The following is a 199,569-nucleotide window of genomic DNA, read 5'->3' as shown; positions in this document are numbered from 1 at the left end:
ATGACGCGGCGCCCCAGGCGCCCCAAATCCATCGTCCCATCGGTACACTTTGGCATCGGCAGTCCTCGGTTGAAATTGGCGTCAGATACCAATGTCAACGCGCTCCGGCACGAGGCTGCCGACCCTCTACTGGTGAAATTTCCGGGCTAAGCTGACTCGGGCGCCTGCTTCGACAGCGTCCGCAGGGCGCGGCGCACGATGTAGTGCGTCTCCGGAACATCGCTTTCCGCACGCCAGCGCGCGCAAGTCTCCTCGGCCCAAGCGGGCTGCGTCCGGCTTGCATCATTGAGCCAGTTTGCGACCGAGTTCTGGACGTACCGACTGGGATCTGATCGCAGCGGCTCCAACAAGGCGATGCATCAGGGCGATGCGAAAGGCGCCTTTGCGCTGCCTGAGATGATCGACGCTGGCCACGGCGCCGAACTCAGGACTTGAGCAGTGCCTTGATGTCAGACACCATCGCTGGAACTCCCGCGCCATAGCGCGCATAAAGCCTCAGGCGACCTTGCGGGTCGTAGACGAAGCTGGCAGCCGAATGGTCCATTGAATAGCTGGTAGGCGTCTTGCCTTCGACCTTCTTGTAGTAGACCTTGTAGTCCTTTGCGAGGGGCGGGAGTTGCTCGGGCGTCGGAATCAGCGCAACGAACGAGGGATCGAATGCCCCCATGTAGGCCTTCATGACGTCCGGCGTGTCACGCTCCGGGTCCACCGTGACGAACAGCACCTGCAGCTTGTCGCCGTCGCTGCCCAGTTGCTGTTTGACCTGCGCCATTTCCGTCATGGTCGTCGGGCAGACATCCGGGCACTGCGCATAGCCGAAGAAGAGCACGACCACCTTGCCCTTGAAATCCGCCATCGTTCGCACGCGTCCATTGGCGTCGGTCAGCGAGAAGTCCTTGGCGAAGTCCGCGCCGGTGATATCGACCGCATTGAAGGTCGGCTTCGCTTCGGTGCAGGCCGTGAGGTTGATGCCCGCGATGGCGGCAACGCCAAAGGTGGCCGCCACCATGGCGATTCTGCCGAGAGCCTGACGCTTGCTGATGGATTGGGTCATCGGAGATAGTGGTCGACGAGCAGCGCAGCGAACAGCACGCTCAGGTGAATCAACGAAAAGCGAAAGGTCTTGCGCGCGAGCGCATCGGAGTAGTTTCGCCACAGTGCGAAGGCGTGCCCGGTGAAGCCGATGCTGACGCCGAAGGCAACCACCAGATAGAGCCAGCCGCTCATGCCATAGATGAAGGGCATCAAGCAGGCCGCAAAAAGAATAAAGGTGTAGAGCAAGACCTGCAGCCGCGTGAATTCGTTCCCGTGCGTCACCGGCAACATCGGCAGGCCCGCCTTGCGATAGTCCTCGACCCGATAGAGCGCCAGGGCCCAGAAGTGCGGCGGCGTCCACAGGAAGATGATGAGGAAGAGGATCAGCGCCTCCGGGCTCACTTCGCCGGTCATCGCGGCCCATCCCAGCACGGGCGGCATCGCGCCTGAAGCGCCGCCGATCACGATATTCTGGGGCGTCAGGGGCTTGAGGATCACGGTGTAGACCACCGCATAGCCGACAAAGGTCGCAAAGGTAAGCCACATCGTCAACGGATTGACGGCAAACCATAGAAGCGCCGAGCCAGCGGCGCACAGTGCGGCCGAAAAGAGCAACGCCTGCCGGTCGCTCAGTTCGCCTCGCGCCGTCGGGCGCCACGCGGTTCGCTTCATCTTTGCGTCGATACCCTTTTCGACCAGGCAGTTGAATGCCGCCGCAGCGCCCGCGACCAGCCAGATGCCAATGCACGCCAGCGCACCCTGCTGCAATTCAGCAAGGCCCGGGACGCCCGGCACCGCGAGCACCATGCCGATCAGCGCACAGAAGACGATCAGCTGGACGACGCGGGGCTTGGTCAGCGCGTAGAACTGGCGCAGCACACTGACGGTCGTCGGACCGTGCAAGGAAGCCGGTGCGCTCATCGAGTAACCTCCGTGCTCCGCACTGCGGTGCGAGCTTGCTTGGGGCGGCCCGGCGCGTCGCTCATGCGACCTCCATTCGTTCGCCGCGCGCACCGGCGCCGGCGGGCGCCAGCACGCGTTCGCGCCGGCTTTCACACAAGGTCCAGGTCAGAACAACAGCAAGTGCCGCGGCGCCGCCCGTGTGCAGGACGGCCGCGACGAGCGGCCACCCGAGAAGCACGTTGCCCAAGCCAGTCGCAAGCTGGAGCAGCGCGAGCCCCGCCAACCAGCGGCCCTGCGGCCGCAGGGCCCTCACGCGATGCAGAGACCAGGCAAGCCCGGCAATGGCGATGAAGACGACGTAGGCCATCAAGCGGTGCGCATAGTGGATCGCTGTCAGCGCCGCAAAGTCGATCGGAACGCCATCAGCGGTTTCGCCCAGATGGCGCCATAGCTGGAAGCCCTGCGCAAAATTCATGGGTGGCCACCAGCTGTTCTGGCATGTCGGGAACTGAGTACACGCCAGCACTGCATAGTTGGTGCTGACCCAACCGCCGAGCGCAATCTGCAGGACCAGCAGTGCGGTCGTCGCGATCAGCAGGTTACGCAAGGACGAGGGCACCGGTGTGGGCAAGCGCTCCATTGCATCTTGCTGATAGCGCACGGCCTGGATGCAAAGCAACGCCAACAGGACGACCGCACCCAACAGATGAAGCGTGACGATCGCGGGAAAGAGCTTCCACGTGACGGTCATGGCACCGAACGCGCCTTGCAGGCAAACCCACACCAGCGTGGCCGCGGGCCACCACGGGCTCAAAGGCCGAGCGCCGGCATGACCGGACAGGCGCTGGCGCCGCCGCGCGACCCAGGTCGCAATGGCCAGCGCAAGGATGAGGACTCCGACGCCAGTGGCGAGATACCGATGGACCATCTCGACCCATGCCTTGCTGTGCGTGACCGGCCCCGTCGGTTGCGCTGCCTGTGCCATCGCGATGTCGTGACGAGCACCGACGGGGCTGGCGTTTCCGTAGCAGCCCGGCCAGTCGGGACAGCCGAGGCCGGAATCGGTGAGACGCGTGAAGGCACCAAACAGGGTGAGGTCGAATGTCAGGAACAGCGTGAGCACGGTCAGCGCGTGCAGTCGCCGTGCCGGGCCCGCACCGGCGTTGCGCCGCCAAACCCAGATCAGCGGCCCGAGAGCGAGCAGCACACCGAACGCCATGAGCCAGGCGATGGGAGTGAGGTCGTAGAGCGAGGTCGTATCCATGGTTGACTCAGCGCCCCGGCTCGTCCCAGGAGGCGGAGGCGCGCAATAACCTGTCGAGATCGCGCTTGGCGCGGCCGGCACCGGCGGTATCCATGCGCGCGGGGAAACGCATCATCCAGTTGCCCATTGGGTCGACGACGTAGAGATGATCCGCCAGCGCGTGGCCAGCGCTGGGCGCGAGCCACTGCGCGAGCTGGTCTGGCGGCACGCGGACAACCGTCGCCCCACGCAAGGCCGCCTCGAGGCGCGCCGGGATCGGCGCCGCATCGCTGACGAACCAAACGCGGTCCACGCGTTCCTTTTCGCGGCCGAGACTTTCGCGAAGCTGGCGTTGCAGATAGAGCTGCTGCTCGCAGAGCGAGTCGCATGCCGCATCGGCAACAGCGACCAGCAGCCACTGGCCCTTGAGTGCCGGGAGCATGACCTTCGCACCATCGGGCGACGTGCCCGCGATGTTCGGTACCGGACGCTGCGGCTCCGCCAACTCGCCATAGACGCTCCGGCCTTCCGGCCGAATGACGTAATAGGTGAAGTAAGAGGCAATCACCGGCGCCGCGCAGCACAGCAGGACGATGATCATCTTCCAGCGGCCGAGCGCCGTCCGGCGCCCTTCGGCTCCTGCAAGCGCCTGCCGCGGCGACGGCATGGAATGGACCGTCAGGCCGAGCGGCTCGTCAGCGGCGGCTTGCAAGACGTGCGCGGCGGTAGGGGGCGATGAGTTGGAACCAGACATAGAGAAATACGACGAGGGCCGACAACCCGAACCACTGGAACGCATAGCCGTAGTGTTTTTCAACACCGAGTGCGGGAGCCGGCCAGTCGCGCTGCAGACCCTCGGAAGTCTCACCGGTCTGCTGCAGCGAGACATCGGTCCGCAGAGGTAGACCGGTCTCGGCCCGATACGCTTCAAGGTCGAGATTCTGCCGGATGGGCGAAGACCCCGCGGCACCAGGCGTTGACGTCCCTTGTTCGGCCTTGCCCAAGTCCAGCAAACGCGACGGCGGTGGGGCAATTCTTCCCGTCACTTCGACCAGCCCGGGGGGCGTCTCGACCGGCTCCAAGTGGGTCCTGTCGGTGAAATTGCGCTGGATCCAGCCACGTTGGATCATGACCGTCTGATTGGTGCCCTCGATCGCAAACGGCGTCAGCACGTAAAAGCCGGGCACACCATGCATCTGCCGATTGTCGAGATAGACGGTGTGCGGTGTCAGCCAGAGCCCCCGCAAGCGGACTGGGCGATGGAGCGTGGACGAAGCGCTTTCCAGTGCAAGAAAGGCTTGTTGATCAAGCGGCGGAAGGCCCTTTTGCGTATCGATTTCCGCCTGGATGGCCTCTTTTTGCGCAGCGCGCGAGAGCTGCCAACGGCCCAGCGAAACGGTGCCGGCAATGGTGATCACGGCGATGGCGGTGATCAGCCAGAAGCGGCCGCCACGCGTGCGACGTCCGACGGCCAAGATATCTGTGTTCAAACCATGAGGCGGCCTCTGCGGCCGATAATGTGGGTCATGAAATACTTTGTCGCCCTCGCCTTTGCGGGCATCTTGGCGAGCCTCGGATTCGCGCTGTTCTTCATGCTGAGGGACGGGCGCAATGGCCGCGCCAAAAGTGGTGGCATGGCGCGCGCGCTGACCGTTCGGATTGCGCTGTCGGTTGTTTTGTTCCTTTGCATCCTGGTGGCCTGGAAACTGGGCTACATCCAGCCAGGGGGCCTTCCGGTCGGCAAGTAGCTGCTGCTCGTTTTCGTAGAACCATGAAAAAAGCGCCTTGCGGCGCTTTTTTCTTGTGCCGTCGTTCGTATTCAAAGCCAGTAGACCGTGATGTACAGGCCGAGCCACACAACGTCGACGAAGTGCCAGTACCAGGCTGCGCCCTCGAAACCGAAGTGGCGCTCAGGTGTGAAGTGCCCCGCACGAATGCGCAGCGTGATGAACAGCAGCATCAGCATGCCGATGAACACGTGCAGCCCGTGGAAGCCGGTCAGCATGAAGAAGGTCGAGCCGTACGTGCCAGAGCTGAGCTTGAGGTTCAGCTCGGTGTACAGATGATGATACTCGTAGCCCTGAACGCACAGGAAGGTCAGTCCGAGCAACACGGTCAGCCACATGAACCGGACGGTTTGCGCGCGATGACCGGCACGCAGGGCGTGGTGGGCAATCGTGAGCGTTACGCCGGAACTCAGCAGCAATGCCGTATTGATGGTCGGCAGCCAGAACGGCCCGACCGTCTGGAACGGTTCGACAATGTCGGCCGGCGATCCGGTCACACCGGCGGCCACGGTCGGCCATACCGCCTTGAAGTCCGGCCACAGGATGGCGTTGTCGAGGCTGCCAAGCGCAGGCAGCGCATGGGTGCGCGCCCACCATAGCGCGGTGAAGAAGGCGCCGAAGAACATCACCTCCGAGAAGATGAACCAGCTCATGCTCCAGCGGAAGGAGAGGTCGACCTTGTAGCCATACTTGCCGCTCTCGCTCTCGCCAATCGCCGTCCGGAACCACACGAACAGCGTGCCGAGCCATGTGATCATGCCCAACAAGAGCGACCACGCGCCCCATTGATGACCGTTGATCCACTGGGCTGCTCCCAGAATGACGAAGAGCAGGCCCGTCGCGGCCATGACCGGGTAGGCAGAGGGCCCGGGCACGAAGTAGTAGGGCGTGGTGCCTTGCGTGGTTGAACTCATATCAGGTCCTGGCTTTCTTCTCTCGGTTCAGATTCTGTGGGTGTTTTCTTCAGGATGCGGCGACCCAGCGCACGAACAGGATCAGGGCGCAGACAAAAAGGGCCACGGCAACGAGCGCAACCACAATGATGTGCAATGGGTTGAGCTTCGTGACGTCATCCTGAAACCCGCTGTTCTTGCGCACGCCGAAAAACGACCAGCCAACAGCCCTGATCGTTCGCCACAGCGATCCCTTGCGCGGTGCAGCGGGTGCGGTCATGAGCGTGGCTCCGTCGTCGGTCCGGCGGCGGCGTTGGCAGCGACAGGCGCTGCCGGCGTCTTGCCGCCGACCTCGAAGAAGGTGTACGACAGCGTGATCGTCTTGACGTCCTTGGAGATCTTGGGGTCGATCACAAACGCGACAGGCCACTCCTTCTTCTCGCCCGGATCCAGCGTGTACTGGTTGAAGCAGAAGCATTGCAGCTTGTTGAAGTACGGTGCCGCCTGCTGGGGCGCGTAGCTCGGGATGGCCTGCGCGGACATCCGGCGATTCTGTACGTTCTGGAACTCGTACATCACGGTGTGGAGCTCGCCGGGATGCACTTGCATCGAGTTCTGCGCGGGCTTGAAGTCCCACAGACCGCGAACGTTCGCATCGAACTCCACGGTGATCGTGCGACTCATGTCCACCTGCGTGTTGTCAGGCACACGGACGCTCTTGCCGCCCGACGCCCCGCCGGGGACTTCGAGCTCCGAGAGCGCCAGGATATTGATGCCGGTCATCTCGCAGATGGCCCGATAGACCGGTACCAGCGCATAGCCGAAGCCGAACATGCCGGCCGCCACGACGGCCAGCTTGCCGACCATTCGGACGTTTTCGCGACGGATGCGTTGACCGATGGCCATCGTCCCGCCTAGTGGCCGATCCAGGCCATGCGGATGATGAAACCGATGAAGAACAGCAGCGCGATGGAGGCCAGCGTGAGCCCCATGCGGCGGTTGCTCCTCTTTTGTTCAGGTGTCATGACGCGCGGCATTTCAGCCGATCACCTTGGTGGCAGTCGCGTCCAGCTTGGGCGGGTTTTCGAAGGTGTGGAACGGTGCGGGCGAAGGCACTTCCCATTCCAGTCCTTCGGCAGCTTCCCATGGCTTCTGCGGCGCCTTCTCACCCTTGCCGAGCATGGTGGGCAGCACGATGAAGACGAAGAAATAGACCTGCGCGAATCCGAAGGCGAATGCGCCGACGCTGGCCACGGCGTTGAAGTCGGCGAACTGCATCGGATAGTCGGCGTAGCGACGCGGCATGCCGGCCAAACCCAGGAAGTGCATTGGGAAGAAGGCGACGTTGAAAGAGATCAGCGACCACCAGAAGTGAACCTTGCCGCGCGTTTCGTTGTACATCACGCCTGTCCATTTCGGCGACCAGTAGTAGTAGCCGGCGAACATCGCGTACAGCGAACCAGCCACCAGCACATAGTGGAAGTGGGCCACCACGTAATAGGTGTCCTGCAACTGCGTATCGATCGGCGCAACCGCGAGGATCAGGCCGGTGAAGCCGCCCATCGTGAACACGAAGATAAAGCCCACGGCGAACAACATCGGCGTCTCGAAGGTCATCGAGCCCTGCCACATCGTTGCGATCCAGTTGAAGATCTTCACGGCCGTCGGCACGGCGATCAGCATGGTCGCGTACATGAAGAACAGCTGGCCGGTGAGCGGCATGCCGGTCGTGAACATGTGGTGTGCCCACACGATGAACGACAGGATGGCGATCGACGACGTGGCATACACCATGGAGGCATAGCCGAAGAGCTTCTTGCGCGAGAAGGTCGGAACGATCTGGCTGACGATGCCGAAGGCCGGCAAGATCATGATGTAGACCTCGGGGTGGCCGAAGAACCAGAAGATGTGCTGGTACATCACCGGGTCGCCGCCACCGGCGGGGTTGAAAAAGCTGGTGCCGAAATGGCGGTCGGTCAGCGTCATGGTGATGGCGCCGGCGAGCACGGGCATCACGGCGATCAGCAGGTAGGCGGTAATGAGCCAGGTCCAGCAGAACATCGGCATCTTCATCAGCGTCATGCCGGGGGCACGCATGTTGAGGATGGTCACGATGATGTTGATCGAGCCCATGATCGACGAAGCGCCCATGATGTGCATCGCGAAGATGCCGGCGTCCATCGAAGGACCCATCTGCAGAGTGAGCGGCGCATAGAGCGTCCAGCCCGCTGCGGGTGCGCCGCCGGGCATGAAGAATGAGCCCACCAGCATCAGCGCCGCCGGGATCAGCAACCAGAAGCTGAAGTTGTTCATGCGCGCGAACGCCATGTCGGATGCGCCGATCTGCAGCGGGATCATCCAGTTCGCGAAGCCCACGAAAGCCGGCATGATCGCGCCGAACACCATGATCAGGCCGTGCATGGTCGTGAACTGATTGAACAGCTCGGGGTTGACCAGTTGCAGGCCAGGCTTGAACAGCTCGGCGCGAATCATCAGGGCCAGCACGCCGCCGACCATCAGCATCGTGAAGGAGAACAACAGGTACAGCGTGCCGATGTCCTTGTGGTTGGTCGCAAACACCCAGCGGCGCCAACCGCTCGGCGCGTGGTTGTGATCGTCGTGGGCATGGTCGCCGTGGCCGTGGGCGTGGGGGTCGAGGACTGCGCTCATCTTGGTATTCCTTGCTAACTCTTCGTCGTGGAGCCTGCGGCTTACTTGCCGCGCTCGGCCAGCACTTCAGCCGGCTGCACCAGTTGGCCCGTCTTGTTCGACCAGCTGTTCTTCGTGAAGGTCACCACGGCAGCGATGTCAGTGTCGCTGAGTTGTTTCCATGAGGGCATCGCGCCATTGTTCTGGCCGTTGAGCACCACGTGGAGTTGCAGCTTGTGGTCCGCATTGAGCACGGTTGCCGAGCCGTCGAGCGGCTTGACCGGCCCCGCACCCTTGCCATTGGCCTGGTGACAGGCCGCGCAGTTGGCCGCGTAGACCTTTTCGCCACGCGCCAGGATTTCAGGCAGCGTCCAGACCTTGCCCGGGTCGTCCTGCTTGGCGGCGGCTTCCTTGCGCTTGCCGTCCACCCAGGCGGTGTAGTCGGCAGCCGCCATCACCTTGACGTGGATGGGCATGAAAGCGTGTTCCTTGCCGCAGAGCTCCTGGCATTGGCCGTAATAGTCACCCACCTTTTCGGCGCGGAACCAGGTGTCGCGGACGAAGCCCGGGATTGCATCCTGCTTGACGCCGAACTGCGGCACCGCAAAGGCGTGGATCACGTCATTCGCGGTGGTGATGATGCGGATTTTGGTGTCGACCGGGACGACGAGGGGGTTGTCGACCTTGAGAAGGTAGTTGTCGGGGATGTCGCCGTGGGCGCCTGCATCGGACATGGCGCGGTGCGAGGCGTCGAGGGTGGAAATGAACGACAGGCCCTCGCCTTCGCCCTTGAGGTAGTCGTAACCCCACTTCCACTGGTAGCCGGTGACCTTGATGGTGAGGTCGGAGTTGGTGGTGTCCTTCTGGGCGACGAGCACGCGGGTCGCCGGCAGTGCCATCAGGATGACGATGACGAAGGGAACGATGGTCCAGATGACTTCGACCACCACGGACTCATGGAAGTTGGCCGCCTTGTGGCCGACCGACTTGCGGTGCTTCCAGATGGAATAGAACATGACAGCGAACACCGCCACGAAGATCACGGTGCACAAGATCATCATCACCGTGTGCAGGAAATGCTGTTCTTGCGAAATCTTGGTGACACCCACCGGGAGATTCAGCTGACGCACGGACGGTCCGCCGGGCAGGTCATTGACTGCATGCGCCGCGCCGCTGAAAGCCGCGCCGGCCGCCAGCAGCAAATTCGCCGGCCAGATCTTGTTGCGCCAAATGCTCTTCATCGTGTTCACTTTTTCATTTTCCAGTTAACCCCACCGGTCCCCACGGTGAAACACTGCACATGCCTTCCTCAGGCACTGCGCAATGCCATGCGAATTTCGCGCGCCAACGCCGCGCGCAACTCCGGGCGCACATACCGCCCCACCCTGACCGAACGACCCTGACCCGAGACCTCGATCAGCGACCGGTCGCTGTCCTGTGGCTCGACCCGCACCTGGTGCGGCAAGAATTCCGTACGCTCGTAGTGCCCACCGTTTTCGAGCTCGACCACCAACCGGCCGCCCTGCAGGGCGATCTTTTCGCCGTCGGTCGCATGCCGCGCATAGAGGACGAACGCGAAACCCACCGCGGCAAGTTCGAGCCAGGCAAACGGCAACACGAGCCGTGCGCCGTTCAGCCAGAAAACGGTTCCGATGCCAAGTGATACCACGCAGAGCGACGCGTAGAGCCAGCCAAGCTGGCTCGGCGTGACCGAGCAATTGCGCTTCAGGAACCAATGGATGCTTTGGCCTGAAACAGTGGCAAAACGAAACACGGAATTCGACACGGGCGAGTTCAGCAAATCGGTGCGTCGATCGCTGTCAAACCCATGTTCGACAGGCCTCGATCACGGGACAATACCCGGGAGTTCACGCAGCGCCGGATTGTAGCGGGTGAACCAGCGCGCTCTCATGCGCCTGGGCGACCGCGCTGAAGCATCGAGCGCATCTCGCGGAGGGAAACGGCGCTTTCCGCCGACAAGGCGACCCGCGGCGCCGGTTTGAACGCATGGCCGTAGATGATTTCGAAGGTCAGTGCGATGCGCCCTCCCCCATCTGCCGACGGCGCCAACTCCGGTAGTGCGCGGCCGAATGCCTGGCGCCAGGCTTTGCCTCGTAACGCCGCAAATCGCCCTGGATGGAGGTTTCGGCCGAGAGTGCGGAGTTCGGTGAGGGCCGCGTCGGCATTGGGCCAGGTCAGGACGATTCGCTCCATGTCCATCACAGGCTCGGCAAAACCGGCGCCGACGAGCATGTCGCCCCAATCGTGCATGTCGGCGAACTCGTGGCTCGCGGGCGGCCACCCCAGGCGCTGGTGAAGTGCACGCAGTTCGAACAACGTGTCGGGGCCAAAGCACGAGAACATCAGGAAGCCGTCGGTCGCGACCAGTCGATGCCACTGATTGATCAATGCGCCCGGATCGGCGGCCATGTGCAGGGCCATGTTGGCCCATAACAAGTCCACGCCGTCTTCGGGAGGCGCGTCGAAGGTCGGCTGCGCTACCTGCCAGCGACGTGCGGTCCACCAGGGCGCGGCGAGCGCCTTGCCGGTCGGTCCGACGAGCGATGGCTCGGTTTCGATGACATAAGGCACGGCGTCCCGATAGCGGCGGGCGACCAACGCGTGAGCCTCCAGCCCTCCCCGAAGTGGCGACCAGTCGGCCCATCGGCGCGGAGTTGCCTTGATCCACTGGAGCCGATCTTCCATCCGTCGACCGATTTCCTCATGCAGCCAAGGAGAACCGGCTGGCTCCGCGAGGCGGCTCCAGCGGGCGGCCGCCGTGGCATCGATGGTCGGCGGTCGCTGGGGAGAGTCGGGAAGCATGGGCCACTCAGTATATTGAGGGATGTTCAAAAGCTGGACCGAAAGGGCTTTCTCATCGATCGCGGCGCGCCTGCCGAGCCAGTGCTTCGTGTGTCGCACATGGCCCGCCCGCCCCGTGTGCGACGCGTGCGTGGCTCGCTTCGCTCCGCCCACGCAGCGCTGCGCAACTTGCGCCTTGTCGGTACCGCCAGGCGTCGACCGGTGTGGCGACTGCCTGCGCAATCCGCCTTCGCTCGATGCCTGCCTTGTGGCCTGTGCCTATGCGTGGCCCTGGCCGGCGTGCATTGCAGAATTCAAGTTTCGCGGCGAGGCCGGGTTGGCAGAACCGCTGGCAACATTGCTGCGAAGCGCGCCCTGGGTCGAGCCGGCGCTCGAAGGTGCCGATCTCGTACTGCCGATGCCCTTGGCGCCCGCCCGTCTGCGCGAGAGGGGCTTCAATCAGGCCCATGAACTCGCACGGCGATTGGCACCGCAGACCACCGACCCCAACCTTCTCCTTCGAACGCGCGAAACACCTGCCCAAAGCGGCCTGACCCGCGCGGAGCGACTGATCAACTTGCGCGGCGCATTCGCCCTGGAGCCGCTCAGACCGACGGCCGTTCGCAACCGGCGCGTCGTGCTGGTCGACGACGTGATGACCACCGGTGCCTCCCTCTTCGCCGCAGCCCAGGTCCTGCGCTCGGGCGGGGCATCCCACATCACCGCGGTCGTGTTCGCGCGCACGGAGGTGCCGGCCTGAAACGCCGCGGACAATCCCACCATGTTTCACATCGTCCTCGTCGAGCCCGAAATTCCGCCAAATACCGGCAACGTGATCCGGCTGGCGGCCAACACGGGCTGCACCCTGCATCTCGTCGAACCGCTCGGCTTCTCGATGGACGACAAGTTGCTGCGCCGCGCCGGCCTGGACTATCACGAATATGCCGAGGTCCGGAGACACCCGGGTTGGGAGGCACTGCTCGACGTCGAACGCCCCCCGTCAGACCGGATATTCGCTCTCACGACGCGCGGAACGCGGCAAGTTCACGACGTCGCCTTCCGCCCCGGTGACTGGCTCGTCTTCGGCTCGGAAACGCGCGGCCTGGCGCCAGCGCTACGCGAGCAGTTCCCCGAACTGCAACGCTTGCGACTCCCAATGCGCGAAGGCCAACGCAGCCTCAACCTCTCAAACGCAGTCGCAGTCACCGTCTTCGAGGCCTGGCGCCAAAACAACTTCAAATAGAGAGAGAGGAGCGGCGCAGCCCGCTCCCCTTCGGCAACCACCGCGGAACCGGCTTTGCCGGGCCGCCGGTGGTGCCCCCGGTAGGGGGTGGGCGGCTACACGAAGTGAGCCAACCTGGGGGCGAGCTACTTATACCTGCGGACGACCGACTCAGCCACGCAGGCCGGCTTTGGAGAGCCTTCGAGTTCGATGGTGGTTTCCCACGTCATCTGCAAACCATCGTTGGCAATCGGCTCCGACGTCAGGAGCTTCATGCGACCACGTACGCGGCCGCCCACGGGCACTGGCGACATGAATCGAACCCGGTTTAGCCCGTAGTTGACCCCCATGCGCGACTCGATCACGCTGAAGGCGGTCTCGTAGATGCGCGGCAGCAGCGACAGGGTCAGGAAGCCGTGGGCGATGGGGCCGCCGAATGGTCCGGCCTTGGCCCGCTCGACATCCACGTGAATCCACTGGTGGTCCCCCGTGGCCTCGGCGAACAGGTTGACCTGCTCCTGGGTGATGGTGATCCAGTCGCTCACGGCGACTTCCTGGCCGACGCATGCGGCGAGATCTTCGAGGGTCTGGAAGGTCTTTTTCATGCGGTTCACTTTAGCGGTCCGATCCGGCTGTACCTGTCCACGCTGCGACATGCGCATTCAGGGAAAACCACGAGCGAGGGCTCAGGCGTCCAGCCAGCGGCAGATCGGCACCCATTGCTCCAGATCGCGCTGCACGCGACCCGGTGCGATGTCGAACAGCGTCAGCCCGCGGGCCGCGAGTTGCACGTAGTTCTGGGTATCCCGAAGCTCGCCGAGCACGGTCACATCGAGTCCGGCGACGAATTCGCGCAGCCGATCGGCCGCCAGCGTGCGCGCGTCCACTCGCATACCGACCAGCGCCACATGCGTTTTTTCGACGCGGCGGTGCGACAGCAGACGGTCCAGGAAATCGCGGGTCGCGTAGATGTCGAAGATGCTGGGCTGCAGCGGCACCAGCACCTTGTCGGCCAGCGCCACGACGTCCTTGAAGCGCGAACCGTGCAGGCCGGCCGGCGTGTCGATGACGGCGTGCGTGGTGCCGCGCGGCGGGCGAACGACCTCGCCGTCCTCGGTCGCCTCCCAGGTCCTGATCTCGCGCGCCTGCGGCGGGCGCAGGCCGAGCCAGAGTTTCGAGGACTGCTGGCGATCGGTATCACCCAGCATCACCGGATGGCCAGCGCTGGCGAAATAGCCCGCAATGTTCGTTGCGAGCGTGGATTTACCCACCCCGCCCTTGGGATTGGCGACCAGGACCACCGGCATCTGAGGCTCCTCGAGGCTGAAGACAGGCGCCATGGTAGCCGCCCACGGAGTGCGATATGTTCGCGGCATGCCGACAACAACAAGCACGGAAAGCGCCCCCCGCATCTACCTGATTGCCGCGCACCCGCGCTGGCGCGATTCCCGCATCAACCTCCAGTTGCTGAAGGCGGCACGAGAGGTACCCGGCGTCGAGGTCAACGACCTCTACAACAGCTACCCCGACTATGCGATCGACGTGAAGACCGAGCAGGCTCGGCTGGCGCGCGCCGATGTGCTGGTATTGCTGCACCCCATCCAGTGGTATTCGATGCCGGCGCTGCAGAAGCTCTGGATTGATGACGTGTTCAGCTACGGCTGGGCCTACGGCAAGGGCGGCAGCAAGCTGGAAGGCAAGGACTTATGGTTGGTCGCGACCACCGGCGGCCCTGAAAAGAGCTATCACCCGCAAAGCTACAACCGCTATTTCTTCGACGCCTTCCTGCCGCCGTACGAGCAGACCGCAGCGCTATGCGGCATGCGCTTCCTGCCGCCGCTGCTGTTTCACGGCGCCCGCAGCGCCCATTCGTCCGAGGTGGCTGCGCACGTGGACGTCTTCAAGGATCGACTCCGCACCTATCCGAACTGGCCGGAGATGGACGACCTCGCCTCTTGCGAGAGTTGCGCGGTGCCCGAAATCGACAGGCCGGTCGGCCACGAAGAGGCCTGACGATGGAACACATGCCGGCCTGGCTCGTCAACTCCCTGATCTATCTCAGTGCCGCGGTGCTGGTGGTGCCGCTGTCGAAGGCCCTCGGACTGGGTTCGATCATTGGTTACCTTGCCGCAGGCATCGCCATTGGCCCGTGGGGGCTGGGGCTGGTGACCAACGTCGAGGACATCCTGCACTTCGCGGAATTCGGCGTGGTGCTGATGCTGTTCCTGGTCGGCCTCGAACTGGAGCCCAAGCGCCTGTGGAGCCTGCGCGGGCCGATCTTCGGCTGGGGCTCGGCACAGGTACTGGCCTGCGCGGCCGTGCTGTTCGTGGTCGGCGCCCTGGCCGGCGCCAACTGGCGCATTGCGCTGGTGGCAGCGCTCGGCCTCGCGCTTTCGTCGACGGCGATCGCGCTGCAGGTGCTCGGCGAGCGCAACCTGATGCTGACGCCGAGCGGGCAGGCCGGCTTCTCGATCCTGCTGTTCCAGGATGTGGCGGCCATCCCGATCCTGGCGCTGTTGCCGCTGCTGGCGGTCAGCCCTGACGCCGGATCCGGGGCCACCGGCTTCGACCGGGCGCTGGAGGGGCTGAAGATCATCGGCGTCATCGGCGGCATCGTGGTGGGTGGCCGCCTCGCCCTTCGGCCTGTGCTGCGGTGGATCGCGCGCAGCAAGACGCCCGAAATCTTCACCGCGGCCTCGCTGTTGCTGGTGGTCGCGATCGCGGCGCTGATGCAGTTCATCGGCCTGTCGATGGCGCTCGGTGCCTTCCTTGCGGGCGTGCTGCTCGCGGAAAGCGAATACCGGCGCGAACTCGAAACCGACATCGAACCCTTCAAGGGCCTCCTGCTCGGCCTCTTCTTCATCGCGGTCGGGATGAGCATCGACTTCGGCGTCTTGCTCACCCACCCCCTGTTGATGGCGGTGGTGGTGAGCGGCTTCATGCTGCTGAAGTTCGGCGTGATCTACGGGCTGGCGAAGCTGATGCACGTCCCCTATCAGCAACGGCCTGTGTTCTCGCTGCTGCTTGCGCAGGGCGGCGAGTTCGCCTTCGTGGTGTTTCAGGCGGCTGGCCCGGACGTGCTGCCGCGCGGCGTGGCGTCTTTCCTGATCGGCGCGGTGGCACTTTCGATGCTGATTTCACCCTTGTTGCTGGTGGCGATCGACAAATGGGTGATGGCACGCTATAGCGGCCATGCGCCAACCACGCTGGAGGAAATCTCCGAGCAGCAGGACGCCAAGGTGGTCATCTGCGGCTTCGGCCGCTACGGGCAGATCATCGGGCGCTTGCTGAGTGCGCAGGGCATGAAGATCACCGTGCTCGACCACGACCCCGACACCATCGAGAGCCTGCGCGAATTCGGCTTCCGCGTCTTCTACGGCGATGCGACGCGACTCGATTTGCTGCGCACTGCTGGCGCGGGCACGGCCAAGGTGGTGGTGGTCGCGGTCGACGACATGGAGCAGTCCCTGAAGATCGCCGACCTCGTCCGGGAGAATTTCCCGAACGCGAAAATCGTCGCACGGGCGCGGAATGTGGCGCATGTGTACCAGTTGCTCGACCGGAAGGTCGAGCACATCGAACGGGAAGTCTTCGAGTCGTCGCTGCGCAGCGCCCGTTCGGTGCTCGAAGGCCTGGGCTGGCCCGCGCACGAGGCACGCGAAACCGCGATGCGCTTCAGGCTTCGCAACATCCAGCTCATGCACGAGGTCTACCCCCACTACAAGGACCGCGCCAAACTGATCGCGGCCCAGAAGGAAGGGCGCCAGCAGTTCCAGGAGCAAATCGCGCGCGAGCGCGAGGAGCGCCGCCAGCGCACCCATGTTGATTGGGATCAGGCCGAGCAGGAGCAGGAGCGGACTCCCTAGGCCGGCCTTACTTGGCCAGCTTCAGCAGGCGGACGGCGTTGTCCTTGAGGATGCCGGGCACCACCTCGGGCTTGAAGCCTGCATCCTCGAAATCCTTCAGCCAGCGATCCGGCGTGATCAGCGGATAGTCGCTCGCAAACAGCACGCGGTCCTTGAGCAGTGTGTTGGCGTATTGCACGAGCTGCTTCGGAAAGTACTTCGGGCTCCAACCCGACAGGTCGATCCAGACGTTGGGCTTGTGCGTCGCGACACTCAGCGCCTCGTCCTGCCACGGGAAGCTCGGGTGCGCCATCACGATCTGCATGTCGGGGAAGTCGATGGCGACGTCGTCCAGGTGCATCGGATTGCTGTATTCGAGCCTGAGGCCGCCGCCACACCGCATGCCGGACCCGATGCCGCTGTGACCAGTGTGGAAGACCGCCGGCAGCGCGTATTCGTTGATCACCTCGTAGATGGGCCAAGCCATCTTGTCGTAGGGGTGGAAACCCTGCACCGTCGGATGGAACTTGAAGCCCTTGACGCCGTGCTCCTCGATCAGCCGTCGCGCCTCGCGTGCGCCCATCTTGCCTTTGTGGGGGTCGATGCTGGCAAAGGCGATCATGATGTCGGAATTCTTCTGGGCCGCCTCTGCGATTTCCTCGTTCGGGATGCGGCGCCGGCCCATGTTCGACTCGGCATCCACCATGAACATCACGAGGCCGATCTTGCGCTCGCGGTAGTAATCGATGCTTTCCTGGATGGTCGGCCGGCGGCTCGACCTGAAATATTTGTCGGCGGCGCGATCGTATTCTTCGCCGTAGTTGTCGAAGGGATTCCAGCAACTCACTTCGGCATGCGTATGCGTGTCGATCGCGATCAGGTTCTGATAGTCCATGGCAGTGTCTCCAGGCGGTTTGCGGCTTAGGGTAAATCCTCATGCCGCACGGCATCATGCGGCTTGAATTGATTATTTTTCATAACCATAATCGATCGCACTCCGGAATGCAATCATGACCCACACCGACATACAGCTCGAACTCCAGGACAACATTGCCATCGTGCGTCTCACCCGCGGCAGCAAGCGCAACGCGCTGTCCGACGCATTGATCCTCGCCCTGCGCAACACCTTCGAAAACCTGCCGGCCACCGTGCGCGCGGCCGTGATCGACGGCGAAGGGCCGCACTTCTGCGCCGGCCTCGACCTGTCGGAACTCCAGGAGCGCGATGCCGGCCAGGGGCTGCTCCACTCGCGCACCTGGCATGCGGCGCTCGATCTGGTGCAGTACGGCCCGGTCCCCGTGATCGCCGCACTCCACGGCGCGGTGGTCGGCGGCGGGCTGGAACTCGCCAGTGCCTGCCACATCCGGGTGGCCGATACGACGACCTTCTACGCGCTGCCCGAAGGCTCCCGCGGCATCTTCGTCGGCGGCGGCGGCTCGGTGCGCATTCCCAAGCTGATCGGCACTGCCCGCATGACCGACATGATGATGACCGGCCGCGTCTACAACGCCGAAGAAGGCGAGCGCGCCGGTTTCGCGCAGTACCTCGTTCCGGAAGGCACTGCCCTCGACAAGGCCGTCGAGTTGGCCAAGCGCGTGGCTTCGAATGCGCCGCTGACCAACTACGCGCTCATGCACGCCCTGCCGCGCATCGCGGAGCAACCGGCAGACCATGGCTTCTTCACCGAAGCGCTGATGGCAGGCATCGCGCAGAGCGCGCCCGAGGCCAAGGAGCGGGTACGCGCCTTCCTCGAAGGCAAAGCCGGCAAGGTGCAGAAGAACTGAGACAACTCAAGGACACCATGCAAGCCCCTCGCTCAGCGGCGATCACGCCGCGCTACCGTCCCGTGACCTTCGGCGTGCGTCGTGTCAGCGTGCGCGAAGGCGCAGCGGGTGTGCGCTACCTCGAAGCGACCGAGCCGCTCAAGGAGTACGCAGAGCGCATCACCGACCGCCTGATGCACTGGGCGCACGTGGCGCCCGACCGCAGCTTCATGGCGAGGCGCAAGCAATTGCCCGACGGCAGCACCGGCGAGTGGCAGCACCTCAGCTACGCGCAGGCGCTGCAGGACGCGAGGCGCATCGGGCAGGCCCTGCTGAACCGCGGCCTCAACGCCGAGCGGCCCGTCATGATCCTGAGCGAGAACAGCCTGGAGCACGCCCTGTTGTCGCTCGGATGCATCTACGCCGGCATCCCCTACTGCCCGGTGTCGCCCGCCTACTCCATCGTCAGCCAGGACTACGACAAGCTGCGCCACATCTTCGACACACTCACGCCAGGTCTCGTGTTCGCAAGCGATGCCGCGCGCTTCGGCCGCGCGATCGCGGCAGTCGCCCCTGCCGATGTCGAAATCGTGCTGCAGCACGGCCACGGCGGGGCGGACGACGCGGGAGCGCTGTCGCCCGAACTCGCCGGTCGCGCGATCACCACCTTCGACAGCCTCCTCGCCACACCCTCCACCCATGCGGTCGATGCGGCCATGGAAGCCACGGGACCCGACACGATCACGAAGTTCCTGTTCACCTCGGGCTCGACCAAGATGCCCAAGGCGGTCATCAACACGCAGCGCATGTGGTGCGCCAACCAGGTCCAGATTGCGCAATCGATGCCCTCGCTGGCCGAAGAGCCGCCGGTGCTGATCGACTGGCTGCCGTGGAACCACACCTTCGGCAGCAACCACAACGTCGGCATCACGATCTACCACGGCGGCACGCTCTACATTGACGACGGCAAGCCCACGCCCGCGCTGATGGGCGAAACGCTGCGCAACCTGCGCGAGATCGCGCCCACCGTCTATTTCAACGTTCCGACCGGCTTCGAGGCCATCGCGCACGCAATGAAGACCGATGCGCAGCTTCGCAAGACGCTGCTGTCGCGCGTGCGCATGTTCTTCTACTCGGGCGCGGCGCTCGCGCAACCCATCTGGGATTTGCTGCACGAGATCCAGGAAGCCGAGATCGGCGAACGCATCGTCATGGCGACAGGCCTCGGCATGACCGAATCGGGCCCGTCCGCGATGTTCATCAACAGCCCCGATGTGCGCGCAGGCGATGTCGGCGTGCCGACGCCGGGCATGACGCTCAAGCTGGTCGACGTGGACGGCAAGGTGGAAGTGCGCTATCGCGGCCCCAACGTCACACCAGGCTACTGGCGTGCACCCGAAGCCACGCGCGAAGCCTTCGACGAAGAGGGCTTCCTCTGCACGGGCGATGCCGTCCGGTGGATCGACGAAGCCAATGTCCACCGCGGCCTGCGCTTCGACGGCCGCATTGCCGAAGACTTCAAGCTCGCCACCGGCACTTTCGTGAGCGTCGGACCGCTGCGGGCCAGGATCAGCACGGCCGGCGCCCCCTACGTGCAGGACGTCGTGCTGACCGGCATCAACCTCAAGGAAGTCGGCGCGCTGATCTTCGCGACCCAGGCGGTGCGCCAACTCGCCGGCCTCGCTGCCGATGCTTCCATGAAGGACGTGGTCGAGAGCGCGGCCGTGCAAGCGCAGTTCCAGCAATTGCTCGATACGCTCGCGGCGTCCAGCACCGGCAGTGCCAGCCGCGTCGCGCGCGCGCACATCGTCTCCGAGCCGCCATCGATCGACAAGGGCGAAGTGACCGACAAAGGCTCCATCAACCAGCGCGCCGTGCTGAAGCACCGCGCCGAGTTGGTGGAAGCCCTGCATGCCGACACCTTGCCCTTCACGCTGAAACCCCGCTAAATCGCACCCAAGGAGACAACCTTCATGAACATCCAAGGACAAGCAGCACTCGTCACTGGTGGCGCTTCCGGCCTCGGTGAGGCAACCGCGCGCGAGCTCGCGCGGCTGGGCGCCAAGGTGGCCGTGCTCGACGTCAATGCCGCACTGGCCGAAAAGGTGGCGGCCGAGATCGGCGGCATCGTCTGCGTCTGCGACATCACGCAGGCCGACAGCGTCACCGCCGCCCTCGACAAGGCCGAGGCTGCGCACGGCCCCGCCCGCATCCTCATGAACGTCGCCGGCATCGGCAGCGCCAAGCGCATCGTCGGCAAGGACGGCAACCCCGCCCCGCTTGAAGACTTCGTGCGCGTGGTCAATGTCAACCTGGTCGGCGCCTACAACATCAGCCGACTCTATGCGGCGCGCTGCGCGAAGCTCGATCCGCTCGAAGGCGGCGAGCGCGGCGTGATGATGTTCACCGCGTCGGTCGCGGCTTTCGACGGCCAGGTGGGGCAGCAAGCCTACAGCGCCTCGAAAGGGGGCCTCGTCGGCATGACGCTGCCGATGGCGCGCGATCTCGCGCAGCACGGCATCCGTGTCTGCACGATCGCTCCGGGCCTGTTCGCCACGCCGCTGCTCAAGGAACTGCCGGAGCCGATCCAGCAATCGCTGGCGGCGTCGATCCCGTTCCCGCCGCGCCTGGGCAAGCCTTCGGAATTCGCCGAACTGGCCTGTCATATCGTGACCAACGGCCACCTCAACGGTGAAGTGATCCGTCTCGACGGCGCACTGCGCATGGCGCCGAGATGAAGCTCGCCCCCAGGCTTGCCCACTTCGTGTGGCCGCCACCCCCCTGCCCGGGGGCAACACCAGCAGCCCGGCGAAGTCGGTTCCGCGGTGTTTCCCGAATCGCGTTGATCACCTTACCTGGAGACAAATCATCATGAATTTCAAGAAAGCAACCCTCGCCGCCGCACTGGTACTCGGCCTCTTCGGAGTCGCGCACGCTGACCTCACCGTCGGCGTCGTGCTGCCGCTCACCGGACCGGCTTCCGGCCTTGGCATCCCGATGAAGAACCAGATCGCGCTGTGGCCGAAGACCATCGCGGGCGAAAACCTCAAGATCGTCATGCTCGACGATGCAACCGATCCGACCACCGGCGTCAAGGACACCCAGCGCCTGGTGACCGAAGACAAGGTCGACGTCATCCTCGGCTCGGCCGCCACGCCGGTGGCGATCCCGATGGCCGACGTGGCCGCGGAGTCGGGCACCGTCCAGCTCGCCGCATCGCCCGCAGGGCTGCCGCCCGGCAAGGACAAGTGGACCTTCCGTCTGCCCCAGTCGAACGACGTCATGGCCTATGCCGTCGTGCAGCACATGAAGGCACAGAAGATCAAGACGATCGGCTTCCTGGGCTATACCGACGCCTATGGCGAACTCTGGCTCAAGGCGCTCACGGCCGAGGCCGAGAAGAACGGCATGAAGATCGTCGCCGCCGAGCGCTTCGGCCGCGCAGACACCAGCGTCACCGCCCAGGTGCTCAAGCTCACGTCGGCCAACCCCGACGCCATCCTGATCGTCGCCTCAGGCAGCGGCGCGGGCATGCCTCAGAAGGCGGTGATGGAGCGCGGCTACAAGGGCAAGGTCTACCAGACGCACGCCGCCGCCACGCAGGATCTGATGCGCACTGCAGGCAAGGATGCTGAAGGCACCTACGTCGTCTCCGGCCCCGCCACCGTCGCCGAGCAGTTGCCTGACAACCATCCGTCGAAGAAGGCCGCGGTCGCGTTCGTCGACCAGTACGAGAAGGCCTACGGCCCCGGCTCGCGCAACCAGTTCGCCGGCCACGGCGCCGACGCGCTCACGGTGCTCGAGAAGGCCGTGCCGATCGCGCTCAAGAAGGGCAAGCCCGGCACGCCCGAATTCCGCGCAGCGCTGCGCGATGCCATGGAGACCATGGGCCGTACCACGCTCGCGCACGGCGTGCTCAACTGGACGCCGGACAACCACTGGGGTTACACCAACGAAACCGGCGTGATGCTCAAGGTCGTGAACGGCCAGTTCAAGGTCGACGCACAGCCCTGAGCACGGACGAACACGAGCGCAAAGCCCCCCATGGATTTCTCAATCGCCAGCATCCTGACGCTGGACGGACTCACGAACGGGGCGGTCTATGCGCTTCTTGGCATGGGCATCGTGCTCGTGTTCACCGTGACGCGCGTCATCTTCATCCCCCAGGGCGAGTTCGTCGCGTACGGCGCCCTCACCCTGGCCATCTTCCAGACAGGCAAGGTGCCCGGCACCGTGTGGCTGCTGTTGATCCTTGCCGGCGTCGCCGCGCTCATGGAGTTGGCGAGCACCTGGCGCCACCGCGGACGGCTCGCGCCGGCGCTGATTGCAGCTGCGCGCACGTTCGCGGTACCTGCCATCATCTGCGCCATTTCGGCTTGGGCCGCACCTCGCCAGCTTCCGCTGGCACTACAGGCGCTGCTGACGATCTGCATCGTCACGGCGTACGGTCCGCTGGTCTATCGCGTGGCTTACCAGTCACTTGCGGGCGCGAGCTCGCTGGTGCTGCTCATCGTCTCGGTCGGCGTGCATTTCGCGATGACCGGCCTGGGACTCCTCTTCTTCGGCGCCGAAGGCTTTCGCAACCCACCGTTCTGGGACGAGCGCTTCGCCATCGGGCCGCTCAACGTCAATGGCCAGGCCGTGATCATCTTCATTGCCTCGGCTGCGCTGATCGTGATGCTGTGGCTGTACTTCGAGCGCACGCTGTACGGCAAGGCGCTGCGGGCCACCGCTGTGAACCGGCTTGGCGCGCGGCTGATGGGCATCTCGACGCAAACAGCGGGACAGCTCACTTTCGCCATGGCCGCATTGATCGGCGCGCTGTCCGGATTGCTGATCGGGCCGACGACGACGATCTTCTACGACTCCGGCTTCCTGATCGGGCTCAAGGGCTTCGTGGCCGGCGTGATCGGCGGGCTCGCGAGCTATCCGGGCGCGCTGATCGGAGCGCTGGGCGTGGGTGTCATCGAATCCTTCGGCTCCTTCTGGGCCAGCTCGTTCAAGGAAGTGATCGTGTTCACCATCATCCTGCCGGTGTTGCTCTGGCGTTCGCTGCGCAGCGGCCACTCGGATGAGGACCACTGACATGCAAGCCACGCTCAATCCACTGGCGACCGAAGCACCTCGCAAGAGCGGCCTGCGCACTTGGGGCCCGCTCGCACTCGTCGTGATCCTTGCGGCGCTTCCGCTGCTGCCGCTGCCGAATTTCTGGATCATCCAGCTCAACTACATCGGCATCTACACGCTGCCTGTGCTCGGCCTGGTGCTGCTCACCGGCGTCGGTGGCCTCACCTCTTTCGGGCAAGCCGCCTTCGTCGGCATCGGCGCCTACACCACGGCCTATCTGAGCGTGAACTACGGCCTCTCGCCGTGGCTCACGCTGTTCATCGGGCTCGCGCTGACGGGAGTGAGCGCCGCGATCATCGGCGGCATCACGCTGCGGATGTCGGGCCACTACCTCCCGCTGGCGACGATCGCGTGGGCGCTGTCGCTCTATTACCTGATGGGCAACCTCGATGCGCTCGGCAAGTACGACGGCATCCTGGGCGTCAAGGGCCTGAACCTGTTCGGCATCGAGGTCGGCCAGCAGCGTGTGTTCTATGCGGTGACCTGGACCTTCGCGCTGCTCGCCACGTTCGCGGTGATCCGGCTGCTCGATTCGCGCAGCGGTCGCGCCATTCGCGCCCTGGCGGGCGGCTCGCAAATGGCGGAAGCGATGGGCGTGAACACCCTGCGACACAAGGTCGGCATCTTCGTGCTGGCCGCCATGCTCGCGTCGATTTCCGGCTGGCTCTTCGCGCACTTCCAGCGCACGGTCAACCCGTCGCCCTTCGGCATCAAGATGGGCATCGAATACCTGTTCATGGTGGTGCTCGGCGGCGCGGCGCACGTCTGGGGCGCCATGACCGGCGCGGGCGTCGTCAAGCTGCTCGAAGACCAGTTGCAGGTGCTGCTGCCCAAGCTCATCGGCACCAGCGGCAGCTACGAGCTGATCGTGTTCGGCATCATGATCGTGCTGGTGCTCAAGTACCTGCCCAATGGGCTCTGGGACTTTGTCGACCGGCGCCTGCCGCGTCCACAGCGCGCAGTCGACTGGGGTGGTGCCGCGGATCTGCCGGCACGCGCAAAGCCCGCCGCCGGCGAAGTGGTGCTCGACGTTCAATCGATCCGCAAGACCTTCGGCGGCCTGGTGGCGGTGAACGACATCAGCTTCCAGACCCGCGCGGGCCAGATCGTCGGACTGATCGGGCCCAACGGCGCCGGCAAGTCAACCACCTTCAATCTGGTGACGGGTGTGTTGAGCCTGACGAGCGGCGCGGTGAAATTTCGCGGCGAGGCCATCGGCGGACTCCCCTCGCGCGCGATCGCCGAGCGCGGTGTCTCGCGCACCTTCCAGCACGTGAAGATGGTGCCCGACATGACCGTGCTCGAGAACGTCGCGCTCGGCGGGCATCTGCGCGGCCACAAGGGCGCGATCGCGGCGATGCTGCACACGGACCGTGGCGAAGAACGCCAGCTGTTCCGCGAAGCCGAACGGCAACTGCAGCGCGTCGGCATGGGCGAATACCTGCAGGAGCTCGCCGGCAACCTCGCGATGGGGCAGCAGCGTCTGCTTGAAATCGCGCGCGCTCTCTGTGCCGATCCTGCACTCCTGTTGCTCGACGAACCCGCCGCCGGCTTGCGCCACAAGGAGAAGCAGGCGCTGGCCGATGTGCTGCGCACCTTGCGTAGCGAAGGCATGAGCATCCTCTTGGTCGAGCACGACATGGACCTCGTGATGGACATCTGCGACCACATCGTCGTGATGGAGTTCGGCACCCACCTGATGGAAGGCACGCCAGCCGAAGTGCAGCAGAGCCCGAAAGTGCGCGCCGCCTATCTGGGAACCGAGCACTGACATGACGACACCTCTTTTGAGTATCAGGAACCTGCGCGCCGGCTATGGCCGCGCCGAGGTGCTGCACGGCATCGATCTCCAGGCGGGCCAAGGCAGTGTGGTGACCGTGATCGGCCCGAACGGCGCCGGCAAATCCACCTTGCTCAATGCGCTCATGGGCGTGCTGCCCTCCAAAGGAACGATCGAATTCCGAGGACAGGCCATCGATGGCCTGTCGCTCGAAGAACGCGTGATGCTCGGCGTCGCACTGGTGCCGGAGAAGCGCGAGCTCTTCGGCACGATGCCCGTGGAAGACAACCTCGTGCTCGGCGGCTTTCGTCAGGTGCGTCTGGGCAACCGTCAGTGGCGTGATCGCATCGACGAGGTCTACACCATCTTCCCGCGCCTCAAGGAGCGCCGCGCGCAACTCGCAGGCACGCTTTCGGGCGGCGAACGGCAGATGCTCGCCGTGGGCCGGGCGCTGATGTCGCGGCCTTCGCTGTTGATGCTCGACGAACCCAGCCTGGGGTTGGCGCCGCTCGTGGTGCAGGAGATCTTCCGCACCGTGACCGCGCTGCGCCAGACCGGCGTGACGATCCTGCTGGTCGAGCAGAACGCGCGCGCGGCGCTCGAAGTGGCGGATCACGGCTACGTGCTCGAGATGGGCAGCGTGAGTGTCGAGGGCGAGGCGCGCCAGCTCGCGGGCGATTCGCGGGTGATCGACACCTATCTTGGCGCCAAGCGCGCCTGACGAAAGCGGCGGATTGCCATGAACTATCAGCCACGCCCCGACGACGTGAGCTTCGTGTTGAACGCGGTGCTCGGCGCCGCCTCCCGGCTGCGCGCGCTGCCACCTTTCGCTGAAGTGGACGACGCGCTATACACGCAGGTGCTCGAAGAAGCCGGCAAGTTCGTCGCCGAAGTCATCGCGCCGCTCAACCGCGACGGCGACGAAATCGGCTGCAGGATGGTCGACGGCCAGGTCGTCACGCCGCCTGGGTTCCGCGAAGCCTACCAAGCCTTCGTCGACGGCGGATGGCCGGCACTCTCGGCCGCCACGGAAGATGGCGGCCAAGGCTTGCCCGCCGTGCTCGAAGCCGTGCTCTTCGAGTGGCTGAGCGCGGCGAACCATGGCCTGACGATGGCCCCTGGACTGTTGCACGGCGCCTACGAATGCCTCAAGCACCACGGCAGCGACGAGTTGAAGCAACGCTATCTCTCGAAGATCGCGACGGGCGAGTGGCTGGCCACGATGTGCCTGACCGAGGCCCACGCAGGCAGCGATCTGGGGCAGGTGCGCACGCGCGCAATCGCGGCGCCCGACGGCAGCTTCCATGTCTCGGGCGGCAAGATCTTCATTTCCGGTGGCGAGCACGATCTCACCGAGAACATCATTCACCTGGTGCTGTGCCGTCTGCCCGACGCGCCGGCCGGGCCCAAGGGCCTGTCGCTGGTGCTCGCGCCCAAGGTGCTGCCTAACGGATCGCGCAACGCCGTGCACTGCGAGCGCATCGAGGAAAAGATGGGCCTGCACGGCAGCTCGACCTGCGTCATGCGCTTCGATGGTGCAACCGGCTGGCTCATTGGAGAACCGAACCGCGGCCTCGCCGCGATATTCGTGATGATGAACGCGGCGCGCCTGCACGTCGCGCTGCAAGGCATCGGGCTGCTCGACGCGGCCTGGCAGAAGGCGGACGCCTATGCGCACGAGCGTCGGCAGATGCGCGCCCCCGGCCCCGCGCCTGAAAGCCGCGGCAGCGAGTCGGCCGACCTCGTGGCGGAGCATCCGGCCATTCACCGCATCCTCGACACCCAGCGCGCCTGGATCGACGGCGCCCGCGCGATCGCCTATCGCACCGCCGTGCTGCTCGATGTCGCGCGCCACGACGAAGACCCCAAGGCGCGCGAACGCGCACAGCGCTGGTGTGCGCTCATCACGCCCGTCCTGAAGGCCGCCTGCACGCAGCAGGCCTTCCAGGGTGCCAGCGAATGCCTGCAGGTGTTCGGCGGCCACGGATACGTGCGCGAATGGGGTATCGAGCAAATCGTGCGCGATTCGCGCGTGACCATGATCTACGAAGGCACCAACGAGATCCAGGCCATCGACCTGCTCGTGCGCAAGGTACTCGCCGATGGCGGCGCCGGGATGTCCGGCCTGCTGGTCGAATTGCGTGACGAACTGGAAGCCTCCCGCGAGATCGATGCCGATGTGCAGCGACGACTGGCGCAACTGCGCTACCTCACCACCACCATCGCCATGGCGTCACAGGTCGATGCGACCTTGCCTTACGAGGTGGCCGATGACTATCTGCGCGTTGTGATGCTTGCGCTTCTTGCATGGGCATGGGCTCGCATCGAACGTGCCTCGCCGGACGACGCCCGCTGGTCCAACCCGAGCGCCGCCTTCCGCCGCTGGGTGTTGCCGGAATTCGAGATGCGCCTGGGCATCGTCAAGCGCGCCTGCGAAGCGGTCACCACGCGGGTTGTCGCCTGAGAAACGCCCTTCGAAGCCAGAAGACAGTTACGCTTGCGCCATGGCAGTTTCCCGAAAGAAATCCACCTCCGACACCCATGTCCACGCTCAGCGGTCCGATCGACTGGATACCCGCATGCTAGAGACCCTCGTCGGCTATAACGCGCGCCGTGCGTGGCACGTCGTGAGCCAGGTATTTGCGGAGCGCATGGCAGCGTATGGACTGAAGCAGGTCGACTTCTCCGTCCTGTCACTCATCGCGCACAACCCCGGCGCCACCTCGCGCCAGCTTTGCTCCACGCTCGACATCCTGCCGCCCAATCTGGTGAGCTTGATCGCGACGATGGACAGCCGCGGCCTGATCGAGCGCCGGCCGCATCCGCATGATGGCCGAGCCATTGGCCTCTATCTCACGCCGGCCGGCGAGGAATTGATCCGCGAGGCAGAGCAGACCGTGATGCAACTCGAAGCGGATGCCAGCGCGCGCCTGACGTCTCGCGAGCGCGAAACGCTGATCCGGCTGCTCCAGAAGATGTACCACTAGGCTCCGGCCCCGCGTGGGACTAGAAGCGTTCCGTCAGCCGCAGCAGGTCGTAGGCGGCATCGGCGATCAATGAAGGATTCGGATAGTAGAGTTCGCCGTTGAACTCATGGTGGGAAAACGCAGAGCGCGCCTCGACGTAGCGCGTGCGAGCAGTATGGAAAGTCTGCCGCCGCCAGTCGGGTTGCAGCGATTCGAGACGCGCCCAATGCGCGGGCGTCAGCGTGGGGCTTTGCGGAACAGGCGCCGTGCGCTCCACTAACAGAAGCTCGCGCGCCTCACGCGTGAGCGGATCGAGTTCTTGAACCTTGTCGCGCCTGCGGGCGAGGACGTTGGACAGAAACGTCGCGCCAAAGAGGCTGAGCAGCGCGAGACCGATACCGAAATCGATGGTGATCATTCTTCAGCGTGAAATCCGTTCCGGAAGTTTTTCACCAGAATTTCCACCAAGGCGTCGAGCTACGCCGCGAAGCCGCGGGCGGCAGGGTCTGCAGGCCGGTGTCGCGAATACGGCGACGCTGCTCCGCCTCGAGCGCCTGGGCCATGCGATGGGCGAGTTGGTCGCCTTGCATTGCGCGAAGACGCCACTCCGACGCGAGGTTTTGAAGCTCTGCGTCCTGGAGGGCTGCGGGCGATGTCGACGGTACGGACATTCCGAAATTCTGCACACGCCCGAGCCAGGCGGCAATCGTAGAGGTTTGCCTTACATCAACCAGGGCGCCCGGCCACAGCGGAGCGGCGGCAGGCCGCACCGGTCCGCGTGCTTACTCCACGGAGGCCCCGGAAACCTTGACGATCTCGGCCCACTGGGCGCTTTCCTTGCGGATCAGCGCCGCGTACTCGGCGCTCCCGCCCAGGAGAGGCACCGCGCCTTCGACGCCGAGCCTCGACTGGAACTCTTCCGTCGCCGCGACCTTGAGCATCTGGCCCGATAGCTCCTTGACGAACGCTTCGGGCGTACCGCGCGGCGCGAGGATGCCGTAGGTCAAGGTGCTCTCGAACTTCGCGAGGCCCGGCACGCCGGATTCGGCCACAGTCGGCACATCCGGCAACGACGGCAGCCGCTTGCTTCCAGTGACAGCCACAGCCCGCAGGCGCCCGCTCTTGACCAGCGCCAATGCAGGCGGGATGACGCTGAACATCATCTGTACCTGCCCGCCCACCAGATCGGTCAACGCAGGCGCCGTGCCCTTGTAGGGGATGTGGTTGATCTTCACGCCACTCTTCTGCCCGAGCATCTCACCGGTGAGATGACCGCCGGTGCCGCTCCCGCTGGACGCGTAGTTGATCGATCCGGGCCCCGCCTTCGCGGCGGCCACGAGATCAGCCACCGTCTTCACCGGCGAGCTTGCCGGGACGACCAGCAGCAAGGCCGAAGACGCGAACATTGCCACCGGCGCGAGGTCCTTCTGAGTGTCGAACTTGAGATGGCTGTAGAGCGCGGGGTTGATAGACACCGTGCCCGAATGCCCCAGCAGCAAGGTCGTGCCGTCCGGCGCGCTTCTCACCACGTATTCGGTGCCGAGATTGCCGCCCGCACCGGGCTTGTTCTCGACCACGACGCCCTGATTGCGAAGCTCGCCGAGGCTCTTGGCCATCTGGCGCGCGAACACGTCATTGCCGCCACCGGGGGTGAACGGCACGACGATGCGGATCGGCTTGGTCCGGGATTGCTGTGCGCCGGCCGGGACCGGCAGCAAGGCATTGGCCGCCAGCGCGAAGGTGGCTAGACCGAATTGACGACGCGACGATAGCAATCTGAAAGTCATGAATTTTCCTTGGGCAAGGGGCCCGATGATGAACGAGTGGTGAAGAAGGAAGTGGCTCGCGCGGCCGGCATGCAGGCACAGCGAAGCCCGGGCACCCGCAATGCGGTCGGCCCAGGCCAACGGATGGGCTCAGATGATCAAACCCGCTCGAGGATGACCGCGATGCCCTGCCCCACGCCGATGCACATCGTGCACAGCGCATAGCGGCCGCCGCCCTTGTGCAGCTGGTTGATGGCGGTGGTGGCGAGCCGCGCACCACTCGCACCCAGCGGGTGGCCCAACGCGATCGCGCCGCCATTGATGTTCACGCGCGCGTCGTCGTCCTTCAGGCCCAGGAGACGCAGCACCGCGAGGCCCTGTGCGGCAAAGGCTTCATTGAGTTCGATCACGTCGATCTGGTCGAGCTTCAGGCCGGTCAGCTTGAGCACCTTCTCGGTCGCGGGCGCCGGACCGATGCCCATGATGCGAGGCGGCACACCGGCGGTTGCCATGCCCACCACGCGGGCGCGCGGCGTGAGGCCGTACTTGGCAGCGCTCGCCTCGTCGGCGAGCAACAGCGCGGCGGCGCCGTCGTTCACGCCGCTGGCATTGCCGGCGGTCACGGTGCCGTCAGGACGCACCACGCCCTTGAGCTTGGCCAGCGCCTCCAGGCTGGTGTCGCGCGGATGCTCATCCTTCGCGACGATGATCGGATCCCCCTTCTTCTGCGCGACCGTGACGGGCACGATCTCGGCATCGAAGAAGCCCGACTTCTGCGCCGCAACGGCGCGCTGCTGCGAAGCGAGCGCCATGCGGTCCTGCGCCTCGCGCTCGATCTTGTAGTCGGTTGCGACGTTCTCGGCCGTCTCGGGCATCGAATCCACGCCGTATTGCGCCTTCATGAGCTTGTTGACGAAACGCCAGCCGATGGTGGTGTCATAGACCGCGTTCGCGCGGCTGAAGGCGCTCTCGGCCTTGGGCATCACGAAGGGCGCGCGGCTCATGCTTTCGACGCCGCCGGCGATCATCAGGCCGGCCTCGCCGGCCTTGATGGCACGCGCTGCGCTGCCGAGCGCATCCAGGCCCGAACCGCACAGGCGGTTGATCGTGCCGCCGCCGACTTCGAGCGGCAGGCCCGCGAGCAGCGCCGACATGCGCGCGACGTTGCGGTTGTCCTCGCCGGCCTGGTTGGCGCAGCCGTAGAGCACGTCGGCGACGGCCTGCCAGTCGACGTTCTTGTTGCGCTCCATGAGCGCCCTGAGCGGCACCGCGCCGAGGTCATCGGCGCGCACGCTGGAGAGCGAACCGCCGTAGCGGCCGAAGGGGGTACGGACAGCGTCGCAGATGAAGGCTTCGTTGGTCATGGTGTGTGTCTCTTCGTCGATTTCAGTTGATCAGATGGCGATCGGCAGGCCGACCAATTTTTCGAGTTCGGCATGTTCGAGGCCGTCGACCTTGTCGATCAGCTTCAGCCCCGAAGGCGTGCATTCGAGGGTGGCGAGGTCGGAATACACCCGCTTCACGCAACCGATGCCGGTCAGCGGATAGGTGCACTTGTCGACGATCTTGCTCTCGCCCTTCTTGGTGAGCAAATCCATCATCACCCAAGTCTGCTTTGCACCGATGGCAAGGTCCATCGCGCCGCCGACAGCGGGAATCGCGCCTTGCTCGCCGGTGCTCCAGTTTGCGAGATCGCCGGTGGCGGAGACCTGGAACGCGCCCAGCACGCAGATGTCGAGATGGCCGCCGCGCATCATCGCGAAGCTGTCGGCATGGTGGAAGTACGCGCCACCCGCCAGCAGGGTGACCGGCTGCTTGCCGGCATTGATGAGGTCATAGTCTTCCTGGCCTTCGGCGGGCGCGGGGCCCATGCCGAGGATGCCGTTCTCGCTGTGCAGGATGACTTCGCGGCCGGCGGGCAGGTGATTGGCGACGAGCGTGGGCTGGCCGATGCCGAGATTGACGACGGCGCCGTCGAAGATGTCCTGCGCGACGCGCGCTGCGAGCTGGTCCTTGGTGCGGCGTTGGTAGTTGCTGCTCATGGTCATGCCTCCCGCCGAGCCGCCTCAAGGGAGGCATGCGCCCCCTCGGGGGGCAACGAATACACGAAGTGATGAGTGTGGGGGTACATGTTCATGCTGCCTTCTTGAAGCCGCCGGCCTGCGTGGCGACGCGGTCGATCTTGACGATCCTGTTGACGAAGATGCCGGGCGTGACGATGGTCTCGGGGTCCATCTCGCCGAGTTCGGCGATCTCGTGCACGGTGGCGATGGTGCGGTCCGCCGCCATGGCCATCACCGGGCCGAAGTTGCGCGCGGCCTTGCGGTACACGAGGTTGCCCCAACGGTCGCCCTTTTCGGCCTTGATCAGTGCGACGTCGCCGCGGATCGGGTATTCGAGCACGTACTGCTTGCCGTCGATTTCGCGCGTCTCGCGATCACCCGCCAATTCCGTACCGAAGCCGGTCGGGCAGAAGAACGCGCCGACACCGGCGCCTGCGGCGCGGATGCGCTCGGCCAGGTTGCCTTGGGGCACGAGTTCCAGTTCGAGCTTGCCCGAACGATAGAGCTCGTCGAACACGTAGCTGTCGGCCTGACGCGGAAAGCTGCAGATGATCTTGCGCACGCGACCCGCCTTGAGCAGCGCCGCGAGGCCCGCCTCGGCATTGCCAGCGTTGTTGTTGACGACTGTGAGGTCCTTGGCGCCCTGTTCGATCAGGCCGTCGATGAGTTCGTTGGGAATGCCGGCGGTGCCGAAGCCGCCGATCAGCACCGTGGCGCCGTCCTGGATGCCTGCCATGGCATCAGCGATCGAACGCGCGATCTTGTTGATCATGAATTCTGTCTCCGGGAAGGGAAGAAACCGAGTGGAAGGTCGAACGCGGTGGCTGCAATATATTCGCCAATTTGTTCGATACGCGAACAGTTGTTCGTATAATGAATTCTAAAGAACATCGCACCCCATGGCAACCCACCGGAAACACCCCGTTGCACCCGCGCCCGGCGACAGCTACGTGCAGTCCTTCGCACGCGGGCTCCAGGTGATTCGCTCGTTCAGCGCCACCGCGGCGCGACAGACGCTCAGCGAGGTCGCGGCCTCGAGCGGCCTCACCCGAGCGGGTGCGCGCCGCATCCTGCTCACATTGCAGACGCTTGGCTATGTCCACAGCGACGGCAAGCTCTTCAGCCTCACGCCGCGCATCCTCGACCTGGGATTCGCCTACCTCTCGTCGATGCCGATCTGGAACCGCGCCGAGCCGGTGATGGAAGCATTGGTGCAGCAGGTGCAGGAATCATGTTCGGCGGCTGTGCTCGACGCCACCGATATCGTCTATGTGCTGCGCGTCCCCACGCACAAGATCATGCGCATCAGCCTCGGCGTGGGCTCGCGCCTCCCGGCCTACTGCACCTCGATGGGCCGACTGTTGCTCGCCGATCTCGATGACGAGGACATCCGCGACCGGCTCGCCGCGTCGACGCGCGAAGCCTTCACCAAACATACGCTGACCGACATCGACGCCCTCTTCGCCAAGGTGGTGCAGGCGCGGCGGCAGAGATGGTGCCTGGTCAATCAGGAACTGGAGGAAGGATTGATCTCGATCGCCGCGCCGATCGTCGATCGTGCGGGCCGCGCCGTCGCAGCGCTCAACATCAGCGGCCAGGCCAACCGCACGAGTGCCAAGGTGATGCAGGAAACCATGCTGCCCGCGCTGCTGGCCTCGGCGGCGGAGATTTCCCGCCTTCTCTGAAGCCCCGGTCAGGCGTCTGACCGAATGCCCCGCATCAGAATGACGCCGCCGAGCTGCGAGGTGTCATTGCGCATGCGGTAGCCCAGCGCTTGCGGCGTACCTGCCTGCGCCTGCCATCCCGCAGCGAGCAGGCGCGCCTGCACCTCTGCTGACCGAACGACTTCTCCCAGCGCAGCGTTGAGCTTGGCCACTGCGCTCTGCGGCAGGCTCGCCGGTGCGGCGAGCGCGGTCCAGATCTCCAGATCGGCGCCCCTGACATTGGCTTCACGCAAGGTGGGCAATTCGGCGAACAACGGGCTCCGATCGGGCGAAGTTACTCCCACAGCTTTCAGCTTGCCCGACATCACGTGCGGCTTGGCCAAGCCTGGCGGCAGCAGCGCGAGTTGGATCTGCCCGGCGAGCATGGCGTTGATGACCTGCGGATTGCCGGTGAAAGGTACGTGCTGTGCGGTGATGCTGGTGCGGCTCTTCAACAACTCCATCCCCAGATGCCCGACGGTCCCGACGCCCGGCGTCCCGTATTTGCCCGCGCTGCTCAGATTGCGCGCCCAAAGGAGCAACTCCTCCGCATGGGTGCCCGTGGCGCTGCCCGACACGGCGAGCACCAATGGCGCAGTGCCGATCAAGCTCACGGGCGCGAAGTCCTTCTCTGGATCGAAAGGCGTTTTGGGATTGAGGAGCTTTGCAATCGTGAGGTTGCCATTGATCAACGCACCGATGGTGTGGTCGTCCCGCGCCTTCGCGACCTGGTCGGCCGCGAGATTGCCGCTTGAGCCTGGCCGGTTCTCCACAAGGACGGGCTGGCCCAGCAGCCTGGAAAGCGGCTCCGCCACGGCACGCGCTGCAAGATCCGGCGATGCACCTGCGGGGAATCCGACCAGGATGCGGATGGGCTTGGAGGGCCAGACCGACGATCCCGTTGAAACAGGCGCGATCCGCGTACGCGATGCCTCCTGGGCCCACGCGCCGGACGCGCAGAACGTGGCGGCGATGGATTGCAGGAGGCGGCGTTTGGTAATCATGGAAGCGATGGATTGAAGCGGTCGAGTTACACAACGTTACGCGACACCCAATCACCGTGCAAGTCAGCCCAAAGGCTTCGTTCCGATCGACGTCGCCCGGAGAGCCTGGAGAATCAGGGCTTTTCATCTTTCATCGAAGCAAGGCGCATCCATGCCCGACATTGCGGTCTTCGGCAGCCTCAACATGGACCTGGTCGTTCGCGTGCCGCGCGTACCGGACGCGGGCGAGACCCTGCACGCACACTCGTTCATGACCAATCCCGGCGGCAAGGGCGCCAACCAGGCCGTGGCCTGTGCGCGCCAAGGTGCCCAGGTCGCGATGATCGGCCGAGTGGGCGACGATGACTTCGGCACGGCATTGAAGGCCTCGCTATCTGGCGATGGCGTCGACGTCGCGCACGTCGCGACCGCCGCGACGTCGACCGGCGTGGCGCTCATCATGGTCGACGACGGCGCGCAGAACCGCATCGCGCTGATCGCCGGTGCCAACGCTTTCGTAGGCGCCGAAGACACGCAGCGCCTGGGGCTGGACTTCGCGACGGCGAAGCTGCTGTTGCTTCAACTCGAAGTGCCACTGGAGGCAGTGTCCGATGCCGCAGCCCTTGCGCATGCGGCCGGCATCACCGTGGTGCTGAATCCTGCGCCCGCTCGGCAACTTCCCGATTCGCTGCTCCGACAGGTGAGCATGCTCGTGCTGAACGAGACCGAGGCGGGCATGTTGAGTGGCATGGCTGTGAACGATCCCGGAAGCGCCTCGCGGGCAGCCGAAGCGCTGCGACAGCGAGGTCCGGCACATGTGATTCTCACGATGGGCGCCGATGGCGTCGTTGTCTGCGACGCTGCGGGCTGCCGCCACTTCGAGGCGCTCAAGGTGAACGCCGTCGACACCACTGCGGCTGGTGACACGTTCATTGGTGCGCTTTGCGCGACACTCGCAAGAGGCGAATCCATCGACACCGGCATCGCCTTGGGCATTCGGGCTGCAGCCGTGTGCGTGACGCGGCCAGGCGCACAGGCATCCATTCCGCATCGGCACGAACTCTCTTCGCTGCCGCCGGTGGCCCGCCCCAAGGATGTGACGCCCTCCTGATTCGCGCACGTCAACCTCAAGATTGGGCAGAAGGAATCTGGCGCACGCGGAATCGCAGGACTAGACTCCTCGACCGGCCCTGCCGTCCAGGCTGCTGGCTCTGGCGCGGCACGGCTCGGACTCGAACCGAGGAGGCGCCATGAACATGTCTCGGAAATTGACGCACACCGCGTGTGGTAATCGGCGCAAGCATGGGCGGATTGACGACTTCCCGCGCAGCGATCTGCGCAATCCCGCGCTCGTGGCGCGCGTGATGGCTGCCGCAGCAACCAGCTAGCTCCACATTTCCTGCGGGGGACCGCGGCGAGCAGTCGTCCCCTCCATCGGCTTGTGTCGCGGCCGCGGCGACCACGCCTCCACCACAACGAGGACGTCACCATGGCCACTTTCATTTCGCTCGTCAACTTCACCGACCAGGGCATCCGCAACGTGAAAGAGTCGCCGGCCCGCGCCGAGGCTTTCAAGGGACTGGCCTCCAAGGTCGGCCTGAGCGTCAAGAGCATGTACTGGACCTCAGGCACCTTCGACCTGGTGATCGTGACCGAAGGCAGCGACGAAGCGGCAATGGCCGCGCTGCTCAGCGTCGGTACGCTCGGCAATGTGCGGTCGCAAACACTGCATGCCTATTCCGCGGACGAGTTCAAGAAATTCCTCGCCTTGATGCCCTGATATTCAGGCCGGCTTCACCGCCGTGTACTCGGAGAAGATGCCGAGTTCGGCGTGGCGCTTCACATCCTCGAATCCGGCGGCGCGCAGTGCAGCCAGCACGGATTCCGGCACGATGCAGGCTTCGATCGTGTCCCAGTAGTAGCGCCAGAGTTCCGCCGTGTCGTGTTTGTGCGCCACGACCTTGGCGATCACCGGCACGACGCTGCGCATGTAGGCCTTGAGAACGGCAGTCCCGACTCGTCCGGCGGGCTTGGTGATTTCGAGCACCACCAGCCGGCCGCCCGGCCGCAGTACGCGAAAGAACTCCGAGAACGCCGCGTTCACGTCGGCGATGTGGCGCAGCGCGTAACCCATGCTGATGAAGTCGCTGCTCGCATCGGAGCGCGGCAACGCTTCGGCCCGTCCGCGCACAAGCTCGACGCCAGGCAACTTCACTTCGCCCATCATCCCGGGGCTCGGGTCCACGCCTACCAACCGGCCTTGCGGGCCGATCAGCGCGAGTGCCTCGCGGGCGACCAGCCCCGTGCCGATGCCGACATCGAGCACCTCCGCACCCGTCGAAAGACCGGCCCGCTGGAGCGCCGAGCGCCGATACCAAGGCCCCGAGCCGAGCGCCAGCACGCGCTCGATCCGGTCGTAGTCGGGCGCCGTGTCGTCGAAGATCCGGCGAAGGAACTGCTGATGCTCGACCTCGTCACCGTAGTACTCGGGCAAGGGCACGTGCGGTGCGAGGACCTCGCCTGGCAAGCCGGCCGCCCTCTCTTGTCCGTCATGAAGAGTCTGGTGCTGAGCGGGTTGCACGTTCGCAGTTTCCATGGCTTCGGGTCCTCCTTTGAATCCCTGGCGCCATTGTGAGGCAGGTGAGGCAGGACCCGGAATGACCACCGTCACGACTTGCCCGTCACCGGCCCCATCACCAGATCCGGCAGTGCGGTCGCGATGCCGGGAACGATGCAGATCAGCACGACCGCCACGAACATCAGCAGCACGAAGGGCAGCACGCCCCAGATGATCTCCGAGAGCGCAATGTCCGGCGCGATGTTCTTGATCACGAAGATGTTGAGCCCCACCGGGGGATGAATCAGCCCCGCCTCCATCACGATGGTCATCAGGATGCCGAACCAGATGAGGTCGAAGCCGGCCGCCTTCAAAGGCGGCAGGAAGATCGGCGCCGTCATCAGGATGATGCTCACGGGCGGCAGGAAGAAGCCCAGCACGATCACCAACACCAGGATGGCGGCCAGCAACAACCACTTCGACAACTGCAGTTCGACGATCCAGCTCGCCATCGACTGGCTGATGTGCAGGTAGCTCATCACGTAGGAGAAGAGCAGCGACATGCCGATGATGAACATCAGCATGGTCGACTCCTTGATGGTCGCCGCGAGGATCGGCGCGAGATCCCGGATGCGCCACACGCCGTAGATCACCGCAATGAGCACCAGCGCCAGCATGCCCCCCAGCCCGGCAGTCTCCGAAGGCGTGGCGAAGCCGCCGTAGAGGGCCACCATCACGCCGATGAGCAGCACCACGAAAGGCACGACCCGCGGCAGCATCTCGAACTTCTGGCGCAGGCTGAAGTGCTCGTCGTCGAGCAGTGCCGACGCACTGCCGTCGCGCTCGAATGCGCGCTTCGCGCGGCGGAATTCCTTGCGGTAGTTCAGCATCGCGTAGCCGGCGAAGAGAACCACCAGCAGCACGCCCGGCCCGATGCCCGCCAGGAACAGGCGTCCCAGCGACTGCTCGGCCGCAACCGCGTAGAGGATCATCGTGATCGACGGCGGCAGCAGGATCCCCAGCGTGCCGCCGGCCGCGATGATGCCCGCCGCAAAGCCCGGCGAGTAGCCGCGCTTGCGCATCTCGGGAATCCCGGCACTGCCGATCGCCGAACAGGTCGCCGGACTCGACCCGGCCATGGCGGCGAACAGCGCGCAGGCGAACACGTTGGCAATGCCCAGGCCGCCCGGCACCTTGTGCATCCAGACGTGCATGGCCGCGTAGAGATCCTGCCCGGCCCGTGATCGTCCGATGGCCGCCCCCTTGAGAATGAAGAGCGGGATGGACAGCAGCGTGATGCTCGACATTTCCTCGTAGACGTTCTGCGTCACCGTGTCGAGCGACGAACCGGGCATGAAGAAGGCCATGAACAGCACGGCAACCGCGCCCAATGCGAACGCGATCGGCGTGCCCGAGAACATCAGCAACAGCGTCGCCACGCCGAACAGAAGCCCCAGTGCCAGCATCGACATCAGTGCGGCTCCGCCCGATTCGCCAGCCGATTGATGCTCGCGCACACCTGCACCAGCAGTTGCAGCGTGAGCAGGCTCATGCCGAGCGACATCAGTCCGTAGGGAATCCACAGCGGCGGCGCCCACGACGACGACGACGTCATGCCGTCGACCCAGGCCTCATGCAGCAATGTCCACGATTTCCAGGCGAAGAAGCCGCAAAAGGCAAAGCTGACCAGATCGATCACCACCATGCGCACGCGGTTCGCGGCGGCCGACAACTGCGAACCAATGGCTTCGATGCCGATGTGCCCGCGAATCGATTGCACGAACGCGCCGCAAGTGAAGGTCATTCCGACCAGGCAGAACACTGCCGCTTCGTCCTGCCAGTCGGTCGACGCCTTCATGAAGTAGCGCGACACCACGCTGTAGGTCAGCACCACCGATGCGGTCAGCAGCGCGACCATGCCGATGGCCATCGCAACGCGATTGACCGCCTGCAACGCGCGCGCCAGCGGCAGCAGCACGCGCGGCGTCGCCGGATCGAGAGGAATGCCAAGCCCGGGCGACGCGGGCTGGAGCGCGCCGCTCACAGAAGCTTCTGCGCGGCCGTCAGCAACGCCTTGCAAGACTCGTTGCGTTCGCCGAAGTCCTTCCATGCGGTGTCGCGTGCGATGACCTGCCACTTCTTCATCGTGGCATCGTCGATGTCGAAGACCTTGGCGCCGGCCTTGGCATAGACCTCGGCAGCGATCTTGTCGTCGGCGCGCGCGGATTCGGTGGCGAACTTCTCCTGTTCGGCGCCCGCGGCCATGATCATGTCCTGCTGCGCCTTCGGCAGTTTGGCGAACACTTCCTTGGACATCATGAGCGGCTCGAACATGAACCAGTACGCCCGGTTGCGCCCGCTCGTCATGTTCTTGGCGATCTCCTCGAGCTTGAAAGAGATGAAGCTGGTCGACGAGGTCATGGCCGCGTCCATGGCGCCTGTCTGCATGGCGGCGTAGATCTCGTTGGATGGCAGCGTGATGACCGAGGCGCCCGCCGCCTTGAGCATCATGTCCATCTCGCGGCTGCCGCCACGCACCTTCTGGCCCTTGGCATCCTCGGGTGCGACCAGCGGGCGGGCGCGGCTCACGACGCCGCCGGCTTGCCAGATCCAGCTCAGCACGATGACGCCCTTGTCGTCGAGCATCTTCGACAGCAGCTTTCCGACTTCGCCGGTCTTCCAGGCAGCGCCGACTTCGTAGCTCGGCACCAGCGCCGGCATCAGGCCGATGTTGGTCTCGGGAACCTCACCGCCGGCATACGACAACGGAACCAGGGAGATGTCCAGCGCCCCCTTGCGCAGCGCCGAGAACTGCGAATTGGTCTTCATCAGCGAAGAGCCTGGATAGACCTCCGCCTTGAGCGCGCCGTTGCTGCGCTTCTCGATGTCGGCAGCGAACCTGCGGCACAGCCGATCGCGAAAGTCACCTTCGGTCAGCGTGCCGCCGGGGAACTGGTGCGAGATCTTGAGGGCGCCCGACTGTGCACCAGCACGGCCCGAAATCGCCAGTAGGGACGCCGCTGCCGCAGTGGACAGGACGTCGCGTCGATTGAAATTCATAAGGGTGTCTCCAGGCTGCCTTCCTTGTGCGGCGCCAGACACACACCTTATTGGCGATGCCGCAGCGACGCCCTTGGTGTTATCCATGACACCGCCGCGTGGGCGACAGCCGGGAGCCCCTCAATGCCCCGACGTCGGCTCCAGCACGAAGTCGAAATTCAGCGTATGGAAGGGTGTTTCCTGCGCGCTGCCGTCCGGCGCGGTGCCGGCGGGATGCGACACGAAATCGCCGATGAGCGAATTGCGCACGCCGAAGACCGCGTCACTGTCGAGGTAGGTGTCGCCATCCCTGAACACGTGCGTGATGAGCGTTTCGTAGCCCGGCGCCTTGATCATGAAGTGGACATGGGCGGGGCGCCACGGATGCCGCTTGGTGGCACGCAGCATGTCGCCCACCGGACCGTCGGTCGGGATCGGGTACGCCACGGGCATCACCCCGCGGAACCACAGCCGGCCCTTGTCGTCGGTCCGGAACACGGCCCGGCCCTGCGGGCGGTCCAGGCCGGCTCGCTGCACGTCGTAGAAGCCTTCGGCATCGGCCTCCCACACGTCCACCTCGGCATGGGGGACGGGCTCGCCGTCGCGCCCGCGCACCGTGGCGTTCACGAACAACGGCTCGCCCTTGGCGCCGCCGGAGATATCGCCACCCAATTCGAGACGCGGGGCGCCCTGCACGTGGAACGGGCCGAACACCGTCGCCTCGGTGGCCTGCGCACTCTTCGCGTGGTTGAGCGCCACCGTGAGCATCGAAAGCCCGAGCGTGTCCGACAGCAGGATGAATTCCTGCCGCTTGTCGCTGCACTTCTGTCCCGTCGCGGTCAGGAACTCGATACCGGCCGCCCACTCGGCCTCGGTCAGCCGCACCTCGCGCGCGAAGTCGTGCATGTGTCGCACCAGCGCCGACATGATCTCCTTCAGCCGCGGGTCCGGGGTGTCCTCGATGCGCGCGAGCACCGCGGCGGTGATGGTGTTTTCATTGATGTTTCGCATGGGGATGGAACTCCAGGTCAGAGGGACGGGCCGGGGAAGCGACGCGCTTCGGCGCCGCGGCATCGCGCGTCACGAGACGCCGCTGCGTCGGGAACAGCGACCAGCCCCAGCGCTGCTGCGCGAAGCCCCACAGCCCCTGCTTGAAGAAGATGGTGACCACGATCGCCAGAAGGCCGAGGCCGAGCAGGTACCACGTCCCATAGTCGCTCAGGAACTTGTTGAGCGCCCAGAAGATGACGGCACCCACCAGCGGCCCTTCGATGCGGCCGATGCCGCCGATCACGACCATGAAAATCGCGAACGCGGTCCAGTTCACGCTGAATGCGGCGTCCGGGCTGATCCGCAGGTTGCCGACGAAATAGAGCGCACCCGCCAGCCCGGCGCCGAAGGCCGCGACCACATACACCGCGAGCTTCATGCGCGCGACCGGAATGCCCTGCGATTCCGCCGCGACTTCGTTGTCGCGGATCGCCAGCAACGCCAGGCCGCGCTTGCTGCGCAGGAACAGGTAGACCAGTGCGATCGCCGCGACCACGCAGGCCAGCGCCATCCAGTACGTCACACTCTCGCGCGTCGCCTTCTCGATGCCGCGCAAGGCTGTCAACGTGGTGCCCGACCCGCCGCCCACCGCCGACACATTCGCGAAGCTGAGCCGGAAGACTTCGGCAATGACCCAGGTGCCGATGGCGAAGTAGCCGCCCGACAGCCGGAACGCGACGAAGGACACCGGCACCGCGATCAACCCTGCTGCGATCGCACCCAGCGGGATCGCGATGAAGGGATTGAGCCCCACGAAATTGCCGAGCATCAGCATCACGTAGCCGCCGAAGCCGAAGAAGGCCTGCTGCCCGATGCTCACCATGCCGCCGTAGCCTGCGAGCAGGTTCCACATCATTGCGAAGATGAAGTAGCAGGCGATCTCGACGAACTCGCGCATCCAGCTCGACTCGCCCCACAGCGGCAGGCTCGCCGCCAGCACCACCAGCGCGACCGCTATCCACAGCGCAGAGCGACTCGCCGCCGTACTGCGCACCACATCGAAATTCATGTTGGTCATGACCGGTTCCATGGTGTCCGGCCTCAGCCGCGGGTTTTCGGAAAGAGCCCTTGGGGCCGCAGCACCAGCACCAGCAGGAATACCAGGTGACCGATCCAAATGCCCCAGCCCGGATCGAGCCTGAAGCCGATCTGCTGCGTGATGCCGAGAATCATCGCGCCCGCGAGCGTGCCCCAGAAGGAACCCATGCCGCCGATGATCACGGCCTCGAAGGCGAAGAGCAGCAGCAGCGGTCCGTCGGATGGCGACACCGTCGTGCGCATGCCCTGCAGCGCACCCGCAACGGCGATCAGCACGAAGGCGATGGCAGTGGCCAACGCGTAGACCTTCTTCGCGTTCAACCCCATCAACTCGGCGATCTCGCGGTCATCCGACACAGCTCGGAAAGAACGACCCAGCGACGTGTTCGCGAAGACCCACTGCAGCGATGCCGTGGCAGCCAGCGCCACTGCGAGCACGATCAGCGGAAGCACCCCGATCGACAGGGATTCCCCCAGCCGCAATCCCTGGGTGTTGAGCCCACCGGTTTCGATCGAGCGTGGATCGGCCGAGAACAGCTCCAGCAGCAGGTTCTGGATCACGATCGACAATCCGAAGGTCACGACCAGCGAGGGCAACGGGTCCTTGCCCAGCGTGCCGTTGAGCACGTAGCGCTGCAGCGCGTAGCCGAAACCGAAGGCAATCGGCAGCACGGCGAGCGAAATCAGCAACGGCGCATCGCCGAACAGCGAGGTGCCTGCGATCACGGCAAACGCGCCGAGGATGATGAAGTCCCCTTGCGCGGTGTTTGTGAGCCGCATGACGCCGAACATCAGCGACTGCCCGAGCGCGAACAAGGTATAGAGGCCGCCGAGCAGCACGCCTTGGACGATGGTTTCAAGCACGGAATGTCTCCTCGCTCACATGCCGAAGTAGGCTTGCGAAATCTGCTCGCGCGTGAGCGCATCCGAGCGCCCCTGGAGCGACACGCGACCCTCCTGCAGGCAATAGATGCGCTGCGATACGCGCTGCGCCATCGTCACGTCCTGCTCGACGATGACCACCGTCATGCCCTCGCGGGTGATGGTCGGCATCGCGGCGTAGATCTCGCGGATCACGATCGGCGCGAGGCCGAGCGAGAGTTCGTCGCACAAGAGCACTTCCGGATTGCTCATCAGCGCGCGGCCCAGCGCCACCATCTGCTGCTGGCCGCCCGACAGCGCCGTGCCCGGGTTGTGCCGCTTCTCAGCCAGGATCGGAAACAGCGCGTAGAGACGTTGCAGGTTCCAAGGCCCCTTGCGGCCGGTGAGACCGCCGATCTGCAGGTTCTCCTCGACACTCAGGCTGGGAAAGAGGCGCCTGCCTTCCGGCACCATCGCCAGCCCGCGCTTCACAATCTCGCCTGGCGGCAAGCCACCGATCGCCTCGCCCTTGAAGTGCACCGCATCCCGCGGCGCGCGCACCAGACCCGTCAGGCACTTGAGCAACGTCGACTTGCCCGCCCCGTTCGACCCGATGATCGCGACCAGTTCGCCCTGCGAGAGGGTGAAGTCGACGCCGAAGAGCGCCTGGGCATCGCCGTAGAAGGCCTTGAGCCCGTGGGCTGCAAGCAGTGCGGTCATACCTTCATGCCTCCATCCCCATGTACACGCGCCGGACTTCCGGATCGTTCATCACCGCGCGCGGCTCGCCCTCCGCCAGCTTCTGTCCGAAGTTGATGACGAAGAGCCGATCGGCCAGCGACAGCAGCGCATGCACCACGTGCTCGATCCAGATCATGGTGACGCCGCGGGCCTTGATCTCCTGGAGTTCCTCGACCAATTGCTTTGCCTCCGGCTCGGTCAGGCCGCCCGCGATCTCGTCGAGCAACAGCAGCTTGGGTCGCGTCGCCAACGCGCGCGCGAGTTCGAGGCGCTTACGATCGAGCAGCGTGAGCCCACCGGCGGGCTTGTTCGCGTGCGGCATGAGACCGGTCTGCGCCAGCACCTCGTGCGCCGTCTGCCAGGCCTCCTGCTCGCGCTCCTGCGCGCCGAAGCACGCGGCCGTCACCAGGTTCTCGAAGACGCTCATGTTGCCGAAGGGCTGCGGCACCTGGTAGCTGCGGCCGATGCCCGCGTGGCAACGCTGGTGCGGCTTGAGCGTGGTCACGTCCTGGCCTTCGTACTCGACACGCCCCGCGTCCACGCGAACGTCACCCGAGATCAGGTTGAACAGCGTCGTCTTGCCGGCGCCGTTCGGCCCGAGGATGCCCAGCGTCTCGCCCTCGGTCACGGCGAGCGTGATGTCGTCCGTGACCTTGAGCGCGCCGTAGGACTTGCTGACGGCATGGAGCGCGAGAAGACTCATGACACACCCCCAGGCTTCGCGCACTCCGTGTCGCTTCGCCAACCCCCTTGCGGGGGGCAACACCAGCGGCCCGGCAAAGCCAGTTCCGCGGTGTTTCCAACATGATGAGCAAGATGCACCGACATCTCAGTGCTCACGTCGGCATTGGCCTGAGCTTGCCGCCGACGGGGATGTTCGGGGCGGCTTCGTTGCTCACGATGGTGAGTTCGTACTTGTACTTTGTGCCCTTACCCCATTGGCCGAGCACCAGCGGCGTCTTGCTGACATTCTTGAATGGCCCCTGCCCGCCCCACTTCACCGGGCCGACCACAGTCGCGAGCGAGGTCGCGGCGACGGCATCGCGCACGTCCGATGCCTTCTCCGACTTGGCGCGCGACAAGGCGTCGGCGGCAACCTCGAACAGGGCATGCGCAAAGCCGATCGGCTGCGTCCACTGCTTCTTCGTACCGGCCTCATACGCCTCGGCCAGCGCCTTGGCGCTCTGCTTGGTCAGGCTCGACGTGAAGGGATGAGAAGGGCTCCACCACACCTCGGTAGAGAGCCCATCGCCCAGATCCCCCAGCGCGTCGATCGCCCCCGGGAAAAGCAAGGCCTTGCCCAAGGTGATGATCTTCGGGCGGAACCCCTGTTGCCTCGCCTGCGTGAGGAAAGTCTTCGCATCGGGCGGAATCACCACGCCGGTGACGATCTCGACGCCGCCGCTCTTGAATGCCGCGATCTGCGCGCTGAAATCCTGCGTTCCGTTCTGGAAGCGGCCCGGATCGATGAGCGTGAAGCCCATCTGCGACAGCGGCTTCGGAAAGCCGAGTTCCTTGTCGCCCCATGCATTGCCGTCGCCGTCGTTCGGGAACAGGCCACCCACCTTCTTGTTGGTCTGCAGCGACTTCCAGCCGTTGGTGAAATTGGCGATGACGTCTTCCAGGCCCCAGAAGAGGTGATAGGTCCAGTTGAAGCCCTTGGCCGGATCACCCTTGCGGCCGAAGAACCACGGCTGCCACGGCACGACGCTCGAGATGCAAGGCAGTTCGTTGAGCTCGCAGGCATCGCTCACAGGGTTCGCGGTCTCCGGCGTGCCTGCGGTGAGCACCAGCGCAACCTTGTCCTTGAGGATCAGGTCATTGGCGACCTCGCCCGCGCGATTCGGGTTGGACTGGCTGTCCTTCAGCACGATCTGCACCCCGTACTTCTTGCCGCCGATGCTGATGCCGTCCTTGAAGGCCGTCTTCATCTGGTCGATGACCCACTTGTCCGCTTCGCCGAACGGCGCGAGCGGTCCCGTCTGCGGCGACACGTAGCCGATCTTGATCGTGTCGGCCGCGAAGACCAGTGGTGTGGCGCCACTCGCCGCCAAAGCGGCTGCAGCCTGGGTGAACTGTCTGCGATTCAATGTCATGGTTGTCTCCTTCTTTGGTTCTCGTTCTCTTCCTGCACAAATCGCTTGGATCGTCAGCGCGGCGGGTCGCCGTCAAAGGCGCGCTGAAGCAGCGCGCGAATCTCGTCGCGCTGCGCCGGGCCGAAGGGCCTCGGGTTCCAGTAGGGGTTGCTCACCGCAAGATCGGCGGCGCGGTCCAGGTCCTCGGCACGCATGCCGATGTCCTTGAGCGCAATCGGCGCGCCGTTGTCGCGAGCGAGCGATTGCAGGCCCAGTGGTGCGGACGTTGAACCAAGCGCCTGCGCGATGCGTTCCATCGCGCGAGGCGCGGCCTCGGCGTTGAACGCGATCGCATGCGGCAGCACCACGGTGTGCACTTCGGCATGCGGCAGGTTGAAGCTCCCGCCCAGCGTGTGGCAAAGCTTGTGATGCAGTGCCATGCCCACGTTGCCCAGCACGGTGCCACAGAGCCATGCACCGTAGAGCGCATCAGCGCGTGCTTCGATGTCGTCGGCCGCTTGGCGGATCGCGGGCAGGGCACGCGCGATCGCGGCGATGCCTTCCTGCGCCATCAGATCCATCACCGGGTTGCTGTCCTGCGCATAGAGACCCTCGGCCGCATGCGCGATGGCGTTGATGCCGCTGGTCACGCTCAGACCCACGGGCAGGGTTCGCGAGAGTTCCGGGTCGTAGATCACCGTGCGCGGGAGCACGCGCGGATCCTTGCCGGTCTTCTTGAGCCCGGCCTCGGTCAGGCCGTAGATCGGCGTCATCTCGCTGCCGGCATAGGTGGTCGGAATCGCGAGGATCGGCAAGCCCGAATCGAGCGCGATGGCCTTTCCGAGTCCGGTGGTCGAGCCGCCGCCAATGGCCACGGCGCAATCGGCATCGAGCTTGCGCGCGACTTCGCGTGCCTCGCGTGCGGTCTCGATCGGAACGTGCATCACCGCACGGTCGAAGATGCCGGCGGCGTGCGAGCCAAGCATCTCGGCCACGCGCTCCGCCTGCCCGCGCTGCTCGGGCGTCGACAACACGAGCGCGCGGCGCGCGCCCAGCGCGTCGATCTCGCGCGCGAGATGCTGCAGTGAGCCCGCGCCGAACACGACGCGCTGCGGATGGCTGGTGTAGATGAAGTCGCGCATGATGGTCAACGTGCGAAGTGAGGAGGTATCTGGGCGTCGATATTGACCCAAACGCTCTTCACCTGCGTGTATTCGCGCATCGCGTCGAAGCCCATCTCGCGGCCGTAGCCGCTCTGGCCGACACCGCCGAAGGGCGAGCCAGGGTTCACGCGCTTGTAGCTGTTGATCCAGACCATCCCCGCGTGCAGGTCGCGCGCGACGCGATGGGCGCGCTGCAGATTGCTGGTCCACAAGCCGCTGCCGAGGCCGTAGTCGGTGCCGTTCGCAATCTCCATCGCCTCCTCGTCGGACTTGAAGGTGAGCACGGTGACGAAAGGACCGAAGACCTCTTCCTGTGCAACGCGATCGCGGTAGGACTTCGCGCGCACCACCGTCGGCTCGACGAAGCAACCGCGCGCCAGGTCGCCGCCCGGCGACTTGCCGCCGGTGAGCACTTCACCGCCCTCGCCTTTCGCGACCTCGACGTAGCTCAACACGCGTTCCTTGTGCTGCGCACTCGTGAGCGGCCCCATCTCGGTCTCTTCGTCCAGCGGGTTGCCGAGGCGGATCGACTGCGCGAGCGGGATGAACTTGTCGAGGAAGGCGTCGGCGATCTTCTCGTGCAGCATCAGCCGCGAACCGGCGATGCAGGCCTGCCCCTGGTTGTGGAAGATGGCCCATGCACTGCCGTTGACCGCAGCGGGCAGGAAGGCGTCCTCGAACACGATGTTCGGCCCCTTGCCGCCCAGTTCGAGCTGGACCTTCTTCAGATTGCCGGCACTTGCCGCCACGACACGCCGGCCCGTCGCAGTGCTTCCGGTGAAGGCGATCTTCGCGATCTCCGGGTGTTCGGCGATGTACTGGCCGACCAGGTGGCCCAGTCCGGGCACCATGTTGACCACGCCATCGGGCATGCCCGCTTCGGCCATCAGTTCGACGATCTTGAGCGAACTGAGCGGCGTGATCTCCGCCGGCTTCATCACGATGCAGTTGCCGGCCGCGAGCGCGGGCGCCATCTTCCAGCTCGTGAACATCAGCGGGAAGTTCCACGGCACGACCTGGCCGACGATGCCAACCGGCTCGCGCAACGTGTAGTTGAGAAAGCCCGCCTCCACCGGAATGGTCTCGCCCTGGAACTTGTCGGCCATGCCGCCGAAGTAGCGGAAGCACGCTGCCGTGCGCGGCACGTCGAGGCTGCGCGAGTCACGCACCGGGTGGCCGGTGTCCAGCGATTCGAGGCGCGCCAGTTCCTCGGTGTTGGCCTCGATCAGATCGGCGAGCTTGAGCAGGATGCGGCCACGGTCCGCCGCCGCCATGCGGCTCCATGCCGGAAAGGCCCGCTTCGCTGCGGCCACGGCCTTGTCGACGTCGGCCTTGCCGGCCAGCGCCACGTCGGCGATGGTCGAGTTGTCGTAGGGGTTCAGCGTGGCCAGCGTCTCGCCCGATTCGGCGTCGACGAATCGCCCGTCGATAAAGAGCTGGCGCCGGATGGGTGTCTTCAGGCCGGCGGCCCGTTGGATGTCTGCGAGGGTCATATAAGGATCTCTAGGCTGTCACTGCAAATTTCCGGGAACACCGCGGAACCGGCTTTGCCGGGCCGCTGGTGTTGCCCCCTGCAAGGGGGTGGGCGGCTACACGAAGTGAGCCAACCTGGGGGTGTGTCATTTCAACCAGGGGTAGCGGGCGGTGTCCTTGCCGGCGTAGTCGGGGTCGAGATAGATGAAGCAGCGCTGGATCAGCCAGTCCCGGACCTCGAAGACATCGCACCAGCGACCCGCGCCCCATTCGGGCACGCCGGCCCGCCAGGGCCCGTCCGCATGCTCGCCGAAGCTGGTGCCTTCGCAGGCGAACAGGTCGGTACCCGTAAAGATCCAGTTGAATCCCGCGTAGTCGTGGCGGATGGACTTGCCGCGGCTGCCGACCTCGCCGAACAGTTGGCCGATCTGCGCCTTGCCGTTGGCCAGGCCCCATTTCGGGAAGTAGACCTGCGCGTCCTCCGCGAACAGGTCGAGGATCGAGCCCCCGGTGGACGTGACGCCACCGTTGTCATAGGCCTTGAGGTACTCGAGGGCCACCGACTTGCGTTGCTCGTCGGTCATGGATTGACGTGTGAGTGCCATGGTGAGTCTCCTTCTTCGCTGTCCAAGCGGATGATTGATCGGCGCGACCCCGCACCGGCAAGGCGCCGGTCGCGAGCCGCTTTCAGGTCTCCTCGCACGCATGACACCGCCACGTCCCAAGACCAGGAATACCGCGGAACCGGCTCCGCCGGGCCGCCGGTATTGCCCCCGGCAGGGGGTGGGCGGCTACACGCAGTGAGCCAACCTGGGGGCGAGTGTCAGAACTCCACCGGGATCTCCGGGCTCTCGCCCTTCTGGATCTCGTAGACGAGGCTGGGCGAACCGTTCTCCCAGACCAGCAGCATCGAGCGCTTGGGACTGAAGCCCTGGTGGCGGCAATAGGCGGGCATGGCGGCCATGTCGCCGGCCTTCATGATCACGCGCGCCATCGGCTTGCCGGTGTTCTTGTCGCCGCAGTCCCAGTGGATCTCGTCGGTCATCTGGAAGAACCACTCGACGCGGTCGTTGCCGTGGATGATCGGCAGGATGTGCTCCTCCGTGGTCGGGCACATGTAGCTGTGCTTGACGACCGAGGTGAAGCTCGGGTTCCACGTGACCTGCGAGCGGCTCAGGAAGCCGAACAGGTTGAAGGCATGCACGTCGTTCTCGAAGCCCGGCTCGGGATGCAGTTCGGGCTGGCCCTGCGGAACATCCGCGAAGGCACGGTTGACCGGCGTGCCGCGCTCGTCGCTGCGCAGATCGAGGTCGCCCTTGAGGCCGACGCAGCGCTTGGCCAGCTCGCGCGCCCGGGTGATCTTGGCGGTGTTGTTGCCATTCTTGCGGCCGTAGGGTGAGCCGGTTTCCTGCGGCGCCGAGAACGGATCGAAGCTCTCGTTGGTCCAGTCGTCGAGCATGGCTTCGAAGGTGGCGCGAATCTGCGCGGTCGGAAAGTTCTCCAGTAGGTCGATGCCGGCTTCCTTCATCGTGCCGTTGAAGCTGCCTGCGTAGAGGTCGACGGACTGGTAATGATTGACCGTGCCCACCACGTCGTCGAAGTTGACCCATCCGTAGAAGAAGCCCCAGGCCACGTCGCGCATCAGCGCGCGCAGGTAGTTGCCGATGTCCATCGTGTGGCTCATCGGCCGACCGTCACGGGTCTTCCAGGTGATGTGGGCGAAATACTCGTCACGGCGGAAGCCGAAGCTGCCGAGCGAGAAGTCCTTGTAGCCGAGCGTGGCGTCGGGTTGCGACGCGATGACTTTGGCGAGTTCAGCGGGTGCGTTCATGGCTTGGTTCCTCGATGTGTCTGTGGGACTCAGTGGGTCTGGCAGATGTCGGCCCACTTTTCGACGGAAAGCTCGCCCTTGCAGGTCTGAAGGACGATCACGCCGGGGTCGCCGGCGGCGCGGAACTGGTAGGCGGTGTTCTTCGGCAGCAGCCCTTGATGGCCGCGCGAGAGCTTCATCCAGCCCATCTTCTGGCCCTTGGGCTCGCCCTTGACGAGCACAGCGCCGTCCTTGTTCTCGTCCGCAACCGTCTGGCTTGCATCGAGCTTGACCAGGTGCACCTCGACATCACCGTCCATCACCAGCGCGAACTCGTCGTGCGCGCTGGTGTACCAGGGCGAGGTGCCTTCGGCGCGCAGCGTCTCCAGCACGTAGATCTGGTTCTGGCCGAACACGACCTTCTCGTACGGCTTGCTCTTGCTCGCGATGTCGAAGCAGTTCGACATCGCGTAGTGGCGGACGTCATCGGCGATCGGCTCGACGTGGCCCTTCTCGAAATGCTTCAGCGACCCGAAGCGGGTCTGGTAGGCAGCGGTCATAGGTTTGTCTCCTCGGGTGGCAACAGTGCAGCGTTTCGGCTGCGGTGAATGCACTGTAGGAAACAGGGACCGCCTGCGGTAGGCATCAAAACCGGGCCGCATTGTTCGCGGAATCCGGTCAATCGGCAGGGTTTACCCGTGCCGCCCGAGCCGCGCCGCGCACGCCCCGGTCACGCGTCGGCGATCAAGGTCTCCGGCAGAAGCCCCCGATCGATCAGGGCCGCGTCCCACGGCGGCACGCGCGTGAATGCCGCGGTGATGTGCTCGATGAACAACCTGAGCTTGAACGCATTGCGCGAAGTCCCGGCGTAGACCGCGCTCAGCGAGAACGACGACAACTGGTGCTCCGCCAGCACGACCTGCAAGTCGCCGCGCAGGATCTCATCGCCCGCGACCAGCGTCGGCAGGCAGACGATGCCGGCGTGCTCCATGGCGTATTCGCGCAGCAGGTGCACGCTGTTCGTGAGCAATGCGGCGCTCATGTAGAGCGTGATCTGTTCGCCCTGGTGGTGGAACGTCCAGCGGTCGCGCGTCGGGTAGCCTGAATACAGCCCCAGCGTGTGCTTGTGCAAGTCGCGCGGACTCTCCGGCGTACCGTGCGCGCGGAGGTATTCGGGCGTGGCGCAGAAAACGCGCCGTACCGGGAAGAGCGGCCGCGACACCAATTCGGTCGATGCCGCCGGAAAGATCTGCAGTGCGCAATCGACGCCGGCCTTGACCGGATCGACGACCGCGTCGCTCACGATCAGTTCGAGATGGATGTCCGGAAAGCTCACCTGGAACGCACGCAGCAAGGTCGCGAAATGGCCCAGCACGAAGCCGGTCAGCGCATGAATGCGCAGCGTTCCCGTGGGGCCGGCCCGCGCGTCGCGCATCTGGTCCATGATGTCGTTGGCCCGCCCCACGAGCTCGGTGCAGTCGCGCAGGAAGGCCTGTCCCACATCACTGAGCCGAACCACGCGCGTGCTGCGATGAAAGAGCGGCGCGCCGACGTGGTCCTCCAGCTGCTTGACGCGGCTGGTGACCACCGACTTGGCCACGCGCATCTGCCGCGCAGCCTCAGCGAAGCTTTGGGTCTGCGCGACGCGAACGAATGTCTCGATGTTTTCCAGACGGTCCATGGCTTGGCAATGTAGCGGTGACTGGGCCCGATGCGCTGAGATATTGCCCCCACGCTCCGTCACTTCGTGTACTCGCTGCCCCCAAGGGGGCCGCAGGCCGCCTTGGGGCGGCCCGGCGCCGGCCTGATTTGCCCCCACGCTCCGTCACTACGTGTACTCGCTGCCCCCCAAGGGGGCCGCAGGCCGCCTTGGGGCGGCCCGGCGCCGGCCTGAGGGTCGGTGCTAATCTCTGCGCATGTTCAATCCCTCCCAAGAGGAAGTGCGTCGTTTCTTCTGCGACGTCTTCGCCAAGAGCCGCCGCGGCGAGCCGATGGAAGCGCTCGAAATCATCGCCAGCCGCTGGATCGACGAACATCCCGAATACCACGCGGACCTCGCCGATGCCGACGCCGCCGTGGCGCGCGTGTACGACGGCAAGGACGGGCGCGAAAATCCCTTCCTGCACCTCTCCATGCATCTGTCGATCAGCGAGCAGTGCTCGATCGATCAGCCGCGCGGCATACGGCAGGCCGTCGAACTGCTGGCCGTGCGCCGCGATTCGTTGCTCGATGCGCACCATGAGGCCATGGAGTGCCTCGGCCAGATGATGTGGGAAAGCCAGCGCGCCGGTCGGCCGCCCGACGGCGACGCCTACGTGGCCTGCGTTCAGCGGCGCGCCACGCGCGACTGAGTCGCGCCCGCCTCCCGCAGCAAGGCGATCAGCGCCTGTCTCGCAGGCGAGGGTTCGGCATCGCTTCGCAACAGGAGGCCCACCGGCTCTTCGGTGCCGACGGTGTCGATCGCCAGCCGTGTCAGTTGTCCCGACGCAAGATCGTCGGAAGCCGCGCCGATGGGCGTGAACCACACGGCATCCGACCGGACCAGCAACGCCCGCGCCACCGAAAGGTCCAGCGTCTGCGTCACATGCGACGGCAGGCGCAGCCCGAGCCCCGAGAGGAAACTTTCCGTGTGATGACGCGGAATCGTGCCTTCGCCGTAGACGACCAGCGGATAGGCCAGCACATCCTGTACGGATGGGGCCCCGCCGGCCAGCGGATGGCCGGACCGCGCCACGACGGCCAGTGGCTCGGTGTAGAGCAACTCGAAGGTCAGGCCTGTCATCAACTGAGGATCGCTCATGCGCCCCGCGACAAGGTCCAGGTCGCCTGCGCGCAGGGCATCGAGCAACGACGCGTTGGCGCCGGTCTGCACTTGCACTTGCAGCGTGGGCAACCGCTCGCGCAAGGCAGCCAGCGCAGGAGGCAGCAGGAAAGGGCCGACACTGGGCAGCGCACCGATGCGAAGCCGCTGTGGACGCTCCCCCGATGCCGGCATCACGGCCTGGGCGCTCGCATCGAGCGCCTCCAGCACCCGCAGCGCATGTGCCAGCAGGCGCTCGCCGGCGGCGGTGAGTCCCTGGATACCCCGCCGGCCCGCGGTGCCGCGTTCAACCAGGCGGGCACCGGCCAGTTCCTCGAGTTCGGCCAAGGTCTTCGAAACCGCGGGCTGGCTCAGCGCCAGGCGTTCCGCAGCGCGCGCAAGATGGCGCTCCTGGGCAACGGCCACCAGGCAACGGAGATGCCGCAACTGCACCCCACGGACGAAGTCTTCGGAAGAACTCGGCATTGAATAACTGTTGGTTATGAAAAATCGCCAATCCGTCAATTTACATCAGCATTTCGCATGAATAGAGTTCGGGCATCCCCACGAACCTGGAGACAAATCGAATGTCCTCTTCCAAATCCGCCGGCGCCGGCTTGCCGCACCTCGCACCACGCGACTGGCCCAGCCAACCCTCCTACGTCTATCCCGGCTACAAGTCGACGGTGAAGCGCGGCCCCACCCAGCCGCTGATTCCGCTCAAGGCATCGCTGGGTGAACTGCGCCAGCCGGTGTATGGCCACAGCAGCATCGGCGAACTCGACCACGACCTGACGCGCAATGCGCGCAAGAACGGTGAGCCGCTCGGCGAACGGATGATCCTCACCGGCCAGGTGCTCGACGACCGCCGCCGCCCCGTGCGCAACACGCTGGTCGAAATCTGGCAGGCCAACGCCTCCGGCCGCTACGTGCACAAGGTCGACCAGCACGACGCACCGCTCGACCCGAACTTCCTTGGCGCCGGCCGCTGCCTCACCGACAACGAAGGCCGCTACCGCTTCCTGACCATCAAGCCCGGCGCCTACCCGTGGGGCAATCACCCCAACGCATGGCGTCCGCAGCACATCCATGTGTCGCTGTTCGGCGAGCACTTCGGCAGCCGCCTGGTGACGCAGATGTATTTCCCGGGCGATCCCCTCCTGCAATACGACCCGATGATCACCGGCACGCCCGAGAAGGTTCGCAACCGGCTGATCTCGGATTTCAGCCTCGACGTCACGGAAGACGGCTATGCGCTCGGCTACGTGTTCGACATCGTGCTGCGCGGCGCCGACGAGACGCCTTTCGAAACCCGCTGAGGAGACCCGAACCATGATGAGCGCACTCGAAACCAACTTCGGCCAGACCCCTTCGCAGACGGTCGGCCCCTACTTCGCCTACGGGCTGGCTGCCACCCAGTACGGCTATGACTTCGACCAACCCTTCGACGCGGTCGTCGCACTTGACGGCGCGCGCGGCGAGCGCATCCGCCTCGAAGGCCAGGTGATCGACGGCGATGGCAAGCCGATCAACGACGCGCTGGTCGAGATCAGCCAGCCCGACGGCACCGGCGAATACCCGCAGTCGGTCGACCACGCGAGCGAGATCGGCTTCCGCGCCTTTGGCCGCGCCGGCACGGGCACCGACGCGCAGAACCGGTACGTGTTCCACACCGTCAAGCCCGGTCCTGAGACCTCCGGCGAAGCCCCGCACATCAACGTGATCGTGATGATGCGCGGCATGCTGCTGCACGCCTTCACGCGCGTCTACTTCAGCGACGAGTCCGCCGCCAACGCGAAGGACGCGGTGCTCAACAACGTGCCGGCCGAGCGCCGCAACACGCTGATCGCCAAGCGCAGCGAATCGGGCGGCGCGGTGACCTACCGTTTCGACATCCACATGCAAGGTCCCGCGGAAACGGTCTTCTTCGACGTCTGATCGAGCGAAGCAACGCCAGAAACGACAAAGCCCGCTCGAGAGCGGGCTTTGTCGTTGATGAGGCTCTGACTACTCTTCGTGGTGGAAGCGCGACTCAGGCACTGTCTTCAGATCGCCGGGCAGCGAACTGATGTAGGTGGCGAGTTCCTTGAGCTCTTCGTTGGTGTACTTCTTGGCCTGGCCACCCATCACGGCGTGCGAGCGGCCGACGTTCGGGCGGTTCTGCACCTTGTACGACTTGAGCGCTACGTAGAGGTAGTCGGCATGCTGGCCGGCGAGCTTGGCGACCGTGCCGTCGTTGGGGGTGTTGAAGTTGGCGCCGTGGCACTTGGTGCAAGCGTTGTCCTTGTCGCGCGCGATGAGGGCCTGTACGTGCTCGCTGGGTGCCTTGGCGGTGGCGGGCGGGGGTGCGTCGCCTTCCTTGAGGCCGAGTTGGCTGTAGTAGGCAGCGAGATCTGCCATGTCCTGCTCGTTCAGGGTGTCGGCGATGGCACGCATGGTCGGGTGCTTGCGCTCGCCGCCCTTGTATTGCGTGAGCGCAGAGACGATGTAGGTGGCGCTCTGTCCCGCGATCATCGGGACCTTGTGAATCTCGGGAAAGCTCGCCTGGTACCCGATGATGCCGTGGCAGCCCATGCACATCGCGGTCTTCTTGGCGCCGTTTTCGGCATTGCCCGTGATCTTCTGGGCTTGAGCCGAGACCGTCACGCAAGCGACAGCGAAGGCAAACATCGTGGTCAACAACTTGTTCATTTTGCGCGCACAATCTCGTGGAGATACAAGGTTCTAATCAACATTTGATTATATGGGGGCTCTTTGCGAGGCCCCATGAGCGAGGCAGTCGGAATGCGCCGCAGCACAGATCAATGTTGTGTTCTTTCAACCACCCTGCCCAATGCCTTCCATGAAATTCAAGGGTTCAGACAACTACGTCGCCACACAAGATCTGATGCTCGCGGTCAATGCCGCCGTCACGCTCAAACGACCACTGCTCGTCAAGGGCGAGCCGGGCACCGGCAAGACAATGCTCGCGGAAGAAGTGGCGCAGGCACTCAACCTGCCGCTGCTCCAGTGGCACATCAAGTCGACCACCAAGGCCCAGCAGGGCCTGTACGAATACGACGCGGTGAGCCGGCTGCGCGACTCGCAATTGGCGGACGTCGACGGTGGCGAGCGCGTCAAGGACATCCACAACTACATCGTCAAGGGCGTGCTGTGGCAGGCCTTCACGGCCGATGAGCCGGTCGCCTTGCTCATCGACGAAATCGACAAGGCCGACATCGAATTCCCGAACGATCTGCTGCGCGAACTCGATCGCATGGAGTTCTATTGCTACGAAACGCGCGAGCTCGTCCGCGCGAAGCACCGGCCGGTGGTGTTCATCACCTCCAACAATGAAAAGGAATTGCCCGACGCGTTCCTGCGCCGCTGTTTCTTCCACTACATCAAGTTCCCCGATTCCGAAACGATGAAGAGCATCATCGCGGTGCACTTCCCCGGCCTCAAGCAGGAATTGCTCACCGCCGCGATGAAGACCTTCTACGACGTGCGCAACCTGCCCGGCCTGAAGAAGAAGCCCTCGACCTCCGAGCTGCTCGACTGGTTGAAGCTGCTGGTTGCCGAGGACATTCCGCTCGAAGCGCTCCAGAGCAAGGACGACAAGGTCGCGGTACCGCCGCTGGTCGGCGCGCTACTCAAGAATGAACAGGACGTGACCTTGTTCGAAAAGCTCGTCTTCATGCAACGAAACAACCGCTGAGTCGCCCCGAAGGACCTGACGATGGCTTTCGTTGAACCTGTCACGCTCAAGGCGCGCGGCATCGCCTTGGTGCCTTTGTCGCTCGACCACGAAGAAGGCCTGCGCGCCGCGGCCGCCGACGGCGAGTTGTGGAACATCCGCGTGACTTCGGTACCCGAGCCGAAGGACACGCGCGCCTACATCGAGAGTGCGCTGCAGATGCGCGAGGCCGGCAACCGTTTCGCTTTCGCCGTGACTGACGAAGCCAGCGGCACGGTGCTCGGCAGCACGAGCTTCCACGACGTCCTGCCGCCGGTGAAGCGCGTCGAGATCGGCTACACGTGGTATGCCAAGCGCTGCCAGCGCACGCACGTCAACACCACCTGCAAGCTGCTGATGCTCACGCACGCGTTCGACGCGCTGGGTTGCCACGTGGTGGGCTGGCGCACCGACAATTTCAACCACGCGTCACAGCGTGCCATCGAGCGCCTTGGCGCAAAGAAGGACGGCGTGATTCGCGGTCATGCGCTGCGCCGCGACGGCACGATCCGCGACACCGTCATGTACAGCCTTCGCTCGGGAGAATGGCCCGAAGTGCGCGCTCAATTGCTCTACCTGTTGGACAAGCCCCGCTCAGGCCAGCCGGCCCAGGAGTGATTCGCCATGCTGATCGACTTCTTCTACACCCTGCGTTCGGCGAAGCTGCCGGTATCGGTCAAGGAATACCTGACCCTGCTTGAAGCGCTGCAGGCCGATGTCGTTGGCCCCAATTCCGACGGCGCTTTCAGCCTCGACGATTTCTATTACCTCTCGCGCACTTCGCTCGTGAAGGATGAGAAGCACTACGACAAGTTCGACCGTGCCTTCGCCGCCTACTTCAAGGGCGTGGAGATGCTCGCCGACTTCACCAAGGAAGTGCCGCTCGACTGGCTGCGCAAGACGCTGGAGCGCGAGTTCACCGCCGAAGAAAAGGCCAAGATCGAGAAGATGGGCTGGGACGAGCTCATGGAAACGCTCAAGAAGCGCTTCGAGGAGCAGAAGGAGCGCCACGAAGGCGGCAACAAGTGGATCGGCACCGGCGGCACCTCGCCTTTCGGCCATGGCGGCTACAACCCGCAGGGCGTGCGCATCGGCGGCGCCGGCAAGAACAAGAGCGCGGTCAAGGTCTGGGACCAGCGCGCCTACAAGGACTACGACGACAGCCAGGAGCTCGGCACGCGCAACATCAAGGTCGCCTTGCGCCGGCTGCGCAAGTTCGCGCGCGAAGGCCACGAGGACGAACTGGATCTCGACGAGACCATCAGCAAGACCGCCGCCAATGCGGGCTACCTCGACATCAAGATGCGGCCCGAGCGCCACAACAACGTGAAGGTGCTCCTGCTCATGGACGTGGGCGGCACCATGGACGAGCACATCCAGCGCGTCGAGGAGCTGTTCTCGGCCGTCAAGACGGAGTTCAAGCACCTAGAGTTCTATTACTTCCACAACTGCGTCTACGACTTCATGTGGAAGAACAACCGCCGTCGCTACTCCGAGAAGTTCGCGACCTGGGACATCATTCGCAAGTACAACAAGGACTACAAGCTCATCTTCGTGGGCGACGCGACGATGAGCCCTTACGAAATCCTCCAGCCGGGCGGCAGCGTCGAATACAACAACGAAGAGGCGGGCGCGGAGTGGATCCAGCGCCTGACCCACGCATTTCCGAAATTCGCCTGGATCAATCCCGAGCCCCAGGGCGTCTGGCAATACCGGCAGAGCATCGCGGTGATGCAGCAACTGGTGTCCCACCGTATGTATCCGCTCACGCTGCGGGGCCTCGAGGATGCGATGCGCCTGCTCTCCAAGTAACAACCCTGTGACAGGCAAGGGGCCGGCGCCTCCTTCTTATTGGGGTTGCGCGCTTACATTTCGATAAATTGGTAAAAAATCTGTCACGCAATGCCCTCCTTGCACTAAAGTGACGACTCAAGGATTCAATAGCCATAAGTCCCAGAATCCGAGGAGGTGCTGCCATGTCTGCCCTGCCATCGTTCAAGATCGATGCCCCGCTCCATGAGCAGCCGTGGTCATCGGGGTCCCTCGATGCCCTGTTCCAACCCTCGGCGGACTATGTCTGCATCAGGGGCGTGCAACTGCCGCTTGCCAAATTGGTCGACCGGTCGTTCTTCGCGCCCGAGCGATGCGCGCAACTCCGAGAGCAACTGGCAAACGCCAAACCCTTCCCGTACCTCGTCCTTGAAGGCCTCTTTCATCCGGCGCTGCTGGAACTCGTGGCAGCGGAGTTCGACGAGCTTCCCAAGTCCGGCTGGACGGACGTCAAGACCAAGTACGAATCCACGCGGCGTTCGATCCCGGGTGTCTCGCTGCAGGCGGCATCGCAACTCTACTTCGACATCGTCAGCTCAGGCTGGTTTACGGAGTGGCTGACGTCGATCACCGGGGTTCCGTATCTCCTCACGGATCCGAAGCTGCTCGGCGGCGGCCTTCACGAAAGCAGGAATGGCGCGACCTTCGCCGTGCATCGCGATTTCAATCGTCATCGCGAAATCGGCCTGCGTAACGCAATGGTCTTCATCACCTATCTCAACAAGGGATGGGATCCCGAATGGGGCTCGGCGCTGGAGCTCTGGGACAAGAAGGCCGATCGTTGCGTGACTTCGATCCAGCCCGAGTTCGGACGGACGATCCTGTTGCCGCACGGTCCCGTGAGCTACCACGGTCACACCAAGCCGCTTCAGACACCCGACGGACGCCCCCGGCGTTCGGTCGCCGCGTACTTCTATACAAGTCCCGTGGCGGGCAAGCGTCTCGGCGACGAATCCGCATCGAGATTCATGCGTACGGAGCGCATCGACCAAGCCAAGGCCATCGCGCGGATGATCGTCCCGCCGTTTGTCTGGATGCTGGGACGGAAGCTCATCGGCCGCTGACGGGGGGCATGGCCGCCCGGCGGCCGAAGTCCATGCTGTCAGAATGGCCGCATGCGTTGGGCGGTTCCATCTCTCACGCCGGCTTGGATGCCGGCGTTGTTGTTTGCAAGCATCCTTCTTCTCCAGGGATGCAGCCTGCTGCCACAAAAGCAGGACGAAGAGACGGATACATCGGCAACGCCCGTCGCGGGAGCCTCGAGCGAGTCGGGCAGCGGGTCGTTCTCGGTCGATGTGCAGGCGCCGGATTCGGTCCGCGACTTCCTCGTGCGCAATCTGGAGATCCAGCGCTACAAGAAACTCGATGACCTCGGCGCTGTCGAGCTCTCGCGGCTGATGGTGGCCGCAGAGGGCAACGCCCGCGAGCTGCTCAATACGCTCGGCTACTTCACGCCCACCCTCACGCTCGAAATGCGGGAAACGCCCGGCGCCAAGACACCGCGCGAAGTCAAGATCACCGTCGAGCCGGGCGAACTCACCCGGGTGCGCGAAGTCCAGATCGATTTCAGTGGCCCGATTGCCGAAGACCCACAGTCCGACGCGCGCCGCAACGCGATCCGCTCCGGCTGGGCGCTGGTTGAAGGCCAGACCTTCAACCAGCAAGCCTGGGACAACGCCAAGGCCGCCGCGCTTCGCAGCCTGACGGCACGACGCTACCCCACAGGCAGTATCGTTTCGAGCCGCGCCGAAATCGACGCCGATCACGGCGAGGCCAAACTCAGCGCGACCTACGAATCCGGTCCGGCATATCGCTTCGGCCCACTGGTGGTGCAGGGCAATCAGCGCTATGACGCCGAGAGCATCCGCAGGATCGCACGCGTTCCCTTTGGGTCGGACTACGACCAACAGCAATTGCTCGATGCGCAGCAGCGTCTGGCGAGCAGCGGATTTTTCGAATCCGTCTTCCTCACGCTCGATACGCGGGACACCGACCCGTTGCTCGCGCCCGTCATCGCCCAACTGCGCGAGGCGCCGTTCCAGAGGGTGGTGGTCGGCATCGGCTTCACAACCGACAGCGGCCCGCGTCTTTCGCTCGACCACATCCACAACAGCATGCCGCTGCTCGGCTGGCGTGCGGTTTCCAAGCTCTCGCTCGACAAGGACAAGCAGGCGCTCAGCACCGAATGGAGCGCGATCCCGGGCGACAACGGGTGGCGCTCGTTCACTTCGGCCGAGCTGAAAAGCGAAGTCTCGGGCAGCTACACGGTCGACAGCGGCCGGCTGCGCGGCGGGAAAAACCAGAACAGCGACCACATCGACCGCAGCTACTTCCTGCAATACGACTACGCGGTGAACCACGGCTTCCTCCCGCCGCCCGCAGCCTCGGCACTGAGCTTGAACTGGGGTTGGACCGGTCGTTACTTCGACAACGCAGCCGCGCCGACCCGTGGCTACGGGATTTCGCTGGAGCTCGGCGCGGGGTACACGCTGAGCGGGGAACGCGATCCTTTCACGCGCACCTACGCGCGCTGGACCGGCTTCGTGCCCGCCGGCAGCGTGCACAACGGCGACCGCACGCAGACGCGGGAGGCCCGCATCCAGTTGCGCGCTGAAGCCGGGGCCGTGGTCGCAAAGGACAGTGCGCAGATCCCGTCGACGCTCGGATTCCTGACGGGGGGCGACACCACGGTGCGCGGCTACGGATTCCGGTCCATCGGCGCGGTCAAGCCCGACGGCCAGGTCATCGCCGGACGTTATCTGGGTGTCGGCAGCATCGAGTACCTGCGTCCTTTCGTCTACGACGGGAAATTCACGGATTGGGAAAGCGCGGCCTTCGTCGACGTCGGCGCAGTGGCGGACAAGCCCGACCAGATGGAGGCCAAGGTGGGTGTCGGCGTCGGCGCACGATGGCGAAGCCCCATCGGACCGGTTCAGATCGATGTGGCCTACGGCGTGCAAGTGAAGGAGTTCAGGCTCCATCTGCGCCTGGGCTTCACCTTTTGAGATGCTCGAGGCCATGTCGACCGAAACGCCCGAATCGTCCCAAACGCCGGAGTTGCCGCCGGGACCGCCGCCTCGCTCACGCGGCGGGCGCGTGCTGCGTTTCATCGGCTGGTCGGTGACGGTCCTGGTCACGCTGGTGCTGGCGCTGGCGGCCGGCGCATGGTGGTGGCTCGGCTCGGACGAATCGCTGGCATTCGCGCTGGCACGAACCGCCCGCTACCTGCCCGCCGGCCAGACGCTCGAGAGCCGCGACGTGTCGGGCTCGCTGCGCGCCGGCGGGCGCATCGGATGGCTGCGCTGGCAGAGCGAGACCCTTGCGGTGGAAGTGAACGACGCGCGTATCTCGTGGCGACTCGCTCCGCTGCTGAGGCGCAGGGTTCAACTCGGCGAAGTGCATGCCGGCCAGGTGCTGATCGAAAAACGCGGCCCGCCCCAGGATCAGTCCGTCGAGCCGCTCCAGCAGATCGTGCTGCCGGTGGAGATCGAGCTGCCGTTCTCCATCGACGACCTGCGCTGGGCCGGCCCGCCGGCGCTCCAGGCCACGAAGCTCGAGGGCAGCTATCGCTACAGCAACGAGCATCACGTGCTTGAAATCAACGGCGTGGATGTGGCGGACGGTCATTACGGCGCGCACGTCGACCTCCAAGGCCCGGCGCCCATGGCCATCGACGCCAAGGTGAACGGCCGGGTGCGTGCGCTGCTGGGCGAGGATCGCGCCATCAACATCCTCGCTGAAGCGTCCGCCAACGGAACGCTGTCCGGATCGGACGCCCGTCTCGCCGTGAATGCGCAGCTCCAGCCCGTCGAGGAAAACGCGGAGGCGCCGATGCGCGCTCAGTTGCAGGCAAACATCGCGCCGTGGCAGCCGCAACCCGTCATCGACGCCCATGCAGAGTTTCAGAACCTCGACGTCGCCAGTCTCTGGCCCCAAGCGCCTGCGACGCTTCTGACCGGCGAGATCGAGGCGGGCCCCGACGCCATCGCCGGCGACAAGAACTGGAAGGCCAAGGCCAATATCCGCAATGCGATCGCCGGGCCTTGGGACACGGGCAAGTTGCCGATCGAGCAGGCAGAGGCGCAAGTCGAATTCGATGGCAAGACCTGGACACTGCCCGAGGCCACGGTGCACTTGGGCAGCGGACGCATTCAGGTCGAAGGCAACTGGAGCCCGGCACCGGACCCTTGGCAGGCACAAGCCACCGTGAGCGGTGTCCAGCTCGGCGAATTGCACACCGAGCTTGCCGGCGCGCCGCTGAGCGGCACCGCCAAGGCCGATCAGCAAGGCGATGCGATCCGGTTCGACGTTGCGCTTCGCGCCACAGGCGGCGCGGGCCTGCACGGCTTGCGCCTCGAGCGCGCGAACGCGCAAGGCCAGTGGCAGCACAAGGTGCTCGACCTCAAGTCCCTGCGCATCGAAGCCCAGCACGCCAGCATCGATGGTCGCCTGCAACTGCAGGTAGAGCAGCAGGCCGGCAGTGGCAACCTGAATCTCGTTGTTCCCGGTGGTACTGCGCGGCTTCAAGGGCGCATCGCCCCCACGACCGGCGATGGCCAGGTCCGCGCGCAGATCGATGACGCCGTCGCACTGCAGCGTTGGATCGAAGGCCTACCCGAATTGGAAGAGGTGTTTGCCGGCGCGGCCGTCCAAGGCAACGCACGCCTCGACGCCACCTGGAAAGGCGGATGGCAGGCGGTGCAGCGCCGCCTGCAGAACGCGAACGCGCCGGCACCGCCGGGCAGCGTGGAGCCTACGCTCCAGGCCACACTGACCGTTCCCAAACTCGACCTTCGACTTCCGCCACCCGAGACTGGGGAAGCGACTTCGGTCGCGCTCAGCGGCGTACGCGCCGAGCTGTCCGGCAGCCTCGCGCAGGCCACGCTCACCCTCAGCGGCGAGGCGACGACCGGTACCCAGAAGTTCACCCTCGACACGCGCGCCAGCGGCGGCATCGAACGCGCCAACCAGTGGCACGCCGCCATTGCCACTCTGCGCGCGCAGTTCAAGGACAGCACGCGCCCCGGCCCCTGGACACTGGAATTGCGCCGACCCATCAGCGCGACCGTGCGCACCGTCAACGGCGATTCGTCGCGCCTGGACATCGAGGGCACGGGCGCCGGTGCGGAACTGCACGGCCCCCTCCCCGGCACGGTGACGATCGACTGGCAGCCGACCCGCTTCAGCAGCAGCGGGTCGGGTGAGGCCCGCGCCATCCGTCTTCAATCCAAGGGCCAACTGAAAGGCCTGCCCATGGCATGGCTGGAGGCGGCCGGTGAAACGGGTGCGCTCGCCCGAATCGGCTTCAGCGGCGACCTGCTCTTCAATGGCGAATGGGACATCGATGCCGGAGACGCACTGCGCGCACATGTCCGCGTCGCGCGTGAGAGCGGCGACATTCGCGTGCAGGCGGGCGAAGCCGCACTGGTCACCCGCATCACCAGCCACGGCACCGGCACGGCCAGCGAAACCACCATGGACGCAGCCGGCCCCGGCGTCAGCACGCCAGCGGGTCTGAGTCAAGCCGAACTCAAGCTCGATGCGGAAGGCGACACGGTGCGCGGCAGCCTGGCGTGGGAAAGCCAGCGGGCGGGCGAGATCCACGTCGAGGCCAGCACACGGCTTCAGAAGCGCCAAGCCGGCTGGCAGTGGGCGCCGGACGCGCCACTGGCGGGTCGCGTCACGGCGCGAATGCCCAACCTTGGCGTCTGGTCGATGCTGGCGCCACCGGGATGGCGAATCGCCGGCACGCTGCAAGCCGACGCAACCCTCTCCGGCAATCGAGCCGAACCTCTATGGAACGGCACGCTCGGCGCCGACGAGCTTGCCTTGCGCGCGTTGGTCGACGGGCTCGATTTGCGCGAGGGACGCCTGCGGGCCACGCTCGCCGGCAACCACGTCGACATCACGGAGTTCACCCTCAAGGGCGGCCTCGGCAGCCAGACGCGCATTCCCGGCCAGGGCGGCAACATCAGCACCGCGGCGAGTGAAGCATCGAGGGACGGGGGCACGCTGTCGGCGAAGGGCGAACTGGCGTGGGGCGCTGCGCCCGCCGCCGGATCGGGTTCTGGAATCCGCATGGCCGTGCAGGCCCAATTGCGCTCGCTGCGCATGCTGGTGCGGTCCGATAGGCAGATAACCCTCTCTGGCGATCTGCAGGCCAAGCTCGACGGCGGGCAGTTCATCGTGCGCGGCGACCTCAAGACAGACCGCGCCGTCATCATCCTGCCTGACCAGACCGCGCCCAGCCTCGGCGGCGACGTGGTGATCCGGTCGGCAGCCCGGGACCGCGAAGCGCAGGAAGAAGCGAAAAGATTGGCCGAGTCCAACGAAGGACAGGGCGCCACGCCACGGACGGCCAAGCCGCCGGACATCACGGTGAGCTTCGACCTCGGCAATGATTTCGCGGTGCAGGGACACGGCATCACGACGCGGCTTGCGGGCAAGCTCGACATTCACAGTACTGCCTTGGGCGCCCTGCCGCGCGTCATGGGCGAGGTCAGGACCGTCAGCGGCCAATACCGCGCCTACGGACAGCAGCTCACCATCGAAACCGGGATCGCGCGCTTCAACGGGCCGGTCGACAATCCGCAACTCGACATCCTGGCGATCCGGCCCAACATTCAGCAGCGCGCCGGCGTTGCCATCACCGGTACCGCGCAATCACCGCGTGTGCGGCTGTATTCGGATCCGCAGTTGTCGGACCAGGAGACGCTTTCGTGGCTCATGCTGGGGCGCGCGTCGGCCACCAGCGGCGGCGAATCCGTCATCCTGCAGCAGGCTGCACTGGCGATCCTCGGAGGTCTCGGCAGTGGCGGGACCGGCGGCGGGCTCGCCAGCCGCTTCGGCCTCGATGAAATCGGCTTCAAGGGCCCGGGCAGCGGTGGCGACGTGCGCGATTCGGCCGTCACCGTCGGCAAGCGCTTCGCGCGGGATTTCTACATTACCTACGAACGCAGCCTGGCCGGCACCCTGGGCACACTCTTCATCTTCTATGACCTCACCGAGCGCCTCACGCTTCGCGGACAAGCGGGACAACCCAGCGGCCTTGACCTCATCTACACGGTGCGGTTCGACTGAACTGGTAAAGTTGCGGCCGCTCTCGTCCTCGTAGTTCAATGGATAGAACGGGGTCCTCCTAAGACTCAGATACAGGTTCGATTCCTGTCGAGGGCACCAAAAGCGCTCAAAAGCTGGGGTGCTTGTTTTTTAGGCACCGCAGCCTGAGGCCCATCAGGAGCGGTTCGCCGACGTTTCACACGTCGTTGTCCACAGCCCTGTCCACGGGGCCAGTGGAGAACAGCAACTTACCAGGCTGCGAGTACGCGGAGCACCACCGCAGCGATCACGCTCGCAACGGCGACCAGCGCAATGCGTCCCCACGGTACGCCATGCTCTTGGGGTTTTCGGGGCTCGTGCGTCAGATCTGCGCGATTCAGGCCCGCGAAGCCGCTGAAATTCTGGATGTCGGTTGATCGTTTCGCCATGAAGGCATTGTGTTTGGCGGTCTCACCGCGCCCCAAGGAACAATCACACACTTTAGTTTTCAGTTTAAGCGCGACCGATGCCAGCCAGACCGACCCCCAGAAGTCTCCCACTTTGGCAGCGATGCTCGCCTTGCCTGCTCGAGAGCAGGCCCACTCCCTCCGGCCCCCGGGCCATTGAGCCCGCCGCGTGCGGGCTCTTTTTTGGGCCGCCATACCCATTTCTGCGACAGGCAGACTAACGCAGGCGCCATACTGGGTCGTCCCAAGATCGGAGGTCACCGATGGCCCAGCACGCAATATCCGCTGTCCACTACAAAGATGGGACGATCGATCTTGTCGCCATCCACCCGGTCGTGGAAAAAGAGTTTGGCTCGACTGAATTGACCCTCGGCGCCGTGCAGCGCACTAGCGTCGAAGATTGCATCAAGCTCATTGCTGCCGGCGAGGAGGTTTGCCTCGTGCGGCGCACCGAAGACCACAAGTGGGAAATCACTTGCAATGTCGAACTGGGGCCGAGCGGAAAAGAAATTACCGGCGTCGACCTTGTCGACCGACCCAACGATGCGCTGCAGGACCTTCCAAGATGGGAATAGCCAGGAGGCCGATCAGTCCCGTTCGCGCCAACCGTGCCGCTCCTCGCGGCGCTCATGCCTCCACTCGTGACGCTCCCTGTCGCGGTGATCCCAATCGCGCCGATCCCAGCGGCGACCACCATCCCAGTCGGTGCGATAGACCGGTCGCCCTCCTCCGTAGTAAACCGGAGCCGGGCCATAGGCGACCGGCGGCGCAGGCCGGTAGTACACGGGGGCCGGCTCGCCAGCCCCAATGACCACCCCAGGCGCAGAAATACCAACTGACCAGCTTGTGCCCGCACTTGCCGACTCAGCGCCGGCAAGTGCCGCCACGGCGACGGTTGCGACAGCTGCCAGCTTGACGAACGTTGAGCGACTTGCGTTCATTTGAGATCTCCTGTGCGAGGCAACAGCGCCCCGTTGCCATCCAACGCCATTGCAGTGAGCAACGTGCACCAAGTGAAAGCAAAGATGGCGTAAACACGAGCAACCTCAAGTTGCGACAGGAATCCCAAGCCGGCGAGTTCGTCCTCGCCGCGACGCACCACTCAATTCGTCTTCGCAGGCGCCGGCGCAGGCATCTCGTTGCGGCGAAGCTTGCCGCCCCCCTGGACGCTGCCGGTGACCGTCGTATTACCCGTGCCCCGCACGCGCTTCTCGCAGGCCGCACGCGCTTCGACGGGTTGGCGCTGGCAGCGCGCGAGCGCGTTCTGCTCATAGCCGCCAGGGCTGTTCAATCGGCCTTGTCTCATGGCTTCCTGTGCCGCGGCCGCCTCTCGATAGCACGCGGTGCGGTCCACGCGCGGATCTTCACAAGTCACGGTCGCAGGCGCAGTTGCTGCGCTCGCCGCGCCCATCAGCGCACCGCTGGCGAGCAGTACACCCATCGTTGAACGAAGAACACTCTTCATACGACTCTCCTTGCTTCACGGTTTGAGAAAACTCCACTGTGCCGCCCCCGGCTCGGACTGCAAGTCGATCAATGAAGTGGCGCGCATTCAATCGCCGGGTTAAAACCCGAGCTTTTCGGGTCCGCCACCTGGACCCGGTCGAAAGCATGCCGCGAGCGCAGGTCCGGCGTCGCCGTCGAAGAATGATCGCAACGCGGGTTGAAAGACCGTGATCCGGCGCAAAGTTAAAATCTACCGCCCATGCCACGCTGGCTCATTGCCTCTTTTTTTGCGTTTCTGCTTTCTTGCTACGGCTTCGCGACCTTCGCGCGAGTCGCAGCGAGCGAGCCGCATGACGGCATCAGCAAGCTCACGACATCGGCGCAAGACGCATCCTCCCCTGCCGATCCGCTGACCCCTGACGCGGATGACGAAGCGGCAGGCCTTGACGAAGCAAACCTCGACTTCACCGAATGCCTGACCGGCAGGCACCCGCTCCTGGTTGCGGCAGTCACCTCTGCATGGCCGCCACGATCGGCCTCGACCAGCTCGCCTTCTCCCTGGCTCGAGCGGCCCAAGCGGCCGCCTCGCGGCATCGCCCTCCCCGTCTAAGCCTCGCCGCCTCGAGAGGCTTCCCGCTCCCGCCCTCTCTCGATGCGAGCGCCTGCATCGCGACGCTGCGCGCGATGCGCTGATCCGGCGGCGCCAGCCGCCCCCATACAGGAAGAATCAACCATGCGTCTCACCACCAAGGGCCGATTTGCAGTCACCGCCATGATCGACGTGGCATTGCAAGGCACCGCGGGTCCGGTCAACCTGGGCTCCATCAGTCGCCGCCAGCGGATTTCGCTGTCGCACCTCGAACAACTCTTTGCCAAGTTGCGTCGCCACCAACTGGTCGAATCGACCCGCGGCCCGGGCGGAGGATATTCACTCTGCAGAAAGCCGGCGGACATCACCGTTGCGAACATCATCATGGCCATCGACGGCATTGCGGACGACAAGGCGCGGCCCCTGGCCGCCGACGCGCCTGGCGCGGTGGATCGCCACGCGACGGACGAACTCTGGGCCTCCGTGCGACATCGCGCCGTGGAGTTTCTCGACTCGGTCTCGCTTCAGAGCCTGGTCGATGAACAGATCGCGCGAGGTGTGGAAGTCGAGCGACCCGGCCGACGCGCGACCGTGCCGACCGCGCGCGTGAAACCCGCGCCGATCAATGCACCGAATTCGGTGTTCGCGCTGGGAAGCATGCTGGCGAAGCGCTCCTGACAAGTTGCCGGGAAGTTGTCGGCAGACTGGACTTGAGCGCGTCTCAGGATTCCAATTGCTCGAGCAAGGTGTTCGCGAAACCGAACACCCTATGCTCTCGCATTCAGCATGACTGCCTCACATCCTTCCAGACGCGACCTCGCCGTTCTCATCGGCCGTTTCCAGCCGTTTCATGACGGCCATCTTTCCCTGCTGAAGCAGGCGCTCGACGTTGCGACCCGAGTGGTCGTGGTGATCGGCTCGGCCTTCCAGGCCCGCTCGCCCAAACACCCGTTCGACTGGGAGGAGCGCGCGGAAATGGTGCGCCGGGCCCTGCCCGCATCGGAACGCAAGCGCGTCATGTTCGTGCCAGTCCGGGACTATTTCAACGAGACGCGGTGGTTGGCGGCGGTCCGGCATGGCGTTGCGCACGCGTTGACCGAGCACGGCTTGGACAAACCGTCTTCAACCGTGCTGGTTGGGCAGTTGAGGGACGCAACGCGCGAATACCTCCGCGAATTCCCTGAATGGTCCCTGAAGCTCGGGGAAAGCATCCCCGTTCGCCGCGCGAGCGCCATGCGCGATGCGCTGTTCGCTGCGCCCTCGAGGGCCGTGCTCGAACTTGCGGGAGAAATTCCTGCAGGTACCGTGGATTTCCTGCGGGAGTGGAGCGCACAAGGCCCCTTCGAGGCGCTGCGGCAGGAAGCGGCATTGCTCCGCGAGTACGAGGCGGCGTGGGCAAAGGCGCCCTACCCGCCGGTGTTGGTGACGGTCGATTGCGTCGTGAAGTGCCAAGACAAGGTCTTGCTCATCCAACGCGGACAGGCCCCCGGCAAGGGTTTGCTCGCGGTGCCCGGTGGCTTTCTGGAACAACGCGAAACCACGCTGCAGGCTGCCCTGCGCGAGCTGGAAGAGGAAACGCACCTCGCGCTGCCGCCAGCAACGTTGCGCGCCTGCCTGAGAGCCAACGACGTATTCGACCAGCCTGATCGGAGCCAGCGCGGCCGCACCATCACGCACGGCCATTTCTTTGACTTGGGGGAGCGCGATCTTCCTGCCTTGCAGGCGGATGACGATGCAGCGGCCGCCGAATGGACACCGATTGCGCAGTTGCGCGAACGAGAAGATCGATTCCTGGACGACCATTTCCAGATGCTCGATCACTACCTGGGTCTGTTGCCGCGCTGAGACTCGTTGTAGGCAGTGGACGACGTTGTCCCATTGCCTTCTCCGGCATCGAGATCCGCAATGACCGCCTAATGTGAGTACATTGGAATTATCGGGAGACCCTTCATGAAGAGCATCATCCTTTGGCTTTGCGGTGTGCCGCTCGTGGTCATCATCGGGCTGAAGGTGTTCGGACTGCTCTAGCTTCCGGCGACGATTTCCTCCTCCCGGCGCTCATGGCGCCGTTGCACAGCGCCCTCCAGGGCGCTGTTTTTTACTTCAACTCGCGGCGCAGCGTCTGGACATCGCCATGCAGGCTCTTCGCCCACTCGCGCCTTTCACGCCCCTGCGAGGACTGGGATTCTCCGAAACGCACGATCGCGAGCAACGGCGGTGCCTTCAAGGTGTTCCAGACGGAAGTGAGCAGGTTGTCGTCGTCGATATACCGGGGCGCATAGCTCGTCTCCCCCGACGCCGCATCGGCAAAACGCAGGGCTGCCGGCTGCACGGGCGCCCCGGCCGAGATGGCCGCCTGCAGAAGATTCGCGTGAAAAGGCAGCAACCCATGGCCGTCGCTGGTCGTTCCTTCGGGAAAAACCGCGATCACGTCGCCATTGCGCAAGGCCTCCGACATGTGATGTACCACGCGCATGGCGTCGCGCCTTCGCTCGCGCTCGATATAGAGCGATCCTGCGCCGGTCGACAGCGTGCCGATGACGGGCCAGTGGCGCACGACCGACTTGGAAACGAAGCGCACGTGCCGCGCCGCGTGGATCGTGAGGATGTCGAGCCATGAGAGGTGATTGCAGACCAGCAACACCGGCCCGTGCGCGGGCGGCGTGCCCTGCACCGTCAGGCTGATGCCCATCAGGTTCAGCATGCGCTCCGCCCATTGCTGAACGCACACTTCGCGCTCAGCGACCGAGAGGTGCGGAAATTTGGTGCGGATGGTCCACCAGCCCCCGAACACATGCGCGATCGCGCGCAGCAGCCTGAAGCTTGCGGACAAAGCCTGCATCGTGCGCTGCGCTTGCTCAGCCGTTCACGACGCGGCCGCCCACCAGCGTGTAGCGGGCACGTCCATGCATCGCGTAGCCGCCGAAGGGCGTGTGCTTGCCCTGGCTCCTGAGTGCGTCGGGGGTGACTTGCCATTCGTGCGCGGGGTCGACCACGCAGACATCCGCGGCACCGCCCTGGACCAGTCGACCCACGCCTTCGGCGCCAATCAGGCGTGCCGGCGCAGCGCTGACGACCTCGATGGCACGCGCCAAGCCGGCGCCGCTTTGCTCGCCCCATTGCAGCGCGAGCGGCAGCAGCAATTCCAGACCGGTTGCGCCGGGCTCGCTTTCGGCAAAGGGAAGCGTCTTGGCGTCGGCTTCCACCGGCGTGTGGTCGGAGACCAGCGCATCGATGGTTCCGTCGGCCAGCCCGGCCGACAGCGCGTCGCGGTCGCGCTGCTGACGCAACGGCGGATTGAGGCGTGCGCGGCTGTCAAAGTAGCCGATGTCGGTATCGACGAGATGCAGCGAATTGATGCTCACATCGCAGGTCAACGGCAAGCCTTCCGCCTTGGCCGCGCGCACTTGCTCCACACCGCCCGCGCTCGACAGACGACAGAGATGCACGCGCGCCCCAGTGTTGCGCATGAGTTCGACGATGGTGAAGATGGCGATCGTCTCGGCAGCCGCCGGCACGCCCGCCAATCCGAGACGTGTGGCCAGCGGCCCGCTGGCAGCGACACCCTTGCCCAGGTCGCGCTCCTGCGGGCGCAGCCAGACCGTGTAACCGAAGGTGCTGGCGTACTGGAGCGCGCGCTGCAACACCTGCGTGTTACTGAACGGAACTTCGGCCTGACCGAAGCCGATGCAACCGGCCTCGGTCAGTTCGGCCATTTCGGTGAGCACCTCGCCTGCCAGCCCGCGCGTGAGAGCGCCCTGCGGAAACAGGCGAGCGCGCTGGAGCTTCTCGGCGCGGAACTTGAGCATCTCGACCAGGCCTGGCTCGTCGAGCACCGGATCGGTGTCGGGCGGACAGACCAGGCTCGTGACGCCGCCGGCCACGGCCGCACCCATTTCGCTTTCGAGCATGCCCTCGTGCTCGTAGCCGGGCTCCCGCAATCGCGCCGCGAGGTCGACCAACCCGGGTACGACGAGGCACCCTTGGGCATCAAGCGTGCGGTTCGCGCGGAACTCGCTGGAGACATTGCCGATGGCGAGGATCTTTCCATCGGCGACCGCGACATCGGCGGTGCGATCGAATTTCGAGGCAGGATCGACGACGCGACCGTTGGTGATCAGAAGGTTGCTCATGCTTCGTTCCCTGCGACGATGCTCATCACGGCCATCCGGACCGCGATGCCGAAAGTGACCTGCGGCAGGATCACGCTCTGCCGGCCGTCGACCACCGCCGAGTCGATTTCAACGCCACGGTTGATCGGCCCCGGATGCATCACGATCGCATCGGGCTTGGCCAGTTGCAGTTTCTCGGGCGTGAGGCCGTAGGTCTTGAAGAACTCTTGCGACGAGGGCAGCAGCGCACCGCTCATCCGCTCGTTCTGCAGCCGCAGCATGATGACGACGTCGCAGTCCTTGATGCCTTCTTCCAGCGTGTGGCACACGCGCACGCCCATCTGGGCGAGGTCGCCGGGCACCAGCGTCTTGGGGCCGACCACACGCACTTCGGCGCAGCCCAGCGTGGTGAGCGCATGGATATCGGAGCGCGCCACGCGCGAATGCAGCACGTCGCCGACGATCGCGACGGTGAGGTTCGCGAAGTCCTTCTTGTAGTGACGGATCGTGTACATGTCGAGCAGACCCTGCGTCGGGTGCGCATGGCGCCCGTCGCCGGCATTCACCACGTGCACGTGCGGTGCGACGTGCTGCGCGATCAGGTAGGGCGCACCCGACTCGCTGTGGCGCACGACGAACAGGTCGGCCGCCATCGCGCTCAGGTTGGCGATGGTGTCGAGCAGCGATTCGCCCTTGGTCGCCGATGAGCGCGCGATGTCCAGGTTGATGACGTCGGCCGAGAGGCGCTTGGCCGCGATCTCGAAGGTGGTTCGGGTGCGCGTCGAGTTCTCGAAGAACAGGTTGAACACGCTCTTGCCGCGCAACAGCGGCACCTTCTTGACCTCGCGGTCGCTCACGCTGGTGAAGTTCGCGGCGGTGTCGAGGATGTGGGTGACGATGTCCTTCGGCAAGCCCTCGATCGAGAGCAGATGGATCAGTTCGCCGTTCTTGTTGAGTTGGGGATTTCGTTTGTAAAGCATCAAGCGTTTTCCTCCACCTTGAAACTGAATGCGCCGGCCTCGCCACGGGCCAACGCGAGCAACTGGGTCGCCGGCAGTTGGAGGTGTTGGGCGGCGAAATCGGCTGCCACCGGCAACTCCCGGCCGCCGCGATCGATCAGCACCGCCAGCCGCACGCGCGCCGGCCGACCGAAGTCGAACAGTTCGTTGAGCACGGCCCGGATCGTCCGCCCCGTGTAGAGCACGTCGTCGAGCAGCAGGACATCGGCGCCGTTGACGTCGAAAGGCAGCGAAGTCTGCGCGCTCGCCGACAACCCGCGGCGAGCGAAATCGTCGCGGTGCATGGCCGAGGAAATCACGCCCGGCGCGCCGGACAGGCCCAGGTCTTTCTGCAAGCGCTCGACCAGCCACGCGCCGCCCGAGGTGATGCCGACCAGGCGCGTGTCTTCGCGCATCAGGGATTTCACGCCACGCAGCAACTCGACGTAGAGCGCCTCGGCGTCAGGAATGGAGTTCACGGAAGGCTCCTCAGGAACTGTTCAAGAATGATGCAGGCCGACGCGGCGTCGGCATCGCGCGCGCCCGAGGCGAGCGCCTCGGTCGTGCTGTAGCGTTCGTCGACCTCGTACACCGGCAGCTTGAAGCGGCCATGCAGCTGACGGGCGAAGCGCTGCGCCGCCCGGGTGTTTTCGTGCGGCGCGCCATCGGGATGGTACGGAACGCCGACCACCAATGCGTCGGGTTGCCATTCGCCAATGCGTGCCTGCACCTGCGCGAAGCGTGCGTCGCCTTCGGCCCTGATGGTCGGCTGCGGCGTCGCCGTCTTCAGCAAACGATTGCCGCTGGCAACGCCAGTGCGCTTCTGGCCGTAGTCGAAAGCCAGGAAGATTTGGAAATGGGAAGGGACCGGAGGCGCAGCGTCAGGCATCGCCGAAACGCTCATGCATGCCCCGCGTCAGGCGACAGGGTCCACGCCTGTAGGCCCAGCAGCGACAGGGCCTTGTCGTAGCGCTGCTCGACCGGCGTGTCGAAGATCACAGCCGGGTCGGCCCCGACCGTCAGCCAGCTGTTCTCGGCCAGTTCCGATTCGAGCTGGCCCTCGCCCCAGGCGGCGTAACCCAGCGAAACCAGCACCTTGCGCGGGCCGGCACCGGTGGCAAGCGCCTCCAGGACGTCCTTGGATGTCGTCATCTCCAGGCCGCCGGGAATGGTCATGGTCGACGCGTAGACGGATTCGTTCGGCTTGTCCGCATCGGCAAAAACGGGTTCGTGGAGAACGAAGCCGCGCTCGGTCTGCACCGGGCCGCCCTGGAAGACCGGCGCATTGCCGAGTTCAGGGCTGGAGAGATGCAATTCGATCTTTTCGAACAGCACGCCGAGATTGATGTCGCTGGGCTTGTTGATCACCAGACCGAGCGCGCCGCGCTCGCTGTGCTCGCAGAGATAGACCACGCTGCGGCTGAAGGCCTTGTCTTCCAGACCCGGCATCGCAATCAGGAAATGATGCGTAAGGTTCATCGGGGCAGAATCGGAGGCCATGCCGCCGATTTTACTGGCCGTCGACAAGATCTATCCGAAGGGGTTGATGTGGTTTCGCCGCGACCTGCGCGTGGATGACAACGCCGCGCTCTATCAGGCGCTGCGGGCCTGCCGGCAGGTCATTTGCGTGTTCGTCTTCGACCGCGCCATCCTCGACCCGCTGCCGCGCGTTGACCGGCGCGTCGAATTCATTCGCGAATCCCTGGTCGAGCTCGACGCCGAACTTCACTCCCTCGGCGGATCGCTGATCGTTCGCCATGCGACAGCCGAGGACGAGATCGCGAATCTGGCGCGCGCGCTCGAAGTGCAGGCCGTGTTTGCGAACCGCGACGACGAGCCCGGCGCGTTGGCACGCGACGCCAAGGTGCTCGGCTCGCTGGCAAACGCGGGAATCGCCTTCCACGCCTACAAGGACCACGCCGTCTTCGAGCGCGACGAGGTGTTGACGCAGGCCGGACGGCCATTCACGGTCTTCACGCCCTACAAGCGCGCATGGCTTGGCAAGCTCGACGCTTTCTACCTGAAACCCTACCCTGTTCGCAGCCATGCGGAATCACTGGCCCCAGCGCCCGAGAGGTTTCGCGCGCCCGTGCCGACGCTCGCGGATCTTGGCTTCGAGAAAAGCAACCTCGGCGACCTCGACATTCCGACCGGCAGCCAAGGCGGCGCCGCATTGCTCGACGATTTCTTCCAGCGCATCGATCGCTATCACACGGCGCGCGACTTCCCTGCCGTGCGCGGACCGAGTTACCTCGGCGTGCACTTGCGCTTCGGCACGGTGTCGATCCGCCAGCTTGCCGGCGTGGCGCACCAGCTTTCGCTACAGGGCGACGAAGGTGCCGCGACCTGGCTCAGTGAGCTGATCTGGCGCGATTTCTATTTCCAGATCCTGGTGCATTACCCGCATGTGACGAACGGCGACGAATCACGCAGCTTCAGGGCCGAATACGACAAGATCCAGTGGCACCACGGCAAAAACGCCGATGCGCTCTTCGACGCCTGGTGCAAGGGGCAAACCGGCTACCCGCTGATCGACGCCGCAATGGCGCAGATCAACCAGACCGGCTACATGCACAACCGACTGCGCATGGTCGTCGCGAGCTTTTTGTGCAAGGACCTGGGGATCGACTGGCGACGCGGCGAGCGCTACTTCGCGCTGCATCTCAACGACTTCGAACTCTCGTCGAACAACGGCGGCTGGCAATGGGCGAGTTCGAGCGGCTGCGATGCGCAACCCTATTTCAGGATCTTCAACCCTGTCACGCAGAGCGAGCGCTTCGATCCCGAGGGAAGGTTCATCCGCCGATACCTGCCGCAGCTCGCGAAGCTTCCCAATGCCGCGATCCACGCGCCCTGGGCGGCAAAGCCGTTGGAGCTGGAGGCGGCGGGGGTCAAGCTCGGCGTCAACTACCCGAAACCGATCGTCGATCACGCCGAGGCACGCGAGCGGACGCTGCAGCGTTACGCGATCGTTCAGGCCGCCAGCGCGACGGGCAAATCAACGCCTGTGTAGCTGCGCACCAGGCGCAACAGCTCTTCTTCCGAATACGGCTTGCCGAGGTAGTGGTTGACGCCCAGCGCGCGTGCGTGCTCGTGGTGCTTTTCGGCGATGCGCGAGGTGATCATGATGATCGGCAGATCGGCCAGCGACTCATCCGCGCGGATGTTGCGCGCCAGGTCGAAGCCGTCCATGCGCGGCATCTCGATATCCGACAACACGACGGCCGGCCGTTCCTGTTGCAGCCGCTCGAGCGCCTGCAGGCCATCGGCCGCGAGCGCCACGCGATAGCCTTCGCGCTGCAGCAGACGCTGCGTGACGCGCCGCACGGTGATCGAGTCGTCCACCACCAGCACCAAGGGGACCTGCGACGCGGCCTTCGGTGCGGTCGTGGTGGGTCCAGCGCCGTGTGCATCCTTCGACGCCGTGTGACGGCCGGCGCTCGCTTGCAACGCGCGCGCTCTTTCGCCATGCACCGCGGCCAGCGCAACCGGGTTGTAGATCAACGCAACGGCGCCGGAAGCCAGCACCGAAATGGCAGCCATACCCGGCAGCCGGGAGAGTTGAGGCCCGAGATTCTTGACGACGACTTCCTGGTTGCCCAGCACTTCGTCCACGTGGAGCGCAACACGCTGCGCCGCGCTTCGCGCGATGACCATGGTGTTGGCCTTGGCCGGCGCGCGTTCACTGCCGGCCGAAGACTGCAACAACGCCCCGGCCCAATAGAAGGGCACCTGCTCGCCACCGAAGGCGTAGCGCTGGTCCAGGTACGCCTTTTCGAGATCGGAAGCGGTCGCACGCAATACCAGTTCGACCAAGTTGGAAGGCACGCCGATCGTGACGGACCCCGCGCGCATCATGACCACGTGCGTCACCGCGGTCGTCAGCGGCAGCACCAGCTTGAACGTGGTGCCCTCGCCAGCCTTGCTATGGGTTTCGATCCGGCCGCCGAGTGCCGCGACCTGCGCACGCACGACGTCCATGCCGATACCGCGTCCCGCCAGCTCCGACACCTGCGCCGCCGTGGAGAAGCCAGGCTGGAAGATCAACTCGGCAGCCTCGTCCGGGCTGAGCTGCTGGCCCTCGGCGACGAGACCCAACGCGCGGGCCCGGGCTGCGATGCCCTCGTAGTTGAGTCCGGCGCCGTCGTCCTGGAAGCTCACCGAGACGTCGTTGCCTTCATGGTGCAGTTCGATGTTGATCAGGCCGCTCGCATCCTTGCCAGCCTTTTCGCGAACCGCTGCATCCTCGATGCCATGCGCCACGCAATTGCGCAGGAGGTGCTCGAACGCGGGCGTCATGCGGTCGAGAACGCCGCGATCCATTTCGATCGAGCCGCCGGTGATGTCCAGGCGCACCTGCTTGCCGGTGTCCTTCGAGGCCTGGCGCACCACGCGGTACAGGCGCTCCGAAATGCCCTCGAACTCCACCATGCGCGTGCGCAGCAGGCCGCGCTGGAGTTCACGCGTCTGGCGCGCCTGTGCGCTCAGGTCATCCTCGGTCGCTTGCACCGTCTTCTGGAGCGTGCGCTGCACCGTCGCCACGTCGTTGACCGACTCGGCCATCATGCGGGTCAGTTCCTGCACGCGCGTGAATCGGTCGAACTCGAGCGGATCGAAGCCCTGCTGGGAGTCCTTGGCTTGGGCCAGGCGCGACTGCATCTGGCTTTCCGCCTGAACCTCGATGTCGCGCAACTGCTGGCGCAGGCGGTCGAGGTTGCCGGTCAGGTCGCTCAGCGAACTGCGCAATTGACCCAGTTCGGCTTCGAGCCGCGATCGCGTGATGATGACTTCGCCGGCCTGGGCAACCAGGCGGTCAAGCAGATGGGTGCGGATGCGCACCGCCTGGCTCGACACCGCGCGCGATGGCACAAGGGCGGACGGGGCGGGTATTGCAACAGCAGGGCGCTCCGCCGGCACGGCCACCGCAGGAACGTCCGCCGCCGTCTCGGTGACATTCGGCTCGGCTTCGGCGGCCGGCTCGACGACCTTCTCTTCTGGCGTCGCTACAACGGCACGCTTGATCAGTTCCGCCTGGATCGCGTCGTCCGCCTCGCGCAAGGCATCGAAAGTTGCCTGCAAGGCGTCGAAGCGGGTCAACAGTTCTTCGATCGCCCGGTGGTCGGCTCCCTCCGAGCCGATCACCTCGATGTCGGACTCCATCCGGTGAGCACGCTCACCCAGTCGCATTGCACCGGCCAGACGCGCGCTCCCCTTGAGCGTATGCAGCGTGCGCAGCGCCGAGGACCGCGATGCGGTGTCGTCCGGATGCTGAGACCATTCGCGCAGCGCGCCGCCCAGTTGAGGCAGCAATTCGGCGGCCTCCTCCTCGAAGATCGGGAACAGGTCCACGTCAACCGCGTCAGCGACATCGAGTCCATCGTCGGATTCATCGAGCGCCACGTCTGCTGCCGCCTCGCGCACGATATGCAGCGGCACAACCTTGGCTTCGACCGGCTCGGCGGCCAACTGCGAGGCGGCGACATCGCGCAACGCCTGCAGCGTCTCTTCGGCCGGGTCCTTGAGGAAGCCTGCCGCGAACTGATGAAGCAAGCGCCGAAGTTCCTCGGCAGCAGCCACCAGGGTCGTACCCTGCGCCGGCGTTCCCCGGCCTTGCATCTGCAGATGCTGCAGTGCCGCCTCGAACGAGCGCGCCATGCCCGACAAGCTGTGGAATCCGACCGTGGCAGAACTTCCCGCCAGCGAATGCGCAAGGCCGATCGTCGAGTCGGAGACACGTTGATGGGATTCAAGCGCCCATTCGCCGACTTCGGTTGCCAGTTGGCGCGACCACTCGTCGGCTTCGTTCAGATAGACGTTGTAGAGCTGGATGCCGATACGCAACGGCCCGATCACCTTCACCTGCTCCTCGGCGCTCGGTGCGGCGGGGGCCTCGGGGACGACTTCGGCCGGTGCCGCAGCAACCACGGGGGTATCTTCGACATCCTCGACGGCGGCCGTCGGGGCTTCGGCGAGCGATTCCGTATCCAAGTCCGCCATTTCGACGATCGCAGGCGCGGATTCGACGGTCGGCTCTGCCACCGGTTCAGGCTCGGCCTTGGCCTCCGGCTCCAGCGTCAGTTCGAAAGCGAGTTCAGGTGCTGATTCGGGAACGGGGGTTTCCACCTCGGGTTCAAACGCCGGCTCTTGCACCGCCGCTGGCTCACGCAACCATTCCGGTTCAAATTCGGGCTCCGGTTGGGGCTCTGGAATCGGCCCTTGCACCACCGCAGGACGCGAAGGCTCCAGCGAGGTGTGCACGGTCTCAAGGAAATCGGCGTCTTCGGTATCTCCCAGAGACGCCACTTCTTCCGGTGGCGGCTCGGGCTTCGCGTCGAAGTCGAGAAAGTCGGTGGAAGCGAAGCCGTTGTCGGATTGCGGCTCTTCAACCGGCAGGTCGAATTCATGACGACGCGACGGTTCAGTGATCTCGGCACGCGGCTCGACGGACAACGGTTCGCCAATTTCCTCGGGGGCAAGGGCTTCGGGTGTGCCGAAATCCAGGCTGAGGTCCGGGAGATCCGGCATCTCGGGCAGCGGCAGCAGTTCGGCAGGCGCCGCTGGAGCGACCAGAGATTCCGCGGCGATGTGACGCGCGGCTGCGACCAGCGCGTCAGCGTCAGCGACACGAGCCGGCGGGGCGATCGGCTCGCCGGTACGCAGTGATTCCGCCACGGCGATGAAGGGCGCCGAGCGCCAGTCGTGAGCTTCGCCCGCGGCGATGGCCTCGACCCATTTCGCGAAATCGCGCAGCGACGTGCGAGTGCCTTCAAGCAATTCAGGCGTTGCGGGACGCTCGTCGGCCAGCCAGGTATTCAGCACCTGCTCCAGCGACCACGCGGCTTCGCCGAAGTCCATGAGCCCGACCATGCGCGAGCTGCCCTTGAGGGTATGGAACGCGCGTCGCAGGACGGTCAGTTCGCCTTCGTCGTCGGGACGAGCACCGAGCGCTGACACCGCAGCCAGGCCGTTGTGCAGCACCTCGCGGGCTTCGTCAAGGAAGATGTTCTGGAGGTCGTCTTCCTCGAGCTCCGTCACCTCGGTATCGGGCAGGCCTTCGAGCGGCGCAGGGCCGGTGATCTTCGCGGTCCAGCTGGTGGTCGCCTGGCTGAACTCCTCGATTGGCGACGGCGGCGGCTTGCGCGTACCCGGTGAAGCGAGCGCGGCCAGCTTGGCTGCGATCTGCGCATCGACTTCTTCGACACTCAGAACCGGCTCGGTCGGAGCAACAGTGCCGGATGCCGACGCGAACGACACCGGTGCCGCTGCCGCGGGCGATGCCTCGCTGCCCTGCCGCCCCATGAGCGGCTTGAGTTCGCCGATTTCCGTGTCGAACACGAACAGCCGCTTGGCCAGCGCGGGCTGGTAGCTGAGCATGTCGATCAGGAAGCCCAGCGCGCCCAGGTTGTTGCCGAGCGAATCGAAGGCACGGATCTCGTCGACCGGCGACTCTTCGATCAGGAGCTGGTCGACGTTCTCACGCATGCGCTGCACCGTCTGGGCAGCTTGGTCGAGGCCGAGAACGGAGAACACACCGCGCATCTGCAGGAGTTGCGTCGGAACGGTGCGAAGCAGGCCCTTTTCGGTGGGCCGGCGGAAAAACTGGTCGAGCGATTTTTCGAGTTCGCTCAGGTGGCTGCGCAATTCGCTGACGACCGTGCCCATGGTCTGGCGGTCGCTCACGCGGCGGTACAGCTCCTCCATCCATGGCTCGAGCGGCTCCGAACGGCCGCCATCACGCGCGCGTTCGATCCGGCCGGCGAGCTGCACGGTACGGGCCGTCAACTGCCGATCCTGCGGGTCGAGATCCTCGAACGCCGCCTCAAGGTACAGGACAGACGTCGCGACTTCCATCGCCAGTTCGGTCCCAGGTGCCTGGCTGCTGCGCAACGATGCCTCGACGGCGTTGTTCAACGCCTGCACCATCGGCATGCTTGGCGGATGCAGCTTCTGCAGCGATTCGCCGAGCTGCGCGAAGGTATCGGCCACCTGTCGTGTGCGAGTCACGTCGCCGCCCGACAACGCCGACCACATTTCCTTTGCGGCTTCGATGCGCTTGCGTGCCTGCGCGAGCATCAGTGGGTCGAAGCGGCCGAATTGCTCGATCGTGTAGTCGACCGTCTGTTCGTTGGTGACACCCCAGGCAGCGCGAACGGCACGCAGCGTCGCGGCTTCATCCTTCGGCCCGGGGACGGCCTGCGCGCAGAAGAACAACAGGTCCTGGCCCAGGCGGTCCGACACGGTGTTGTCACCGCGGGCCAGCGTGGCGTATTGCAGCAGCACGCGCGACGCTGCGCGCTTCACGTGGCTGTCGGCCGGAACGAGCGCCAGTGCCAGCGCCTCGAAGAAGCCGGCCGCAAGCGTCCAGAAGCTGGCGACCCTCGGCACCGAAGCGCCTCGCCCGAGTCCCAGGCACAGCGCCTGGAGACGGCGTGCCGCGTGATCGTCACCGCTCTTGACCACCTGCAACACTTCGCGGTCGAGTTTCGACCGCACAGCGGGGTCATACACCAGCGCGGTCTGGGTCGGCGCCGGCTTGATCTCGACCCAGCGCCAGGTCATGCTCCAGAGGTCGGCCGGATGGACGCGCTCGTTGCCAACCAGTTCAAGAACCTCGCGGTACTGCGGGAAAAGCGCGACCGACGAGACAACCTTGCCCGCGATCACAGCGTTCAGGAAGTCCGCGACGGCAAAGCCTGCCCGATCAATCTTGACCACGGCTGCATCGTTGCAGCGCAGCGGCTCGGTCACGAAGCTCTGGACTGCGAACTCCATCGCTCCCAGCACGAGCGCAGGCGCGGTGTGACCCACCATCTGCAACGCACCGACGGCCTGATGCAACTGCTGTCGTGCCAGCCGCACCGGCATCGTGTCGATTTCGCTTCCAGGCGCAGCGGCCGCGGCGTCTCGGGCGAAACGCCGCAGGGACTTGCCCACACCATCGAGCGATTTCTGGATTTCTCCGAGAACCCAGGCCAACGGCCCAAGATCTTCCGTCGCCGGTGCGTTACCGGCGGTATGGGCGGTTGCAGGGCTTTGAATCGACACGTTGGGGGCTCGGCGTTCAGGAAATCTTGAAACGAGACACGGACTGACGCAATTCCTCAGCCATGTGCGAAAGCTCGCGGACCTGCTGCGCAGTGGTGCGGGTGCCCTCGCCGGTCTGTTCGGTCACGGCAAAGATGTGCTGGATGTTGGCCGCGACGACGTTGGCGGAATCCGCTTCGCGCGAGGCGGATTGCGAAATCTGCTCGATCAGCTCAGCGAGGCGCCGCGACACGCGGTCGATCTCGGACAGCGCAGTACCCGCGTTGTCGGACAGCTTGGCCCCCTCGACCACACCCTGCGTTGAGCGCTCCATGGCGCCGACGGCATCCTGCGTGTCCGTCTGAATTGCCTTCACCAGCGCCGAGATCTGGCGTGTGGCGTCCGCGGAGCGTTCAGCCAGTCGCTGCACTTCTTCGGCAACCACCGAGAAGCCGCGGCCGGCCTCGCCGGCGGATGCGGCCTGGATGGCTGCGTTGAGCGCCAGCACGTTCGTCTGCTCGGTAATGTCCGAGATCAGCTCGGTGATTTCGCCGATCTCCTGCGACGATTCGCCGAGGCGCTTGATCCGCTTCGAGGTTTCCTGGATCTGGTCGCGGATCGAGTTCATGCCGCCGATTGCGTTCTGCACGGCCTGCAGACCCGACGAAGCGGCTTGCAGCGATTGGCGTGCCACCGTGGCGGATTCCTGTGCTTGCGAAGACACCCCGTTGATTCGCTCGGCCATGGTGAGCACCGATTGGCCGGTTTCGCGAATCTCGCGCAGCTGTTCGGTCGAGGCGGCAAGCAGTTCAGTCGAAGTGCTTTCAACCTGGGAGGTCGTCTGCGCCACGCGCGTCGCCGTGTTCTGCACGTTGCCCACAAGCAAGCGAAGCTCTTCCACCGTGTAGTTCACCGAGTCGGCGATGGCGCCGGTGATGTCCTCGGTCACCGTGGCTTCCTGCGTCAGATCGCCCTCGGCGACGGTCTGCAGTTCGTTCATCAGGCGCAAGATGGCCGCCTGGTTGGCTGCATTGACACGGGTAGCGTCTTCGCTGGCACGCTCGGCTTCAAGACGGTCGCGCTCGGCGGCAGCGGCACGCTCGCGGCCTTCACGAACCTGCACGAAACCGATCGCGCCGGCGAGTGCCAGAGCAGCCAGCGACAGCACGAACAGCATGACGACGGTGCCCGCGCCCAGGCCGGTGCGCGCAGAGAGCTTGTCCTGCAGATCGCCGAGCGAGGTACGCAGGGGTTCGCTGTCGGCCAGGATGGCGGCCTGCGCTTCGCGAGCGGCAACCAGGCCTTGCAGGTTGCCCAGAATGGCGCTGGCTTGCGTGCGCGTCTGTTCGTAGGTCTTCAGGATGCCTTCGAGTTGCTGGCGTGTCTGCTGGTCGCGCGTACCGGGCAGTCGTTGCTGCGAGCTTCCGTCGAGCAAGCCGCGGGTGATTTCCTGGAAGGAGTTCAGGTCCTTGCCGAGCAGGAACACAGCGTCGGGACTCACGCCTTCGACCGTCAGGAACTCGTTGGCCGACTTGCCGATACGCTGCGTCAGCATCACGAGTTGGCCCGCGGCGGAAATTTCCGGCAAGGTCGCGTTCTGCTGCATCTTGAGCGATGCCACGGTCTCGGCCATTTCGAGCAGGTCCGAAGACTGGCGATTGATGTCGCGCAACGCATTTCCGACCTGCGTCAGGATCTGCTGCTGTGCCAGCACGGCCTTGGCGCTTTTGTCGGCGCGTTCGACCAGCGGGGTGATCTTGCCGAGTTCGACGTCGTACTGAGATCCCGCGCGCTCGAGCTTGAGCGAGTCGTCGCCGTTCGCAAGGCCCTGCACACGGCGTGTCAGGTCATCCGAGCTGTCCTTCACTTCCGCGAACGCAGCCACGTTGCCGACCAGCGCCTGGGAGACCGACTTGGCCAGTCGCTGCGACTGCATGAGCGATTGACCCGTGGCAGCCACTTGTTGCGCGAGTCGCTCGGCCCGAAGGATGGCGGAGCCGGCGACAAGCAGAAGCAACAACACCACGCCGGCCAACGCCAGCGCGAGAATCCGCTGCTGCCGCGCGGGATTCGAGCGCTGGGAACGCTTGGAGCGCACTGTTCGCGTGGTGCTTCCTGCGGCGGCCTCCGGCGGCGTTTCGACCGGAGGCGCTTGCTCCTCTGCGGGTGTCGCAGCGGTGTCGACATCGGTCGAGAGCGCCGGTGATTCAGGCACCGCATCTCTGTGTATCAGCATCGTTTTCTCGTCCGGCGTTTGCACGGTTTCGATGCTATCAAGCGCCAAAGTGGCGCCGCTGTCAGCGCTCACGCGGACACTGCCGCCGGTCACGGGCAGGAATTTCTTGAACTTGTCGGCGATCGAGCTCACGGTCGTTCCTTCAGGTTGTGTTCGGTACAGGGCGCAGCGCTCAGGCGCCGATGCTCAAAAATTGGGGTTGCTGGGAAAGCGCTTGCAGGTTGATTTCCTGCCAGCGCGCTCCAGCCGCGTCGGTATAAGAATGACCCAGCCAGGCCGGCGCATCCGCCTGCGGCACTTGCGATGCGACAAAGGCATCGACACCGCGCAAGCCGACGAGCCGATCGATCAGCAATGCACAGTTGACTTCAAGCAGTTCGTTGAGCGCGACGAGCCGGGATTGGGCGCGTGCGCCTTCATTCGTCGCCGGCGCAGCCATTGCGCCGGACACGAAGGCAGACAGCTGGACGACCCCGAACAAGCCGCCGCGAAGGTTGGCCACGCCGAGGAACCAGGGCTCGGTATAGGGCACAGGTTCGGGAGAGGTCCACGGAAAAATCTCGCCCGCATGCCCAAGCGGGAACAGGTAATTTGCATCGCCCGCTTCCACCGCGAGCCACGATGCGGAAACACCCGACGTGCGCGCCGCCTGGAGGCGGCTGGCGAGCCGGGACTGAAATGCGCGAAGAGCGTCGCGGTTGGCCATGGATGGTCGGAGAGGCTTGCGAAATTCAGGCCAGGGCGCTGATCTTTGCCATCAACTCGGCCACATTCACCGGTTTGACGATGTAGTCGCGGGCGCCTTGGCGCATGCCCCAGAGGCGATCGGTTTCCTGGTTCTTGCTGGTGCACATGATGATCGGTACCGATGCGTACTGCGGATGGCGAGCAATCGCGCGCGTGAGCTGGAAGCCGTTCTGGCCCGGCATCACGACGTCCATCAGAATGAGATCGGGCTGCTCCTCCTCGAGGCGACGCATGGCATCGTCCGCATTTTCGGCCGTCTTCACCGAGAAGCCATTTTTCTGAAGAAGGTCCGAAAGAAATACCAACTCGGTCTTCGAATCATCGACGACGAGCACTTTGCGAATGGCCATTTACTGCGCTTCCTGAACGATGCCGAACTGCTGCACGGCGTGGAGCAGCTGGTCTTTGGTGAAGGGTTTGGTGAGGTAGTCCTGCGAGCCGACCATGCGACCGCGCGCCTTGTCGAACACGCCGTCCTTCGACGACAGCATGACAACAGGGACATTGGAAAAGTGCGAGTTGCGCTTGATGATGGCGCAAGTCTGATACCCGTCGAGGCGGGGCATCAGGATGTCGCAAAAGATCAGGTGGGGCTTGTGGTCATTGACCTTGGAAAGGGCATCGAAGCCATCCTCCGCGAGGAGGACTTCATGGCCGCCCTGTTTGAGGAAGATTTCGGCGCTTCGCCGAATGGTGTTGCTGTCGTCAATGACAAGCACCTTGTAACCAGATCCATTCGCGCTCATTTCGCCGCTCCTCTGTGACACCTTGAAGACCGCTGCGCTCCCTCAGGAACACAGGAAGCGCGGCCCTATGCCATGCTTCTAGATCTCAACCATTTCGAAGTCTTCCTTGCGGGCCCCACATTCGGGGCAGGTCCAGTTCATCGGAACATCTGCCCACGCCGTACCGGGCGCAATACCATCTTCTGGTACTCCAACCGATTCGTCGTAGATCCACCCACAAATCAGGCACATCCAGGTTTTCGTATTCATCGCAGCTTAAAGTCCCTGTTCGTCAAATGCAACGATCGTATCCAAACGTATCGAGAAACTCGTGACAAGCGTCTCAGATATGCCACCATCTGGTGAGCCCTGATTGGGTATGAAAACTTCCCTATTACCAACAGAGCACGATCACAAAGTGAGCGATCTTACCGACCCCTCGAACGACGAAGACGCGGAAGAGAGCGATTTGAATCCGCCTTGCGTGCTGGTTTTCAACGCCAGCGATCCCAGCGGCGCCGGTGGCCTCGGTGCGGACGCGGTTGCGATGGCCTCGGTCGGCGCTCACATGCTGCCGGTGGTGACCGGAGCCTACGCGCGCGATACGGCCGAAATTTTCGATCACTTCGCCTTCGACGAAGAAGCCGTCGCCGAACAGGCGCGATCGATTCTGGAAGACGTGGAAGTGCAGTTGATCAAGGTCGGCTTCGTCGGCTCTCCCGAGAACCTGAGCACTGTGGCCGAGACCGCGACCGACTATCCCGAGGTTCCCGTCGTCGCCTACATGCCCAACCTGTCGTGGTGGGAAGACAACCAGATCGAGGCCTATCTCGATGCATTCCGCGAGCTCGTCTTGCCGCAGACCACGGTGCTTGTCGGCAACCACAGTACGCTCTGGCGCTGGCTGCTGCCCGACTGGAGCGGCGAGCGGCCGCCGACGGCGCGCGATGTTGCGAAGGCGGCAGGTGAATTCGGCGTTCCATATACCCTGGTCACGGGGCTGGTCCTGCCGGATCAGTTCATCGACAACGTGCTGGCATCGCCGCAATCGATACTCGCGAGCGAGAAATACGAGCGACTCGATGCCGTGTTCGCCGGGGCGGGCGATACGCTTTCGGCCGCGCTGGCGGCGCTCCTCGCCAGCGGCACGGATCTCGTCGCGGCTGCGAGCGAGGCACTGAGCTACATGGACCGCTGTCTGGATGCGGGCTTCCGTCCCGGCATGGGTCATGTTCTCCCCGACCGCCTCTTCTGGGCCCAACCCGAAGACGAAGACGACAACGGCGAAGCCGCCTCCCCCTCCGACTTCGCCTTGCCGCCGCACGACACGAGGCATTAGCTTTTGCTCGCCCCCAGGCTGCGCGCACTGCGTGTCGCTTCGCCAACCCCCTGCCGGGGGCGGGCCGGCCGCTACGGGCGGCCGGGCGCGGCGGCCCTCTGGAAAAGATCCGCATGGAAGATACTTGGGTGATGCCAAACATTGACCAGAACGAAATTCTTTTCGAGCGCGCTCGCGCTGTCATTCCCGGGGGCGTCAATTCGCCCGTACGCGCGTTCAGGGCCGTCGGCGGCACGCCGCGTTTCGTGAAGCGCGCGCAAGGCGCTTATTTCTGGGATGCGGCCGACAAGCGCTACATCGACTACATCGGCTCGTGGGGACCGATGATTCTGGGTCACGGGCATCCCGCAGTGGTCGAAGCGGTACAGCGGGCTGTCACGGAAGGCTTCTCGTTCGGCGCGCCGACCGAGCGCGAGATCGAACTCGCCGAAGCCATCCTCGCGCTGGTGCCGTCCATGGAAATGGTGCGGCTTGTCAGTTCGGGCACCGAAGCGGCCATGAGCGCCCTGCGTCTCGCGCGCGGCGCCACCGGCCGCAAATTCATCATCAAGTTCGAGGGCTGCTACCACGGCCATGCGGACGCGCTGTTGGTCAAGGCGGGCTCGGGCCTCGCAACCTTCGGCAATCCGACTTCGGCTGGCGTGCCACCCGAAGTCGTGCAGCACACGCTGGTCCTCGAATACAACAATGTCGCGCAGCTCGAGGAGGCCTTCGCGCTGCATGGCAAAGAGATCGCCTGCCTGATGATCGAAGCCATCGCCGGCAACATGAACTTCGTTCGCGCGAGCGCCGCTTTCGCCCGACGGTGCCGCGAGCTTTGCACACAACATGGCGCGCTGCTGGTCTTCGACGAGGTCATGACCGGCTTCCGCGTCGGCCCTCGTGGCGCGCAAGGCGTGCTGGGCATCACGCCAGACCTCACGGTGCTCGGCAAGGTGATCGGTGGCGGCATGCCGCTCGCTGCCTTCGGAGGACCGCGCGCAATCATGGAACAGCTCGCGCCGCTCGGACCGGTCTACCAGGCCGGCACGCTGTCGGGCAACCCCGTGGCGACCGCCTGCGGCCTGGCTACCTTGAAAGAAGTGGCCAAGCCCGGTTTCTTCAACGCGCTGTCGCAAAAGACACACGCGCTGGTTGGAGGTCTGAAGGCCGCGGCAGCCGCCGAAGGTGTGCCGTTCAGCGCCGACAGCGAAGGCGGGATGTTCGGCTTCTTCCTGCTCGATGCGCTGCCGCAGAACTACACGGCCGTCATGAAGAGCGATGGCGCCAGGTTCAACAGCCTGTTCCATGGACTGCTCGATCGCGGCGTGTACATCGCACCGGCGCTGTACGAGGCAGGTTTCGTGAGCGCCGCGCACAGCGACGACGACATCGCGGCGACGATCGAGTCCGCACGTCAGATCTTCGCGACGCTCTAGGCCGTCGTGAAGTACCTTTCGCTGATTGCGGGCGCGAGCCTGCTCATGCCCGGGCTGGCCCGCGCCGAACTCGACCTCGGCCAAGTCTGGATCAATCCCGGCTTCTATACGCTGCACTTCGATCGCAACAAGGGGCTCGAGGACGCCAACCCGGGCATCGGGATCGAGTGGCCGATCAATGAAACGTATTCATTGACCGCGGGGCTCTTCCGCAACAGCGACCGCGAGCGTTCGCACTACGCGGGGCTGTATGTGATGCCCTTCGAATTCCACGGCGTGAAGTTCGGCGCCGTGGTGGGCGGCTTCGACGGCTATCCCAACACCAACAACGGCGGCTGGTTCGCAGCAGTGATTCCCACCGCCGCGCTCGAAGGGCGAAACTGGGGGCTGAACGTGGCGATCATCCCCAGCCTCAAGGACCGGCTCTACGGCGGTATCAGCTTTCAGCTCAAGTACCGCTTTGGTGCGAACTAGGCTAGTGCCTGAAGTGACGCACGCCTGAGAGCACCATCACGACGCCGCGCTCGTCCGCAGCGTCGATCACTTCCTGGTCGCGCATCGAGCCGCCGGGCTGAATCACCGACGTGGCACCTGCATCCACGACCACGTCGAGTCCGTCGCGGAACGGGAAGAACGCATCGCTGGCGACTGCCGTGCCGGACAGCGAGAGACCGGCATGCTGCGCCTTGATGCTCGCGATGCGCGCCGAATCGAGCCGGCTCATCTGCCCCGCCCCGACGCCCATCGTCATGCCTTCGGCACAGAACACGATCGCATTGCTCTTGACGAACTTTGCGACCTTCCATGCGAACAGGAGGTCCTGCATCTGCTGCGGCGTGGGCTGCTTCTTGCTCACGATCTTGAGTTCGTCGATCGACAGTTCGCGGTTGTCGGCCGTCTGCATCAAGAGGCCAGAACCGATGCGTTTGACGTCGACAGCGTTGTGGCCGTTGTCCCAGTCGGTCTTGCCACCGGGCGGCAACGCGATCTGCAGGATGCGCACATTGACTTTGCTCTTGAAGACTTCCAGCGCTTCGGGCGCATAGCCGGGCGCCATGAGCACTTCAACGAACTGCTTGCTGACAGCCTCCGCTGCGGCGCGATCCAGGGGGCGATTGAAGGCGATGATTCCGCCGAAAGCCGAGGTCGGATCGGTCTTGAAGGCCTTGCTGTAAGCCTCCAGCGCATCCTTGCCCGTCGCGACACCGCAAGGATTGGCATGCTTGACGATCACGCACGCAGGGGTGTCGAAGCTCTTCACGCACTCCCAGGCAGCATCGGCATCGGCGATGTTGTTGTAGCTGAGTTCCTTGCCTTGCAACTGCGTGGCCGTGACCAGCGAGCCGGGTGCCGGATACAGGTCGCGGTAGAACGCAGCCTGCTGGTGAGGATTCTCGCCATAGCGCAGGTCCTGCAGCTTGACGAAGCGGCCGTTGCTTTGGGCCGGAAACAAGGCGTGCGTGCCGTCTTCCTGGATCCGCGAGAGGTAGTCGCTGATGGCGCCGTCGTACTGGCTGATGCGATTGAAGGCCGCGACGGAAAACGCGAACTTGGTCTTGTCACTGAGCTTGCCGTCGGCCTTGAGCTCAGCCAGCGCCTGCGGATACTGCGCCGCATCAGTCAGGACGCCCACGTCTTTCCAGTTCTTGGCGGCGCTGCGCACCATCGCCGGGCCACCGATGTCGATGTTCTCGATCGCATCTTCCAGCGTGCAGCCGGGCTTCGCCACCGTGGCTTCGAACGGATAGAGATTGACCACCAGCAGGTCGATGGTGTCGATCCCGTGCTCCTTCAACGCCGCCATGTGCGCCGGCACGTCGCGGCGCGCCAGGAGGCCTCCGTGCACCTTGGGGTGCAGGGTCTTGACGCGTCCGTCGAGCATCTCGGGGAAGCCGGTCAGCTCGGCGACCTCGGTCACCGGAAGACCGGCGTCGGCCAGCAGCTTGGCGGTGCCGCCGGTCGACAGCAGCTTGATGCCGAGCGCATGCAGCGCCTGGGCGAATTCGAGGATGCCAGTCTTGTCGGAAACGGAAATCAGTGCATTCATCAGGAGTTACTTCAGCAGTTTGTGTTCGACCAGCTTCTTGCGCAGCGTGTTGCGGTTCAGGCCGAGCCACTGCGCGGCCTTGGATTGGTTGCCCTCGGCGCGTGTCATCACGACATCGAGCAATGGCTTTTCGACGACGCGAACCAGCATGTCGTACATGCCATCGGGTTCGGTCCCTCTCAGATCGCGGAAATAGCTGTCCAGACTGCTTCTTACGCAGTCTTCAATATGTTTCTTGCTCATGGCCTTCTCTTCTTCTCCTCTTGTTCTATCTTTGCTTCACGCCAGCGCGTCGGCCGCCTGCTCGTCCGATGGTTCGAGCGCGTCACGCGCGGCAGCCGGGATGCGGTCCATCCGGGTCGCCAGCGTGTCGAAGAATCCGGCCACCGCGCGCAGCTGCGCGTCGCAATCTTCGATGGCGTTCATCTCTCCGCGGAATTCCTCGCCGCCCGGAAGTGCGCGCACATACCAGCCGATGTGCTTGCGCGCCGTGCGAACGCCGCTGTAGTCGCCGTATAAGGCGTAGTGCTGTTGAAGATGGTCGAGCATCAGACGCCTGACTTCCGCCACCAGCGGCGGCGCCAGGTGCGTGCCTGTTTCCAGGAAGTGCGCGATCTCGCGAAAGATCCACGGCCGGCCTTGTGCGGCACGGCCGACCATCACCGCATCGGCGCCGGTGGCTGCAAGCACGTCGCGCGCCTTCTCGGGCGACGTGATGTCGCCATTGGCAACGACCGGAATACGCACAGTGGCCTTGACCGCCGCGATCGTGTCGTACTCCGCATATCCCTTGTAGCCCTGCTCGCGCGTGCGCCCGTGCACGGTGAGCATCTGCACACCGGCCTGCTCGAATCGCCGCGCCAACGCCACCGCGTTGCGATGGTCTTCGCTCCAACCCGTGCGCATCTTGAGCGTGACGGGAACATTGTGCGGCGCGGAAGCCTTCACGACCGCTTCGGCGATTTCGAGTGCCAACGGCTCGTCACGCATCAATGCCGATCCGGCCCACTTGTTGCAGACCTTCTTGGCGGGACAACCCATGTTGATGTCGATGATCTGTGCGCCGCGGTCGATGTTGTATTGCGCGGCCTCGAACATCATGTCGGCGTCGGTGCCGGCGATCTGCACCGAGATGGGGCCGGGCTCGCCGTCGTGATTGGCGCGGCGCGATGTCTTGAGGGTGCCCCAGAGTTCCTTGCGCGAGGTGACCATCTCGCTCACCGCATAGCCAGCGCCGAGTTCGCGGCACAGCATGCGAAACGGCCGGTCCGTGACACCCGCCATGGGCGCGACGAACAGGCGGTTTTCCAGCGCGATGTTGCCGATGTGCAAGGTCATTGGGAGAAAGGTGGCGCGCGCCGGGCTGCTGAAAAATGAGGCACGATTGTAGCGGCGCGGCCGTGTGTCGGCTGAAACGATTTGCACTCGGACTGCATGCAGATGGCATGTCTGCAACACCTGGCATCCATACTTGCACCTACACGCCCAAGTGCCTGCAGCTTTCTATACTGCGGCCCACATGCAAGCCTGGCTCGACTCGCTCCTGGCGCTCCTGGCGCTTCCTCACTATGGGCTGAGCACGCTATTCATTGCCGCTTTCGTATCAGCGACGCTGCTGCCCATCGGCTCGGAGCCAGTGCTGTTCGGGCTGCTCAAACTCAATCCGGAGCTGTTCTGGTCAGCCATCTTCGTCGCGACAATCGGCAACACCTTGGGTGGCGCCGTCGACTGGTGGATGGGCTACGGCGCGCACAAGGTCGCCGACAAGTATTCACATTCGAAGCACCATGTCCGCGTGCTCGGCTGGCTGGAGCGCCTCGGGCCCAAGGCGTGCCTGCTGGCCTGGCTCCCGATCGTCGGCGATCCGCTTTGCGCGGTTGCAGGCTGGCTGCAGCTTCCGTTCTGGCCATGCCTGGCCTACATGGCGATCGGCAAGTTCGCGCGCTACATCACGATGACCGTGGCGCTGCTCTACATCTGGCCGAGCTGACAGGCGCGATCCGGACCGCAATCAGCTCGACCGCAATCAGCTCAACAGGCCGTACGGACCGCCGCGCTCCAGCGCGCGCTGATAGGCCGGCCGCGCATGGATGCGCGCGAGATACGACATCAGCTTCGGCCGCGAGGCATCGAGTCCGCCGCGCGCAACAGCGGCCTCCACCGGAAAGCTCATTTGAATATCGGCACCGGTGAACGCATTGCCCGCAAACCATTCGCTCTTGCCGAGCTCGCCTTCCATGAAGTCCAGATGGCTCTTGATGTTCGGCATGATGAAGCCGGCCTTGGCCTTCTGTGCGATGGCCTTCGCGATCGGCTTCGCGAAAAAGGGCATTCTGGATCTCTCGATCGTGTCGAACATCAGCTTGAGCAGAAGCGGCGGCATGGCCGAGCCTTCTGCATAGTGAAGCCAATAGCGATAGCGCAAAGCTTCAGGCGTACCGGCCGCCGGAGCGAGATTGCCGTTGCCATAGCGCTCGATCAAGGTCTCAACGATCGCGCCCGATTCGGCGAGCGTCAATCCGTCATCCGTGGTCACCACCGGCGACTTCCCCAAAGGGTGCACCGCACGCAGCGAAGGCGGTGCGAGCATCGTGTTCGGATCGCGCTGGTAATGCACGATCTCGTAAGGAAGCGCCAGCTCTTCGAGCAACCAGAGTACGCGCTGCGAACGAGAGTTGTTGAGGTGGTGGACGGTGATCATGAAAGGCTTGATGCTGCCCCGAGGCCTAGGAACTGAACAGGAAGTTCATCACGTCGCCATCCTTGACGACGTATTCCTTGCCTTCTGCCCGCATCTTGCCGGCATCCTTCGCGCCCTGCTCGCCCTTGTAGGCGATGAAGTCGTTGAACGAGATCGTCTGCGCGCGGATGTAGCCTTTTTCGAAATCCGTATGGATCACGCCGGCCGCCTGCGGGCCGGTGTCGCCGATGTGGATGGTCCAGGCACGCACTTCCTTCACGCCGGCGGTGAAGTAGGTCTGCAACCCCAGCAAGGTGTAGGCGGCGCGGATGAGACGGTTCAGGCCCGGCTCGTCCTGGCCGATCTCGGCGAGGAACATCTTGCGATCTTCGTCGTCCATGTCCGCCAGTTCGGCTTCGATCTTGGCGCAGATGGCGACGACGGGCGCGTTCTGCGCTGCGGCATATTCGCGCAGGCGATCGAGGAACGGATTATTCTCGAATCCATCTTCGGCGACGTTGCCGACAAACATCGCGGGCTTGGCGGTGATCAGCGAGAACTGCTTGATCAGCGGCTTGTCTTCCTTGCTGAAGTCGACGGCACGAACCGGCTTGTTCTCGTTCAATGCGGCCTGGCATTTCTCGAGCAGCGCAACGAGCTTGATCGCTTCCTTGTCGCCCGAGCGCGCCGTCTTGGTATGGCGCTGCAAGGCCTTCTCGACCGTCGAGAGATCAGCAAGGCACAGTTCGGTCTGGATGACCTCGATGTCGGAGATCGGATCGACTTTGCCGGCCACATGAATCACGTTGTCGTCTTCGAAGCAGCGCACCACGTTCACGATCGCGTCAGTTTCGCGGATGTGGGCGAGGAACTGGTTGCCGAGGCCTTCGCCCTGGCTTGCGCCGGCCACGAGGCCTGCAATGTCGACGAACTCGACGATGGCCGGCACGATGCGCTCGGGCTTCACGATCTCGGCCAGCTGACCAAGCCGCGTGTCCGGGACCTCGACCACGCCGACGTTCGGCTCTATCGTGCAGAAGGGATAGTTTTCAGCCGCGATGCCTGCCTTGGTCAACGCGTTGAAGAGGGTGGACTTGCCGACGTTGGGCAGGCCGACGATGCCGCACTGGAGACTCATGGCGGGGGCTTTCAGAAATCTTGGGGGAATCGGGCATTTTAGGCGCCCGGCCTTTTGGGGCGACCGAAGCCGCGCCCTTACTCGAAACGCAGGTTGGCGCCAACCGGCTGCCCGACCCGCAATGCATGCTCGACGCCCCGCAGCACGATCGCGTTCATGCCAAAGGTGATCGCGCCGTCGACGCGCGGGTCGGCACGGTAGGTGCGCAACGTGTCGCCGACTTCAGGGCTGCGCAGGCCGGTCGCCGGGTCGATATCGGGAATCGGGCAGCGCGCACAAGGCTTGACGGGCCGCAGGTTGACTTCGCCTTCGGCCGTAGCGATATGAATCGCGTCGACGCGGTCTTCGTCATGCGCCTCGATGCCGGCGAGCACCACGTTGGGTCGGAAGCGTTCGATGCCAACCGGAGCGTGACCGGCGGCCGCCAGCCTTGCGTTGAGCTCGGCGAGCGATCCTTCGCTGGTCACGAGCAGCGGAAACCCATCGGCGAACTGGTTGAGGGCCTCGATGCCGTCCGTCCACTTCAAGCTCGACAGACGCCGTTGCTCCGGATCGAAACGCGCCATGCGCAGCTTTCGCGGCTTGCCCGGCTCCGAGAGAAAGTCGCTGAACCATTGCGCCGCCAGATCGCCCATGTCGTAGGCCGCGACCTCGTCTTTCCACACGCGCACGCGGGTCGGCGCTTCGACCCGGTCGAACGCGATGTGCAAGGCCAGCATGCCCGGCGCCCGCAGCACCATTTCGGAATGCCTGAGTTGCGGCCTGATCAGCGCCATGCGTGGCAGCTCGCGCTGTGTCACGAATTCACCCGCCTCGTCGACCACCATCCAGGCACGGTCGAATTCAAGCCCGGTCTCGATCACGAGCGTTTCCGTCAGTTCGACGCCTGCGCAGGATTTGACCGGATAGACGAACAGGCGCGCGATTCTGGCCTGGAGATCGAAGTCGGAGATATTCACGGGGGGTTCCTTGTTCTGGAGCCGCGATTCTCCCGCACGCCAACCCCGGCAAAGGCTCCTCCTACAATGCCGCGATGGCTCTCCCCCCCGAAGTTTGCATTCGCGGCGCCGGCATCGTCGGACGCACACTGGCGCTGCTGCTGGCCCGCGAACGCGTGCGCGTGGCGCTGGTCGCGCCCGGTGCGGCGCCTGCCACGGAGGATGTCCGCGCCTATGCGCTCAACGCCGCTTCGAAGACTCTCCTCGAATCGCTGCGCGCTTGGCCCGACGCGGCGCATTCCATGCCCGTGCGCGAGATGCTCGTCTACGGCGACGAAGGCGGCCGGGTTCAATTCAGCGCTGCCCGCCAGAAGGTCGAGGCGCTGGCATGGATCGTCGACGTTCCAGCGCTCGAGCAACAGTTGAGCGACGCCGTACGCTTTCAGCCCCGTATCGAAGTTGTGACAGCACCCGTGTCCGCCGCTCTCACCGTCGTCTGCGAAGGCCGCCAGAGCGCCACCCGGGAAGCGCTCGGCGTGAGCTACGAGGTCACACGCTATCCCCAACATGCGATCGCGGCCCGGCTCGAAGCCGAAAGGCCGCATGACGGCACTGCTCGCCAGTGGTTCAACGACAAGGGCGAGGTCCTGGCGCTGCTGCCGCTCGCCGACGTGAACCGACCCGCAGACGCACACGCCCTCGACCGCTCGCTTGCCCTGGTGTGGTCTGTCGACCAACTGCGGGCACCCGGTCTTCTCGCACAGGGCTTGGAGGAATTCAGCGCAGCCCTGCGCGAAGCCACCCACGATTCGCTCGGCGCCCTGACCCTCACGAGTGAGCGCGCCGCCTGGCCCTTGCAACGCGCCATTGCCGACCGCTGGACCGGGCGCCTCGGCGACGGTTCAGCCTGGGCCCTCGCCGGCGATGCCGCGCACACGGTGCATCCGCTCGCCGGCCAGGGCCTGAATCTCGGCCTCGCCGATGTCGCCGCGCTCGCGGAAGTGATCAAGACACGCGACTATTGGCGCAGCGTCGGCGACGCACGGCTGCTGCGTCGCTACGAACGCGCCCGCCGCACCGATGTGCTGTCGATGAGCCTTGCCACCGACGGCCTGCAGCAACTCTTCGCCCACAGCGCCGATCCTTTGCCGGCGCTGCGTAACTGGGGCATGCGTGGTTTCGACCGCACACGGCTCGTCAAGAACTGGATCGCACGACAGGCCATGGGCCTGCAATGAAAGACGGGAACACCCTCATGAAAAAACTTGCCCGCCCCCTCCTCCACCCCCTTTTTGCCGCATTGGCCGTCCTCGCATTCGGTCAAGCCTTGACGGCCTCCGCCGGCGAAGCCGAAATCCGCAAGAACCTCGCTGAGCGCATTCCGCAGTTCGCCAAGATCGACGAGATCACCAAGGCGCCAGTGCCCGGCTTGTATGAGGTGCGTATCAACGGCTTCGAGATCTTCTACACCGACGAACAGGGCAACTACCTGCTGCAGGGCAACCTGATCGACGTGAAGCAGCGCAGAAACCTCACCGAAGAGCGGATCGAGAAGCTCAGCGAGGTCGCTTTCGACAAGCTGCCCATGAAGGACGCCATCAAGATCGTGCGCGGCAACGGCAAGCGCAGGCTGGCCATTTTTGCGGACCCGAATTGCGGCTATTGCAAGCAGTTCGAGCGCGACATGACGAAGGTCGACAACGTCACCATCCAGCTCTTCCTCTACCCAGTGCTGGGTCCCGACTCGGTCGTCAAGGCGCGCAACATCTGGTGTTCCAAGGACAAGGCCAAGACCTGGAACGACTGGATGCAGCGCGGCGTCGTGCCTGACACCGGCGAATGCGATACCGCCGCGCTCACGCGCAATCGTGAATTCGGCCAGAAATACAACATCACCGGCACGCCCACGCTGATCTTCAGTGACGGCACGCGTGCACCGGGCGCCATTCCGGCGGCGCAGGTCGAAAAGCAACTCGCCGCCCTCAATTGATGGCGGCGCCGGCCATCCAGTACCGCGTCGAGTGCGCGGACCGCAATGCGCACCTGTTCAGCGTCACGTTGACCATCCACAACCCCGTCGCGCTGCAGCGCGTGGAGTTGCCGGTCTGGATTCCGGGCAGCTATCTGGTGCGCGAGTTTTCCAAGAACCTCCAGAACCTGCGCGCAACGCAGGGGCGGCGCAAGCTGAGCACGCACCAGATCGACAAGTGCAGCTGGCAGATCGAATGCGTCCCGGAAAAGCCGCTGGAACTGCGCTACGAAGTCTGCGCCTACGACAACTCCGTGCGCACGGCGTGGCTCGATGCCGATCGCGGTTTCTTCAATGGCACCAGCCTCTGCCTGAGGGTCGAAGGCCAGACCGACGTGCCGCACGCGATCGAAGTGGTCGCGCCATCGACGCCGAAGGATGGCGCTCGCTGGTCATGCGCCACGGCGCTGAAGCCTCAGCAGATCGATCGCCACGGCTTCGGCAGATACATTGCCTCCGGCTACGACGAACTGGCCGACAGCCCGGTCGAAATGGGCGCGTTCTGGAGTGCGGATTTCGAGGCCTGCGGCGTGCCGCACCGGTTCGTGCTCGCGGGCGCGCCCGCTTCCTTCGACGGCGAACGACTGCTGGCCGACACCCGCGCGATCTGCGAAACGCAGATGCGCTTCTGGCATGGCGACAAAGTCGGCAAGCGAAACGGACCGAAGCCGCCGCATGACCGCTATGTGTTCATGCTCAACGCGGTGGACGACGGCTACGGCGGCCTGGAACACCGTCACTCGACGGCACTCATCTGCACACGCCGCGACCTGCCGCAGATTGACGCCCGCAAGCAACCCGAGGGCTACACCACGCTTCTCGGCCTGATCAGCCATGAGTACTTCCACACCTGGAACGTGAAACGCATGCGGCCGGCCGAGTTCTCGCGCTACGAGTACGCGCGCGAGAACTACACCCGTCTGCTGTGGCTGTTCGAAGGTTTCACCAGCTACTACGACGACCTCCTGCTGCGTCACGCCGACCGCATCGACGACGCCGCTTACCTCAAGCTGCTCAACAAGACGATCAACCAGGTTCTGCAGACGCCCGGCCGCCACGTGCAATCGGTGGCGGACGCGAGCTTCGACGCCTGGGTCAAGTACTACCGTCAGGACGAGCAGACGCCCAACACCACGGTGAGCTACTACACCAAGGGTGCGCTGGTGGCGCTGTGCTTCGACCTCACACTGCGCGCCGAAGGCAACGGCACGCTCGACCAGGCCATGCGCTTGCTGTGGAAGAACAGCGAGGGCGGCCCCATCGACGAAGCGGACTTCGCCGCCGCGCTCGAAGCGGTCGGCGGGCGTTCGTTTTCGAAGGAAATCGCGAGCTGGGTTCATTCGACGGACGAACTGCCCTTGTCCGATCTTCTGCGCGCCCACGGCGTTGCCACACTGGACGATCCGGCGCAGCGCGCACAGGAGCTCGGCATGAGGGTCGCCGAGTCGAACGCCAGTGTGCAAGTCAAGGCCGTGCTGCGCGGCGGCGCTGCCGAGCAGGCAGGCTTCTCGGCCAACGACGAGTGGATCGGGATCGAACTTCCTGCTGCCAAGGGCCGGCCGGTCCAGGGATGGCGGCTCACGCGGCTCGATGACCTTGCGCTCTACCTGGGTCCGACCAAGAAGCTCACGGCGCTCGTCGCACGTGATCGCCGCTTGCTGCGCCTGCCGCTCACGCTGCCAACCGGCGTGACGACCTGGCGCCTTTTCGCGCAGGATTCCGTCAAGCTTTCCCATTGGCTGAGCCGGGCGTAGCCTGTCCCGCCGGCCCGTCGACAGACAGTCATCCAAGGAGATACACATGAGCTACGAGAACATCGAAGTGCGCGTCGAAGCCGGCAAGGTCGGCATCATCACGCTCAATCGCCCGAAGGCACTGAACGCACTCAACGATGCGCTGATGACCGACCTGGGCCAGGCGCTCCTGGCCTTCGACGCCGATGCCGCTATCGGCTGCATCATCGTCACCGGCAGCGAGCGCGCTTTCGCAGCCGGTGCCGATATCTCGGCGATGGCCAAGTACACCTTCCTCGACGCCTACAAGGGCGACTTCATCACGCGCAATTGGGAAACCATTCGCCAAGTCCGCAAGCCGGTGATCGCCGCGGTCGCAGGCTTTGCACTCGGCGGTGGTTGCGAGCTCGCGATGATGTGCGACTTCATCATCGCGGCCGACAACGCAAAGTTCGGCCAACCCGAAATCAAGATCGGCGTGATCCCCGGCGCCGGCGGAACGCAGCGCCTGCCGCGCGCCGTAGGCAAGTCCAAGGCGATGGACATGGCCCTCACGGCTCGCATGATGGACGCGGAGGAAGCGGAGCGCGCCGGGCTGGTCAGCCGCGTGGTTCCCGTCGACAAGCTCGCCGAAGAAGCCCTGGGCGCGGCCCTGGTGATCGCTGGCTACTCGCAGATCGCCGTGATGGCAGCCAAGGAGTCGGTCAATCGCGCTTTCGAGAGCGGCCTGTCGGATGGCGTGATGTTCGAACGGCGGCTGTTCCACTCGCTCTTCGCGACGGCCGACCAGAAGGAAGGCATGGACGCCTTCCTGAACAAACGCGCTCCTGACTTCAAGAATCAGTAATGCACGGCTAGGGTGCCCTTGGCGACTCGGGTTGCGTAGCCGCCTCGGGTTGCGTAGCCGCCTCGGGTTGCTGCACGGCATTGCTCAGCGCTTCGCGCAACGCGGAGAGCGCCGGGGCTGAAGGCACGCCCGTCGCCGACGGCGTCTTTCCCTCGCGCCAGCGCACCTGCGATGCCGCGACTTCGAAGACTGCGAGAACTTCGCCATTGCGCTCCAAGGTCACGCGCCACTCGGGCGCTGCCTTCAGCACCTGAGGTTCGACGGCCGACAAGGCGGCCGATCCGAGCAGCGCATTCAGATCGCGCGCCTCGTCGCGCGGAAAGCTCCGGGATTCTCCGCCGCGGCGGCTGATCGTGATCCGGCTCCACTGGGACAGCGCGGCAAAGGTTGGGGGGTCGGTCGCTTCGGTGCGTACCGACGGCGATGGAGGGGCCGCCTTCACCGGAGTGGGCGGCTTGGCCTCGTTGGCCGATGGTGACGTTGACGTCGCAGAAGGACCCTCTTCCTTTCCGGATCGCGCCGATGGCGAATCCGGCACCACGAGCCGCGCCACGGCGTTGCTCTGGGTCGGGGTCGGGGCCGGTGCAGGTGGCGGGAGCGCATCCCCGGCGCGCGCGGCTTCGGGCTTCGGCGGCGCTTGCGGCGCGGCAGCCTCCTGCACCTTCGGCGTCTTCACTGTCGGGGGGGGTGGGGCCTCCGGCGGAGGTGCCGGTTCAACGGCGGGTTCTGCCAAGGACTCGGGCATTTCAGCAACGGCCGGGGGCGCCGAAGATGCCACCGAATCAACCGATCGGTCTGCGCTCGTTCCTTCGGAGGGCGACGGCGCGACGATTTCCTTGGCCCGCGGTGCTGGCGCGGTCATCCGTGCTTCGCTGTCAGAACGCGGAACCGGCGCAGGTTCGTGCCGCCAAAACACGGCGACCACGACCGCCACCAGCACGGCCAGGAACATCGTCTTCCAGGGCATGCGTGAACGACCGCCCCTGCGCGCGAAGAGGCCCTGCCACCCCGAGTGCGCCGCAAGCTCCAGTTCCGCTTCGGCCTCATCCGGATCCAGGGCGCCGATTGCGTCATGGGCGCGCTTCAGGATGGCCTTGCGCAAGCGCCAGTCGGGCGCGGCGTTATGGTCCGGCGCGTGCTCCAGCGCTCGCCATAAGTGGGCGTCGGACAAATCGACCTGTTCGGCGTTGGACGCTTTCATGCGGCGCGCTCCAGGACCGAGAGATAACGTTCCATGCAACCGCGAAGCTTCTTCAGGCCAAAGCGCAGCCGGTTGCGGACAGTCTCCGGCCCGACGTCGAGCGTGGTCTCCAGCACTTCCAACGTGAAGCCTTCCTCGTGGTGCAGCAGGAAGGCCGCGCGTTGGTCGTCCGGCAGTTCATTCAGGCAAGCCAGCAGCCGGCGACCCGCCGCGCGCCAGAAAGCAAGTTCTTCCGCCGAAGGGTGCGGGGCGTCGTCCGCCGCGCTGCTGCCCTGAAGCAGCCCGCGGCTGAAAAGCCGTGCGGCGTCGAGCCCGTCGCCGTCTTCGTCGTGCGCATAGAACGCGACCTCGTGGCCGCTCATGCGGAGCCGGTCTGTCGCGAGGTTGTGCGCCACCGTGAAAGCCCAGGTGCGCCAGGCCACGCCTTCCGGCGAAAAGTCCTCGCGTTCCGAGATGATGCGAGTCCAGGTCTCCTGGAACACTTCGTCGGCTTCCGCCGCGAGACGGATCCCCAGCAGACGTCGAATGAAGCGGAACAACGCGCTTTCGTGGCGTGTGTAGAGCATGTCGAAGGCTGACGTGTCGCCGCCAACGTAGGCGAGCATGAGCTGATCGTCCGGCAGGTCTTCAAGGGGAAGGGAAATCGTGTCGGGCGCAAGCATCCGCAGATTTTTACCTCGTTGTGCGGACGAGGCGACACTCGCGGCACGGAAACTTTTGACGGCTGGCTAAAGTGCGCCCGCAAACAGCTATAATTTTTGGCTCGGCTCTTTAGCTCAGTCGGTTAGAGCGATGGAATCATAATCCACAGGTCCGCGGTTCGAGTCCGTGAAGAGCCACCAGTCAATCCGAGATCAAGCCGGTAAGCGTCTACTCACAGCGCTTACCGGCTTTTTTCATGCCTCGCCCCGCGGCGATTCGTCAGCTTCCACTCAGGCAGGCGCCGCACTTGATGTAACAATAACGTGTTACAGATTGGAGCGCCGGGGGACGCATGCCGAAACTAATTTTGATGAAGGGTTCAGCCGCGACCAAGCAGGTCTCGCTGTGTCCCAGCGAAACCACCATTGGCCGAGGGTCGACCAATGATGTGGTGCTCGATTCGATGCAGGTCAGCCGGCGACATGCCGTCGTGACGATCGATGGCCCGTTCGTCACGATCAGCGATCTGGGCAGCCGCAATGGCTTGTTCGTCAACGGGGCCCGCGTGAGCTCACAGGTTCTGGTCGGAGGCGATGAGATCTCGATAGGTAGCTTCAGGCTGCGATTCCTGGCCAGCGAGCACCATTTCTCGACGGACGCCTTGCGCCTCATGACGACGCCGGAACTGCTGGCGGAATTCGAACGGGCGCGCGAGACGTCTCCCGCACGCGTTTGATTCAACCCTTCCAAGCACCGAAATACATCCTCCAACAAGTCGGGGGGAACCGTCAGGCCGCCGCCTACACAAAAAAAGTCGGCAGGCTCTCGATGGAGGCCAAGTCGATCCCCGAGTCTTTCACTTGAAAAAACTCAACCGTCAAAGGCCAAAGATGCGACTTGATACGGACCTCCCGCTCGGCAAGGTTGCCGAGGTGACTTTCTGGTTCTGGGTTGTGAAGATCGCAGCCACGACGCTCGGCGAAACCGCCGGCGACGCGGTGACGATGTCCATGAACCTGGGCTACCTCGTGGGAACAGTCATCTTCGCCACGATCTTCGTCGGCGCGGTGTGGGCTCAGATCGCCGCAAAGAAATTTCACCCTCTTCTGTTCTGGTTCGTGATCATCGCCACGACCACTGCGGGAACAACGCTTGCCGACTTTCTGGACCGATCGCTTGGGATCGGATACCTGGGCGGTGCATCGATCCTGCTCTTCCTTCTACTCGCCACGCTGTTTCTCTGGCATCGGGCACTCGGCTCGGTGTCCGTGACGGCGATCACTTCTCGCAAGGCCGAGATGTTCTATTGGGCGACGATCATGTTCTCCCAGACACTCGGCACCGCACTCGGGGACTGGATGGCAGATCCGGAAACGGGCCTGGGTCTCGGGTATGAGGGTGGCGCAATCGTCTTTGCCGTGGCGCTCGCGCTGGTTGGCGCGGCCTACTTGTGGACCACGGTGTCGCGGACCGCACTCTTTTGGGTCGCGTTCATTCTGACGCGGCCATTCGGGGCCACGCTGGGGGATTTGCTGGACAAGCCGCACGCGAACGGTGGGCTGGAGATGAGCCGATATACGGCGACGGCAGTGCTGGCTGGGTTCATTCTTGCCTGCGTCGTGCTGCTTCCTCAGCGTGCTGAACGCATCGTGAAGTGACGCTTGCAGGAGCAAGGCCCGGAAGGAAGACAGGGACAGTCGCCGGCATCGAGGAACCGCCCGGTTGAGGGCGGGTGCCGAAGAGGCATCCTCTACCAGCGCCGGCAGACTGTCTGCAATGAAGGACGGGCCGCCACGCTGAAAGTTCCACAGCTGCAAAGATTTAGCGCGCAGCGATCTCCAAGTCACGCGGTCTGCGCCGTCGGCATCTCGGCCCGCGCCAGGATGCCTTGCAGGATCACCGGAAGCTCGAACACCGCCCTGTTCCGCACCTTGCGCGTGGCGGCCCGGTAGCGGTCCAGTTGACCGATCAATTCTTCGACCGCGTCATCGACCTGGGCAAAGCTGCGGCACACAAGGCCCACGCCATGCTCCTTGACCCACTGGGCGTTGTAGCGCTCCTGCGGCAGCGTCCAGCGATTTCGGACCACGATGACCGGCAAGTGCATCTGCACCGCCTCGCTCAGGCTGCCAGGCCCCGGCTTGCCGATGAAGAAGTCGGCCAATGCCATGTAGTGAGCGACGTCGGGCGTGAATTCCAACACCGATCGCGGCGCTCGCGAAGGCAATGCGCGAAGCGCTTGCGCAAGCTTGGCGTTGTACCCGCAGGCGAGGACAAGCTGGGTGTCGGGCAGGCGCTTGGCGATCCCGAGCATCGCCTTCGAACCCTGCCCGCCGAACAGCACGACGCCGGTCGGCCGATCCGGGTCAAGCCCCAGCCGAATGCGCTCGGCACGGCGATCGATCGGACGTGCGTCGTAGAAGGATGAGCGGATCATCATCCCCGAACTGGCATGAATGCGCTCTTCCGCACAGCCCGCTGCGCGAGCCTGTTCCACGGCTTTGGGCGAGCCGCACACCAGGTGCTGTTCGAGACCCTCTTCGATCCAGAAAGCGGGCGGGTAGTCAGCGAGGTCGGTCAACACGGTCACGTAAGGCACGCCCGGCAGCGTGGACGCCAGCGCCTCGCATGTCGCGCGGTTGAAATTCGGAATCAGTGACACGACCATGTCGGGTTCGGTCGCCTGCCAATGCTGTTGCATCTGCCGCACCAGTGCGGCGTGCCCCCATCGAATCATCCCCTGAAGGAGTTTGAGTTCCTGCGCGAGCCCCAGCGTCCAGCCGCGCGCGAGGCGCTTGTTGTAGACATCTTCGGGATCCATCCCGGTGAGCTTCCGAAAGCTGTCCTTCGGGTCCAGGACTTCGCGCAGGTTGACCAGCCGCACCTTCCACGGCAGCCCGGCCCGATGGATCGCTGCTTCGAGCGCCAGGGCGGAAGCGCGATGCCCACCACCGGCATTGAAGTAGACAAGATCGACGGTACGGACGGGAATGCGTGACGCCGGCAAGCGCGCGGCCGTCATGCGTGCGCCGGCTCGCGCCGCGAAGTTGCGCGCCCGGTTCGGGTCGTGACCGGCATGTGGTTCGCCCAATGCAGGATTTCGAGCGCGCCGTCGGCATGCTCGGCCAACGCAGTCAGGCTCTCGACCCAGTCGCCGTCATTGGCGTAGAGGATGCCGTCGATGTCCCTCAATTCGGCATGATGGATGTGCCCGCAGACGACGCCCTGGACGCCGCGCCTGCGGGCTTCGCGGGCCACTGCGCTCTCAAAATCCCCGACATAGCTGACTGCGCGCTTGACCTTCAGCTTCAGGTACTTCGACAGGGACCAATAGGGCAGCCCCATGCGCGCGCGCAGCGAGTTGAGATGCCGGTTCAGCCTGAGCGTGAATTCGTAGAGCGAATCGCCGACATGGGCCAGCCACTTCGCGCACTGGATCACGCCGTCGAACAGGTCGCCATGCATGACCCAGAGCTTGCGGCCGTCCGCAGTCTCGTGAATCCACTCGTCGGCCACATCGATACCGCCGAAGTTGTGATGCAGGTATTTGCGCGCGAATTCATCGTGATTCCCCGGGATGAAGATCACCCGCGTTCCCTTGCGCGCCTTGCGCAACAACTTCTGGATCACGTCGTTGTGGGCTTGCGGCCAGTACCAGTGCCTGCGCAGCTGCCAGCCGTCGATGATGTCGCCGACCAGGAACAGGGTCTCGCATTCCGTGTGCTTCAGGAAATCGAGCAGCGCCCGCGCCTGGCAGCCGGGCGTGCCCAGGTGCAGGTCCGAAATCCAAAGCGTCCGAAAGCGCTGCACGGGTTGCGTCGATTCCTCGACTTCCCCATCGAGAAGCGGGGGTACGGTGGCGCGCCATGCGCGAAGAAAGGCGTCGTCGCGTTGCATGGACGAGCACGATCGCATCGACGAGTGACGACACGATGGCAGCCGCGTGACGCATCGGCGACAGAACGCCAAGGCGCCCCTGCGGGATCTCCGGGCAAACCATGACGGAACGGTGACGAAACGATGGCGAGGTGGGCCAGACAATCAGCGTCATGCGTCCCGGCCAGATCATCGTTCTTGCAACCCCGGTCTTCTTTTTGCTGATCGGCATCGAGTTCTTTGTGGGCCGATGGCGGGCGAAGCGCGGAACCGGCCCGGACACCTACCGCCTGCCAGACACGATCAACAGCATCGGCCTGGGGATGCTGAGCCAGATCAGCGCGGTCTTGACCGGGCTCCTGCGCATCGGCATCTACACGGCATGCTGGTCTGCCTTCGCGCTGTTCCCGAACGAGGACTTCTGGACCCAGTGGTACGGCTGGCTGCTGGCCCTGGTCTTCTATGACTTGTGCTACTACTGGCTGCATCGCTTCGGTCATGAAAGCGCCGTGCTGTGGGCCGCGCACGTGGTGCATCACCAGAGCCAGCACTACAACCTTTCGACGGCATTGCGCCAGACCTCGAGCGGAGCGCTGCTCGGTTGGATCTTCTATTTGCCGATGGCAGTGGCAGGGGTGCCGCCCCTGGTGTTCGGCGTGGTCGCGCTCATCGATCTGCTCTATCAGTTCTGGGTGCACACCGAGCAGGTCGGCAAGCTGGGGTGGTTCGACCGCTGGTTCTGTTCGCCTTCGAACCATCGGGTGCACCATGCAGTGAATGACCGCTATGTGGATCGCAACTACGGCGGGGTGCTGATCATCTGGGATCGCCTGTTCGGCACCTTTCAGGAAGAAGACGAGCGTTGCGTCTATGGCACGCGCAGTCCTCTTCAGAGTTGGGACCCGATCTGGGCGAACGCCGAGGTGTATTGGGCGCTGGCTCGCGACACATGGCGTACCCGACGCTGGAGCGACAAGCTGCGCCTGTGGATCAGACCGCCCGGTTGGCGCCCGGCCGACGTGGCAGCGCTCGATCCCAAACCCGCCTTCGACATCGCCCAGGTGCGTCGCTACGATCCGCCGGCCTCGCGCGGCGTGCAGGCCTTCGCGGCCGGGCAGTTCATTGCCCTGCTGGCGGGTACGACCGTGTTTCTCTGGCATTCGGATGTGCTTCCGTTCGCCCCGGCGCTGGTATGGCTCGCCGCGCTGACCGCCGGCCTTTGGGCAACGGGCGCGGCGCTCCAGGGCCGCCTCACGGTGATGGAAGTCCTTTTCGTCGATGCCGCCGCGCTGGCCACCGCGAGCGGCGCGCTGGGGATTGCCGGGCTCCATGTCACCTTCAAGCCACTCGCGCTGATGATCCTCATTGCCTTTGCATGCACGCGCCTGCGCGCATCGATTGTCCCGGGGCGCTTCTCCTTGTTGCTGATCGCCGGCCTCGTCGCCTCATTGACCGGCGATGTGTTGCTGATGTGGCCTCAGTTCTTCGTGCCGGGTCTCATCTGCTTCCTGCTGGCGCATCTGGCCTACATCGCGCTCTTTTCGATCGATGTCGGCACATTCCCGCGTCGACGCACGCTTGGCGCAACGCTATCGATCGGCGTGCTCATGTACGCATTCCTGTGGTGGGGCGGACTGCCCGCAGGCCTGCGCGTGCCGGTGGGGATCTACGTCATCGTGATCGCCTGCATGGCGGCCCAGGCGCTGGGGCGCGCGGCGACGATGGGCGATACGCCGGCACGGCACGTTGCGCTGGGTGCCTGTCTATTCATGCTGAGCGACGCCTTGTTGGCGACCAATAGGTTTGTGCAGCCATTGCCAGTCGCCTCGCTGTGGGTGCTGGCCAGCTACTACGCGGCGCAATGGCTGATCGCGGCCAACGTCCGTCCGACCGGAAGTATCGCGACACGCTGAGGCGTCGCGCGACTCAGTTGCCGAACATGTCGCCGTCGCGTTGCGGCGCAGCGACGCCCAGGTGCCGATAGGCCGCCAAGGTGGCGATGCGGCCGCGCGGCGTGCGCTGGAGGTAGCCCTGCTGGATCAGATAGGGCTCGATCACGTCTTCGATGGTGCCCGACTCCTCGCCAATGCTGGCGGCAATGTTGTCGAGCCCGACCGGTCCCCCGTCGAAGCGATGGATGACCGCTTCGAGCAACTTCCGGTCCATCAGGTCGAAGCCCTGCGGATCGACGTCCAGCATCGCCAGCGCCTTGTGTGCGACGTCGGACGTGATCCGCCCGTCACTCTTGACCTGCGCGTAGTCGCGCACCCGGCGCAACAATCGATTGGCGATACGCGGTGTGCCGCGCGAACGTCGGGCGATCTCCAGCCCGCCAGCCTCGTCCATCGGTACGGCAAGCAGACCCGCGCTCCGGCGGACGATGCGCGCCAGTTCTTCAGCCGTGTAGAACTCGAGCCGGGCGACGATGCCGAAGCGATCGCGCAGCGGATTGGTCAGCATGCCGGCACGCGTGGTCGCACCGACGAGCGTGAAGGGCTGCAGGTCGAGCTTGATGCTTCGCGCGGCGGGGCCCTCGCCGATCATGATGTCGATCTGGTAGTCCTCCAGCGCGGGGTAGAGGATTTCCTCGACCACGGGCGAGAGCCGATGGATCTCGTCGATGAACAGCACGTCGTTGCGCTCGAGATTGGTCAGCAGCGCAGCAAGGTCCTTGGGTTTTTCGAGCACCGGCCCGGAGGTCTGGCGCAGGTTCACGCCGAGCTCCGCCGCGATGATGTGCGACAGCGTCGTCTTGCCCAGCCCCGGCGGGCCGAACAGCAGCACGTGGTCGAGCGCCTCGGCGCGCTGACGCGCCGCCCCGATGAAGATTTCGAGCTGTTCGCGCACTTTGGCCTGGCCGACGTATTCGTCGAGCAGCTTGGGCCGTAGCGCTCGCTCGATCGCTTCTTCATTGGGCGAGGCGGGCGCGGCGGACACCACGCGTTGCGGGGCCGGGGCGAAATCGTCGGTCTGGATGGTCATGGGGCGGTTGGCTGAGGGCGCAGTTTAGTCGGCCCTGCGGCAGAATGCGCCACCGGAAAGGGGCGACGAACCTGTGGATGTGCAGACCATGAACGACAACGATCGCGCGCTGTGCGCCACCACCGCCGGCCTGTTGCGCGCCGGCGGATCGCTCGCCACCTGGGGCCTGGCGCTTTCGTTCATCGCCGGCCTCGTGCTCGCGCTGACCGGTCGCTCGCTGCCTTCGGTGGCCTGGGGCGCCTATGCGGTCGTCGCGTTGGTCGGATTGCCCGAGCGCTACATGGCGCTGCGCTTACGGCTGGACGCCGAAGTGTTTGCAGGTCTTGCGCAAGGCGCAATCACCTCGCTGGCGAACCTCGACGGCGGACTGGAAAAGCTCGGGCTCCGACGCGTCGCCGAAACGTCACGGCCGCTTGCCGAACGCATCCTGCTCGCCCGCCAGCTGATGCAGCGGCACGGCATCGCGGTGACCGTGCAGACGGTGGTTTTCGCAATGGCGCTTGCGTTGCAGGACTGGCACTGAAACTATTTCGCCAGCGCCCTCAGCGCCAGCTTGATCCCTTCTCCCACGGCCACATCCTTCGGTAGCGCCTTGAGCGACGCGGCGGCTTCCTTGTCGCTGTAGCCGAGCGCGATCAGCGCCTGCAGGATGTCGGCCTGCGAATCCGTGGCCGCGTGCGCGGGCAGTGCAATCTCGGCACCGAGCTTGCCCTTCAGTTCGAGCAGCAGCCGTTCCGCCGTCTTCTTGCCGATGCCCGGTATCTTCACCAACCGACCAGCCTCCTGCAGCGTGATGGCCTGTGCCAGTTCGCTCACGCTCATGCCGCTGAGCACGCCCAGCGCGGTGCGGGGGCCCACACCCGAGATCTTGATGAGCTGTCGAAAAGCCGCACGTTCGGCTGCGGTGCCAAAGCCGTACAGGACCTGCGCATCCTCCCGCACCACGAAGTGCGTCAGCAACGACACCCGCTCTCCAGCGGTCGGCAGGTTGTAGAAGGTGCTCATGGGCACATCGACCTCGTAGCCGACGCCGTTGCAGTCCACCACCACCTGGGGCGGATTGCGTTCGGCCAGGATGCCGGTGAGTTTGCCTATCATGGGTGCCCTTTTCGCTTTTGAAATGAAACTCGCGTGATTCTGCGACACACCTTCGCCCCGCCCAACAACACGCGCCTGGGACACCTCTGCGGCCCGCTCGACGCGAACCTGCGGCGCATCGAGGAGGCACTCAACGTCAAGATCGCTCACCGCCACGAGCAGTTCAAGGTCGACGGCCCCAAGGTCAACGCGGAGCGCGCGATGGATGTGCTTCAGGCGCTCTACGAGATCGCGCAGCGGCCGATCGACGCCGCGGTCGTGCAACTCACCCTCGCGGGCGACGGCTCCATGGCGGAAGCGGAAGATGGCGCCCTGCTCCTCGCCACACGCCGCGCGGACCTGCGTGCGCGCACACCGAACCAGAGCGTCTACCTTCACAACATCGCGAACCACGACATCACACTGGGCATTGGTCCGGCAGGAACCGGCAAGACCTACCTGGCCGTGGCCAGCGCCGTCGACGCCCTGGAACGCAGCGCTGTCCAGCGCATCGTGCTGACCCGGCCCGCGGTCGAGGCCGGTGAGCGACTCGGCTTCCTGCCCGGCGACCTGACGCAGAAGGTCGACCCCTACCTGCGCCCCTTGTACGACGCGCTCTACGACCTGATGGGTTTCGACCGCGTCCAGAAGGCCTTCGAGCGCAACGCGCTGGAGATTGCGCCCTTGGCCTTCATGCGCGGCCGCACGCTCAACAACGCCTTCGTCATCCTCGACGAAGCGCAGAACACCACGCCAGAGCAGATGAAGATGTTCCTCACACGCATCGGCTTTGGTGCCAAGGCCGTGGTGACCGGCGATGTCAGCCAGATCGACCTGCCAAAGGCGCAACTGAGCGGGCTGATCGATGCCGAGCGCGTGCTCAAGCGCGTCAATGGCATCGCGATCACGCACTTCACCAGCGCCGACGTGGTACGGCATCCCTTGGTGGCGCGCATCGTCGATGCCTATGACAAGGCGCGCAAGACGCGCGGAGCGAACTGACGTGGCGCTCGCCGGCTTGTCCCTGTCGCTGCAGTTTGCAAGATTCAAGGGCGTGGATCGCCATCGCGCCGCCCTGCCCCGCCACAGCGTGAGCCGCTGGATCCGCCACGCGCTCGACGCTGACGGCGAGATCACCGTCCGGGTCGTCGACGCCGATGAAGGCCAGCGGCTCAACCGCGCGTTCCGGGGCAAGGACTACGCGACCAACGTACTGACCTTCGACTACACGCAGGCGCCCATCGTGATGGCCGATCTGGTGCTATGTGCCCCCGTCGTTGCAAGAGAAGCGAAGGAGCAGCGCAAGACACTCGCCGCCCACTATGCGCACCTGCTGGTGCACGGCACCCTGCACGCCCAGGGCTGGGACCACGAGACCGGCGAGGAAGACGCCGAAGCCATGGAGGCGCGCGAGATCGAAATCCTCGCGCGGCTCGGCATCAAGAATCCTTACTGATCGGCAATCGCCTCAGGGCGACATCTGCAGCGGAATGGTCACCGGGCCGTCGTTCAGCAAGTGCACTTTCATGTCGGCGCCGAACTCGCCTGTTTCGACCACAGGATGCGCGGCGCGCGCCTGGGCCACGAAGTATTCGTAGAGTCGGCGCCCTTCGTCGGGTGCCGCCGCCTGGGTAAAGCTCGGCCGGTTGCCCCCGCTGACATCGGCCGCGAGAGTGAACTGGCTCACCACCAGCAAGCCACCGCCGATGTCCTGGACGCTGCGATTCATCTTGCCGGCGTCGTCCGAGAAGATGCGCAATTTGAGGATCTTGGCCAGCATGCGATCGGCCTGCGCATCGCCATCGCCGCGCTCGGCGCACAGCAGGACGAGAAGCCCGGCATCGATGGCACCGGCAGTGCGGCCGGCGATCTCGACCCGGGCACTGGCCACGCGCTGCAGCAACGCCTTCATGGTGTGTGGTCCTTTTGCGTTGCGCGCGCTTCCATCCCCAACGGCAGCAACTGGATGGTCACGCGCAGACCGGGTACTGCATCCATCAGTGCCTGTTCGAGCGCATCGCGCAAGCCGGCTGCCCGTTGGAGCGGCCACGCCCCCGGCACGTGCATGTGCAGATCGGCAAAGCGCCGCTGGCCCGCACGACGGGTCACGATGTCGTCGAAGCGAAGCTGCGAGCCCTCCGGCACGTCTGCCGCGAACCGTTCGAGCGTGGCCTGCAATTGCGCCAGAGCCTCGGGGTCAAGCGCCTCGTCCATCAGCCCCTGCGACGATCGCCAGACCAGCTTCACACCTTCGCGCGCGATGTTCAGCGCCACGCCGATGGCAAGCAAGGGGTCCAGCCATAGCCATCCGGTCAACGCGACCGCCGCGACGCCGACGAGCACCGCACCCGACGTCCAAACGTCGCTCATGAGATGCCTTGCGTCCGCCTCCAGCGCGATGGAACGATGCGTCTGCGCGGCCCTGAACAGCACCAGCGAGAGCGCGCCGTTGAACACCGAACTCAGGACCGAAAGCGCCAGGCCCCAGCCGACCTGTTCGAGTGGTTGCGGTGAAAGCAGCCGGACAACCGCCGCCCAGACGATGGCAATGGCCGCACCGATGATCAGGATGCCTTCAAAGCCCGAGGAAAAATACTCGGCCTTGTGGTGTCCATATGGATGATCTTCGTCCGCAGGCCGAGCTGCGATGGTGACCATGGCCAGCGCAAAAGTCGCGCTTGCGAGATTCACGAACGACTCCATGGCGTCCGAGATGAGCCCCATCGAATTCGTGATGTAAGCCGCCCATCCCTTCAACAGAATGGTGATGACTGCGACCGCCACCGAGACGCGAAGCAGCGTCCGGGGGCTCAATGCGGCGAGCTTCAGGATGTGGGGGTTCAATGACAAGAACTAATGCCGAGAAATGGCTTCAAACCGCGGCCGATTGTTGCGGAGCGCCCTTGCCGTCCTGGGTTCGATTAATACTCGCGTACTATCGACGCACGTACTAGAACCAAAATCGAAATCATACGTGAACAAAAGTCTTGCCATGGGCCTGTGTGGCCTCACTTTTGCCTGCGCCGGCGTCGGTGTCCAGGCGCAGCAATCTCCCGCTACCAAGCCTTTCGCTGCCGGCACCTCGAACCCGGTGACGATCGAAGAGCGCGCCGGCATCCTGAAATCCGTGCAAGGCAATGTTCAGCTTCTGAGCGCCAACGGTTCGTCGCGAGTCGCCAGTGCGGGCGACTTGCTGGCCCCGATCGATCGCGTGGTGACCGGGCCCGACTCCGGCGCCAGCGTGGTTCTGCGCGACGGCACGAAGATCGTTGTGGGTCCGTCCTCGCGCCTTGATGTCAAGGAATTCCATTTCGATTCGACCACGCAGGACGGCGGCATGCTGGTTTCGCTCCTGCGCGGCTCGCTGCGCATGGTCACCGGTCTGATCGGCAAGACGCATCCCGATGCGGTGCGGGTCGAGACGCCCACCGCAGTGATCGGCATTCGCGGTACGGACTTCATCGTTCAGACAGACGCGCAACCGTGATGCTCCGCCGCTTTTCATTCGTCGTCGCGATTCTGCTGGCCGCACTGGTTGCGGCCTGTTCGACCCCCGGGACACGCGTCGTGCTGTTGCCGCAAGCAGACGGCAAGCCTTCTGCCGTGGTCGTGAGCACCGAGGACGGAGAGGAAACCCTCTCCAAGCCCTATCAACGCGCAACGGCAGCCGTGGGGGCACGGGGCGCACCCGTCGTCGACGAGGCGGATCCCAGCCGCGTGAAGGCCGAGAACAAAGAGCTCTTCGATCTGATGCCGCCACCGGTGCAGCGCTATACGGTGTACTTCGAGGCGGGCGAAACGGTGCTCACCGCGAAGTCCCAAGTCGCCATGAGCGAGGCACTGACCGCGGCCCTGGCGCGCAGCGGAGGCGAGATCGTGGTGACGGGCTACACCGACACGGTTGGGTCCGTCGCGCGCAATGACGAACTCTCTCGCAGTCGCGCCGCGCAGATACGCCAGATCTTCCTCGACCGCGGATTCCCGCCGAACCGCATCGAAGCCGTCGGACGAGGCGAACGCGAACTTGCCATCCAGACACCGGATGAAGTCGACGAACCACGCAACCGTCGCGTGACCATCGAAGTGCGCTGATCAGCTCAGATTGACGCGAGCGAACTTGCGCTTGCCGACCTGCACGACGTAGCTGCCGGCGTCCAGCTTCAAGGCCTTGTCGCTGACGACACTCGAGTCCACCCGCACGCCGCCACCATCGATCAGGCGGTTACCCTCGGACGTCGAAGGCGCGAGCTCCGCCTGCTTCAGCAGTTGCGCAATACCCAGCGGAGCGCCGGTCAAGGCAACTTCCGGGATCTGATCGGGCACACCGCCCTTGCTGCGGTTGACGAAATCCTGCTCGGCTGCGTCGGCCAGCGTTGCACTATGGAAGCGTGCGGTGATTTCCTTGGCCAAGGCAACCTTGGCGTCCTTCGGATTGCGGCCCGCCTCGACTTCGGCCTTGAGCGCCGCAATGTCGGCCAGCGACTTGAAGCTGAGCAGCGTGTACCAGCGCCACATGAGCGTGTCCGAAATGGACAGCACCTTGGCAAACATGGTGTTCGGGTCCTCGCTGATCCCGATGTAGTTGTTCTTGCTCTTCGACATCTTCTCGACGCCGTCGAGGCCTTCCAGCAGTGGCATAGTGAGTATGCACTGCGGCTCTTGCCCGTACTCCTGCTGAAGGTGACGGCCAACGAGGAGGTTGAACTTCTGGTCGGTGCCGCCAAGTTCGAGGTCGGACTTGAGCGCCACCGAGTCGTAGCCCTGCATCAGCGGATAGAGGAACTCATGCACCGAAATCGACTGGCCCGCCTTGAAACGCTTGCTGAAGTCGTCTCGCTCCATCATGCGCGCCACGGTGTACTTGGCGGCCAGCTGGATCATTCCACGCGCGCCGAGCGGATCACTCCACTCGGAGTTGTAGCGGATTTCGGTCTTGGCGGGGTCCAGCACCAAGCTGGCTTGACGGTAGTAGGTCTGGGCGTTGGCTTCGATCTGCTCACGGGTCAGGGGCGGCCGCGTGCTGTTGCGGCCGGACGGGTCCCCGATGGTGGTCGTGAAATCACCGATCAGGAAGATCACGGTGTGACCGAGATCCTGGAGCTGGCGCATCTTGTTGAGCACCACCGTGTGACCGATGTGGATGTCCGGCGCCGTAGGGTCCAGGCCGAGTTTGATTCGCAGCGGTGCCCCGGTTGCCTCGGACCGCTGGAGCTTTCGCACCCATTCGTCCTGGGGCAGCAACTCGTCAGTTCCACGAAGTGAAATTTCGAGCGCCCGTCCTACACCTTCGGAGATACTTGATGTTGTAACAGAAGCGGCGTACATGGCAATTTTGGGCTGATTTTTCTATGGCCGAAGCTATACTCAGCCCGACATTTCAAGCGTCGAATTCTAAGCGGCGCTGTTTCCCCGCACCGTCCTGCCGCCCGTTCGACACGGCCCTCGCAGCACGGATTTGCAGAACCTGAGCTGGAATTTCGAAGTTTTGATCAACGGCATTCTTGCCGCCGAGGAGCTGATTGCTTCGCGCGTGGCTTACACATTTCGGACATATCCGAAGCAGATCACGGCAGCGATCGCCGCAGTGCTTCTGTCCGCGGGTGGCGGTGCCTTTGCTGTTGCCTCGCTGGGCCCGGACGCGGCCAAGATACCTGTGAAGCAGGTGTTCGAGGCGGTGACACCTCTCCCTTTCGCCGAACAGACTGAAGCCCTGGACAGCTATAGCTTCACCCTGTTTCGCACTGAAATCACCCGTTCCAGCGATACAGCAGAGGCCCTGCTGCAGCGCCTCGGGATCGCCGACACCTCCGCAGCGACATTCGTCCGCACCAACCCCGAAGCCCGCGCCGCCCTGTTAAGCCGCCCTGGCCGTACGGTGACCGCCGAAGCCACGCAAGAAAATGCGCTGCAGAAGCTCAGCGCGCGCTGGATTCCGGACGGCGACGGCGGCTTCAAGCGGCTCGTGATCGAGAAGACGCCTGGCGGCTTTGCCGCACGAACCGAAACCGACGCCCTGACCCCGGGATCGCGGCTCGCTAGCGGCACCGTGCGCACCTCGCTATTCGCGGCGACCGACGATGCAGGCATTCCCGACTCGGTGGCGGGCCAGTTGGCCGACATCTTCTCCGGCGATGTCGATTTCCGATCCCTGCGCAAGGGTGACCGCTTCGCTGTCGTCTACGAAACCTTCGACGCCGACGGTCAGACACTGCGCAACGGTCGAGTCCTGTCGGCAGAGTTCGAGAGCAACGGCAAGCTGCATCAGGCCCTGTGGTACCAGGAGCCCGGACAGAAAGGCGGCTATTACCGGCCAAATGGCGATAGCCTTCGCCGCGCATATCTCTCATCACCGGTCGAGTTTTCGAGGGTGTCGAGCGGCTTTGCGATGCGGATGCACCCCATCCTGAATACTTGGCGCCAGCACCACGGCATCGACTTCGCCGCCCCCACGGGCACGCCCGTTCGGGCCGTTGGCGACGGTACAGTCGAATTCGCGGGCACGCAGAGCGGTTACGGAAACATCGTGATCCTGAAGCACCGCACCAATCAGGAAACTGCGTACGCGCACCTGAGCCGCATCGACGTCAAGGTCGGCCAAAGTATCAGCCAGAGTCAGACACTGGGAGCGGTCGGCTCGACCGGCTGGGCCACGGGGCCGCACCTTCACTTCGAATTCCGTGTGAACGGCGACTACCAGGATCCGTCCACGATTGCGCAACAGGGCGGCGGCTCGCCCATCACTGCTTCGGCGCGCCCCGCATTCGATCGTCTTGCCGTCGCGACACAGGCCGAGCTGTCAGCCGCCTTCGCGGTCGTCCAGGCCAGCGCCGACTGAACACTGTCTTGGCGGCGGCCCGACGAATTCACCTGAACCGACCCGAAAATGGCTGAACTCTTCGTCGGCCTGATGTCGGGCACTTCGATGGACGGCGTTGATGGCGTCCTTGCCGATTTCTCCGAAGGGCGCATCGCGGTGCAAGGGTACGCCGCTGCGCCGTTCTCAGTGGGATTGCGGTCCGAACTCATGGCTCTCAATACGCCCGGCGGCGATAACGAACTGCATCGCGCCGCACTGGCCGGCAACGGACTGGCCCGGGCGTACGCTGGCGTCGTTCGGCAATTGCTGGCGGACGCCGAACTTTCCGCCGACGCCGTGGTTGCCATCGGCGCGCACGGCCAAACAGTGCGACACCGGCCCGGAGAGTTCGACGATGTCGGCTACACCCTGCAGATCAACAACCCGTCCTTGCTCGCGGAGCTGACCGGCATCCCGGTCGTCGCGGATTTCCGAAGTCGCGACCTTGCCGCCGGCGGGCAAGGCGCGCCATTGGTGCCTGCGTTTCATCGCGCGCTGTTCGCCCGCAGCGATCAAGCTGTCGCGGTATTGAACATCGGCGGGATCTCGAATCTCAGCGTACTTCCGGCCAGCGCTGGCACGGTGCTGGGATTCGACTGCGGTCCGGGCAACGCGCTGATGGACCACTGGTGCCAGGCCCACATCGGCGAGCCTTTCGACGCCGATGGCCAATGGGCAGCCAGCGGAACGGTGTTGCCGGATCTCCTCGAACGCCTTCTCGACGACCCGTATTTCGCCAAGCCACCACCCAAGAGCACTGGACGCGACTTGTTCAACCCAAACTGGTTGGCTTCGATTCTGGGCACGTCGAATGCCGATCCTGCCGACGTGCAGGCGACCCTGACGGAGTTGACTGCACGCGTGTGCGCCGAGCATCTGCAACGCCACGGCGCTGACAGCCAGTTGCTGATCGTCTGCGGCGGGGGCGCCCTCAATCTTCACCTGATGTCCCGGCTGAAAACACTGCTCCCGGCCGTGGACGTCGTCTCATCCGCCGAGCGCGGTCTGCCGCCCCAGGAAGTCGAAGCGGCGGCCTTTGCGTGGCTGGCACGCAGCACCATTCGAAGCGAAGCTGGCAACCTCGCCAGCGTGACCGGCGCGCGCGGCGCGCGCGTTCTCGGCGCGATCTACCCCGCCTGAGCCATTTGCCCAGCCGGCTTCAGCCCTGTCCGGACACCTCGGGCTGCGCCGGCTGAACGGCACGCGCTTCCGGCGGGAGGTTCCAGAAGATCAGCGCCGAGGCCAGAGTGACCAATCCCATGCTGGCGAATGTGGCCTCGAAGGCATGCAGCGTCGCGACCGGTGTCTCGCTGCCGAAAATGCCGGTGTAGCCCGACAGGACCGCACTGGCCGCAGCCACGCCCAGGCTCATTGCCAGCATCTGAACCATCGACAGAAGACTGTTGCCGGCGCTGGCCATGCTTCCGTCCAGGTCCTTCAGCGTGATGGTGTTCATGGCCGTGAACTGCAGCGAATTGACTGCGCCGAAAGCGATCAGCTGAACGATGTGCAGGGCGACCGGCTGCTGGGGCGTCGCAAACCCGAAGCTCGCCATCGAGAGGCCTACGAGCGAGGTGTTGACGACCAGCACCTTGCGGTAGCCGTATCGCGTGATCAACGGCGTCGCAAAGCGCTTCATGGCCATGCCGGCGAGCGCGATCGGCAACATCATGAGACCCGCCCGCAATGGCGAGTACCCCATCGAGACCTGGAGCAAGAGTGGTATCAGAAACGGCATGCAGCCACTGCCCAGGCGCGAAAACAGGTTGCCCAGCAAGCCGATGCTGAGCGTCGGAATACCGAACAAAGCCGGCTCGAAGAGCGGATAGGGGCGGCGCACGGCGTGAAGCCAATAAGCCGTGATACTCGCGAAGCCGAACACCAGGAGCACCAACACCCCAACCTGCCGCAAGCCGAGACCGGACACGCCATCGATTGCCAACGAGATCGCGACCATGCCGAAAGCCAGCAGTGCGTAGCCGACACCGTCGAAACGCCGCCTGTCGGCCGCACGCAGATCCGGCATGACCCTCAGCGTGGCAAAACATCCGACAAGCCCCACGGGGACGTTGATCAGGAAGATCCAATGCCATGACGCGTACTGGACCAACCAGCCGCCCAACGTCGGCCCCAGCAATGGACCGATGAGTCCCGGAACGGCGACGAAGCTCATCGCCGCCAGGAACTCGGCGCGCGGCACCGATCGAAGCAACGCCAGGCGCCCCACCGGCAGCAGGAGGGCTCCGCCCATCCCCTGGATCACGCGCGCCGCCACCAGTTGATCGATGCCGCGCGACATGGCGCACAGCACCGACCCGGCGACGAACAGCACGATGGCGAAGAAGAACACCCGGCGCGTCCCGAAGCGATCCGCCATCCATCCGGAAGCGGGAATCAGCATGGCCATCGTGAGCGCATAGGCCACCACGACCGACTGCATGCGCAGTGGGCTCTCACCCAGGCTCGTGGCCATCGCCGGCAAGGCCGTATTGATGATGGTGGCATCGAGCGTCTGCATGAAAAAGCCGATGGCCACGAGCCACAGCAGGCTCTTGGGCGGGGATTCCGAAACGGTCATGCGATCACGGAAAGGCGGGCAGCAAAAAGCCGCCCGAAGGCGGCTTTCAAAAAAGACACAGAAAGACCGAACACATCAAGCAGAGAAGCTCGATCCGCAGCCGCAGGTGCTGGTAGCGTTCGGATTCTTGATCACGAACTGCGCACCTTGGAGGTCTTCCTTGTAATCGATCTCGGCGCCGACGAGATACTGGTAGCTCATCGCGTCGATCAGCAAGGACACGCCGTTCTTGGTCATCGTCGTGTCGTCTTCGTTCGTGATTTCGTCGAAGGTAAATCCGTACTGGAAGCCCGAGCACCCGCCGCCCTGCACAAATACGCGCAACTTGAGGTCGGGATTGCCTTCTTCGGCGATCAAATCGGCGACCTTGGCTGCCGCACTGTCGGTGAAGACGATCGGCTCAGGCATTTGGGTCTGAATGTTTTCTGCAACGGCACTCATTTGAGAGGACTCCTGTGGGGCCGAACATGCGGCCGATCGTGGATGCTACTTCAACCAACAAAAAACCGCCCGGAGGCGGTTTTTTGACAGTTCGAGCAACAAGCCCAAAAAGGCTGTGATTTAGCGCTTCGAGAACTGCTTGCGGCGGCGTGCGGAATGCAGACCGACTTTCTTGCGCTCCACTTCGCGCGCATCGCGCGTCACGAAGCCAGCCTGGCTCAACACTGGCTTGAGCGACGCGTCATAGTCGATCAGCGCGCGGGTGATGCCGTGGCGGGTCGCGCCGGCTTGGCCGGACTCACCGCCGCCAGCCACATTGACCATGATGTCGAAGGTTTCGACGTTGTTGGTCAAGAAGAGCGGCTGCTTGGCAATCATGATCGAGGTCTCGCGGCCAAAGAACTCTTGGATGTCCTTGCCGTTGACCGTGATCTTGCCGGTGCCCTTTTTCAGAAACACGCGGGCGACGCTGGATTTGCGACGGCCGGTGCCATTGTTCCATTCACCAATCATTCTCAAGGCTCCTTACAGTTCCAGCACTTTGGGCTGTTGGGCGGCATGCGGGTGCTCTGCGCCACCGTACACCTTGAGTTTCTTGATCATCGCGTAACCGAGCGGGCCCTTGGGCAGCATGCCCTTGACGGCCTTTTCCAGGGCGCGGCCTGGGTGCTTGGCTTGCATGTCGCGGAAGTTGGTGGCCGTGATGCCGCCCGGGTAACCCGAGTGGCGGTAGTACACCTTGTCAATCGGCTTGGCGCCGGTGACGCGCAGTTGGGCTGCGTTGATGATGACGATGAAGTCACCGGTATCGACGTGAGGCGTGTAAATGGCCTTGTGTTTGCCGCGCAAACGGAGAGCAACTTCGCTGGCTACTCGTCCGAGGACCTTGTCGGTCGCGTCAATCACAAACCACTCGTGCGTCACGTCAGCGGGTTTGGCGCTGAACGTTTTGGTCATGAGTTTCTCTTTGAAGAGGGTTTGGCGGGCCCTTTTCCACGGTCGGTGTTCCTCTGGCGGGAATCTCTTAGGTGGATGTTTCGCCTTCGCCGCGGGGCCACAAAAACGCTGCGAAGCCCGCGATTATATGAAACATTGCTGTAAAGCACCAATACTCCCCCTGATTGAGAGCCGGCCCATTACCATTGGGGGATGTTCAGCTACCGCCACGCCTTCCACGCCGGCAATCATGCGGACGTGCTCAAGCACACGGTGCTGATTGCCACGCTCGACCACCTGCTCGAGAAAGACGCCGCTCTCACGGTGGTCGACACGCACGCCGGCGCGGGACTCTACCGCCTCGACGGCGACTATGCGGGGACCAGCGGCGAAGCAGTCGAGGGCGTCCTGCGACTGCTTTCCGAGCCGACCCTTGCACCGGCCAATACGGCCCCCCTCACCGATGCTCTGGCGCGCTACCTCGAAGTGGTCCGGGACTTCAACCCCAAGGGTGGCGCTCGCATCTATCCGGGCTCGCCCTTCATCACGCACCATCTGCTGCGCGACCACGACAAGCTGAAACTGTTCGAGTTGCATCCGACGGACGCCCGCACCCTCGATGCCAACATCGCGCAACTCGATGCCGGACGCCAGATCACCATCCTGCGGGACGACGGATTCAGCAGCGCGACGAAGTTCCTGCCACCGCCGTCGCGGCGCGCGCTGGTGCTTTGCGATCCCAGCTACGAGATCAAGAGCGACTACGCGCGCGTTCTCGATTTCGTGACCGAAGCGCTCAAGCGTTTTGCGACCGGCACCTACGCCATCTGGTATCCGATCATTCCTCGCCCCGAGGCGCACGACCTGCCGCGACGGCTGAAGACGCTGACCACGAAGGCCGGCAAATCGTGGCTGCATGCCACACTGACCGTCAAGTCAAGCAAGATCGTGACCGACGCATCAGGCACCAAGCACCGGCCCGGACTGCCGGCCAGCGGAATGTTCCTCATCAACCCACCGTACACGTTGAAGCCGCTGCTCGCAGCGGCGCTGCCCCAGATGGCAGAGCGCTTGGCGCAGGACCGCCACGCGGCATCTTCGCTCGATAGCGGCGGCGGTTGATCCTACCCACGTCGTGCTGCCACCCCTTAGCGATGTTTGCGGGGGGCAATCTTGAGCGTCGGCCTCGGTGCGGGTTTCTGCGCCGCATCCGACGGCGGATCTGCCGGGCCGACCGCCTCGCCGGCGCAACTGTCCGTGTCCTTGTCCACGATCGACAGCGCGACCTGCTTGATTCCCAATGCCAGCAATCCGATCGACTCGGCAGCGGCGCGGCTCAGGTCGATGATGCGCCCGGCGGCGTAAGGGCCGCGGTCGTTGATGCGAACCAGCACCTCGCGGCCATTCACAAGGCTGCGCACGCAGACGCGGGTGTTGAACGGCAAGGTCTTGTGAGCGGCCGTCAGCGCCGTCATGTCGAAGCGCTCGCCGCTGGCCGTCTTGCGTTGATGGAACTGGATGCCGTACCACGATGCGCCACCGCGCTCGAAGATCTCGCGGTCACCCGGAATGCCGTCGTCCGGTGGCAGTTCGCCCGCGCCCGACACGGCGAGGTCGTAGCGCACCGAGGGCACCTGGGAACGCGGCGGCGCACCGGGCGGCAGCGCGGGCTGCTTCGCCAGAGGACGAAGCCTGAACCCCGTTCCCTCGGCGGTACCGTCCGGCGATGATCCCTGCGTCGAGCAGGCTGCAAGCAAGACCGCCGCGATCGCCGCCGCCGCGAATCTTCCGAGCCGGACGCCCGACCTCATTCGCTCCAACCGAGACGCTGCAGTACGCCCAGCGTCGCGACCGATTGGTTCATCGTGTAGAAATGCAGCGCTGGCGCGCCGCCTGCGCACAAGCGCTCGCACAGGGTGGCGACCACGTCGAGCCCAAAGGACTTGATCGATGCGGTGTCGTCGCCGAAGCTCTGCAGCCGAAGGCGAATCCAGCGGGGGATCTCGGCGCCGCAGGCGTCGGAGAAGCGCATGAGCTGCGTCGAACTGGTGATCGGCATGATGCCCGGCACGATCGGCGTATCGAGGCCCATGGCACGCGCCTCGTCGACGAAACGCCAATACGCCTCGGGGCTGAAGAAATACTGCGTGATGGCCGAATCTGCCCCGGCATGCACCTTGGCCGCGAAAGCCTGCAGGTCTGCCTGCGGCGAACGAGCCTGCGGATGCACTTCGGGGTAGCACGCCACCTCAATATGGAAATCGCGACCAGTCTCGGCGCGAATGAAGGCGACGAGATCGCTGGCGTAGAGAAATTCGCCGCCGATGCCGTAGCCACTGGGCAGGTCGCCTCTCAATGCGACGAGGCGCTTGACGCCCATCGCCTTCAGTTCCGCCAGTTGCGTGCGGATGGTCGACTTCGTCGCGCCGATGCACGAAAAATGGCAAGCGGCGTCAACGCCTTCGCCGAGGATTTCGCGAACCGCGCCGAAGGTGCCGTCATGCGTCGAGCCGCCAGCACCGTAGGTGACCGAGCAGAACTGCGGCTCCCGCGCATAGAGCTGCTGCCGTACGGCCCTCAGCTTGACCGCCCCTTCGGGTGTCTTCGGTGGAAAGAATTCAAAACTGAGCGGAAGGCGCACGGCCGGCTCCTTGTTCGCCATTCGCATGAACGGCATGAATGAAAAACTCGCGATTGCCATCGCCACCCGCGATCGGGCTGTCCAGCCATCGCACGACGCGCAGGCCGAGCGCAGTACAGGCATCGCGCAGTCGCTGCTCGACGACGGCATACAACGCGGGATCGCGCACGATACCGCCCTTGCCGACCTGGCCCGGTTGCAGTTCGAACTGCGGCTTCACCAGCATCAGCAGATTGCCATCGGCCTTGAGCAGCGGTGTCAACGCCGGCAGCACGAGCGTGAGCGAGATGAAGGACAGATCGCCCACGATCAGATCGAAATCCGAATCCGCGGGTGACTGCGAGATCCAGTCGTCGGCGCGGAGTGCACGGGCGTTGACGCCTTCGACGGCAGTCACGCGCGCATCGGCCTGCATGCGCGGATGCAGTTGCCCATGCCCCACGTCCACGCCGATGACGTGCTCCGCACCTTGCTGCAGCAGGCAGTCGGTAAATCCGCCGGTCGACTGACCGACATCGAGACAGCGCTTGCTGCGCGGGTCGATCGCCGTCTCGCCGAGCGCACCTTCGAGCTTGAGTCCGCCGCGCGAGACGTAGCGCGCCTCGGCAGGATCGAGCAGTTCCAGCTCCGCCGACTCGGGTATCTCGTCACGGTTCTTGGCGACCACGCGCCAGGTCGTGCCGTCGCGCCAGCGCAATCCGCCCGCGATGAGGCGAACGGCTTGCGAGCGCGACGCAGCAAGGCCGCGTTCGACGAGCAACTGATCCGCGCGCAAAGCGCTACGTCCGTGTCCGCTCAATAGCGGTAGGTGTCCGGCTTGTAGGGGCCGTTCTTGTCGACACCGATGTACGCAGCCTGTGCGTCCGTCAGCTCGGTCAACATGGCGCCGACCTTCTTCAGGTGCAGGCGGGCGACCTTTTCGTCGAGGTGCTTGGGCAGCACATAGACCTTGCCGGCCTGATAGGCATCAGGCTTGGTGAAGAGTTCGATCTGCGCGATGGTCTGGTTCGCGAAGGACGACGACATCACGAAGCTCGGATGACCGGTGCCGCAGCCCAGGTTCACCAGACGGCCCTTGGCCAGCAGGATGATCTTCTTGCCGTCAGGGAAGGTGATGTGATCGACCTGGGGCTTGATCTCTTCCCACTCGTACTTCTCGAGCGATGCCACTTCGATCTCGTTGTCGAAGTGCCCGATGTTGCAGACGATCGCCTGGTTCTTCATCGCGAGCATGTGCTCGTGGCGGATCACGTCGCGGTTGCCGGTGGTGGTCACGAAGATGTCGGCCTTGTCGGCGGCATATTCCATGGTGACGACCTTGTAGCCTTCCATCGCGGCCTGCAGTGCGTTGATCGGGTCGATCTCGGTGACCCACACCTGGGCGCTCAATGCGCGCAGTGCCTGGGCCGAGCCCTTGCCCACGTCACCGTAGCCGGCCACGCAGGCAACCTTGCCCGCGATCATCACGTCGGTGGCGCGCTTGATGCCGTCCACCAGCGATTCGCGGCAGCCGTAGAGGTTGTCGAACTTGCTCTTGGTCACCGAGTCGTTGACGTTGATGGCGCGGAACAGCAGCGTGCCCTTGGCACTCATCTCGTTCAGTCGGTGGACGCCGGTGGTGGTTTCCTCGGTCACGCCGATGATTTCGGCCGACTTGCGGGTGTACCAGGTCGGATCCACCGCGAGCTTCGCTTTGATGGCCGCATAGAGGATGCGCTCTTCATCGCTGGTCGGGTTGGCGAGAACGCTCTGGTCCTTTTCGGCGCGCTGGCCCAGGTGCATCAGCAGCGTGGCGTCGCCGCCGTCGTCCAGGATCATGTTGGGGCCTTCGCCAGCCGAACCCTTGGGGCCGAAGTCGAAGATGCGATGGGTGTAGTCCCAGTAGTCTTCCAGCGATTCGCCCTTGATCGCAAACACCGGCGTGCCGGCAGCGGCAATGGCGGCGGCAGCGTGGTCCTGCGTCGAGAAGATGTTGCACGAAGCCCAGCGCACGTTGGCGCCCAGCGCCTGCAGGGTCTCGATCAGCACGGCTGTCTGGATCGTCATGTGCAGCGATCCGGTGATGCGCGCGCCCTTGAGCGGCTGGCTCTTGGCGAACTCTTCGCGGATGGCCATCAGGCCGGGCATTTCGGTTTCGGCGATGCGGATTTCCTTGCGGCCCCAGGCGGCAAGGGAAATGTCGGTGATGGCCTGGTCGGTGGAAGACGGGTTCTTGAGAACGGCGCTCATGTTGGCTCCAAAGCAAGTTTGAAAGATGCCACTGCGTTCGGGGAAAGGACTCACCGCGAGAACAGCGGGTGAGCGTGGTTGCGATGGTGGTCCGAGCCTCACGCCTGGCGGCGCTGCAACGCTCCTCGGAACGAGGCATTTTAGCGCTTGGCGGCGAAGCGTCGCCAGCAGCACTTTTTGATCAGTCCTAGACTCCAACGCTTCCCCGGAACCACTGAGTCAGAGGCGTTACAACATGTTCAAAGCCGGAGTTCTTGTCACTTCGTTCGTGATTGCCGCCTCGGTCGTTGTGCCGGCTGCTGCCTGGGCGCAAGCCGTACGCGTACGAGGTGTCCTTGTGCACGTCGACGCGAACACCCTGACCGTCAAGGGCCGCGGCGGCGAAGTCGTCACCATGGCGCGCCCCGCCAACCTGCGCGTCCTCGAGGTGCTCCCCCTGACGCCGGCCGCCATCAAGGCCAACAGCTTCGTCGGTGCCGGTTCGGTGCCGCAGCCCGATGGCACCCAGCGCGCCGTCGAGGTCTTGGTGTTTCCCGAGTCCATGCGCGGGACCGCCGAAGGTTTCTATCCCTGGGACTACATGCCCAACGGCACGATGACGAACGCCACGGTTTCATCGCTGGGCGCCGCGCCCTCCTCGGGACGGGGCGGCCTGAAGCTGACGCTCAAGTACGCGGATGGCGAAAAGACCGTGATCGTCCCGCCCGGCACGCCGATCGTCACCTTCAAGCCCGCACAGGACGATCAGTCGGCCCTGTTGGTCCAGGGCGCAAAGGTCGTCGTCTCGGTGCAAGTGAAGGATGGCAAGCCGACCGCCTCGAGCCTGCTCGTGGGCCGCAACGGATTCACGCCGCCCATGTAAATGCGGTGTCGGCCGGCGCATCGGCGGGTCGCTCGGTAAAATTGCGGGCTTTGCCTTCTGCCGCCCGCGCCCGTGAGCGCGCACCGCGTTCACCCCATGACATTCGCCTCCGAAACCCGCCGCCGCCGCACTTTTGCGATCATTTCCCACCCGGACGCCGGCAAGACCACGCTGACTGAAAAGCTGCTGCTGTTCTCTGGCGCGATCCAGATTGCCGGCTCCGTCAAGGCGCGCAAGGCTTCGCGACATGCCACGTCGGACTGGATGGAGATCGAGAAGCAGCGCGGCATCTCGGTCGCATCCTCGGTGATGCAGATGGCCTATCGCGAGCACGTCATCAACCTGCTCGACACGCCGGGCCACAAGGACTTCTCCGAAGACACCTACCGCGTTCTCACCGCCGTCGATTCGGCGCTGATGGTGATCGACGCGGCCAACGGTGTCGAAGCACAGACGCGCCGCCTGATCGAGGTCTGCCGCCAGCGCGACACGCCCATCATCACCTTCGTCAACAAGATGGACCGCGAAGTGCGCGAGCCGCTCGAACTGCTCGACGAGATCGAGCGCGAGCTGGGCATGCCCTGTGTGCCGATGACCTGGCCGGTCGGACAGGGCAAGTCCTTCGGTGGCATCGTGAACTTGCGTACCCACGCAATGACGGTGTTCGAGTCGGGCAGCGAGCGACTCCCACAGGACTTCGAGACCATTCCCCTGACCGATCGCGAGGCGCTCCAGAAGCGCTTCGGCCATGAATTCGAAACGGCCATGGAGAGCATGGAACTCGCCACCGGCGCATCGCCCGCCTGGGATCGCGAGGCCTTCCTCGCCGGCAAGCAGACGCCCGTGTTCTTCGGCTCCGGCGTCAACAACTTCGGGGTGATGGAAGTGCTCGATGCGCTGGTCGACCTCGCACCGCCGCCGCAACCGCGCGTGAGCACGACGATGGTCAACCGCCAGCCCGTCACGAAAGAGGTCCACCCGGATGACAAGGATTTCGCTGGCGTCGTCTTCAAGGTGCAGGCCAACATGGATGCCAACCACCGCGATCGCATCGCCTTCGTGCGAATGGCTTCGGGCCGATACACGCCGGGCATGAAGCTCAAGGTGCAGCGCACCGCCAAGGAACTGCGGCCGACCAGCGTCGTGACCTTCATGAGCCAGCGCCGCGAGGCCGTCGAGGAAGCCTATGCCGGCGACATCGTCGGCTTCACCACGCACGGCGGTGTGCAGTTGGGCGACACCATCACCGACGGCGCGTCGTTGCAGTTCACCGGCCTGCCCTTCTTTGCGCCCGAGTTGTTCATGACGGTGATCCTGAAGAACCCGCTGCGCACCAAGCAATTGCAGCAAGGCCTGGCACAGCTGGGTGAAGAAGGCGCGATCCAGGTGTTCCGCCCCGAGATCGGCGGACCGATGCTGCTCGGCGCGGTCGGGCAACTGCAGTTCGAGGTCGTGCAGCACCGCCTGAAGACTGAGTACGACGCCGACGTACGACTCGAAGGCTGTCAATACACCGGGGCACGGTGGATCACCGCCGATACGCCGGCCGAGCTGCGCACTTTCGTCGATGCCTATCCCGCACGCATGGCGCGCGACGCGGCCGACACGCTCGCCTTCCTGTGCACCTCGCCCTACGACGTGCGGCTGGCGCAGGAGCGCTTTCCCAAGATCCATTTCCATCCGCTGCGGGAGCATGCAGGCCTCGCGCTGCAAACGGCGGGTTGATGCAGCCGCTGAGTCAGTGGCCGTTGCAGGCGCGGCGCCAGTTGATCGGCGTCTTCACCGACATCGACGACACGCTGACAACCGAAGGCGCGATCACGCCCGATGCCTTGCAGTCGATGGCCGCACTGAAGGCCGTGGGCCTGCATGTGGTCGCCGTCACCGGTCGGCCGGTCGGCTGGAGCGAACCTTTCGCGACAGCGTGGCCGATCGACGCGATCGTTGCCGAGAACGGCGCGGTCGCGCTGGTGCCATCTGCCACTGGCGAACTCGAAAAGCACTACCAGCAAGATGCGGCGACCCGCGCTCACAACTTCGAGCGCATGCAGACCGTGCTCGCGCGCATCGAACGCGAGATTCCCACCGCCCGACGCGCCACCGATTCGACCGGACGCGAATGCGACATCGCGATCGATCACAGCGAGTTCGCCACCCTGAGCGATTCAGAGATCGCCGCCGTCGTCGCATTGATGCGAAGCGAGGACATGCACGCGACCGTGAGCAGCATCCACGTCAACGGCTGGTACGGCGATCACAACAAGCTCGCCGGCGCCCGTTGGATCGTGCGCGAACTCTGGGATCGCGACCTTGACGCCGAAATGGCGCGCTGGGCCTACGTCGGCGACTCCACCAATGACGCGCTGATGTTCGAGCACTTCGAACACAGCATCGGCGTCGCGAACGTCCGCCGCTTCGAGGCTGCCTTGCCGCATCTGCCGCGCTACGTCGCACGGCACGAGCGCGGCGCCGGATTCGCCGAAGTGGCGGCGGCAGTGCTCAGCGAACGCCGGAACTAGCCGCAGATCGCGGCTTCCGTTCCCTCAACCTCAATAGTGGGGCGGCAGTTCGTCGCGCAGGTTGCGCGATCCGCCAGCGCCGCCTTCGGGGATCTGCTGCCGGAGCTGCGCCACCTGGAGCATGAGGCTGTCGATCTGCTGCTGTTGCCTGTAGATGGTCAGGTTCAGTTGATCCAGCAGGTCTTCGGTGAAGCTTGCCTTGATTTCAAGCTCGTTCAGGCGGCGGTCGGCATCATGCGAGGTGTCCATGCCGCTATTGGACAGGATGTAGAGGCGATGGGGAGAAAATGCCGCGCATGGACCTCACGATTCGCACACTTCGCAGCGACGAGATGCCGCTCGTGATCGAATGGGCTGCGCGCGAAGGATGGAACCCGGGGCTGCACGACGCCGCCTGTTTTCATGCAGCCGACGCCGAGGGCTTCCTTGTGGCCGAGCACCAGGGCGAGGCCGTGGGCTGCATCAGTGCAGTCTCCTACGGCGGACGCTTCGGCTTCATCGGCCTGTACATCGTCGCGCCTGCTTGGCGGGGGCAAGGCGTCGGACTTCGCCTGTGGAAGGCAGGCATGGACCGGCTCGCCGGACAGGTCGTCGGGCTCGACGGCGTGCCCGCCCAACAGGACAACTATCGCCGCAGCGGCTTCGAACTGGCATGGAACAACGTCCGCTTCGCCGGCATCGCGCGACCCACGGACCCTGCCATGTTCGCGCAGGTCGTCCCGCTCGGCTCGATCGACTTCGCATCGCTCTGCGCCGATGATCGCCGCGTGTTTCCGGCGCCGCGCGAGGCGTTCCTGCGCACTTGGATCTCGATGCCCGATGCAACAGGATTGGCTTGCGTGGCGGAGGGAAGGCTCGCAGGATGGGGACTCATCCGGCGCTGCCGCGAAGGCCACAAGATCGGCCCATTGATTGCGGATGACCCGCAAGTAGCGAACACGCTCTTCGAAACGCTTCGCGCTAGCGCAGCTGCCGGAGAAGCCATCTATCTGGACGTCCCGCTGCCCAACCCCGACGCCGTCGAGCTTGCGAAGAGGCATACCATGCACAGCGTCTTCGAAACCGCCCGCATGTACGCAGGCCCCGCCCCCACCTGCGAGTTGAACAGGCTCTACGGCATCACCACCTTCGAACTAGGCTAGCGCCAACAAGAAAGCCCCGCACGCGGGGCTTTCATTCCAGGGCTGCCGCGGAACCGGCTTCGCCGGGCCGCTGGCTGCGCCCCCGGTAGGGGGTGGGCGCCCCGACACGAAGTGCGGAGCAACCTGGGGGCGAGCTCAATGCGCCAGGATCTTGTTGAGGAAGTCCTTCGTGCGCGGCTGCCGGTTCTCAGGATGACCGAAGAACTCATCCTTCGAACAGTCTTCGAGAATCCGGCCGCCCACGTCGATGAAGATCACGCGGCTCGCAACCTTGCGGGCGAAGCCCATTTCGTGCGTGACCACCATCATGGTCATGCCTTCCTTGGCCAGCGCCACCATCACGTCGAGCACCTCGCCCACCATCTCGGGATCCAGCGCGGAGGTCGGCTCGTCGAACAGCATCACGATGGGGTCCATGCTGAGCGCGCGGGCGATCGCCACGCGCTGCTGCTGGCCGCCGGAGAGCTGGCCGGGGAACTTGTCCTTATGCGCCATCAGGCCCACACGGTCGAGCATCTTCAGGCCGCGGGTTTTCGCTTCGTCGGCGCTGCGGCCGAGCACCTTGATCTGCGCGATCGTGAGGTTCTCCGTCACCGAGAGATGCGGAAAAAGCTCGAAGTGCTGGAACACCATGCCCACCTTCGAGCGCAACTGCGGAAGATTGGTCTTGGGGTCGTGCAGCGGAATGCCGTTGACCGAGATCTCGCCCTTCTGGAAAGGCTCGAGCGCGTTCACGGTCTTGATCAACGTGGACTTGCCGGAGCCCGAGGGACCGCACACCACGACCACGTCGCCCTTCGCGATGCTCACCGAGCAGTCGTTGAGCACCTGGACGGGCCCGTACCACTTGGAGACGTTCTTGATTTCAATCATTTTGTCGGACATTCAGGCCTCCCGCCGGGCCGCCCCAAGGGAGGCGTGCGCCCCCTCGGGGGGCAGCGAATACACGAAGTGATGAGCGTGGGGGTTCATGGTTTCTCCTTCAGCGGATGATGGCGATCTTCTTGTGGAGCATCTTGACCAGACGCGAGAGCGAATAGCAGAGCACGAAGTAGACGACCGCGGCCAACAGGTAGGCCTCCACCGGCCGGCCGAAATTCTTGGCGATGGTATCGAAGCCCTTGAACAGATCGTATGCGCCGATGGCATAGACCAGCGAGGTGTCCTGGAACAGGATGATGGTTTGCGTCAGCAGCACCGGCAGCATGTTGCGGAAGGCCTGCGGCAGGATCACGAGCTTCATGTTCTGGCTGTAGGTCATGCCCACGGCCTGGCCTGCGAAGACCTGGCCGCGCGGAATCGACTGGATGCCCGCGCGCATGATCTCGCTGAAGTACGCCGCCTCGAAGGCGATGAAGGTGATGATCGCCGAATACTCGGCGCCGACCGGCCGGCCGATGAAGAAGGGCACCAGCAGGAAGAACCACAGGATCATCATCACCAGCGGAATGCTGCGCATGCCGTTGACATAGATGGCGGCCGGCATATCGAGCCACTTCTTGCCCGAAAGCCGCATCAGCGCCAGCAAGGTGCCGAACACGATGCCGCCCGCAGTCGCGACGACTGTCAGGAAGATGCTGAAGTAAAAGCCCTTCAGCAAATAACTGCTGACCGTGGCCCACGTGAAGAATGAAAGATCGAGATTCATCTCAATGGCCTCCCGTTCCACCGGCCGCCACGAAGCCGGGCACCCGGACCTTCTTCTCGACCCAGGCCATGATGCGGTTGATGATCATCGCCGAAATGACGTAGAGCACCGTCACGGCAAGGTACATCTCCGACACGCGCGAAGTCTCCTCGCCGGCCTGCATCGCGAACTGGATCATCTCGGGAATCGACACCGCGAAAGCGACCGACGAATTCTTGAAGATGTTCATCGATTCGCTGGTGAGCGGCGGAATGATGATGCGATAGGCCATCGGCAGGATCACGTAGCGGTAGTACTGAGGCGTGGTGAAACCCATCGCCATGCCCGCGTAGCGTTGCCCCTTTGGCAGCGCCTGGATGCCGGAGCGCAACTGTTCGGCGATCCGCGACGAAGTGAAGAAGCCAAGCGCGAAGACCACCAGCAGGAACGGCGGCACGCCGGCAAAGATCGGAAAGATCTTCGGCACCACGTGGTACCAGAGAAAGATCTGCACCAGCAGCGGAATGTTGCGGAACAGTTCGACCCAGGCGTTGCCGAAGCGAACCAGCCAGGGGCTGTTCGGCAGCGTGCGAATCACGCCCACGATGGAGCCGATCACCAACGCCACGACCAGCGAGCAAAGCGACACCGCCACCGTCCAGCCCCAGGCGGAGACCAGCCATTGCCAGTACGTCGGAATCTTGCCGCCCGGGTCTTCCAGGAATACCTGCCAATCCCAAGTTCCCATCACACCTCCTCAATCGTTCTTGCTTGATTGAATCCTGAAAACAAACGCCCGCCGAAAAGGGCGGGCGCCTGGTTTCAGCCCATGCCGATCACTTCGCGACGTACGCTTCCATCGGCTTGTTGTTGGGGTTCGCCCAAGCATTCTTGGTGGCTTCCGACATCGGCAGGCCCACCTTCGTGTTGGTCGGCGGGATCGGCTGCATGAACCACTTGTCGTAGAGCTTGGCCAGCGAGCCGTCGGCGATCTGGCGCTTGATGCTGTCGTCGACGGCCTTCAGGAAGGCCGGGTCATCCTTGCGAACCATGCAGGCGATCGGCTCGACCGACAGCGCTTCGCCGACGATCTTGAAATCGGCCGGATTCTTCGACTTGGAGATGTTGCCGGCGAGGATCTGGCCATCCATCACGAACGCATCGGCACGGCCGGTCTCGAGCAGCAGGAAGCTGTCCGCGTGGTCCTTGCCCATGACTTCCTTGAAGTCGATGCCTTGTGCGCGTTCGTTCTTGCGCAGCGTCTGCACCGAGGTTGTGCCGGTGGTGGTGGCGACGCTCTTGCCGTTCAGGTCCTTGATCGAGTTGATGCCCGAATTGGCCTTGACGGCGATCCGGACTTCCTCGACGTAGGTCGTCACAGCGAAGGCCACGTCCTTCTGGCGAGCCGTGTTGTTGGTGGTCGAGCCGCATTCAAGATCGACGGTGCCGTTCTGCACCAGCGGAATGCGGTTCTGCGACGTCACCAATTGGCGCTTGATGTCCAGCTTGGGCAGGCCCAATTGCTTCTGGATATCGGCCAGGATGCGTTCGGACATCTCCGTATGGAAGCCCACGAACTTGCCATCGCCAATGGTGTAGGCCAGCGCACCGGACGAGTCGCGCACGCCCATGGTGACGGCGCCGGTCGACTTGATCTTGGCGAGGGTGTCATTGGCCTGTGCAAACGCTCCGCTCGTGGCGAGAGCCAATGCGGCCAATGCCAATACCTGCTTCTTCATAGGGATACTCCTGGGTGACTTAAGGGTAGGTCGGGATTCTAGACATTCACATGCTGCGGGATACCGGGACCAACCCGGTGCACGACGCACCGGGGTCGATCGCATTCAATGTGCAGGAGTGCCGCACTGGTGCGCCTGACGCTTTTCGCAGGGTCCCTGTTCTCCAGGAAGTCTCCAAGCAGTCTTTGTGCCCAGTACTGCGCGGCGACTGTAAGGGAGCCGGATGTCGAGCGCCAATGCCGTATGCGTCAGCTGACATGCCTCGGCCTCATAGTTTTGTGCGGCGCACAACTCGACATCTGCCGGCATCAGCGCGGCATCATCACGGCTGCGTACCCACCAGGTAAGCCCAGAGCGCCTCGACGGTGCTCTTGGCCTGCGGCGGCGCCATGTCGCCCTTGCCGTTACGGCCCACGACCTTCGACGGCGCCGCGGGTCGTTCGCGGTATGCGCGGATCTCCATGGTTGCTTCCAGGCGATCGATCTCCGGCGGCAGCGCGCTCACCAGCGTGCGTGCGCGCGCTTCTTTCCGGACAGCGCTTTGCGGCAGGAAGGCAATGCCGTGACCTTCCAACGCCATCACCTTGAGGCCTTCGGCCATGTCGGTTTCGTAGACGCGGTCGAGATGAATGGCCGTGCCGGACTCCTTGAGCAACTGATCGACCACCCGTCCAAGGTACGCACCGGGCGCATAACCGAGATAGGGAAGCGGCTGGCCGGCACGCCCGGGCAGACGGAAGCGCGGCGCGCCTTCGGCATCCGGCTTGACCCACGGCGCGACCACCTCTTCGCCAAGGCTCACCATCTCGTAGCGCGTGGCATCGAGCGGCAAGGGCTGGGAGGGATGGTGATAGGCGATCAGGAGATCGCAACTGCCCTCCACCAGGCGGAGAACCGCGTCATGCACATTGAGGGCGATCAGCCGGCTCTTCATCGGGCCGAACTGTTCGCGCAGGCTCGTGACCCAGGACGGGAAGAACGTAAAGGCCAGCGTGTGCGGAACGGCGAACTCGATCACGTCCTGCGCCGCCGCCGAATGCCCGCGCAGCATGGCGCGCGTGCTCTGCAAGGCCTGCAACATCTCGATCGCCTGGCCGTACAGCGTCTGGCCTGCGGGCGTCAGGCGCGTCGGATAGGAACTGCGATCGACGAGGTCGGTGCCGGCCCATCCTTCCAGCGCCTGAATGCGGCGGGAAAAGGCAGGCTGCGTGACGTGACGCAATTGGGCCGAACGACTGAAACTGCGCGTCTCGGCAAGGCTGACGAAGTCTTCTAGCCACTTGGTTTCCATGAATCCATTATGCGAGCGCTGCGACATACTTCCGCCATGCAACCCAACGACCTCCTCGCCCTCGACGCCACCACCCTGTCACGCCGGATCGCAGCCCGCGAGTTGTCGTGCCGCGAGTTGATGGCCGCCACCCTGGCGCGGATCGAGGCGCTGAATCCGCGCTTCAACGCCATCGTTTCGCTGCGCGATCCGGCGCAATCGCTGGCCGAGGCCGACGAGCGCGACGCCCAACTCGCGCGCGGTGAACGTCTCGGCTGGATGCATGGATTTCCGCTCGCCGTGAAGGACCTGAGCCATGCCGTCGGGCTGCCGACTTCGATGGGTTCGCCATTGGCGCCACGTTCGCCGGCCCGGGCGGACAGCCTGCACGTGGCACGCGCCCGCAACGCCGGCGCGATCGTCATCGGCAAGACGAACACGCCCGAGTTCGGGCTCGGCTCGCACACCTACAACACGGTCTTCGGAACCACACTGAACGCCTATCAACCGACGCTGACCGCCGGCGGCAGCAGCGGCGGCGCGGCCGTGGCACTGGCCCTTGGCATGCTGCCGGTGGCCGATGGCAGCGACATGGGTGGCTCGCTTCGCAACCCGGCCGCCTTCAACAACGTGATCGGGTTCCGGCCTTCACGCGGTCGGGTGCCAGGCTCGCCGGATGAAGAACTGTTCATGCAGCAACTCGGCTGCGAAGGCCCGATGGCCCGCACCGTCGAAGATGCAGCGCGCCTGCTCGCCGTGCAGGCAGGCTTCGATCACCGCGTTCCGCTGTCATTGCAGGACAGCCTTCCCTCGCCCGATGCGATGGAGCTCGAAGGAGACGTGAAGGGTCTGCGGATCGGCTGGCTCGGCAGCATTTGGCCCGACCTGCCGCTCGCCCCCGGCGTGCGCGAACTCTGCGAGCGCGCCCTGCAGACCTTCCGGGACCTCGGCTGCAAGGTCGAGCCGCACCAGCTCGATGTGCCGCGCGAACACAACTGGACCGCGTGGCTGCGGCTGCGCCAGTTGCTGGTGGGTGGCAAGCTCGGCGCGGCGTTTGTCGACCCCGCCCTGCGCGAACGGCTCAAGCCCGAAGCGCGGTGGGAAGTCGAGCAGAGCCACAAGCTGGATGCCGCGGCGCTGTATCAGGCCTCGGTCTATCGCTCGAACGTCTATCGCGCCTTCGTGCGTGCGTTCGAGAGTTTCGATTTCGTCGTGGCGCCGACGGCGCAGGTCTTTCCCTTCGATGCCCAACTCGCATGGCCGGAGAAGGTCGGTGACGTTCAAAGCGACACTTACCACCGATGGATGGAGATCGTCACGCCGTTCACGCTCGCCGGGCTTCCGACGCTCAACGTTCGCGCGGGCTTCGGCGAGGGCGGGCTACCGATGGGCCTGCAAATCGCCGGACCGATCCACAGCGATCTCGCTGTACTGCGGCTGGGCCATGCCTATGACAAGAGCTGCGGCTGGAGCGCAATCCGGCCGTCGGTCCTGGACGGTCTGTCGGGTTAGATCGGCGAAACGACGCCGCGTCCGGCGAAGTGCCCTTCGGCGTTTTCCATGAACCGGTTCACGGATGCCTGCGTCGCCTCGGGCGACCAGCCTGCCATGTGCGGCGTCAGCAAGACGTTGTCGAGGCCGATCAGCGGCTCAGGGCGCTTGGGCTCGCTCTCGTAGACATCGAGCCCCGCACCGGCGATCCGGTTGGCGCGCAGTGCGGCCGCGAGGGCCTCGGTGTCGACCACGCTCCCGCGCGAGATGTTGATCAGGTAGCCCTGCGGGCCGATCGCATCGAGGATCTCCGCGTTGACCAGGTGCCGCGTGGCCTGGCCGCCCGGCGTGGCGATCACGAGCACATCGGCCCATTCGGCCAGCGCTTCGAGGCTGTCGAAATAGCGGTGGTCGACGCCTTCGCGCGGCTTGCGGTTGTGATAGCCGATCTCCATGTCGAAGCCGGCCGCGCGCTTGGCGATCTTCTGGCCGATGATGCCGAGCCCGAGGATGCCGAGCTTCTTGCCCGAGACGTTGGGCGGGTGCGGAATCTCCTCGCGCCAGATGCCTTCCCGGCACTGCAGATCCAGCGTGCGGATGCGGCGCACGATGCCGATCAGAAGACCGAAGGCATGGTCCGCCACGCAGTCGGCATTGGTGCCTGCGCCGTTGGCGGTCGCGATGCCACGCGCACGTGCCGCTTCCAGCGGAAGGCCTTCATAGCCCGCGCCCATCGCACAGATGAGTTCGAGCTTCGGCATCGCGGCAATCTCTTCGGGCGTGATGCCGATGACGCCGATGGTCAGCACCGCGCGGAACTTCGCGCCGTGCGCCGCGACGGCCGCCTTCCGCTCGGCGGGGGTGGGCGCGTAGGTCACGTCGTAGACCGCGCCAATCTGGGCCTGATGGGCACTCGAAAGACTGTTGAGCACCAAAAGAGGAATCTTCCCGGACATTCAAATCACTCCTGAAAAACAAATCACAGTACGGGCGCGGCCTCGAGCTTCTGCAGTCTCCACATCTGCGCGTACTTGCCCTGTCGTGCGAGCAAGTCGGCATGGGTGCCGCGCTCGACGATCACACCGCTTTCGAGCACGAGGATTTCGTGCGCGTCGACAACCGTCGACAGCCGGTGCGCGATCACGAGCGTGGTCTTGTTGCGCGCGGCGCTCTTGAGCTCGGACTGGATCGCCCGCTCGTTGGCCGAATCCAGCGCGGAGGTCGCCTCGTCGAAGATCACGATCGGCGGATTCTTGAGCAGCGTGCGCGCAATCGCGACGCGCTGTTTCTCGCCGCCCGAAAGCTTGAGACCGCGTTCGCCCACCGTGGTTTCATAGCCCTTTGGCGTATGCGCGATGAAGTCGTGGATGCGCGCGGCGCGTGCGGCCTCCTCTACCTCGGCGCGACTGGCACCGGGGCGGCCGTAGGCGATGTTGTATTCGACGGTGTCGTTGAACAGCACGGTGTCCTGCGGCACGATGCCGATCGACTGGCGCACGCTGGCCTGGGTCACCTGGCGAATGTCTTCACCACCGATCGTGACGCGGCCCTGTTGCACGTCGTAGAAGCGGTAGAGGAGCCTGGCCATCGTCGACTTGCCCGACCCCGAGGGCCCGACCACTGCGACGGTCTGACCCGCCGGAATCTCGAAGCTGACGTTCTTGAGAATCGGCCGCGCCGCTTCGTAGGCAAAGCTCACGTTCTCGAAGCGCACGGTCGAATCAACGCCCGCCAACGGTTTCGCACCCGGCGCATCGCGCACCTCGCGCTCTTTTTCGAGCAGCACGAACATCTTGTCGAGATCGGTCAGGCTCTGCTTGATCTCGCGATAGATCACACCGAGGAAGTTCAGCGGGATATAGAGCTGGATCATGAAGGCATTGACCATCACCAGATCGCCGAGCGTCATGCGTCCGTCGACCACGCCCTGCGTCGCACGGTAGAGCATCGCGACGAGGCTGACCGCGATCAGGCACTGCTGCCCTGCGTTGAGCATGCTCAGCGTGGTCTGGCTCTTGACGGCCGCCTTGCGGTAGCGCTCTAGGCTCTCGTCGTAGCGGCCGGCCTCGAATTCTTCGTTGCTGAAATACTTGACCGTCTCGTAGTTCAGCAGCGAATCGACCGCATGACTCTGCGCCTTCGAGTCGAGCTCGTTCATCGTCTTGCGGAACTTCGTGCGCCATTCGGTCACCGTGACGGTGAACGAGATGTAGACCACCAGCGCGGCCAGCGTGATCCAGACGAAGACGGCGTCGAACTTCACCCCGAGCACCGACAGCACCAGCGTCAGTTCGATGATCGTCGGCACGATGCTGTAGAGCGACATCGAGATCAGCGAATGCACGCCGCGCGTGCCGCGCTCGATGTCGCGCGTCATCCCGCCCGTCTGCCGCTCCAGGTGGAAGCGCAGGCTCAGCGCATGGAGATGGCGGAAGACTTCGAGCGAGATGCTGCGCGCCGCGCCCTCGGTGGCCTTGGCGAAGACCAGTTCGCGCAATTCATTGAAAACGGCTGTCGAGAGCCGGAGCAGCCCATAGGCCAGGAGCAGGCCGATGGGCACCACCAGCAGCGAAGCGGCGCTGCCGGGCTTGATCGACATCGCGTCGACCAGGTTCTTGAGCAGGATCGGCACGCCCACGTTGGCAACCTTGGCGCCGATCATGAAGGCAAGCGCCGCCATCACCCGCCATTTGTAGTGCCAGAGGTAGGGGAAGAGTCTGCGCAGCGTCGCCCAGTCGGAGCGATCGCTGCGGGCCGGCTGGCCGGCCGAGACGTGATGGTGTGAAGAAATGGCTTCGCCGCTGCGGCGCATGGGAGACAATCGTGGCTGTTATTTGCTCCAGATTGTGCCCATGTCCGCTTCTTCCAGTGCCAACGTGGCCGCCACACTCAAAAGCCTCCCGGCCGACATGGAGCTTGTGCTCAAGGTCATCCCGATGCCGGCCGATTGCAACGCCAACGGCGACATCTTCGGCGGCTGGGTCATGGCGCAGTGTGACCTGGCCGGTTCCGTCATTCCGGCGCGCTATGCCAAAGGCCGCATGGCGACTGTCGCCGTCAACGAATTCATATTCAAGCAACCGGTGCGGCTGGGCGACATCCTGTCGTTCTATTCGAAGCTCGTGCGCATCGGACGCACGTCGATCACCGTGACGGTCGAGGTGTTCGCAGAGCGCTTCAGGGCCCAGGGCGAGTACATCAAGGTGACCGAAGCCACCTTCACCTACGTCGCCATCGACGACAACGGGCGACCCCGACTGATATCAGGCTAACCCCCAGGTTGGCTCACTTCGTGTAGCCGCCCACCCCCTTTCAGGGGGCGCTGCCGGCGGCCCGGCAAAGCCGGTTCCGCGTCAGCCCAGGAATAGGGCGGCGAATCAAACCTTCGAGAAGTCGGGCTTGCGCTTTTCCATGAAGGCGGTGAACGCCTCGCGCGCAGCGGGTTCGCGCAGCATGCGTCCGAAGCTCTGGCCTTCCTCGCCCATGCGTTCGAGCAGCGCGGCCTGCTGCGACTTCTTCATCAGGCGCTTGGTCTCGACCAGGGCGCTCAGCGGCTTGGCCGCCAGCTTGCGCGCCTGCGCCTGGGCGATGCTGTTGGCCTCGGTCGGCGGAACGACGCGATTGACCAGGCCCACTTCGAGCGCCGCTTCGGCCATGAAGGGGTCGCCCAGCAACAGTGCCTCGGCTGCGCGGTGGTAGCCGAACATCTGCGGCACCAGCAGGCTGGAGGCGGCCTCGGGACACAGGCCCAGGTTCACGAAGGGCATCGAGAACGCGGCGTTGTCGCCGGCATAGACGAGGTCGCAGTGGAACAACATCGTCGTGCCGATGCCCACGGCCGGACCGCAGACAGATGCCACGATCGGCTTCGGGAAAGTCGCAATGCCGCGCAGAAAGCGGAACACCGGCGATTCCTGCGTGGAAGGCGGCGCATTGAGAAAGTCGCCGATGTCGTTGCCGGCACTGAAGATCGTGGCGTCGCCCTGGATCAGCACGGCGCGCACGCCGTTGTCCTGCTCGGCCTTGGCCAATGCGTCGGCAAGTTCACCGTACATCGCCGCGGTGATGGAATTCTTCTTGTCGAGACGATTGAAAGTGAGGGTCATCACACCGGCTTCGGTGTGGACGAGGATGTCGCTCATGATGGGTCCTTGCAAAAAATGGGGTCAGGCGCCGAGCGCCTCTTGCACGAAGTCGAGCCGGTCCTGGCCCCAGAACATCTGGTTGCCGACGAACATGGTGGGCGCGCCGAACACGCCGCGCTCCACCGCCTCCTGGGTGACCGCCTTGAGGCGGTCCTTCACGTCCTGCGCGTTGGCCAGCGCGAGCAGCTTCGCGGCATCGAATCCCGCTTCCTGCAACACGGCACCCACCGTCGACGGGTCGTTCAAGTTGCGCGGCTCGACCCACATCGCGTGATAGACGGCATCGACATAGGCCTGGAAGCGGTCGGGCTCATGCATCTGCATGCCGGTGGCGCCACGCATCAACACGAGCGTGTTGATGGGGAAATGAGGATTGAACTTGATCGGCACCCCGTAGCGGCGCGCAAAACGCGCGAAATCCGTGAACACATAAGGCGCTTTGGCTGGGATTGTCGCCGGCGAATGGTTGCCCGTGGCCTGGAACACGCCGCCCAGCAGCATCGGCTTCCAGACCAGTTCCGCCCCCGCATCAGTGCAAAGCTTCGGCAACTGCGTGGCGGCAAGGTAGGAGGCAGGGCTGCCGAAGTCGAAATAGAAATCGACCGATCGCATCGTCATGTGTGTTGTCTCCTCAGAACTTCTCGGTCCACGGCCGCAGGTCGAGCTCGTGCGTCCAGGCATCGCGTGGCTGCGAATGCAGCATCCAGTAGGCATCCGCGATGTGCTCGGGATTGAGGATGCCATCCTCTGCCTTGAGCGCATAGCGTTCCGGGAAGTTGCTGCGGATGAATTCAGTGTCGATGGCGCCGTCGATGATCGAATGCGCCACGTGAATGCCACGCGGGCCCAGCTCTCGCGCCATGCTTTGCGCGAGTGCGCGCAATGCCATCTTCGCGCCCGAAAAAGCGCCGAAGTTCGCGGCGCCGCGCAGCGATGCCGTGGCGCCGGTGAAGATGATCGTTCCTCGGTGCGCGCCTTCGGGCAGTTCGCGCCCCACCATGCGCTTGGCCACTTCGCGCCCGTTCAGGAAGCCCGAGAAGCAGGCCATTTCCCAGACCTTGAAATACTTGCGCGCGGTTTCCGCCAGGATGCTTTCGGGCACGTTGGCGCCGATATTGAACACCAGCACTTCGATCGGCCCGATGGTCGACTCGATCTGCTCGACCAACGCGACGACTTCCTCTTCCTTGCGTGCATCGCTCGCGAAGGCATGGGCCTTGCCGCCTTCGGCCTCGATCTGCGTGACCAGCGGCTGGAGCTTGTCGAGACTGCGTCGCGTGACGCAGGTCGCGTAGCCCCCGCGTGCGAAGCGGCGTGCGATCGCGCCGCCGGTGGCGTCGCCTGCGCCGACGATCAATGCTGCCTTGGTAGATGCCACGATCACTCCTTGAAATAGACGATCTGGTTACTGGTTGCGAGCAACGCGCCGGTTTCGCTCCATAGCTGCGCAGCCTGGTCGAAATAGCCATTGCGGAATTGTTGCCCCGTCGCGCGTCCCAGCAGGTAGCCGGTGCCGACCTGGTCGAGCAGCGCCGCGTCGGTGTGGAAATAAGTCGTGATCGACACCGTGCCAATCGGCACCGGCGTGGCCCGCCGCAACCAGACGCGGGGATAGAAGGTGTCGCTCAGTGCGGCGAGCGAGGCAAAGTCCAATGGACGCGGCGCGTCATCGCGCAGCCACATGAGCGTTTCGCTGTGGTCGCCACTACCGTCCCATCGCGTGGGAATGATGCCCTTGATGGGGCGCATCTCGTACCGCTGGAGCCATTCCACCTTCGCCGGACCGATGGCCAGCCGCGGCACTGCCTCGGGCGAGGGTACATCGGGCATCGGCAGGTCGTTTGCGCCCCAGGTCTCGCGGCGCACGGCCGTGACCACCGTTCCCGTCGTCGTGACGTGCCGCTTGCCGTCCGCGTCGGCCTGAGCCATCTCGATGGTCCAGTGCTGCGTCGATCGGTTGGTGCGCACCGGCACGGCCAACACCTCGAACGAACCTGCGCCCAACGCGGCGGCATAGTTCACCGTCAGTGCGACGGGCTCCCCGAGCAGGTCGGGATGCCGCAGCACCGACTGAAGCATGACCGCTGCGGTCGTGCCGCCGAAAGGCCCGACCATGTTCCAGTAGTCCTGGCTCGTCGTGCCGGAGAAGAGCCCCGCGCGAATGTCGCTGTGCGACAGCGCGAGGGCCTGGTCGAGAGGATGTGTCTTCATGGCGGGAGTGTGCCTCCGTGGTGACGGGTCGTGCAGTCGTGTGGGAGACGCCTGCACCTGCTCACAAACCCTGAGACGTCAGACGCGCTCGAAGATCCCTGCCGCGCCCTGCCCCATGCCCACGCACATCGTGACCATGCCGTACTTCAGCTTCTTGCGCTGCAGTGCGTGCACCACGGTGGCAGAGCGGATGGCGCCCGTCGCGCCCAGCGGATGTCCCAGCGCTATGGCGCCGCCCATCGGGTTGACCTTGGCCGGATCGAGGCCCAGCGTGTTCATCACCGCGAGCGATTGCGCCGCGAAGGCTTCGTTGAGTTCGATCCAGTCGATGGCGTCCTGCGCCAGCCCGGCGTAGCGCAACGCAGCAGGGATCGCCTCGATTGGGCCGATACCCATGATGTGCGGCGGCACGCCCTTGCTGGCAAAGCTCACGAAACGCGCGAGCGGCTTCAGGTCGAACTGCTTGCACGCTTTCTCGCTCGCGAGAATGAGCGCGCCAGCGCCGTCGGACGTCTGCGAACTGTTGCCGGCGGTGACGGTGCCGCGCGCAGCGAACACCGTGCGCAGCTTGGCGAGCCCCTCGATCGACGTGTCAGGACGCGCGCCTTCATCCAGGCTGACGGTGCGGGTCTTCGTGATCACTTCCCCAGTTTCAAGATTGGGCATGCGGTCGGTCACCTCGATCGGCGTGATCTCGGCGCTGAATTCACCGGCCTGCTGCGCAGCCAGTGCGCGCTGATGCGATTGCAGTGCAAAGGCGTCCTGCGCCTCGCGGCTGACCTTCCATTGCTGTGCCACCTTCTCAGCCGTGAGACCCATGCCGTAGGCAATGCCCACGTCGCCTTCACGCTCGAAGATCGACGGCGACAACGAGGGCGAGTTGCCCATCATCGGCACCATGCTCATGCTTTCGACGCCGGCCGCGATCATCACCTCGGCCTCGCCGACGCGGATGCGGTCCGCCGCCATCTGCACGGCCGACAGGCCCGATGCGCAGAAGCGATTGACCGTGATCCCGCCGATGCTGTTGGGCAGGCCCGCCAGCACGGCGCCGATGCGCGCGACGTTGAGCCCCTGCTGCGATTCGGGAATCGCGCAACCGCAGATGATGTCCTCGATCGCCTTCGGATCGAGCCCAGGCACTGCCGCGAGCGCTGCCTTCAGCGTGGTCGCGAGCAGGTCGTCGGGACGGTAGTTGCGGAAGTAGCCGCGATGCGACTTGCCAATCGGCGTGCGGGTCGCGGAGACGATGTAGGCGTCCTGGATTTGTTTGCTCATGATGTCTGTCCTTAGTTCCGCACCGGCTTGCCGGTCGAGAGCATGCCCATGATTCGCTCTTGCGTCTTGGGATGCACGATGAGTGAGCAGAAAGCCTTGCGCTCGAGCGTCATCAGATATTCCTCGGTCACGAGCGAGCCGGCATCGATGTCGCCGCCGGTCACCACTTCCGCGATCAGGCTCGCGATGTGGAAGTCGTGGGCGCTGATGAAGCCGCCGTCGCGCATGTTGACCAACTGGCCCTTGATCGTGGCCGCCCCACTGCGACCCGCGACCTTGAAGGTACGACGCAGCGGCGGACGCCATCCGGCATCGGCCATCGACTTGGCCTGCTGCAAGGCGACGTAGAGCAGTTCGTCCTTGTTCGGGACGATCACGTCGCTGTCCAGCAGGTAGCCCAGCTTCTTCGAATCCAGCGCGCCGGTGCCCACCTTGGCCATGGCCGCGGCGGTGAAGCCTTCGGTCAGGAAGGGCAGCAGGTCGGTGCCAGTCGAGGCCGCCGCGTTCTCGGCGGCACGGCGCGCGATGTAGGTCAGACCGCCGGCGCCGGGGATGAGGCCCACGCCCACTTCCACGAGACCGATATAGCTTTCCATCGCCGCAACGCGCTTCGCCGAGTGAACCGCGAGTTCGCAGCCGCCACCCAAGGCCATGCCGCGCACGGCCGAGATCACCGGCACGCTGGCGTAGCGGATCTTGAGCATGACCTTCTGGAGCTCTTCCTCGGCTGCTTCGACCGCGCCGATGCCGGCAACCACGAAGGCCGGGAGCATGGCCTGCAAGTCAGCGCCGACCGAAAACACTTCGTCGGGCGACCAGATCACCATCGCCTTGTAGTCCTTCTCGGCGAGCTCGACGCCCGCGGCGAGGGCCTCGGCCACATCCGGGCTGATGGCGTGCATCTTGGAATGAATGCTGGCGATCAGTACTTCGCCGTCCAGCGTCCACAGGCGCACGTCGCCTTCGTCCTGGATGGTGGTGCCGGCCTTGTTCGCATCGAGTGCGTTCGCGCCGAGGACGCTTTCGGCGAACAGCTGGCGTGCATGCACCGGCAAGCGGCGCGGTGCGACGAAGCGATTCTGCGAAGCGCTCCACGAGCCTTCGGGCGTGTGCACACCGCCGGCTTCGGCCACCGGGCCTTCGAACACCCACTTCGGCAGCGGGGCGGTCGACAGCGCCTTGCCCGCATCGATGTCTTCCTGGATCCAGGTCGCGACCTGTTTCCAGCCCGCTTCCTGCCAGAGCTCGAACGGCCCCTGCTTCATGCCGAAGCCCCAGCGCATTGCGAAGTCGATGTCGCGCGCGCTTTCGGCGATGGTCGCGAGGTGAACGGCCGCGTAGTGGAAGCTGTCACGCAAGATGGCCCAGAGGAATTGGCCCTGCGCGCCTTCGCTCTCGCGCAGCAGTTTCAGGCGTTCGGGCGCGGGCTTCTTGAGCATGCGACCGTAGACCTCATCCGCCTTGTCGCCGGAAGGCACGTACTCGCCCTTGGCCAGGTCGAAGCGCAGGATGTCGCGGCCAGCCTTCTTGAAGAAGCCGGCCTTGGTCTTCTGGCCGAGGTTGCCCAGTTCGAGCAGCTTGGCGAGCACCGGCGGCGTCGCGAAGTTCGGATAGAACGGATCGCTCTTCTCGTCCAGGTTGTCCTGCAGCGTCTTGACGACGTGCGCCAACGTGTCGAGCCCGACCACGTCGGCCGTGCGGAAGGTGCCCGAACTGGCGCGGCCGAGCTTCTTGCCGGTGAGGTCATCCACCACGTCCGGCGCGAGGCCGAACTTCTCGACTTCCTTCAGCGTCGCCAGCATGCCGGCGATGCCGACACGGTTGGCGATGAAGTTGGGCGTGTCGTGCGCACGCACCACGCCCTTGCCGAGCGTGCTGGTGACGAAGGCTTCGAGTTCGTCGAGCACCTGCGGCTCGGTAGTCGGCGTGTTGATCAGCTCGACCAGGAACATGTAGCGCGGTGGGTTGAAGAAGTGGATCCCGCAGAAGCGCGGCTTGAGCGCCTCCGGCAGCGCCTCGCTGAGCTTGGTGATCGACAGGCCCGAAGTGTTCGAGGCCAGGATCGAATGCTTGGCCACGTGCGGCGCGATCTTCTTGTAGAGATCGAGCTTCCAGTCCATGCGCTCGGCGATCGCTTCGATCACCAGGTCGCATTCACCAAGCTTGGCGAGATCGACTTCGTAGTTGGCCTGCTCGATCAGGCCGGCATCGGCCACGTCGCCGAGCGGCGCGGGCTTGAGCTTCTTGAGGTTGTCGATGGCACGCGAGACGATACCGTTCTTCGACCCTTCCTTGGCCGGCAGGTCGAACAGCACGACCGGCACACGCACATTGACGAGATGCGCGGCAATCTGCGCGCCCATCACGCCGGCGCCGAGCACGGCGACCTTTTTCACTTGAAATCTGGACATGGTGTGTTTGCTACTTGGATTGATGGGCCGCGCTCACTGCGCGCGGTTCCAGGTTTGGGTGCGCCAGAAGGGGCCGAGGTAGCCGCGTACCTCCAACTTCTTTCCACCGTCGATTGGGGTGAAGCTCGCGCGGTATTCCTTGCCGTTTTCGGGGTCGAGGATCTTTCCGCCTTCCCAGACGTCCTTGCCCTCGGCCTTCTTGCCGCCCCGGATGATTTCGAGCCCGGCGATCGGCTTGCCCTTGCGGTCATCGGTGCATTCCTCGCACGCGGCGTCGGGCTTGGCGTCCTTCTTGAGCGTCTTCTCGATGCGGCCTTGCAGTGCACCGCCCGATTCGCCAATGCGGATCTCTGCCTTGGACTCGCCAGTCTTGTCGTCGACGCTGCGCCAGAGGCCCACGGGGCTCATCTGCGCCAGCGCCGATGTGGCGCCGGCTACCAGCACGATGGCTGCGAAGAGCGCTTTCATGGCGTTCAAGCCAGCGCGGCGTCGGTGTTCATCAGCGGCGCGGCGCCGGCACGCGCGGTGCGCATCAAGGTCGCGGTCTCGGGAAAGAGCTTGGCGAAGTAGAAGCGCGCGGTCTGCAGCTTGGCCTGGTAGAACGGGTCGGTGTTTCCGGCGGCGATCTCGCGCAGCGCCGTACGCGCCATCAACGCGAAGAGATAGCCGAACACGAAGTGGCCCGCGACGCGCAGGTAGTCGACAGCCGCTGCGCCGACTTCATCCGGATTCTGGAAGCCCTTGAAGCCGATCTCGGTCGTGAACTTGGTGAGCTGGTCGCCCAGGATGGCCACCGGCGTGATGAACTCGCTCATCTTCTCGTTGACGCCTTCTTCTTCCACCAGCTTGCCGACCAGCTTGCCGAACTTCTTCAGCGTCGCGCCGTTGTTGCCCAGCACCTTGCGGCCCAGCAGGTCCAGCGACTGGATGGTGTTGGTGCCTTCATAGATCATGTTGATGCGGTTGTCGCGCACGAACTGCTCCATGCCCCATTCCTTGATGAAGCCGTGGCCGCCGAAGACCTGCATGCAGGCGTTGGTGGCAATGTGGCCGTTGTCGGTGATGAAGGCCTTCACGATGGGCGTCAGCAGCGCGACGATCTCGCCGGAGTCCTTGCGCACCTTCTCGTCGGGATGGTTGTGCTCCTTGTCGAGCAGCAGCGTGCAGTAGATGGCCAATGCGCGGCCGCCTTCGGCGTAGGCCTTGGCGGTCATCAGCATCTTGCGCACGTCGGGGTGCACGATGATGGGATCGGCTTCCTTGTCCTTGGCCTTCACGCCAGAGAGCGAGCGCATCTGGATGCGGTCCTTGGCATAGGCCAGGGCGTTCTGGAAGGCCACTTCGGTCAAGCCGAGCGACTGGTTGCCCACGCCCAGGCGGGCGGCATTCATCATCACGAACATCGCGGCCAGGCCCTTGTTGGGCTCGCCGACGAGCGTGCCGCTGGCGGCTTCGAGCACCATCTGCGCCGTCGCGTTGCCGTGGATACCCATCTTGTGCTCGAGGCCGCCGCAATAGATGCCGTTGCGGCTTCCGAGCGAGCCGTCGGCGTTGACGTTGAACTTCGGCACCACGAAAAGGCTGATGCCCTTGCTGCCCTTGGGCGCGTCCGGCAGGCGCGCGAGCACAAGGTGGATGATGTTCTCGGCCATGTCGTGTTCGCCGGCCGAGATGAAGATCTTGTTGCCGGTCAGCTTGTAGGTGCCGTCGGTTTGCGGTTCGGCCTTGGTGCGCAGCATGCCGAGGTCGGTGCCGCAATGAGGTTCGGTCAGGCACATGGTGCCGGTCCATTCGCCGGTCGTGAGCTTGGGCAGGTAGGTCTTCTTTTGCGCGTCGGTGCCGTGGGCCACGAGCGCTTCATAAGCGCCGTGCGACAGGCCGGGGTACATCGTCCAGGCCTGATTGGCCGAGTTGAGCATTTCGTAGATGCACTGGTTCACGACAAAAGGCAGGCCCTGACCACCGTAGGCAGGGTCGCACGATAGCGCCGCCCAGCCGCCTTCGACGTATTGGGCATAGGCGTCCTTGAAGCCCTTGGGGGTCTTCACTTCGTGCGTGGTCTTGTCGAGCACGCAGCCTTCCTCGTCACCGTTGATGTTGAGCGGGAAGGTCACTTCGGAGGCGAACTTGCCGCCCTCTTCGAGCACCGCGTTGATGGTGTCCGCATCGACCTCGGCATGCTTGGGCATCGCCTTGAATTCTTCGGTGACCTTCAGCACCTCGTGCATCACGAATTGCATGTCGCGAAGAGGTGGGGTGTAAGCGGGCATGTGGAGACTCCGGAAAGTGAAAGTAAGGAAGAAAAAGGGGTGCGTCGAGCCGTGCGGCTCAGGGGACGGTCTTCAGCTGGCGTCGCGTCGGGCGGGCTTCGGCGGTGGCGAGCGGCGCGTCCGGCGACGCGCTGCGTACAAGGATGTTGTCAAAACCGACGTTGGCTCGCGCCAGCGATTCGGGCGAGCGCAGGAAGCGGGCTTCGTAGTGCAGCGCCAGGATCAGCGCATGGATCTCGAAAGCGATCTGCTTCTCGTCGGCGTCATCGCGGAGATGGCCTTCCGTCTTGGCCTGCACGACGGCGCGGTACATGGCGTCGAGCCAGGTGTTGACCGAATCGGCCAGCGCGTCGCGCACCGGGCCGGGCCGGTCGTCGAATTCGACCGCGCCACTGATGTAGATGCACCCGGAGTCGATCTCGGCGGAGGTGCGCTTCATCCAGTTGGCAAACAGGGCGCGCAGGCGCGGCAGGCCGCGTGGGGCCTCGAGCGCGGGGTAGAAGACTTCTTGTTCGAAACGCGAGTGGTACTCGCGCACCACCGAGATCTGGAGTTCCTCGCGCGAGCCGAAGTGGGCGAACACGCCCGACTTGCTCATCTGCGTCACTTCGGCGAGGGCCCCGATCGACAGGCCCTCCAGACCGATCTGCGCGGCGAGGTTCAGGGCGGCATCGATGATGACGGCCTTTGTCTGCTGGCCCTTCTGGGGCGCGCGAGCGGACTTGGCGGAAGCGGGGGACGCGGGCATCGGAGGGATTTCAAAATAAAACGAACGATCGTTCTATTTTGCAGGACTTTTCCGCCACTCCAAAGCACAAAGACCCGCAAATACTGCGGGTCTTTGGAAACGCGAGTGCCTCGGGAATCAGTCCCGGCCTCGCTGCTCGCAGCTTCCTATTGCAGCGCCCCCCAACGCGAGACAGCGGGCTCCGCAATCGCCCATTTCCATCCGTCCGCTCCTTGGCAAGCAAAGGTCACGAAGCGAGGCTGCGGTGCGCCGGCCATCTTGGCTTCGACATCGTCCACCGAAAACACCGCCTCCTTGCACGCCGCCAAGGACGTCTTGAACGCTCGTGCAACGGTGACTTCGCCTTGCGCGTTTCCGTAGGGCACCGCGTGGCGAATTTCCCACGGCCGGCGCTCTCCAACCTTCATCTTGCCGATGAGGGACGCGATCTGCGTCTGCTCTTCGTGGCTCCAGCGGCGCAGAAGTGCATTGATCGATTCGTTCACGCCCGCCTGCACACCGATCCCGATGGCGACACCCACGGCAGGATTGGAAGCTGCAGCGCCCGATGCCACCCCCGTCACAGCGCCTGCGACGCCCCCGATGGAACTGCAGGCGCTCAGCGCGGCAACGCATGCCATTGCCGCAACGAACCTGGACGCGGCGACAGCAAGGTCTTTGCCCATCATTGCAAGGCGCCCCAGCGCTCCGTCGAAGGCTCGGCTGAAGCCCAGGCCCAGCGGCTCCCGCTGCGACAGATGGCCGCCACGTAGAACTCACTGATCGGCAACGCATCCCGTCCGCTCTGCTCCACCGACACGACGATCTCCTTGCAATCGAGCTCGCCGGAACTGATGACGCGGCTGACCGTCACGCGACCCGCTTCATCGGACTCGAGGGGAAGCGAAAGCGAGGTCTTCCAAGGCTTGATCTGGCCGACCTTGAGCGGTCCAGCGACCTGTGCGATCTGTTGTTGCGCCTCTTCGTGGATCTTTCGCTGCTGATACTGAATACCGGCACGGGCAATGGCCTGTACGCCGATCCCGATGCCGGCCGCTACGCCGGCGTTGTCCGTGATCGCACTGGCGATCACCCCGCTGGCAATACCCGCTCCGGCCGACGCGCTTTCAGCGAGGAGCGAACCGCATCCACCCAGCGCCAGCACCGAGGCCGCCAGAAGCGCTCCTGCGTGCCACCCCTTCACCACAAGTCCGCCGACTCTTCGACGACCATGCGCCCGTTGGCGGGCTGAATCGGTCGATGGTTGTCGCGGAACAGCTTCCGGAAGGCGTTGATCTGGTTGCGCGACATTTCGATCGGTTCTTTCAGCACCACCCAGTTGACGCTCTCCCTGCAAGGGGGTGTCGTCAGCGACCCGGTGTAGAGCAGTGCCTTGCGCCCTTTCGGCAGCAGCGCGTCGAGGTCGATCTGCGCATCGCGCGGGGCGTCATTCGATGCCGGCAGATTGGCGAACAGCGGTGCAAGTGCATGGTTTTGACTGCCTGCCTTGATGAAAACGCCCACGACAGTGAGCTTTCCGCGGTCGCCCTTGCCGACAAGGTGCATCTCCATCGGGAACGACTTGCCATCCAGACGATGTTCGCTGGGCGTGTGGAAATGGAACTGCGCCAACGGGTAGTCGCGGGCCTTGAAAGTGACCGCATTGCCGTCGCTTTCATTCACATCCATCTGGATGGTATGGCCGTTGTTGAGCAGCTTGCCGGTCGCCTTGCCGAAGCGGATCGCCACATCATGGTCCGCAAGAGGAGCGGCCTTGCTTCCCCGAAGATCAATGGGCGATTGCCGCTGTCCGATACCGCAAAGCCGATTCTCTTCAGCCAATGCGGCCCATTCTCCGGGGCCGGTATGACCGCCATACGACCAGTGTTCGGATGCACTTGCAAATGCGGCGGAGGTGAAGCCGAATGCGACGAGGCCCGCCGTGGCGAGCCGATTGAAATGAGACATCTGAGCGCTGACCCTGAACGATGAGAATTGGCATCCCGCACGCGCAACGGACACGCGTCGAACGGGATTTCAAGTCTCGCCGAAAGGGATCGCTACCCGTTCTCGATTAGGGCGCGACTTTTCTGATTTACCAGTAGGCCAACGCCAGGCTCGGCGCGGGTTCAGATCACGATCGGCTCAAAGCTCCGCCGCGCCTTGAGCTGATCCACATCCCACTCGATCCCCAGCCCGGGCGTCTCGGGCGCCAACGCATGGCCGGCCTCGATGTGCAAGCGGCTGGTCGTCAGGTCGTCGAGCTGCGGAATGTATTCGACCCAGCGCGAATTCGGCACAGCCGCGCACAGGCTCACGTGCAGCTCCATCAGGAAGTGCGGGCACATCGCGAGGTTGTGCGCCTCCGCGAGGTGCGCGATCTTGAGCCAGGGCGTGATGCCGCCGACACGCGCCACGTCCGCCTGCACGATGGAGCAGGCGTCCTGCCGGATGTACTCACCGAACTGCGACAGGTGGTACATCGACTCGCCGACCGCGATCGGCACGGTGGTGCTCGCGAGCAGTTGCGCATGCGCGGCCACGTGCTCGGCCGGCATGGGCTCCTCGAACCAGGCGAGATCGAGCTCGGCGTACTGGCGCGCGCGCCGGATCGCTTCGGAGAGCGACATGCTCTGGTTCGCATCGACCATCAGCTCGAAGTCCGCGCCGACGGCGTCGCGCACCGCCGACAGGCGCGCCATGTCCTGCGCGACGTGCGGCTTGCCGACCTTGAGCTTGGCGCCCAGGAAGCCCTCGGCCTTCGCGGCCAGCGTCTGCGCAACGAGCTCGCCGGGCTCCAGGTGCAGCCAGCCGCCCTCGGTGGTGTAGACCGGCACGCGCGCCTTGGCACCGCCCGCCATGCGCCACAGCGGCAGATCCGCGGCACGGCAGTTGCGATCCCACAGTGCGGTGTCGACGGCCGCGAGCGCCAGGCTGGTGATGGCGCCGACGGCGGTGGCGTGGGTGTGAAAGAACAGGTCGCGCCAGATCGCCTCGTAGGTCTGCGGGTCGCGGCCGATCAGCAGCGGCGCGAGGTGATCGCGTAGCAGCGCCACGATCGACGACCCGCCGGTGCCGATGGTGTAGGTGTAGCCGGTGCCGGCCGAGCCGTCGTCGCAGCGCAGCGTGACCAGCACGGTCTCCTGCGTGACGAAGGACTGGATGGCGTCGGTGCGCCGCACCTTCGGCGCGATGTCGATCTGCGCGATCTCGACTTGGTCGATCTTTGCCATGACGATACGTGGGGGTTCATGCCCCGGCCTTGGTCACTTCGTCGGGAAGGTCCGCACCATGGAACTTCTTGTAGATCGCATTGAGCTTGCCGTTCTTGAGGTTGGTGCGCACCCAGGCGTCGACCTTCTCCTTGAGCTTGGCCTCGCCCTTGCGGAAGCCGATGGCGAGCATGTTGACCTTCATCACGAACTTCACCTCCATCTGCTTGGCCGGATTCTTTTCGTTGATGGCCTTGAGGAGCGGCGGCGCCGTCGCGAAGATGTCGGCCTGGTTGCTGACGACCGCGGTGATGGAAGTGGCGTCGTCGTCGAAGCGCACGATCGTCGCGTCCTTCGGCAGGATCTTGGTGACTTCCTGGTCGTTGGTGGTGCCGCGCGTGGCGATGACCTTCTTGCCCGACAGGTCGGCCGCGCTCTTGATTTCCATGCTCTTGGGCGCGCCCACCACCGCCGAGATGCCCGCGTAGGGAATGGAGAAGTCGATCACCTTCTCGCGCTCAGGCGTGACCGAGAGGCTCGAGATCACGATGTCGGCCTTGTCAGTCTGCAAGAACGGAATGCGGTTGGCACCCGTGGTCGGCACGATCTCGAGTTCGAGTCCCAGGTCCTTCGCGAGCAACTGCGCGGTCTCGACGTCGGAGCCTGTGGAGTTGAGCTTGTCGTCCTTCATGCCGTAGGGCGGCACGCCCAGGTCGATCGCGACGCGGATCTTCTTGGCTGCGGTGATGGTGTCCAACTGGTCGGCGTGCGCCGCGACGCTCAGGCCGAGTGCGGAGCCGGCCAGCAGCAGGCCCGAAAGCAGCAGGTGCAGGCGGCGTTCTTGAAAGGGTTTCATGTCTCGTGATCCTTGGGGTTGTTTGAAAAAGAAAGGGACGAAAGCAATGTGCGGTCAAAGACCATTGCCGAGGAACTGGCGCAACTCGGGAGTCTTCGGATCGGCGAGCATCGACGCATCGCCCTCCTCCCAGACCAGCCCCTGATGCATGTAGACGATCTTGTCCGCGACGCCGCGGGCGAACGCCATTTCGTGCGTCACCAGCACCATGGTCATGCCCTCGTGCGCGAGCTTCTCGATGACCTTGAGCACTTCGCCGGTCAGTTCCGGATCGAGCGCCGAGGTGACCTCGTCGAACAGCATGACCTGCGGCTTCATCGCGAGCGAGCGAGCGATCGCCACGCGCTGCTGCTGGCCGCCCGAGAGCTGCTCGGGGTAGGCGTCGGCCTTTTCTGCCAACCCGACATGCGCCAGCACTTCCATCGCGATTGCGCGCGCATCGGATTGGCCCAAACGCTTGACCGAGGTCAGGCCGAGCGTGATGTTCTGCAGCACGGTGAGATGCGGGAACAGGTTGTAGCTCTGGAACACGATGCCCACGTCGCGACGCAGCGCGCGCACGTCGAGCGCCGCGTCGTGCACCGCATGTCCACAGACCTCGATGCGGCCGCTGTCGACGGTCTCGAGCCGGTCGATGCAGCGCAGCGCCGTGCTCTTGCCCGACCCGCTCTTGCCGATGATGGCCACCACCTGGCCCTTGGTGACGCGGAACGAGACGCCGCGCAGCACGTGCAGCGCGCCGAAGCGCTTGTGGACCTGGTCGAGTTCAACCACGGCTTGCATTGAGTTTCCTTTCCAGCCCGCGGCTCCATCGCGACAGCGGATAGCACATCGCGAAGTACAGCAGCGCGGCGCAGCCGAAATAGATGAAGGGCTGGAATGTCGAGTTGTTCAGCACCTTGGCGTTGTAGGAGAGTTCGGCAAAGCCGATGACCAGCGAGGCAATCGAGGTGTTCTTGATGATCTGTACCATGAAGCCCACCGTCGGTGGCGTCGCGATGCGCAGCGCCTGCGGCAACACCACCTTGACCATGCGCTGCCAGCGCGTGAGGCCGATGCACTCGGCCGCTTCCCATTGGCTCTTGTGCACGGACTGGATGCAGCCGCGCCAGATCTCGCCGAGGAAGGCGCTCGAATAGATGGTCATCGCCAATGCCGCGGCCAGGAGAGCGGGCACGGAACCGATGCCAAGGATGTTCGGCCCGTAGAAGCACAGCCCCATCAGCACCAGCAGCGGCGTGCCCTGTATGAGCTGGATGTAGGCGCCCGAGGCCATGCGCACAGCGCGCACCGGTGCGATGCGCGAAAGCGCCACCGACAGGCCGGCGAGCCCGCCGACGATGAAGGTCAGGATCGACAGTTCCAGCGTGCCGACCGCGCCCAGCAACAGGTAGCCAAGTTGTTCGTGGGTCATAGCGGAGTGCCGAGCTTGCGACGGCGCGTGAACACGATCTGGCCCAGCAGCCAGAAACCGAGGCGCATCAGGTACGACAACATCAGGTACACCGCCCACAGCACGAGGAATATCTCGAAATTGCGGAAGGTGTCGGACTGGATGCGATTGGCAATGCCCAGCAGTTCTTCGGCGCCGATCGACGACATGATGCTCGACGCCAGCATCAGCAGCACGAACTGACTGGTGAGCGACGGATACACGCGCTCCACCGCGGGCCGCAGGATCACGTGCCAGAACACCTGCAGCTTCGACATGCCGAGGCAGTCGGCGGCTTCGAGCTGACCCTTGTGGATCGACTCGATGCCCGCGCGGATGATCTCGCAGGTGTAGGCGCCGATGTTGATGACCAGCGCCAGCACCGCGCCCACGATGATCGGCATCGTCACGCCCACGCTCGACAGGCCGAAGATCAGGAAGTAGCTCTGGATCAGCAGTGGCGTGTTGCGGATTCCCTCCACGTAAACCCCGACCAGCCGCCGCAGCCACACATGGCGGCTGCCGCGCCCGACGGCACACAAGGCACCGAGGACGAAGCCGATCACGGTCGACAGGAACGACAGCTGGACTGTGACCCACGCGCCCTCGAGCAGCAGAGGCCATTGCGCCAGCACAGACGCGAAATCGAACTGGTACTTCACCGTCGTCGCGTGGTGATGTCAGCGCAGCGCGGTCAGAGCTTGAACGGCACGACTTCCTGACGTTGCTCGCCCAGGCCCTCGACGCCCAGGGTCATCACGTCGCCCTTCTTCAGGAACAGCGGCGGCTTCATGCCGAGGCCGACGCCCGGCGGCGTGCCGGTGGTGATGACATCGCCCGGCATCAGGGTCATGAACTGGCTCAGGTAGCTCACGATCTTGGCGACGCTGAAGATCATGGTCTTGGTGCTGCCGGTCTGCATGCGCTTGCCGTTGAGGTCGAGCCACATCGAAAGCTTCTGCGGATTCGGAACTTCATCGCGCGTCACCAGCCAAGGGCCGATGGGCCCGAAGGTGTCGCATCCCTTGCCCTTGTCCCAGGTGCCGCCGCGCTCGATCTGGTATTCGCGCTCGCTGACATCGTTGATGGTGCAGTAGCCGGCGACGAAGTTGAGCGCGTCCTTCTGCGACACATAGCGCGCACGCGCGCCGATCACCACGCCGAGTTCGACTTCCCAGTCGCTCTTGACGGAGCCCTTCGGCAGCATGACCGGATCGTCCGGACCCTGGATGCAGCTGATGGCCTTCATGAAGACCACGGGCTCGGCCGGGATCGGCAGACCCGATTCCGCGGCGTGGTCGGCATAGTTGAGTCCGATCGCGATGAACTTGCCGACATTCGCCACCGGGCAACCGAAGCGCGGCTTGCCCTTCACCAGCGGCAACTTGTCGACCTTTGACTTGCGCAGCTTGGCCAGGGCGGCGTCGCTCAATTGCTCCGCGCCGATGTCCTTGACCACGCCGCTGAGATCGCGCAGCTTGCCGTCGTCATCGATGAGGCCCGGCTTTTCCTTGCCCGGATTGCCATAGCGAACGAGTTTCATCAGTCAGTCCTTTCAGTGTGCATGCATCAATACGTTGAACGGCCGCCCGAGAGATCGAACACCGCACCGGTCGAGAAGGAGCAATCTTCGGTGCAAAGCCAGGCGACCATCGCCGCGATTTCCTCGACCTTGCCGAAGCGCCCCATGGGAATCTTGGAGAGCATGAACGCGATGTGGTCCGGCGTCATCTGATCGAAGATCGCGGTCTTCACCGCCGCCGGCGTCACGCAGTTGACGCGGATCGCTGTGTCGGCCAGTTCCTTGCCGAGCGATTTGGTGAGTGCGATCAGCCCCGCCTTGCTCGCGCTGTAGGCGCTGGCATTGGGATTGCCGTCCTTGCCCGCGACCGAGGCGATGTTGACGATGCGCCCGTAGCCCTGCGCCCGCATCTGCGCGACGACTTCGCGGCAGCAGATGTAGGGACCGTTGAGGTTGACGTCGATCACTTGCCGCCATGCATCGACCGGATATTCCCAGAGCCGGGTGTTCGGTCCGGTGATGCCGGCGCTGTTGACGAGCGCATCGATGCGACGCGCCTGCGCGAGCGTGGCGGCAACTGCCTTCGCTACCGAAGGCTGCTGCGTCACGTCGACGGTGAGCGCGAAAGCCTTTGCACCGAGCGTCCATGCCGCCTTGGTGGCCGCCTCGCCGTCGCGGTCCCAAATGGTCACGCTGCCGCCGGAAGCCAGCAGGCGTTGCGCAATGCCGTAGCCGAGGCCGGTGGCTCCGCCGGTCACGACCGCATGCCGGCCGGCGAAGTCGAGTTGATTCATATGGTGATACCGCCGTCGGCCGCATAGGCCTGTCCGGTGACGAACTGGGATTCGTCGCTGGCGAGGAACACGATCAGCGGCGCGATCTCTTCGGGCTGCGCAAGCCGACCCATCGGCTGGCGCGCGATGAAGGCCTTGCGCGCTTCGACCGGATCGGGATTGGCATTGATGCGCTCGCCGAGCGAGGGCGTATCGACCGTGCCGGGGCACACCGCGTTGCAGCGAATGCCCTGGGCCACGTAGTCCGCAGCAACACTCTTGGTCAGGCCCAGGACCGCCGCCTTGGTGGTGCCGTACACGCAGCGATTCGGCAAGCCCTTGATGCTCGAGCACACACTGGCCATGTTGATGATGCTGCCGCGGCCTTTCGCGAGCATGCCCGGCAGGACCGCCTGAATCAGTCGGAACTGCGCGCGCACGTTGAGGTGAAAGGCAAAGTCGAGATCGTCGTCGGTGGCCTGCAGGGCCGTGCCGTTGTGCACCACGCCCGCGCAGTTGAAGAGCACATCGAGCGCAGGCAGCGTTTTGATGAAGGCGCCGATGGCAGCCTTGTCGAGCACATCGAGCTTGGCGGCCTGGACGTTGGCGACGCCTGCGTAGCGCTCGAGCAATTTCTCGTTGACGTCTGTTGCCCAGACTTGCGCACCCTCAGCCGCGAGCGCCAGTGCGCTGGCGTAGCCTATGCCTTGCCCGGCTGCGGTCACGAGCACGGTCTTGCCCTGGAGTCTCATGCGATGCCCTCGTTGAAATGATGGGATGGCCGGTTTTCCGCTGGCAGTCATGCGCGTCGAGGGTTTCGCCCGATGGCCGCTGCGCGGTGCCGATCGTATTCTGAATTGGCCTGACCACTTGTCCAATTCAGGACAACCCTTAAGCGCGGCGCAAGGCGCCGCTTGACCCGTGCCGCTACAGACTCTCGAACCGCGCCGCCTCTATCGCCAGATTGCCGACCAACTTCGCGAACTGATCGCGAAAGGCGAATTCGCGATCGGCGACCGATTGCCGGCGGAGCGCGACCTCTCCAGGGCCCTGGGCGTGAGTCGACCCTCTGTACGCGAGGCGCTCATCGCCCTCGAAGTGGAGGGCTGGGTCGAGGTGAGGACGGGTTCGGGCGTCTATGTGCTCGATCGCTCGAAACGCGCGGCCTCGCCGGTCGAAGCCGTCGAATGGGGGCCGCTTGAATTGATCCGCGCACGCCGCGTGGTCGAAGGCGAGACAGCGGCGCTCGCTGCCACGGTCGGCAAACGCAAGGACGTCATCGCGATGACCCGCGCCATCGAACAGATGCGCGAGCATGCGGACCGCAACGTGATGCCGCTCGACGGCGACCGGGCCTTTCATCTTGCGATCGTCGATGCCTGCGGCAATGCGGTGCTGTCAGAGACCGTGCAGACCTTCTGGGATTCGCGCAAGGGCCCGATCTTCACGCGCCTCGGCGGTTATTTTGAGAACGTGAAATCCTGGCGCTCCGCGATTGCCGAGCATGAAGCCATCCGCGACGCGATCGCCGAACGCGATGCGGAAGGCGCACGCAAGGCCATGCACGCGCACATGGACAAGTCGCACCAGAGATTCAGCGCGAGCTGGCGCCGCGCCCAAGCCTCCTCCTGATTCGCCAGCAACGCGGCAACGCAGCAAATGCTTAGGACCCCAAGATGAATCCGTTTATCCGACTCCATCCCGCCGACGATGTGGTGATCGCACGCGGCCAACTGGTCGGCGGCACGCCGGTCGAAGGCGTCGTCGCCCGCGGGCTGATTCCGCCCGGCCACAAGATCGCCGTACGCGCCATCGCGCAAGGCGAACCAGTGCGCCGCTACAACCAGATCATCGGTTTCGCGAGCAAGCCGATCGCACCCGGTGAACATGTCCACACGCAGAACCTCGATATGGGCCCGGACAAGGGACACTTCGAGCGCGACTACGCCTTCGGTGCCGACGTGAAACCGCCACCCGCGCGGCGTGAAGCCACCTTCATGGGCATCCGCCGCGCCGATGGTCGCGTGGCGACGCGCAACTACATCGGTGTGCTGACCAGCGTGAATTGCTCGGCCACTGCCGCCCGCGCGATCGCCGATCACTTCTCGCGCAAAACGAATCCGGCCGCGCTCGCCGACTATCCGAACGTCGACGGCGTGGTCGCCCTCACGCACGGAACGGGCTGCGGCATGGACACGGGCGGGATGGGCATGCAGATCCTGGAGCGTACGCTGACCGGTTATGCAACGCATGCCAACTTCGCCGCGGTGCTGGTGGTCGGGCTGGGCTGCGAGGCGAATCAGATCAACGCATGGCTCGCGACCGGCAATCTCAGCGAAGGCGAAAACTTCCGGGTCTTCAACATCCAGGACACCGGCGGCACGCGCAAGACGGTCGAAAAGGGTGTGGCGCTCATCAATGAGATGCTGCCGCGCGCCAACGCGGTGAAGCGCGAACCCTGCAGCGCGGCGCACATCACGATCGGGCTGCAGTGCGGCGGCTCCGATGGCTACTCAGGCATCAGCGCCAATCCGGCGCTCGGCGCGGCGGTGGATCTCCTGGTCGCTCATGGCGGCACGGCGATCCTGTCCGAAACGCCCGAGGTGTACGGCGCCGAGCACCTGCTCACGCGCCGTGCGGTCCGGCGCGAGGTCGGCGAGAAGCTGGTCGAGCGCATCCGCTGGTGGGAGCACTACACGGCCATCAACGAGGGCGAGATGAACAACAACCCCTCTCCCGGCAACAAGGCCGGCGGACTCACGACCATCCTCGAGAAGTCCCTCGGCGCGGTCGCCAAGGGCGGCACCAGCAACCTCGAGGCGGTGTACGAATACGCCGAGCCCGTGAGCACCCACGGCTTCGTCTACATGGACACGCCGGGCTATGACCCGGTGAGCGCCACCGGGCAGGTCGCGGGCGGCGCGAACATGATCTGCTTCACCACGGGGCGCGGCTCCGCATACGGCTGCGCGCCCTCGCCTTCGCTCAAGCTCGCGACCAACTCCGCGCTGTGGCAGCGGCAGGAGGAAGACATGGACATCAACTGCGGCGAGATCGTGGAAGGCACGGTGTCGATCCAGGAGATGGGCCAGCGGATCTTCGACCTCGTGCTGGCAACGGCCTCCGGCGAGCATTCGAAGAGCGAACAACACGGCTACGGCCAGAACGAATTCGTTCCGTGGCAAGTCGGCGCGGTGATGTGACTGAAAGGAACACATGTCCAGAACACTTGAAGCATCCGCGCTGCGCAAGCAGGTCGCAGCCATCGTCCAGGCTGCGGGCAGCAGTCCCGCGGAGGCCGAACAGGTCGCCGCCAATCTCGTGCTCGCCAATCTCAGCGGACACGATTCGCACGGCGTGGGGATGGTGCCGCGCTACGTCGATGCGGTCGCCGAGGGCGGGCTCAAGCCGAACGCATCGGTCAAGATCAACCTCGATGCGGGCGCGATGCTTTCGCTCGACGGCCAGCACGGCTACGGGCAAATCGTCGGCGTGCAGGCGATGGATCTTGGCATCGCCCGCGCGAAGCAGCACGGCAGTTGCATCGTCTCGCTCGCGCACGCGCATCACCTGGGTCGCATCGGGCACTTCGCGGAAATGGCGGCGGCGCAGGGCCTGGTGGCCATGCATTTCGTCAACGTTCTGTCGCGGCCCGTGGTGGCACCGTGGGGCGGCGGAGACGGACGTTTCGGCACCAACCCCTGCTGCATCGGCGTGCCTCTTGCGGGCACCGAGCCGTTCATCCTCGACTTCGCGACCAGCCGCGTGGCACAAGGAAAGATGCGCGTTGCGTACAACAAGGGCGAGCGTGTGCCGCCAGGCCACTTGATCGACGAGCGCGGCGCGCCCACGGATGACCCGGGCGTCGTCGTCGTGCCGCAAAGCAATGGTCTCTTCGGCGCGCTCATGACCTTCGGCGAGCACAAGGGTTACGGCATGGCCGTGGCCTGCGAACTGCTCGGCGGCGCGCTGACGGGTGGCGGGACCTGGCATCGGCCGGCCGACACGGCGCGAACCGTGCTCAACGGCATGCTCGTGGTGTTGATCGACCCGGCGAAGTTGGGTACGCAAGCTGCTTTCGAACAGGAAGCGCGGGCGTTCATCGACTGGCTGCGTCAAAGCCCGCCAGGCGCCGGCTTCGATGCGGTGCAGATCGCCGGAGAACCCGAGCGCAAGGCACGCGCCGCACGCGAACGAGACGGCATCTGGCTCGACGATGCCACGTGGCGGGAAATCGTGGAGGCTGGGAAGAAAGTCGGCGTGGCGATCGACTAAAGGGTGAAAGGACAGGGGAAAGGAGCGCCTCGATTGTTTCCAATTGGGTGACACCGCGCTTCCTTTTTCGAGGGTTTTTACCTAGAAATCGGGCGCAAACTTCATTTCACGGACCAGCCAACCAGCTGATCTGAGTGAACAGGCACTGAGCGCTGGAGCTACCGGAAACGGATGGCGACGCACCCCGCGACCGGTTCGAAATCATTCATCGCATTGAAGGAAACTGAAATGAAGACCTCGAAGATCATCGCCGCGGCTGCCCTCTCCCTCCTCGCTGCCGTGGGCGCACAAGCAGAAACCTATGACGGCGTGCATGCCCTGACCAACGGCAACACCCGCGCCGAAGTGGCTCCCGGCGCTGTGACGGCGGCCCATAGTGGCAATCCGTACAGCGACGGTGCCCAAGCCGGCGTGCAGACCATTGCTTCGACGGCCGACCGCTCTTCCGTCCGCGCCGCTGCCGTGGCGACCGCGCACAACCCGCTGCAAAGCCTTGACCGCCGCGCCTTCTATCGCGACCAGATTCCTGCGGCCTACAACAAGCCGAAGGTATCTTTCACGCGCCAAGCCGCCCTGTAATCGACTCGACCAGGGGCGAAAGCCGGATCCGCATATCGCGGAGCCGGCTTTTTTTCGTTTCGGAGAGAACTCAGCGTCCCGGTTTGTGGGCGGGCTCGCCGCCGTCGATCTGCCGTTGTAATTGCGCGCGCACGTAATCCACGTGCTGGCGAAGCGTGTACACGCGGTCGGTGAAGTCCAACGGAAACTTGGTCTCGATGATCTCCTCCTCGATGTGATCGAGCCGGGCCAGGGCTTCCGACCGCTCGCGTTCGTCGAGTTTGCGAGACGCCAGATCCTGCTCGAGAAACTTCAGTTCACCGTAGCGGCGATACAAACGGCTGTGGCGACGCCAGGTGATCAGTTCGGGCAACACCCGGGCCAGAGGGACGAGGATTGCAGCCAACGGCACGAGCAGCAGGAGCAGGCGCTGCACATAGTTCGCCGCCCAGAACGGAAGGTAGTTCTGCAGGAACGGACGACCGTTCTTGAAATAGCGCTCCGCATCCGACGACAACGGGAAGTCAGTGGCCCGCGGATTCGGGAAATCCTCCGGCCGGTTGATGAGGCTGGGCTGCCTGTGCACCTGCCGAGCGGCTTCGAGCAGCAGATAGACCAGCGCCGGGTGCAGTTCGTCGCGCACTACCAGGTTTGCCGTCGTGGCCAACAGGTTGATGTCGTGTGACGGCATGTCACGCTTCGGGTCCACCGAGCCGCGCTTCAGCGTCACCGGCTGGAAGTACGGAAACCGGCGCGCCAAGCCCTCGACATGATCGAGCGAGGCCAGATGCACTGCGCTGTTCGACAGGAGCGCCTGCACGGCCGGTGCCTCTGGCGCTGCGATGATGATGGCGGCATCGACCTCGTGGCTCGTGAGCAGATCCGCTGCCGTCATGCCGCCCGCGCTGACGAAGGTGGTGCCATCCGCGGCGCTCTGCTGGCCGTCGGCGACGACGACCCCGTAGACGGCCAGCAACTGGCTGGCAACCTTGTAGTTTCCGCTGCCGGGAACGCCGACCGCGATGCGCTTGCCGGCCAGCGCGCCCAGGCCCTTCGACAGATTGAGCGTGTGCGTGAAGATCCACACCGGCTCGAAAGCCACGGTCGCCAGTGAACGCAGCGGTGTCGCGTCCGGGGATGTGTCCGGGTCAAGTGCGAGGACGCCGGTCCCACCTTGGACGAAGGCCACCGAGACCGAGCCCTCGTTGAGCCGTTGAAGGTTCTCGACCGCACCGCTCGAAGTGCGCAGCTGGAGCGTGATGCCGTTGGCCTTCAATATCTCCTGATAGCGCAATCCGAACCGGTGATAGGCGCCGTCGGCGGTGCCGGTGCTCATCACGAGCGTTCGCGGCGGCGTCGGACTCACGTAGCGGACCACGGCCCAGATCAGCAGGGTCAGGACGGCCACCAGCGCCATCCAGGACATCAGTCGTCGTGCTGTGGGCAGCGTTGGCATGGCCGGAGTCTTCATGTTTGAAAGCTGGCTCGTCGAGATCTCTCATTCTGCCGACGAACTGTTTCAATGTCGTCGTCGCCACGCCGTGGTCATGCGCTATGGTTTCCGAGGTTTTTGCATGCTTTCAAGGAGTGGTAAATGAATCAATTCACTCGGCACGGCTTCGTGCTGGTCCTGCTCGGTGCCCTGGGCGGCGCGCAAGCGCAGGGCCTGGACATGCTCAAAGGGCTGGCCGGCGGCTCGGCTGGCGCGTCCTCCATGACATCCGGCAGCGTGGGCAACGCCGCGGGTGTGCTGGAGTACTGCCTGAAGAACAACTATCTGAGCGGCAACGGCGCCTCGTCCCTGAAGGATCAGCTGATGAGCAAGATCCCGGGCGGCAAGCCCGCGTCCGACACCGGGTATGTGGAAGGCTCCCAGGGCATTCTGACCAGCACCGAGGGCAAGAAGCTCGACCTGACCGGCGGCGGGCTCAAGGCCGAGCTGACCAAGAAGGCGTGCGACTTTGTCCTGAATCAGGCGAAGTCGATGATCTGAGGGGCAGAACGCAATTCGCTTTCGCGGCTCAGAGCATCAGCGCAACCGCCGCATCAAGATGCTCTGAGGGGGCGCGCCTGAAGCCCGAGCGTGCAAAACGCTGCAGCCGCCCCACCACGAAGGCGGTAAGCGCCGAGGCCCGCACCTGCGCATCGACAGTGGGCGTGGCCGCACCGTCCTCCGATGCGGCATCCCGCAGGGATTGGCGCAGCGTCGCCTCGATCTTGTCGAAGAACTGATTCATGCGGCTCTGAAGGCGCTCGTTCTCGAAAACCAATGCGTCTCCCACCATGACGCGCGTCATGCCCGGGTTCTTCTCGGCAAACTGCACGAGCATCGCGACGATGCGTGCTGCCTGCTCGCGCCCTGGCGCATCGCGCTCGACGATCTGGTTGACGAGGGTGAAAACACTTTGTTCGATGAAGTCGATCAGGCCCTCGAACATCTGCGCCTTGCTCGCGAAGTGGCGGTAGAGCGCGGCTTCGCTGACTTCCAGCCTCGCCGCGAGAGCCGCCGTGGTCACGCGTTCGGCACCCGGCTGTTCGAGCATGGAAGCAAGAGCCTGGAGGATCTGCACGCGCCGCTCTCCCGGCTTCGGCCGCTTGCGCGGCGCTACCGCCACCGGTTCTGAACTGCTGGAGGCGCCTAGGGCGCTTGACTCATCGTTCTGCATGGGTGCGTGCAAAATGTAAAAAAATGATTCTCGCACAGTGCAGTTAGCGCGTGCCAACCGGGCATCCCCTGCTTGTCGCGCAGAATCTACAGGTACTTTCACTGCCTGAACCGAAGCAATGAGCCCATCCATTCTCGTCACCGGCGGCGCCGGCTTCATCGGTAGCCACACCTGCGTGGCGCTTGCCGCGGTCGGCTACGTGCCCGTGATTCTGGACAACCTGTGCAACAGCGACGTCCGCGTGCTCGACCGGCTGACGCGAATCATCGGCACGACGCCACGCTTCATCGAAGGCGACGTGCGCGACCGCGACTTGCTCGACAAGCTTTTTCGCGAGCACGCCATCAGCGGCGTCATTCATTTTGCGGGGCTCAAGGCGGTGGGCGATTCGGTCGCCGATCCGATCACCTACTACGACAACAACGTGCACGGCACTTTCGTGCTGGCGGCGGCGATGCAGGCAGCCGGCGTGCGCAATCTGATCTTCTCGTCCTCCGCCACCGTGTACGGCGACCCCGACCGGTCGCCGATACCGGAAGACGCACCGCTGCGCCCGGCGAACCCCTATGGACGTTCGAAGCTGATGGTCGAGGAGGCGCTGTCGGACCTGCAGCGCGCCCACCCCGACTGGCGCATTGCGCTGCTGCGCTATTTCAACCCCGTCGGCGCCCATGAAAGCGGGCTGATCGGCGAGCATCCGCAAGGCAAGCCGAACAATCTCATGCCCTTCGTCTGCCAGGTTGCCGTCGGCCTGCGCGACAAGCTCGCCGTCCACGGCGGCGACTACCCGACCCCCGACGGCACCGGCGTGCGCGACTACGTGCACGTGATGGACCTGGCCGAAGGCCACGTGGCGGCCTTGCGCCACGCCGAGCAAAAGCCCGGACTATTGAAGCTCAACCTGGGCACAGGCCAAGGCGCGTCGGTGCTCGAAGTGGTGAACGCCTTCGAACGAGCCAGCGGCCGACGCATCGCCTACGAGATCGGCCCCCGGCGTCCGGGCGACGTCCCCGCCTACTGGGGCGACCCATCCCTGGCGGAAGCAACCCTCGGCTGGCGTGCTCAGCGCGACCTGGACCAGATGTGCGCCGACAGCTGGCGCTGGCAGCAAGCCAACCCCAGGGGCTACGAAAGTTAAAGGGGACCATTCGCGGAACACCGCGGAACCGGCTCCGCCGGGCCGCTGGTGTTGCCCCCGGTAGGGGGTTGGCGAAGCGACACGAAGTGCGCGCAGCCTGGGGGCGAGCCTATCTAGCTCGAATCATGGTGCCGAAAGCCTGCTCGGTGAGAATTTCAAGCAGCATCGCATGCGGAACGCGGCCATCGATGATGTGCACCGCATTCACGCCACTCTTGGCGGCGTCGAGCGCGCCCTCGATCTTCGGCAGCATGCCGCCGGAGATGGTGCCGTCGGCAAAGAGCTCGTCGATCTCGCGGGCGCTCAGATTGGTCAGCAGATTGCCGCTCTTGTCGAGCACGCCCGGGGTGTTGGTGAGCATCATCAGCTTCTCGGCCTTGAGCACCGTGGCCAGCTTGCCGGCGACGACGTCGGCGTTGATGTTGTAGCTCTCGTTCTGCTCGCCGAAGCCGATCGGGCTCACAACCGGGATGAAGGCATCGTCCTGCAGCGCCTTGACCACGCTCGGGTCGATCGAGACGATGTCGCCGACCTGCCCCACGTCGTGCTCCACGTTGGGATCGTTGCGGTCGGCCATCTTGAGCTTCTGCGCGCGAATCAGCCCGCCGTCGCGCCCCGTGAGGCCGACAGCCTTGCCACCGGCCTGGTTGATGAGGCCAACGATGTCCTGCTGCACCTCGCCGGCCAGCACCCACTCGACGACTTCCATGGTTTCGGAGTCGGTCACCCGCATGCCCTGGATGAAGTGACCCTTCTTGCCGAGCCGGTTGAGCGCCGCCTCGATCTGCGGGCCGCCGCCATGAACCACGACCGGGTTCATGCCGACCAGCTTGAGCAGCACCACGTCCTCGGCGAAGTCGGCCTGAAGCTCAGGGTCCGTCATGGCGTTGCCACCGTACTTGATGACGATGGTCTTGCCGTGGAACTTGCGGATGTATGGCAGCGCCTGGGCCAGGATCTCGGCCTTGTCACGGGGGGGAATGTTGAGCACAGGATCGGTCATGGGTGTGCAACGGAACAAAGAGAGCCGAATTGTGGCGGAACTTGCCGGCCCCGACACGCCTGGATCATTCTGAAGATGCCGCGCAACTAAGGCCTCAACCAGCGGGGCACCTTGAACCGCACGATCATCAGGTAGGCTGCCACGTAGGTGGCGACAAACAATGCGCAGAACGCCATCAGGACGAGCGTGTTGTTCCAGAACAGCACCGCCGGCACGACCGTCAGCGCCGCGAAGATCCACAGGTACGGCGACGTCCGGTTGTTGCGCGCGAGCAATTGGCGCGCTTCGTCGTCCGCAAATGCCACCCGGACGATCCGCCGAAAGATCAATTGGTGAAAGTGAAGCGCATCCGCCATGCCGGGCGACTGACCGCGAGCGACCTTGCGGTAGATGGAAAACACCGTCTCCCAGACCGGATAGATCAGCAGCAGCATCGGGAACCACGGCGAGACGACCCGGTGGCGCTGCACCAGCGTGACGGCGGCCACCGCGATCACCATGCCCCAGACATAGGCGCCGCCGTCCCCGGCAAAGATCTTGCCGCGCGGGTAGTTCCAGATCAGGAAGCCGAGCGTGGCGCCGACCAGGCAGATCACCATGGCCGCGAGCTGACGATCGCCCACCTGCAGGGCCACGTGCGAAATGGCAAGACACACCAGCACCGCAACAGTACCCGCCAGGCCGTTGTATCCGTCGATGATGTTGAAGGCGTGCGGCAGGCCGCCGATGGCAAGTGCGGCGAAGACCATCGCCGCGAACGGCATCGCCTGGAGCCAGCCATCGATGAACGGGAACCCGGTGCGCGCCACGCCCAACTGCAGCACCCAGCAGACCAGAAGCGCGGAGCCGATGGTGAGACCGAGCCGATATCGCACCGAGACCCTCTGCGTCACGTCCTCCACGATGCCGCCGAGCGCAGCCGGAGCGAGGCAAAGCAGCGTCAGCCCGGAGGTCTTGAGTGGCCAGGACACATTGAACGGGTCGGAACTGATCCCCGCGACCATCCACGCCACCCCCATTCCCAGGAAGATGCCGGCCCCACCAAGGCGCGGCACATGGCCCTTGTGAAAGCGTTGCGGCATGTCGGCGCCATAGCGCCTCGCATGCCGGCGCGCGCGGCGCATGAAAATCTGAACGCCCAGGGCGGAGATGAGGAAGCTGATGACGATCAGTGCAATCATGGATATGGAGCGGGAACCCTAGAATCCCCGGGCGAAATTAGACCATGCCGACGCCCTCATCCGGACAACCCAAGCCCATCACCGTCTCGATCGTGAGTCACGGTCAACTCGAACTCGTGCTCCCGCTGATCGAGGAGTTGGACCAGTTCAACCGGGACATCGTCGCCAAGGTCGTACTCACGATCAACATCCCGGAGCCCGATCTGCTGGCAGGCCGGACCTGGGGCTTCGAGATCGAACGCATCGAGAATGCCGCGCCCAAGGGCTTCGGCGCCAATCACAACCAGGCATTTGCGCGCTGCGCCACGCCATGGTTCCTCGTGCTGAATCCGGACATCCGCTTCGACAGCGACGTGCTCGCACCACTGATTGCACAAGCCGCGCCGGACAGCGGACTGCTGGCGCCCCGGATCCTCGAGCCCGGGAAGCCAACGCCCGAGCAGCACCGGGCGATCATCACGCCGCTCGAGATCGTCTCGCGCAAGCGTCCCGACTATGTGCGGCCTGTGGTGCCGTCGTGGATTCCCGGCCTGTTCATGCTCTTTCGCAGCGAGGCCTACCGCCAGATCGAAGGCTTCGACGAACGCTTCTTCATGTATGGCGAGGATTTCGACATCTGCGCCCGCCTGCGCCTCGCCGGGTGGAAGTTGCAGATCGCGGAGGATCTGCAAGCCCGGCACGATGCACGACGGGCCAGCCATCAAAGCAAGCGGCACCTTTACTGGCACGTGACCAGTCTGCTCAAGGTGTGGTCGTCGGCCGCGTTCTGGCGTTATTGGCGGATGGAGCGGGCGGGCTGATTCAAACCGACTCGAACAGGTCCCGGACAACGCCCCGCACCCCGCGGCCGAACTTGTCGTAGCGGCCTGTCATGGCCTCACGCAGGACCGGGACGCAGCGCTCGATGCGTCTTGCCGGCAATGCGGCCCGGAATCGCTGATGCTCGATTTTCGAGCGCACCTTCTCGATCGTGACAGGCGACACCCGGTCGCCCAGCGTCAAGAGGCGCTCGAGAAGAAGCTCTGCCTTGATCGCGCGCTTGACGTGCGTATCACCGCGTGACGCCAGCGCCTTGCGAATCTTGCCCATGAACGTGTCGCGCCGCGCGCCGATCTGGTTGGATGCATGCTGGCGATATTCGATCAGTTCGGCTTCCAGCACGTCGACGCCACCCACCGTCGAGGCAACGATCGCGAGCCATTCATCGTGCAGCCATTCCACCGGGAACGGTGCGGCGTCGGCCAGCAAGCTGCGCCGGAAGATCGCCGTCGCGCCGGTCACGAGATTGCGGCGAAGGAACACGTCGAACGCGTTGCCGCCGTGGATCCAGTTCATTTCGAAGGGCTTGACCTCCAGCGCGTGGAAGAGGGATTGGCCAAGATCCTTCCGATCGTCGTCGACCAGGCGGGCGTCGGTATGCAGCAGCAAGAGGTCGGGGCGCCGTTCGAATTCGGCGGCCATGCGCGCAAGCCGGTCCGGCTTCCACACGTCGTCCTGGTCGCTCAGCGCGATCAGGTCGCCTTCGCAGGCACGCACCGCCTGTTCGAAGTTCTTCGTGACGCGCAACGCAGTGGTGTTCTGCAGCACACGCAGGGCGACCGGATGCCCTGGGCGTTCGGCGGCGCACTCCGCGACCGCGGCCCGAGCGATTTCGACGCAATCGTCACTCGATGCATCGTCGGACAGCACGATCTCCTGCGGGGGTCGAGACTGCAGGCAGATGCTCCGGACCTGTTCGCGGATGAAGGCGGCACCGTTGTAGGTGCACAGGGCGACGGAGATGGACAGCGGGGCTTTTGCCATGTTCAGATTTTTGCGGCCTCGGAGTACCACGGTGCACGGGACGGCCATGCGTAGGTGAAGTCCTCAATCTGGAGCGTCAGGTTTGGGCTGTAGGCAGGATCGTTGCGGAGGGCATCGGCCCAGCGCTGCTGCATGTACGCAGCGTCTTGCCGAAAGTGCTTCGTCTTCGAGGGCCAGGGCGATCCATCGTGGATCAGTTCAGCGTAGGGCGTCCATACATTGCGCAGACCGGCCTCCTTCAGGCGCAGGCAAAGGTCGACATCGGCGAACGTTTCCTTCAGGTGGACCGCGTCCATTCCCCCCACCTGTTGGTAGTGGGACTTGCGGACGACGAGACAGACGCCGGAAACCGCCGATAGGGATTGGATCAGCGCCGCTCGACCGCAGTAGCCCTCCCTCGCGGGCGGCATCCCCCGGTGAGAAAACCCGGCTACGCCGCCAACGCCGAGGATCACCCCTGCATGCTGCAGCGCCCCCACTGGGTACCACAGGCGCGCACCCACTGCGCCCACGCCGGGCTGGAGGGCGAGACTCACCATCTCGGCGAGCCAGTCGGCCGACTTGACCTCGAGTTGGTCGCTGAGGAGGGCCAGCACGCTGCCTTGCGCGGCCTCGACCGCTGCATTGAGGGCAGCGACGTCATCGGATGGCTGCCCGATCCGGACCACGCGCACCCTGGGCTCCTTCGCAACAGCTTGCAGCCAGGCCGGTGCATCCGCGTCGGTCGATGCGACCACGATCTCGTAGTTCGGATACGCCGTCTTCTGGAGCAAGGAGTCCAGGCATCGGCGGATCGCCGGGGCGGCATTGCGAGTGGTCGGAATGATCAGCGACACCAGTGGCGGAGACTCGGGAAGTGCGTAGCGTGCGCGATAGCCGACGCCAATGTGTTCCGCAGTCGCGCGAACACCCGTGCGCGCAAAGTGCTCGTTGAGAGCACGCTCACCCGCTACTGCCGCATACGGCTTGGCGTCCATCGAACCGGCTGTGCTTTCGCTGTGCACCCGCCAGTGATAGAGCACACGAGGCAAATGACGGATCTGCCGGCCCTCGACGCGCTCCATGCAGCGCAGCACCAGGTCCCAATCCTGCGAGCCTTCGAGGCCGAGGCGAAAACCGCTCACTTCACGCACCAGGTCGGTGGACAGGACGCCGAGATGGCTGAACATGTTCTGCGAGCGGAACAGGTCGACGTTCCAGTCCGACTTGAAATAGGGGTCGAAGCGCCGGCCGGATTCGTCGATCTTGTCTTCGTCCGAATAGATCAGGCACACGTCCGGATGCGCGGCAATGCAATCCGCCACGCAGAACAGCGCGTGTGGCGGCAGCAGGTCGTCGTGATCCATGAGCGCCAGCCATGGCCCAGTCGCGAGCGCGAGCGCGCTGTTCGACGAAGCCGAGATGTGGCCATTCTGGGGCCGGAAGACCACCTTGATACGCGCGTCCGACTCGGCGTAGGACTTCAGGATGTCTCGCACCTCGACGGAGGTCGAGGCGTCGTCCGCGATGCAGAGCTCCCAATGGGGATAGATCTGGCTGCGCACCGACTCGATGGCCTCGCGCAGCCATGCGGGGTTCGGGTTGTAGGTGGGCATGAGCACCGAGATCAGCGGCGGCGCCTTCATTGCGGCCGTACGCTGCGAGATCGCTTCTCGCAGTTGCGGGGTCAGGGTGTCGTTGTCGGCGATCCACTTGGCATAGTCGAGGCCGCGGCCGAAGCGTTGGCGCAGGGTCCATTGGAGGCCGCGCCAGCCCGAGGTGCGGAGCAGGCGGAGCATCCGCTGAATGCGGCCCGAGGTGCGCCCCCCGGAGGCCGCTTGCGGCTCGATCGAGACGGTAGGAAGTGCAGGTTTCACAAATGATCGGGAGTGGTTCGGCTTATTCGGCACGAAGGCCTTTTCCTGGATCGAAGACGCGAAACTTGATACGCGGAGCCAACGCATTCTTTGAAAGGGCTGGCAAGATGGTGGTTTCGCGTGTGCTTTTGGACATAAGGACCGATTACCGGTTCTGCCTGAATTTCCCCGACAGCCGGGTCGGTAAAATTATCCCTCCTCTTCACACCCCCAAAAAAATGCGCTTGCTTTCAGTCGTGCTCGCGGGAGGCGCAGGCTCCCGCCTATGGCCCGCCTCGCGCGAGGCCTTTCCTAAGCCGTTCATGAAGCTTGGTGGGTCAACCTTGCTTCAGCAGGCGATCGAGCGAGGGCAGGCATGCGGCACGGGCGACCTGATGGTCGTGACCAACAAGGAACACCTGTTTCTTACGAAGGACGTGCTGCGGCAACTTCCGGTTTCGCCCGATGCGACGATGCTTCTCGAGCCCAAGGGTCGCAATACCGGGCCCGCCATTGCGCTCGCGGCGCTCCAGTGCGTGAAGCAATTCAGCGGCGACACGGTGATGCTCGTCCTTTCGGCCGACCATCTGGTTTCCGATGTCGAAGCATTCGTTGCCAGTGCGAGCCAAGCCTTCCGACTCGCGGCGCAGGGATCTCTCGTGGTGTTCGGCATCAGTCCGACCAGCCCAGACACTGGTTTTGGGTACATCGAGGTGGACAAGGTATCGCGCGATAGCCAGCCAGCCAGGCGCTTCGTGGAAAAGCCGGACCAGCAGACTGCGCAGGAATACCTCGCGACCGGCCGCTACTACTGGAACAGCGGCATGTTTTGCTTTACCGCGGACGCCGTCCTCGCGGCATTCGAACGACACGCGCCGGAGGTTCTGGCCGGCGCCCGCCGCGCGCTCGACTCGTCGAGCGCCGTGGGCAACACTGTCCAATTCGACTTGCGCACCTTCGGCCTGCAGCCCGACATCAGCATCGACTATGCAGTGATGGAGCGCGCCGACAATGTCCACGTGGTGCCGGCCAAGTTCGGCTGGAGCGACGTCGGCTCGTGGCCGTCGGTCGCGAAGGCCCATCCTGGCGACGCCAATGGCAACACGATGCCGCTAGACGTCGTTGCGCTCGATACCACGGGCACCCATGTGCAAGTCGACAGCCACGGTCCCAAAGTAGTGGCCACGCTCGGCGTGCACGATCTGATCATTGTCGACACACCCGATGCACTTCTCGTGGCACACAAGAACAGTGCGCAAGACGTCAGACGAATTGTCGATGCTCTGAATGCCCGCAAGCACGAGACCGTTCACCTGCCCGCCGTCGTACGTCGACCATGGGGCACCTACGCGTCTCTCAAGGAAGAAGATGGATACAAGGTCAAGCGCATCACGGTGAAGCCGGGCGAGGCGCTTTCGCTCCAATATCATCACCAGCGAGCAGAACACTGGGTCGTCGTGCAGGGAAGCGCCATGGTTCAGGTCGGAGAAACCGAATACCGCACGTCACCCGGCGAATACCGGTACATCCCCCTTAAGGAGAAACACAGATTGACAAATATTGGTGAAGATGAACTCGTGCTCATCGAAGTTCAATGCGGCGCCTATCTCGGCGAAGACGACATCGTGCGGCTCGCGGATACCTACGGACGCGCATGAGCCAGGCACATTCCAATTTGCACCGTACCGCTTGGGCCGACTGGTGGGAGGGCACGCGCCGCACAGACATCTGGTGGACCCTTGCCTGGTTCGACATTGTTCTGCGCTATCGCCGCTCCATGCTGGGGCCGCTATGGCTGACGTTGAGCATGGGCGCAATGATTGGCGGGATGGGGCCGCTCTACAGTTCGCTATTCGGAACCGAACTCTCGATGTTCTTCCCGCACCTGGCGCTCGGCATCATTTTCTGGGGCTTCTTCTCGAGCATGGTGACCGACTCCTGCAACGCGTTCATCGGCTCCGGAAACTATCTGAAGCAGGGCTACTTTCCCATCAGCCTGTTCGTGTGGCGCAGCATGGCGCGGAATCTGATCCAGTTCGCCCATCAGATCGTGCTCTACATTCCCGTAGCGATCTGGGCCGGCATCACGCTATCGTGGTCGGCGCTGCTTTTTGTGCCGGCTTTCCTACTCTTGCTCATTAATGCTCAGGCGGTGGGCATTGCGCTCGGGCTCGTCTGTACGCGGTTCCGGGATGTCACCCAGATCGTCATCAGCGTGATGCAAATGCTGATGTTCCTCACGCCCGTATTCTGGCTGCCGTCCAGCCTACCCGGACGCGCAAAGTACATCCTATGGAACCCCTTCGCGCAGATGCTAGACCTTCTGCGCACACCGCTGATGGGTGGTGTGGCGGAAAGTCACAATTGGTGGGGCATCCTTGGATGGACGGCAGCCACCTTGATCGGGTCAAGCCTTCTGTTTGCGAAGTATCGTCGCCGCGTCGTCTACTGGCTGTAAAAAAGCAAGAACCATGGCATTCATTTCTCTCAAGGACGTCTCGGTCAATTTCCCAATCTACGGGGCCGGTGCGGCTTCATTCAAGAAGACGCTCGCGGCATCTGTCACCGGCGGCCGCTTTGGCAAGGAAACCGGCGTCAACGTGGTTCAGGCACTGAGCAACATCAACCTCGAACTGAAAAGTGGGGACCGGCTAGGGTTAGTCGGCCATAACGGCGCCGGCAAATCCACGCTGCTTAGAGCACTCGCTGGGGTATATGAGCCTTCGTCTGGCGAATTCGTGAGGAAGGGCACGGTTTCTAGTTTGATCGACCCTTCGCTGGGAATCGAGCCCGACGCCACCGGCGTCGAGAACATCATGCTCCGAGGCCTCGTGATGGGCATGAACAAGAAGCAGATCGACGCGCTCACACCAGAGATCTGCGATTTCAGCGGCCTCGGCGAATACGTCAATATGCCAGTGCGCACCTATTCGACAGGGATGTTGATGCGGCTGGCTTTCTCCATCTCGACCAGCGTCGAGGCAGATATCCTACTGATGGACGAATGGTTGTCTGTTGGGGACGCGGAGTTCACCGAGAAGGCCGAAAAGCGGATGAAAGATGTGGTCACAAAGTCTGGCATCCTTGTGCTGGCTTCGCATTCGCCTGACCTGATTGCAAAGGAGTGCAATCGGGTCATCCATCTTGAGCATGGGCGGATCGTCGAACAGTGACCTGCAACATTGCAGGGTACACGTCCCATCGGTCGAGAAGGCGCTGGCGCGGCGCAATATTTGGTTAAGAGGATCGCTATGAAAAAACGGGCCTTGGTCACCGGCGTTACTGGGCAGGATGGCGCTTACCTGACTGAACTTTTGCTCAGCAAGGGGTACACCGTCTTTGGTGCGTTCCGCAGGAGCAGTTCCGTCAACTTCTGGCGTATCGAAGAACTTGGCATCAAGGGCCATCCGGATCTGAAGCTTGTCGAGCACGACATGACCGATCTAGGCAGTTCGCTGTCGCTGATCAAGCATGCCGAGCCCAACGAGGTCTACAACCTGGCGGCGCAGAGCTTCGTCGGCGTGAGCTTCGATCAACCGACGACCACGGCGCAGATCACTGCGATGGGCGCACTCAATCTGCTCGAGGCGATCCGCCTGGAAAACCCGAAGATCAGGTTCTACCAGGCCAGCACCTCCGAGATGTTCGGCAAGGTCCAGGCCGTGCCGCAGGTGGAAAGCACGCCCTTCTATCCTCGTAGCCCCTACGGCGTGGCCAAGCTCTATGCGCACTGGATGACCGTGAACTACCGCGAGAGCTACGGCATATTCGGCAGCAGCGGCATTCTTTTCAACCACGAGAGTCCGCTGCGCGGCCGCGAGTTCGTCACCCGCAAGATCACGGATGGCGTCGCCAAGATCAAGCTCGGAAAGCTGGATGTTCTTCAGCTCGGAAACCTGGATGCCAAGCGCGACTGGGGCTTTGCCAAGGAGTATGTCGAGGGGATGTGGAAGATGCTGCAGATCGACGAGCCCGACACCTTCGTGCTGGCCACGAATCGGACGGAGACGGTCCGGGACTTCGTTCGCATGGCGTTCAAGGGCGCAGGCATCGCGGTGGACTTCAATGGCATCGGCGAAAGCGAGTCGGCGGTCGACACGGCAACCGGCAAGACCGTGCTCACCATCAACCCCAGATACTACCGCCCCGCCGAGGTCGAGCTCCTGATTGGGAATCCCGCCAAGGCCAAGGAGAAACTCGGCTGGGAGCCGACTACGAAGCTGGAGCAGTTGTGCCAGATGATGGTCGAGGCCGATCTGCGGCGAAACGCGCAGGGCTTCTCGTTCTGACCCGTATGTGGGGTCTCGTCTACTCAGGCCCCAGCGCCTTCAGCCGAATTTGAGCAGCGCATCTTCGCGAGCCACCCTCGCCGTCTTCTGGTACGCGTCTTGGTTGTCTAGCGGTCGCGGTCGGTGACTACTCCCCGCCCCCCGCACAGATCCGTACGTGTGGCACTACCGCACTGGTGTCCCGTCCCGTTAATTCGTAGGCACAAGAGCTGCATGGGATGAGGCATCCTTGGAGATGCCCCATGCCTAACGCACATACCCGCACGGCCATAGCCGCGCTCACGGAAGGGGAGCGCGCCGAACTGAGATTGATGGCGAGGTCACGATCGTTACCCGCAGCTCTGGCGTTGCGCGCGCATCGTGTTGGCCTGTGAAGGACCCGACAAGGCAAGCACAGAGGTGGCGAAGGTTTTAGGCATTGATCACAATACCGCGAACAAGTGGCGCCTATGTGCGAGATCGCATTTCGGGCGTGTACGATGAGCTTCGGCCAAGGCAGCCGGCATCAGCAAGCGCACGGTGGCGCGGTACCTGCAAGTCGCCGATAAGGCCACACGTCGCGGTTCGTTCAAAAGCGTCGGGAACCGGCCGAGGCTGTGTGAAAACTCCGTCGAGTCATGTTTTCAGGGGTCCCTGACCCCTTGGCGCATTCGCAAAAACGCAGCCTGGGCCCATCTGAGAGGTCGACATTCGAAGTGACAGCGACTGCGATGAGTTTGCACACAGCCTCGACCAAGATCGACACGTTCGTCACCGCAACAGCGGCTTCATCGGCTCCAGCCGCGGCATCAAGGCCAGAAAGGCTCCCACTGCTTCGGCGGTGAGGGCCTTCTGTCGTTTCAACGCCGCTGGCGTCACCGCTTTCTGGCCAGGTAAGCGCGCACGGTGGCTGATTGGGCAAGGTTCTGCTACACAATCCGGCTTTCCAACACCAGAGGAAAAAATGGCACAGTTTCATTTCGTCGAAGACTATGAACGGCACGTCGCCGCACTCAAAGCCTCCTATCCCCTCGATGAAGCAATGTCGCTTGCGGTAGGCGGCAACTACGACCGCGCCGGTGAGATCGAGATGCGCTTGCTTAAGAAGGCAGGCTTGGTCGACGGCATGTCAATCTTCGATTTGGGCTGTGGTAGCGGACGGCTTGCCAATGCGTTGGCAAAGTCCGGCTTGACCATCGAGTATCTCGGCACTGATGTTGTGCAGGACCTCCTCGACTACGCAGCGTCTAAAACACCGCCGCACTACCGCTTCTTACGGCACCCTGAGCTCTCGGTGCCAGCCGAAGACGGCAGTATCGACATTGCCTGCGCCTTCAGTGTGTTCACGCACTTGCTGCACCACGAGAGCTACATGTACATGGCAGACATACGGCGCGCTCTTAAGCCGGGCGGGATGCTCGTCTTTTCCTTCTTGGAGTTTGCCGCCAGCCAGCACTGGAGCGTTTTCGAACACACGATCGAGCAGCAGCGCGCGAGCACTACGCCACACCTCAATACCTTCATTGAGAGCCAATCGATCGTTGTCTGGGCCAAGCACCTGGGGTTCGGTTCACCTCGATTTTTCGGTGATCTGGGCCAGACCACCGCGATCTTGTCCGCCATTTGAGAAAGGACCTCCCTGTGAGCGATCAGCCGCCGTCTTATAGCCAGAGCCAGCCGCTCGGTAAGCCGCCCCACCCCGTCCGCGCGGTCTGGCGAGCTCAGCTCAACCAGACGCCATCGACCTCAGCACCGGAGTAGGCTACGCGGACCTGGTGCAGGCGTCTGCACCACCACCATGAACAAGGCACCATCGCTTCGGCGGCGGGGCCTTCTGTCGTTGTGATCTTGCCTCCCGTACAACCGGACACGGCCTATTCGCAATGTAGCGCCTGTCGGCAGTTCGAAGCTGCCTGAATTCCCTGGGTGATCGCATCTTGACATCTTCAGGCTCGAGTGCGGGTGCACCTCATTGAAGTGCTCGAACGCCGCGGGCAACTGTGCCGGCACAGTTGGCGCATCGCTGAGGTCTATACGTCTGAGGTAGTCACGCCGGAAGGTGTTCGCGAAGTTCTCGGCCATGCCATTGGTCAACTTCCAACGCCTGTGGGATACCGCGCGCCGACTGGCGAGCGGCATGTCAGCAGCCTGCTAGGATTTCCAGACCCGCGCTTGCGCGAACCGCAGCGTGCGAACTACTGTTTCTCCAATGCGGAGTCGATGACCACGAACCGATATCCGCGCAGTCTCCGCTACTCGATAGTAGCGACCACACAATGAACTCTGATTTCGATCCTGATTGGTATGCGACCTTTTACCCAGACATTTTGTCCTTTAGCGCTGGACCGCAGGAGCACTTTCGCTTGCACGGAAAAGCCGAGGGACGCCATCCCACAAAATCCGCCTACGAAGCAGCACTAGGCTTCAATCGCGATTGGTATCTCGCTGCGTATCCTGACGTCGCGGACTCGGAATTGGACCCGTTCGATCATTATCTTGCGCATGGCAAGAAAGAAGGGCGGCACTGCAACGAGAATTTTTCATTCTCCCCCAGTCAACTCGCTGTACTGGAAAAATCCTATCACTGCCCCCGTGGCCCGAAAGCACTCTCCTCGCCATCAAGTCAAACCAATGAAATCCAAGATTATTCTTTCAGCAGCGCGAGATACTGGTCTGATCGATATCGCGATGGAGGCAACTCAGGGGCCGGTTCCTACGGTCGACTGGCGGCTTTCAAGGCGAATACAATAAATTCCTTTGTTCTCGAAAACAAAATTAACTCGGTCATCGAGTTCGGCTGTGGCGATGGCGCTCAGCTCGCGTTGGCGGAGTATCCTTCATATCTGGGATTCGATGTTGCGGATACGAGCATCGAGATATGCAGATCAAAATTCGAACAAGACGAGACAAAAAAATTTCTCAATTCTTCCGCTTATAACCATGAGCGCGCAGATCTTTCGCTGTCGCTGGATGTTATTTTTCATCTCATTGAGGATGAGATATTTCATGAGTATATGCGAAGGCTTTTTTTATCAGCCAATCGCTATGTGATCATCTACTCTTCGAACCAGAATTTGGATTGGCCAGCGGCGCATGTCATGCATCGCAAGTTTTCCGATTGGATCGATATTTATCACGCCGATTTTCAGCTGATCCGGTACATTCCTAATCCTTACCCCCTGAACGACGATCCGCAAAACGAGTCGTTCGCGGATTTCTACATCTATGAAAAACGGCCACGCAAAAGGCATTCATTACCAGGTCAGCTTGTCGTTTCACTGACCAGCTACGCCAAGCGCTTTGCGACCCTTGAGCTGACGCTGCGTCGCATCCTCCAGCAGAGTGTGCAAGCTGACGAAACGATATTGTGGGTGAGCAAGCAGGACAGGGATCAGATTCCACAAGGCGTCTTGGCTTTGCAGCAATGTGGTTTGTCCATTCGCATCACCGAAGATCTTCGTTCCTACAAAAAAATAATTCCTGCACTGAGAGCCTATCCAGAGAGCTTCATCATCACGTTGGACGATGACACGGCCTATCCACTCGATGTCATCGAACCGCTAGTCGCCAACTACCGCCGATCAGACGAAGTCCTCTGCCGTCGCGCCCATCGGGTCACCTTCGGCGAAAATGGCGAAGTGCTGCCCTACAACCGCTGGCAATTCGAAACTCAGGACGAGGAATCTTCGCCCAATCTTTTTCCTACGGGTGTAGGCGGCGTTCTGTATCCGCCTTGCTCGCTCCACTCAGATGCGTTGGAACAGCCGATATTCACGGCGTTGGCACCATTTAACGACGATCTCTGGCTTTACTGGATGGAGTGGCTAGCAGGCAGCACCGTCCGGCGTGTGGGGGCGTCGTATCTGGTGCAGCCGTGGCCTGGTTGTCATGAGCAAGGCCTTTGGGCATCGCATAACTCAGCTGGCGGAAATGACAAAGCAATTCTTGCGCTCACTGCGCGTTATGGGTCGCCTTTTAGCGCCGATCATGCCCCGCCGCCTGAGCGGTATGCCTATTCATCGCAAGGATCCATCTTCAAGCGCTTCGCTTGGTCAAACCCGTCAGGTATGCCAATCGAGTTGACCTCCCAGTACAAGCCTATGTCATTTAGACGTCTCATCCGGCCTCTTGTCAAGCCAATTATGCGCGAATTCGCGCGCCTGTTTGCTACACGATCCGAATACGAGGAAGCGATCGCTCTTCTTCGCGAATCTGCTGTGCGAAATGAAGAATCTGTCGCTTCGGCGACCAGAGAGCTTGCTGCACTGGCCGCTTCGTTGCGTGAATCAAAGGCATCTATTGACGTCACTTTGGATCAGGAGAGCGAGGAGATTAGCGCCAACGAGCGACAGATTGCCGCTGCTGAGCAACAGATCGCTGCCAACGAACGGCAGATTGCCGCCGCTGAGCAACAGATCGCTGCCAACGAGCGGCAGATTGCCGCCGCTGAGCAACAGATCGCTGCCAACGAATTGCGGATTGTGGTTCAAGAGAGTCGGCTTGAAGAATTAAAGTCAACCACTACCAGCCAGCTGTTGGCGCTTGATACTCGCACTGGCGAAGTCGAGCGTGCGGCTGCGTTCGATCGCCAAGCTATTTTTGATCTGGGTCGCAAGGTACTGAACAGTCGTGGAGGCCATGCCAAGGCGAGGAGTGGCGTCGGCGTGATCGTACCCACGTGCGATCGCCCTGAGTTATTGGAGAGTGCCCTCGAGTCGATCGCCGCTCAAACCCTGACACCCGAGGTCGTCATCTTGGTAAACGATGGTCAGGAGGAAGTCACTGACGTGATTCAGCGCTTCGTGAACCGTCTGAGGATGGTGTTGCTAAAGACGCCTTCTCCATTCAGTGGCTCATCGGTTGCGAGAAACGTCGCTCTCGATGCAGTAAATACTCCGTGGGTTGCGTTTCTTGACGACGACAACTTGATGTGGCCAGGTTGGATCGAACGGGTGAGTAGCATTCTCGATGAAGATCCGTCACTGAATCTCGTGTATGGAGTGCAATTGAGGGAAGCGGAGTTCTCGGTGACCGACAAGACATGGTTTCTCGCCCCGTTTGACTTCGAGAGACTTCAGAAGAGCAATTTCATCGACATCAATCAGGTCGTGCATCGATCGAGCAGTGTTCGCTTCGAGCCGAGTCTGAGGCGCCTTGTAGATTGGGACTATCTCATTCGGGTTGTTGAGCAGTCGCCTGGTCGGACGAGTCCGGTGAACGCAATCTCGTCGATCTATTCCTCCAATGGGCCTGCCCGAATCACTGTCGCTCATTGGCCGCCAGCTCTATCGGAGGTCGTTGCCAACCGTCGACGTGGCCACGCAATGGAAGTCCCCGACGGGCACCATGCTTGTAGCTGTTGCGGCTTCGTCGGAGAATTTTTGCCCGGACCACGGCAAAGGCCTGACGCGGGCTGTCCCCACTGTGGATCATTGGAGCGTCATCGCTTCCTCCAACTTGTCGCGCCTCTTCTAAGGGCTCTTTGGATACCGCAGACGAGGCCCCGCGATACGACAGCGATGATCGAGATTGCGCCTTCGCATGCAACGCGGTCGTTTCGCAGAATGTTTGGATCAGCGACAACCGTCGATGCTGATCCTGCCGCCGATGGGAGAGTTGTCAACGTCGTGGCATCGTTGACCGACCTGCCCATGAGATCGGAGAGCTGTGACGTGGTTCTTGCCTTGCATGTGTTTGAGCACATTCCCGAAGATCGCAAGGCGATGAGCGAGGTCGCGCGCGTCCTCCTGCCTACCGGCATCGGGATCGTGCAGGTCCCGTTGTCCGGCAGGGCGACGACCGACGATGACGTCTTGGAATCACCAACAGAAAGATTGGAGCGCTATGGCCAAGAGGATCATGTTCGTTTCTATGGTTTCGATTTCTTTGATCGATTGAATAGTGCGGGTCTGACGTGCATTTCTGTTAGTCCACGCCAATCAATGCCACCAGAAACCATTTTGAAGTATGGCCTCATTGCTGATGAGGCCTTGGTATTTGTCGTTCGTTCCGACAGCGCATGGGCTACTGATCGGCTTATGGCGCTTGAATCGATGATGCGCAAGGGATGTCTGTAGGAAAGCATGGAGCCATTCTCTGCCAAGACAAATTCATTCGCTCTGCGGTGAAATTCTTCAATTACCCTGAACTCGAAATTTGTGCTTCTGCGCGCAAGATCTCATGAATAATATTCTTTTTTACGTACATTACAACAGGAACTCAGATCTGCATGCTCACGTCGCATTTCAAGTGAGAAAACTCAGACCCATATATAAGCGTATCGTGTTCGTATCGAACAGCCCCCTTTCTTCGGAACACAGGAGGGTGCTTTCATTTTGCGTGGACGACATCTTTGAGCGAGCAAATATCGGGTTTGATTTTTATGCTTGGAAAGAGGCCATTGATCATGAAGGATATGAGCGCATATCAAGTTATGACAGCGTAACTCTGATGAACGACACCTGTTTCGGTCCTCTGTTTGACATCGGAGAAGCCCATAACAGGATGCAACTCGATGAGTGTGATTTTTGGGGGATGATCAATCATAGACGGAGAGACGAAATCATCCCCGAACTGGGAACCAATATCCCGGAACATGTACAGAGCTTCTTTTTGACTTTTAAATCCAATGTTATTAGATCCTCTTCATGGCAATTATTCTGGGGAAATATGACATGCGAAACAAATGTATATCAGGTGATCGCAAAATATGAGGTTCGACTTACGCAAGTTCTTTGCGACGCCGGATTTAGATACAAGGCCCTACTCGATACGCTCAAACTTAATCTCTCCCTTGAAGAACTTTCCTATGTGCCGGCAGATTATTGCATCAGCGATCGGCTGCCGCTTCTAAAGATCAAATCCTTACTCCAACATAAAAATCCCAGGCATGTTATAGGGGAGATTCGGCGAATTTCTGGTTACCCAATCGAACTGATTGAAGACTATATAACTAGAGAGCTTCAACCTGATAGGTCGATTTCGTATTGCGACAAGGTCCTGAATGCAAGTTCTTCGGCTTTACCGCTTCACTCCGATGCGGTGCAACCATCGGCCGCCATTCATGTCCACGTCCATTATATTGATGTGTGGAAGAGATATCTTGATTATCTGCAGGCATTGAATTTTCCATATGCCCTGTATATAACGACGGACACCGAAAGCAAGTCGAAAGAAATAGAAATCCTGCTATCGCAAATCGTGGCGCCCAGACTTAAATTAAAAGAAATATTGGTTCTACAAAATCACGGTCGCGATATATTGCCATGGATTGCTATAGCAGATAGATTGTCTAAATACGATTTTGTTCTACACGCCCATACAAAAAAGAGCCCAACAGCAGTGGAGTGGGTTGGCGCATCCTGGCAACAGGAAATATTCGACACGATGTTGGAACAGGCGCCAAGAATCGCGCAAGCCTTCAAAGAAAATCCGAGCCTTGGGGTTGTAATACCCGACGTACCCCGTTATTGGCGATATATTGCCCCAGTACGCCGTGAAATGGAGTCTCAATTCATAGGCATGATGAATGAATTATGGGGTGACATGTGCTGCGAGAAAAAAGTGGACTTTGAAAATGCTCCCGCCTTCATAATGCCCTATGGGACTATGTTTTGGTACCGGCCGACCGCATTAAGAAAAATGACATCGCTTGTACTTGGGGCTAAAGATGTGCCGGCCGAGCCTCTGCCCGAAAAGACGATACTTCACGCCATGGAGAGACTCGTGGTGTACGTCGCTTGGGATGCCGGATTTGATTATAGAATCGCGCCGCCAAAGGAAATAGCATCGGGATTTGCCGATGCCATAATTCGGAATCAGTCCCACGTACAGCCGCCCGCCATTGAAACCACAACTGCATTTAGCAAAGAAAATCACGAGGTGCGAAAATTGAATTTGATTCGGCGTGGAGTGGCCAGGCTCAAGATATTAGCCCGTCCAAAGAGAATAATAAAGATGATTATGCCGTATGGTATGGTAAGGCTATACCAAAGGTCTGCCGAGCTCAGACGACCGCGCGAGCATCAAACTAGCGAAAAACAAACGCCTTCTCCAGCTTACTATCAGAAAAGCAGGGACAATTGGCTTCGCGTGCATCGACATCTGCATCTGATGAACATAGTACGCGATGCGGGCGCCACGAAGCGCTTAAATCTCGTCATATCAAGTCTAGGGCGTGCGCAGCTTTTTGGTGGCATTGCAACCTGTACGGGAATAGCCACCATTCTTGCCAGGGAACTAGATCTACCATTGCGCATAATTGCGCGAGATGGTGGTGCTACTCAGGAACAATACTGGGGAATCATGTCCACGATGGGAATTGAGCCGTGTACCGACGTTTCTTTCTACTCGGATAGTTCCAGAGACGAACTGGGTCGGAACTGCCCGCCAATTTACTCTTCCGATTCGGATATCTTTCTTGCATCGTCATGGTGGACTGCGACCTCATTGCGACAAAGTGTAGATAACAAGTATGTCTATCACATAATTCAGGAAGATGAACTGATGTTCTATCCGCGAGGCGATGATTATTTGGACTGCTGGAAATCACTTCATTCCTCAGAATCCAAGTACATAGTTAACAGTCACTATTTGCATGAGTGGTTTAAGGATGTATACCCGGAAATATATAAGAACAGCGTGGTCTTCGAGCCGGTGTTCTCAAAAAACGTCTCCAGGAGTTTCCCCGAGAAGAAGGCATACAACTTGTTCTTCTATGCCCGCATGACGAATCCCCGCAATCTATTCTGGTTCGGCACACAGCTTATTGATGCCTGCCTTAAAAATGGGATTTTGGAACCTAGGGATTGGAACATTTTTCTTGCTGGAGATGACTCCATTCCACCTCTTGAGTTTTTTGGCGGAAAACAGGCTATTAATCTTGGTATTTTGAGCTGGGAAGAGTACAAGGATTTTTTGCAAGATGTCGATTTGGGCCTATGTCTTATTCATACTCCTCATCCGGGATATCCAGTCTACGATGTCGCAAGTTCAGGTGGTGTGGCGATCACGAACACGCTTTACACCAAGGCTTCCTTCCCTTGCAGCGACAACATCATTGCGTGTGATCTTTCAGAGGAGGCTTTTATGGAGGGCATGAAAAGGGCCGTGGCACTTGCCAGAGACGGGTTAACCCGCAGGAGAAATTATTTGCATCAACGTATTCCATATTCTTGGAATGAGTCCCTCTTCGACACAATTAATTTTGTAAAGAAGGGGCCGTGAAGGACCGGACGCAACTGAGAAGCGCGTGCTTAACAGCACGGGGAATCATCGCTTGGTAAGCGACCAATATATGCATACGGTTGCGCCGCCACTGCCGCAAACCATACGGTGAGCTTTTGCCTAACGGACGGCTGTGATGCCCAAGGATCCGCTCGCAGTGATGCACTTTCGGACTCAGTTGACTTCCTCCTTCCGAAGGTAAGGCGGCGGGCAAGGATACGACCACGAACGATTCAGCGCCAGTAGCGCGTCTGCCCGCATTTCAAGGACCAACGCAGGCCTCGGTGTGCCTGCCGAGCGGCCTGATGCTCACATTTCTGACCCGTGGATCGTCCGAAGAATTTCGATAATGCCTCCTTGTGCACGGACTGGACTTCAGGTGCTGCAGAGCCAGCGAAGCGTTGTCGTTCGCGTACAAAGCGAGCACTAGGACAGATAGGTAGCCAGAAGAGACTCCGAGTGACGCGAGCAACTCGAAGTCCTGGACTCCATAGCCACGACTAGGCTTTGCCTTTTTCCTTCGCGTCATCGAGTTCCGTATGGCGCTTCACGAAAGCCAGGCTCACAAGCTCAGGAAAATGAACATGCAGAAAGCAAGAATCCAGAACGTGACCGTCGTCGCGATGGCCGCGGCACCGTCACGACTCGGACGGTATAGAGCGTGGCCCGTTCTGCAAATCGAGCAGGTCGTTGAGAAGGTAGACGCTGGAGTCGCCCGACTCCAGTTTAGAAGTGATCGGATTTGGGGGAGACGTCAGTAGGCGTCTTACTCCTTCTGCATCTTGAGCCACTCGATCAGCGGTTCGTTGTGCGAAGTGTTTTGGCGGCCCGGCATCACTGAATCGGCCACCTTCCGGTTGAAGAATTCCTTGCCCCTCAACAACCTCTAGAAGGCGCGAACAATGTCCACGGGTGCAGGCGCAGAATCAGAAAGACGCGTTCGACCAACAGGTCCGAGACGCACGAGTTGCCCCATCGAGATCGACGGCGATCGTGCAACGTCCCGCTGGATTGGTCACTGCCAACTGGTTCGAGCTGTTTTCGATAGATCGATGATCGGAAACATTCATCGGAACAAATCGGCCGCGTCGAGCGTCATCCCCGCAGCATCCTTGGCCGATAGTTTCGGCGCCCCGTCAATGGCGGGCCAATCTATAGCCAACGCCGGATCGTTCCAGGCAATGCAGCGCTCGTGCGCCGGGGCGTAATAGTCGGTGGTTTTATACAGGAACTCTGCGCCTTCGCTGAGCACCAGAAACCCGTGCGCGAAACCAGCCGGAACCCAGAGTTGCGTGTGATTGCTCTCGGAGAGTTCGACACCCACCCACCGTCCGAAAGTCGGGGATGCGCGACGAATGTCCACCGCCACGTCATAGACACTGCCGCGCACGACGCGCACGAGTTTCCCTTGCGGTTGCTGGATTTGGTAATGCAGACCTCGCAACACTCCCTGCGCGGAGCGCGAATGGTTGTCCTGCACGAATTCGACATGTTGGCCCACTGCTTCGTCAAAAGCTCCCTGATTGAAGCTCTCGTAGAAAAACCCGCGGGCGTCACCGAACACCTTGGGTTCGATCACGAGCACTTCCGGAATCGCAGTCGGCGTAACTTTCATGACCGCACCTCGTCGCTAAGCAGATGCATCAGATACTTGCCGTAGCCGCTCTTCTTCAGTGGCGCCGCTAGCGCTGTCAGCTGTTCGGTGGTGATGAAGCCATGGCGCCACGCCACCTCCTCGGGACAAGCGATCTTCAACCCCTGCCGATGCTCCAGCGTCGCAATGAATTGCCCCGCCTCCAGCAGGCTCTCGTGGGTCCCGGTATCCAGCCACGCGTACCCCCGCTGCATGATCTGCACATTGAGCATGCCCAGATCCAGATACGCTTGGTTGACCGCCGTGATCTCCAGTTCCCCGCGCGCGCTCGGCCTGACCGCCTTGGCAATATCGACGACCTGTTTGTCGTAGAAATAGAGCCCGGTAACTGCATAGCTGCTCTTGGGTTGCGCAGGCTTCTCCTCGATGCTGCTGGCCTTGCCGTTGGCATCGAAGGCAACAACGCCGTAGCGCTCCGGGTCATGCACGTGGTATGCGAACACCGTCGCGCCCGCGTCCTTCTTGTCGGCATTCGACAGCAGGTGCACGAAGTCGTGCCCGTAGAAAACGTTGTCCCCCAGTACTAGCGCGCTCGGCGAATCCCCCACGAACTTGTCCCCGATGATGAAGGCCTGTGCCAGCCCGTCCGGACTCGGCTGCACTGCGTATTGTAGGTTGATACCCCACTGGCTGCCGTCGCCTAGCAGTTGCTGGAATCGCGGCGTGTCCTGGGGCGTGCTGATGATCAGGATGTCACGCATGCCGCCGAGCATCAGCGTGCTCAGCGGGTAGTAGATCATCGGCTTGTCGTACACCGGCAGCAGTTGCTTGCTCATCGCCAGGGTGGCCGGATGAAGCCGGGTGCCGGAGCCTCCGGCCAGAATGATGCCTTTGCGTTGCGTCATGAGTCTCTTCTTTATATTGGGGATCAGAGCGATTCGCGCAGCATGCGCGAAACACCTGCCTGCCAGTGGGGCAGCACAAGGCCGAAAGTGGCTTGGAGCTTTGCCGTATTCAGGCGGGAGTTGTGCGGCCGCACAGCCGGCGTCGGAAACGCGCTGGTCGGCACCGGGTCCACGGCATCGGGCCCAGCCTTAAGCTCGACGCCGGCCGTTTGGGCCTGTTCCAGCACGAAGCGCGCGTAGCCATGCCAGGTGGTCTCGCCGCCGGCGACGAGGTGATAGAGGCCCGCTTTGGCTGGCTCACGCAGCGTGTCGCGAATCGCGTGCGCCGTCACATCCGCCAGCAATTCAGCTCCGGTGGGTGCTCCGAACTGATCGTCAATGACGGTAAGCCGTTCACGCTCCTTCGCCAGGCGAAGCATAGTCTTCGCGAAGTTGCCGCCGCGTGCCGCATAGACCCAGCTCGTGCGAAAGATGAGGTGACGCGCGCAGTGCTGCGCGACCAGTTGCTCGCCTTCGAGCTTGGTGCTGCCGTAGACACTGAGCGGGCCGGTGGAGTCACTTTCCTGCCACGGCGTCGTCCCGCTGCCGTCGAAGACATAGTCGGTCGAGTAGTGAACCATCAACGCGCCAATTTGCTGTGCAGTCCGAGCAATGACGCCAGGCGACGTCGCGTTGAGCTTTCGCGCGAACTCCGGCTCGCTTTCCGCCTTGTCCACGGCCGTGTGTGCCGCCGCATTGACTATGACGTCCGGCCGCACCTTGAGCACGGTGTCTGCCAGTTTCTCGGGCTGGCTGAAGTCCGCATGGAAATCGGCGCTGTCGAAATTGAGCGCTACCAGTTCGCCGAGCGGAGCCAAGCTCCGCTGCAATTCCCAGCCAACCTGCCCGCCTTTTCCGAGCAGCAGCACCTTCATGCTTGCGCCTTCGCGGGAGCGCCCGCGTATTGCTTCTGGACCCATTCGCGGTAGGCGCCGCTCTGGACGTTTCGCACCCACTCACCATTGGCCAGATACCACTCGACAGTCTTACGAATGCCCGTGTCGAAGGTCTCAGCCGGCTTCCAGCCCAACTCGCGTTCGAGCTTGCGCGCATCGATCGCATAGCGTCTGTCATGCCCCGGACGGTCTGTGACGTAGGTGATCTGCTCGCGGTAGCTCTTGCCATCGGCGCGCGGGCGGAGTTCGTCGAGCAGCGCGCAGACGGTGTTGACGATCTCGATGTTGGGCTTCTCGTTCCAGCCACCGACGTTGTAGGTCTCACCGAGGCGGCCGCCCTCAAGAACCCGGCGAATCGCGCTGCAGTGATCCTTGACGTAGAGCCAGTCCCGCACCTGCATGCCGTCACCGTACACCGGCAACGACTTGCCGGCGAGCGCGTTGACGATCATCAGAGGGATGAGCTTCTCGGGGAAATGGAACGGACCATAGTTGTTCGAGCAATTGGTCGTGACCACCGGCAGGCCGTACGTGTGATGCCACGCCCGGACCAAATGGTCGCTGGCCGCCTTGCTGGCCGAGTAGGGGCTGTTGGGCTCGTACTTGTTCTCCTCCGTGAAAGCCGGGTCGGATGCGGAGAGAGAACCATAAACCTCATCAGTCGAGACGTGCAGAAAACGAAAGGCTTCTTTTTGATCTGCCGGCAATCCATTCCAATAGCCACGCACCGATTCGAGCAGTCGGAATGTCCCGAGCACATTGGTCTGCACGAAATCCTCGGGTCCGTGAATCGAGCGATCAACGTGCGATTCGGCTGCGAAATTGACCACTGCGCGGGGCTTGTGCTCGGCGAGCAGTTTGTCGACGAGGGCGCTGTCGCCGATGTCACCCTGCACGAAGACGTGCTTCGGGTTGGCCTTCAGCGATGAGAGCGTCTCCAGATTTCCAGCGTAGGTCAGCTTGTCCAGATTGACGACCGCTTCCTCGCTTTGCGCAATCCAGTCGAGAACGAAATTAGCGCCAATGAAGCCCGCGCCGCCGGTAACCAGAATCATGTGGGTCCCTCGTTGTTGTCCGAATAATCTAACCGCCTGCCGGCGCTCAAGCGGGGCATTATCCCATTCGTAAATGTTTCAATCCGCAGCTAGAACCCGGCCTCTACACGGAACCTGTCTTCCGCGGCTAGAGTGTCGTGGCGCCTAAAGGATCCCTCTATGTCCACCTCCCAAGACGACAACAAGTCCACCGACCGCATCAAAGACTCCGCCCAACAAATCTGGCTAGCCGGCCTCGGCGCCTTCGCCAAGATGCAGCAGGAAGGCAGCAAAGCCTTCGAGGCGCTCGTCAAGGACGGCGTCGGCGTCCAGAAGCGCACCCAGCAGGCCGCTGAGGAAACGCTGGCCCAGGCCCAGGCCCGGATGGCAGGTTTCGCCAGCGAGTTCGGCACAAAGGCCGCCGGCGGATGGGGCAAGCTCGAGAACATCTTCGAGGACCGCGTCGCGCGCGCCCTCGAAAAGCTGGGCATGCCGTCCGCCCAGGAGGTGGCGGCGCTGCAGGCACGGGTCGAGGCCCTCGAAGCGGCATTGCGTCGCAAGGAAGCCGCCAGTGCACCGGCGAATGCTGCACCGCGCAAGACGACCGTGCGCAAGTCGTCCGATACGACCAAGCCCTCGACGGCAAAGCCCTCGCAGCGACGCAAACTCGGCGGCGACTGATAAGCCCTGACCGGAGGCCAGGCCTCCCGGTCTTCGCGGGACAAGCGGCGCTCAACGCCCTGCGCCGCCACAACTTGCGCTAGAGTGTCCCCCAGAGACAAAACGGGGCTACGACATGGCCAAGAAAGCGCCACGCCGCACTGCACAACGCATCCTCGAAGCCGCACTTGACCTGTTCAATCGGTTCGGGGAACCGAACGTCTCGACGACGCTGGTCGCAGGCGAACTCAACATCAGTCCCGGCAACCTCTACTACCACTATCCCGCGAAGGACGAGCTGATCAACCGGCTCTACGAAGGCTACGAGACGGAGCTCAACGAGTTGCTGCACGCGAGCCAGGGCGTTCACGACGTCGAGGATGCATGGTTCTTCATGCACAGCCTCTTCGAGCTGATCTGGCGCTACCGCTTCCTCTATCGCGATCTCAACGACCTTCTGAGCAAGAACCGGCACCTCGAAACGCAGTTCCAGCTGGTGCTCAAGAACAAGGCGCGCGCCATTCGCGCCCTCCTCGCCGGGCTCAGCCAGGCTGGCCACCTCGACATCGACTCGCGCGAGGTCGACACACTCGCGCAAAGCATGGTGGTCGTGCTGACGTATTGGCTCAGCTACGAATACGTGCGCAATCCACGCGAAGCCCTGGAGCCGGCCCACGCCCAGGGTGCGCTGCTGCGCGGCGCCCACCACACACTGCACCTGTTGGCGCCCTATTTGGCGACGGAGCAGCGGAGGCATTTGCTGACACTCAGTAGCGCCTATTCGGGCGAAGATCAACCTGCAACGGTCTGACTTGAATATTTCTTTTTGAATGACCCACCCGGACCTCCAACCCCTTCCGCGGCTGTCCAGCAGCCACACGCCGACGACAGGGCCCTGGACTCGAATGCCCTACCGGGATACGCCTCGCTTTGATGCGTCGAGCGTGGTGGAGCACTGGTCTCGCCTGCATATCGGCCAGGGCATCCCGCCGCCGGCGCCGGGCCCGCTGGCGGAGGGTTGGGCCCTCTATCACGGCGGGGAGTTCGAGCGGGCTGTCGACGTCGCCCTGAATCAGGGGCGTGAGGGCTTGGCGCTCGCCAATCAGGCGACGGCGATCTACGCCAACTATCTCGAGCCGCGCGAAGGGATCCGTCTGGCCCTCTTCAGACAAGTGGCCGAACGCGCCACCGCACAGGTTTCGACGGAGCCGAACAACTGCGAGGCGCTCTATTGGCAGGCCTACGCGCTGGGCCGCTATAGCCAGGGCATCAGCGTGGCGCGCGCGTTGGCGCAAGGCCTGGGATCCAAGGTCAAGGGCGCGCTCGAGCGCGTGATCGAGCTGCAACCGCACCACGGCGAAGCCCATGTCGCGCTCGCGGCCTTCCACGCCGAAGTCATCGACAAGGTTGGCGCGCTTGTCGGCCGAATGACTTACGGTGTGCGGGCGGAGGCCGCGGTCGACTTGTTCGAGCGCGGCCTGCAACTCAACCCGCATTCGGCCATCGCGCTGATGGAATATGCGCGGGGACTCTTGATGCTGTATGGCGAATCGCGCATGGCCGAAGCGACCCGACTCTATGAAAAGGCGGCCGGCCTCGAACCGGCAGATGCCCGCGAACGGCTTGACGTTGAACTGGCGCGCGCAGGCCTCTCCGACTGACCGCCACGGTCAGGCGGCGAACCAACGGCGTTCACCTAGAATTCATCCCCATGAGGCACCTTTGGGGGTTGGCTTCGGCCGGCCGCCCAAGGCCCGGCACTCCAACCCAGACTCCCTCCTGCCTGCCCAAGATCGATGAAGATGACTGCCAATCAGCGTTACGGCGCGACCAACGCCGACGCTGACGACCGGCTCGCCCCTTCTGCCACGACACGCTCCCGAAGCACCGCATCATGGACCACCCTGGGCCTGGTGTTGTTGCTCGCAGCGCTGTGCCTGATCTGGTTCGTCAGTCTCGGTATGCGCTCCCTCATCACGCCCGATGAAGGCCGCTATGCCACGCTCGCGCTCGAAATGGCGCGCAGCGGCGACTGGGTGACACCCCGCCTGAACGGGCTCCTCTATTTCGAGAAACCCGTCCTTCAATACTGGGTCGGCGCGTTGGCCTTCCTGGCCTTCGGCGTTTCGGATTTCACGGCGCGCCTGTGGCCCGGCGTGGCGGGCTTCCTGACGTTGCTGGCCGTTGGCTTCACCGCCGGCCGTCTCTGGGGCCGCGAGGCCGGCATCCGGGCGCTCGCCATCACCGCGTCGACGACCTGGATCGTCGGCAACAGCCACTTCCTCACGCTCGACGCCGGGCTGACGCTGTTTCTCACGCTGGCACTTTGCGGCGTGCTGCTGGCCAACGACAGCGCCACTTCGGACGTGTCGAGCGTGTCGGACATGCGGGCTCGCCGACGCTGGATCTGGCTCGCGTGGGCCGCGATGGCCGGCGCGGTGCTGAGCAAGGGCCTGGTCGGCATCGCAATCCCCGGGGCCGTGCTGGTCATCGTCAGCATCTGGCGGCGCAACATGCAGCTCTGGCGAGGCATGCACTGGTTCTCGGGCTTGCTCATCTTCTTCGTGCTCGCGACACCGTGGTTCGTGCTGGTTTCGGCGCGCAACCCTTCCTTCGCACAGTTCTTCTTCATTCACGAGCACTGGCAGCGCTATGTGTCCAACGTGCACCAACGCGTGGGTGCGTGGTGGTACTACGTCCCCCTCCTCTTGGGCGGGATGCTGCCCTGGACCGGCGCACTGCCATGGCTGTTCCGCAAGGGGAGTCCGGACGGCGGTCGGCCGCCGATCTCCGCCCGCGACATCCTGCTGGTCTGGTGCGTCTTCATCTTCCTGTTTTTCTCCGCGTCGGGCTCCAAGCTTCCGTCGTACATCCTGCCGATGTTCCCGGCGCTGGCGCTGTTGATCACCATGCAGTTGCGCGATGCCTCGTCGTCCGCCTTGCGCTGGCATCTGCTGTTGCCGGTCCTGGCTTGGGGACTGGTCTTTGTCGTCTCGACGCAAACCGATCGCTTCGTCTCGCTCACCACGCCGGCCGAGATGCTCGCGCCGATGGCCGCAGCCGTGCGGGTGGGTGCCGCCGTCTTCCTCGTGGGCGCGGCCATCGCCTGGTGGTGCCTGGGTCGGCGCAAGGTCACGGCGGCCATCCTGAGCTTGGCGTTCTGCCACCTGATCGGGACCACTGTGGTCCTGCAATCGCACAACACCTATGGCCAGCTCAAGAGCGCCGCAACCCTGGTGCCCATCCTGCAGCGCGAGATCACGCCTGATACGCCGGTCTTTTCCGTTCGCGCCTACGACCAGACGCTACCCTTCTACCTGGGGCGCGAAGTGACCCTGGTGGAGTACATCGACGAATTCGCCCTCGGCGAGATCCAGGAACCGGACCGCTGGATCAAGTCGCTCGACGAGTTCGTGGCCCGCTGGCAGTCGCTGCCCCAGGCAGCCGCCTACATGGGGCGGGATACATGGGCGGAACTCCAGCAGCGCGGCCTGCCGATGCGAATCGTGTTCGAAGACCAGCGACGCGTCGTGGTCACCAAGAAATAAATGAAAGCACTTGATTTCCTGTGGGTCCTGAGCGGCGTGCTGCTCAACGCCGTGGCCCAGCTTCTCCTCAAGGCCGGTGCCAACAGCGCCGGCGAGATCTCCATGTCTGCCGGTGCGCCCGCCCTCTTCCGGACGGCCCTCGGTCTCGCCCATCACCCCGGCATCCTCGGCGGACTGGCCTGTTACGCCATCAGCGTGGTGGTCTGGATCATCGCGCTGTCGCGCGTTGAAGTGAGCATCGCGTACCCTATGCTCTCCATCGGCTACGTCGTCAATGCCATGCTTGCCTGGTGGCTATTCGGCGAAGACGTCAATCTGCAGCGCTGGTTGGGCATCGGTGTGATCATCGTCGGCGTGATCCTGGTAGCCCGCAGCGGGAGTACCGCATGAGTTCACTACCGTTTCTTCCTTTCACTCGCCCGTCCATCGACGAACGCACGATCGCCGAAGTCGGCGACGTGCTGCGCTCGGGCTGGATCACGACCGGCCCCAAATGCCAGGCGCTCGAAGCGGCCCTGTCGCAACGCCTGGGCGGCCGGCCCGTACGGCTGGTGAGCTCGGCCACCGCCTCTTTGGAACTCGGCCTGCGGCTGTGTGGCATCGGCCCGGGCGACGAGGTCATCACCACGCCGCTGAGCTGGGTGGCCACTGCCAATGTAGTGCTCGCAGTGGGCGCAACGCCCGTGTTCGTGGATGCCGATGCGAAGACCCGCAACATCGATCTCGACCTGATGGAACGCGCCATCACGCCGCGCACCCGCGCCCTGCTGCCGGTCGACCTCGCCGGTCTGCCGGTGGATCGTGACCGGCTCAATGCAGTGGCTATGAAGCACAACCTGCGCGTGGTCGAAGACGCGGCGCAATCCTTCGGTTCCCATTGGGGCGACCGCGAGATCGGCAGCTTCGGCGACCTGGTGTCGTTCAGTTTCCACGCCAACAAGAACTTCACGACCTCCGAAGGCGGCTGCCTGGTCCTCAACAACGAGGATGAAGCGCGGCGTTTCGAAAAGCTCCGCCTCCAGGGCGTGACCCGTCTTCCGGACGGTGGCATGGAAGTCGAGGAGTGGGGCAGCAAGGCCAACCTCACCGACGTGGCAGCCGCCATCGGGCTGGGACAACTCCGGCAGGTCGACGACTTCAACATCCGCCGGCGACAACTGGCCGAGCGCTATCTCGCGCAATGGGACACCACGCTCGGATTCGAACTGCCTCCCGCCGACCTGACGCGGCAAGGCAACTGGCACATGTTCCAGCCCCTGCTTCCGCGCGAACTCGCGCCGCGCCGTGGTGACTTCATCGCGGCGATGCGGGCGCAAGGCATCGGTGTCGGCGTGCACTACCCCGCCATGCACCTCTTCTCGATGTTCCGCAAGCGCGGTTGCGCCCCGGGCGATTTCCCGGTCGCCGAAGACATCGGCGCGCGGACGCTCACGCTCCCCTTGTTCCCGGCCATGACCGACGCCGACGTGGACCGCGTCTGTGCCGCAGTCGCCACCGTGACGGCCGAGCTGCGCTGAAAATGAAGCTCACCCCCAGCCTCGCCCACTTCGTGTGGCTCGGACACCCCCTCTCCGGGGGCAACCCCAGCGGCCCGGCCAAGCCGGTTCCGCGGGGTTTCTGGCCTCGGCTGTGCCGGTTCCAAGGGTCGTGGGTCGCTCGAAGCGCGGCGGGAAACTGACATGCAGATGAACGACACCGCTACTTCGGCGATCACGCAACCACCGTTCCTGGCGGACCGGCCGACGCTGAGCGTCGTGATCCCGGTCTACAACGAGGAGGCGGGGCTGGCCGCCCTGTTCGAGCGGCTCTATCCCGCGCTCGACGCACTGGCGCTCGCGTACGAGATCGTCTTCATCGACGACGGCAGCCGCGACCGCTCGGCCTCGTTGCTGGCGGCGCAATTCGAAAGTCGGCCGGACGTCACGCGCGTGATCCTGCTCAACGGCAATTTCGGTCAGCACCGGGCGATCCTCGCGGGCTTCGAACATTGCCGCGGCGATCGCGTCGTCACGCTCGATGCCGACCTGCAGAACCCGCCGGAGGACATTCGCCTGCTCCTCGAAGCGATGGACGAAGGCTCCGACTACGTCGGTTCGATCCGGCGTGATCGCCAGGACGTCGCCTGGCGCCGTTGGGCCTCGCGCGCGATGAACGGGCTTCGGCACCGGCTCACCGGCATCGCGATGACCGATCAGGGTTCGATGATGCGGTCGTACAGCCGCGACGTCATTCAGCTCATCAACCAGTGCAACGAGATGAACACTTTCATCCCGGCGCTGGCCTATCAGTTCGCCAAGCATCCGACCGAAGTGTTGATCGGCCACGAGGCGCGGCATGCCGGCGAATCCAAATATTCGCTGTACAGCCTGATCCGCCTGAACTTCGATCTCGTCACCGGCTTTTCGCTGGTGCCGCTGCAGGCCTTCTCGATGCTGGGGCTCGTCGTTTCGCTGCTGTCGGGACTGCTGTTCGTGATCCTGGCGGGCCGGCGCCTCATCCTCGGTCCTGAAGTGGGCGGTGTGTTCACGCTGTTCGCGCTGGTGTTCCTGCTGATCGGCCTGGCCCTCTTCGGCATCGGACTGCTCGGCGAGTACATCGGCCGCATCTACCAGGAAGTCCGGGCACGGCCGCGCTACCTGGTCAGCGCCATCCTGGAGCGCAGGGAATGAGCGCCGCCGGACGCGCGCCGCGCGCGATCGTTTTCGCCTATCACGATGTCGGCGTGCGCTGCCTGCAAGTCTTGCTCGACGCGGGCGTCGACGTCGGACTGGTCGTGACGCATACCGACTCGCCGAACGAAACGATCTGGTTCGGCAGCGTGGCGTCCGTGGCGGCGGAACAGGGCCTGCGATGCGTCACGCCTGAGAATCCGCACGACCCGGCGCTGCTTGAAATCGCGCGAGCGTTTGATCCCGATTTCCTGTTCTCCTTCTACTACCGGCAGATGCTGAAGCGCGAGTGGCTCGACATGCCGCGCCGCGGCGCCTTCAACATGCACGGCTCGTTGCTGCCGCAATACCGGGGCCGCGCGCCCGTGAACTGGGCCGTCCTCCACGGTGAGCGCGAGACGGGCGCGACCCTGCATCGCATGAACGAAAAGCCGGACAACGGCGCCATCGTCGACCAGTTCGCCGTGCCCATTCTTTCCAACGACACGGCCCGCGACGTGTTCGGCAAGGTGACGCTCGCGGCCGAGATCGTCCTGGCGCGATGCCTGCCGGGGCTGCTCGACGGCACGGCCGTGGAGCGCCCGCAGGATCTCTCGCAGGGCGGCTACTTCGGAGGGCGTCGTCCGGAAGACGGGCGCATTCCCAACGATGCGAGCGCCCGGCAGGCCCATGACCTCGTGCGCGCACTCGCGCCGCCCTATCCGTGCGCATTCCTGACCTTCAAGGGCCAGCGCATCCTCATCGAACGCACGCTGCATGCGGCCGCGCCCGCTGAAACGCCCGGTCGCGGCCTGCGCCTGTGGACCGACGACCGGTCGCTGTGGCTGACTGCGGCCGACGGGAGTACCCTGCGCGTCCTGTCGGCCCGCCGCGAAGGCGATGCCAAGCCGTTCAACGCCCACGATTTCGAAACGCTCTTCTCCGCCCGCTGGCTCGAAGCCGACGCCTGAGAAGCCCCCCATTACCTTCAAGAAAAGCAGATTCACATGCTCAAAGTCCTGATCCTCGGCGTCAACGGCTTCATCGGTCACCACCTGACGCGTCACATCATGGAGACCACCGACTGGGAAGTCCACGGCATGGACATGATGTCGGACCGCGTCGAACCCTGGCTCGACAACCCGCGCTTCCACTTCTTCGAGGGTGACATCACCATCAACAAGGAGTGGATCGAATACCACGTGAAGAAATGCGACGTGGTGCTGCCGCTGGTGGCGATCGCCACGCCGGCCACCTATGTGCGCGAGCCGCTGCGCGTGTTCGAGCTCGACTTCGAGGCCAATCTGCCCATCATCCGGCAGTGCGTGCGCTACGGAAAGCGCGTGGTCTTCCCGTCGACCAGCGAGGTCTACGGCATGTCGACCGATGCGGCCTTCGATCCCGAAGCGTCGAACCTGGTGTACGGCCCGATCAACAAGCCGCGCTGGATCTACGCCTGCGCCAAGCAGCTGATGGATCGCGTGATCCATGCCTACGGCCAGGAGCAAGGCCTGCGCTACACCCTCTTCCGCCCCTTCAACTGGATCGGCCCCGGGCTGGACAGCCTCCATGCACCGAAGGAAGGTTCGAGCCGCGTCATCACCCAGTTCCTCGGCCACATCGTTCGCGGCGAGCCGATCCGGCTGGTCGACGGTGGCAGCCAGCAGCGCGCCTTCACCTACGTGGACGACGGCATCTCGGCGCTTGTGAAGATTATCGCCAACAAGGACGGCGTCGCCGACAGCAAGATCTACAACATCGGCAATCCGGCCAACAACCATTCCATCCGCGCGCTCGCCAACATGATGCTGAGCCTGGCGGCCACCTTGCCCGAATACCGGGACGCCGCGGCGAAGGTCAAGCTGATCGACGTCGCCGCGGATGACTACTACGGAAGCGGCTACCAGGACGTCCTGCAGCGCGTGCCCGACATCCGCCGGACCATCTCCGACCTCGACTGGAAGCCCACCGTGGGCATGGAAGACGCGCTACGCGCGCTGTTCGCGTACTACAGCGACCACGCCGCTGCCGCCGCCGCCGATCTGGAAGCCTGAGCGCGATGGCGCGCATCGCACTCAAGATCGACGTCGACACCCTGCGGGGCACGCGCGAAGGCGTTCCGCCGCTGGTCAAGGTGTTGACCGATGCGGGTGCCGGCGCGAGCTTTCTCTTCAGCCTCGGACCGGATCACACCGGCCGCGCCATCCTGCGCGTGCTGCGCCCGGGATTTCTCAGCAAGGTCTCGCGCACATCCGTGCTCGAGCACTACGGCCTGAAGACCTTGCTCTATGGTGTCTTGCTGCCGGGGCCGGACATCGGCCGCAGCGAAGCCGCTACGTTGCGTGCCGTTCGTGACGCGGGATTCGAGGTCGGGGTTCACTGCTGGGACCACGTGCGCTGGCAAGACCAACTCATGGCACACGACGGCGCCTGGGCCGAGCGCGAGATGCGCCTGGCAACAGAACGCCACGCCGAAGTGTTCGGCACGCCGCCGCGGCTGCACGGCGCCGCGGGCTGGCAATTCAACCCGGGTGCCGCCAAGGCCGAAACATCACTGGGCATCGCGTTCGCATCGGATTCGCGCGGCACTCATCCCTTCGTACCTGTTGGTGACGACGGCAAGGTGCTCGGCCCACCGCAGTATCCGACCACGCTGCCGACGCTCGACGAACTCATCGGCATCGACGACATCACCGTCGACAACGTGCATGAGCATCTGCTCGCCCTGACCGCGGGCACCACGCAAGACCAGGTCTACACATTGCATGCCGAACTCGAAGGCATGAAGCTGCGCCCGGTGTTCGAGCGCCTGCTCGCGGGCTGGCGTGCGCAAGGGCACTCGCTCGTCGCCATGCGCGACCTGCACGACGAGTCCGCGAGCGCCACCCTGCCACGGCATCGTCTGGAACAGGGCACCGTACCAGGGCGATCCGGCCTGCTCGCCGTGCAAGGCGAGGCCTTGGCGGCCTAGGGCCTGTTCACACTACTTCCGGGGATCGCGTTGCCGTGCAAAGGGGCTGGATGCAAGGCGCCCGCGCGCAGCAAGGCTTTGGCCTTGCAAGCGTGGGCAACGCCGCAGACGGCCCCTTTGCACGACAACCCGAAGGGAAGGTA

General features: G+C 63.9%; 197 protein-coding genes, 2 tRNA genes, 1 pseudogene and 1 riboswitch. Of the genes and pseudogenes, 83 read left to right on the top strand and 117 right to left on the bottom strand.

Annotated elements, in window-relative coordinates:
* Positions 1 to 424: 424 nt before the first annotated feature.
* The 5 genes from AC1DHL_RS21055 to AC1DHL_RS21035 all read right to left on the bottom strand — a co-directional run bounded on the left by AC1DHL_RS21055 (position 425) and on the right by AC1DHL_RS21035 (position 4,656).
* A complete protein-coding gene (locus tag AC1DHL_RS21055; RefSeq protein WP_478097921.1) occupies positions 425 to 1,054 on the bottom strand; it encodes an SCO family protein in 630 nt (209 codons plus the stop codon).
* Complete coding sequence (gene cyoE / locus AC1DHL_RS21050; RefSeq protein ID WP_478097920.1) at positions 1,051 to 1,956, bottom strand: heme o synthase; 906 nt, start codon at positions 1,954 to 1,956, stop codon at positions 1,051 to 1,053. The genes AC1DHL_RS21055 and cyoE overlap by 4 nt, the downstream gene beginning before the upstream one ends.
* 61 nt (positions 1,957 to 2,017) lie before the next feature.
* Entirely contained in the window at positions 2,018 to 3,202 is a 1,185-nt protein-coding gene (locus tag AC1DHL_RS21045) for a COX15/CtaA family protein (protein ID WP_478163237.1), read from the bottom strand.
* 7 nt (positions 3,203 to 3,209) lie between these two features.
* Positions 3,210 to 3,935 carry an SCO family protein gene (locus tag AC1DHL_RS21040; RefSeq protein ID WP_478163236.1) on the bottom strand — a complete coding sequence of 242 codons (726 nt, stop codon included), beginning with the start codon at positions 3,933 to 3,935 and terminating at the stop codon, positions 3,210 to 3,212.
* Positions 3,877 to 4,656 carry an SURF1 family protein gene (locus AC1DHL_RS21035; RefSeq protein ID WP_478163235.1) on the bottom strand — a complete coding sequence of 260 codons (780 nt, stop codon included), beginning with the start codon at positions 4,654 to 4,656 and terminating at the stop codon, positions 3,877 to 3,879. The genes AC1DHL_RS21040 and AC1DHL_RS21035 overlap by 59 nt, the downstream gene beginning before the upstream one ends.
* A 51-nt stretch (positions 4,657 to 4,707) precedes the next feature.
* On the opposite strand from AC1DHL_RS21035, the gene AC1DHL_RS21030 reads away from it, so the two are divergent.
* Positions 4,708 to 4,929, top strand: a complete 222-nt coding sequence (locus tag AC1DHL_RS21030; RefSeq protein ID WP_478097914.1) for a twin transmembrane helix small protein — start codon at positions 4,708 to 4,710, stop codon at positions 4,927 to 4,929.
* A gap of 71 nt (positions 4,930 to 5,000) precedes the next feature.
* On the opposite strand, the gene AC1DHL_RS21025 is transcribed toward AC1DHL_RS21030, so the two are convergent.
* The 8 genes from AC1DHL_RS21025 to AC1DHL_RS20990 all read right to left on the bottom strand — a co-directional run bounded on the left by AC1DHL_RS21025 (position 5,001) and on the right by AC1DHL_RS20990 (position 11,333).
* A complete protein-coding gene (locus AC1DHL_RS21025; protein ID WP_478097913.1) occupies positions 5,001 to 5,882 on the bottom strand; it encodes a cytochrome c oxidase subunit 3 in 882 nt (293 codons plus the stop codon).
* A gap of 49 nt (positions 5,883 to 5,931) precedes the next feature.
* Positions 5,932 to 6,141: a DUF2970 domain-containing protein gene (locus tag AC1DHL_RS21020; protein ID WP_478097911.1), complete on the bottom strand. Its 210-nt coding sequence runs from the start codon at positions 6,139 to 6,141 to the stop codon at positions 5,932 to 5,934.
* Positions 6,138 to 6,767, bottom strand: coding sequence for a cytochrome c oxidase assembly protein (locus tag AC1DHL_RS21015; protein ID WP_478097909.1), 630 nt, complete (start codon positions 6,765 to 6,767; stop codon positions 6,138 to 6,140). The genes AC1DHL_RS21020 and AC1DHL_RS21015 overlap by 4 nt, the downstream gene beginning before the upstream one ends.
* Positions 6,768 to 6,775: 8 nt before the next feature.
* Positions 6,776 to 6,886 carry a cytochrome oxidase small assembly protein gene (locus AC1DHL_RS21010; protein WP_478097907.1) on the bottom strand — a complete coding sequence of 37 codons (111 nt, stop codon included), beginning with the start codon at positions 6,884 to 6,886 and terminating at the stop codon, positions 6,776 to 6,778.
* Positions 6,887 to 6,899: 13 nt separating this feature from the next.
* Positions 6,900 to 8,531, bottom strand: a complete 1,632-nt coding sequence (gene ctaD / locus AC1DHL_RS21005) for a cytochrome c oxidase subunit I (RefSeq protein ID WP_478097905.1) — start codon at positions 8,529 to 8,531, stop codon at positions 6,900 to 6,902.
* A 41-nt stretch (positions 8,532 to 8,572) separates the two neighbouring features.
* Positions 8,573 to 9,751, bottom strand: coding sequence for a cytochrome c oxidase subunit II (gene coxB / locus AC1DHL_RS21000; RefSeq protein WP_478097903.1), 1,179 nt, complete (start codon positions 9,749 to 9,751; stop codon positions 8,573 to 8,575).
* Between the two features lie 68 nt (positions 9,752 to 9,819).
* Positions 9,820 to 10,296 (bottom strand): DUF2244 domain-containing protein, encoded by a 477-nt coding sequence (locus AC1DHL_RS20995; protein WP_286567805.1) that lies wholly within the window; start codon positions 10,294 to 10,296, stop codon positions 9,820 to 9,822.
* 122 nt (positions 10,297 to 10,418) lie between these two features.
* The gene (locus tag AC1DHL_RS20990) at positions 10,419 to 11,333 is read right to left on the bottom strand and encodes a methyltransferase domain-containing protein (protein WP_478163234.1); all 915 of its coding nucleotides are present in this window, start codon (positions 11,331 to 11,333) and stop codon (positions 10,419 to 10,421) included.
* Positions 11,334 to 11,355: 22 nt separating this feature from the next.
* Between AC1DHL_RS20990 and AC1DHL_RS20985 the strand changes: the two genes are divergently transcribed.
* Positions 11,356 to 12,072, top strand: coding sequence for a ComF family protein (locus AC1DHL_RS20985; protein ID WP_478163233.1), 717 nt, complete (start codon positions 11,356 to 11,358; stop codon positions 12,070 to 12,072).
* A 21-nt stretch (positions 12,073 to 12,093) separates the two neighbouring features.
* Entirely contained in the window at positions 12,094 to 12,555 is a 462-nt protein-coding gene (trmL, locus tag AC1DHL_RS20980) for a tRNA (uridine(34)/cytosine(34)/5-carboxymethylaminomethyluridine(34)-2'-O)-methyltransferase TrmL (protein ID WP_478163232.1), read from the top strand.
* A 125-nt stretch (positions 12,556 to 12,680) separates the two neighbouring features.
* Here the strand turns inward: trmL and AC1DHL_RS20975 are convergent, their stop codons facing one another.
* Both AC1DHL_RS20975 and AC1DHL_RS20970 read right to left on the bottom strand, forming a co-directional pair.
* Positions 12,681 to 13,139, bottom strand: coding sequence for a MaoC family dehydratase (locus AC1DHL_RS20975; protein WP_478097895.1), 459 nt, complete (start codon positions 13,137 to 13,139; stop codon positions 12,681 to 12,683).
* Between the two features lie 81 nt (positions 13,140 to 13,220).
* Complete coding sequence (locus AC1DHL_RS20970) at positions 13,221 to 13,841, bottom strand: ParA family protein (protein WP_478098143.1); 621 nt, start codon at positions 13,839 to 13,841, stop codon at positions 13,221 to 13,223.
* 67 nt (positions 13,842 to 13,908) lie between these two features.
* On the opposite strand from AC1DHL_RS20970, the gene kefF reads away from it, so the two are divergent.
* Both kefF and kefC read left to right on the top strand, forming a co-directional pair.
* The gene (gene kefF, locus AC1DHL_RS20965; RefSeq protein ID WP_478097893.1) at positions 13,909 to 14,547 is read left to right on the top strand and encodes a glutathione-regulated potassium-efflux system oxidoreductase KefF; all 639 of its coding nucleotides are present in this window, start codon (positions 13,909 to 13,911) and stop codon (positions 14,545 to 14,547) included.
* Positions 14,548 to 14,549: 2 nt separating this feature from the next.
* Positions 14,550 to 16,400, top strand: a complete 1,851-nt coding sequence (gene kefC / locus AC1DHL_RS20960; protein ID WP_478163231.1) for a glutathione-regulated potassium-efflux system protein KefC — start codon at positions 14,550 to 14,552, stop codon at positions 16,398 to 16,400.
* A 7-nt stretch (positions 16,401 to 16,407) separates the two neighbouring features.
* Here the strand turns inward: kefC and AC1DHL_RS20955 are convergent, their stop codons facing one another.
* A complete protein-coding gene (locus tag AC1DHL_RS20955; RefSeq protein ID WP_478097890.1) occupies positions 16,408 to 17,274 on the bottom strand; it encodes an amidohydrolase family protein in 867 nt (288 codons plus the stop codon).
* 115 nt (positions 17,275 to 17,389) lie between these two features.
* On the opposite strand from AC1DHL_RS20955, the gene AC1DHL_RS20950 reads away from it, so the two are divergent.
* From AC1DHL_RS20950 to AC1DHL_RS20910, 9 genes are all read left to right on the top strand, one after another.
* Positions 17,390 to 18,163, top strand: coding sequence for a crotonase/enoyl-CoA hydratase family protein (locus tag AC1DHL_RS20950; RefSeq protein ID WP_478097888.1), 774 nt, complete (start codon positions 17,390 to 17,392; stop codon positions 18,161 to 18,163).
* Between the two features lie 17 nt (positions 18,164 to 18,180).
* Positions 18,181 to 20,091, top strand: a complete 1,911-nt coding sequence (locus AC1DHL_RS20945) for a feruloyl-CoA synthase (RefSeq protein ID WP_478163230.1) — start codon at positions 18,181 to 18,183, stop codon at positions 20,089 to 20,091.
* A 24-nt stretch (positions 20,092 to 20,115) separates the two neighbouring features.
* A complete protein-coding gene (locus tag AC1DHL_RS20940; RefSeq protein ID WP_478163229.1) occupies positions 20,116 to 20,880 on the top strand; it encodes an SDR family NAD(P)-dependent oxidoreductase in 765 nt (254 codons plus the stop codon).
* Between the two features lie 133 nt (positions 20,881 to 21,013).
* Positions 21,014 to 22,156 carry an ABC transporter substrate-binding protein gene (locus AC1DHL_RS20935; RefSeq protein WP_478097883.1) on the top strand — a complete coding sequence of 381 codons (1,143 nt, stop codon included), beginning with the start codon at positions 21,014 to 21,016 and terminating at the stop codon, positions 22,154 to 22,156.
* 30 nt (positions 22,157 to 22,186) lie between these two features.
* Positions 22,187 to 23,227 carry a branched-chain amino acid ABC transporter permease gene (locus AC1DHL_RS20930; protein ID WP_478097881.1) on the top strand — a complete coding sequence of 347 codons (1,041 nt, stop codon included), beginning with the start codon at positions 22,187 to 22,189 and terminating at the stop codon, positions 23,225 to 23,227.
* A 1-nt stretch (position 23,228) separates the two neighbouring features.
* Positions 23,229 to 25,040 (top strand): branched-chain amino acid ABC transporter ATP-binding protein/permease, encoded by a 1,812-nt coding sequence (locus AC1DHL_RS20925; protein WP_478163228.1) that lies wholly within the window; start codon positions 23,229 to 23,231, stop codon positions 25,038 to 25,040.
* A 1-nt stretch (position 25,041) separates the two neighbouring features.
* Complete coding sequence (locus AC1DHL_RS20920) at positions 25,042 to 25,770, top strand: ABC transporter ATP-binding protein (protein ID WP_478097877.1); 729 nt, start codon at positions 25,042 to 25,044, stop codon at positions 25,768 to 25,770.
* An 18-nt stretch (positions 25,771 to 25,788) separates the two neighbouring features.
* On the top strand, positions 25,789 to 27,513 hold the full coding sequence (locus AC1DHL_RS20915) for an acyl-CoA dehydrogenase family protein (RefSeq protein WP_478163227.1): 1,725 nt from the start codon (positions 25,789 to 25,791) through the stop codon (positions 27,511 to 27,513).
* Positions 27,514 to 27,628: 115 nt separating this feature from the next.
* A complete protein-coding gene (locus AC1DHL_RS20910) occupies positions 27,629 to 28,036 on the top strand; it encodes a MarR family winged helix-turn-helix transcriptional regulator (protein ID WP_478097873.1) in 408 nt (135 codons plus the stop codon).
* 19 nt (positions 28,037 to 28,055) lie between these two features.
* On the opposite strand, the gene AC1DHL_RS20905 is transcribed toward AC1DHL_RS20910, so the two are convergent.
* The 6 genes from AC1DHL_RS20905 to AC1DHL_RS20880 form a co-directional block, all read right to left on the bottom strand.
* Positions 28,056 to 28,433: a hypothetical protein gene (locus AC1DHL_RS20905; protein ID WP_478097871.1), complete on the bottom strand. Its 378-nt coding sequence runs from the start codon at positions 28,431 to 28,433 to the stop codon at positions 28,056 to 28,058.
* 31 nt (positions 28,434 to 28,464) lie between these two features.
* A complete protein-coding gene (locus AC1DHL_RS20900) occupies positions 28,465 to 28,686 on the bottom strand; it encodes a hypothetical protein (protein ID WP_478097869.1) in 222 nt (73 codons plus the stop codon).
* 111 nt (positions 28,687 to 28,797) lie between these two features.
* Entirely contained in the window at positions 28,798 to 29,802 is a 1,005-nt protein-coding gene (locus AC1DHL_RS20895) for a Bug family tripartite tricarboxylate transporter substrate binding protein (RefSeq protein WP_478097867.1), read from the bottom strand.
* Between the two features lie 137 nt (positions 29,803 to 29,939).
* Positions 29,940 to 31,145: a 3-oxoadipyl-CoA thiolase gene (gene pcaF / locus AC1DHL_RS20890; protein WP_478163226.1), complete on the bottom strand. Its 1,206-nt coding sequence runs from the start codon at positions 31,143 to 31,145 to the stop codon at positions 29,940 to 29,942.
* Positions 31,146 to 31,175: 30 nt separating this feature from the next.
* Positions 31,176 to 31,829 carry a 3-oxoacid CoA-transferase subunit B gene (locus tag AC1DHL_RS20885; protein ID WP_478097864.1) on the bottom strand — a complete coding sequence of 218 codons (654 nt, stop codon included), beginning with the start codon at positions 31,827 to 31,829 and terminating at the stop codon, positions 31,176 to 31,178.
* Positions 31,830 to 31,914: 85 nt separating this feature from the next.
* On the bottom strand, positions 31,915 to 32,616 hold the full coding sequence (locus AC1DHL_RS20880; RefSeq protein ID WP_478097862.1) for a 3-oxoacid CoA-transferase subunit A: 702 nt from the start codon (positions 32,614 to 32,616) through the stop codon (positions 31,915 to 31,917).
* A 127-nt stretch (positions 32,617 to 32,743) separates the two neighbouring features.
* On the opposite strand from AC1DHL_RS20880, the gene AC1DHL_RS20875 reads away from it, so the two are divergent.
* The gene (locus AC1DHL_RS20875; protein WP_478097860.1) at positions 32,744 to 33,529 is read left to right on the top strand and encodes an IclR family transcriptional regulator domain-containing protein; all 786 of its coding nucleotides are present in this window, start codon (positions 32,744 to 32,746) and stop codon (positions 33,527 to 33,529) included.
* Between the two features lie 8 nt (positions 33,530 to 33,537).
* Here AC1DHL_RS20875 and AC1DHL_RS20870 read toward each other — a convergent pair whose 3' ends face one another.
* Complete coding sequence (locus AC1DHL_RS20870; protein ID WP_478163225.1) at positions 33,538 to 34,551, bottom strand: Bug family tripartite tricarboxylate transporter substrate binding protein; 1,014 nt, start codon at positions 34,549 to 34,551, stop codon at positions 33,538 to 33,540.
* Positions 34,552 to 34,702: 151 nt separating this feature from the next.
* Here AC1DHL_RS20870 and rbsK point away from each other — a divergent pair, with 151 nt between their 5' ends.
* The 3 genes from rbsK to AC1DHL_RS20855 all read left to right on the top strand — a co-directional run bounded on the left by rbsK (position 34,703) and on the right by AC1DHL_RS20855 (position 36,310).
* On the top strand, positions 34,703 to 35,641 hold the full coding sequence (rbsK, locus tag AC1DHL_RS20865) for a ribokinase (RefSeq protein ID WP_478163224.1): 939 nt from the start codon (positions 34,703 to 34,705) through the stop codon (positions 35,639 to 35,641).
* Positions 35,642 to 35,780: 139 nt separating this feature from the next.
* Positions 35,781 to 35,918 carry a hypothetical protein gene (locus tag AC1DHL_RS20860; RefSeq protein WP_478163223.1) on the top strand — a complete coding sequence of 46 codons (138 nt, stop codon included), beginning with the start codon at positions 35,781 to 35,783 and terminating at the stop codon, positions 35,916 to 35,918.
* Between the two features lie 101 nt (positions 35,919 to 36,019).
* Positions 36,020 to 36,310 (top strand): GYD domain-containing protein, encoded by a 291-nt coding sequence (locus AC1DHL_RS20855; RefSeq protein ID WP_478097853.1) that lies wholly within the window; start codon positions 36,020 to 36,022, stop codon positions 36,308 to 36,310.
* A gap of 3 nt (positions 36,311 to 36,313) precedes the next feature.
* Here AC1DHL_RS20855 and AC1DHL_RS20850 read toward each other — a convergent pair whose 3' ends face one another.
* The 16 genes from AC1DHL_RS20850 to AC1DHL_RS20775 all read right to left on the bottom strand — a co-directional run bounded on the left by AC1DHL_RS20850 (position 36,314) and on the right by AC1DHL_RS20775 (position 52,018).
* Positions 36,314 to 37,126, bottom strand: a complete 813-nt coding sequence (locus AC1DHL_RS20850; RefSeq protein WP_478163222.1) for a class I SAM-dependent methyltransferase — start codon at positions 37,124 to 37,126, stop codon at positions 36,314 to 36,316.
* A gap of 71 nt (positions 37,127 to 37,197) precedes the next feature.
* A complete protein-coding gene (locus tag AC1DHL_RS20845) occupies positions 37,198 to 38,559 on the bottom strand; it encodes a TRAP transporter large permease (protein WP_478163221.1) in 1,362 nt (453 codons plus the stop codon).
* Positions 38,559 to 39,131 (bottom strand): TRAP transporter small permease, encoded by a 573-nt coding sequence (locus tag AC1DHL_RS20840; protein WP_478097848.1) that lies wholly within the window; start codon positions 39,129 to 39,131, stop codon positions 38,559 to 38,561. Before AC1DHL_RS20840 ends, AC1DHL_RS20845 begins: the two co-directional genes overlap by 1 nt.
* Entirely contained in the window at positions 39,128 to 40,147 is a 1,020-nt protein-coding gene (dctP, locus tag AC1DHL_RS20835; protein WP_478163220.1) for a TRAP transporter substrate-binding protein DctP, read from the bottom strand. The genes AC1DHL_RS20840 and dctP overlap by 4 nt, the downstream gene beginning before the upstream one ends.
* 120 nt (positions 40,148 to 40,267) lie before the next feature.
* Positions 40,268 to 41,137: an intradiol ring-cleavage dioxygenase gene (locus AC1DHL_RS20830; RefSeq protein WP_478097844.1), complete on the bottom strand. Its 870-nt coding sequence runs from the start codon at positions 41,135 to 41,137 to the stop codon at positions 40,268 to 40,270.
* Positions 41,121 to 42,194: a branched-chain amino acid ABC transporter permease gene (locus AC1DHL_RS20825; protein ID WP_478163219.1), complete on the bottom strand. Its 1,074-nt coding sequence runs from the start codon at positions 42,192 to 42,194 to the stop codon at positions 41,121 to 41,123. Before AC1DHL_RS20825 ends, AC1DHL_RS20830 begins: the two co-directional genes overlap by 17 nt.
* Positions 42,195 to 42,217: 23 nt before the next feature.
* On the bottom strand, positions 42,218 to 43,078 hold the full coding sequence (locus AC1DHL_RS20820) for a branched-chain amino acid ABC transporter permease (protein ID WP_478097840.1): 861 nt from the start codon (positions 43,076 to 43,078) through the stop codon (positions 42,218 to 42,220).
* 15 nt (positions 43,079 to 43,093) lie between these two features.
* The gene (locus tag AC1DHL_RS20815; protein ID WP_478163218.1) at positions 43,094 to 43,795 is read right to left on the bottom strand and encodes an ABC transporter ATP-binding protein; all 702 of its coding nucleotides are present in this window, start codon (positions 43,793 to 43,795) and stop codon (positions 43,094 to 43,096) included.
* Between the two features lie 4 nt (positions 43,796 to 43,799).
* On the bottom strand, positions 43,800 to 44,519 hold the full coding sequence (locus AC1DHL_RS20810) for an ABC transporter ATP-binding protein (protein WP_478097836.1): 720 nt from the start codon (positions 44,517 to 44,519) through the stop codon (positions 43,800 to 43,802).
* Between the two features lie 133 nt (positions 44,520 to 44,652).
* On the bottom strand, positions 44,653 to 45,912 hold the full coding sequence (locus tag AC1DHL_RS20805) for an ABC transporter substrate-binding protein (RefSeq protein ID WP_478097835.1): 1,260 nt from the start codon (positions 45,910 to 45,912) through the stop codon (positions 44,653 to 44,655).
* Between the two features lie 53 nt (positions 45,913 to 45,965).
* Positions 45,966 to 47,033: a maleylacetate reductase gene (locus tag AC1DHL_RS20800; RefSeq protein ID WP_478163217.1), complete on the bottom strand. Its 1,068-nt coding sequence runs from the start codon at positions 47,031 to 47,033 to the stop codon at positions 45,966 to 45,968.
* A gap of 5 nt (positions 47,034 to 47,038) precedes the next feature.
* A complete protein-coding gene (locus tag AC1DHL_RS20795; RefSeq protein ID WP_478163245.1) occupies positions 47,039 to 48,502 on the bottom strand; it encodes an aldehyde dehydrogenase family protein in 1,464 nt (487 codons plus the stop codon).
* 171 nt (positions 48,503 to 48,673) lie between these two features.
* Positions 48,674 to 49,132: a nuclear transport factor 2 family protein gene (locus AC1DHL_RS20790; RefSeq protein WP_478163216.1), complete on the bottom strand. Its 459-nt coding sequence runs from the start codon at positions 49,130 to 49,132 to the stop codon at positions 48,674 to 48,676.
* Positions 49,133 to 49,350: 218 nt separating this feature from the next.
* The gene (locus tag AC1DHL_RS20785) at positions 49,351 to 50,358 is read right to left on the bottom strand and encodes a hydroxyquinol 1,2-dioxygenase (RefSeq protein WP_478163215.1); all 1,008 of its coding nucleotides are present in this window, start codon (positions 50,356 to 50,358) and stop codon (positions 49,351 to 49,353) included.
* 29 nt (positions 50,359 to 50,387) lie between these two features.
* Positions 50,388 to 50,897, bottom strand: a complete 510-nt coding sequence (locus AC1DHL_RS20780) for a cupin domain-containing protein (protein WP_478163214.1) — start codon at positions 50,895 to 50,897, stop codon at positions 50,388 to 50,390.
* 170 nt (positions 50,898 to 51,067) lie between these two features.
* On the bottom strand, positions 51,068 to 52,018 hold the full coding sequence (locus AC1DHL_RS20775; RefSeq protein WP_478163213.1) for a LysR family transcriptional regulator: 951 nt from the start codon (positions 52,016 to 52,018) through the stop codon (positions 51,068 to 51,070).
* Positions 52,019 to 52,253: 235 nt separating this feature from the next.
* Here AC1DHL_RS20775 and AC1DHL_RS20770 point away from each other — a divergent pair, with 235 nt between their 5' ends.
* Positions 52,254 to 52,688, top strand: a complete 435-nt coding sequence (locus AC1DHL_RS20770; RefSeq protein ID WP_478097826.1) for a DUF1841 family protein — start codon at positions 52,254 to 52,256, stop codon at positions 52,686 to 52,688.
* On the opposite strand, the gene AC1DHL_RS20765 is transcribed toward AC1DHL_RS20770, so the two are convergent.
* Positions 52,664 to 53,623, bottom strand: a complete 960-nt coding sequence (locus AC1DHL_RS20765; protein ID WP_478163212.1) for a LysR substrate-binding domain-containing protein — start codon at positions 53,621 to 53,623, stop codon at positions 52,664 to 52,666. The two genes, AC1DHL_RS20770 and AC1DHL_RS20765, sit on opposite strands and share 25 nt — an antisense overlap.
* 101 nt (positions 53,624 to 53,724) lie before the next feature.
* On the opposite strand from AC1DHL_RS20765, the gene pcaH reads away from it, so the two are divergent.
* On the top strand, positions 53,725 to 54,456 hold the full coding sequence (gene pcaH, locus AC1DHL_RS20760; protein ID WP_478163211.1) for a protocatechuate 3,4-dioxygenase subunit beta: 732 nt from the start codon (positions 53,725 to 53,727) through the stop codon (positions 54,454 to 54,456).
* Positions 54,457 to 54,469: 13 nt separating this feature from the next.
* Positions 54,470 to 55,075, top strand: a complete 606-nt coding sequence (pcaG, locus tag AC1DHL_RS20755) for a protocatechuate 3,4-dioxygenase subunit alpha (RefSeq protein WP_478163210.1) — start codon at positions 54,470 to 54,472, stop codon at positions 55,073 to 55,075.
* A 69-nt stretch (positions 55,076 to 55,144) separates the two neighbouring features.
* On the opposite strand, the gene AC1DHL_RS20750 is transcribed toward pcaG, so the two are convergent.
* Positions 55,145 to 55,828, bottom strand: a complete 684-nt coding sequence (locus tag AC1DHL_RS20750) for a c-type cytochrome (protein ID WP_478097819.1) — start codon at positions 55,826 to 55,828, stop codon at positions 55,145 to 55,147.
* A 151-nt stretch (positions 55,829 to 55,979) separates the two neighbouring features.
* Here AC1DHL_RS20750 and AC1DHL_RS20745 point away from each other — a divergent pair, with 151 nt between their 5' ends.
* From AC1DHL_RS20745 to AC1DHL_RS20715, 7 genes are all read left to right on the top strand, one after another.
* Complete coding sequence (locus AC1DHL_RS20745; protein WP_478163244.1) at positions 55,980 to 56,834, top strand: AAA family ATPase; 855 nt, start codon at positions 55,980 to 55,982, stop codon at positions 56,832 to 56,834.
* A 21-nt stretch (positions 56,835 to 56,855) separates the two neighbouring features.
* Positions 56,856 to 57,470 (top strand): GNAT family N-acetyltransferase, encoded by a 615-nt coding sequence (locus AC1DHL_RS20740; protein ID WP_478163209.1) that lies wholly within the window; start codon positions 56,856 to 56,858, stop codon positions 57,468 to 57,470.
* Positions 57,471 to 57,476: 6 nt separating this feature from the next.
* Complete coding sequence (locus AC1DHL_RS20735; protein ID WP_478097813.1) at positions 57,477 to 58,664, top strand: vWA domain-containing protein; 1,188 nt, start codon at positions 57,477 to 57,479, stop codon at positions 58,662 to 58,664.
* 164 nt (positions 58,665 to 58,828) lie between these two features.
* A complete protein-coding gene (locus AC1DHL_RS20730) occupies positions 58,829 to 59,746 on the top strand; it encodes a 2OG-Fe(II) oxygenase (RefSeq protein ID WP_478097812.1) in 918 nt (305 codons plus the stop codon).
* Positions 59,747 to 59,797: 51 nt separating this feature from the next.
* Positions 59,798 to 61,687, top strand: a complete 1,890-nt coding sequence (locus AC1DHL_RS20725; RefSeq protein ID WP_478163208.1) for an autotransporter assembly complex protein TamA — start codon at positions 59,798 to 59,800, stop codon at positions 61,685 to 61,687.
* A 13-nt stretch (positions 61,688 to 61,700) separates the two neighbouring features.
* Positions 61,701 to 65,762, top strand: a complete 4,062-nt coding sequence (locus AC1DHL_RS20720; RefSeq protein ID WP_478163207.1) for a translocation/assembly module TamB domain-containing protein — start codon at positions 61,701 to 61,703, stop codon at positions 65,760 to 65,762.
* A 24-nt stretch (positions 65,763 to 65,786) separates the two neighbouring features.
* A tRNA-Arg gene (locus AC1DHL_RS20715) sits at positions 65,787 to 65,861 on the top strand.
* A 128-nt stretch (positions 65,862 to 65,989) separates the two neighbouring features.
* Here AC1DHL_RS20715 and AC1DHL_RS20710 read toward each other — a convergent pair.
* Entirely contained in the window at positions 65,990 to 66,169 is a 180-nt protein-coding gene (locus tag AC1DHL_RS20710; RefSeq protein WP_478097806.1) for a hypothetical protein, read from the bottom strand.
* Positions 66,170 to 66,450: 281 nt separating this feature from the next.
* Here AC1DHL_RS20710 and AC1DHL_RS20705 point away from each other — a divergent pair, with 281 nt between their 5' ends.
* Positions 66,451 to 66,762 carry a hypothetical protein gene (locus AC1DHL_RS20705; RefSeq protein WP_478097804.1) on the top strand — a complete coding sequence of 104 codons (312 nt, stop codon included), beginning with the start codon at positions 66,451 to 66,453 and terminating at the stop codon, positions 66,760 to 66,762.
* Positions 66,763 to 67,289: 527 nt separating this feature from the next.
* Here AC1DHL_RS20705 and AC1DHL_RS20700 read toward each other — a convergent pair.
* A complete protein-coding gene (locus tag AC1DHL_RS20700; protein WP_478097802.1) occupies positions 67,290 to 67,652 on the bottom strand; it encodes a hypothetical protein in 363 nt (120 codons plus the stop codon).
* 240 nt (positions 67,653 to 67,892) lie between these two features.
* On the opposite strand from AC1DHL_RS20700, the gene AC1DHL_RS20695 reads away from it, so the two are divergent.
* The 3 genes from AC1DHL_RS20695 (at position 67,893) to AC1DHL_RS20685 (ending at position 70,067) form a co-directional block, all read left to right on the top strand.
* Positions 67,893 to 68,243 carry a hypothetical protein gene (locus AC1DHL_RS20695; protein WP_478163206.1) on the top strand — a complete coding sequence of 117 codons (351 nt, stop codon included), beginning with the start codon at positions 67,893 to 67,895 and terminating at the stop codon, positions 68,241 to 68,243.
* Positions 68,244 to 68,366: 123 nt separating this feature from the next.
* Positions 68,367 to 68,900 carry an Rrf2 family transcriptional regulator gene (locus tag AC1DHL_RS20690; RefSeq protein ID WP_478163205.1) on the top strand — a complete coding sequence of 178 codons (534 nt, stop codon included), beginning with the start codon at positions 68,367 to 68,369 and terminating at the stop codon, positions 68,898 to 68,900.
* Positions 68,901 to 69,008: 108 nt separating this feature from the next.
* Positions 69,009 to 70,067 carry an NUDIX domain-containing protein gene (locus tag AC1DHL_RS20685; protein WP_478163204.1) on the top strand — a complete coding sequence of 353 codons (1,059 nt, stop codon included), beginning with the start codon at positions 69,009 to 69,011 and terminating at the stop codon, positions 70,065 to 70,067.
* A gap of 253 nt (positions 70,068 to 70,320) precedes the next feature.
* Here the strand turns inward: AC1DHL_RS20685 and AC1DHL_RS20680 are convergent, their stop codons facing one another.
* Genes AC1DHL_RS20680 through AC1DHL_RS20655 form a run of 6 tightly spaced genes read right to left on the bottom strand, consistent with a single transcriptional unit; the run spans position 70,321 to position 74,832 of the window.
* On the bottom strand, positions 70,321 to 71,064 hold the full coding sequence (locus AC1DHL_RS20680) for a lysophospholipid acyltransferase family protein (protein WP_478097795.1): 744 nt from the start codon (positions 71,062 to 71,064) through the stop codon (positions 70,321 to 70,323).
* A gap of 16 nt (positions 71,065 to 71,080) precedes the next feature.
* On the bottom strand, positions 71,081 to 72,355 hold the full coding sequence (locus tag AC1DHL_RS20675) for a dihydroorotase (RefSeq protein ID WP_478163203.1): 1,275 nt from the start codon (positions 72,353 to 72,355) through the stop codon (positions 71,081 to 71,083).
* The gene (locus AC1DHL_RS20670) at positions 72,352 to 73,314 is read right to left on the bottom strand and encodes an aspartate carbamoyltransferase catalytic subunit (protein WP_478097791.1); all 963 of its coding nucleotides are present in this window, start codon (positions 73,312 to 73,314) and stop codon (positions 72,352 to 72,354) included. The genes AC1DHL_RS20675 and AC1DHL_RS20670 overlap by 4 nt, the downstream gene beginning before the upstream one ends.
* The gene (pyrR, locus tag AC1DHL_RS20665; RefSeq protein WP_478163202.1) at positions 73,314 to 73,811 is read right to left on the bottom strand and encodes a bifunctional pyr operon transcriptional regulator/uracil phosphoribosyltransferase PyrR; all 498 of its coding nucleotides are present in this window, start codon (positions 73,809 to 73,811) and stop codon (positions 73,314 to 73,316) included. The genes AC1DHL_RS20670 and pyrR overlap by 1 nt, the downstream gene beginning before the upstream one ends.
* Entirely contained in the window at positions 73,808 to 74,236 is a 429-nt protein-coding gene (gene ruvX / locus AC1DHL_RS20660; RefSeq protein WP_478163201.1) for a Holliday junction resolvase RuvX, read from the bottom strand. The genes pyrR and ruvX overlap by 4 nt, the downstream gene beginning before the upstream one ends.
* Complete coding sequence (locus tag AC1DHL_RS20655; RefSeq protein WP_478097787.1) at positions 74,233 to 74,832, bottom strand: YqgE/AlgH family protein; 600 nt, start codon at positions 74,830 to 74,832, stop codon at positions 74,233 to 74,235. The genes ruvX and AC1DHL_RS20655 overlap by 4 nt, the downstream gene beginning before the upstream one ends.
* Here AC1DHL_RS20655 and AC1DHL_RS20650 point away from each other — a divergent pair.
* Positions 74,831 to 76,345: a cryptochrome/photolyase family protein gene (locus tag AC1DHL_RS20650; RefSeq protein WP_478163200.1), complete on the top strand. Its 1,515-nt coding sequence runs from the start codon at positions 74,831 to 74,833 to the stop codon at positions 76,343 to 76,345. The genes AC1DHL_RS20655 and AC1DHL_RS20650 overlap by 2 nt on opposite strands.
* Here the strand turns inward: AC1DHL_RS20650 and AC1DHL_RS20645 are convergent.
* The 6 genes from AC1DHL_RS20645 to AC1DHL_RS20620 form a co-directional block, all read right to left on the bottom strand.
* A complete protein-coding gene (locus AC1DHL_RS20645; RefSeq protein WP_478163199.1) occupies positions 76,306 to 82,377 on the bottom strand; it encodes a hybrid sensor histidine kinase/response regulator in 6,072 nt (2,023 codons plus the stop codon). The genes AC1DHL_RS20650 and AC1DHL_RS20645 overlap by 40 nt on opposite strands.
* A gap of 16 nt (positions 82,378 to 82,393) precedes the next feature.
* A complete protein-coding gene (locus AC1DHL_RS20640) occupies positions 82,394 to 84,724 on the bottom strand; it encodes a methyl-accepting chemotaxis protein (RefSeq protein ID WP_478163198.1) in 2,331 nt (776 codons plus the stop codon).
* A 40-nt stretch (positions 84,725 to 84,764) separates the two neighbouring features.
* Positions 84,765 to 85,298: a chemotaxis protein CheW gene (locus AC1DHL_RS20635; RefSeq protein WP_478163197.1), complete on the bottom strand. Its 534-nt coding sequence runs from the start codon at positions 85,296 to 85,298 to the stop codon at positions 84,765 to 84,767.
* A 25-nt stretch (positions 85,299 to 85,323) separates the two neighbouring features.
* Positions 85,324 to 85,689, bottom strand: coding sequence for a response regulator transcription factor (locus tag AC1DHL_RS20630; protein ID WP_478097782.1), 366 nt, complete (start codon positions 85,687 to 85,689; stop codon positions 85,324 to 85,326).
* Positions 85,690 to 86,085 carry a response regulator gene (locus AC1DHL_RS20625; RefSeq protein WP_286567888.1) on the bottom strand — a complete coding sequence of 132 codons (396 nt, stop codon included), beginning with the start codon at positions 86,083 to 86,085 and terminating at the stop codon, positions 85,690 to 85,692. It lies immediately after the preceding gene.
* A 78-nt stretch (positions 86,086 to 86,163) separates the two neighbouring features.
* Positions 86,164 to 86,334, bottom strand: coding sequence for a rubredoxin (locus AC1DHL_RS20620; RefSeq protein WP_088955233.1), 171 nt, complete (start codon positions 86,332 to 86,334; stop codon positions 86,164 to 86,166).
* 109 nt (positions 86,335 to 86,443) lie between these two features.
* Here AC1DHL_RS20620 and thiD point away from each other — a divergent pair, with 109 nt between their 5' ends.
* The 3 genes from thiD to AC1DHL_RS20605 all read left to right on the top strand — a co-directional run bounded on the left by thiD (position 86,444) and on the right by AC1DHL_RS20605 (position 89,295).
* On the top strand, positions 86,444 to 87,403 hold the full coding sequence (gene thiD, locus AC1DHL_RS20615) for a bifunctional hydroxymethylpyrimidine kinase/phosphomethylpyrimidine kinase (RefSeq protein WP_478097781.1): 960 nt from the start codon (positions 86,444 to 86,446) through the stop codon (positions 87,401 to 87,403).
* 131 nt (positions 87,404 to 87,534) lie between these two features.
* Positions 87,535 to 88,821: a glutamate-1-semialdehyde 2,1-aminomutase gene (gene hemL / locus AC1DHL_RS20610; RefSeq protein WP_478163196.1), complete on the top strand. Its 1,287-nt coding sequence runs from the start codon at positions 87,535 to 87,537 to the stop codon at positions 88,819 to 88,821.
* 6 nt (positions 88,822 to 88,827) lie between these two features.
* Positions 88,828 to 89,295: a hypothetical protein gene (locus AC1DHL_RS20605; protein ID WP_478163195.1), complete on the top strand. Its 468-nt coding sequence runs from the start codon at positions 88,828 to 88,830 to the stop codon at positions 89,293 to 89,295.
* Between the two features lies 1 nt (position 89,296).
* Here the strand turns inward: AC1DHL_RS20605 and purH are convergent, their stop codons facing one another.
* From purH to dusB, 3 genes are read right to left on the bottom strand one after another with little or no spacing between them, the layout of a single operon-like run.
* On the bottom strand, positions 89,297 to 90,868 hold the full coding sequence (gene purH / locus AC1DHL_RS20600) for a bifunctional phosphoribosylaminoimidazolecarboxamide formyltransferase/IMP cyclohydrolase (protein ID WP_478163194.1): 1,572 nt from the start codon (positions 90,866 to 90,868) through the stop codon (positions 89,297 to 89,299).
* Between the two features lie 6 nt (positions 90,869 to 90,874).
* Complete coding sequence (locus AC1DHL_RS20595; protein ID WP_068683508.1) at positions 90,875 to 91,111, bottom strand: Fis family transcriptional regulator; 237 nt, start codon at positions 91,109 to 91,111, stop codon at positions 90,875 to 90,877.
* 36 nt (positions 91,112 to 91,147) lie between these two features.
* Positions 91,148 to 92,206 (bottom strand): tRNA dihydrouridine synthase DusB, encoded by a 1,059-nt coding sequence (dusB, locus tag AC1DHL_RS20590; protein ID WP_478163193.1) that lies wholly within the window; start codon positions 92,204 to 92,206, stop codon positions 91,148 to 91,150.
* A gap of 181 nt (positions 92,207 to 92,387) precedes the next feature.
* On the opposite strand from dusB, the gene AC1DHL_RS20585 reads away from it, so the two are divergent.
* On the top strand, positions 92,388 to 92,858 hold the full coding sequence (locus AC1DHL_RS20585; protein ID WP_478097775.1) for a YqaA family protein: 471 nt from the start codon (positions 92,388 to 92,390) through the stop codon (positions 92,856 to 92,858).
* Between the two features lie 36 nt (positions 92,859 to 92,894).
* On the opposite strand, the gene AC1DHL_RS20580 is transcribed toward AC1DHL_RS20585, so the two are convergent.
* The 3 genes from AC1DHL_RS20580 to AC1DHL_RS20570 form a co-directional block, all read right to left on the bottom strand.
* On the bottom strand, positions 92,895 to 93,569 hold the full coding sequence (locus AC1DHL_RS20580; protein ID WP_478163192.1) for a glutathione S-transferase family protein: 675 nt from the start codon (positions 93,567 to 93,569) through the stop codon (positions 92,895 to 92,897).
* A 25-nt stretch (positions 93,570 to 93,594) separates the two neighbouring features.
* Positions 93,595 to 94,686: a redox-regulated ATPase YchF gene (gene ychF / locus AC1DHL_RS20575; protein ID WP_478163191.1), complete on the bottom strand. Its 1,092-nt coding sequence runs from the start codon at positions 94,684 to 94,686 to the stop codon at positions 93,595 to 93,597.
* A gap of 77 nt (positions 94,687 to 94,763) precedes the next feature.
* A complete protein-coding gene (locus AC1DHL_RS20570) occupies positions 94,764 to 95,645 on the bottom strand; it encodes an MOSC domain-containing protein (protein ID WP_478163190.1) in 882 nt (293 codons plus the stop codon).
* A gap of 74 nt (positions 95,646 to 95,719) precedes the next feature.
* On the opposite strand from AC1DHL_RS20570, the gene AC1DHL_RS20565 reads away from it, so the two are divergent.
* From AC1DHL_RS20565 to AC1DHL_RS20550, 4 genes are read left to right on the top strand one after another with little or no spacing between them, the layout of a single operon-like run.
* The gene (locus AC1DHL_RS20565) at positions 95,720 to 96,862 is read left to right on the top strand and encodes an FAD-dependent monooxygenase (RefSeq protein ID WP_478163189.1); all 1,143 of its coding nucleotides are present in this window, start codon (positions 95,720 to 95,722) and stop codon (positions 96,860 to 96,862) included.
* A 17-nt stretch (positions 96,863 to 96,879) separates the two neighbouring features.
* Positions 96,880 to 97,614 (top strand): DsbC family protein, encoded by a 735-nt coding sequence (locus tag AC1DHL_RS20560; protein ID WP_478163188.1) that lies wholly within the window; start codon positions 96,880 to 96,882, stop codon positions 97,612 to 97,614.
* A complete protein-coding gene (locus AC1DHL_RS20555; protein WP_478163187.1) occupies positions 97,614 to 99,407 on the top strand; it encodes a M61 family metallopeptidase in 1,794 nt (597 codons plus the stop codon). The genes AC1DHL_RS20560 and AC1DHL_RS20555 overlap by 1 nt, the downstream gene beginning before the upstream one ends.
* A gap of 46 nt (positions 99,408 to 99,453) precedes the next feature.
* Positions 99,454 to 100,233, top strand: coding sequence for an enoyl-CoA hydratase (locus AC1DHL_RS20550; RefSeq protein WP_478163186.1), 780 nt, complete (start codon positions 99,454 to 99,456; stop codon positions 100,231 to 100,233).
* A 7-nt stretch (positions 100,234 to 100,240) separates the two neighbouring features.
* Here AC1DHL_RS20550 and AC1DHL_RS20545 read toward each other — a convergent pair whose 3' ends face one another.
* Positions 100,241 to 101,434: a hypothetical protein gene (locus AC1DHL_RS20545; RefSeq protein WP_478163185.1), complete on the bottom strand. Its 1,194-nt coding sequence runs from the start codon at positions 101,432 to 101,434 to the stop codon at positions 100,241 to 100,243.
* Positions 101,431 to 102,039, bottom strand: coding sequence for a sigma-70 family RNA polymerase sigma factor (locus tag AC1DHL_RS20540; protein ID WP_478163184.1), 609 nt, complete (start codon positions 102,037 to 102,039; stop codon positions 101,431 to 101,433). The genes AC1DHL_RS20545 and AC1DHL_RS20540 overlap by 4 nt, the downstream gene beginning before the upstream one ends.
* 160 nt (positions 102,040 to 102,199) lie before the next feature.
* Here AC1DHL_RS20540 and AC1DHL_RS20535 point away from each other — a divergent pair.
* The 3 genes from AC1DHL_RS20535 to AC1DHL_RS20525 all read left to right on the top strand — a co-directional run bounded on the left by AC1DHL_RS20535 (position 102,200) and on the right by AC1DHL_RS20525 (position 103,734).
* Positions 102,200 to 102,276 (top strand) — tRNA-Met (locus tag AC1DHL_RS20535).
* A 152-nt stretch (positions 102,277 to 102,428) separates the two neighbouring features.
* Positions 102,429 to 102,812, top strand: a complete 384-nt coding sequence (locus AC1DHL_RS20530; protein WP_478163183.1) for an FHA domain-containing protein — start codon at positions 102,429 to 102,431, stop codon at positions 102,810 to 102,812.
* 154 nt (positions 102,813 to 102,966) lie between these two features.
* Entirely contained in the window at positions 102,967 to 103,734 is a 768-nt protein-coding gene (locus AC1DHL_RS20525) for a COG4705 family protein (RefSeq protein WP_478163182.1), read from the top strand.
* Between the two features lie 185 nt (positions 103,735 to 103,919).
* Here AC1DHL_RS20525 and AC1DHL_RS20520 read toward each other — a convergent pair whose 3' ends face one another.
* The gene (locus AC1DHL_RS20520) at positions 103,920 to 105,098 is read right to left on the bottom strand and encodes a glycosyltransferase (RefSeq protein ID WP_478163243.1); all 1,179 of its coding nucleotides are present in this window, start codon (positions 105,096 to 105,098) and stop codon (positions 103,920 to 103,922) included.
* The gene (locus AC1DHL_RS20515; RefSeq protein ID WP_478097749.1) at positions 105,095 to 105,973 is read right to left on the bottom strand and encodes a UDP-2,3-diacylglucosamine diphosphatase; all 879 of its coding nucleotides are present in this window, start codon (positions 105,971 to 105,973) and stop codon (positions 105,095 to 105,097) included. The genes AC1DHL_RS20520 and AC1DHL_RS20515 overlap by 4 nt, the downstream gene beginning before the upstream one ends.
* A gap of 152 nt (positions 105,974 to 106,125) precedes the next feature.
* Between AC1DHL_RS20515 and AC1DHL_RS20510 the strand changes: the two genes are divergently transcribed.
* The gene (locus AC1DHL_RS20510) at positions 106,126 to 107,865 is read left to right on the top strand and encodes a lysoplasmalogenase family protein (RefSeq protein WP_478163242.1); all 1,740 of its coding nucleotides are present in this window, start codon (positions 106,126 to 106,128) and stop codon (positions 107,863 to 107,865) included.
* Positions 107,866 to 107,878: 13 nt separating this feature from the next.
* On the opposite strand, the gene ruvB is transcribed toward AC1DHL_RS20510, so the two are convergent.
* Positions 107,879 to 108,934, bottom strand: a complete 1,056-nt coding sequence (ruvB, locus tag AC1DHL_RS20505; RefSeq protein WP_478097745.1) for a Holliday junction branch migration DNA helicase RuvB — start codon at positions 108,932 to 108,934, stop codon at positions 107,879 to 107,881.
* 88 nt (positions 108,935 to 109,022) lie between these two features.
* Here ruvB and AC1DHL_RS20500 point away from each other — a divergent pair, with 88 nt between their 5' ends.
* The gene (locus tag AC1DHL_RS20500; protein WP_478097743.1) at positions 109,023 to 109,457 is read left to right on the top strand and encodes a hypothetical protein; all 435 of its coding nucleotides are present in this window, start codon (positions 109,023 to 109,025) and stop codon (positions 109,455 to 109,457) included.
* 2 nt (positions 109,458 to 109,459) lie between these two features.
* Here the strand turns inward: AC1DHL_RS20500 and ruvA are convergent, their stop codons facing one another.
* Positions 109,460 to 110,032: a Holliday junction branch migration protein RuvA gene (gene ruvA, locus AC1DHL_RS20495; protein WP_478097741.1), complete on the bottom strand. Its 573-nt coding sequence runs from the start codon at positions 110,030 to 110,032 to the stop codon at positions 109,460 to 109,462.
* 33 nt (positions 110,033 to 110,065) lie between these two features.
* Here ruvA and AC1DHL_RS20490 point away from each other — a divergent pair, with 33 nt between their 5' ends.
* Both AC1DHL_RS20490 and ybeY read left to right on the top strand, forming a co-directional pair.
* Positions 110,066 to 111,013 carry a PhoH family protein gene (locus AC1DHL_RS20490; RefSeq protein ID WP_478097739.1) on the top strand — a complete coding sequence of 316 codons (948 nt, stop codon included), beginning with the start codon at positions 110,066 to 110,068 and terminating at the stop codon, positions 111,011 to 111,013.
* A 1-nt stretch (position 111,014) separates the two neighbouring features.
* Positions 111,015 to 111,467 (top strand): rRNA maturation RNase YbeY, encoded by a 453-nt coding sequence (gene ybeY / locus AC1DHL_RS20485; protein WP_478163181.1) that lies wholly within the window; start codon positions 111,015 to 111,017, stop codon positions 111,465 to 111,467.
* Positions 111,468 to 111,479: 12 nt separating this feature from the next.
* Here ybeY and dtd read toward each other — a convergent pair whose 3' ends face one another.
* Together dtd and AC1DHL_RS20475 are read right to left on the bottom strand one after the other, a co-directional pair.
* A complete protein-coding gene (gene dtd, locus AC1DHL_RS20480; RefSeq protein ID WP_478163180.1) occupies positions 111,480 to 111,923 on the bottom strand; it encodes a D-aminoacyl-tRNA deacylase in 444 nt (147 codons plus the stop codon).
* The gene (locus AC1DHL_RS20475; protein ID WP_478163241.1) at positions 111,920 to 112,855 is read right to left on the bottom strand and encodes a cation diffusion facilitator family transporter; all 936 of its coding nucleotides are present in this window, start codon (positions 112,853 to 112,855) and stop codon (positions 111,920 to 111,922) included. Before AC1DHL_RS20475 ends, dtd begins: the two co-directional genes overlap by 4 nt.
* A 130-nt stretch (positions 112,856 to 112,985) precedes the next feature.
* Between AC1DHL_RS20475 and AC1DHL_RS20470 the strand changes: the two genes are divergently transcribed.
* Together AC1DHL_RS20470 and AC1DHL_RS20465 are read left to right on the top strand one after the other, a co-directional pair.
* On the top strand, positions 112,986 to 113,498 hold the full coding sequence (locus AC1DHL_RS20470; protein ID WP_478097734.1) for a FecR family protein: 513 nt from the start codon (positions 112,986 to 112,988) through the stop codon (positions 113,496 to 113,498).
* On the top strand, positions 113,498 to 114,103 hold the full coding sequence (locus tag AC1DHL_RS20465; protein ID WP_478097732.1) for an OmpA family protein: 606 nt from the start codon (positions 113,498 to 113,500) through the stop codon (positions 114,101 to 114,103). The genes AC1DHL_RS20470 and AC1DHL_RS20465 overlap by 1 nt, the downstream gene beginning before the upstream one ends.
* Here the strand turns inward: AC1DHL_RS20465 and tyrS are convergent, their stop codons facing one another.
* The gene (tyrS, locus tag AC1DHL_RS20460) at positions 114,104 to 115,336 is read right to left on the bottom strand and encodes a tyrosine--tRNA ligase (RefSeq protein WP_478163179.1); all 1,233 of its coding nucleotides are present in this window, start codon (positions 115,334 to 115,336) and stop codon (positions 114,104 to 114,106) included.
* A 160-nt stretch (positions 115,337 to 115,496) separates the two neighbouring features.
* On the opposite strand from tyrS, the gene AC1DHL_RS20455 reads away from it, so the two are divergent.
* Both AC1DHL_RS20455 and AC1DHL_RS20450 read left to right on the top strand, forming a co-directional pair.
* Entirely contained in the window at positions 115,497 to 116,846 is a 1,350-nt protein-coding gene (locus tag AC1DHL_RS20455; RefSeq protein ID WP_478098135.1) for a peptidoglycan DD-metalloendopeptidase family protein, read from the top strand.
* Between the two features lie 48 nt (positions 116,847 to 116,894).
* Positions 116,895 to 118,007, top strand: a complete 1,113-nt coding sequence (locus AC1DHL_RS20450; RefSeq protein ID WP_478163178.1) for an anhydro-N-acetylmuramic acid kinase — start codon at positions 116,895 to 116,897, stop codon at positions 118,005 to 118,007.
* 19 nt (positions 118,008 to 118,026) lie between these two features.
* Here the strand turns inward: AC1DHL_RS20450 and mdtD are convergent, their stop codons facing one another.
* From mdtD to rplM, 4 genes are all read right to left on the bottom strand, one after another.
* Positions 118,027 to 119,445, bottom strand: a complete 1,419-nt coding sequence (gene mdtD, locus AC1DHL_RS20445) for a multidrug transporter subunit MdtD (protein WP_478097728.1) — start codon at positions 119,443 to 119,445, stop codon at positions 118,027 to 118,029.
* A gap of 75 nt (positions 119,446 to 119,520) precedes the next feature.
* The gene (gene erpA, locus AC1DHL_RS20440; protein WP_007827949.1) at positions 119,521 to 119,886 is read right to left on the bottom strand and encodes an iron-sulfur cluster insertion protein ErpA; all 366 of its coding nucleotides are present in this window, start codon (positions 119,884 to 119,886) and stop codon (positions 119,521 to 119,523) included.
* A 120-nt stretch (positions 119,887 to 120,006) separates the two neighbouring features.
* Positions 120,007 to 120,399 carry a 30S ribosomal protein S9 gene (gene rpsI / locus AC1DHL_RS20435; RefSeq protein WP_478097726.1) on the bottom strand — a complete coding sequence of 131 codons (393 nt, stop codon included), beginning with the start codon at positions 120,397 to 120,399 and terminating at the stop codon, positions 120,007 to 120,009.
* Between the two features lie 12 nt (positions 120,400 to 120,411).
* Positions 120,412 to 120,843: a 50S ribosomal protein L13 gene (gene rplM / locus AC1DHL_RS20430; RefSeq protein ID WP_478097724.1), complete on the bottom strand. Its 432-nt coding sequence runs from the start codon at positions 120,841 to 120,843 to the stop codon at positions 120,412 to 120,414.
* A 192-nt stretch (positions 120,844 to 121,035) separates the two neighbouring features.
* Between rplM and AC1DHL_RS20425 the strand changes: the two genes are divergently transcribed.
* Positions 121,036 to 121,944 carry a 23S rRNA (adenine(2030)-N(6))-methyltransferase RlmJ gene (locus tag AC1DHL_RS20425; protein WP_478163177.1) on the top strand — a complete coding sequence of 303 codons (909 nt, stop codon included), beginning with the start codon at positions 121,036 to 121,038 and terminating at the stop codon, positions 121,942 to 121,944.
* A 26-nt stretch (positions 121,945 to 121,970) separates the two neighbouring features.
* Here AC1DHL_RS20425 and AC1DHL_RS20420 read toward each other — a convergent pair whose 3' ends face one another.
* The 4 genes from AC1DHL_RS20420 to ahcY are packed head-to-tail and all read right to left on the bottom strand — an operon-like array spanning position 121,971 to position 125,692.
* Positions 121,971 to 122,633, bottom strand: coding sequence for a septal ring lytic transglycosylase RlpA family protein (locus AC1DHL_RS20420; RefSeq protein ID WP_478097720.1), 663 nt, complete (start codon positions 122,631 to 122,633; stop codon positions 121,971 to 121,973).
* Positions 122,630 to 123,463: a methylenetetrahydrofolate reductase [NAD(P)H] gene (gene metF, locus AC1DHL_RS20415; protein WP_478163176.1), complete on the bottom strand. Its 834-nt coding sequence runs from the start codon at positions 123,461 to 123,463 to the stop codon at positions 122,630 to 122,632. Before metF ends, AC1DHL_RS20420 begins: the two co-directional genes overlap by 4 nt.
* The gene (locus AC1DHL_RS20410) at positions 123,441 to 124,238 is read right to left on the bottom strand and encodes a TlyA family RNA methyltransferase (protein ID WP_478163175.1); all 798 of its coding nucleotides are present in this window, start codon (positions 124,236 to 124,238) and stop codon (positions 123,441 to 123,443) included. Before AC1DHL_RS20410 ends, metF begins: the two co-directional genes overlap by 23 nt.
* 20 nt (positions 124,239 to 124,258) lie before the next feature.
* Positions 124,259 to 125,692: an adenosylhomocysteinase gene (gene ahcY, locus AC1DHL_RS20405; RefSeq protein WP_478163174.1), complete on the bottom strand. Its 1,434-nt coding sequence runs from the start codon at positions 125,690 to 125,692 to the stop codon at positions 124,259 to 124,261.
* Between the two features lie 63 nt (positions 125,693 to 125,755).
* A riboswitch (S-adenosyl-L-homocysteine riboswitch) is annotated at positions 125,756 to 125,825 on the bottom strand.
* Positions 125,826 to 125,927: 102 nt separating this feature from the next.
* Between ahcY and AC1DHL_RS20400 the strand changes: the two genes are divergently transcribed.
* The 3 genes from AC1DHL_RS20400 to AC1DHL_RS20390 all read left to right on the top strand — a co-directional run bounded on the left by AC1DHL_RS20400 (position 125,928) and on the right by AC1DHL_RS20390 (position 129,073).
* Complete coding sequence (locus tag AC1DHL_RS20400) at positions 125,928 to 126,554, top strand: hypothetical protein (protein WP_478163173.1); 627 nt, start codon at positions 125,928 to 125,930, stop codon at positions 126,552 to 126,554.
* Positions 126,555 to 126,650: 96 nt separating this feature from the next.
* The gene (locus tag AC1DHL_RS20395; protein WP_478163172.1) at positions 126,651 to 128,279 is read left to right on the top strand and encodes a peptide chain release factor 3; all 1,629 of its coding nucleotides are present in this window, start codon (positions 126,651 to 126,653) and stop codon (positions 128,277 to 128,279) included.
* The gene (locus AC1DHL_RS20390; protein ID WP_478163171.1) at positions 128,279 to 129,073 is read left to right on the top strand and encodes an HAD-IIB family hydrolase; all 795 of its coding nucleotides are present in this window, start codon (positions 128,279 to 128,281) and stop codon (positions 129,071 to 129,073) included. The genes AC1DHL_RS20395 and AC1DHL_RS20390 overlap by 1 nt, the downstream gene beginning before the upstream one ends.
* 30 nt (positions 129,074 to 129,103) lie before the next feature.
* Here the strand turns inward: AC1DHL_RS20390 and AC1DHL_RS20385 are convergent, their stop codons facing one another.
* Positions 129,104 to 129,322 carry a SlyX family protein gene (locus AC1DHL_RS20385; RefSeq protein ID WP_478097706.1) on the bottom strand — a complete coding sequence of 73 codons (219 nt, stop codon included), beginning with the start codon at positions 129,320 to 129,322 and terminating at the stop codon, positions 129,104 to 129,106.
* 47 nt (positions 129,323 to 129,369) lie between these two features.
* Here AC1DHL_RS20385 and AC1DHL_RS20380 point away from each other — a divergent pair, with 47 nt between their 5' ends.
* A complete protein-coding gene (locus tag AC1DHL_RS20380) occupies positions 129,370 to 130,215 on the top strand; it encodes a GNAT family N-acetyltransferase (RefSeq protein ID WP_478163170.1) in 846 nt (281 codons plus the stop codon).
* 135 nt (positions 130,216 to 130,350) lie between these two features.
* Here the strand turns inward: AC1DHL_RS20380 and AC1DHL_RS20375 are convergent, their stop codons facing one another.
* The 5 genes from AC1DHL_RS20375 to AC1DHL_RS20355 form a co-directional block, all read right to left on the bottom strand.
* Positions 130,351 to 131,088, bottom strand: a complete 738-nt coding sequence (locus AC1DHL_RS20375) for an amino acid ABC transporter ATP-binding protein (RefSeq protein ID WP_478163240.1) — start codon at positions 131,086 to 131,088, stop codon at positions 130,351 to 130,353.
* 109 nt (positions 131,089 to 131,197) lie between these two features.
* Positions 131,198 to 131,863: an amino acid ABC transporter permease gene (locus tag AC1DHL_RS20370; protein WP_478163169.1), complete on the bottom strand. Its 666-nt coding sequence runs from the start codon at positions 131,861 to 131,863 to the stop codon at positions 131,198 to 131,200.
* 1 nt (position 131,864) lies between these two features.
* The gene (locus AC1DHL_RS20365; RefSeq protein ID WP_478163168.1) at positions 131,865 to 132,590 is read right to left on the bottom strand and encodes an amino acid ABC transporter permease; all 726 of its coding nucleotides are present in this window, start codon (positions 132,588 to 132,590) and stop codon (positions 131,865 to 131,867) included.
* Between the two features lie 88 nt (positions 132,591 to 132,678).
* A complete protein-coding gene (locus AC1DHL_RS20360; RefSeq protein WP_478163167.1) occupies positions 132,679 to 133,581 on the bottom strand; it encodes an amino acid ABC transporter substrate-binding protein in 903 nt (300 codons plus the stop codon).
* Positions 133,582 to 133,903: 322 nt separating this feature from the next.
* On the bottom strand, positions 133,904 to 134,872 hold the full coding sequence (locus AC1DHL_RS20355) for a LysR substrate-binding domain-containing protein (RefSeq protein WP_478163166.1): 969 nt from the start codon (positions 134,870 to 134,872) through the stop codon (positions 133,904 to 133,906).
* Positions 134,873 to 134,908: 36 nt separating this feature from the next.
* On the opposite strand from AC1DHL_RS20355, the gene AC1DHL_RS20350 reads away from it, so the two are divergent.
* Positions 134,909 to 136,363 carry an amidase gene (locus AC1DHL_RS20350; RefSeq protein WP_478163165.1) on the top strand — a complete coding sequence of 485 codons (1,455 nt, stop codon included), beginning with the start codon at positions 134,909 to 134,911 and terminating at the stop codon, positions 136,361 to 136,363.
* On the opposite strand, the gene AC1DHL_RS20345 is transcribed toward AC1DHL_RS20350, so the two are convergent.
* Both AC1DHL_RS20345 and AC1DHL_RS20340 read right to left on the bottom strand, forming a co-directional pair.
* Entirely contained in the window at positions 136,360 to 137,298 is a 939-nt protein-coding gene (locus tag AC1DHL_RS20345; RefSeq protein WP_478163164.1) for a 2-hydroxyacid dehydrogenase, read from the bottom strand. The two genes, AC1DHL_RS20350 and AC1DHL_RS20345, sit on opposite strands and share 4 nt — an antisense overlap.
* 23 nt (positions 137,299 to 137,321) lie before the next feature.
* Complete coding sequence (locus AC1DHL_RS20340) at positions 137,322 to 139,154, bottom strand: ABCB family ABC transporter ATP-binding protein/permease (RefSeq protein ID WP_478163163.1); 1,833 nt, start codon at positions 139,152 to 139,154, stop codon at positions 137,322 to 137,324.
* Positions 139,155 to 139,194: 40 nt separating this feature from the next.
* Here AC1DHL_RS20340 and AC1DHL_RS20335 point away from each other — a divergent pair, with 40 nt between their 5' ends.
* Positions 139,195 to 139,614, top strand: a complete 420-nt coding sequence (locus tag AC1DHL_RS20335) for an acyl-CoA thioesterase (protein ID WP_478163162.1) — start codon at positions 139,195 to 139,197, stop codon at positions 139,612 to 139,614.
* A 105-nt stretch (positions 139,615 to 139,719) separates the two neighbouring features.
* Here the strand turns inward: AC1DHL_RS20335 and AC1DHL_RS20330 are convergent, their stop codons facing one another.
* The 20 genes from AC1DHL_RS20330 to AC1DHL_RS20235 all read right to left on the bottom strand — a co-directional run bounded on the left by AC1DHL_RS20330 (position 139,720) and on the right by AC1DHL_RS20235 (position 157,931).
* Positions 139,720 to 140,484 (bottom strand): enoyl-CoA hydratase, encoded by a 765-nt coding sequence (locus AC1DHL_RS20330; RefSeq protein ID WP_478163161.1) that lies wholly within the window; start codon positions 140,482 to 140,484, stop codon positions 139,720 to 139,722.
* A gap of 24 nt (positions 140,485 to 140,508) precedes the next feature.
* Positions 140,509 to 141,099 carry a 2-hydroxychromene-2-carboxylate isomerase gene (locus tag AC1DHL_RS20325; protein ID WP_478098131.1) on the bottom strand — a complete coding sequence of 197 codons (591 nt, stop codon included), beginning with the start codon at positions 141,097 to 141,099 and terminating at the stop codon, positions 140,509 to 140,511.
* A 19-nt stretch (positions 141,100 to 141,118) separates the two neighbouring features.
* Complete coding sequence (locus tag AC1DHL_RS20320) at positions 141,119 to 141,865, bottom strand: SDR family oxidoreductase (RefSeq protein ID WP_478097684.1); 747 nt, start codon at positions 141,863 to 141,865, stop codon at positions 141,119 to 141,121.
* Positions 141,866 to 141,867: 2 nt separating this feature from the next.
* Positions 141,868 to 142,698 (bottom strand): acyl-CoA thioesterase, encoded by an 831-nt coding sequence (locus AC1DHL_RS20315; protein WP_478097682.1) that lies wholly within the window; start codon positions 142,696 to 142,698, stop codon positions 141,868 to 141,870.
* Positions 142,699 to 142,776: 78 nt separating this feature from the next.
* Entirely contained in the window at positions 142,777 to 143,976 is a 1,200-nt protein-coding gene (locus AC1DHL_RS20310) for an acetyl-CoA C-acyltransferase (protein WP_478163160.1), read from the bottom strand.
* An 11-nt stretch (positions 143,977 to 143,987) separates the two neighbouring features.
* Positions 143,988 to 146,387 carry a 3-hydroxyacyl-CoA dehydrogenase/enoyl-CoA hydratase family protein gene (locus tag AC1DHL_RS20305; protein ID WP_478163159.1) on the bottom strand — a complete coding sequence of 800 codons (2,400 nt, stop codon included), beginning with the start codon at positions 146,385 to 146,387 and terminating at the stop codon, positions 143,988 to 143,990.
* A 33-nt stretch (positions 146,388 to 146,420) separates the two neighbouring features.
* On the bottom strand, positions 146,421 to 146,855 hold the full coding sequence (locus tag AC1DHL_RS20300; RefSeq protein ID WP_478163158.1) for a DUF2147 domain-containing protein: 435 nt from the start codon (positions 146,853 to 146,855) through the stop codon (positions 146,421 to 146,423).
* A gap of 5 nt (positions 146,856 to 146,860) precedes the next feature.
* Positions 146,861 to 148,657: an acyl-CoA dehydrogenase C-terminal domain-containing protein gene (locus AC1DHL_RS20295; protein ID WP_478163157.1), complete on the bottom strand. Its 1,797-nt coding sequence runs from the start codon at positions 148,655 to 148,657 to the stop codon at positions 146,861 to 146,863.
* A gap of 58 nt (positions 148,658 to 148,715) precedes the next feature.
* The gene (locus AC1DHL_RS20290; protein WP_478163156.1) at positions 148,716 to 149,405 is read right to left on the bottom strand and encodes a TetR/AcrR family transcriptional regulator; all 690 of its coding nucleotides are present in this window, start codon (positions 149,403 to 149,405) and stop codon (positions 148,716 to 148,718) included.
* Positions 149,406 to 149,551: 146 nt separating this feature from the next.
* A complete protein-coding gene (locus AC1DHL_RS20285; protein WP_478163155.1) occupies positions 149,552 to 150,073 on the bottom strand; it encodes a hypothetical protein in 522 nt (173 codons plus the stop codon).
* The gene (locus AC1DHL_RS20280) at positions 150,070 to 150,588 is read right to left on the bottom strand and encodes a hypothetical protein (RefSeq protein WP_478163154.1); all 519 of its coding nucleotides are present in this window, start codon (positions 150,586 to 150,588) and stop codon (positions 150,070 to 150,072) included. The genes AC1DHL_RS20285 and AC1DHL_RS20280 overlap by 4 nt, the downstream gene beginning before the upstream one ends.
* On the bottom strand, positions 150,585 to 151,352 hold the full coding sequence (locus tag AC1DHL_RS20275) for a carbonic anhydrase (protein WP_478097666.1): 768 nt from the start codon (positions 151,350 to 151,352) through the stop codon (positions 150,585 to 150,587). Before AC1DHL_RS20275 ends, AC1DHL_RS20280 begins: the two co-directional genes overlap by 4 nt.
* 161 nt (positions 151,353 to 151,513) lie before the next feature.
* A complete protein-coding gene (locus AC1DHL_RS20270; RefSeq protein ID WP_478097665.1) occupies positions 151,514 to 152,617 on the bottom strand; it encodes a mandelate racemase/muconate lactonizing enzyme family protein in 1,104 nt (367 codons plus the stop codon).
* 16 nt (positions 152,618 to 152,633) lie between these two features.
* A complete protein-coding gene (locus tag AC1DHL_RS20265; RefSeq protein WP_478097663.1) occupies positions 152,634 to 153,452 on the bottom strand; it encodes a transporter substrate-binding domain-containing protein in 819 nt (272 codons plus the stop codon).
* Between the two features lie 54 nt (positions 153,453 to 153,506).
* Positions 153,507 to 154,235: an amino acid ABC transporter ATP-binding protein gene (locus AC1DHL_RS20260; RefSeq protein ID WP_478163153.1), complete on the bottom strand. Its 729-nt coding sequence runs from the start codon at positions 154,233 to 154,235 to the stop codon at positions 153,507 to 153,509.
* Positions 154,219 to 154,866 (bottom strand): amino acid ABC transporter permease, encoded by a 648-nt coding sequence (locus AC1DHL_RS20255; RefSeq protein WP_478163152.1) that lies wholly within the window; start codon positions 154,864 to 154,866, stop codon positions 154,219 to 154,221. Before AC1DHL_RS20255 ends, AC1DHL_RS20260 begins: the two co-directional genes overlap by 17 nt.
* Complete coding sequence (locus tag AC1DHL_RS20250; protein WP_478163151.1) at positions 154,863 to 155,546, bottom strand: amino acid ABC transporter permease; 684 nt, start codon at positions 155,544 to 155,546, stop codon at positions 154,863 to 154,865. The genes AC1DHL_RS20255 and AC1DHL_RS20250 overlap by 4 nt, the downstream gene beginning before the upstream one ends.
* 32 nt (positions 155,547 to 155,578) lie before the next feature.
* Positions 155,579 to 156,427, bottom strand: a complete 849-nt coding sequence (locus AC1DHL_RS20245) for a fumarylacetoacetate hydrolase family protein (protein ID WP_478097655.1) — start codon at positions 156,425 to 156,427, stop codon at positions 155,579 to 155,581.
* Between the two features lie 26 nt (positions 156,428 to 156,453).
* The gene (locus tag AC1DHL_RS20240; RefSeq protein WP_478163150.1) at positions 156,454 to 157,200 is read right to left on the bottom strand and encodes an SDR family NAD(P)-dependent oxidoreductase; all 747 of its coding nucleotides are present in this window, start codon (positions 157,198 to 157,200) and stop codon (positions 156,454 to 156,456) included.
* The gene (locus tag AC1DHL_RS20235; protein WP_478163149.1) at positions 157,197 to 157,931 is read right to left on the bottom strand and encodes an SDR family oxidoreductase; all 735 of its coding nucleotides are present in this window, start codon (positions 157,929 to 157,931) and stop codon (positions 157,197 to 157,199) included. Before AC1DHL_RS20235 ends, AC1DHL_RS20240 begins: the two co-directional genes overlap by 4 nt.
* Before the next feature lie 169 nt (positions 157,932 to 158,100).
* Between AC1DHL_RS20235 and AC1DHL_RS20230 the strand changes: the two genes are divergently transcribed.
* From AC1DHL_RS20230 to AC1DHL_RS20215, 4 genes are all read left to right on the top strand, one after another.
* The gene (locus AC1DHL_RS20230) at positions 158,101 to 158,811 is read left to right on the top strand and encodes a FadR/GntR family transcriptional regulator (protein WP_478163148.1); all 711 of its coding nucleotides are present in this window, start codon (positions 158,101 to 158,103) and stop codon (positions 158,809 to 158,811) included.
* Positions 158,812 to 158,855: 44 nt separating this feature from the next.
* The gene (locus AC1DHL_RS20225) at positions 158,856 to 160,382 is read left to right on the top strand and encodes a UxaA family hydrolase (RefSeq protein WP_478163147.1); all 1,527 of its coding nucleotides are present in this window, start codon (positions 158,856 to 158,858) and stop codon (positions 160,380 to 160,382) included.
* Between the two features lie 13 nt (positions 160,383 to 160,395).
* On the top strand, positions 160,396 to 161,454 hold the full coding sequence (locus AC1DHL_RS20220; protein ID WP_478163146.1) for a malate/lactate/ureidoglycolate dehydrogenase: 1,059 nt from the start codon (positions 160,396 to 160,398) through the stop codon (positions 161,452 to 161,454).
* Between the two features lie 228 nt (positions 161,455 to 161,682).
* The gene (locus tag AC1DHL_RS20215) at positions 161,683 to 162,033 is read left to right on the top strand and encodes an alpha/beta hydrolase (protein WP_478163145.1); all 351 of its coding nucleotides are present in this window, start codon (positions 161,683 to 161,685) and stop codon (positions 162,031 to 162,033) included.
* A 70-nt stretch (positions 162,034 to 162,103) separates the two neighbouring features.
* On the opposite strand, the gene AC1DHL_RS20210 is transcribed toward AC1DHL_RS20215, so the two are convergent.
* Positions 162,104 to 163,468, bottom strand: a complete 1,365-nt coding sequence (locus AC1DHL_RS20210; RefSeq protein ID WP_478163144.1) for a TAXI family TRAP transporter solute-binding subunit — start codon at positions 163,466 to 163,468, stop codon at positions 162,104 to 162,106.
* 138 nt (positions 163,469 to 163,606) lie between these two features.
* Between AC1DHL_RS20210 and AC1DHL_RS20205 the strand changes: the two genes are divergently transcribed.
* Positions 163,607 to 164,005 (top strand): YjjA family protein, encoded by a 399-nt coding sequence (locus tag AC1DHL_RS20205; RefSeq protein ID WP_478097638.1) that lies wholly within the window; start codon positions 163,607 to 163,609, stop codon positions 164,003 to 164,005.
* Positions 164,006 to 164,033: 28 nt separating this feature from the next.
* Here the strand turns inward: AC1DHL_RS20205 and slmA are convergent, their stop codons facing one another.
* Positions 164,034 to 164,678, bottom strand: a complete 645-nt coding sequence (slmA, locus tag AC1DHL_RS20200) for a nucleoid occlusion factor SlmA (protein WP_478163239.1) — start codon at positions 164,676 to 164,678, stop codon at positions 164,034 to 164,036.
* Positions 164,679 to 164,796: 118 nt separating this feature from the next.
* Here slmA and galE point away from each other — a divergent pair, with 118 nt between their 5' ends.
* Entirely contained in the window at positions 164,797 to 165,816 is a 1,020-nt protein-coding gene (galE, locus tag AC1DHL_RS20195; protein WP_478163143.1) for a UDP-glucose 4-epimerase GalE, read from the top strand.
* Positions 165,817 to 165,925: 109 nt separating this feature from the next.
* Here galE and argB read toward each other — a convergent pair whose 3' ends face one another.
* Both argB and AC1DHL_RS20185 read right to left on the bottom strand, forming a co-directional pair.
* Complete coding sequence (gene argB / locus AC1DHL_RS20190) at positions 165,926 to 166,819, bottom strand: acetylglutamate kinase (protein ID WP_478097630.1); 894 nt, start codon at positions 166,817 to 166,819, stop codon at positions 165,926 to 165,928.
* 86 nt (positions 166,820 to 166,905) lie between these two features.
* Positions 166,906 to 168,000, bottom strand: a complete 1,095-nt coding sequence (locus AC1DHL_RS20185; protein ID WP_478163142.1) for a glycosyltransferase family 4 protein — start codon at positions 167,998 to 168,000, stop codon at positions 166,906 to 166,908.
* A gap of 44 nt (positions 168,001 to 168,044) precedes the next feature.
* Here AC1DHL_RS20185 and AC1DHL_RS20180 point away from each other — a divergent pair, with 44 nt between their 5' ends.
* Entirely contained in the window at positions 168,045 to 168,800 is a 756-nt protein-coding gene (locus tag AC1DHL_RS20180) for a glycosyltransferase family 2 protein (RefSeq protein WP_478163141.1), read from the top strand.
* A gap of 1 nt (position 168,801) precedes the next feature.
* On the opposite strand, the gene AC1DHL_RS20175 is transcribed toward AC1DHL_RS20180, so the two are convergent.
* Entirely contained in the window at positions 168,802 to 169,803 is a 1,002-nt protein-coding gene (locus AC1DHL_RS20175) for a glycosyltransferase family 2 protein (protein ID WP_478163140.1), read from the bottom strand.
* A gap of 2 nt (positions 169,804 to 169,805) precedes the next feature.
* A complete protein-coding gene (locus tag AC1DHL_RS20170) occupies positions 169,806 to 171,581 on the bottom strand; it encodes a glycosyltransferase family 2 protein (protein WP_478163139.1) in 1,776 nt (591 codons plus the stop codon).
* 296 nt (positions 171,582 to 171,877) lie between these two features.
* Here AC1DHL_RS20170 and AC1DHL_RS20165 point away from each other — a divergent pair, with 296 nt between their 5' ends.
* The 5 genes from AC1DHL_RS20165 (at position 171,878) to AC1DHL_RS20145 (ending at position 177,533) form a co-directional block, all read left to right on the top strand.
* On the top strand, positions 171,878 to 173,296 hold the full coding sequence (locus AC1DHL_RS20165; RefSeq protein ID WP_478163238.1) for a mannose-1-phosphate guanylyltransferase/mannose-6-phosphate isomerase: 1,419 nt from the start codon (positions 171,878 to 171,880) through the stop codon (positions 173,294 to 173,296).
* Positions 173,293 to 174,096 (top strand): ABC transporter permease, encoded by an 804-nt coding sequence (locus AC1DHL_RS20160; RefSeq protein ID WP_478163138.1) that lies wholly within the window; start codon positions 173,293 to 173,295, stop codon positions 174,094 to 174,096. Before AC1DHL_RS20165 ends, AC1DHL_RS20160 begins: the two co-directional genes overlap by 4 nt.
* A gap of 13 nt (positions 174,097 to 174,109) precedes the next feature.
* Complete coding sequence (locus AC1DHL_RS20155; protein ID WP_478163137.1) at positions 174,110 to 174,811, top strand: ABC transporter ATP-binding protein; 702 nt, start codon at positions 174,110 to 174,112, stop codon at positions 174,809 to 174,811.
* Positions 174,812 to 174,889: 78 nt separating this feature from the next.
* A complete protein-coding gene (gmd, locus tag AC1DHL_RS20150) occupies positions 174,890 to 175,927 on the top strand; it encodes a GDP-mannose 4,6-dehydratase (protein WP_478163136.1) in 1,038 nt (345 codons plus the stop codon).
* A gap of 943 nt (positions 175,928 to 176,870) precedes the next feature.
* Positions 176,871 to 177,533 carry a class I SAM-dependent methyltransferase gene (locus AC1DHL_RS20145; RefSeq protein ID WP_478163135.1) on the top strand — a complete coding sequence of 221 codons (663 nt, stop codon included), beginning with the start codon at positions 176,871 to 176,873 and terminating at the stop codon, positions 177,531 to 177,533.
* Between the two features lie 270 nt (positions 177,534 to 177,803).
* Here AC1DHL_RS20145 and AC1DHL_RS20140 read toward each other — a convergent pair.
* Positions 177,804 to 177,997, bottom strand: a pseudogene (locus tag AC1DHL_RS20140) (integrase core domain-containing protein); the annotation flags it as partial.
* A gap of 185 nt (positions 177,998 to 178,182) precedes the next feature.
* Here AC1DHL_RS20140 and AC1DHL_RS20135 point away from each other — a divergent pair.
* Together AC1DHL_RS20135 and AC1DHL_RS20130 are read left to right on the top strand one after the other, a co-directional pair.
* Complete coding sequence (locus tag AC1DHL_RS20135; RefSeq protein ID WP_478163134.1) at positions 178,183 to 181,983, top strand: glycosyltransferase; 3,801 nt, start codon at positions 178,183 to 178,185, stop codon at positions 181,981 to 181,983.
* A 103-nt stretch (positions 181,984 to 182,086) separates the two neighbouring features.
* Complete coding sequence (locus tag AC1DHL_RS20130; protein ID WP_478163133.1) at positions 182,087 to 185,131, top strand: rhamnosyltransferase WsaF family glycosyltransferase; 3,045 nt, start codon at positions 182,087 to 182,089, stop codon at positions 185,129 to 185,131.
* Positions 185,132 to 186,197: 1,066 nt separating this feature from the next.
* Here the strand turns inward: AC1DHL_RS20130 and rfbC are convergent.
* Genes rfbC through rfbB form a run of 4 tightly spaced genes read right to left on the bottom strand, consistent with a single transcriptional unit; the run spans position 186,198 to position 189,620 of the window.
* A complete protein-coding gene (gene rfbC / locus AC1DHL_RS20125) occupies positions 186,198 to 186,746 on the bottom strand; it encodes a dTDP-4-dehydrorhamnose 3,5-epimerase (protein WP_478163132.1) in 549 nt (182 codons plus the stop codon).
* Positions 186,743 to 187,630: a glucose-1-phosphate thymidylyltransferase RfbA gene (gene rfbA, locus AC1DHL_RS20120; RefSeq protein ID WP_478163131.1), complete on the bottom strand. Its 888-nt coding sequence runs from the start codon at positions 187,628 to 187,630 to the stop codon at positions 186,743 to 186,745. Before rfbA ends, rfbC begins: the two co-directional genes overlap by 4 nt.
* Before the next feature lie 23 nt (positions 187,631 to 187,653).
* Positions 187,654 to 188,544 carry a dTDP-4-dehydrorhamnose reductase gene (gene rfbD / locus AC1DHL_RS20115; protein ID WP_478163130.1) on the bottom strand — a complete coding sequence of 297 codons (891 nt, stop codon included), beginning with the start codon at positions 188,542 to 188,544 and terminating at the stop codon, positions 187,654 to 187,656.
* Positions 188,541 to 189,620 carry a dTDP-glucose 4,6-dehydratase gene (gene rfbB / locus AC1DHL_RS20110; protein WP_478163129.1) on the bottom strand — a complete coding sequence of 360 codons (1,080 nt, stop codon included), beginning with the start codon at positions 189,618 to 189,620 and terminating at the stop codon, positions 188,541 to 188,543. Before rfbB ends, rfbD begins: the two co-directional genes overlap by 4 nt.
* A 159-nt stretch (positions 189,621 to 189,779) precedes the next feature.
* Between rfbB and AC1DHL_RS20105 the strand changes: the two genes are divergently transcribed.
* From AC1DHL_RS20105 to AC1DHL_RS20060, 10 genes are all read left to right on the top strand, one after another.
* Positions 189,780 to 190,280 (top strand): phasin family protein, encoded by a 501-nt coding sequence (locus tag AC1DHL_RS20105; protein WP_478163128.1) that lies wholly within the window; start codon positions 189,780 to 189,782, stop codon positions 190,278 to 190,280.
* A gap of 115 nt (positions 190,281 to 190,395) precedes the next feature.
* Positions 190,396 to 191,070 carry a TetR/AcrR family transcriptional regulator gene (locus AC1DHL_RS20100; protein ID WP_478163127.1) on the top strand — a complete coding sequence of 225 codons (675 nt, stop codon included), beginning with the start codon at positions 190,396 to 190,398 and terminating at the stop codon, positions 191,068 to 191,070.
* Between the two features lie 19 nt (positions 191,071 to 191,089).
* The gene (locus tag AC1DHL_RS20095) at positions 191,090 to 191,920 is read left to right on the top strand and encodes a hypothetical protein (RefSeq protein ID WP_478163126.1); all 831 of its coding nucleotides are present in this window, start codon (positions 191,090 to 191,092) and stop codon (positions 191,918 to 191,920) included.
* 141 nt (positions 191,921 to 192,061) lie between these two features.
* Positions 192,062 to 193,807 (top strand): glycosyltransferase family 39 protein, encoded by a 1,746-nt coding sequence (locus tag AC1DHL_RS20090; RefSeq protein ID WP_478163125.1) that lies wholly within the window; start codon positions 192,062 to 192,064, stop codon positions 193,805 to 193,807.
* On the top strand, positions 193,808 to 194,197 hold the full coding sequence (locus AC1DHL_RS20085) for an SMR family transporter (protein ID WP_478097572.1): 390 nt from the start codon (positions 193,808 to 193,810) through the stop codon (positions 194,195 to 194,197).
* Positions 194,194 to 195,324 (top strand): DegT/DnrJ/EryC1/StrS family aminotransferase, encoded by a 1,131-nt coding sequence (locus AC1DHL_RS20080; RefSeq protein WP_478163124.1) that lies wholly within the window; start codon positions 194,194 to 194,196, stop codon positions 195,322 to 195,324. Before AC1DHL_RS20085 ends, AC1DHL_RS20080 begins: the two co-directional genes overlap by 4 nt.
* A gap of 168 nt (positions 195,325 to 195,492) precedes the next feature.
* Positions 195,493 to 196,476, top strand: a complete 984-nt coding sequence (locus AC1DHL_RS20075) for a glycosyltransferase (RefSeq protein WP_478098124.1) — start codon at positions 195,493 to 195,495, stop codon at positions 196,474 to 196,476.
* Positions 196,473 to 197,426, top strand: coding sequence for a formyltransferase (locus AC1DHL_RS20070; protein WP_478163123.1), 954 nt, complete (start codon positions 196,473 to 196,475; stop codon positions 197,424 to 197,426). The genes AC1DHL_RS20075 and AC1DHL_RS20070 overlap by 4 nt, the downstream gene beginning before the upstream one ends.
* A 36-nt stretch (positions 197,427 to 197,462) precedes the next feature.
* The gene (locus AC1DHL_RS20065; RefSeq protein ID WP_478163122.1) at positions 197,463 to 198,509 is read left to right on the top strand and encodes a bifunctional UDP-4-keto-pentose/UDP-xylose synthase; all 1,047 of its coding nucleotides are present in this window, start codon (positions 197,463 to 197,465) and stop codon (positions 198,507 to 198,509) included.
* Between the two features lie 5 nt (positions 198,510 to 198,514).
* A complete protein-coding gene (locus AC1DHL_RS20060) occupies positions 198,515 to 199,426 on the top strand; it encodes a polysaccharide deacetylase family protein (protein ID WP_478163121.1) in 912 nt (303 codons plus the stop codon).
* Positions 199,427 to 199,569: the final 143 nt, after the last annotated feature.

The sequence above is a fragment of the Variovorax sp. 10L426 genome, from assembly GCF_056395305.1.
Note: the sequence above shows the minus strand (reverse complement) of the source record. Positions and strands in the feature narration are given on the sequence as shown.

What these genes read in the sequence shown, in the direction of transcription:
- AC1DHL_RS21055 (WP_478097921.1), bottom strand. Translation starts at nt 1,054, where the DNA reads ATGACCCAATCCATCAGCAAGCGTCAGGCTCTCGGCAGAATCGCCATG.
- cyoE (WP_478097920.1), bottom strand. Translation starts at nt 1,956, where the DNA reads ATGAGCGCACCGGCTTCCTTGCACGGTCCGACGACCGTCAGTGTGCTG.
- AC1DHL_RS21045 (WP_478163237.1), bottom strand. Translation starts at nt 3,202, where the DNA reads ATGGATACGACCTCGCTCTACGACCTCACTCCCATCGCCTGGCTCATG.
- AC1DHL_RS21040 (WP_478163236.1), bottom strand. Translation starts at nt 3,935, where the DNA reads ATGTCTGGTTCCAACTCATCGCCCCCTACCGCCGCGCACGTCTTGCAA.
- AC1DHL_RS21030 (WP_478097914.1), top strand. Translation starts at nt 4,708, where the DNA reads ATGAAATACTTTGTCGCCCTCGCCTTTGCGGGCATCTTGGCGAGCCTC.
- AC1DHL_RS21025 (WP_478097913.1), bottom strand. Translation starts at nt 5,882, where the DNA reads ATGAGTTCAACCACGCAAGGCACCACGCCCTACTACTTCGTGCCCGGG.
- AC1DHL_RS21020 (WP_478097911.1), bottom strand. Translation starts at nt 6,141, where the DNA reads ATGACCGCACCCGCTGCACCGCGCAAGGGATCGCTGTGGCGAACGATC.
- AC1DHL_RS21015 (WP_478097909.1), bottom strand. Translation starts at nt 6,767, where the DNA reads ATGGCCATCGGTCAACGCATCCGTCGCGAAAACGTCCGAATGGTCGGC.
- AC1DHL_RS21010 (WP_478097907.1), bottom strand. Translation starts at nt 6,886, where the DNA reads ATGACACCTGAACAAAAGAGGAGCAACCGCCGCATGGGGCTCACGCTG.
- ctaD (WP_478097905.1), bottom strand. Translation starts at nt 8,531, where the DNA reads ATGAGCGCAGTCCTCGACCCCCACGCCCACGGCCACGGCGACCATGCC.
- coxB (WP_478097903.1), bottom strand. Translation starts at nt 9,751, where the DNA reads ATGAAGAGCATTTGGCGCAACAAGATCTGGCCGGCGAATTTGCTGCTG.
- AC1DHL_RS20990 (WP_478163234.1), bottom strand. Translation starts at nt 11,333, where the DNA reads ATGCTTCCCGACTCTCCCCAGCGACCGCCGACCATCGATGCCACGGCG.
- AC1DHL_RS20985 (WP_478163233.1), top strand. Translation starts at nt 11,356, where the DNA reads ATGTTCAAAAGCTGGACCGAAAGGGCTTTCTCATCGATCGCGGCGCGC.
- trmL (WP_478163232.1), top strand. Translation starts at nt 12,094, where the DNA reads ATGTTTCACATCGTCCTCGTCGAGCCCGAAATTCCGCCAAATACCGGC.
- AC1DHL_RS20975 (WP_478097895.1), bottom strand. Translation starts at nt 13,139, where the DNA reads ATGAAAAAGACCTTCCAGACCCTCGAAGATCTCGCCGCATGCGTCGGC.
- AC1DHL_RS20970 (WP_478098143.1), bottom strand. Translation starts at nt 13,841, where the DNA reads ATGCCGGTGGTCCTGGTCGCCAATCCCAAGGGCGGGGTGGGTAAATCC.
- kefF (WP_478097893.1), top strand. Translation starts at nt 13,909, where the DNA reads ATGCCGACAACAACAAGCACGGAAAGCGCCCCCCGCATCTACCTGATT.
- kefC (WP_478163231.1), top strand. Translation starts at nt 14,550, where the DNA reads ATGGAACACATGCCGGCCTGGCTCGTCAACTCCCTGATCTATCTCAGT.
- AC1DHL_RS20955 (WP_478097890.1), bottom strand. Translation starts at nt 17,274, where the DNA reads ATGGACTATCAGAACCTGATCGCGATCGACACGCATACGCATGCCGAA.
- AC1DHL_RS20950 (WP_478097888.1), top strand. Translation starts at nt 17,390, where the DNA reads ATGACCCACACCGACATACAGCTCGAACTCCAGGACAACATTGCCATC.
- AC1DHL_RS20945 (WP_478163230.1), top strand. Translation starts at nt 18,181, where the DNA reads ATGCAAGCCCCTCGCTCAGCGGCGATCACGCCGCGCTACCGTCCCGTG.
- AC1DHL_RS20940 (WP_478163229.1), top strand. Translation starts at nt 20,116, where the DNA reads ATGAACATCCAAGGACAAGCAGCACTCGTCACTGGTGGCGCTTCCGGC.
- AC1DHL_RS20935 (WP_478097883.1), top strand. Translation starts at nt 21,014, where the DNA reads ATGAATTTCAAGAAAGCAACCCTCGCCGCCGCACTGGTACTCGGCCTC.
- AC1DHL_RS20930 (WP_478097881.1), top strand. Translation starts at nt 22,187, where the DNA reads ATGGATTTCTCAATCGCCAGCATCCTGACGCTGGACGGACTCACGAAC.
- AC1DHL_RS20925 (WP_478163228.1), top strand. Translation starts at nt 23,229, where the DNA reads ATGCAAGCCACGCTCAATCCACTGGCGACCGAAGCACCTCGCAAGAGC.
- AC1DHL_RS20920 (WP_478097877.1), top strand. Translation starts at nt 25,042, where the DNA reads ATGACGACACCTCTTTTGAGTATCAGGAACCTGCGCGCCGGCTATGGC.
- AC1DHL_RS20915 (WP_478163227.1), top strand. Translation starts at nt 25,789, where the DNA reads ATGAACTATCAGCCACGCCCCGACGACGTGAGCTTCGTGTTGAACGCG.
- AC1DHL_RS20910 (WP_478097873.1), top strand. Translation starts at nt 27,629, where the DNA reads ATGCTAGAGACCCTCGTCGGCTATAACGCGCGCCGTGCGTGGCACGTC.
- AC1DHL_RS20905 (WP_478097871.1), bottom strand. Translation starts at nt 28,433, where the DNA reads ATGATCACCATCGATTTCGGTATCGGTCTCGCGCTGCTCAGCCTCTTT.
- AC1DHL_RS20900 (WP_478097869.1), bottom strand. Translation starts at nt 28,686, where the DNA reads ATGTCCGTACCGTCGACATCGCCCGCAGCCCTCCAGGACGCAGAGCTT.
- AC1DHL_RS20895 (WP_478097867.1), bottom strand. Translation starts at nt 29,802, where the DNA reads ATGACTTTCAGATTGCTATCGTCGCGTCGTCAATTCGGTCTAGCCACC.
- pcaF (WP_478163226.1), bottom strand. Translation starts at nt 31,145, where the DNA reads ATGACCAACGAAGCCTTCATCTGCGACGCTGTCCGTACCCCCTTCGGC.
- AC1DHL_RS20885 (WP_478097864.1), bottom strand. Translation starts at nt 31,829, where the DNA reads ATGACCATGAGCAGCAACTACCAACGCCGCACCAAGGACCAGCTCGCA.
- AC1DHL_RS20880 (WP_478097862.1), bottom strand. Translation starts at nt 32,616, where the DNA reads ATGATCAACAAGATCGCGCGTTCGATCGCTGATGCCATGGCAGGCATC.
- AC1DHL_RS20875 (WP_478097860.1), top strand. Translation starts at nt 32,744, where the DNA reads ATGGCAACCCACCGGAAACACCCCGTTGCACCCGCGCCCGGCGACAGC.
- AC1DHL_RS20870 (WP_478163225.1), bottom strand. Translation starts at nt 34,551, where the DNA reads ATGATTACCAAACGCCGCCTCCTGCAATCCATCGCCGCCACGTTCTGC.
- rbsK (WP_478163224.1), top strand. Translation starts at nt 34,703, where the DNA reads ATGCCCGACATTGCGGTCTTCGGCAGCCTCAACATGGACCTGGTCGTT.
- AC1DHL_RS20860 (WP_478163223.1), top strand. Translation starts at nt 35,781, where the DNA reads ATGAACATGTCTCGGAAATTGACGCACACCGCGTGTGGTAATCGGCGC.
- AC1DHL_RS20855 (WP_478097853.1), top strand. Translation starts at nt 36,020, where the DNA reads ATGGCCACTTTCATTTCGCTCGTCAACTTCACCGACCAGGGCATCCGC.
- AC1DHL_RS20850 (WP_478163222.1), bottom strand. Translation starts at nt 37,126, where the DNA reads ATGGAAACTGCGAACGTGCAACCCGCTCAGCACCAGACTCTTCATGAC.
- AC1DHL_RS20845 (WP_478163221.1), bottom strand. Translation starts at nt 38,559, where the DNA reads ATGTCGATGCTGGCACTGGGGCTTCTGTTCGGCGTGGCGACGCTGTTG.
- dctP (WP_478163220.1), bottom strand. Translation starts at nt 40,147, where the DNA reads ATGAATTTCAATCGACGCGACGTCCTGTCCACTGCGGCAGCGGCGTCC.
- AC1DHL_RS20830 (WP_478097844.1), bottom strand. Translation starts at nt 41,137, where the DNA reads ATGCGAAACATCAATGAAAACACCATCACCGCCGCGGTGCTCGCGCGC.
- AC1DHL_RS20825 (WP_478163219.1), bottom strand. Translation starts at nt 42,194, where the DNA reads ATGACCAACATGAATTTCGATGTGGTGCGCAGTACGGCGGCGAGTCGC.
- AC1DHL_RS20815 (WP_478163218.1), bottom strand. Translation starts at nt 43,795, where the DNA reads ATGACCGCACTGCTTGCAGCCCACGGGCTCAAGGCCTTCTACGGCGAT.
- AC1DHL_RS20810 (WP_478097836.1), bottom strand. Translation starts at nt 44,519, where the DNA reads ATGAGTCTTCTCGCGCTCCATGCCGTCAGCAAGTCCTACGGCGCGCTC.
- AC1DHL_RS20805 (WP_478097835.1), bottom strand. Translation starts at nt 45,912, where the DNA reads ATGACATTGAATCGCAGACAGTTCACCCAGGCTGCAGCCGCTTTGGCG.
- AC1DHL_RS20800 (WP_478163217.1), bottom strand. Translation starts at nt 47,033, where the DNA reads ATGCGCGACTTCATCTACACCAGCCATCCGCAGCGCGTCGTGTTCGGC.
- AC1DHL_RS20790 (WP_478163216.1), bottom strand. Translation starts at nt 49,132, where the DNA reads ATGGCACTCACACGTCAATCCATGACCGACGAGCAACGCAAGTCGGTG.
- AC1DHL_RS20785 (WP_478163215.1), bottom strand. Translation starts at nt 50,358, where the DNA reads ATGAACGCACCCGCTGAACTCGCCAAAGTCATCGCGTCGCAACCCGAC.
- AC1DHL_RS20780 (WP_478163214.1), bottom strand. Translation starts at nt 50,897, where the DNA reads ATGACCGCTGCCTACCAGACCCGCTTCGGGTCGCTGAAGCATTTCGAG.
- AC1DHL_RS20775 (WP_478163213.1), bottom strand. Translation starts at nt 52,018, where the DNA reads ATGGACCGTCTGGAAAACATCGAGACATTCGTTCGCGTCGCGCAGACC.
- AC1DHL_RS20770 (WP_478097826.1), top strand. Translation starts at nt 52,254, where the DNA reads ATGTTCAATCCCTCCCAAGAGGAAGTGCGTCGTTTCTTCTGCGACGTC.
- AC1DHL_RS20765 (WP_478163212.1), bottom strand. Translation starts at nt 53,623, where the DNA reads ATGCCGAGTTCTTCCGAAGACTTCGTCCGTGGGGTGCAGTTGCGGCAT.
- pcaH (WP_478163211.1), top strand. Translation starts at nt 53,725, where the DNA reads ATGTCCTCTTCCAAATCCGCCGGCGCCGGCTTGCCGCACCTCGCACCA.
- pcaG (WP_478163210.1), top strand. Translation starts at nt 54,470, where the DNA reads ATGATGAGCGCACTCGAAACCAACTTCGGCCAGACCCCTTCGCAGACG.
- AC1DHL_RS20750 (WP_478097819.1), bottom strand. Translation starts at nt 55,828, where the DNA reads ATGAACAAGTTGTTGACCACGATGTTTGCCTTCGCTGTCGCTTGCGTG.
- AC1DHL_RS20745 (WP_478163244.1), top strand. Translation starts at nt 55,980, where the DNA reads ATGAAATTCAAGGGTTCAGACAACTACGTCGCCACACAAGATCTGATG.
- AC1DHL_RS20740 (WP_478163209.1), top strand. Translation starts at nt 56,856, where the DNA reads ATGGCTTTCGTTGAACCTGTCACGCTCAAGGCGCGCGGCATCGCCTTG.
- AC1DHL_RS20735 (WP_478097813.1), top strand. Translation starts at nt 57,477, where the DNA reads ATGCTGATCGACTTCTTCTACACCCTGCGTTCGGCGAAGCTGCCGGTA.
- AC1DHL_RS20730 (WP_478097812.1), top strand. Translation starts at nt 58,829, where the DNA reads ATGTCTGCCCTGCCATCGTTCAAGATCGATGCCCCGCTCCATGAGCAG.
- AC1DHL_RS20725 (WP_478163208.1), top strand. Translation starts at nt 59,798, where the DNA reads ATGCGTTGGGCGGTTCCATCTCTCACGCCGGCTTGGATGCCGGCGTTG.
- AC1DHL_RS20720 (WP_478163207.1), top strand. Translation starts at nt 61,701, where the DNA reads ATGTCGACCGAAACGCCCGAATCGTCCCAAACGCCGGAGTTGCCGCCG.
- AC1DHL_RS20710 (WP_478097806.1), bottom strand. Translation starts at nt 66,169, where the DNA reads ATGGCGAAACGATCAACCGACATCCAGAATTTCAGCGGCTTCGCGGGC.
- AC1DHL_RS20705 (WP_478097804.1), top strand. Translation starts at nt 66,451, where the DNA reads ATGGCCCAGCACGCAATATCCGCTGTCCACTACAAAGATGGGACGATC.
- AC1DHL_RS20700 (WP_478097802.1), bottom strand. Translation starts at nt 67,652, where the DNA reads ATGAAGAGTGTTCTTCGTTCAACGATGGGTGTACTGCTCGCCAGCGGT.
- AC1DHL_RS20695 (WP_478163206.1), top strand. Translation starts at nt 67,893, where the DNA reads ATGCCACGCTGGCTCATTGCCTCTTTTTTTGCGTTTCTGCTTTCTTGC.
- AC1DHL_RS20690 (WP_478163205.1), top strand. Translation starts at nt 68,367, where the DNA reads ATGCGTCTCACCACCAAGGGCCGATTTGCAGTCACCGCCATGATCGAC.
- AC1DHL_RS20685 (WP_478163204.1), top strand. Translation starts at nt 69,009, where the DNA reads ATGACTGCCTCACATCCTTCCAGACGCGACCTCGCCGTTCTCATCGGC.
- AC1DHL_RS20680 (WP_478097795.1), bottom strand. Translation starts at nt 71,064, where the DNA reads ATGCAGGCTTTGTCCGCAAGCTTCAGGCTGCTGCGCGCGATCGCGCAT.
- AC1DHL_RS20675 (WP_478163203.1), bottom strand. Translation starts at nt 72,355, where the DNA reads ATGAGCAACCTTCTGATCACCAACGGTCGCGTCGTCGATCCTGCCTCG.
- AC1DHL_RS20670 (WP_478097791.1), bottom strand. Translation starts at nt 73,314, where the DNA reads ATGCTTTACAAACGAAATCCCCAACTCAACAAGAACGGCGAACTGATC.
- ruvX (WP_478163201.1), bottom strand. Translation starts at nt 74,236, where the DNA reads ATGAGCGTTTCGGCGATGCCTGACGCTGCGCCTCCGGTCCCTTCCCAT.
- AC1DHL_RS20650 (WP_478163200.1), top strand. Translation starts at nt 74,831, where the DNA reads ATGCCGCCGATTTTACTGGCCGTCGACAAGATCTATCCGAAGGGGTTG.
- AC1DHL_RS20655 (WP_478097787.1), bottom strand. Translation starts at nt 74,832, where the DNA reads ATGGCCTCCGATTCTGCCCCGATGAACCTTACGCATCATTTCCTGATT.
- AC1DHL_RS20635 (WP_478163197.1), bottom strand. Translation starts at nt 85,298, where the DNA reads ATGGCCAACCGCGACGCTCTTCGCGCATTTCAGTCCCGGCTCGCCAGC.
- AC1DHL_RS20630 (WP_478097782.1), bottom strand. Translation starts at nt 85,689, where the DNA reads ATGGCCATTCGCAAAGTGCTCGTCGTCGATGATTCGAAGACCGAGTTG.
- AC1DHL_RS20625 (WP_286567888.1), bottom strand. Translation starts at nt 86,085, where the DNA reads ATGAGCGCGAATGGATCTGGTTACAAGGTGCTTGTCATTGACGACAGC.
- AC1DHL_RS20620 (WP_088955233.1), bottom strand. Translation starts at nt 86,334, where the DNA reads ATGAATACGAAAACCTGGATGTGCCTGATTTGTGGGTGGATCTACGAC.
- thiD (WP_478097781.1), top strand. Translation starts at nt 86,444, where the DNA reads ATGAAAACTTCCCTATTACCAACAGAGCACGATCACAAAGTGAGCGAT.
- hemL (WP_478163196.1), top strand. Translation starts at nt 87,535, where the DNA reads ATGCCAAACATTGACCAGAACGAAATTCTTTTCGAGCGCGCTCGCGCT.
- purH (WP_478163194.1), bottom strand. Translation starts at nt 90,868, where the DNA reads ATGAATGCACTGATTTCCGTTTCCGACAAGACTGGCATCCTCGAATTC.
- AC1DHL_RS20595 (WP_068683508.1), bottom strand. Translation starts at nt 91,111, where the DNA reads ATGAGCAAGAAACATATTGAAGACTGCGTAAGAAGCAGTCTGGACAGC.
- dusB (WP_478163193.1), bottom strand. Translation starts at nt 92,206, where the DNA reads ATGACCTTGCACATCGGCAACATCGCGCTGGAAAACCGCCTGTTCGTC.
- AC1DHL_RS20585 (WP_478097775.1), top strand. Translation starts at nt 92,388, where the DNA reads ATGCAAGCCTGGCTCGACTCGCTCCTGGCGCTCCTGGCGCTTCCTCAC.
- AC1DHL_RS20580 (WP_478163192.1), bottom strand. Translation starts at nt 93,569, where the DNA reads ATGATCACCGTCCACCACCTCAACAACTCTCGTTCGCAGCGCGTACTC.
- ychF (WP_478163191.1), bottom strand. Translation starts at nt 94,686, where the DNA reads ATGAGTCTCCAGTGCGGCATCGTCGGCCTGCCCAACGTCGGCAAGTCC.
- AC1DHL_RS20565 (WP_478163189.1), top strand. Translation starts at nt 95,720, where the DNA reads ATGGCTCTCCCCCCCGAAGTTTGCATTCGCGGCGCCGGCATCGTCGGA.
- AC1DHL_RS20560 (WP_478163188.1), top strand. Translation starts at nt 96,880, where the DNA reads ATGAAAAAACTTGCCCGCCCCCTCCTCCACCCCCTTTTTGCCGCATTG.
- AC1DHL_RS20555 (WP_478163187.1), top strand. Translation starts at nt 97,614, where the DNA reads ATGGCGGCGCCGGCCATCCAGTACCGCGTCGAGTGCGCGGACCGCAAT.
- AC1DHL_RS20550 (WP_478163186.1), top strand. Translation starts at nt 99,454, where the DNA reads ATGAGCTACGAGAACATCGAAGTGCGCGTCGAAGCCGGCAAGGTCGGC.
- AC1DHL_RS20545 (WP_478163185.1), bottom strand. Translation starts at nt 101,434, where the DNA reads ATGAAAGCGTCCAACGCCGAACAGGTCGATTTGTCCGACGCCCACTTA.
- AC1DHL_RS20540 (WP_478163184.1), bottom strand. Translation starts at nt 102,039, where the DNA reads ATGCTCGCCTACGTTGGCGGCGACACGTCAGCCTTCGACATGCTCTAC.
- AC1DHL_RS20530 (WP_478163183.1), top strand. Translation starts at nt 102,429, where the DNA reads ATGCCGAAACTAATTTTGATGAAGGGTTCAGCCGCGACCAAGCAGGTC.
- AC1DHL_RS20525 (WP_478163182.1), top strand. Translation starts at nt 102,967, where the DNA reads ATGCGACTTGATACGGACCTCCCGCTCGGCAAGGTTGCCGAGGTGACT.
- AC1DHL_RS20520 (WP_478163243.1), bottom strand. Translation starts at nt 105,098, where the DNA reads ATGACGGCCGCGCGCTTGCCGGCGTCACGCATTCCCGTCCGTACCGTC.
- AC1DHL_RS20515 (WP_478097749.1), bottom strand. Translation starts at nt 105,973, where the DNA reads ATGCAACGCGACGACGCCTTTCTTCGCGCATGGCGCGCCACCGTACCC.
- AC1DHL_RS20510 (WP_478163242.1), top strand. Translation starts at nt 106,126, where the DNA reads ATGCGTCCCGGCCAGATCATCGTTCTTGCAACCCCGGTCTTCTTTTTG.
- ruvB (WP_478097745.1), bottom strand. Translation starts at nt 108,934, where the DNA reads ATGACCATCCAGACCGACGATTTCGCCCCGGCCCCGCAACGCGTGGTG.
- AC1DHL_RS20500 (WP_478097743.1), top strand. Translation starts at nt 109,023, where the DNA reads ATGAACGACAACGATCGCGCGCTGTGCGCCACCACCGCCGGCCTGTTG.
- ruvA (WP_478097741.1), bottom strand. Translation starts at nt 110,032, where the DNA reads ATGATAGGCAAACTCACCGGCATCCTGGCCGAACGCAATCCGCCCCAG.
- dtd (WP_478163180.1), bottom strand. Translation starts at nt 111,923, where the DNA reads ATGAAGGCGTTGCTGCAGCGCGTGGCCAGTGCCCGGGTCGAGATCGCC.
- AC1DHL_RS20465 (WP_478097732.1), top strand. Translation starts at nt 113,498, where the DNA reads ATGCTCCGCCGCTTTTCATTCGTCGTCGCGATTCTGCTGGCCGCACTG.
- tyrS (WP_478163179.1), bottom strand. Translation starts at nt 115,336, where the DNA reads ATGTACGCCGCTTCTGTTACAACATCAAGTATCTCCGAAGGTGTAGGA.
- AC1DHL_RS20450 (WP_478163178.1), top strand. Translation starts at nt 116,895, where the DNA reads ATGGCTGAACTCTTCGTCGGCCTGATGTCGGGCACTTCGATGGACGGC.
- mdtD (WP_478097728.1), bottom strand. Translation starts at nt 119,445, where the DNA reads ATGACCGTTTCGGAATCCCCGCCCAAGAGCCTGCTGTGGCTCGTGGCC.
- erpA (WP_007827949.1), bottom strand. Translation starts at nt 119,886, where the DNA reads ATGAGTGCCGTTGCAGAAAACATTCAGACCCAAATGCCTGAGCCGATC.
- rpsI (WP_478097726.1), bottom strand. Translation starts at nt 120,399, where the DNA reads ATGATTGGTGAATGGAACAATGGCACCGGCCGTCGCAAATCCAGCGTC.
- rplM (WP_478097724.1), bottom strand. Translation starts at nt 120,843, where the DNA reads ATGACCAAAACGTTCAGCGCCAAACCCGCTGACGTGACGCACGAGTGG.
- AC1DHL_RS20425 (WP_478163177.1), top strand. Translation starts at nt 121,036, where the DNA reads ATGTTCAGCTACCGCCACGCCTTCCACGCCGGCAATCATGCGGACGTG.
- AC1DHL_RS20420 (WP_478097720.1), bottom strand. Translation starts at nt 122,633, where the DNA reads ATGAGGTCGGGCGTCCGGCTCGGAAGATTCGCGGCGGCGGCGATCGCG.
- ahcY (WP_478163174.1), bottom strand. Translation starts at nt 125,692, where the DNA reads ATGAGCGCCGTTCTCAAGAACCCGTCTTCCACCGACCAGGCCATCACC.
- AC1DHL_RS20400 (WP_478163173.1), top strand. Translation starts at nt 125,928, where the DNA reads ATGTTCAAAGCCGGAGTTCTTGTCACTTCGTTCGTGATTGCCGCCTCG.
- AC1DHL_RS20395 (WP_478163172.1), top strand. Translation starts at nt 126,651, where the DNA reads ATGACATTCGCCTCCGAAACCCGCCGCCGCCGCACTTTTGCGATCATT.
- AC1DHL_RS20390 (WP_478163171.1), top strand. Translation starts at nt 128,279, where the DNA reads ATGCAGCCGCTGAGTCAGTGGCCGTTGCAGGCGCGGCGCCAGTTGATC.
- AC1DHL_RS20385 (WP_478097706.1), bottom strand. Translation starts at nt 129,322, where the DNA reads ATGGACACCTCGCATGATGCCGACCGCCGCCTGAACGAGCTTGAAATC.
- AC1DHL_RS20380 (WP_478163170.1), top strand. Translation starts at nt 129,370, where the DNA reads ATGGACCTCACGATTCGCACACTTCGCAGCGACGAGATGCCGCTCGTG.
- AC1DHL_RS20375 (WP_478163240.1), bottom strand. Translation starts at nt 131,088, where the DNA reads ATGATTGAAATCAAGAACGTCTCCAAGTGGTACGGGCCCGTCCAGGTG.
- AC1DHL_RS20370 (WP_478163169.1), bottom strand. Translation starts at nt 131,863, where the DNA reads ATGAATCTCGATCTTTCATTCTTCACGTGGGCCACGGTCAGCAGTTAT.
- AC1DHL_RS20365 (WP_478163168.1), bottom strand. Translation starts at nt 132,590, where the DNA reads ATGGGAACTTGGGATTGGCAGGTATTCCTGGAAGACCCGGGCGGCAAG.
- AC1DHL_RS20360 (WP_478163167.1), bottom strand. Translation starts at nt 133,581, where the DNA reads ATGAAGAAGCAGGTATTGGCATTGGCCGCATTGGCTCTCGCCACGAGC.
- AC1DHL_RS20355 (WP_478163166.1), bottom strand. Translation starts at nt 134,872, where the DNA reads ATGGAAACCAAGTGGCTAGAAGACTTCGTCAGCCTTGCCGAGACGCGC.
- AC1DHL_RS20350 (WP_478163165.1), top strand. Translation starts at nt 134,909, where the DNA reads ATGCAACCCAACGACCTCCTCGCCCTCGACGCCACCACCCTGTCACGC.
- AC1DHL_RS20345 (WP_478163164.1), bottom strand. Translation starts at nt 137,298, where the DNA reads ATGTCCGGGAAGATTCCTCTTTTGGTGCTCAACAGTCTTTCGAGTGCC.
- AC1DHL_RS20340 (WP_478163163.1), bottom strand. Translation starts at nt 139,154, where the DNA reads ATGCGCCGCAGCGGCGAAGCCATTTCTTCACACCATCACGTCTCGGCC.
- AC1DHL_RS20335 (WP_478163162.1), top strand. Translation starts at nt 139,195, where the DNA reads ATGTCCGCTTCTTCCAGTGCCAACGTGGCCGCCACACTCAAAAGCCTC.
- AC1DHL_RS20330 (WP_478163161.1), bottom strand. Translation starts at nt 140,484, where the DNA reads ATGAGCGACATCCTCGTCCACACCGAAGCCGGTGTGATGACCCTCACT.
- AC1DHL_RS20325 (WP_478098131.1), bottom strand. Translation starts at nt 141,099, where the DNA reads ATGCGATCGGTCGATTTCTATTTCGACTTCGGCAGCCCTGCCTCCTAC.
- AC1DHL_RS20315 (WP_478097682.1), bottom strand. Translation starts at nt 142,698, where the DNA reads ATGAAGACACATCCTCTCGACCAGGCCCTCGCGCTGTCGCACAGCGAC.
- AC1DHL_RS20310 (WP_478163160.1), bottom strand. Translation starts at nt 143,976, where the DNA reads ATGAGCAAACAAATCCAGGACGCCTACATCGTCTCCGCGACCCGCACG.
- AC1DHL_RS20305 (WP_478163159.1), bottom strand. Translation starts at nt 146,387, where the DNA reads ATGTCCAGATTTCAAGTGAAAAAGGTCGCCGTGCTCGGCGCCGGCGTG.
- AC1DHL_RS20300 (WP_478163158.1), bottom strand. Translation starts at nt 146,855, where the DNA reads ATGAAAGCGCTCTTCGCAGCCATCGTGCTGGTAGCCGGCGCCACATCG.
- AC1DHL_RS20295 (WP_478163157.1), bottom strand. Translation starts at nt 148,657, where the DNA reads ATGCCCGCTTACACCCCACCTCTTCGCGACATGCAATTCGTGATGCAC.
- AC1DHL_RS20290 (WP_478163156.1), bottom strand. Translation starts at nt 149,405, where the DNA reads ATGCCCGCGTCCCCCGCTTCCGCCAAGTCCGCTCGCGCGCCCCAGAAG.
- AC1DHL_RS20285 (WP_478163155.1), bottom strand. Translation starts at nt 150,073, where the DNA reads ATGATGGGCAAAGACCTTGCTGTCGCCGCGTCCAGGTTCGTTGCGGCA.
- AC1DHL_RS20275 (WP_478097666.1), bottom strand. Translation starts at nt 151,352, where the DNA reads ATGTCTCATTTCAATCGGCTCGCCACGGCGGGCCTCGTCGCATTCGGC.
- AC1DHL_RS20270 (WP_478097665.1), bottom strand. Translation starts at nt 152,617, where the DNA reads ATGGCAAAGATCGACCAAGTCGAGATCGCGCAGATCGACATCGCGCCG.
- AC1DHL_RS20265 (WP_478097663.1), bottom strand. Translation starts at nt 153,452, where the DNA reads ATGAAACCCTTTCAAGAACGCCGCCTGCACCTGCTGCTTTCGGGCCTG.
- AC1DHL_RS20260 (WP_478163153.1), bottom strand. Translation starts at nt 154,235, where the DNA reads ATGCAAGCCGTGGTTGAACTCGACCAGGTCCACAAGCGCTTCGGCGCG.
- AC1DHL_RS20255 (WP_478163152.1), bottom strand. Translation starts at nt 154,866, where the DNA reads ATGACCCACGAACAACTTGGCTACCTGTTGCTGGGCGCGGTCGGCACG.
- AC1DHL_RS20245 (WP_478097655.1), bottom strand. Translation starts at nt 156,427, where the DNA reads ATGAAACTCGTTCGCTATGGCAATCCGGGCAAGGAAAAGCCGGGCCTC.
- AC1DHL_RS20240 (WP_478163150.1), bottom strand. Translation starts at nt 157,200, where the DNA reads ATGAATCAACTCGACTTCGCCGGCCGGCATGCGGTCGTGACCGGCGGA.
- AC1DHL_RS20235 (WP_478163149.1), bottom strand. Translation starts at nt 157,931, where the DNA reads ATGAGACTCCAGGGCAAGACCGTGCTCGTGACCGCAGCCGGGCAAGGC.
- AC1DHL_RS20225 (WP_478163147.1), top strand. Translation starts at nt 158,856, where the DNA reads ATGAATCCGTTTATCCGACTCCATCCCGCCGACGATGTGGTGATCGCA.
- AC1DHL_RS20220 (WP_478163146.1), top strand. Translation starts at nt 160,396, where the DNA reads ATGTCCAGAACACTTGAAGCATCCGCGCTGCGCAAGCAGGTCGCAGCC.
- AC1DHL_RS20215 (WP_478163145.1), top strand. Translation starts at nt 161,683, where the DNA reads ATGAAGACCTCGAAGATCATCGCCGCGGCTGCCCTCTCCCTCCTCGCT.
- AC1DHL_RS20210 (WP_478163144.1), bottom strand. Translation starts at nt 163,468, where the DNA reads ATGCCAACGCTGCCCACAGCACGACGACTGATGTCCTGGATGGCGCTG.
- AC1DHL_RS20205 (WP_478097638.1), top strand. Translation starts at nt 163,607, where the DNA reads ATGAATCAATTCACTCGGCACGGCTTCGTGCTGGTCCTGCTCGGTGCC.
- slmA (WP_478163239.1), bottom strand. Translation starts at nt 164,678, where the DNA reads ATGCAGAACGATGAGTCAAGCGCCCTAGGCGCCTCCAGCAGTTCAGAA.
- galE (WP_478163143.1), top strand. Translation starts at nt 164,797, where the DNA reads ATGAGCCCATCCATTCTCGTCACCGGCGGCGCCGGCTTCATCGGTAGC.
- argB (WP_478097630.1), bottom strand. Translation starts at nt 166,819, where the DNA reads ATGACCGATCCTGTGCTCAACATTCCCCCCCGTGACAAGGCCGAGATC.
- AC1DHL_RS20185 (WP_478163142.1), bottom strand. Translation starts at nt 168,000, where the DNA reads ATGATTGCACTGATCGTCATCAGCTTCCTCATCTCCGCCCTGGGCGTT.
- AC1DHL_RS20180 (WP_478163141.1), top strand. Translation starts at nt 168,045, where the DNA reads ATGCCGACGCCCTCATCCGGACAACCCAAGCCCATCACCGTCTCGATC.
- AC1DHL_RS20175 (WP_478163140.1), bottom strand. Translation starts at nt 169,803, where the DNA reads ATGGCAAAAGCCCCGCTGTCCATCTCCGTCGCCCTGTGCACCTACAAC.
- AC1DHL_RS20170 (WP_478163139.1), bottom strand. Translation starts at nt 171,581, where the DNA reads ATGCTCCGCCTGCTCCGCACCTCGGGCTGGCGCGGCCTCCAATGGACC.
- AC1DHL_RS20165 (WP_478163238.1), top strand. Translation starts at nt 171,878, where the DNA reads ATGCGCTTGCTTTCAGTCGTGCTCGCGGGAGGCGCAGGCTCCCGCCTA.
- AC1DHL_RS20160 (WP_478163138.1), top strand. Translation starts at nt 173,293, where the DNA reads ATGAGCCAGGCACATTCCAATTTGCACCGTACCGCTTGGGCCGACTGG.
- AC1DHL_RS20155 (WP_478163137.1), top strand. Translation starts at nt 174,110, where the DNA reads ATGGCATTCATTTCTCTCAAGGACGTCTCGGTCAATTTCCCAATCTAC.
- gmd (WP_478163136.1), top strand. Translation starts at nt 174,890, where the DNA reads ATGAAAAAACGGGCCTTGGTCACCGGCGTTACTGGGCAGGATGGCGCT.
- AC1DHL_RS20145 (WP_478163135.1), top strand. Translation starts at nt 176,871, where the DNA reads ATGGCACAGTTTCATTTCGTCGAAGACTATGAACGGCACGTCGCCGCA.
- AC1DHL_RS20135 (WP_478163134.1), top strand. Translation starts at nt 178,183, where the DNA reads ATGAACTCTGATTTCGATCCTGATTGGTATGCGACCTTTTACCCAGAC.
- AC1DHL_RS20130 (WP_478163133.1), top strand. Translation starts at nt 182,087, where the DNA reads ATGAATAATATTCTTTTTTACGTACATTACAACAGGAACTCAGATCTG.
- rfbC (WP_478163132.1), bottom strand. Translation starts at nt 186,746, where the DNA reads ATGAAAGTTACGCCGACTGCGATTCCGGAAGTGCTCGTGATCGAACCC.
- rfbA (WP_478163131.1), bottom strand. Translation starts at nt 187,630, where the DNA reads ATGACGCAACGCAAAGGCATCATTCTGGCCGGAGGCTCCGGCACCCGG.
- rfbD (WP_478163130.1), bottom strand. Translation starts at nt 188,544, where the DNA reads ATGAAGGTGCTGCTGCTCGGAAAAGGCGGGCAGGTTGGCTGGGAATTG.
- rfbB (WP_478163129.1), bottom strand. Translation starts at nt 189,620, where the DNA reads ATGATTCTGGTTACCGGCGGCGCGGGCTTCATTGGCGCTAATTTCGTT.
- AC1DHL_RS20105 (WP_478163128.1), top strand. Translation starts at nt 189,780, where the DNA reads ATGTCCACCTCCCAAGACGACAACAAGTCCACCGACCGCATCAAAGAC.
- AC1DHL_RS20100 (WP_478163127.1), top strand. Translation starts at nt 190,396, where the DNA reads ATGGCCAAGAAAGCGCCACGCCGCACTGCACAACGCATCCTCGAAGCC.
- AC1DHL_RS20095 (WP_478163126.1), top strand. Translation starts at nt 191,090, where the DNA reads ATGACCCACCCGGACCTCCAACCCCTTCCGCGGCTGTCCAGCAGCCAC.
- AC1DHL_RS20090 (WP_478163125.1), top strand. Translation starts at nt 192,062, where the DNA reads ATGACTGCCAATCAGCGTTACGGCGCGACCAACGCCGACGCTGACGAC.
- AC1DHL_RS20085 (WP_478097572.1), top strand. Translation starts at nt 193,808, where the DNA reads ATGAAAGCACTTGATTTCCTGTGGGTCCTGAGCGGCGTGCTGCTCAAC.
- AC1DHL_RS20080 (WP_478163124.1), top strand. Translation starts at nt 194,194, where the DNA reads ATGAGTTCACTACCGTTTCTTCCTTTCACTCGCCCGTCCATCGACGAA.
- AC1DHL_RS20075 (WP_478098124.1), top strand. Translation starts at nt 195,493, where the DNA reads ATGAACGACACCGCTACTTCGGCGATCACGCAACCACCGTTCCTGGCG.
- AC1DHL_RS20070 (WP_478163123.1), top strand. Translation starts at nt 196,473, where the DNA reads ATGAGCGCCGCCGGACGCGCGCCGCGCGCGATCGTTTTCGCCTATCAC.
- AC1DHL_RS20065 (WP_478163122.1), top strand. Translation starts at nt 197,463, where the DNA reads ATGCTCAAAGTCCTGATCCTCGGCGTCAACGGCTTCATCGGTCACCAC.
- AC1DHL_RS20060 (WP_478163121.1), top strand. Translation starts at nt 198,515, where the DNA reads ATGGCGCGCATCGCACTCAAGATCGACGTCGACACCCTGCGGGGCACG.